220 protein-coding genes, 6 tRNA genes, 1 rRNA gene and 1 pseudogene (1 of these 228 running past the window's edge) are annotated in these 226343 nt (G+C 58.5%); 102 read left to right on the top strand and 126 right to left on the bottom strand.

The window, feature by feature from the left end; translation table 11 throughout:
- The 8 genes from nadA to H7850_RS01105 form a co-directional block, all read right to left on the bottom strand.
- Window positions 1–311, bottom strand: the 5' end (the start) of a protein-coding gene (gene nadA, locus H7850_RS01140; RefSeq protein ID WP_413614134.1) for a quinolinate synthase NadA. 718 nt of this gene lie to the left of the window's left edge; the window shows 311 of its 1029 coding nt (coding positions 1–311); the start codon lies at window positions 309–311; its stop codon lies off the left edge, out of view.
- 176 nt (window positions 312–487) lie between these two features.
- A tRNA-Lys gene (locus H7850_RS01135) sits at window positions 488–562 on the bottom strand.
- Between the two features lie 49 nt (window positions 563–611).
- Window positions 612–686: transfer RNA gene (locus H7850_RS01130), tRNA-Lys, on the bottom strand.
- 18 nt (window positions 687–704) lie between these two features.
- Window positions 705–779 (bottom strand) — tRNA-Lys (locus tag H7850_RS01125).
- A 90-nt stretch (window positions 780–869) separates the two neighbouring features.
- Window positions 870–1628, bottom strand: a complete 759-nt coding sequence (locus H7850_RS01120) for an IclR family transcriptional regulator (protein WP_227367560.1) — start codon at window positions 1626–1628, stop codon at window positions 870–872.
- A 100-nt stretch (window positions 1629–1728) separates the two neighbouring features.
- Window positions 1729–3015 (bottom strand): TRAP transporter large permease, encoded by a 1287-nt coding sequence (locus H7850_RS01115; protein ID WP_227367559.1) that lies wholly within the window; start codon window positions 3013–3015, stop codon window positions 1729–1731.
- A gap of 11 nt (window positions 3016–3026) precedes the next feature.
- The gene (locus tag H7850_RS01110) at window positions 3027–3587 is read right to left on the bottom strand and encodes a TRAP transporter small permease (RefSeq protein WP_227367558.1); all 561 of its coding nucleotides are present in this window, start codon (window positions 3585–3587) and stop codon (window positions 3027–3029) included.
- Between the two features lie 13 nt (window positions 3588–3600).
- A complete protein-coding gene (locus H7850_RS01105; protein WP_227367557.1) occupies window positions 3601–4830 on the bottom strand; it encodes a TRAP transporter substrate-binding protein in 1230 nt (409 codons plus the stop codon).
- 171 nt (window positions 4831–5001) lie between these two features.
- Between H7850_RS01105 and H7850_RS01100 the strand changes: the two genes are divergently transcribed.
- A complete protein-coding gene (locus H7850_RS01100; protein WP_227367556.1) occupies window positions 5002–6651 on the top strand; it encodes a GMC family oxidoreductase in 1650 nt (549 codons plus the stop codon).
- 4 nt (window positions 6652–6655) lie between these two features.
- On the opposite strand, the gene H7850_RS01095 is transcribed toward H7850_RS01100, so the two are convergent.
- From H7850_RS01095 to aceK, 4 genes are read right to left on the bottom strand one after another with little or no spacing between them, the layout of a single operon-like run.
- On the bottom strand, window positions 6656–7375 hold the full coding sequence (locus H7850_RS01095) for a tRNA-uridine aminocarboxypropyltransferase (RefSeq protein ID WP_227367555.1): 720 nt from the start codon (window positions 7373–7375) through the stop codon (window positions 6656–6658).
- Window positions 7372–8328, bottom strand: a complete 957-nt coding sequence (locus H7850_RS01090) for a bile acid:sodium symporter family protein (protein WP_264477197.1) — start codon at window positions 8326–8328, stop codon at window positions 7372–7374. Before H7850_RS01090 ends, H7850_RS01095 begins: the two co-directional genes overlap by 4 nt.
- A gap of 10 nt (window positions 8329–8338) precedes the next feature.
- A complete protein-coding gene (locus tag H7850_RS01085) occupies window positions 8339–9055 on the bottom strand; it encodes an SIR2 family NAD-dependent protein deacylase (protein ID WP_227367554.1) in 717 nt (238 codons plus the stop codon).
- A 40-nt stretch (window positions 9056–9095) separates the two neighbouring features.
- Entirely contained in the window at window positions 9096–10853 is a 1758-nt protein-coding gene (gene aceK, locus H7850_RS01080) for a bifunctional isocitrate dehydrogenase kinase/phosphatase (protein ID WP_227367553.1), read from the bottom strand.
- 160 nt (window positions 10854–11013) lie between these two features.
- Between aceK and H7850_RS01075 the strand changes: the two genes are divergently transcribed.
- The 7 genes from H7850_RS01075 (at window position 11014) to H7850_RS01045 (ending at window position 17510) form a co-directional block, all read left to right on the top strand.
- Window positions 11014–12294, top strand: a complete 1281-nt coding sequence (locus H7850_RS01075; protein WP_227367552.1) for an aromatic amino acid transport family protein — start codon at window positions 11014–11016, stop codon at window positions 12292–12294.
- Window positions 12295–12301: 7 nt separating this feature from the next.
- Window positions 12302–13084, top strand: a complete 783-nt coding sequence (locus H7850_RS01070) for a pseudouridine synthase (RefSeq protein ID WP_227367551.1) — start codon at window positions 12302–12304, stop codon at window positions 13082–13084.
- Window positions 13085–13103: 19 nt separating this feature from the next.
- The gene (tcdA, locus tag H7850_RS01065) at window positions 13104–13916 is read left to right on the top strand and encodes a tRNA cyclic N6-threonylcarbamoyladenosine(37) synthase TcdA (protein ID WP_227367550.1); all 813 of its coding nucleotides are present in this window, start codon (window positions 13104–13106) and stop codon (window positions 13914–13916) included.
- Between the two features lies 1 nt (window position 13917).
- Window positions 13918–14151, top strand: a complete 234-nt coding sequence (locus H7850_RS01060; RefSeq protein ID WP_227367549.1) for a DUF1653 domain-containing protein — start codon at window positions 13918–13920, stop codon at window positions 14149–14151.
- A 92-nt stretch (window positions 14152–14243) separates the two neighbouring features.
- A complete protein-coding gene (locus H7850_RS01055; RefSeq protein ID WP_227367548.1) occupies window positions 14244–15764 on the top strand; it encodes a PHB depolymerase family esterase in 1521 nt (506 codons plus the stop codon).
- Between the two features lie 144 nt (window positions 15765–15908).
- Window positions 15909–16403, top strand: a complete 495-nt coding sequence (purE, locus tag H7850_RS01050; protein ID WP_227367547.1) for a 5-(carboxyamino)imidazole ribonucleotide mutase — start codon at window positions 15909–15911, stop codon at window positions 16401–16403.
- A gap of 12 nt (window positions 16404–16415) precedes the next feature.
- Window positions 16416–17510 carry a 5-(carboxyamino)imidazole ribonucleotide synthase gene (locus H7850_RS01045; RefSeq protein ID WP_227367546.1) on the top strand — a complete coding sequence of 365 codons (1095 nt, stop codon included), beginning with the start codon at window positions 16416–16418 and terminating at the stop codon, window positions 17508–17510.
- Between the two features lie 128 nt (window positions 17511–17638).
- On the opposite strand, the gene bfr is transcribed toward H7850_RS01045, so the two are convergent.
- The 5 genes from bfr to lptF form a co-directional block, all read right to left on the bottom strand.
- Window positions 17639–18112 (bottom strand): bacterioferritin, encoded by a 474-nt coding sequence (bfr, locus tag H7850_RS01040; protein ID WP_227367545.1) that lies wholly within the window; start codon window positions 18110–18112, stop codon window positions 17639–17641.
- Window positions 18113–18283: 171 nt separating this feature from the next.
- Window positions 18284–18487, bottom strand: coding sequence for a (2Fe-2S)-binding protein (locus H7850_RS01035; protein WP_227367544.1), 204 nt, complete (start codon window positions 18485–18487; stop codon window positions 18284–18286).
- A gap of 101 nt (window positions 18488–18588) precedes the next feature.
- Complete coding sequence (locus H7850_RS01030) at window positions 18589–19041, bottom strand: RDD family protein (protein ID WP_227367543.1); 453 nt, start codon at window positions 19039–19041, stop codon at window positions 18589–18591.
- Between the two features lie 184 nt (window positions 19042–19225).
- Window positions 19226–20290 carry an LPS export ABC transporter permease LptG gene (gene lptG, locus H7850_RS01025; RefSeq protein WP_227367542.1) on the bottom strand — a complete coding sequence of 355 codons (1065 nt, stop codon included), beginning with the start codon at window positions 20288–20290 and terminating at the stop codon, window positions 19226–19228.
- Window positions 20290–21369, bottom strand: coding sequence for an LPS export ABC transporter permease LptF (gene lptF, locus H7850_RS01020; protein WP_227367541.1), 1080 nt, complete (start codon window positions 21367–21369; stop codon window positions 20290–20292). The genes lptG and lptF overlap by 1 nt, the downstream gene beginning before the upstream one ends.
- Window positions 21370–21574: 205 nt before the next feature.
- On the opposite strand from lptF, the gene H7850_RS01015 reads away from it, so the two are divergent.
- Window positions 21575–23092, top strand: a complete 1518-nt coding sequence (locus tag H7850_RS01015; protein ID WP_227367540.1) for a leucyl aminopeptidase — start codon at window positions 21575–21577, stop codon at window positions 23090–23092.
- 169 nt (window positions 23093–23261) lie between these two features.
- Window positions 23262–23687 (top strand): DNA polymerase III subunit chi, encoded by a 426-nt coding sequence (locus H7850_RS01010; protein WP_227367539.1) that lies wholly within the window; start codon window positions 23262–23264, stop codon window positions 23685–23687.
- Here the strand turns inward: H7850_RS01010 and H7850_RS01005 are convergent.
- Window positions 23665–26577, bottom strand: coding sequence for an ATP-binding protein (locus H7850_RS01005; RefSeq protein WP_227367538.1), 2913 nt, complete (start codon window positions 26575–26577; stop codon window positions 23665–23667). The two genes, H7850_RS01010 and H7850_RS01005, sit on opposite strands and share 23 nt — an antisense overlap.
- Window positions 26578–26808: 231 nt before the next feature.
- On the opposite strand from H7850_RS01005, the gene H7850_RS01000 reads away from it, so the two are divergent.
- Window positions 26809–29658 carry a valine--tRNA ligase gene (locus H7850_RS01000; protein WP_227367537.1) on the top strand — a complete coding sequence of 950 codons (2850 nt, stop codon included), beginning with the start codon at window positions 26809–26811 and terminating at the stop codon, window positions 29656–29658.
- A gap of 114 nt (window positions 29659–29772) precedes the next feature.
- On the opposite strand, the gene H7850_RS00995 is transcribed toward H7850_RS01000, so the two are convergent.
- Both H7850_RS00995 and H7850_RS18205 read right to left on the bottom strand, forming a co-directional pair.
- Window positions 29773–30219: an META domain-containing protein gene (locus tag H7850_RS00995; RefSeq protein ID WP_227367536.1), complete on the bottom strand. Its 447-nt coding sequence runs from the start codon at window positions 30217–30219 to the stop codon at window positions 29773–29775.
- A gap of 50 nt (window positions 30220–30269) precedes the next feature.
- Window positions 30270–31268 (bottom strand): GGDEF domain-containing protein, encoded by a 999-nt coding sequence (locus H7850_RS18205; protein WP_227367535.1) that lies wholly within the window; start codon window positions 31266–31268, stop codon window positions 30270–30272.
- Between the two features lie 521 nt (window positions 31269–31789).
- Between H7850_RS18205 and H7850_RS00985 the strand changes: the two genes are divergently transcribed.
- Complete coding sequence (locus H7850_RS00985) at window positions 31790–32194, top strand: DoxX family protein (protein ID WP_227367534.1); 405 nt, start codon at window positions 31790–31792, stop codon at window positions 32192–32194.
- Here H7850_RS00985 and H7850_RS00980 read toward each other — a convergent pair.
- On the bottom strand, window positions 32191–32532 hold the full coding sequence (locus H7850_RS00980; RefSeq protein WP_227367533.1) for a winged helix-turn-helix transcriptional regulator: 342 nt from the start codon (window positions 32530–32532) through the stop codon (window positions 32191–32193). The genes H7850_RS00985 and H7850_RS00980 overlap by 4 nt on opposite strands.
- A 321-nt stretch (window positions 32533–32853) precedes the next feature.
- Here H7850_RS00980 and H7850_RS00975 point away from each other — a divergent pair, with 321 nt between their 5' ends.
- Window positions 32854–33657: an isochorismatase family protein gene (locus H7850_RS00975; RefSeq protein ID WP_227367532.1), complete on the top strand. Its 804-nt coding sequence runs from the start codon at window positions 32854–32856 to the stop codon at window positions 33655–33657.
- 100 nt (window positions 33658–33757) lie between these two features.
- Window positions 33758–35575, top strand: coding sequence for an amidohydrolase (locus H7850_RS00970; RefSeq protein WP_319799254.1), 1818 nt, complete (start codon window positions 33758–33760; stop codon window positions 35573–35575).
- 116 nt (window positions 35576–35691) lie between these two features.
- Here the strand turns inward: H7850_RS00970 and H7850_RS00965 are convergent, their stop codons facing one another.
- The 3 genes from H7850_RS00965 to H7850_RS00955 form a co-directional block, all read right to left on the bottom strand.
- Window positions 35692–36285 (bottom strand): uracil-DNA glycosylase family protein, encoded by a 594-nt coding sequence (locus tag H7850_RS00965; RefSeq protein ID WP_227367531.1) that lies wholly within the window; start codon window positions 36283–36285, stop codon window positions 35692–35694.
- A gap of 167 nt (window positions 36286–36452) precedes the next feature.
- Complete coding sequence (gene gloA / locus H7850_RS00960) at window positions 36453–36893, bottom strand: lactoylglutathione lyase (RefSeq protein ID WP_227367530.1); 441 nt, start codon at window positions 36891–36893, stop codon at window positions 36453–36455.
- Between the two features lie 23 nt (window positions 36894–36916).
- The gene (locus tag H7850_RS00955) at window positions 36917–37381 is read right to left on the bottom strand and encodes a DUF411 domain-containing protein (protein WP_227367529.1); all 465 of its coding nucleotides are present in this window, start codon (window positions 37379–37381) and stop codon (window positions 36917–36919) included.
- 109 nt (window positions 37382–37490) lie between these two features.
- On the opposite strand from H7850_RS00955, the gene H7850_RS00950 reads away from it, so the two are divergent.
- Window positions 37491–38033 (top strand): DNA-3-methyladenine glycosylase I, encoded by a 543-nt coding sequence (locus H7850_RS00950; RefSeq protein WP_227367528.1) that lies wholly within the window; start codon window positions 37491–37493, stop codon window positions 38031–38033.
- Here H7850_RS00950 and H7850_RS00945 read toward each other — a convergent pair.
- Entirely contained in the window at window positions 38030–39667 is a 1638-nt protein-coding gene (locus tag H7850_RS00945; RefSeq protein WP_227367527.1) for a BCCT family transporter, read from the bottom strand. The genes H7850_RS00950 and H7850_RS00945 overlap by 4 nt on opposite strands.
- 162 nt (window positions 39668–39829) lie before the next feature.
- On the opposite strand from H7850_RS00945, the gene H7850_RS00940 reads away from it, so the two are divergent.
- On the top strand, window positions 39830–40927 hold the full coding sequence (locus tag H7850_RS00940) for a metal-dependent hydrolase (protein ID WP_227367526.1): 1098 nt from the start codon (window positions 39830–39832) through the stop codon (window positions 40925–40927).
- Here H7850_RS00940 and H7850_RS00935 read toward each other — a convergent pair.
- Both H7850_RS00935 and metE read right to left on the bottom strand, forming a co-directional pair.
- On the bottom strand, window positions 40903–41682 hold the full coding sequence (locus tag H7850_RS00935; RefSeq protein ID WP_227367525.1) for an MliC family protein: 780 nt from the start codon (window positions 41680–41682) through the stop codon (window positions 40903–40905). The genes H7850_RS00940 and H7850_RS00935 overlap by 25 nt on opposite strands.
- Window positions 41683–41819: 137 nt before the next feature.
- Window positions 41820–44105 carry a 5-methyltetrahydropteroyltriglutamate--homocysteine S-methyltransferase gene (metE, locus tag H7850_RS00930; RefSeq protein WP_227367524.1) on the bottom strand — a complete coding sequence of 762 codons (2286 nt, stop codon included), beginning with the start codon at window positions 44103–44105 and terminating at the stop codon, window positions 41820–41822.
- A gap of 133 nt (window positions 44106–44238) precedes the next feature.
- Here metE and H7850_RS00925 point away from each other — a divergent pair, with 133 nt between their 5' ends.
- A complete protein-coding gene (locus H7850_RS00925; protein WP_227367523.1) occupies window positions 44239–45153 on the top strand; it encodes a LysR family transcriptional regulator in 915 nt (304 codons plus the stop codon).
- A 138-nt stretch (window positions 45154–45291) separates the two neighbouring features.
- Here the strand turns inward: H7850_RS00925 and H7850_RS00920 are convergent, their stop codons facing one another.
- The 3 genes from H7850_RS00920 to H7850_RS00910 are packed head-to-tail and all read right to left on the bottom strand — an operon-like array spanning window position 45292 to window position 48099.
- Entirely contained in the window at window positions 45292–45723 is a 432-nt protein-coding gene (locus H7850_RS00920; RefSeq protein ID WP_227367522.1) for a lipocalin-like domain-containing protein, read from the bottom strand.
- Window positions 45724–45742: 19 nt separating this feature from the next.
- A complete protein-coding gene (locus H7850_RS00915; RefSeq protein ID WP_227367521.1) occupies window positions 45743–47374 on the bottom strand; it encodes an ATP-binding protein in 1632 nt (543 codons plus the stop codon).
- Between the two features lie 5 nt (window positions 47375–47379).
- On the bottom strand, window positions 47380–48099 hold the full coding sequence (locus H7850_RS00910; RefSeq protein WP_319799253.1) for a response regulator: 720 nt from the start codon (window positions 48097–48099) through the stop codon (window positions 47380–47382).
- 447 nt (window positions 48100–48546) lie between these two features.
- Between H7850_RS00910 and H7850_RS00905 the strand changes: the two genes are divergently transcribed.
- The 3 genes from H7850_RS00905 to H7850_RS00895 all read left to right on the top strand — a co-directional run bounded on the left by H7850_RS00905 (window position 48547) and on the right by H7850_RS00895 (window position 53866).
- Window positions 48547–51444, top strand: a complete 2898-nt coding sequence (locus H7850_RS00905; RefSeq protein WP_227367520.1) for a ribonucleoside-diphosphate reductase subunit alpha — start codon at window positions 48547–48549, stop codon at window positions 51442–51444.
- A 235-nt stretch (window positions 51445–51679) separates the two neighbouring features.
- Window positions 51680–52933, top strand: coding sequence for a ribonucleotide-diphosphate reductase subunit beta (locus H7850_RS00900; RefSeq protein ID WP_227367519.1), 1254 nt, complete (start codon window positions 51680–51682; stop codon window positions 52931–52933).
- 735 nt (window positions 52934–53668) lie between these two features.
- On the top strand, window positions 53669–53866 hold the full coding sequence (locus tag H7850_RS00895) for a hypothetical protein (protein WP_227367518.1): 198 nt from the start codon (window positions 53669–53671) through the stop codon (window positions 53864–53866).
- Window positions 53867–54008: 142 nt separating this feature from the next.
- Here the strand turns inward: H7850_RS00895 and H7850_RS00890 are convergent, their stop codons facing one another.
- Entirely contained in the window at window positions 54009–54485 is a 477-nt protein-coding gene (locus H7850_RS00890; protein WP_227367517.1) for a methylglyoxal synthase, read from the bottom strand.
- Between the two features lie 403 nt (window positions 54486–54888).
- Here H7850_RS00890 and H7850_RS00885 point away from each other — a divergent pair, with 403 nt between their 5' ends.
- Window positions 54889–56031 (top strand): efflux RND transporter periplasmic adaptor subunit, encoded by a 1143-nt coding sequence (locus H7850_RS00885; RefSeq protein WP_227367516.1) that lies wholly within the window; start codon window positions 54889–54891, stop codon window positions 56029–56031.
- Window positions 56031–59141, top strand: coding sequence for an efflux RND transporter permease subunit (locus tag H7850_RS00880; RefSeq protein WP_227367515.1), 3111 nt, complete (start codon window positions 56031–56033; stop codon window positions 59139–59141). The genes H7850_RS00885 and H7850_RS00880 overlap by 1 nt, the downstream gene beginning before the upstream one ends.
- Before the next feature lie 187 nt (window positions 59142–59328).
- Here the strand turns inward: H7850_RS00880 and H7850_RS00875 are convergent, their stop codons facing one another.
- The 7 genes from H7850_RS00875 to H7850_RS00845 form a co-directional block, all read right to left on the bottom strand.
- Window positions 59329–59529 (bottom strand): PLDc N-terminal domain-containing protein, encoded by a 201-nt coding sequence (locus H7850_RS00875; RefSeq protein ID WP_048306141.1) that lies wholly within the window; start codon window positions 59527–59529, stop codon window positions 59329–59331.
- Window positions 59530–59782: 253 nt separating this feature from the next.
- Window positions 59783–59962, bottom strand: coding sequence for a PLDc N-terminal domain-containing protein (locus H7850_RS00870; protein ID WP_227367514.1), 180 nt, complete (start codon window positions 59960–59962; stop codon window positions 59783–59785).
- 145 nt (window positions 59963–60107) lie between these two features.
- Window positions 60108–60410: a monooxygenase gene (locus tag H7850_RS00865; RefSeq protein ID WP_227367513.1), complete on the bottom strand. Its 303-nt coding sequence runs from the start codon at window positions 60408–60410 to the stop codon at window positions 60108–60110.
- 45 nt (window positions 60411–60455) lie between these two features.
- Complete coding sequence (locus tag H7850_RS00860) at window positions 60456–60980, bottom strand: TIGR02281 family clan AA aspartic protease (RefSeq protein ID WP_227367512.1); 525 nt, start codon at window positions 60978–60980, stop codon at window positions 60456–60458.
- Window positions 60977–61387 carry a VOC family protein gene (locus tag H7850_RS00855; protein ID WP_227367511.1) on the bottom strand — a complete coding sequence of 137 codons (411 nt, stop codon included), beginning with the start codon at window positions 61385–61387 and terminating at the stop codon, window positions 60977–60979. Before H7850_RS00855 ends, H7850_RS00860 begins: the two co-directional genes overlap by 4 nt.
- A gap of 69 nt (window positions 61388–61456) precedes the next feature.
- Window positions 61457–62638 (bottom strand): toxic anion resistance protein, encoded by a 1182-nt coding sequence (locus H7850_RS00850; RefSeq protein WP_227367510.1) that lies wholly within the window; start codon window positions 62636–62638, stop codon window positions 61457–61459.
- A gap of 54 nt (window positions 62639–62692) precedes the next feature.
- Window positions 62693–63634: a cobyrinic acid a,c-diamide synthase gene (locus tag H7850_RS00845; protein WP_227367509.1), complete on the bottom strand. Its 942-nt coding sequence runs from the start codon at window positions 63632–63634 to the stop codon at window positions 62693–62695.
- 256 nt (window positions 63635–63890) lie between these two features.
- Between H7850_RS00845 and H7850_RS00840 the strand changes: the two genes are divergently transcribed.
- A complete protein-coding gene (locus H7850_RS00840) occupies window positions 63891–64271 on the top strand; it encodes a hypothetical protein (RefSeq protein WP_227367508.1) in 381 nt (126 codons plus the stop codon).
- Here H7850_RS00840 and H7850_RS00835 read toward each other — a convergent pair.
- Together H7850_RS00835 and H7850_RS00830 are read right to left on the bottom strand one after the other, a co-directional pair.
- Entirely contained in the window at window positions 64231–66549 is a 2319-nt protein-coding gene (locus H7850_RS00835; protein ID WP_227367507.1) for an ATP-dependent DNA helicase, read from the bottom strand. The genes H7850_RS00840 and H7850_RS00835 overlap by 41 nt on opposite strands.
- Entirely contained in the window at window positions 66546–68240 is a 1695-nt protein-coding gene (locus tag H7850_RS00830; RefSeq protein WP_227367506.1) for a VRR-NUC domain-containing protein, read from the bottom strand. Before H7850_RS00830 ends, H7850_RS00835 begins: the two co-directional genes overlap by 4 nt.
- A 158-nt stretch (window positions 68241–68398) precedes the next feature.
- Between H7850_RS00830 and H7850_RS00825 the strand changes: the two genes are divergently transcribed.
- From H7850_RS00825 to tdh, 3 genes are read left to right on the top strand one after another with little or no spacing between them, the layout of a single operon-like run.
- Window positions 68399–69883, top strand: coding sequence for a Na+/H+ antiporter NhaC family protein (locus H7850_RS00825; RefSeq protein WP_227367505.1), 1485 nt, complete (start codon window positions 68399–68401; stop codon window positions 69881–69883).
- A gap of 52 nt (window positions 69884–69935) precedes the next feature.
- On the top strand, window positions 69936–71129 hold the full coding sequence (locus H7850_RS00820; protein WP_227367504.1) for a glycine C-acetyltransferase: 1194 nt from the start codon (window positions 69936–69938) through the stop codon (window positions 71127–71129).
- Window positions 71126–72151 (top strand): L-threonine 3-dehydrogenase, encoded by a 1026-nt coding sequence (gene tdh / locus H7850_RS00815; RefSeq protein WP_227367503.1) that lies wholly within the window; start codon window positions 71126–71128, stop codon window positions 72149–72151. The genes H7850_RS00820 and tdh overlap by 4 nt, the downstream gene beginning before the upstream one ends.
- 57 nt (window positions 72152–72208) lie before the next feature.
- Here the strand turns inward: tdh and H7850_RS00810 are convergent, their stop codons facing one another.
- Window positions 72209–72832, bottom strand: a complete 624-nt coding sequence (locus tag H7850_RS00810) for a YbhB/YbcL family Raf kinase inhibitor-like protein (protein WP_227367502.1) — start codon at window positions 72830–72832, stop codon at window positions 72209–72211.
- A gap of 233 nt (window positions 72833–73065) precedes the next feature.
- On the opposite strand from H7850_RS00810, the gene aguA reads away from it, so the two are divergent.
- Window positions 73066–74178, top strand: coding sequence for an agmatine deiminase (aguA, locus tag H7850_RS00805; protein WP_227367501.1), 1113 nt, complete (start codon window positions 73066–73068; stop codon window positions 74176–74178).
- Here the strand turns inward: aguA and H7850_RS00800 are convergent, their stop codons facing one another.
- Complete coding sequence (locus H7850_RS00800; protein ID WP_227367500.1) at window positions 74179–74883, bottom strand: extensin family protein; 705 nt, start codon at window positions 74881–74883, stop codon at window positions 74179–74181.
- Window positions 74880–76346: a PLP-dependent aminotransferase family protein gene (locus H7850_RS00795; protein WP_227367499.1), complete on the bottom strand. Its 1467-nt coding sequence runs from the start codon at window positions 76344–76346 to the stop codon at window positions 74880–74882. Before H7850_RS00795 ends, H7850_RS00800 begins: the two co-directional genes overlap by 4 nt.
- 171 nt (window positions 76347–76517) lie before the next feature.
- Between H7850_RS00795 and H7850_RS00790 the strand changes: the two genes are divergently transcribed.
- The 3 genes from H7850_RS00790 to H7850_RS00780 are packed head-to-tail and all read left to right on the top strand — an operon-like array spanning window position 76518 to window position 78075.
- Complete coding sequence (locus H7850_RS00790) at window positions 76518–76685, top strand: DUF1127 domain-containing protein (RefSeq protein WP_227367498.1); 168 nt, start codon at window positions 76518–76520, stop codon at window positions 76683–76685.
- Window positions 76686–76713: 28 nt separating this feature from the next.
- Window positions 76714–77595, top strand: a complete 882-nt coding sequence (locus tag H7850_RS00785; protein ID WP_227367497.1) for a PhzF family phenazine biosynthesis protein — start codon at window positions 76714–76716, stop codon at window positions 77593–77595.
- A 45-nt stretch (window positions 77596–77640) separates the two neighbouring features.
- On the top strand, window positions 77641–78075 hold the full coding sequence (locus tag H7850_RS00780) for a hypothetical protein (RefSeq protein WP_227367496.1): 435 nt from the start codon (window positions 77641–77643) through the stop codon (window positions 78073–78075).
- Window positions 78076–78090: 15 nt separating this feature from the next.
- Here the strand turns inward: H7850_RS00780 and H7850_RS00775 are convergent, their stop codons facing one another.
- The 3 genes from H7850_RS00775 to H7850_RS00765 all read right to left on the bottom strand — a co-directional run bounded on the left by H7850_RS00775 (window position 78091) and on the right by H7850_RS00765 (window position 80442).
- Window positions 78091–78234, bottom strand: a complete 144-nt coding sequence (locus H7850_RS00775) for an SDR family oxidoreductase (RefSeq protein ID WP_227367495.1) — start codon at window positions 78232–78234, stop codon at window positions 78091–78093.
- A 341-nt stretch (window positions 78235–78575) separates the two neighbouring features.
- A complete protein-coding gene (locus H7850_RS00770) occupies window positions 78576–78746 on the bottom strand; it encodes a hypothetical protein (protein ID WP_227367494.1) in 171 nt (56 codons plus the stop codon).
- A gap of 61 nt (window positions 78747–78807) precedes the next feature.
- Window positions 78808–80442, bottom strand: coding sequence for a BCCT family transporter (locus H7850_RS00765; RefSeq protein ID WP_227367493.1), 1635 nt, complete (start codon window positions 80440–80442; stop codon window positions 78808–78810).
- Window positions 80443–80556: 114 nt separating this feature from the next.
- Here H7850_RS00765 and H7850_RS00760 point away from each other — a divergent pair, with 114 nt between their 5' ends.
- The 4 genes from H7850_RS00760 (at window position 80557) to H7850_RS00745 (ending at window position 83399) form a co-directional block, all read left to right on the top strand.
- Window positions 80557–81165, top strand: coding sequence for a YqaA family protein (locus H7850_RS00760; protein WP_227367492.1), 609 nt, complete (start codon window positions 80557–80559; stop codon window positions 81163–81165).
- 105 nt (window positions 81166–81270) lie between these two features.
- Window positions 81271–82266: an LLM class flavin-dependent oxidoreductase gene (locus H7850_RS00755; RefSeq protein WP_227367491.1), complete on the top strand. Its 996-nt coding sequence runs from the start codon at window positions 81271–81273 to the stop codon at window positions 82264–82266.
- A gap of 90 nt (window positions 82267–82356) precedes the next feature.
- Entirely contained in the window at window positions 82357–83088 is a 732-nt protein-coding gene (locus H7850_RS00750; protein ID WP_227367490.1) for an AzlC family ABC transporter permease, read from the top strand.
- On the top strand, window positions 83085–83399 hold the full coding sequence (locus H7850_RS00745) for an AzlD family protein (RefSeq protein WP_227367489.1): 315 nt from the start codon (window positions 83085–83087) through the stop codon (window positions 83397–83399). Before H7850_RS00750 ends, H7850_RS00745 begins: the two co-directional genes overlap by 4 nt.
- Window positions 83400–83409: 10 nt before the next feature.
- Here the strand turns inward: H7850_RS00745 and tal are convergent, their stop codons facing one another.
- The 4 genes from tal to H7850_RS00725 form a co-directional block, all read right to left on the bottom strand.
- Complete coding sequence (gene tal / locus H7850_RS00740; protein ID WP_227367488.1) at window positions 83410–84366, bottom strand: transaldolase; 957 nt, start codon at window positions 84364–84366, stop codon at window positions 83410–83412.
- 81 nt (window positions 84367–84447) lie between these two features.
- The gene (locus tag H7850_RS00735; RefSeq protein ID WP_227367487.1) at window positions 84448–85803 is read right to left on the bottom strand and encodes a sensor histidine kinase; all 1356 of its coding nucleotides are present in this window, start codon (window positions 85801–85803) and stop codon (window positions 84448–84450) included.
- Window positions 85804–85853: 50 nt separating this feature from the next.
- Window positions 85854–86525, bottom strand: a complete 672-nt coding sequence (locus H7850_RS00730; protein ID WP_227367486.1) for a response regulator transcription factor — start codon at window positions 86523–86525, stop codon at window positions 85854–85856.
- Between the two features lie 10 nt (window positions 86526–86535).
- Entirely contained in the window at window positions 86536–86883 is a 348-nt protein-coding gene (locus H7850_RS00725; protein ID WP_227367485.1) for a PepSY domain-containing protein, read from the bottom strand.
- A 161-nt stretch (window positions 86884–87044) separates the two neighbouring features.
- On the opposite strand from H7850_RS00725, the gene H7850_RS00720 reads away from it, so the two are divergent.
- Together H7850_RS00720 and H7850_RS00715 are read left to right on the top strand one after the other, a co-directional pair.
- Window positions 87045–87515 (top strand): PepSY domain-containing protein, encoded by a 471-nt coding sequence (locus H7850_RS00720; protein WP_227367484.1) that lies wholly within the window; start codon window positions 87045–87047, stop codon window positions 87513–87515.
- The gene (locus H7850_RS00715; RefSeq protein ID WP_227367483.1) at window positions 87508–87894 is read left to right on the top strand and encodes a hypothetical protein; all 387 of its coding nucleotides are present in this window, start codon (window positions 87508–87510) and stop codon (window positions 87892–87894) included. The genes H7850_RS00720 and H7850_RS00715 overlap by 8 nt, the downstream gene beginning before the upstream one ends.
- A gap of 30 nt (window positions 87895–87924) precedes the next feature.
- Here H7850_RS00715 and H7850_RS00710 read toward each other — a convergent pair whose 3' ends face one another.
- Entirely contained in the window at window positions 87925–88746 is an 822-nt protein-coding gene (locus H7850_RS00710) for an ion transporter (protein WP_264477195.1), read from the bottom strand.
- Window positions 88747–88914: 168 nt separating this feature from the next.
- Here H7850_RS00710 and H7850_RS00705 point away from each other — a divergent pair, with 168 nt between their 5' ends.
- Entirely contained in the window at window positions 88915–89313 is a 399-nt protein-coding gene (locus H7850_RS00705; protein WP_227367482.1) for a hypothetical protein, read from the top strand.
- On the opposite strand, the gene H7850_RS00700 is transcribed toward H7850_RS00705, so the two are convergent.
- The 8 genes from H7850_RS00700 to H7850_RS00665 form a co-directional block, all read right to left on the bottom strand.
- Window positions 89314–90126, bottom strand: coding sequence for an ABC transporter permease (locus tag H7850_RS00700; protein ID WP_227367481.1), 813 nt, complete (start codon window positions 90124–90126; stop codon window positions 89314–89316).
- Entirely contained in the window at window positions 90123–90917 is a 795-nt protein-coding gene (locus H7850_RS00695; RefSeq protein ID WP_227367480.1) for an ATP-binding cassette domain-containing protein, read from the bottom strand. Before H7850_RS00695 ends, H7850_RS00700 begins: the two co-directional genes overlap by 4 nt.
- On the bottom strand, window positions 90914–91921 hold the full coding sequence (locus H7850_RS00690) for a PQQ-dependent catabolism-associated beta-propeller protein (RefSeq protein WP_227367479.1): 1008 nt from the start codon (window positions 91919–91921) through the stop codon (window positions 90914–90916). Before H7850_RS00690 ends, H7850_RS00695 begins: the two co-directional genes overlap by 4 nt.
- Window positions 91909–93126 carry an ABC transporter substrate-binding protein gene (locus H7850_RS00685; protein ID WP_227367478.1) on the bottom strand — a complete coding sequence of 406 codons (1218 nt, stop codon included), beginning with the start codon at window positions 93124–93126 and terminating at the stop codon, window positions 91909–91911. The genes H7850_RS00690 and H7850_RS00685 overlap by 13 nt, the downstream gene beginning before the upstream one ends.
- 97 nt (window positions 93127–93223) lie before the next feature.
- Window positions 93224–93928 carry a hypothetical protein gene (locus H7850_RS00680; RefSeq protein WP_227367477.1) on the bottom strand — a complete coding sequence of 235 codons (705 nt, stop codon included), beginning with the start codon at window positions 93926–93928 and terminating at the stop codon, window positions 93224–93226.
- A complete protein-coding gene (locus H7850_RS00675; protein WP_227367476.1) occupies window positions 93921–94808 on the bottom strand; it encodes a quinoprotein dehydrogenase-associated putative ABC transporter substrate-binding protein in 888 nt (295 codons plus the stop codon). Before H7850_RS00675 ends, H7850_RS00680 begins: the two co-directional genes overlap by 8 nt.
- A 12-nt stretch (window positions 94809–94820) precedes the next feature.
- Window positions 94821–95327 (bottom strand): c-type cytochrome, encoded by a 507-nt coding sequence (locus tag H7850_RS00670; protein ID WP_227367475.1) that lies wholly within the window; start codon window positions 95325–95327, stop codon window positions 94821–94823.
- Between the two features lie 110 nt (window positions 95328–95437).
- The gene (locus H7850_RS00665) at window positions 95438–97276 is read right to left on the bottom strand and encodes a methanol/ethanol family PQQ-dependent dehydrogenase (RefSeq protein ID WP_227367474.1); all 1839 of its coding nucleotides are present in this window, start codon (window positions 97274–97276) and stop codon (window positions 95438–95440) included.
- 374 nt (window positions 97277–97650) lie between these two features.
- Here H7850_RS00665 and pqqA point away from each other — a divergent pair, with 374 nt between their 5' ends.
- The 6 genes from pqqA (at window position 97651) to H7850_RS00635 (ending at window position 103578) form a co-directional block, all read left to right on the top strand.
- Window positions 97651–97722 (top strand): pyrroloquinoline quinone precursor peptide PqqA, encoded by a 72-nt coding sequence (gene pqqA / locus H7850_RS00660; protein WP_227368515.1) that lies wholly within the window; start codon window positions 97651–97653, stop codon window positions 97720–97722.
- Between the two features lie 64 nt (window positions 97723–97786).
- On the top strand, window positions 97787–98716 hold the full coding sequence (gene pqqB, locus H7850_RS00655; RefSeq protein ID WP_227367473.1) for a pyrroloquinoline quinone biosynthesis protein PqqB: 930 nt from the start codon (window positions 97787–97789) through the stop codon (window positions 98714–98716).
- Window positions 98717–98827: 111 nt separating this feature from the next.
- Entirely contained in the window at window positions 98828–99628 is an 801-nt protein-coding gene (pqqC, locus tag H7850_RS00650) for a pyrroloquinoline-quinone synthase PqqC (RefSeq protein WP_227367472.1), read from the top strand.
- On the top strand, window positions 99625–99900 hold the full coding sequence (gene pqqD / locus H7850_RS00645; RefSeq protein ID WP_227367471.1) for a pyrroloquinoline quinone biosynthesis peptide chaperone PqqD: 276 nt from the start codon (window positions 99625–99627) through the stop codon (window positions 99898–99900). The genes pqqC and pqqD overlap by 4 nt, the downstream gene beginning before the upstream one ends.
- A complete protein-coding gene (gene pqqE, locus H7850_RS00640) occupies window positions 99893–101059 on the top strand; it encodes a pyrroloquinoline quinone biosynthesis protein PqqE (RefSeq protein WP_227367470.1) in 1167 nt (388 codons plus the stop codon). The genes pqqD and pqqE overlap by 8 nt, the downstream gene beginning before the upstream one ends.
- Window positions 101060–101064: 5 nt before the next feature.
- The gene (locus H7850_RS00635) at window positions 101065–103578 is read left to right on the top strand and encodes an insulinase family protein (RefSeq protein WP_227367469.1); all 2514 of its coding nucleotides are present in this window, start codon (window positions 101065–101067) and stop codon (window positions 103576–103578) included.
- 51 nt (window positions 103579–103629) lie between these two features.
- On the opposite strand, the gene H7850_RS00630 is transcribed toward H7850_RS00635, so the two are convergent.
- The 3 genes from H7850_RS00630 to glnE form a co-directional block, all read right to left on the bottom strand.
- Entirely contained in the window at window positions 103630–104427 is a 798-nt protein-coding gene (locus tag H7850_RS00630) for a hypothetical protein (RefSeq protein WP_227367468.1), read from the bottom strand.
- 992 nt (window positions 104428–105419) lie between these two features.
- A complete protein-coding gene (locus tag H7850_RS00625; protein WP_227367467.1) occupies window positions 105420–106343 on the bottom strand; it encodes a branched-chain amino acid transaminase in 924 nt (307 codons plus the stop codon).
- Between the two features lie 80 nt (window positions 106344–106423).
- Window positions 106424–109438 (bottom strand): bifunctional [glutamate--ammonia ligase]-adenylyl-L-tyrosine phosphorylase/[glutamate--ammonia-ligase] adenylyltransferase, encoded by a 3015-nt coding sequence (gene glnE / locus H7850_RS00620; protein WP_227368514.1) that lies wholly within the window; start codon window positions 109436–109438, stop codon window positions 106424–106426.
- 441 nt (window positions 109439–109879) lie between these two features.
- Between glnE and H7850_RS00615 the strand changes: the two genes are divergently transcribed.
- Both H7850_RS00615 and H7850_RS00610 read left to right on the top strand, forming a co-directional pair.
- The gene (locus H7850_RS00615; RefSeq protein WP_227367466.1) at window positions 109880–110851 is read left to right on the top strand and encodes an XdhC family protein; all 972 of its coding nucleotides are present in this window, start codon (window positions 109880–109882) and stop codon (window positions 110849–110851) included.
- Window positions 110841–111443, top strand: coding sequence for an NTP transferase domain-containing protein (locus tag H7850_RS00610; RefSeq protein ID WP_227367465.1), 603 nt, complete (start codon window positions 110841–110843; stop codon window positions 111441–111443). The genes H7850_RS00615 and H7850_RS00610 overlap by 11 nt, the downstream gene beginning before the upstream one ends.
- On the opposite strand, the gene H7850_RS00605 is transcribed toward H7850_RS00610, so the two are convergent.
- On the bottom strand, window positions 111440–111811 hold the full coding sequence (locus tag H7850_RS00605) for a diacylglycerol kinase (protein ID WP_227367464.1): 372 nt from the start codon (window positions 111809–111811) through the stop codon (window positions 111440–111442). The genes H7850_RS00610 and H7850_RS00605 overlap by 4 nt on opposite strands.
- Window positions 111812–111943: 132 nt before the next feature.
- Here H7850_RS00605 and H7850_RS00600 point away from each other — a divergent pair, with 132 nt between their 5' ends.
- The 3 genes from H7850_RS00600 to H7850_RS00590 all read left to right on the top strand — a co-directional run bounded on the left by H7850_RS00600 (window position 111944) and on the right by H7850_RS00590 (window position 115275).
- The gene (locus H7850_RS00600; protein ID WP_227367463.1) at window positions 111944–112921 is read left to right on the top strand and encodes an MDR family oxidoreductase; all 978 of its coding nucleotides are present in this window, start codon (window positions 111944–111946) and stop codon (window positions 112919–112921) included.
- 103 nt (window positions 112922–113024) lie between these two features.
- Entirely contained in the window at window positions 113025–114044 is a 1020-nt protein-coding gene (locus H7850_RS00595) for a type I glyceraldehyde-3-phosphate dehydrogenase (RefSeq protein ID WP_227367462.1), read from the top strand.
- Window positions 114045–114108: 64 nt separating this feature from the next.
- Window positions 114109–115275: a phosphoglycerate kinase gene (locus tag H7850_RS00590; protein WP_227367461.1), complete on the top strand. Its 1167-nt coding sequence runs from the start codon at window positions 114109–114111 to the stop codon at window positions 115273–115275.
- 33 nt (window positions 115276–115308) lie between these two features.
- On the opposite strand, the gene H7850_RS00585 is transcribed toward H7850_RS00590, so the two are convergent.
- Window positions 115309–115734 (bottom strand): YkvA family protein, encoded by a 426-nt coding sequence (locus H7850_RS00585; protein ID WP_227367460.1) that lies wholly within the window; start codon window positions 115732–115734, stop codon window positions 115309–115311.
- A 114-nt stretch (window positions 115735–115848) separates the two neighbouring features.
- Between H7850_RS00585 and H7850_RS00580 the strand changes: the two genes are divergently transcribed.
- Entirely contained in the window at window positions 115849–116718 is an 870-nt protein-coding gene (locus H7850_RS00580) for a DMT family transporter (RefSeq protein WP_227367459.1), read from the top strand.
- 29 nt (window positions 116719–116747) lie between these two features.
- On the opposite strand, the gene H7850_RS00575 is transcribed toward H7850_RS00580, so the two are convergent.
- Window positions 116748–117035 (bottom strand): DUF4235 domain-containing protein, encoded by a 288-nt coding sequence (locus tag H7850_RS00575; RefSeq protein ID WP_227367458.1) that lies wholly within the window; start codon window positions 117033–117035, stop codon window positions 116748–116750.
- 269 nt (window positions 117036–117304) lie between these two features.
- Here H7850_RS00575 and H7850_RS00570 point away from each other — a divergent pair, with 269 nt between their 5' ends.
- From H7850_RS00570 to H7850_RS00545, 6 genes are all read left to right on the top strand, one after another.
- Window positions 117305–117658 (top strand): hypothetical protein, encoded by a 354-nt coding sequence (locus H7850_RS00570; protein ID WP_227367457.1) that lies wholly within the window; start codon window positions 117305–117307, stop codon window positions 117656–117658.
- Window positions 117659–117732: 74 nt separating this feature from the next.
- On the top strand, window positions 117733–118224 hold the full coding sequence (locus tag H7850_RS00565) for a hypothetical protein (RefSeq protein WP_227367456.1): 492 nt from the start codon (window positions 117733–117735) through the stop codon (window positions 118222–118224).
- A 151-nt stretch (window positions 118225–118375) separates the two neighbouring features.
- Entirely contained in the window at window positions 118376–118600 is a 225-nt protein-coding gene (locus tag H7850_RS00560) for a DUF378 domain-containing protein (protein ID WP_227367455.1), read from the top strand.
- Between the two features lie 309 nt (window positions 118601–118909).
- On the top strand, window positions 118910–119587 hold the full coding sequence (locus H7850_RS00555) for an HAD-IA family hydrolase (protein ID WP_227367454.1): 678 nt from the start codon (window positions 118910–118912) through the stop codon (window positions 119585–119587).
- 83 nt (window positions 119588–119670) lie between these two features.
- Window positions 119671–120045: a translation initiation factor Sui1 gene (locus tag H7850_RS00550; protein WP_227367453.1), complete on the top strand. Its 375-nt coding sequence runs from the start codon at window positions 119671–119673 to the stop codon at window positions 120043–120045.
- Window positions 120046–120140: 95 nt separating this feature from the next.
- Window positions 120141–121136 (top strand): aldo/keto reductase, encoded by a 996-nt coding sequence (locus H7850_RS00545; RefSeq protein WP_227367452.1) that lies wholly within the window; start codon window positions 120141–120143, stop codon window positions 121134–121136.
- Between the two features lie 75 nt (window positions 121137–121211).
- On the opposite strand, the gene H7850_RS00540 is transcribed toward H7850_RS00545, so the two are convergent.
- Complete coding sequence (locus tag H7850_RS00540) at window positions 121212–121880, bottom strand: hypothetical protein (protein WP_227367451.1); 669 nt, start codon at window positions 121878–121880, stop codon at window positions 121212–121214.
- 130 nt (window positions 121881–122010) lie between these two features.
- Entirely contained in the window at window positions 122011–122886 is an 876-nt protein-coding gene (locus H7850_RS00535; protein WP_227367450.1) for an NAD-dependent protein deacetylase, read from the bottom strand.
- A 182-nt stretch (window positions 122887–123068) separates the two neighbouring features.
- On the opposite strand from H7850_RS00535, the gene H7850_RS00530 reads away from it, so the two are divergent.
- Complete coding sequence (locus H7850_RS00530) at window positions 123069–123980, top strand: NERD domain-containing protein (RefSeq protein WP_227367449.1); 912 nt, start codon at window positions 123069–123071, stop codon at window positions 123978–123980.
- A 1-nt stretch (window position 123981) separates the two neighbouring features.
- Here H7850_RS00530 and H7850_RS00525 read toward each other — a convergent pair whose 3' ends face one another.
- The 6 genes from H7850_RS00525 to H7850_RS00500 form a co-directional block, all read right to left on the bottom strand.
- A complete protein-coding gene (locus tag H7850_RS00525) occupies window positions 123982–124791 on the bottom strand; it encodes a ribonuclease T2 family protein (RefSeq protein WP_227367448.1) in 810 nt (269 codons plus the stop codon).
- Window positions 124792–124829: 38 nt separating this feature from the next.
- The gene (locus H7850_RS00520; protein WP_227367447.1) at window positions 124830–126167 is read right to left on the bottom strand and encodes a deoxyguanosinetriphosphate triphosphohydrolase; all 1338 of its coding nucleotides are present in this window, start codon (window positions 126165–126167) and stop codon (window positions 124830–124832) included.
- A gap of 301 nt (window positions 126168–126468) precedes the next feature.
- Window positions 126469–127212, bottom strand: a complete 744-nt coding sequence (locus tag H7850_RS00515) for a hypothetical protein (protein ID WP_227367446.1) — start codon at window positions 127210–127212, stop codon at window positions 126469–126471.
- Between the two features lie 350 nt (window positions 127213–127562).
- Window positions 127563–127865, bottom strand: a complete 303-nt coding sequence (locus H7850_RS00510) for a CopG family antitoxin (protein ID WP_227367445.1) — start codon at window positions 127863–127865, stop codon at window positions 127563–127565.
- Window positions 127852–128085, bottom strand: a complete 234-nt coding sequence (locus H7850_RS00505) for a hypothetical protein (protein WP_227367444.1) — start codon at window positions 128083–128085, stop codon at window positions 127852–127854. Before H7850_RS00505 ends, H7850_RS00510 begins: the two co-directional genes overlap by 14 nt.
- A 95-nt stretch (window positions 128086–128180) precedes the next feature.
- A complete protein-coding gene (locus H7850_RS00500; RefSeq protein WP_227367443.1) occupies window positions 128181–130076 on the bottom strand; it encodes a hypothetical protein in 1896 nt (631 codons plus the stop codon).
- A 103-nt stretch (window positions 130077–130179) separates the two neighbouring features.
- On the opposite strand from H7850_RS00500, the gene H7850_RS00495 reads away from it, so the two are divergent.
- The gene (locus tag H7850_RS00495) at window positions 130180–130794 is read left to right on the top strand and encodes a DsbA family protein (RefSeq protein WP_227367442.1); all 615 of its coding nucleotides are present in this window, start codon (window positions 130180–130182) and stop codon (window positions 130792–130794) included.
- 50 nt (window positions 130795–130844) lie between these two features.
- Here the strand turns inward: H7850_RS00495 and dacB are convergent, their stop codons facing one another.
- Genes dacB through trmB form a run of 4 tightly spaced genes read right to left on the bottom strand, consistent with a single transcriptional unit; the run spans window position 130845 to window position 133823 of the window.
- Entirely contained in the window at window positions 130845–132287 is a 1443-nt protein-coding gene (gene dacB / locus H7850_RS00490) for a D-alanyl-D-alanine carboxypeptidase/D-alanyl-D-alanine-endopeptidase (protein ID WP_227367441.1), read from the bottom strand.
- 33 nt (window positions 132288–132320) lie between these two features.
- On the bottom strand, window positions 132321–132653 hold the full coding sequence (locus tag H7850_RS00485) for a DMT family transporter (protein ID WP_227368513.1): 333 nt from the start codon (window positions 132651–132653) through the stop codon (window positions 132321–132323).
- The gene (locus H7850_RS00480; protein WP_227367440.1) at window positions 132650–133066 is read right to left on the bottom strand and encodes a PACE efflux transporter; all 417 of its coding nucleotides are present in this window, start codon (window positions 133064–133066) and stop codon (window positions 132650–132652) included. Before H7850_RS00480 ends, H7850_RS00485 begins: the two co-directional genes overlap by 4 nt.
- 58 nt (window positions 133067–133124) lie before the next feature.
- A complete protein-coding gene (gene trmB, locus H7850_RS00475; RefSeq protein ID WP_227367439.1) occupies window positions 133125–133823 on the bottom strand; it encodes a tRNA (guanine(46)-N(7))-methyltransferase TrmB in 699 nt (232 codons plus the stop codon).
- Window positions 133824–134014: 191 nt separating this feature from the next.
- Between trmB and H7850_RS00470 the strand changes: the two genes are divergently transcribed.
- From H7850_RS00470 to H7850_RS00460, 3 genes are all read left to right on the top strand, one after another.
- Window positions 134015–135904, top strand: a complete 1890-nt coding sequence (locus H7850_RS00470) for a beta-ketoacyl synthase (RefSeq protein ID WP_227368512.1) — start codon at window positions 134015–134017, stop codon at window positions 135902–135904.
- Window positions 135905–136138: 234 nt separating this feature from the next.
- On the top strand, window positions 136139–136621 hold the full coding sequence (gene coaD, locus H7850_RS00465) for a pantetheine-phosphate adenylyltransferase (RefSeq protein WP_227367438.1): 483 nt from the start codon (window positions 136139–136141) through the stop codon (window positions 136619–136621).
- A 61-nt stretch (window positions 136622–136682) separates the two neighbouring features.
- On the top strand, window positions 136683–136931 hold the full coding sequence (locus H7850_RS00460; RefSeq protein WP_227367437.1) for a YfhL family 4Fe-4S dicluster ferredoxin: 249 nt from the start codon (window positions 136683–136685) through the stop codon (window positions 136929–136931).
- A 69-nt stretch (window positions 136932–137000) separates the two neighbouring features.
- Here H7850_RS00460 and H7850_RS00455 read toward each other — a convergent pair whose 3' ends face one another.
- Window positions 137001–138416, bottom strand: a complete 1416-nt coding sequence (locus H7850_RS00455) for an alginate export family protein (RefSeq protein WP_227367436.1) — start codon at window positions 138414–138416, stop codon at window positions 137001–137003.
- Between the two features lie 85 nt (window positions 138417–138501).
- Between H7850_RS00455 and H7850_RS00450 the strand changes: the two genes are divergently transcribed.
- The 4 genes from H7850_RS00450 to H7850_RS00435 all read left to right on the top strand — a co-directional run bounded on the left by H7850_RS00450 (window position 138502) and on the right by H7850_RS00435 (window position 142840).
- On the top strand, window positions 138502–139842 hold the full coding sequence (locus tag H7850_RS00450; protein ID WP_227367435.1) for an MATE family efflux transporter: 1341 nt from the start codon (window positions 138502–138504) through the stop codon (window positions 139840–139842).
- Between the two features lie 99 nt (window positions 139843–139941).
- The gene (locus H7850_RS00445; RefSeq protein ID WP_227367434.1) at window positions 139942–141252 is read left to right on the top strand and encodes a short-chain fatty acid transporter; all 1311 of its coding nucleotides are present in this window, start codon (window positions 139942–139944) and stop codon (window positions 141250–141252) included.
- A 38-nt stretch (window positions 141253–141290) separates the two neighbouring features.
- Window positions 141291–141800 carry an acyl-CoA thioesterase gene (locus H7850_RS00440; RefSeq protein ID WP_227367433.1) on the top strand — a complete coding sequence of 170 codons (510 nt, stop codon included), beginning with the start codon at window positions 141291–141293 and terminating at the stop codon, window positions 141798–141800.
- 35 nt (window positions 141801–141835) lie between these two features.
- Window positions 141836–142840 (top strand): ion transporter, encoded by a 1005-nt coding sequence (locus H7850_RS00435; RefSeq protein ID WP_227367432.1) that lies wholly within the window; start codon window positions 141836–141838, stop codon window positions 142838–142840.
- A gap of 24 nt (window positions 142841–142864) precedes the next feature.
- Here the strand turns inward: H7850_RS00435 and H7850_RS00430 are convergent, their stop codons facing one another.
- A complete protein-coding gene (locus H7850_RS00430) occupies window positions 142865–143908 on the bottom strand; it encodes a hypothetical protein (RefSeq protein WP_227367431.1) in 1044 nt (347 codons plus the stop codon).
- A gap of 248 nt (window positions 143909–144156) precedes the next feature.
- Between H7850_RS00430 and H7850_RS00425 the strand changes: the two genes are divergently transcribed.
- Window positions 144157–145389 carry an EAL and HDOD domain-containing protein gene (locus H7850_RS00425; protein WP_227367430.1) on the top strand — a complete coding sequence of 411 codons (1233 nt, stop codon included), beginning with the start codon at window positions 144157–144159 and terminating at the stop codon, window positions 145387–145389.
- A gap of 140 nt (window positions 145390–145529) precedes the next feature.
- The gene (locus H7850_RS00420) at window positions 145530–146132 is read left to right on the top strand and encodes a LysE family translocator (RefSeq protein WP_227367429.1); all 603 of its coding nucleotides are present in this window, start codon (window positions 145530–145532) and stop codon (window positions 146130–146132) included.
- 30 nt (window positions 146133–146162) lie between these two features.
- Here the strand turns inward: H7850_RS00420 and H7850_RS00415 are convergent, their stop codons facing one another.
- The gene (locus H7850_RS00415) at window positions 146163–146483 is read right to left on the bottom strand and encodes an I78 family peptidase inhibitor (protein WP_227367428.1); all 321 of its coding nucleotides are present in this window, start codon (window positions 146481–146483) and stop codon (window positions 146163–146165) included.
- A gap of 208 nt (window positions 146484–146691) precedes the next feature.
- Between H7850_RS00415 and H7850_RS00410 the strand changes: the two genes are divergently transcribed.
- The 4 genes from H7850_RS00410 to H7850_RS00395 are packed head-to-tail and all read left to right on the top strand — an operon-like array spanning window position 146692 to window position 150672.
- The gene (locus tag H7850_RS00410; RefSeq protein WP_227367427.1) at window positions 146692–147609 is read left to right on the top strand and encodes an ABC transporter substrate-binding protein; all 918 of its coding nucleotides are present in this window, start codon (window positions 146692–146694) and stop codon (window positions 147607–147609) included.
- Window positions 147610–147665: 56 nt separating this feature from the next.
- Window positions 147666–148826, top strand: coding sequence for an ABC transporter permease (locus tag H7850_RS00405; protein ID WP_227367426.1), 1161 nt, complete (start codon window positions 147666–147668; stop codon window positions 148824–148826).
- Window positions 148823–149917, top strand: a complete 1095-nt coding sequence (locus tag H7850_RS00400; protein ID WP_227367425.1) for an ABC transporter ATP-binding protein — start codon at window positions 148823–148825, stop codon at window positions 149915–149917. Before H7850_RS00405 ends, H7850_RS00400 begins: the two co-directional genes overlap by 4 nt.
- Window positions 149917–150672 (top strand): ABC transporter permease, encoded by a 756-nt coding sequence (locus H7850_RS00395; protein WP_227367424.1) that lies wholly within the window; start codon window positions 149917–149919, stop codon window positions 150670–150672. Before H7850_RS00400 ends, H7850_RS00395 begins: the two co-directional genes overlap by 1 nt.
- Window positions 150673–150773: 101 nt before the next feature.
- Here the strand turns inward: H7850_RS00395 and H7850_RS00390 are convergent, their stop codons facing one another.
- The 3 genes from H7850_RS00390 to H7850_RS00380 form a co-directional block, all read right to left on the bottom strand.
- Window positions 150774–150905, bottom strand: coding sequence for an entericidin A/B family lipoprotein (locus tag H7850_RS00390; RefSeq protein ID WP_227367423.1), 132 nt, complete (start codon window positions 150903–150905; stop codon window positions 150774–150776).
- A 119-nt stretch (window positions 150906–151024) separates the two neighbouring features.
- The gene (locus H7850_RS00385; RefSeq protein ID WP_227367422.1) at window positions 151025–151150 is read right to left on the bottom strand and encodes an entericidin A/B family lipoprotein; all 126 of its coding nucleotides are present in this window, start codon (window positions 151148–151150) and stop codon (window positions 151025–151027) included.
- Window positions 151151–151264: 114 nt separating this feature from the next.
- Window positions 151265–152011 (bottom strand): sulfite exporter TauE/SafE family protein, encoded by a 747-nt coding sequence (locus tag H7850_RS00380; protein ID WP_227367421.1) that lies wholly within the window; start codon window positions 152009–152011, stop codon window positions 151265–151267.
- Window positions 152012–152091: 80 nt separating this feature from the next.
- Between H7850_RS00380 and H7850_RS00375 the strand changes: the two genes are divergently transcribed.
- Entirely contained in the window at window positions 152092–152517 is a 426-nt protein-coding gene (locus tag H7850_RS00375; RefSeq protein WP_227367420.1) for an HIT domain-containing protein, read from the top strand.
- A 16-nt stretch (window positions 152518–152533) separates the two neighbouring features.
- Here the strand turns inward: H7850_RS00375 and H7850_RS00370 are convergent, their stop codons facing one another.
- Window positions 152534–152896 (bottom strand): hypothetical protein, encoded by a 363-nt coding sequence (locus tag H7850_RS00370; RefSeq protein ID WP_227367419.1) that lies wholly within the window; start codon window positions 152894–152896, stop codon window positions 152534–152536.
- A 5-nt stretch (window positions 152897–152901) separates the two neighbouring features.
- Entirely contained in the window at window positions 152902–153486 is a 585-nt protein-coding gene (locus tag H7850_RS00365; protein WP_227367418.1) for a hypothetical protein, read from the bottom strand.
- Between the two features lie 229 nt (window positions 153487–153715).
- On the opposite strand from H7850_RS00365, the gene H7850_RS00360 reads away from it, so the two are divergent.
- The 3 genes from H7850_RS00360 (at window position 153716) to H7850_RS00350 (ending at window position 156207) form a co-directional block, all read left to right on the top strand.
- Window positions 153716–154189, top strand: a complete 474-nt coding sequence (locus tag H7850_RS00360) for a Dps family protein (RefSeq protein ID WP_227367417.1) — start codon at window positions 153716–153718, stop codon at window positions 154187–154189.
- A gap of 203 nt (window positions 154190–154392) precedes the next feature.
- Window positions 154393–154956 (top strand): type 1 glutamine amidotransferase domain-containing protein, encoded by a 564-nt coding sequence (locus H7850_RS00355; protein WP_227367416.1) that lies wholly within the window; start codon window positions 154393–154395, stop codon window positions 154954–154956.
- A gap of 144 nt (window positions 154957–155100) precedes the next feature.
- Complete coding sequence (locus tag H7850_RS00350) at window positions 155101–156207, top strand: App1 family protein (RefSeq protein WP_227367415.1); 1107 nt, start codon at window positions 155101–155103, stop codon at window positions 156205–156207.
- A gap of 9 nt (window positions 156208–156216) precedes the next feature.
- Here the strand turns inward: H7850_RS00350 and H7850_RS00345 are convergent, their stop codons facing one another.
- The 7 genes from H7850_RS00345 to H7850_RS00315 all read right to left on the bottom strand — a co-directional run bounded on the left by H7850_RS00345 (window position 156217) and on the right by H7850_RS00315 (window position 166606).
- Window positions 156217–157695, bottom strand: a complete 1479-nt coding sequence (locus H7850_RS00345; protein ID WP_227367414.1) for an aminoacyl-histidine dipeptidase — start codon at window positions 157693–157695, stop codon at window positions 156217–156219.
- A 26-nt stretch (window positions 157696–157721) separates the two neighbouring features.
- A complete protein-coding gene (locus H7850_RS00340; RefSeq protein WP_227367413.1) occupies window positions 157722–159908 on the bottom strand; it encodes a tRNA(Met) cytidine acetyltransferase TmcA in 2187 nt (728 codons plus the stop codon).
- A 43-nt stretch (window positions 159909–159951) separates the two neighbouring features.
- Window positions 159952–162153: a xanthine dehydrogenase family protein molybdopterin-binding subunit gene (locus H7850_RS00335; protein ID WP_227367412.1), complete on the bottom strand. Its 2202-nt coding sequence runs from the start codon at window positions 162151–162153 to the stop codon at window positions 159952–159954.
- A gap of 12 nt (window positions 162154–162165) precedes the next feature.
- Entirely contained in the window at window positions 162166–163164 is a 999-nt protein-coding gene (locus H7850_RS00330) for an FAD binding domain-containing protein (RefSeq protein WP_227367411.1), read from the bottom strand.
- Window positions 163161–163694: a (2Fe-2S)-binding protein gene (locus tag H7850_RS00325; protein WP_227367410.1), complete on the bottom strand. Its 534-nt coding sequence runs from the start codon at window positions 163692–163694 to the stop codon at window positions 163161–163163. The genes H7850_RS00330 and H7850_RS00325 overlap by 4 nt, the downstream gene beginning before the upstream one ends.
- A 267-nt stretch (window positions 163695–163961) precedes the next feature.
- Window positions 163962–165515 carry a DHA2 family efflux MFS transporter permease subunit gene (locus H7850_RS00320; RefSeq protein WP_227367409.1) on the bottom strand — a complete coding sequence of 518 codons (1554 nt, stop codon included), beginning with the start codon at window positions 165513–165515 and terminating at the stop codon, window positions 163962–163964.
- Window positions 165512–166606, bottom strand: a complete 1095-nt coding sequence (locus H7850_RS00315; protein WP_227367408.1) for an HlyD family secretion protein — start codon at window positions 166604–166606, stop codon at window positions 165512–165514. Before H7850_RS00315 ends, H7850_RS00320 begins: the two co-directional genes overlap by 4 nt.
- A 363-nt stretch (window positions 166607–166969) precedes the next feature.
- On the opposite strand from H7850_RS00315, the gene H7850_RS00310 reads away from it, so the two are divergent.
- Entirely contained in the window at window positions 166970–168586 is a 1617-nt protein-coding gene (locus tag H7850_RS00310; RefSeq protein WP_227367407.1) for an alpha-glucosidase, read from the top strand.
- Window positions 168587–168633: 47 nt separating this feature from the next.
- Window positions 168634–170277, top strand: coding sequence for an alpha-glucosidase (locus H7850_RS00305; RefSeq protein WP_227367406.1), 1644 nt, complete (start codon window positions 168634–168636; stop codon window positions 170275–170277).
- A gap of 106 nt (window positions 170278–170383) precedes the next feature.
- On the opposite strand, the gene H7850_RS00300 is transcribed toward H7850_RS00305, so the two are convergent.
- The 4 genes from H7850_RS00300 to H7850_RS00285 form a co-directional block, all read right to left on the bottom strand.
- Window positions 170384–171742 carry a TRAP transporter large permease gene (locus H7850_RS00300; protein ID WP_227367405.1) on the bottom strand — a complete coding sequence of 453 codons (1359 nt, stop codon included), beginning with the start codon at window positions 171740–171742 and terminating at the stop codon, window positions 170384–170386.
- Window positions 171735–172370, bottom strand: a complete 636-nt coding sequence (locus H7850_RS00295) for a TRAP transporter small permease subunit (protein WP_227367404.1) — start codon at window positions 172368–172370, stop codon at window positions 171735–171737. The genes H7850_RS00300 and H7850_RS00295 overlap by 8 nt, the downstream gene beginning before the upstream one ends.
- Entirely contained in the window at window positions 172370–173458 is a 1089-nt protein-coding gene (locus H7850_RS00290; RefSeq protein WP_227367403.1) for a TRAP transporter substrate-binding protein, read from the bottom strand. Before H7850_RS00290 ends, H7850_RS00295 begins: the two co-directional genes overlap by 1 nt.
- A gap of 162 nt (window positions 173459–173620) precedes the next feature.
- Window positions 173621–174988 (bottom strand): sigma-54 interaction domain-containing protein, encoded by a 1368-nt coding sequence (locus H7850_RS00285; protein ID WP_227367402.1) that lies wholly within the window; start codon window positions 174986–174988, stop codon window positions 173621–173623.
- A 201-nt stretch (window positions 174989–175189) separates the two neighbouring features.
- Between H7850_RS00285 and H7850_RS00280 the strand changes: the two genes are divergently transcribed.
- Window positions 175190–176221, top strand: coding sequence for a sodium:calcium antiporter (locus H7850_RS00280; protein WP_227367401.1), 1032 nt, complete (start codon window positions 175190–175192; stop codon window positions 176219–176221).
- Between the two features lie 219 nt (window positions 176222–176440).
- Window positions 176441–176971 (top strand): hypothetical protein, encoded by a 531-nt coding sequence (locus H7850_RS00275; protein ID WP_227367400.1) that lies wholly within the window; start codon window positions 176441–176443, stop codon window positions 176969–176971.
- 73 nt (window positions 176972–177044) lie between these two features.
- On the opposite strand, the gene H7850_RS00270 is transcribed toward H7850_RS00275, so the two are convergent.
- A complete protein-coding gene (locus H7850_RS00270; RefSeq protein WP_227367399.1) occupies window positions 177045–177260 on the bottom strand; it encodes a hypothetical protein in 216 nt (71 codons plus the stop codon).
- Between the two features lie 282 nt (window positions 177261–177542).
- On the opposite strand from H7850_RS00270, the gene H7850_RS00265 reads away from it, so the two are divergent.
- Window positions 177543–178157, top strand: a complete 615-nt coding sequence (locus tag H7850_RS00265) for a hypothetical protein (RefSeq protein WP_227367398.1) — start codon at window positions 177543–177545, stop codon at window positions 178155–178157.
- Window positions 178158–178511: 354 nt separating this feature from the next.
- On the opposite strand, the gene H7850_RS00260 is transcribed toward H7850_RS00265, so the two are convergent.
- The 3 genes from H7850_RS00260 to H7850_RS00250 form a co-directional block, all read right to left on the bottom strand.
- Complete coding sequence (locus H7850_RS00260; protein ID WP_227367397.1) at window positions 178512–178808, bottom strand: type II toxin-antitoxin system RelE/ParE family toxin; 297 nt, start codon at window positions 178806–178808, stop codon at window positions 178512–178514.
- Window positions 178805–179086, bottom strand: a complete 282-nt coding sequence (locus H7850_RS00255) for a type II toxin-antitoxin system Phd/YefM family antitoxin (RefSeq protein WP_227367396.1) — start codon at window positions 179084–179086, stop codon at window positions 178805–178807. The genes H7850_RS00260 and H7850_RS00255 overlap by 4 nt, the downstream gene beginning before the upstream one ends.
- A gap of 122 nt (window positions 179087–179208) precedes the next feature.
- Entirely contained in the window at window positions 179209–179913 is a 705-nt protein-coding gene (locus H7850_RS00250; RefSeq protein WP_227367395.1) for a haloacid dehalogenase type II, read from the bottom strand.
- 142 nt (window positions 179914–180055) lie between these two features.
- Between H7850_RS00250 and H7850_RS00245 the strand changes: the two genes are divergently transcribed.
- Window positions 180056–180778 carry a trimeric intracellular cation channel family protein gene (locus H7850_RS00245; protein WP_227368511.1) on the top strand — a complete coding sequence of 241 codons (723 nt, stop codon included), beginning with the start codon at window positions 180056–180058 and terminating at the stop codon, window positions 180776–180778.
- 26 nt (window positions 180779–180804) lie between these two features.
- Here the strand turns inward: H7850_RS00245 and polA are convergent, their stop codons facing one another.
- From polA to H7850_RS00225, 4 genes are all read right to left on the bottom strand, one after another.
- Entirely contained in the window at window positions 180805–183594 is a 2790-nt protein-coding gene (gene polA, locus H7850_RS00240; RefSeq protein ID WP_227367394.1) for a DNA polymerase I, read from the bottom strand.
- Window positions 183595–183715: 121 nt separating this feature from the next.
- A complete protein-coding gene (locus H7850_RS00235; RefSeq protein ID WP_227367393.1) occupies window positions 183716–185932 on the bottom strand; it encodes a xanthine dehydrogenase family protein molybdopterin-binding subunit in 2217 nt (738 codons plus the stop codon).
- A 17-nt stretch (window positions 185933–185949) separates the two neighbouring features.
- Window positions 185950–186933 (bottom strand): FAD binding domain-containing protein, encoded by a 984-nt coding sequence (locus H7850_RS00230; protein WP_227367392.1) that lies wholly within the window; start codon window positions 186931–186933, stop codon window positions 185950–185952.
- Between the two features lie 9 nt (window positions 186934–186942).
- Window positions 186943–187596: a (2Fe-2S)-binding protein gene (locus tag H7850_RS00225; protein ID WP_227367391.1), complete on the bottom strand. Its 654-nt coding sequence runs from the start codon at window positions 187594–187596 to the stop codon at window positions 186943–186945.
- A 406-nt stretch (window positions 187597–188002) separates the two neighbouring features.
- Between H7850_RS00225 and H7850_RS00220 the strand changes: the two genes are divergently transcribed.
- The 3 genes from H7850_RS00220 (at window position 188003) to speA (ending at window position 191266) form a co-directional block, all read left to right on the top strand.
- Window positions 188003–188290: a DUF2782 domain-containing protein gene (locus H7850_RS00220; RefSeq protein WP_227367390.1), complete on the top strand. Its 288-nt coding sequence runs from the start codon at window positions 188003–188005 to the stop codon at window positions 188288–188290.
- Between the two features lie 112 nt (window positions 188291–188402).
- Window positions 188403–189365 carry a homoserine kinase gene (locus tag H7850_RS00215; RefSeq protein ID WP_227367389.1) on the top strand — a complete coding sequence of 321 codons (963 nt, stop codon included), beginning with the start codon at window positions 188403–188405 and terminating at the stop codon, window positions 189363–189365.
- A complete protein-coding gene (gene speA, locus H7850_RS00210) occupies window positions 189362–191266 on the top strand; it encodes a biosynthetic arginine decarboxylase (RefSeq protein ID WP_227367388.1) in 1905 nt (634 codons plus the stop codon). The genes H7850_RS00215 and speA overlap by 4 nt, the downstream gene beginning before the upstream one ends.
- On the opposite strand, the gene H7850_RS00205 is transcribed toward speA, so the two are convergent.
- Window positions 191254–191946 carry a fumarylacetoacetate hydrolase family protein gene (locus H7850_RS00205; protein ID WP_227367387.1) on the bottom strand — a complete coding sequence of 231 codons (693 nt, stop codon included), beginning with the start codon at window positions 191944–191946 and terminating at the stop codon, window positions 191254–191256. The two genes, speA and H7850_RS00205, sit on opposite strands and share 13 nt — an antisense overlap.
- A 549-nt stretch (window positions 191947–192495) precedes the next feature.
- Here H7850_RS00205 and H7850_RS00200 point away from each other — a divergent pair.
- Window positions 192496–194022, top strand: a complete 1527-nt coding sequence (locus H7850_RS00200) for a methyl-accepting chemotaxis protein (protein ID WP_227367386.1) — start codon at window positions 192496–192498, stop codon at window positions 194020–194022.
- Window positions 194023–194176: 154 nt separating this feature from the next.
- Here H7850_RS00200 and H7850_RS00195 read toward each other — a convergent pair whose 3' ends face one another.
- Entirely contained in the window at window positions 194177–194740 is a 564-nt protein-coding gene (locus H7850_RS00195; protein WP_227367385.1) for an ATP-dependent zinc protease, read from the bottom strand.
- 183 nt (window positions 194741–194923) lie between these two features.
- On the opposite strand from H7850_RS00195, the gene H7850_RS00190 reads away from it, so the two are divergent.
- Window positions 194924–195754 (top strand): Crp/Fnr family transcriptional regulator, encoded by an 831-nt coding sequence (locus H7850_RS00190; RefSeq protein ID WP_227367384.1) that lies wholly within the window; start codon window positions 194924–194926, stop codon window positions 195752–195754.
- Between the two features lie 149 nt (window positions 195755–195903).
- Here H7850_RS00190 and H7850_RS00185 read toward each other — a convergent pair whose 3' ends face one another.
- Window positions 195904–196071 (bottom strand): hypothetical protein, encoded by a 168-nt coding sequence (locus H7850_RS00185; RefSeq protein ID WP_227367383.1) that lies wholly within the window; start codon window positions 196069–196071, stop codon window positions 195904–195906.
- A 168-nt stretch (window positions 196072–196239) separates the two neighbouring features.
- A complete protein-coding gene (locus H7850_RS18305) occupies window positions 196240–196467 on the bottom strand; it encodes a DapH/DapD/GlmU-related protein (protein ID WP_227368510.1) in 228 nt (75 codons plus the stop codon).
- On the opposite strand from H7850_RS18305, the gene H7850_RS18300 reads away from it, so the two are divergent.
- Window positions 196360–196626 carry an HAD hydrolase family protein gene (locus H7850_RS18300; protein WP_227368509.1) on the top strand — a complete coding sequence of 89 codons (267 nt, stop codon included), beginning with the start codon at window positions 196360–196362 and terminating at the stop codon, window positions 196624–196626. The two genes, H7850_RS18305 and H7850_RS18300, sit on opposite strands and share 108 nt — an antisense overlap.
- Here the strand turns inward: H7850_RS18300 and H7850_RS18295 are convergent.
- The 4 genes and pseudogenes from H7850_RS18295 to H7850_RS00155 all read right to left on the bottom strand — a co-directional run.
- Window positions 196624–196764, bottom strand: a pseudogene (locus H7850_RS18295) (maltose acetyltransferase domain-containing protein); the annotation flags it as partial. The gene H7850_RS18300 and the pseudogene H7850_RS18295 overlap by 3 nt on opposite strands.
- 47 nt (window positions 196765–196811) lie before the next feature.
- Window positions 196812–197939, bottom strand: coding sequence for a zinc-dependent alcohol dehydrogenase family protein (locus tag H7850_RS00165; RefSeq protein ID WP_227367382.1), 1128 nt, complete (start codon window positions 197937–197939; stop codon window positions 196812–196814).
- Between the two features lie 48 nt (window positions 197940–197987).
- Entirely contained in the window at window positions 197988–199355 is a 1368-nt protein-coding gene (locus H7850_RS00160) for a DUF3360 domain-containing protein (protein WP_227367381.1), read from the bottom strand.
- Window positions 199356–199587: 232 nt separating this feature from the next.
- On the bottom strand, window positions 199588–200022 hold the full coding sequence (locus tag H7850_RS00155; RefSeq protein WP_227367380.1) for a universal stress protein: 435 nt from the start codon (window positions 200020–200022) through the stop codon (window positions 199588–199590).
- A 558-nt stretch (window positions 200023–200580) separates the two neighbouring features.
- Between H7850_RS00155 and H7850_RS00150 the strand changes: the two genes are divergently transcribed.
- The 7 genes from H7850_RS00150 (at window position 200581) to H7850_RS00120 (ending at window position 208043) form a co-directional block, all read left to right on the top strand.
- A complete protein-coding gene (locus tag H7850_RS00150; RefSeq protein ID WP_227367379.1) occupies window positions 200581–200835 on the top strand; it encodes a hypothetical protein in 255 nt (84 codons plus the stop codon).
- Window positions 200836–201077: 242 nt separating this feature from the next.
- A complete protein-coding gene (locus H7850_RS00145; protein WP_227367378.1) occupies window positions 201078–201674 on the top strand; it encodes a TRAP transporter small permease subunit in 597 nt (198 codons plus the stop codon).
- Complete coding sequence (locus tag H7850_RS00140) at window positions 201674–202996, top strand: TRAP transporter large permease (protein ID WP_227367377.1); 1323 nt, start codon at window positions 201674–201676, stop codon at window positions 202994–202996. The genes H7850_RS00145 and H7850_RS00140 overlap by 1 nt, the downstream gene beginning before the upstream one ends.
- A 57-nt stretch (window positions 202997–203053) precedes the next feature.
- A complete protein-coding gene (locus H7850_RS00135; protein ID WP_227367376.1) occupies window positions 203054–204100 on the top strand; it encodes a TRAP transporter substrate-binding protein in 1047 nt (348 codons plus the stop codon).
- 24 nt (window positions 204101–204124) lie between these two features.
- Window positions 204125–205486, top strand: coding sequence for a glutamine synthetase family protein (locus H7850_RS00130; RefSeq protein ID WP_227367375.1), 1362 nt, complete (start codon window positions 204125–204127; stop codon window positions 205484–205486).
- A 32-nt stretch (window positions 205487–205518) separates the two neighbouring features.
- Window positions 205519–206901 carry an aldehyde dehydrogenase family protein gene (locus tag H7850_RS00125; protein WP_227367374.1) on the top strand — a complete coding sequence of 461 codons (1383 nt, stop codon included), beginning with the start codon at window positions 205519–205521 and terminating at the stop codon, window positions 206899–206901.
- On the top strand, window positions 206898–208043 hold the full coding sequence (locus H7850_RS00120; protein ID WP_227367373.1) for an iron-containing alcohol dehydrogenase: 1146 nt from the start codon (window positions 206898–206900) through the stop codon (window positions 208041–208043). The genes H7850_RS00125 and H7850_RS00120 overlap by 4 nt, the downstream gene beginning before the upstream one ends.
- Before the next feature lie 10 nt (window positions 208044–208053).
- On the opposite strand, the gene H7850_RS00115 is transcribed toward H7850_RS00120, so the two are convergent.
- The 5 genes from H7850_RS00115 to hisB all read right to left on the bottom strand — a co-directional run bounded on the left by H7850_RS00115 (window position 208054) and on the right by hisB (window position 211428).
- The gene (locus H7850_RS00115; RefSeq protein WP_227367372.1) at window positions 208054–208548 is read right to left on the bottom strand and encodes a hypothetical protein; all 495 of its coding nucleotides are present in this window, start codon (window positions 208546–208548) and stop codon (window positions 208054–208056) included.
- 7 nt (window positions 208549–208555) lie between these two features.
- Entirely contained in the window at window positions 208556–209329 is a 774-nt protein-coding gene (gene hisF / locus H7850_RS00110) for an imidazole glycerol phosphate synthase subunit HisF (RefSeq protein WP_227367371.1), read from the bottom strand.
- Window positions 209330–209331: 2 nt separating this feature from the next.
- Window positions 209332–210087, bottom strand: coding sequence for a 1-(5-phosphoribosyl)-5-[(5-phosphoribosylamino)methylideneamino]imidazole-4-carboxamide isomerase (gene hisA, locus H7850_RS00105; protein ID WP_227367370.1), 756 nt, complete (start codon window positions 210085–210087; stop codon window positions 209332–209334).
- 83 nt (window positions 210088–210170) lie between these two features.
- Entirely contained in the window at window positions 210171–210812 is a 642-nt protein-coding gene (hisH, locus tag H7850_RS00100; RefSeq protein ID WP_227367369.1) for an imidazole glycerol phosphate synthase subunit HisH, read from the bottom strand.
- A 22-nt stretch (window positions 210813–210834) separates the two neighbouring features.
- Window positions 210835–211428 (bottom strand): imidazoleglycerol-phosphate dehydratase HisB, encoded by a 594-nt coding sequence (gene hisB / locus H7850_RS00095; protein WP_227368508.1) that lies wholly within the window; start codon window positions 211426–211428, stop codon window positions 210835–210837.
- Between the two features lie 214 nt (window positions 211429–211642).
- Between hisB and H7850_RS00090 the strand changes: the two genes are divergently transcribed.
- The 7 genes from H7850_RS00090 (at window position 211643) to H7850_RS00060 (ending at window position 216188) form a co-directional block, all read left to right on the top strand.
- Entirely contained in the window at window positions 211643–212092 is a 450-nt protein-coding gene (locus H7850_RS00090) for an acetyl-CoA sensor PanZ family protein (RefSeq protein WP_227367368.1), read from the top strand.
- Window positions 212092–214401, top strand: coding sequence for an AsmA family protein (locus H7850_RS00085; RefSeq protein WP_227367367.1), 2310 nt, complete (start codon window positions 212092–212094; stop codon window positions 214399–214401). The genes H7850_RS00090 and H7850_RS00085 overlap by 1 nt, the downstream gene beginning before the upstream one ends.
- A 75-nt stretch (window positions 214402–214476) precedes the next feature.
- Window positions 214477–215577 carry an A/G-specific adenine glycosylase gene (gene mutY / locus H7850_RS00080; RefSeq protein WP_227367366.1) on the top strand — a complete coding sequence of 367 codons (1101 nt, stop codon included), beginning with the start codon at window positions 214477–214479 and terminating at the stop codon, window positions 215575–215577.
- Window positions 215574–215846, top strand: a complete 273-nt coding sequence (locus tag H7850_RS00075; protein WP_227367365.1) for an oxidative damage protection protein — start codon at window positions 215574–215576, stop codon at window positions 215844–215846. The genes mutY and H7850_RS00075 overlap by 4 nt, the downstream gene beginning before the upstream one ends.
- Before the next feature lie 90 nt (window positions 215847–215936).
- Window positions 215937–216012 (top strand) — tRNA-Phe (locus tag H7850_RS00070).
- 6 nt (window positions 216013–216018) lie between these two features.
- Window positions 216019–216093, top strand: a tRNA-Gln gene (locus tag H7850_RS00065).
- A 19-nt stretch (window positions 216094–216112) separates the two neighbouring features.
- Window positions 216113–216188 (top strand) — tRNA-Thr (locus H7850_RS00060).
- 216 nt (window positions 216189–216404) lie between these two features.
- On the opposite strand, the gene H7850_RS00055 is transcribed toward H7850_RS00060, so the two are convergent.
- The 3 genes from H7850_RS00055 to H7850_RS00045 all read right to left on the bottom strand — a co-directional run bounded on the left by H7850_RS00055 (window position 216405) and on the right by H7850_RS00045 (window position 218613).
- On the bottom strand, window positions 216405–217004 hold the full coding sequence (locus H7850_RS00055) for a YjaG family protein (RefSeq protein ID WP_227367364.1): 600 nt from the start codon (window positions 217002–217004) through the stop codon (window positions 216405–216407).
- A gap of 37 nt (window positions 217005–217041) precedes the next feature.
- Window positions 217042–217335, bottom strand: coding sequence for an MGMT family protein (locus H7850_RS00050; RefSeq protein ID WP_227367363.1), 294 nt, complete (start codon window positions 217333–217335; stop codon window positions 217042–217044).
- A 111-nt stretch (window positions 217336–217446) separates the two neighbouring features.
- Window positions 217447–218613 carry a DcaP family trimeric outer membrane transporter gene (locus tag H7850_RS00045; RefSeq protein ID WP_227367362.1) on the bottom strand — a complete coding sequence of 389 codons (1167 nt, stop codon included), beginning with the start codon at window positions 218611–218613 and terminating at the stop codon, window positions 217447–217449.
- 249 nt (window positions 218614–218862) lie between these two features.
- Here H7850_RS00045 and H7850_RS00040 point away from each other — a divergent pair, with 249 nt between their 5' ends.
- Window positions 218863–219552, top strand: coding sequence for a type 1 glutamine amidotransferase (locus H7850_RS00040; protein ID WP_227367361.1), 690 nt, complete (start codon window positions 218863–218865; stop codon window positions 219550–219552).
- 2 nt (window positions 219553–219554) lie between these two features.
- On the opposite strand, the gene mnmH is transcribed toward H7850_RS00040, so the two are convergent.
- From mnmH to H7850_RS00015, 5 genes are all read right to left on the bottom strand, one after another.
- A complete protein-coding gene (mnmH, locus tag H7850_RS00035) occupies window positions 219555–220640 on the bottom strand; it encodes a tRNA 2-selenouridine(34) synthase MnmH (protein WP_227367360.1) in 1086 nt (361 codons plus the stop codon).
- Window positions 220637–221674, bottom strand: a complete 1038-nt coding sequence (gene selD, locus H7850_RS00030; RefSeq protein WP_227367359.1) for a selenide, water dikinase SelD — start codon at window positions 221672–221674, stop codon at window positions 220637–220639. Before selD ends, mnmH begins: the two co-directional genes overlap by 4 nt.
- Window positions 221675–221727: 53 nt before the next feature.
- Window positions 221728–223101 carry a DNA repair protein RadA gene (gene radA / locus H7850_RS00025; protein ID WP_227367358.1) on the bottom strand — a complete coding sequence of 458 codons (1374 nt, stop codon included), beginning with the start codon at window positions 223099–223101 and terminating at the stop codon, window positions 221728–221730.
- A 116-nt stretch (window positions 223102–223217) separates the two neighbouring features.
- Window positions 223218–223673 carry a copper resistance protein NlpE N-terminal domain-containing protein gene (locus H7850_RS00020; protein ID WP_227367357.1) on the bottom strand — a complete coding sequence of 152 codons (456 nt, stop codon included), beginning with the start codon at window positions 223671–223673 and terminating at the stop codon, window positions 223218–223220.
- Window positions 223674–223927: 254 nt separating this feature from the next.
- A complete protein-coding gene (locus tag H7850_RS00015; protein WP_227367356.1) occupies window positions 223928–224824 on the bottom strand; it encodes an AEC family transporter in 897 nt (298 codons plus the stop codon).
- A 110-nt stretch (window positions 224825–224934) separates the two neighbouring features.
- Here H7850_RS00015 and hisC point away from each other — a divergent pair, with 110 nt between their 5' ends.
- Window positions 224935–225990 carry a histidinol-phosphate transaminase gene (gene hisC, locus H7850_RS00010; protein WP_227367355.1) on the top strand — a complete coding sequence of 352 codons (1056 nt, stop codon included), beginning with the start codon at window positions 224935–224937 and terminating at the stop codon, window positions 225988–225990.
- Window positions 225991–226217: 227 nt separating this feature from the next.
- Here hisC and rrf read toward each other — a convergent pair.
- Window positions 226218–226333 (bottom strand): 5S ribosomal RNA (gene rrf / locus H7850_RS00005).
- Window positions 226334–226343: the final 10 nt, after the last annotated feature.

The raw sequence follows: 226343 nt of genomic DNA, 5'->3' as shown, positions 1-226343 counted from the left end.
CGCTTTTCCGGCGAGAGAATCTTGGCGGTCTCCCCCATGAAGCGTACCCCGGCGACCACTAGCGTCGAGGCTTCATGACGGGCGCCGAAGCGCGCCATCTCCAGGGAATCGGAGACGCACCCGCCGGTCTCTTCCGCCAGCTGCTGGATGGCATCATCGGTATAGTAGTGGGCGACGAGAACTGCGTTGCGCTCATTCAACAAGCGCTTGATCTCGTCGATGCGGGCTTCATCCTCGGCAGGAATCCGCGTAGGACAATAGGCGCGAGCCAGATGCTCTTGCACCCTCGCGCGAGGCGTCATGGTCGTCATCGTGTCTATCACTCTATCGGCAGGGAATCCCCCTGCATTTTAGAAGCGCCGAATGCGATCGATCTTTTCGATCGTCCGACGCGCCCAACTCACGAATTTTGACAAGTCTAGCGCGAAAATGCTCCGCACGAATAGCAAAACGCCCTCGCATGCAAAAATGCGAGGGCGCAGAAATCTGGTGGGTCGTGTAGGATTCGAACCTACGACCAATTGGTTAAAAGCCAACTGCTCTACCGCTGAGCTAACGACCCGTGACAATATTGATCACTGAGACTACGAGAAATATCAAAACGGCGGTGATGGTGGGTCGTGTAGGATTCGAACCTACGACCAATTGGTTAAAAGCCAACTGCTCTACCGCTGAGCTAACGACCCGCCGCCGGGCCGTCGAGATGGTGGGTCGTGTAGGATTCGAACCTACGACCAATTGGTTAAAAGCCAACTGCTCTACCGCTGAGCTAACGACCCCCTCGACAGGGCGCACATATTACTGACAGCGCTCGGGGATGACAAGTAGGTTTTCGACGCTTATCGACCGGGGCCCCCGCAACTCGGCCCTCACTCTTCCAAAACACTCTCCAATTCCCGGGTCGCTTCGCGCATCAGCGGCACCTGCTCCAATAGTTTCTCGAGCGGTTGGCGCATGCTGGGCGCATGGATCGCAAGCGACGCCAGCACATTATTGGCGCGGTCGTAGACCGGCACCGCCACCGCCACCATGCCTTCGATGAACTCCTCGTCATCGGTGCTGATACGCTCACGCTCGATATGCTTGAGACGCTCTTCGAGCTGCTCCGTCGTCGTTGCAGTGTGCGGGGTATGGGGTTTCATGGAAAGACTTGCGATCAGAGTGCGGCGCTGCTCATGAGGCATCAAAGCCAGAAACAGCTTGCCACTGGCCGTGCAGTGCAGAGGCAGTCGGGAGCCCGGCGCTAGTTGCACCCGCACCGGCCAATTGGTCTCGACCCGATCGAAGTAGATGACTTCGTGTTCACTGCGTACCGATAGGTTACAGGTCTCCCCCACCTGCTCCGAAAGGCGTTGCAGTACGGCTCGCAGCGCTGCACTGACACTGGGACTAGCGAGGATACCGAAAGCCAGCTGTTTCATACGCTGCCCCGGTACAAGATGGCGTCCGTCCAGTTCGCGCTTGATCAGTCCTTCCTGCTCCAGCTGAGCCAGCAACCGATGGGCTGTGGGCTTGGGAATATTCAAGCGCTTGCCGATGTCCGCAGCGGTTACACCACCCTGGGTGCGCACCACCTCTTCCATGATGGCGATGGCTCTTAGCAGTGTGGAATTCGTCGGCAATGACATGCAATGTTCCCTGGGTTATTCGAGCCGCCAATGATACCGCGGCCCTTGGTTTAACCAAGGGCCGCAAAGGTAAACCGACATACCTGCATATCCATGGGCGTCAGCTTCCGCCAAATTGCACCAGATACATCGACAACGCCGGCCATAGCGCAATCGCCAGCCAGCACAGTATCAATACGACAAAGTACGGAATGATGTACTTCACCAGTCGTAAATAAGGGATGCCGGTAATACTGCTGGCCACGTAAAGGTTGAGGCCGAACGGCGGCGTGATAAAACCGATGGCCGCTCCCACCAGGAAGATGACCGAGAAGTGGATCGGATCCACTCCCACGTTCTGTGCGATCGGTGCGAGAATCGGCGCTAAAATGATGGTGATCGGCAGGCTCTCCAGTACCATGCCTGCCACCAGAATGATCGCCATGCAAATGCCCAGCACGATGTAGTAATTGCCCAGCCCGAGCAGCAGTTCGTTGAGTAACTGCCCGACCCCTAGCACAGAAAGCAGCTGCTGCATGACCACGGAGATAGCGATCAGCGGCGCCAGCATCCCCGCGATCTGTCCCGAACGCAACAGGATGGCCGGCAGGTTCTTGAACTTGATCTCCCGGGTGATCAATAGCCCCGCGATCAACGTGAAGCCGACAGTGACCGCCGCCGCTTCGGTCGGCGAGAAAAGCCCTGAGTAGATGCCGTAGAGCACTACACCAATGGTGGCAAAGCCCAGATACGCCTTGCCCGCATGACGCAGGCTATTCCCCAGGCGAAACGGAATCAACGTGCCCCAGCGATTGCGGCGAGAAACCCAATTACAGGCCAGCATCATCACCAGCACCATCAGCGCCCCGGGTATCATGCCGGCAATGAACAGGTCGCTGATAGAGAGATTCATCATGAAGCCGTAGACGATGAAGATGATACTCGGCGGAATGATGATGCCCACGGTGCCTCCGGAGGCCGCCGTGGCGGCGGCAAAACGCTCGTCATAGCCGTTCTTGACCATTTCCGGATGCATGATGGAACCGATGGTCGCCGTGGTCCCGGCATTGGACCCGGAGATCGCCGCGAACATGCCGCAAGCGCCCAGGGTTGCCATACCCATGCCGCCCCTCAACCAGCCTAATACGGAGTAAGCAAAGTCCGACAATCGTTTGGCGATACCTGCCGCGTTGATCAGGTCGCCGGTGAGGATGAATAGCGGTAACGCCAGTAGCCCGAAGAAGCGTAGCCCCTGAAACAGCGTCACACCGATGTTGGCCAGACTGAAGTCGATGATGATACTGACACCGACTACCCATAGGCCGATCACCAGAAAGATCGGCACACCAATGAGAAAAAGCCCCACGATCAGGAATGTCACAAGGCCGATCAAAGTACCATCTGTCATGATAGCCTCCTTTAGTCCATGATCGCGGGTTGCAGGTTGAACGGCTCCCCACGCTTGAAGCGCTGGGTGTCGTAGTAAAGGTTCTGCAAGACACGGAAGAGCAGCAACACCCAGGCCACGGGGGTGGCGAGATAGAACCACCACTGCATGACGTCATTGGTGCCACTGACGATGGCGAAATTGTCATAAGCCAGGGTCACTTGCTGTGTCGAGTAGTAGATGACCAATATCCCGAAGCCAATCCACAACACTGCATCCAGAATCAGACAAGCGAATTGCCCTTTATAGGGCATGCGCATGCGCAGCTCATTGAGAGAGAGATGGCTGCGCTTCTTGACATTGAGGGAGGCGCCGAACCAGGTCAGCCACAGGAACAACAGAATGGGAATACTGGTGCTCCAGGCGGCCTGCTGATTGAGCAGAAAGCGACGGATCACCTCGACGAAGATGATACCCGCCATTCCCGAATAGGCGATCAGAATGACCGTTTTTTCCAGGTTATCATTGAGCCAGAGCAAGGGCCTGAGCCAGGCCGGGCGAGCCCGGCCTGGCGTGTTGTCGTTAGGGGTCATGAGAGCCTCCTAGTTAGGCGCGCCACCAGCGGTTCGGCTTGACGTTAACCGCAGCCATGTCACTGGGGATTTCCCGGGCGATTCCGTGGATCTCCTGGTAGACATCGATACCACCGGCCCAGCCATTGAGACGCTCACGCCACTGCTCCCAGGGCTCTGGGTTGAACTCCGGCGCGCACATCTCGGCAGCCTGCTGACGCACTTCATCCGAAAGCGGTGCGACCCGCACGTTGTTCTTGGCGAAGACGGTGCCTGGCATGGGGTTTTCCGCTGCGCCGACAACCTGCACGCGCCCCGCCTCGTTCATGCCTTGAGTGAATATCTGTGCCGTGTAGGCTGACTCCATCACCTGATCCTGGAGGTCGCCACCCAGCTTGTCGAAGACCGGCAAGCTCATGGCGGTATGCTCGGTACCGGCGAAAAAGCGCAGATCCACCGCCTGGGAGACCACCGGCGCCATGCCCGCGTAGGCCACCGCCGCCATCCAGGTTTCCGAGCCATCGAGCAGCCCCTGGCGCAGGCCGTCCAGCGTCTCTTCCCAGGCCACCGGTACCGGATTGAGATTCAGCTGTTGCATGGCGATACGACCCAATTGGGTGCCGGTCACCCGGTTCTTGGTGCCCGCCAGATCCTCGAGACTGGTGACCAGCGGCTTATCCGCCCATTTGAGCCCCATCATCAGGCCGCGCAGATCGCAGTGGGTGAACAGGAACTGAATATTGTGGCGCTCACGCAGCGGCTCTCGAAAGAGCTTTTCGCTGCGATTGTCGTAGAAGAAATGAAACATCGATGCCGTCGACGGAAACATATAAGCGAAGTCGAGCACGTTGTAATAAGGCGCGCCTCCAGCGGAGTTCTGAGTCGAGGCCGAGAACATATCGACAATGCCCTGCTGGGTCTTGCTTACGCAGTCGAGCTGGTTGCATACCTCGTTGCTGCCCATGAACTCGACGCGAATCGCCCCGTTGGTGCGGGCCTCGATATCCCGGGCAAAGAACAGCTGGCCGGATTTCTGAATATCCAGATTGCGCTCGTTGAAGCCTGAGGCCCCGAAACGCAAGGTATGCTTGGGGGTGGTCTGGTTGCGCTTCTTTTCCTCTTCTTCCGCCGCCCGCGCCAGACTCGAAGCAGTCATGGTGGCACCTATGCCGGAGGCGGCCAGCAGGGTCGAGGTCAAGCCGAAGCGGCCGGAAATGCGGACAAAATCGCGGCGTGAGATGCCATTCTCTTGTTGTTGGCTCATGGAGGGGCTCCTGGTGTGCTGATTGTTGTGATGGCCCAAGGGGCTTGAACAAAATTAGGCCACTCCCTCTCAGGATGCAAATCATTTTGGAATTTTTTGTCTCACTATTGATAAATTCGAGTTAATAGGCAAATATAACGAGACAAAAAGTCTCGATAGGAAGATTTTGCCATGTCTACGTCCGCCCCTCACTCAGCAGAGCAGTCGCCCCCCGGTCAAGGCGACGTATACGATTACGTCATTATTGGCGCAGGCTCCGCCGGCTGCGTACTAGCCAATCGTCTGAGTGAGGACCAGGATGTCACGGTACTGTTGCTCGAGGCCGGCGGTCGCGACTGGAATCCGTGGATTCATGTACCGGTGGGCTACTTCAAGACCATGCACAATCCGGCCACCGACTGGTGCTATCTCACCGAGCCCGATGTCGGCATCAACAATCGTCAGCTGCAATGGCCTCGCGGCAAAGTATTGGGCGGCTCCAGCTCCCTCAACGGCCTGCTTTACATTCGCGGTCAAAAGGAGGATTACGATAGCTGGGCGCAGGACGGCAACCCGGGATGGGACTACGCCACGGTGTTGCCCTACTTCAAGAAATCCGAATGCCAGTCCCGAGGTGCCAATGACTATCATGGCGCGGACGGCCCCCTACACGTCTCCGACCTGCGTTTGCGCCGCGAGATCGCCGAGCGCTTCATCGATGCAGCCAAGGCCATCGGCATCCCTGGTAACAGCGATGTCAACGGCCAGGATCAGGAAGGCGTCGGCTACTTTCAGCAAACTGCCTACAATGGTTTTCGCTGCAGTACTGCCAAGGCCTTTCTACGCCCAGCACGCAAACGCAAGAACCTGACGGTGATGACTCGTGCCCAGTGCAAGCAATTGCTACTCGACGGCAAGCATGTTTATGGCGTCAGTTTTCAACAAGGCAGTCAGGAAAAGACTGCTCACGCCCGGCGCGAGGTCATCTTGAGTAGCGGTGCCATCGGTTCGCCGCAAATTCTACAGAGCTCCGGCATTGGCGACCCCGAGCATCTCGAATCGGTGAATGTCGAATGCCGGCACGCTCTGCCCGGCGTTGGCGAGAATCTGCAGGATCACCTGCAGGTGCGCCTGGTGTTCAAGACCAGTTGCAGCACCCTCAACGACGAAGTACGCCACCCTTTGAAGAAGCTCGCGGTGGGTGCCCAGTACGTCTTCACCCGCACGGGACCACTGACTCTGGCGGCTAGCCAGGTCTATATCTTCACCAAGTCCCGAGAAGACCTGGATCGGCCGGATATCCAGTTTCACATGCAGCCCCTCAGCGCCGACAAACCCGCAGAGGGCGTTCACCCCTTCTCCGCGTTTACCTCTTCAGTCTGTCAGTTACGCCCGCATAGTCGAGGTCGGGTGCGTATCACCAGTTCGAACCCGCTCGACTACCCCGTCATTCATCCGAACTACCTAAGCGCCGAGGAAGACAAGCGCGTAGTGGTGGACGCCATCAAGGTGGCACGCAGTATTGCCGAAGCCAAGCCATTGGCCGAGGTGATTACCGATGAGTATGTACCGGGGACGAAGTTCCAGAGCGATGAGGAGCTGCTCGACGCCGCACGCCAGTATAGCCAGACCATTTACCATCCCGCCGGCACCTGCAAGATGGGTAGCGATAGCGACGCCATGGCGGTGGTCGACGCCCGTCTACGGGTTCATGGCCTGAGCGGCCTGCGAGTGGTTGATGCCTCCATCATGCCGACCATCGTCTCCGGCAATACCAACGCCCCGACCATCATGATCGCGGAGAAAGCCGCGGACATGATCAAGGAAGACAGCCCGTATTAAAGCGTCACTGCCTTTCCAGCAAGCGCCGCATCGCCGCCGTCGGTCTCTCGAGCTTGCGATGGCGACGACTCTCGGCGTAGCTGTCGTTGAAGACCTCGAAGTAGTCATCGAGTAGATCGGCCGCCTCCACATCGCCGCTCTGGCGCAACAGCTCTGCGGCGACCTCGGCGGTGCATAGATGCGCCGCCGAGGCGGCTTTGCGCAGGTGATAGCGGGTATGTCGATCGGTACGCAGCGGCAGCACCGGCAGGCGTGCAAGATAAGGGCTCTTGCGAAAGATACGCCGGGCCTGGCGCCAGGTGCCATCTAAAATGATGAACACGGGAATACGCCCTTCTTGCTTCACGTCGCTCACCACCTCGATGCCGACGACCCGTTCGGCGTAGTCCGGCTGATCGTCCGGGAAGATGACGAAGGGCGCAAAACTCGGGTCAGCGAGACGTTCTAGCAGCACCGTGTCCGGGGCGGTACGATACCAGGTAAAGACCTCGGTGGTATCGAGAATATCGCCAATCAGCCGGCCGGTATTGGTCGGCTTGTTATGCTCCAGCGAGTGGGTCAACAGCCAGAAACGCGCCTCGCTCTGGCCTTTTACCTGATAAGGGCACAGGCAGTTCAATACCGGCAGACGACACGTCTCGCAGCGGGTGACGAAGCTGCCCCGGGCCTTGAAGGGACGACGAGGTGGTGTGGCAATACAGTAATCCGGGTCCGTAAGGGTCATGGTGTGCTTGGCTGCTTCTTTGCTGATGTGTCGTCGGTATCTAGCGACCGGCGCTTCCAATAGCCCGCCAGCAGCGACCCGGAGACGTTGTGCCATATCGAGAACAGTGCGCCGGGCAAGGCCGCCGTGGCACTGAAGAACTGATTGGCCAGGGTCACCGCAAGCCCTGAATTCTGCATGCCCACCTCAATGGCAAGGGTTCTTGCCACCCGCTTGTCGAAGCCGCACAGCCGGCCAATGCTGTAGCCACCCACCAGGCCGATAGCGTTATGCAGTATCACCGCAAGTGCCACCAAGGGTCCGAGGGTCGCCAAACGCTGCGCATTGAGTCCTACCACGATAGCGATGATCACGACGATGGCCGCCATGGCAAGCGTGGCCAGCATCGGCTCGATGCGACGTAGTTGATAGCCCAGAAAATGATGAATGACGACACCAACGATGATGGGCGCGATGACCAGCTGCGCGATGCTCAAAAACATTCCCCCCGTCGGCACATCGACACTTTCACCGACCAGCAGCAAGGTCAAGAGCGGTGTGGCAGCAACGGATACCAAGGTCGAGGTCAGAGTCATCGACACCGACAAGGCAACATGACCACCGGCAAGCCAAGTCACGACATTGGACGCCGTGCCACCGGCAGTTGCACCGACCAGTACCATGCCAGTGGTAAGCGCCGCATCGAGATCGAGCATCCAGGAGACCGCCAGGGCAGCTAGCGGCATCACTGAGAATTGCATTACCACACCAACTGCCACGGGCAAGGGGGCGCGAATCACATTGAGAAAATCGTACCGGGAAAGCGTCAGCCCCATGGCAAACATGATGATCGCCAATAGCAGCTTGATTTGACCAGCAAAGCCAGTAAACCACTCTGGCTGCCAGGCAGCAACGAGGGCGAAGAGAATCGCCCATAAAGGAAACAGCCGATTGATCTGCTCGAAAATGGACATGATGAACTCTTTAAGGTATTTCGAGGCGCTGCTGACGCCGCCAGTGCTCGACCAGGGGCGGCACCCCCTGACTGGCCGGCGCATCGATGGCACGCACCCAGCTAGGGGATAGCTGCGATGCGTTGGGGTCCACCAGAATGCAGGGGCAGTCGCTTGGCGCCTCATGCAGCAGCATGGCGGCCGGCATCACCGCAAGCGACGTGCCCACGACTAGCAACAGATCCGCTCCGGTAACGATGTCGCAGGCGTCACCATAGGCGGGCACCGCTTCGCCGAACCACACCACATCGGGGCGCAGCTGACTGCCCTTGTCGCACAGGTCGCCGAGCTTGATACCGCCTCGTGGCAACTGATACACCAGCCGTGGATCGGCGCTCGATCGCGCCCTGAGCACCTCCCCGTGCAGATGCACGACCCGCTTGGAGCCAGCCCGCTCGTGCAGATCGTCGATGTTCTGGGTGATGATGCTTACCTCAAATTCCGTCTCAAGCTCCGCCAGGGCACGGTGAGCGGGATTGGGCTTGGCTCGGCGCACCTGGGTACGGCGCTCGTCGTAAAAACGCAGCACCAGTTCCGGATCGCGCTGCCATCCCTGGGGCGTGGCAACGTCTTGAATAGCATGGCTTTCCCATAGGCCATCGCCATCGCGAAAGGTTTTTAGACCACTTTCGGCACTGATACCCGCTCCGGTGAGCACCACCAGGCGCTGTCTGGCATTTGTCGTCATCTTGTCTCGCTTTCAATCCTTGAGCCGGTAAGTCAATGAATCAGTAAGTCAGTACCGCCTGATCGCCCCCGGCGAAACGCTGCTTGTTGCGATAGGGGTAAACATCGATCACCTGCCCTTGCTTGATCGCATTTTGCAGTCCCTGCCAGTAATCCGCCTCGAAAAGCTCCGGGTGCAGCTCCAGAAACAGGCGGCGCAACTTGATGTCCGCGAACAGGAAGGGACCAAACTCCTCGGGGAAAATATCATTGGGGCCGACGGAGTACCAAGGCTCGTCCATCATCTCCTGTTCCGGGTAGCGTGCTTCCGGGATTTTCCGGAAGTTGCACTCGGTGAGATAACAGATTTCATCGTAGTCGTAGAACACCACCCGGCCATGACGGGTGACCCCGAAGTTCTTGAGCAGCATGTCCCCGGGAAAGATATTCGCCGCCGCCATCTGCTTGATGGCATTGCCGTAGTCCTTGAGCACCGCCCGGGTTTCCTGCTCCTCGCTCTGCTCCAGATAGAGATTGAGGGGCATCATCATGCGTTCGGTGTAGCAGTGCTTGATGAGCACCTTGTCGCCGCGCAGCTCCACCGTGGAGGGGGCCACCTCGAGCAGCTCCTTCAGGCACGCTGGATCGAAGTGATCCTTGCGGGCGATGAAGTTGGAAAACTCCTGGGTATCAGCCATGCGTCCCACCCGGTCGTGGCGCTTGACCAGCCGATACTTCTCACGCACGTTCTCGCGGCTCATCGCCTTGGAAGGATCGAAACGATCCTTGATGATCTTGAACACCGTGCGGTAGGAGGGCAGCACGAACACCGCCATGACCATGCCCCGCACCCCGGGCGCGATGATGAAATGATCCTGGCGCTTGGCGATATGCCGATTCAAGTGGCGAAAGAACTCCGTCTTGCCGTGCTTGAAAAAGCCGATCGCGGCGTAGAGCTCGCCTTCGGGCTTGTCTGGCATCAGCTCCTGCAGATAGCCGACGAACTCGCCGGGCACCGGCACGTCGACCTGAAAATAGACCCGGGTGAAGGAGAAGATGATCGATATCTCGTCCGGCTCGATGATCACCGTATCCAGGCGCACGCCTCTCGCATCACCCTGGGTTTCATCATGCACGACGGGGAGCACTAGGGGCACTTGAATATCGCCGCCACTCAGCCGCCCTACCAGGTAGGCGCCCTTGTTGCGATAGAACACGCTGTTGAGCAGCTCTATTTGCGCATCCGGGGCATCTCGCAAGGCCTCGGGCAGGCTCGAGTTCAAAAAGTTACTGCCCATCTCCGCGTCCCGGGCGAGATCGTCATAGCGAGTACCCAAGGAAGCCTTTTCCAGTGCCCAGGTCAGCGCTGCCTGCCAGTCTCCCTCGACTCTCCGCCGACGCGTCAATTCAATATCCGAGCGGCGGGCCGCATGCTCTCGGGAGCTGTAGACGAACATCCAGTCATTGCGAATATGACGATGATGAAAGATCGAGCAGAACAGTGAATTGAAGTAGGTTTCCGCCAGCTCGTAATCCAGGCGCTGATCGATCAGCTCGGCGTAGTGCTGCTTGGCCTCGCGCCAATTCTCGCAGTGGGTGAGTTCGTCGTTCTCAAAGGAGCGTTTGAGCCGGGAAAGCGTGTCGCCAACCTTTTCGTCGTAGAGATTGATACGCGCCGCCGATGCCTGCTGGGCATCCCGCCAGGCGGCTTGTGCAAAGCGCCGGCGAGCATCACGGGTAATCTGTTTGAAGCGTGAACGATACTCATCGAAGCCATGCAGAATGGTGGCAGCGATACGATAGGCAGGGGACACTTTCATTGCAAGATTTCCCACGGCGTAAAGCATCAGCATGCCCAATGCGGCGTTGGATTGCGAGACGCAAGGCGCCGCAATCGCTATAACTGACCCGCAGCATGTTTTGCGTTCCTGGAATGCGCTATGCTGCCGCGCATCTTCGCCGTGCAATGGACGTCATCTCATGGAAGAACCCGGTATCATCCAGCCAGCCCACAATCAGAACGCCGCCAAGACCACCGCCTGGACGAGTCAGGATACGACCTGGATGCTCAGCCTGTTTGGCACCGCCGTGGGCGCCGGCATCTTGTTCCTGCCCATCAACGCGGGTATCAACGGTTTTTGGCCTCTGGTGCTGATGACGCTATTGATCGGTCCGATGACCTATCTGTCTCATCGCGGGCTGTCGCGCTTCGTCTGTTCCTCCTCGATCAAGAACAGCGACATCACTCAGGTGGTAAAGGAGCACTTTGGCGAGGGCGCCGGCAAGGCCATCACCCTGCTCTATTTTCTGGCGATCTACCCTATCGTGCTGATCTATGGGGTGGGCATCACCAATACCGTGGCAAGCTTCCTGAGCAATCAGCTAGGCACGACCCCGCCGCCGCGCTGGCTGCTATCCGGGATATTGATCGCCGCCATGATGGCGGTCATGCTGGCGGGTGAGCGCGTCATGCTCCGGGTGACCCAGTGGCTGGTCTACCCACTGGTGGCTATCCTGATCTTCATGTCCCTGTATTTGATTCCCAACTGGAATCTATCGGGTCTTGGCACGCTGCCCAGCGGCGGTGATTTTTTCGTCACCGTGTGGCTAACCATTCCGGTGCTGGTATTTTCCTTCAACCACTCCCCAGCGATCTCCCAGTTTGCGGTTTCCTTGAAGCGCGACCATGGTGATGGGGCTTCCGCCAAGGCGGATGTCATCCTGCGCAATACCACGCTGATGCTGGTGAGTTTCGTCATGCTGTTCGTGTTCTCCTGCGTGCTGGCACTCACCCCGGAACAACTGCTCGAGGCCAAGGGGCAAAATCTGCCGATCCTGTCCTATCTGGCCAACGTATACGACAGCGGCTTTGTCAGCTACTTCGGCCCGCTGGTCGCGTTCGTAGCCATCGTCTCGTCTTTCTTCGGTCACTACATGGGCGCTAGCGAAGGCTTGAAAGGCATGGTGCGCAACCTGCTGCAGAGTCAGGGTAGAAGCGTTCATACCGGCAAGGTTAACCGTTTCACCATTGCCTTCATGTTCCTGACGACCTGGGTCGTGGCCATCATCAATCCCAATATTCTGAGCCTGATCGAAACCCTGAGTGGCCCGGTCATCGCCGCGATCCTTTATCTGATGCCCATGTATGCCATTCACAAGGTGCCGGCGCTCGCTCCCTACCGCGGTCGCGCCAGCAATGTCTTCGTGACCGTTGCCGGTCTCGTGGCTATGAGTGCCATTCTGTATGGCCTTTTCGGTTGAACGCTCGATGAGCGACGAGCCTTTAAGGGTTCTTTATCAGGATAAAGAGCTGGTAGCAGTGTACAAACCATCCGGGCTACTGGTGCACCGCACGGCCCTGGCCAAGGGCGAAACACGTTTTACCCTGCAGATTCTGCGGGATCAGCTGGGTCAGCGGGTCTATCCGGTGCATCGTCTGGATCGCCCTACCTCAGGTATCCTGCTGTTCGCGCTGACGTCTGAAATGGCCAGCGCCTTGGCGGCTCAGTTCAGCGCTCAACAGGTACAAAAACGTTATCTTGCGGTAGTGCGAGGAATCGGCCCGGAACAGGAGTGTCTCGACTGGCCGCTGCGGGAAGAGGATGGCCGCCGCCCCAAGGCGGAGATGCCCGAGCAGCCCGCTCGAACCGAGATACGCCGGCTGGACAGCGTCGAATTACCGATTGCCATCGACCGCTATCCCCAGGCGCGCTATTCGCTGATGGAAACCAACCCGTTGACCGGGCGGCGCCATCAGATCCGACGTCATCTTTCCCGGCGCGGCTATCCCATCATAGGGGATGCCAAACATGGCAAGGGCGTGCACAATCGCTTCTTTCGGGAGCGACTTGACTGTTCGCGCCTGCTGTTGGCAGCGGTTGGCTTGAGCATCCAGCATCCCACTTATCAGGCCACGCTCGCGCTCAGTGCCGCATTGGATACCGATATGAGCCAGTTGTTCGATCGCTTTGGATGGTCCGGGCATTTGCCAGAGAATGGCGCTCGTTGGCAAGATGCCCCATTGTCGTCGTCATCCTCCACATCGCTTTAGTCAGGTTCGCCAAGCCCTCATGAACACTCTTGAACCCACCCCCATCGCCGACGATTACGATTTACGCTTCGGCGGCATTCGCCGACTATACGGCGCCCGAGCCGCGGAGCGGTTTCGCCAGACCCATGTGGTCATCGTAGGTATCGGAGGTGTCGGCAGTTGGGCAGTGGAGGCGTTAGCTCGCGCCGGTATCGGCAAAATGACGCTGATCGATCTCGACGATGTCTGCGTGTCCAACATCAACCGCCAGTTGCATGCCTTGGACGGCACCATCGGCCGGCCCAAGGTCGAGGTGCTGGCCGAGCGTTGCCGGGCCATCAATCCGACTATCGAGATGGTGACGGATACGGCCTTCGTCACGCCGAAAAATCTCGCCGAGCGCATCCCGGAGGACGCGGATCACCTCATTGACTGCATCGACAGCGTAATCGCCAAGGCGGCGCTGATCGCCTGGTGCAAGCGCCGTAAGATCCGGCTCACTGTCACCGGGGCTGCCGGGGGGCAGACCGATCCAACCCGCATCCGCGTCGCAGATCTGACGCGTACCGAGCACGACCCATTGTTGGCCAAGGTACGTGCCCGGTTGCGCCGGGATTTCGGCTATTCACGCAATCCAAAAAGACGCTTTGGCGTGGAATGCGTCTATTCTGATGAGCAGCTGGTCTATCCGGGGGATGATGGCGAGGTGTGTCTGCAGAAACCCGGCAATGGCGAGGTTACCCGTCTCGACTGCGCCAGCGGTTTTGGCGCCGCGACTTTCGTCACCGGAAGTTTTGGCTTCGTCGCTGCGTCCCGCGCATTGGCGCGATTAGCGACTACTGAGAGGTGCTGAGATGAACCACGAACACTTGCGTCCGGTACCAGGTATCTATCGTCACTACAAAGGGCAGAGTTACGAAGTCATTGGGCTAGCGCAGCACAGTGAAACCGAAGAGCCATTGGTGGTCTATCGCGCGTTGTACGGCGATTATGGTTTATGGGTACGTCCGCTTGGCATGTTCAGCGAAACCGTTGAGGTTCAGGGCGAGCCCTTGCCGCGCTTCGAGCTGGAAGTGGCTTTTAAATAATATTTTTCACTTTTATTGCTAAGGAGGCGTTGGCAGATTGTAGGAAAGGGACGATGCTGAATACTGGTTCACGCAGCAATCAAGGATGATTCATGTCTGCTTATTCTTCCCTCGTTTTATGGGGTCGCGATCTAATCGCGATTCTAGTGTTTCTTCTCTGCGCGCCGGTTCAGGCGGGTACTCTCACTAGTGCTACCTTTGACGCCCAAGGCTATTCAGGTTCTCGGGAGCGCAATTATCAAATCTATGTACCCGATAGCCTTACCCGCCCTGCCCCTTTGGTCATGACACTGCACGGTTGTCAACAGACCCAGGCCGATGTGCTCGACGATTGGGGTCTCAAGGCGGCAGCGGATCGCTACGGCTTCATTCTGGTAGCACCTTTCATTACCAGCTACGACGGGCTGCGCAACACCAACTGCTGGGGCTTCTGGTTGGATCAACACCAGCAGGAGGGCATGGGTGAGCCCGAAGACCTGCATCAGATCGCTCTTGAAGTCGAGGGCAAATTCGCCGTTGATCCTGAGCGACGCTACATCACCGGGCTTTCCTCTGGCGGCGCCATGGCAGTGGTCGCATCCGTTACCCACAACGAATACTGGGCCGCTGCCGCTGCCGCAGCGGGCTTGCCCTACGGCGAAGATGCCGCCTCAGTGTCTCTGTCTGGACAATGCCCCGGTTTCGCCACGTTCCATCCGGTCAGCCAGGTGGTAAGCGATATGCGCGGCGAACTAGACGATGACTATGCCATTCCCCTTTTGGTGCTGCAGAACAACAACGACTGCACGGTGATCCAGCCCGCCGGGCGCAATCTGCGGGATGCCCAGATTGTGGTATTCGGCGATGAAAGCCATGACACCCCCAACGAGGCGCTCGCGTCACAGGAGGCCTGCCAGCCGTTTTTCGAGCAGAATTACGGCTGTCGCCAGAGCCGCTATACCCTAGATGGCACCGACGCCAGCCGCTCTCTGGTCGAAACCGTATTTTTCGACGGTCCACGCGCTACTCCGAGCCCCAGGGATACCGATCGCGGCCATTACTGGATCGGCGGCGAAAGCGGCAATCAAGGCAAGTGGGCGGTACGTCAAGGTCCCAGTTACCCGGATATCATCTGGAACTTCTTCGAGCGTCATCCACGCAATGCATCATCTCCCCAGGGCGCCCCAAGAATCACGCTCAATGGCGCGAATCCCTTGCTGGTCCCCATCAATACCTCTTACAACGACCCAGGCGCCAGCGCCCAGGACGCCGAGGATGGCGAGGTATCCGTGACCGCGGACTGCAGCCAAGTGGACATATCACGGGTTGGTGATTACGTCTGCACCTTCTCCGCTATCGATAGCGATGGCAATACCACCACGGCGCAGCGCAGCGTGCAAGTCTTCGATCCCGAGACGCCGAGCGCTTCCTGCACCACTGTCGATGCCTCACCGCTTGCCCATATCAATGCCGGTCGTGCCATTGCCGGTGGCCTCTTCAATCTGCGCGCACTTTCTAAAACCGACCAACAGGATATCGGTTTTGCTTACGATGTCTGGTCATCGGTATCACTACATGAAGGCGAGTCGGATCAGTGGTATTCGCAGCCGCCGGCGGTGTGTTCTGGTTCTTGACGATAGAGTCTTGAAAACGAGCGTCGTGATGTCGCGGATGATATCCGCTGGTATACTGCTGCGCTTATTTCAACGACTGGCAACGACCAGACCGACGACTCCGGCAGGTATTCCGGATACGGCAGACGATTAAACGGAGAAAGCATGAGTCCACGGGTAGGTGTCATCATGGGATCGAAGTCGGATTGGGCTACCATGTGCCATACCGCCGAAACCCTCGACACGCTCGGTATCGAGCACGAAATCAAGGTGGTCTCCGCTCATCGCACCCCGGATCTCTTGTTCGATTACGCGGAAAATGCCGCCGAGCGTGGCCTCGAGGTGATCATCGCTGGCGCCGGTGGCGCTGCTCATCTGCCTGGCATGGCTGCCGCCAAGACCTGCCTACCGGTATTGGGCGTGCCGGTACAGTCCAGCATGCTCAGCGGCGTAGATTCGCTGCTGTCTATCGTGCAGATGCCCGCGGGCATACCTACCGGCACCCTGGCCATCGGCCGTGCCGGTGCCATCAATGCCGCCCTGCTTGCTGCCGCCATGCTGGGCAACAAGTATCCTGAGGTGCGCGAAGCACTCGAGCAGTACCGTAGCGAGCAGACCCGTCGGGTGCTCGATCATCCCGATCCTAGCCAAGACGATTGACCGGAGACCTGAATGTTGCGCATAGGCGTTGTAGGGGGCGGCCAACTGGGCCGAATGATGGCGGAAGCCGGTGCAGGATTCGATGCTCGATTCATCTTTTTCGACCCATCGGATTCGCCCTGTGCAGCGCTGCACGGTCGGCATATTCACGCGGATTGGAACGATAGTGCCGCGCTTGAATCCCTTGCCCAGGAAAGCGACGTAGTGACGTTTGAGTTCGAGAACATCAAAGCCGACGCAGTCGCGCGGCTGGCTACCCAGTGCCCGGCCTTCCCCCCGGCCAAGGCGCTGCAAACCGCCCAGGACCGTTGGGCCGAGAAGTCGCTGTTTCGCTCATTGGACATTCCTCTGCCTCCGGTCGCCAAGGTCGATAGCCAGACGGATCTCGATACCGCGGTTGCCGAGATTGACCTGCCCGCAGTGCTCAAGACCCGCACCCTGGGCTATGACGGTAAGGGCCAGAAAGTATTGCGTGAACCGGGTGACGTCATCGGCGCTTTTGCCAAACTGGGCGCCGTGCCCTTGGTGCTCGAAGGGTTCGTCGATTTCGATCATGAGGTCTCGGCGATTGCGGTACGCGGCCGTGACGGTGAAACCCGCACCTGGCCGCTTTCCCGCAACGAGCATCGCCAGGGCATGCTGCACTGCTCCATTCCCGAGCCGGGCCATCCACTGCAGCGCCTGGCGAAAGATTACATTGATCGAGTATTGACGGAACTCGATTATGTCGGCGTGATGGCGTTTGAATTCTTTGTCGTGGGAGACGACTTGCTGGCCAATGAAATCGCCCCGAGAGTGCATAATTCCGGGCACTGGAGCATCGAGGGTGCTGCCACCAGCCAGTTCGAGAATCATCTGCGCGCCGTGGCAGGCCTACCTCTGGGCGCGACAGAGCGCTTAGTGCCTTGTGCCATGCTCAATGTGATCGGCGCGCTTCCCGAACGGGATGCGGTGCTCAAGGTACCTGGCACTCGTTGGCACGATTACGGCAAGACACCCCGCCCCGGGCGCAAGATCGGGCATATCACCGTACTGGCATCGAGTGACGAACAGCTTGGCGAGCGTATTGGAGCCGTTGAGGAGCTTCTGGTCAACGATCTGGGCTAAAAGGGTTCTGAGAAAGTTCCGAGCGACACACAACGAAAGAAGGCGTCTTTTGAAGGCGCCTTCTTCTTGTAAGCAAGATACGTTCTGCTATTGCCCAAACCAAGCGGGCATAGCTGGTTTTAGGGCCATCAGGCTTCGCGCATCTGCTTCTGCAGATAGTTCTCCACCCCGACCTTGTCCATCAGCCCCAACTCGGTCTCGAGCATATCGATGTGCTCTTCCTCGTCGGCGAGAATATCGCGGAACAGATCGCGACTGACGTAGTCGTGAACCTGCTCGCAGTAGGTGATGGCGTCGACCAGATCCTTGCGACCCTTGTGTTCCGCCGCCAGGTCGCTCTCTAGCATTTCACGGGTATGTTCACCGATATGCAGCTTGCCCAGATCCTGGAGATTGGGCAGTCCTTCGAGGAACAGGATACGCTCGATCAGTTTGTCGGCGTGATTCATCTCTTCGATGGACTCATCGTATTCCCACTTTGCCAATGCCTTGAGGCCCCAGTCCTTGTACATCTTGGCGTGTAGAAAATACTGATTGATCGCGACCAGCTCATTACCCAGTACGATATTGAGATGTTCGATAACCTTGGCATCGCCTTTCATGGGGATCTCCTTACATTTTTTATAGGCGCAGGAAATGCACCCACGCGCTTACGACCAGAGAAGTATCGCCCAAAGTTGAAAAAAAGTCCAACAAAGACAATTGGTTATAGAGATTTCATCGCATTCGCGACAGGTTATCGAATGCCAATGAAAGTGAGGAATATTCCGTGATTAGACCGCGTAGGATAGATCGGCATCGCCAAACAACTCCTTGGCCACGGCATCTCGTGTTATCGACTTGCCCACGCAAGCACACTTGCCACACTGGGTAGCGCAGCCTGTCTGTTCCCGCACTTCACGCCAGCTTCTGGCCCCTTGAGCCACGACCTGCTGAATAGTGTTGTCAGAAACACGCTTGCATAGACATACGTACATGGAATCAGCCTCACTATCGTCCTGATAGTGAATGTAAATGATTCGCATAGCGGATTGCAAGCACTCTTTTTGTACCTTCTCTCGCGCCGCTACAGACGCCGTCAGGCTCTCTTTCGTCTCCCTTGCTTGGGCAACACCACCACCCGTGAGCTGGAGGCAATATCCGGCCAGCTGCGCCGCTCGCTGTCGATCAATATCCACCAGTAGCCCAGTCCTCCCAGGACCAGAGAGAACATAGCGGCAATGAAACGCACCAGACACTGCGGCAACGAGAGTGAATTACCTTCAATAGTCTGAACCCGTAGACGCCAAGCCTGCATACCGAGCGTCATACCGCCACGCATCCAGAAAAAGGCAAAGAAGACGAAGGTCACCACCAGCAGTACGCTATGAAACAACGGGCTTTCGCTGGCTTCGCCCCCGTTGAGCGCGACGGCAACAAACCCCACCAGCATCCAGACCGCCAGCAATACCAGGGTATCGTAGAGCATTGCCCCCAGCCGGCGCGGCAATCCCGCTGGCCACACCTCATCCAGATTGGCAAAACGTCGCATCGCTTTTCCCTTAACAGTAACAGTAAACCGTAGTCAAGCTCACGGAGGCCTGTTCACGATTTAGCGAGTTAGAGTCAGACAAGGCAAATTCGGGCGAAAAGACGGAGTTTACTGGTGTAAATGAGTACTTTGAGCCCGAATTTAACGAAGTATGACCGACACGCAGCAAATCGTGACTGGCCTCCTAGCCGCTGCGTCGTAATAGGTAAAGCCCCACTCCGATGCAGGCCAATGTCGGCGCCAGCACCGCCCAGACCGGCGAAAAACCGAACACCGTAGAGGCCGGCGCCAGCAGATCCTGTAGATACTTGAATGAAAGGCCCACGATTACCCCATAGAACACTCGGGTGCCCGCCGCCACAGTGCGCAATGGGCCAAACACGAAGGAAGCCGCTACCAGCACCAGGGATGCCATGGTGACCGGCATCAGCATCTTCTGCCAGAAGTACAACAGCGGCTGGATAGGCGTCAGCCCTTGGTCCTTCAAGTAATTCGCATAGGCCCATAGCTCGCTGGGTGCCTGGCTTTCCACATCCCGTAGCAAACGGTTGAGCTGCGCGGGGGTGAGATCGGTATTCCAGTCCAGTCGTGCATGATGCTCGGTGTCGGTGCGTTGCTCGGAAAAGCGTGTGATATCGACATTCCGCAACTCCCAATGGTCGTTTTCCCAGACGGCTCGCGCTGCATGAGTGGCCTCTTCCAGACGCTTGCCATCGAAACGATAGCGGGTCAGATCGATCACTGTATCGTCGGCCCGAATGGCACCGAATCGATAGAAGTTCTCTCCTTCGCGCTGCCAGCCACCGCGCAGGGTAACTACCGCCCCCTTGCCGCTCAACTGCTCCAGGCGCCAGGCCTGGGCGAACTGTTCCGTGCGCGGAGACACGAATTCCGCAATCAGCAGTACGGTGACGATCACCAGGAGGATCGGCTTCATCGCGCTCCAGAGAATACGTAGCAAGGAACGCCCGGAAGCCCGCATTATCGTCAGCTCATTGTTCGAGGCCATGCTCCCCAGCCCGATCAGGGCGCCGATCAACACCGCCACCGGGGCATATTGATAAAAACGCCAGGGTAGACGCAGGCCAAGATAAAGCAGCACATCGAAAGCGCCATAGCCACCATCAACGTCTTTTAGATCGTTGATGAAGGCGATAACCAGGTCGAGCCCCAGCAGTACCAGCTGTACGACGAAGATGGTTGCCAGTACGTTGCGGGCGATATACCGGTCGAGACGATCTGCAATCATTAGCGCATCCCCCGTAGTTGCGACCGTCGTGTGAGCCACAAACCAAGCAAGAGATACCCTAGATGGATGGGCCACATGCCGACGATGGCAGGCAGCACTCCTCGACCGATCGCATCCAAGGCGGCCAGTAGCAGACTCAGATAACTGATGTGCAGGAAGATTGCCGGCAGCAGCTTGGCGAAGCGTCCTTGCCGCGGATTGACCTTGGCCAGCGGCAGTGCCAGCAGGGCCAGAATCGGCACCGTCAGCGGCAGGCTGATGCGCCACTGCAGCTGCGCCAGGGACTTGGCGCTATTCAATATCATCAACTCCTGGGTCGGGAGATATTCGACGTCCTCGAGGTCACTCATTTCGGCGGCCCGGGAAAGCCGCACTGCGTAGATATCGAACTCCAGTCGCTCCGCCTGGGAACGCCCAGGCTCGACGCTGTAGCGCTCTCCATCCCCCAGCACCAGAAAGCGACTGCCGGTCTCGTCATCGACGGTTTGATAGCCGCTGCTGGCCCGGGTCACCACCGTCTCGGGCGTGCCATCGTCCCGCTGTTGACGCTCGCTAATGAAAACGCCCTGCATGCGTGTTCTGTTGCTGTTCAAGTCTTCGATATAGGCGGTACGTCCATCGCCGAAATCCTGAAAACGTCCGGGCGCCAGCACCGAAAAATCCAGGCGGCTTTGCTGCTCCTCGATCAGAATTTCGTTATATCGCGCCCCGGAGGGCCCCAGCCACAGGCTGCACAGCCCCACCAGGATCGTGATCAGCACCGTCGGCAGCATGGTGACCTGCAACAACCGGTTGGGACTGATACCGCAGGCCACCAACACCGTGATTTCACTATTCAGATAGAGTTGCCCATAGGCCAGCAGAATGGCTAGAAAGAAGGCCAATGGCAGGATCAGCTCAAGAAACCCCGGTAGATGGAAGAGCATCAAGGTGCCAAGAATGCTGGCCGGAATATCACCTTCGGCGGCGGTGGTGAAATAGCGGATGAAACGGCTGCCCATGATCACCAGCAGCAATACGCCGGCAACGGCGCTCATGGTAATCAGGATTTCGCGGGTCAGATAACGAAAAATGATCAAGACTGTCTCCCGGGTAGCGTCCTGGCGCGTGGTAACGTCCATGCAATGGTGCGGTGCTTTGCGTACACTGAGGAGAGTACGGGTACGACACTAGAAAGGACTAATACCTTCTCGTTGCCGTGCCGGCATTATCCAGAATCCTCGGACACTTGTCTTGTCGCAGGCAGGTGTCCAAAAGAGAAACCTCTTGTCCAGTGGAGACATCATGGAATTCCCTGTCATCACCATCGAACCCGCCAAAGTCGAGACCGCCTGCCTGGTCGTTCCAGTTTTCAAGGACGGCGATCTATTGCCCACGGCAGCCAAGCTCGATGACGCCAGCGAACGACTGATCGGACAGCTGATCGAGCGCGGCGATTTCGACGCCACCCTTGCCAACGTCCAGGTAATTCCGTTTGCGCCGGGCCTTGCTGCGGATCGCCTGTTGCTGGTGGGCCTGGGTGAGCGCGCCAAATGCAACGAGGGCAGCTTCCGCAAGGTACTCGATGCCGCCCTGAAGACACTGGTTCGCATGCCCATCGACGAAGCCGTGGTTGCCTTGAGCGACGTGCCGGTTCCCGAGCGGGAAAACGTTTGGAAGGCGCGCATGATCGCCGAAGCCACCCGACGTGCCCAGTATCGTTTCGACATCTTCAAGTCCGAACCGGCGCCGGCGTCTCGACTTGAACGAGTCGGCCTATTGATCGATGAAAGTGGCGACGCCGCGACCACCGAGCAAGGCCTGCATATTGGCAATGCGTTAGGGGAAGGCATCAATCTTACCCGCACACTCGGCAACCTGCCGGGCAATATCTGCACGCCGCGCTATCTGGCGGAACAGGCAGAGCAGCTGGGCAAGGAGTCCGCTGGGGCGTTAAGCGTGGAAATTCTTGATGAAGAGGCGCTCGAAGCGCTCGGCGCCCGCACTCTGCTCTCGGTTGGCCGTGGCAGCGCAGAACCGTCGCGACTGATCGTGCTGCACTACAGAGGCGCCGAAAACGAGCAGGACGCGCCCCACGTGCTGGTGGGCAAGGGCATCACCTTCGACACCGGCGGCATCTCGCTCAAGCCCGGCGCGGACATGGACGAGATGAAGTACGACATGTGCGGCGCCGCTAGCGTGCTGGGCACCTTCAAGGCGCTGGCGATGATCAAGCCCAAGCTCAATGTCATCGGTATCGTCGCCGCGGCGGAAAACATGCCGGACGCACGCGCCACCAAGCCCGGCGACATCATCAAGACCCTCAAGGGCCTGACCGTCGAAATACTCAATACCGACGCGGAAGGCCGACTGGTTCTGTGTGATGCCCTGACCTACGCCGAGCGCTTCGAGCCCGCCAGCGTCATCGACATTGCCACCCTGACCGGCGCCATGGTCATGGCCCTTGGCAATCATGCCACCGGGCTTTTTGCCAACGACGACGACCTGGCACTGGATATTCTCGACGCTGGGGAAACTGCCTGGGACCGGGCCTGGCACATGCCTCTGTGGGATGAGTATCAGAGTCAGCTCGATTCCAACTTCGCCGACCTGGCCAACATCGGCGGCCGCCCTGCCGGCGCCGTCACCGCGGCCTGCTATCTCTCCCGCTTTGCCGACAAGTACCCCTGGGCGCATCTGGACATCGCTGGCACCGCCTGGATTTCCGGCAAGGAAAAAGGCGCAACGGGCCGTCCGGTCGGGCTGTTAACCCAGTACCTGATGGATCGCGAGCAGGACGCTAACGTAAGCGACGAAGCATGAGGTAGTGATTTTTCTGTCTGGCCAGACGCTATTCGAAAAGTCGGCGAGCAATGGCCAGACAAGGAAAAAAATACAGCGAGAACGCGGAGTTTACTGTCGTAAATGAGCATTTCTCGCTGTATTTTTGACGCCGTATGGCCGAAGCGCAGCCAGTTTTCGGAAGTGGCTAATGACCCAGATCGACTTTTACATCCTCCCCGACACCACACGCGAGGCGCGGCTCGATTTCGCCTGCCGCCTGGTTGAGACCATCTACCGCAAGGGCTATCGCCTGCACGTTCATGTGACGGATGAGGAGGAGGCGCAGCTGATCGACGAGAAACTGTGGACCTTTCGCCCGGAAAGCTATGTGCCTCACGCCATCGTCACAAGCGATCTCGACGAGACTCCCGTGACCATCGGCTGGCGCGAGGCACCTGAACCGGGCATCGAGGCCATGCTCAACCTGAACCCCGGTATCCCGGAGTGGTTTTCACGCTTCGAGCGGGTCGCGGAGATCATCAACCAGCATCAGGAGGTGCTGCGCAGCAAGCGTGAATGCTGGCAGACCTACAAGCACCGTGGTTATCCGGTCAAGGCGCATCATCTGAATTAGGGCGCTGGTTCGTCGCGCTGGCTTTGCACAGCGCCGACCACACCTTTTCCATGCGCGGCGGTGGCTGCCACTGTTCGTGAAAGCCTGCAGGCATGGGCGCAGGCCCGATCCAGTAGCCGTATACCTGCCGTTTGCCCTGTAATCGCTGGCAGCGATGTAAAAGCTCAACTGCCTGGCCGGCACCCAGGGTGGCGTCACAAAGCAGCAGCTGAGGCGGCTGTTCGTTGATCAGCCGCATCGCTCGAGTGCGATGGCGAGTGCTCAAGAGCGTCAAGTAGTCCAACTGCTCCGCCAGCACCTCCATGCGGACATGGGTCTCCTCGTCCTTGCTAATCAACAATAGTGTCAAGGGCCTTTCAAGCCGCGCCCCGGGGGGGAGCGCTTGAATAACCGCTGCCTGGCACGCCTGAACATTCACTTGAGGCAACCAGACCTGAAAACGGCTTCCTTGCCCTGGCATGCTCGACACTTCGATACGCCCCTGCATGCGGCGTACCAGCTCTTGGCATATTGCCAGTCCCAGGCCCGAGCCCTTGACCTCGCTGTGCTCCATTCCCAGACGTGAGAAAGGCCGGAACAATACCTCCTGATCATCTTCGGCAATGCCGTGACCGTTATCCGCCACTTCAAGACATACGCTGTCTGCTTCCACCCAGGTCGATAGCCTTATCCAACCGCCGGGGCGATTGTACTTGATGGCGTTGTCGATCAAGTTCTGCACTACCTGGTCCAGACGCTGGCGATCCGCCAGTATCCAGCCGGCCTGGTTCACCGTCGCGAGTTCGAGTTGAATCCCACATCGCGTAGCGTGAGCCAACGACTGACTCATGTTGCGTCGCAAGCACCGCTGTGCCGATTGCACTTCACACTCGAGCCTCATCTCGCCGGACTCGAGGCTTGCCAATTGCAGTACATCCTCGAGTAGTGCGTCGAGCCGTTCTGCGGCGTGCACCACCTCACCCAGGTAGCACTGTGTCTGAGCATCGAGCCGAGATGCCTCGCTGCCCTGTAGCAGGTCGGTAAAGCCGATGATGATGCCCAAAGGGGTGCGCAACTCATGACTGACCCGGGAAAACAGCCGCGACTGAGCACGCTGCGCCCAGCGCGCTTCATCCCGCGTACGCTCCAGCTCAGCGGTGGTGTGCTTGCGCTGATGGATATTCAGCACGACGCCGGTGGCACATAGCGCTTCGCCATTCTCGTTGCGTTGAAACACGCTTCCCCGAGTCAATACCCACAGCCAGCCCCCATCCGGTAAATGCAGGCGCATTTCGATTTCGCCTACTGCCATTTTTCTAGCCATGACACGTCGTCGCTGGGATTCAAAGCGCGGCAGATCCTGGGGGTGAATGCAGGCTTGAAACGTCGCCAAAGGAAGTGTTTTAACCGGCGCCAGGCCAAGCAGGTGAAACATGCTGTCATGCATCATCAGGCGATCGTTGACGATATCGTACTCCCATACGCTTCCCTCGCTTGCCTCCAGCGCCAGGCGCAGGCGCTCCTTCTCCGCCGCCAGGGTGCCAAGAGCTCCCTCATGAGCACGACTGGCCTTGACCAACGCATCGCCTGTTTCACTGAATTCACGCAGCTGAAAACGAGGTTTATCCATACGGCGTTGATCCCCGAACGCTGCTGCCATGCTCTGCAACTGTTGCAAGGAATCGACCAGCATACGATTCAAACTGAGAGTACGCCGACGAATGATCATCAGGGTGAGTAGGTAAAACAACAGCAGCCCCACCAGCATCCAGATACCCAGCTCGCGAAAGGAGCGACTCAAGGAATCACCGGTCACGAAGGTGGCGTTTTCGTCGATGATTGCCAGCAGCGTCCAGTTCACACCCACGAGTTCACGCCAGGCCAATAGTCGCGGTTCTCCCGCCATCGTCGTGTGCTGACTGCCCGAGGCTTCCGCCAGGACATCGCCGATGACCGAGGTATCGCTCATGCGCATCAGATTGATGGACTCCGTATTGGCGCTTGTAACCGATTCGGCGCCTGTTTCAGCCTTGACGTTTTTGAGCAGCCGTCTGAAATCCTGTTGATTCTTCGATGGCAGTGCCAGGATGCTGCCGTCGCGCCCAACCAGCACGGCATAGCCCGTCCAGGGCAGTTCAATGGACAGCAGTCTATCCGTCAGTTCTTTCAGGGTGATGTCGATACCGGCAACCCCTTCGAGAAACTCGTCCCGATAGAAGGGTGCCACGAGAGAAATCATCCAGCCGCTACCTGCGGGATCGAGATAGGCGTCGGTCCATACCGGTTGGCGTTCGGGATTGTTTCGCGCGTCTGCCAGAAAGTAGAAATTGTAGGAGGGGATATCCATGTGGCTATCGTAGGTGGCGCCGGCGTCGAACCAGGGCCATAGCCGGTTGTAGCTGTCGAAAGTGTTGATGTACACCTGGCGAAGACGAGGATCGTTTTCGACCAGCTCCTGCATGAGAGGATCGAGTGTCGCCAACTGGGCGATCTTGCGGTGATCCCGTTGCGCTTCCGGCGTTATGGCGGAATAGTAAGACGCGGCTTGACCGTCGTCCCGAGGAGTGTAGTAGATTCCGCTTGCCTCACGACGATGACGTCGGGTTTCGGCGACGCGCTGCTCGGTACTTATCGGCTGCATCAGGGCGCGTTGCGCCGCGTTGGCAAGCAGTACACCTTGCCGCTCCCAAGCTTGCAGATCCACTTGCATCAAACGTGCTTCGCGTTCAAGCGCCTGATTGAGCAGCGTGCTGGATTCTTCTTTCAACAAGGCGACTTGGTGTTCGTACATCAATTTGTAGGTTGCCAGATACATACCGATCACCCCCACGGCCACCAACAGCAAGGGAATCAAAGATGTTCTTGTCATTGCACGCCACAGCCAGCGGCGGGTATCCAGCAGGTTGCTCATAGTTCGTCGTTTTGTATATTGAGAAGGCCATACTAGCCCAGGCGAGTGGCCGTCGCTCTATTTGAGCTGCCACGAATATTTCGAGTAACCGCCAGCGTTCATGACGCTGAGGGTTTGCACCGGTATAATCCCAGCCATTTGACACTGCACAGATTTCATACTGCGCAGGTTTCATATTGCATAGGTTCGCCCCGGCCCGCGCGAACGCCCACCCTTCAGATCGAGCGATTCATGGACAAGACGTATCAACCCGAGCAGATCGAAAGGCGCTGGTATCAGCGCTGGGAAGCTGACAACCGCTTTGCGCCCAAAGGCTCGGGCTCGCCCTATTCGATCATGATTCCGCCACCCAACGTCACCGGCAGCCTGCACATGGGCCACGCCTTTCAGGACACCATCATGGATACCCTGATTCGCTGGCGGCGCATGCAGGGCAATAACACCCTATGGCAGATAGGCACCGACCACGCCGGTATCGCCACCCAGATGCTAGTGGAGCGCAAGCTCGCCGCGGAAGACGGCAAGACCCGCCACGATCTGGGCCGCGAGGCCTTTCTCGACAAGGTTTGGGAATGGAAGGCGGAGTCCGGTGGACAGATCACCCAGCAGCTACGGCGCATGGGGGCGAGTCTCGACTGGTCCCGGGAGCGCTTCACCATGGACGAAGGCTTCTACAAGGCGGTGCAGGAAGTCTTCGTGCGGCTGTTCAACGAGGGGTTGATCTATCGCGGCAAGCGCCTGGTCAACTGGGACCCGACCCTGCACACGGCGATCTCCGATCTGGAGGTAGAAAACCGCGATCAGCAGGGTCAATTCTGGCATTTTCGCTACCCACTCGCGGACGGCGCGACAACGGATGACGGCAAGGAGTATCTGGTCGTTGCTACCACCCGCCCGGAAACCCTGCTCGGCGATACCGGTGTGGCGGTCAACCCGAACGACTCACGCTACGCATCCCTAGTTGGCAAATTCATCGAATTGCCCCTGGTAGGCCGGCGTATTCCCATCGTGGCGGATGAGCACGCGGACATGGACAAGGGCTCCGGGTGCGTAAAGATCACCCCGGCCCACGACTTCAACGACTACGAGGTAGGCAAGCGTCAGCATCATGTGCTGATCAACGTCTTCACCCAGGATGCTCGGGTACGTGACTCGGCGGAAATCTTCGATCTTCAGGGTCGACCGCTACCGGAAGAAGACGCCAGCCTGCCCCAGGCCTATGCTGGTCTCGACCGCTTTAACGCCCGTACACGGATCGTTGCGGACATGGACGCGCTGGGGCTGCTCGAACAGGTCGAAACCGTTAGCAACACCCTGCCTTTTGGTGACCGCTCCGGCGACGTCATCGAACCGCTACTGACGGATCAGTGGTTCGTCGCCGTGGAATCCCTCGCCAAGCCCGCCATCGCCGCGGTGGAAAACGGCGATATCCAGTTCGTGCCAAAAAACTACGAAAACATGTACTTCGCCTGGATGCGCGACCTGCAGGACTGGTGCATCTCCCGTCAACTGTGGTGGGGCCATCGTATTCCTGCCTGGTACGATCCGGCAGGCAACATTTATGTCGCCCGCTCTGAGGCCGAAGCCCGGGAGAAATACAATCTGGCAGCAGATGTTGCGCTGACTCAGGACGAGGACGTACTCGACACTTGGTTCAGCTCCGGGCTATGGACCTTCGCCACCCTAGGCTGGCCCGAGGACACCCCGGAACTCAAGACTTTCCATCCCACCAGCGTGCTGGTCACCGGTTTCGACATCATCTTTTTCTGGGTCGCCCGGATGATCATGATGACCCTGAAATTCACCGGCGAAGTGCCCTTCAAGACGGTCTACGTGCACGGCCTGGTGCGGGATGCCCAGGGTCAGAAGATGTCCAAGTCCAAGGGCAACGTGCTCGACCCCATCGATCTGATCGATGGCATCGAGCTGGACACCCTGATGGACAAGCGCACCGGCAACATGATGCAACCGCAAAAGGCCAAGGCCATCGCCAAGGCCACCAGCAACGAGTTCCCCGAGGGCATCGAACCCCACGGTACCGATGCGCTGCGCTACACCTTCTTGTCCTTGGCCACTACCGGTCGGGACGTCAAGTTCGACATGGGCCGCCTGGACGGCTTCCGCAACTTCTGCAACAAGCTGTGGAACGCCTCCCGCTACGTGCTGATGAATGCCGAGGAGCAGGATTGCGGCCTTGGGGACGAAACCGTCGAGCTCTCCCTGGCGGATCGCTGGATCGTCTCGAAACTGCAGCGCACCGAATCTCAGGTCACCAAGGCACTTGCAGAATTCCGCTTCGACCTCGCGTCCCAGGCGCTGTATGAATTCGTCTGGAACGAATACTGCGACTGGTATCTGGAGCTCTCCAAACCGGTGCTGTGGGACGAGAACGCCGCCCTTGAAGCCAAGCGTGGTACTCGCCGAACCCTGGTGCGGGTGCTCGAGGCCATCCTGCGCCTGGCGCATCCGATGATGCCCTTCATCACCGAGGAGATCTGGCAGCGGGTAGCCCCTATTGCAGGCAAGGCAAGCGGCGACGGCTCTGAATCGATCATGGATCAGCCTTGGCCCGAGGCCCAGACTGGCAAGATCGACGAGCAATCCGAGCGAGATATCGAGTGGCTCAAAGGGGTGATCAACGCGGTGCGCAATATACGCGCCGAGATGAACATTGCCCCGGGCAAGCTGCTGGACGTGCTGCTGACAAAAGGCAGCGACAAGGATCGCCAGCGCCTGGAGAACAATCACCGCTTTCTTTCAAAGCTTGCCAAGCTGGCCAGCACCAGCTGGCTCGACGATCCCGCCCAAGCGCCGCTATCCGCTACTCAGCGAGTCGGCGATATGGAAGTGCTGGTGCCCATGGCGGATCTCATCGACAAAGAAGCCGAGCTCGCCCGCCTGACCAAGGAGCTGGACAAACAGGACAAGCTCATTGCCGGCGTGGAAAAGAAGCTTTCCAACGAAAGCTTCATCGCCAAGGCCCCGGCTGAAATCGTCGAAAAGGAGAAAGCCAAACTCGACGATATGCGCAATGCCCGTGCCGTGCTGATGGAGCAGCGAGAAAGAATCGCCGCGCTTTAGGCAGCGATTCCTTAGAACATATTGCCTTGCAAAACCTCAGGGTTTGGCCCTGAGGTTATTTGTAGCACACCTCTTGCCAGTTACCAGCCATGCTTGGCCATACGGCACATCACGCTATTTATTGGTCTTGCGAAAACCCGCCAGTACACGACCATCCCGCCCCATCAGTACCAGCCGATCATGGTCGATCAGATAGCGATGCGCCTGGGAAAGCAGCTGGCTGACTTGCGCCGACTGTGCCTGCCCGGGACAAGCCATACGGGAACTGGCAAGCTCGGAGATCGAAATACCACGACCTTCGCTCAAGGCAGCCTCTCCCATCAGACGATTACAGCCGTCGCTACCGCTGAGTCTCAATCTATTTCCTTCCGGCCGTAGTTCAAAATAGGCCTTGTCTTCCTCTCGCCAGGGTTGATCGGTACCAATGAGTGTCAGTACCCAATGTGGGCCCACCAAGGGCGATGATGACTGCTCCCCACTCGCCTCGCTCTCGACTTGCGTCGGTGTGCTGCAACCGCTTAATAGAATTACCGACAACACCAAGGCTACCCATACACGCATCCTTAACTCTCCCTAGGAACTCAATTGATTTATTGATGCTTATTGAAACCTCAAGCCTCTCCGGTAGAAGAAGGACTTACATACATCTCGTAACGTGCCGTGATACCGAAGCTTTCTCCCCCTTCGGCGATCACCAGATCACGCCCGGAGAATTTTGCCAGATACAGACGCCGATCCGCCAAGTCGATTACATCGTTCAGCGCCCGTTTTTCATAAGACCAGGCCAACCCCATGGAAAGCGTCACCTGGAGTATGCGCTTGTCCAGGCGGCAGGGCTGACTGGCCAGCTCTGCGCGCAAGCGAGCAGCGATTCCCACGCCCTCCTCGAAGTTGGTATCGGGAAGCAGTATTAGAAACTCTTCTCCACCGACACGACCGATGCAATCCCTTTCCCGCAACGCACGTTGTAACAGCTGGGCAATATGATGCAGCACCTTGTCACCAGCGCCATGTCCATAGCTGTCATTGACTTGCTTGAAATGATCCGCATCGAGAAGCAGCACAGCAAAAGGACGCTGCTGACGCCATAGCATATCGGCTCGCTCAATGATGGCGCGGCGATTGAACACGCCGGTCAAGGAATCTTTATAGGCGTCGCTTCGAAAGCGCCGTTCGGTGACCTCGCTCACGATGTAGACCTGTAACGCGATAAAAGTGATCAGGACGAAAGTGGTCATCAAGTTGAAGGCGAGCAGCATCCTTCGAGCCAGATCACCAAGGGGCCAACTACCCCAAAGTCCGAATAGCCACTGCAGCATGATAAGAAACGCCCCCAGCAATAGACCACTGAGTATTATCTTGTAGCGCTGCTGTAGATCACTGATCACGATTTCGAGTAGAAAGATAAAAAAGTAGTACTCAAAGCCCACGTCGTTTCCCAACAACATGCCCGCGACAACGACCAGCACAAAAACAAAGAACAGTTTGAGCAAGAGCGCCAGCACGAGCCAGCCACGGCGATGAAGACCAATCGTCAGGAAATTGGCAATGATGCACAGCAAATTGAGTACGTTCAGTGCCAGAATGTCGACCCATATGAAAATGGGCACGAAAACAATATGGATTGCCGTTACGAAAAGATAGATGCGCACGAATATCTGAAAACTTCGGCGGCGTTCCAAAGGTAAAGTTTCAGGAGGAGATAGCACGTGCTCATTCAGGTATCGCCCCATGGCATTGTCCATAACACTGTGCTCACTTTTCATAGCCCGTTGTAGGTCGTTGTTATAATTAAAAGTAGTCGAGGCCAGGTATTGCTATCATGGGCAGCATGACACCCTGCTTTTCAACGCTATTCGAGCATACCGATGCCAGCTCATCGACGCTTTTTTTTTTCAGACAAACTCGTTTCAAGCAACGATTTCTGAAGTTATACACACAAAAAAATAGATTACTCATCGCAATTTTTTTATACAAAAATGCTATTCCAGAAGTGCAGTTGACCCTTATTATTTATATGATACGGCCGCTGCCCTACGCAGCACGTGGAAAAATATTTCGCCATTTAATTCACAATCGAGTCGCTTTATCCTCTATTGACTGATAATTCATCGCATTCAAAGGAACCAACATGCTCAACGCATTGCACAATGAAGCACTGGGTAAGCTCGTTCTCCGACTGAGCGTTGGCGGGTTGATATTGCTGCATGGAATTGCCAAATTGCTTAACCCAAGCAGCATGAGTCGAATCGGTGATCGTGTCGCTAACTATGGACTACCTGAATTTCTAGCCTATGGCGTACTGCTTGGTGAGGTTGTAGCGCCTGTGATGCTGGTATTAGGCTGGCAGTCACGTATTGCAGGATTACTCATCACCATCAATATGATAGTCGCCATTATCCTGGTTCACACAAATGAATTGTTTGCGTTGGGAAGCAGCGGAGGCTGGGCGCTCGAATTACAGGGCATGTTCCTGTTCGGCGCTCTGACAATCGTGTTCCTGGGCAGTGGCCGCATGGCCCTGCGGCCTGACTAGGACTTTTCTTCTGGCGCGACAGAGTCGAATTTGCGACCAACTGCGTCGAACGACTTGAGAACTTCGTGAACTTCGCGGCCAAGATCAGTCAGGCCATAGGTAACTTTCGGGGGTATCGTCTCTTCTTGCTCCCGCCATACCAGATCATCCTTCGCCAGCTCCCGTAGTCGGCTCGTCAGCACCTTGGGAGAAACCGGCGCCAAGCGGCGCTGGATGGCATTGAACCGTACAGGCCCCTCCTCTCCCAGCAGATAGATGATATGTGTCTTCCAGCGTCCCGCAATCGCTCGCAGAGCCGGGGCGGCGGGGCAAGTATCGGGAGTTGTCTCGCGTTTCACCGTTATCTCCAGGCTTGAATGAAAGGAATTGGAAAGCCACTTTCCAAAAGGTAACGACTTTCCATTCAAAAATGGGGAACTATACTAGCCTGAATCGAAAGACAAGATAAGGAGCGCACGAATGAGACGGACCTCATACCCCCGCCCCAAGCGCGTGACCAGTCATGACGCTGCCGACAATGAGACCTAATAGCCGGCAGCGCACGAAACTTGCCCACGAGATACCGCTGTAACGATCAATCTCGGCGGCAGGTGCCTTCCTCGACGGGCCGCAGTCAGCAGGGCCGCGAGGGTACTCCCCTGACCCCTAAGGAAACTGCCATGAAAAGAATAAAGCAGCTCGGAAAAACCTTCCTTGCGTTTGCTACAGGCGCGGCGATGCTCATTCAACCGCTCGCGTTCACCACCTCGGCACAGGCACAGGAAGCCAGCCAGCCCCTGCATCTTGAAGGCCTTTCGAAAGAGCCGACCGAAGCCGCCAACGCCGCTCTCTTTGATCCCACCGACGCGGTTTTGCTGCTGCTCGATCACCAGACGGGCCTGTTCCAGACTGTAAACGATGTTCCTGTTGATGACCTGCGTCGTAATACGGTCGTGCTGGCAAAGATCGCGAAACAGGCGGATATCCCGATCATCTATACCGCATCCGAGCCCGATGGTCCCAACGGCCCGCTCATGAAAGAACTGGCCGACGTGTTGCCCAGCAGTGCGAAATTCATCCGGCGTCAGGGCGAGGTAAGTTCCTGGGATAACGCGGACTTCGTCGAAGCCGTCGAGGCAACCGGCCGCAAGACGCTGGTGATCGCGGGCGTCTGGACCAGTGTCTGCGTCGCTTTTCCTGCCCTGCAGGCTCATGCCGAAGGCTACGACGTGGTCGTGGTGATGGATGCCTCGGGCGACGTCAGCAAGATGGCTTCTGACGCGGCACTCGAGCGGATGGTGGCAGGGGGAATCGTACCGGTCACCACCAACACCGTCCTGAGCGAGACGCACCGCACCTGGAACCGTCCGGACGCCGCCGAATGGGGCGCGCTCTACGCCGAACTCGTGCCGGAATACGGCTCGGCGGTTGAAAGCTATACCCGCGCCCAGGAAGCAGCAACCAAGTCCGACGCCAAAGAGTAAGACGACCACCTTGTCCCGATGGACCGACGGACAGGCCTTTGACGAAATTGGCGGTCGCGCCCGAGCGCGGCCGCCTTCACCTCAGAAAAAGGAAGACGTGATGGTATCGTTCAAAAAGATCGGCCCCCAGGCCGTTGCGCTCGCCGCCCTCATCGCGGGCGGTCCCGCCCTCTCCCAGGACCAGCAGCCCGCTGACCTCATCGTCATGAATGCCGGCAAGGTCTTTACGGGGGCTGACGGGCAGCCGGATGCGACCGCTTTCGCGGTCAAGGACGGGACCTTCATCGAAGTCGGCGATGATGCCGCGATCGAAGCCTTTCGCGGCGATGGCACGCAAGTCATCGACGCCAAGGGCCGCACGGTGATTCCGGGCCTCAACGACTCGCATTCCCACCAGGTCCGAGGCGGGCGTTTCTACAATCTGGAAACACGCTGGGACGGCATTCCCACCTTGAAAGCCGCAATGGAGCGGATCCGCACGGAAGCGGATCGGGTTCCTGAGGGCGGATGGGTGCGCGTGATCGGCGGCTGGTCGCCCTATCAATTCGAGGAACGACGCATGCCGACCGTGGAGGAGCTGAACGAAGCGGCGCCCGATACCCCGGTTTTCGTGCTGTTTCTCTACAGCAAGGGATTCCTGAACCAGGCCGGTGTCGAGGCGCTGGGTTACACACCGGAGACGGAAACCGCTGACGGCTCCCGCATCGAGTTCCTGGACGGTGGCGGTGCGATCCTGCACGCCGAGCCGAACCCGTCGATCCTCTACAAGACCATCGGCGCACTGCCGCAGATGTCCGAAGAGAACCAGATCAACTCGACCCGCCAGTATTACCATGAGCTGAATCGCCTGGGCCTGACCTCCTCCATCGATGCCGGTGGCGGCGGGCACGTATTCCCCGAGGATTACGTCGGATCCCGCAGCATCGCGACCAATGGCGGCCTACCGCTACGGGTCAGCTACTATCTCTTTGCTCAGAATGCTGGAAAAGAGGCCCAGGAATTCAACGAGTGGATTGCCAACAACGAGGTCGGCGTGAACGAGGACGTTCATCTCGATCATGGCTACGAGCTGGAAGGCGGCGGCGAGTTTCTGGTTCATAGCGTTGGAGACTGGGAGAACTTCCTGGCACCGGCCCCGGATCTGGAAGAGCGCGAGGCGAACGGTCAGGACCCGCGCGGCGACCTGCACGAGGTCACGACGATGCTGGTCGAAGCCGGGTGGCCGCTGCGCCAGCACGCGACCTATGGTGACAGCATCGAACTGATCATGGACGTATTCGAGCAGGTGAACGAGGAACAGGGTGAGTTCGCTCCGCGATGGGCCATCGATCATGCGGAAACCGTCCGGGACGCCGAGCTGGAGCGGATCAAGGCTTTGGGCGGCGGGGTCGCGATCCAGGACCGCATGGCGTTTGCAGGTGAATACTTCGTCGACCGCTACGGCGCCGAGGCTGCCAAAGCTGCGCCGCCGGTGCGCAAGATGTTGGACATGGGGATCCCAGTCGGTGCCGGCACCGATGGCACCCGCGTCAGCAGCTACAACCCCTGGCCCTCGCTCTACTGGCTGGTTACGGGCAAGACCGTCGGCGGCCTGCAGCTTTGGGGCGAAGAGAACAAGCTGAGCCGTGAAGAGGCATTGGACATCTTCACTTCTGGCAGCGCGTGGTTCTCCCAGGAAGAGGACGTGAAGGGTGAGATTGAGGAAGGCATGTATGCCGACTTCGCGATCCTGTCCGATGACTACTTCTCGGTTCCCGAGAAGGAGATCATGGACCTGGAATCGGTGCTTACCGTGACAGGTGGCAACGTCGTCTACGCCGCCGAGCCCTTCTCCGAGTTCGCGTCGGACGATCTTCCTCCGGTCAGCCCCGAGTGGTCGCCCGTGGTGACCTATCAGGATGCACTTGAAGCACGCTGATGCATTGTCGCCGCGCCGATACCGGCGCGGCGACATGCTTCCCAATTCAAATTCGCAAGCTGCTTCATTGGTGGCGATCATGTGTTTGGAGGGTGTTTACAAACGTCACGAGCGACTCACCCCATTTGCGACTCGAGCAAACGCTTTTTCACATTCAGCGCTTCCAAACGCGCTTCGAAAAGCCCAGGAAAGCGCTTGTACCAAGTCTGATTGAGGGGGGATGGGTGCGGCAGCGGTGCCAGATTGAAGATCGCTCGTTCCCCGCTCTCCAGGATCAAGGGTGTAGAGTGCACGGACTCGAAGCGATCCTCCCGTTTCCAGAAAGCATCCAACGCCTGACGCACGTCTTTCGGCTGATTGATACCGAACCACAAAAAGGCTTCCCGGCCCAGGGTGATCAGGGTGCGCCCCTGCCAATGCGTGACCAATAGCTCCGCTATCAATGGCTGAAAGCGCTTCTTGATCGCCATGGACCAGGCCTTGTTGCCGGTAGGCTTGTAGGGCACCGTATTGGCCCAGAACACATGCCGACCGACTTCGAGTGACGCCTCGAAATCTAGCGGAGGTTCGCCATGAAGTGCTTCAAAGAGCGGTCCGCGAACCTTTTGCCCGCCGCTGCCAATGAAGGGCACTCCGTGCTTGATTTCCTGGCGCCCGGGATCGCGGCCGAAAATGCCAATGGGTGTATCTCTGGGCCCGAGACCAATCACCGGCTCCAGAGGATCCTTGTCGAACTGGCGATAAACCTCCAGATCGACGCCTTCCAGATTCTCCGCTTCGCGACGAAAGGCAGTGCGTAATGAGTCGCTTAGTTGCAGAAGCCCTCCTTGGCGATAAACCCGCGCGTAACGTCTATTGATGAGTGCAGCAGATCATTTTACCAGGTACCGGTATTCTCCATGGACGCCCAGGGCTCCTTGGGCTCCAGGGCATCGCCTGACTGCAACAGCTCGATGGAAATTCCATCGGGGCTCTTCACGAAGGCCATGTAGCCATCTCGCGGGGGACGATTGATGGTCACGCCGCTTACCTGCAGATGCTCGCAAAGTGCGTAGATATCATCGACCCGATAAGCCAGATGGCCGAAATTGCGCCCGCCGTCGTACTCTTCCGGATCCCAGTTGTGGGTCAATTCGATCATCGGGGCGCGATCTTCCTGGGCGCGCTGCTTGTCATTCGGTGCTGCCAGAAAGACTAGGGTGAAGCGCCCCTTGTCGCTATCCTTGCGACTGATCTCCTCGAGCCCGAGCAGGTCGCAGTAGAAGTGCAGAGAGGCGTCCAGGTCGTTGACCCGCACCATGGTGTGAAGATATTGCACGGTGGGTGGCTCCTGACGATCGATTATTGCGATTGCGGATACTGGCTGAACACTTCCGGCTGCTCTCCATCCCGCCAGAGATAGACCGCGTACTCATCCTCGCGCCCGGTTTCCATGCCCGGTGACCCCTGGGGCATGCCGGGCACTGCCAGCACCGCTGGCTCCGCATCGCTTTCAAGCAGGCGCTTCACGTCGCTTGCGGGCACATGGCCTTCGATCACATGCTCACCTACCTTGGCGGTATGGCAAGAGGCCAGCTGAGGATGTACACCCTGCTCGCGCTTGAGGGTACTCATCTCCGAGGTGGCATGCTGTGTCACTTCGAAGCCGTTTTCCTCCATGTGTTCTGCCCAGGCGGTGCAGCAGCCACAGTTGGGATCTTTCCACATCTCGACGGTAGGCGCGGCCCAAAGCGGCAGGGAAACAAGCCCCAGCGCCAGCATGGAAAGCCCTTGACGAAGGCGTTTGGAAGAAGCAGTTGTGAACATGATGTGTCTCACTTTTTCTGTTGCTGCCGATTACGGCATGATAGGGCATTATCGCATGGGGTGTCCCGCCGACATTGATCCGGATCAGCCATTAGAGAGGAAGCGTCCAATGCCCGATTACTGCGACCTTGCGCCAGGCCATCCGTTCCATGGCCCTTATCACGACCATGAATACGGTTTTTCCGTGGATGACGATAACGTGCTGTTCGAACGTCTGGTGCTGGAAATCAATCAGGCGGGGCTTTCCTGGCTGACGGTGCTGAAAAAGCGCGCCGCTTTTCAAAACGCATTCGAGGGGTTCGCGATAGCGAAAGTCGCCGACTATGGCAGTCAGCAGCGCGAACGGCTGCTGAACGACGCCTCGATCATTCGTAATCGGCTGAAGATCGATGCCGCCATTCACAATGCCGGCATCGTTCAGGGGTTACAGCGGGAATACGGCAGCTTCAAGGCCTGGCTGGACCTGCACCACCCATTATCCCTGGAAGAGTGGGTGCGCCTGTTCAAGCGCACCTTTCGCTTCACGGGCCCGGAGATCGTCAACGAAATGTTGATGAGCACCGGCTATCTGCCCGGCGCCCATCGTGATGACTGCCCGGTGCAGCAGCGAATTCTTGCCGCCGCACCACCCTGGGCTGACACATCCTCCTAACGGGGTTCGCTCGCCAACGCCTTCCACACCGAATAGCACATGGCCAGCAGCACCAGGGAGAACGGCAGCCCGGTGGCCGTTACCCCTGCCTGCAACGCCGTGAGGCCGCCGCCGATCAGTAGTGCAATGGCGATCATGCCTTCCGCCGTGGCCCAGAACATGCGCTGGGGTACCGGCGCGTCCGTCTTGCCGCCGGCGGTGATGGTATCCACCACCAGAGAACCGGAATCCGACGAGGTGACGAAGAAGATCAGCGTCAGAATGATGGCGATGGTGGAGACGATACGCGGGAACGGCAATTCGTTGAGCATACCGAACAGGGAAAGCTCCGGGCTGTAGCTGTCGATCACGTTGGCTTTCACCAGGCTGCCTTGCGGGTCGGTAAACACCTGATCGAGCGCAATGCCACCGAAGACGCCCATCCAGAGGAAGATCACCAGGGTTGGCACCAGCAGTACTGCAATGACGAATTCGCGCACCGTACGGCCCCGGCTTACCCGAGCGATGAACATGCCGACAAACGGTGACCAGGAAATCCACCAGGCCCAGTAGAAGGCACTCCAGTCCTCCCGATAGGCATCGTCCGTGCGGCCGAAGGGCATGGAAAGCGGCACGAACTCCCGGATATAGGTAGTCACCCCATCCCAGGCGCTGCCGAGAGCCGTGAGAGTCGGCCCCGCAAAGAGCACAAACAGAAAGAATAAAAAGGCGGCGATCATATTGATCTCGGAGAGCACCTTGACGCCGCCATCGAGCCCGCGCCAGACCGAGATCATGGCGACTGCGGTAACGATGACGATGATGCTGATCTGGACCGTGAGACTGATTTCGAGCCCAAAGACATAGTTGAAGCCCGCATTGGCCTGCTGTGCCCCGAGCCCCAGAGACGTCACCAGTCCGAACAGGGTGGAAAACACCGCCAGCACATCGATTGCATGGCCCGGCCAGCCCCAGACTCGCTCCCCCAAGATCGGATAAAAGGAAGAGCGTATCGAAAACGGCAGGCCTTTATTGTAAGTGAATACCGAAAGGGACAGCGCCATCAATGCATAGATCGCCCAGCCATGCAGCCCCCAGTTCAGGAAGGTGCCCGCGAGGCCCATCGCCCGAGCCTGGGCAATATTCTCCTGAATGAGCTCACCGTCCGCACCGAAGGGCGCCGGCGTATTCAGCGGCATTGATACGGCAGTGTGGTAGACCGGCTCAAGCACGCCAAAGAACAGCAGCCCGATCCCCATTCCCGCAGCGAACAGCATCGAGAACCAGGAAAGATAGGAGTAGCTGGGCCGTGCTTCCTTCCCCCCCAGTCGCACCGCACCATAAGGGGATATCACCAGCGCAAGACAGAAAAACAGATAGAGATTGACGGCAATGAAGAAGTACCAGTCCAGCGTCTTGATAGAAAAATTGACGACCGCCTGGAAAACCTGGCCAGCAACGTCCGGAAACAGCAATGTGAGGAGGATGAACGCAATCGTGATGCCCGCAGAAACGGCAAATACCCGATTGTGTATGTCGAAGCTGAAAGGGCCGAAACTCCCCTCGACATTATCCTGACCCACCACATAGTCTGTATCGATGAGTGAATCTTTGGAGACCGAAGCGCCCCCATTTTTGTGAGAGTTTTCTGTCATTTTTTTGTCTCGTTAGAGAATATTCTCTGCGTTTGAATTTTCTTGAAAGCTGCTCATGCGCCACCACGGCGCTTTATCACATGCGATTGCAACGGCTGCAAGGGCTACACCCGGTTATAATGAAAATCGTCATGCTTTTACTGTACAAGGACAACTATCTTCATGGATTCCTTGACTCAGGCCTGTCTGGGCGCCGCGGTGGGAGGCGCCATTCTCGGCCCACGCCTGGGGCGCAAGGCGCTGCTTGCCGGCGCCGTGCTCGGCACCCTGCCGGATCTCGATGTGATGATCGACTACGGCGATGCGGTGGCGGACTATACCTATCATCGCGGCTTCAGTCATTCGCTGCTGGTATTGAGCGCTTTGGCACTGATACTTGCACTGCTGTCGGCACGCTTCATTACCCGAAGGGGAATTTCCCTGAGGCAATGGGGCCTGTTTTATGGCGCCTGTCTGTTGACCCATCCGCTACTCGATGCCTTCACCGCCTACGGTACTCAGCTCCTGTGGCCGCTGAGTCTCCCGCCGGTCAGCTGGTCGAGCATTTTCATTATCGACCCACTATACACTCTGCCGCTGTTTGTCGCTGTGGTTTACGTACTGCTACGAGGTTATCGGTCCCATGCGCTGGTTTGGGGATTGGCCCTGTCGAGTGCCTATCTGGTGTTTTCCCTGGGCGCAAAAGGGATCATCGATGCCCGGGTCGAGCCTTTACTTGCAAGACAAGGACTGGAGGATGCGCCTCGGCTGGTACAGCCGACTCCGTTCAATACACTGCTGTGGCGAGTCACGGTGATCGACGACGGCGACTATCAGGAAGCCCTTATAGGATTGTTCGATACCCAAGCACCGCTGTTCGAGAGCTTTCCACGAGGAGCACGCCTTGAGGAGGCTGCGCTGAATATCGCCAGCGGACGCCGCCTTTACTGGTTCGCCGGACCGTTCCTGAGCTATCGCACCCAGGCAGGGGATGGGACGACGGGATTGATTGCCACGGATCTGCGCCTGGGCATGCCCGGCTTTCATCCTTTCGTTTTTTATCTTGCAGCAAGGGACGGCGACGGCTGGGAGCCGATTGCCACGCAGTTGCTAACCGCGCGCTCTGCCGGTTCTCGAGCGCTCGCCTTGCTGGCCCGGCGCATCTTTTCCCCGGACCTGCGTCTGTGCCCTTCTGCCTTCATTCGTCCATCTCGAGCAGTCTCTGTCGAAGCATGCCCTTCTTCCAAGGCGTCCGCCTACGGACGCTTCTCGATACCCTGACCGCAGCCGAGAAGCTGCTGCCCGTCAGAGGTGATATTGACGCGCACCGGGAAAGGCTTGCCACTTGCGGTATCGAAACAGGCCCTGGCCTCCAGTTCGACGGTCAGTGGCTGAGCTGCATCCAGGCTGACCAGGGTCATGCTGGCATGCTGGCCGTTGACGATCTTGCCCACCTTGTAGGGAAGTATCAGGGTGCGTTTGCCATAGTCCGTCACCCAGCTCAGTCTCGAGGTCTTGCGATCCAGTCTGAGCGCCCAACCGGGTTCGTGGCCCTTGGCGTAGAAGATCGTATCGGGATGCTGGTGGCGCCCCCAAGTGTCGCGCTGTACATCCTGGCGACATTCGAGCCGCCCTTTATCGCTCTCGACGAGGGCGATAGTGCCCTTGTTCCAGAACGAGAGATCGTTCTGGACGTAGCGCGCGCCAGACGCCACCACGGCCGGGTCGAGTTCGAAATATCCCTGTCCGGACCATAGACGCAACCGATTGTCCGGAAAGGCGGTAATCAGATCCTGAGTCGGGGTACAGCGCCAGGCCATGAACGCTTCGCCGCCATCGGCGAAAAAGGCCGATGGCAACAAGGGTGAGGAGGTAGAGGGTTGCCCTTGCGATGCATCGGCACCTACTGCGGGAGCGGCAGGGGTTGAGTCGACCCCCCGCTCCTCCGTTGGAGGCGAAGCGGAGGGCAATAGCGAAGATGAGGCGGCGCACCCCGTCAAAATGAACGCAAAGACCCCAGTAGCAATGAACCTCACAACCACCTCCAGAATTAAAAAACTAATTAATTGAAGATGATGTTACCAGTCATTGCCTGCGGATCATGCTGTTTACCACCTCCTTTTTCGGCCTCATTTTGTGCAATTGAGCCGCCGCATCATCGATTAATGCCGCTTCAATCGTAGTTACGCCGCAACTCTTTCGCCGCCGTCACCATGTTAGCCAGGGCCGGCTCGACTTCCGCCCAGCCGCGAGTCTTGAGACCGCAATCGGGGTTGATCCACAGGCGCTCGGCAGGCACCTTCTCCGCGGCCTTTTGCATCAAATCCACCATCCAGCTCACCTCGGGAATGTTCGGCGAGTGGATGTCGTAGACCCCTGGCCCAATCTCGTTGGGATAGGCGAAGTCTTCGAAAGCATCGAGCAGCTCCATGTCGGAACGGGAGGTCTCGATGGTAATGACGTCCGCATCCAGCGCCGCGATGGCGCCGATGATGTCATTGAACTCCGAGTAGCACATGTGGGTATGAATCTGGGTGTCGTCCTGGGCCACCGCTGCCGAGAGCTTGAAGCACTCCACTGCCCAGTCCAGGTACGCCTGCCAATGCTCCCTTCGTAAAGGCAAGCCTTCTCGCAGTGCCGGCTCGTCGATCTGAATGATGCCGATGCCGGCCGCCTCGAGATCCGCCACTTCGTCCCGCAGCGCCAGCGCGATCTGACGGCAGGTGGTTTCACGGGGTTGATCGTCCCGCACGAAGGACCACTGCAGGATCGTCACCGGTCCGGTCAACATGCCTTTCATCGACGCCTGGGTCAGGCTTTGCGCATACTCGCTCCAGCGCACGGTCATGGCCTGAGGGCGAGCAACGTCGCCGAAGATGACCGGCGGCTTGACGCAGCGTGACCCGTAGCTCTGCACCCAGCCAAACCGGGTGAAGGCAAAGCCATCGAGCAATTCGCCGAAGTACTCCACCATGTCGTTGCGCTCGGCTTCCCCGTGCACCAGCACATCAAGGCCCAAAGCCTGCTGGCGCTCGACCGCAAAGGCGATCTCTTCACGCATACAGTTTTCGTAGGCTGCGAGCTCCAGAGTGCCTGCCTTGAAGGCGCGGCGAGCGGCGCGAATATTATCGGTCTGGGGGAATGAGCCAATGGTGGTAGTGGGGAACAGTGGCAGATCGAAACGCTGGCGCTGTTTCCGAGCGCGGGCCGAATAGGCGCTGGCCCGCTCCGCATCGTTCTTGCCAAGGGCGCCGAGACGCTTGGCAACGGCAGGCTTGTGAATGCGATTCGAATTACGCCGGGCCTCAAGCGCAGCGGTGGCCTCCGCCAGGCGCGTTTCATCTTCAGGGGTGCCGCGATCGTCCAGCAGCCGCGCCAGAAGCGCGACTTCATCGAGCTTCTGGCGGGCAAAGGACAGCCAGCTCTTGAGCTCGCTATCAAGCGCCGTTTCGCTTGCGAGATCCACAGGCACGTGCAGCAGCGAACAACTCGGCGCCAGCCATAGGCGGTCTCCCAGCCGCGACCTGGCCTGGGCGAGAGTCTCCCGCAGGGCGGCCAGATCAGCGCGCCAGATATTGCGTCCGTCGATGGCGCCAACGGAAAGAATCTTGTAGCTCGGCAAGCGATCGATGACGCGCTCGAGTTGATTCGGGCCACGCACCATGTCGATATGCAACGCTTCGACAGGCAGACCAACCGCCAAGGCCAGATTGTCTCCCAGATCGCCAAAATAGGTGGCTAGCAGTACCTTGACCCGAGCCGACTGCAAACGGTTGTAGGCATGCTCAAACGCCTGCTGCCAGGGCTTGGGCAGATCCTGTACCAGGGCCGGCTCATCGAGCTGCACCCACTCGACGCCTTGCTGGGCAAGACGTGCCAGGATGTCGCCATAGACTTTTATGACCCCCTCGAGCAGATCGAGACGATCGAAACCCTCGTCCTTCTCCTTGCCCAGCCACAGCCAGGTCACGGGGCCGAGCAGCGACACCTTGATTTTGTGACCGGCCGTCTTGGCCTCCTCGACCTCATCGAACAAGCGCTCGCTGGCGATACGAAAACTCTGATTCTGGTGAAGCTCCGGGACCAGATAGTGATAGTTGGTGTCGAAGTACTTGGTCATCTCGCAGGCGGCGGCGGAGGTGCCGGTAGGTGCGCGACCTCGTGCCATGCGAAAAGTGGTATCGAGATCCACGTCATTTCCATCATGTCCGAAACGCGGCGGCACTACCCCGATCAACGCCGAAAGATTGAGTACCTGATCGTAGAAGGCAAAATCACCCACGCTGACCAGATCGAGGCCAGCATCACGCTGATCATCCCAGTGACGCTTGCGCAATTCAGCGCCAGTCTCTTCCAGGGCCGCCTGATCGATTTCGCCTTTCCAATACGCCTCGAGGGCATGCTTGAGCTCTCGTTGGGCACCGATGCGGGGATAGCCAAGAGTATGTGCCAGTGTCATCGTTATTCCTTGAAGAAATTAAACAGTAAAATCCGTAATAGTTTTCACCATATGCGTTGAATGAAGTGTTACTGGCGGCGAAAGGTGAATCAAACTAAATTAATTAATCATCAACGTGAACGGATTTCATACGATGCTCGAGCTTCGACATCTTCGCACACTCATTGCCCTGCGCGATGCGGGCTCCCTGGTGGAAGCGGCTGAGCGGGTACACCTGACTCAGTCGGCCTTGTCTCATCAAATCAAGGACCTTGAAGAGCGCTTGAACAGCACTCTTTTCTTGCGCAAGACCCGGCCTGTCACCTTTACCCACGCCGGAGAGCGCCTGCTGGAACTGGCGGAACAGATACTGCCTCAGGTGCGCATGGCGGAGCGGGATCTGGTGCGGCTGGCGGGAGAGGAACAGGGTCGTCTGCACATGGCCATCGAGTGCCATAGCTGCTTTCAATGGCTGATGCCCACCATCGATCATTTTCGCGATCACTGGCCGGAAGTGGAGGTCGACATCCCCAGCGGGCGCAGCTTCGACCCCTTGCCCGCCCTGGCCCGGGAGCAGCTCGACCTGGTGATTACCGCCGACCCTCAGCCCCTGGCCGGTGTGCATTACGAGCCGCTGTTTCGCTATGAAGGCTTGCTGGCGCTCTCCCGGCAGCACCCGTTAGCGGACAAACCTTACGTCACTGCCAAGGAGCTGGCGGAAGAAACCCTCATCATCTATCCGGTGGAACATAGTCGGCTGGACGTCTTCACGCAGTTTCTCGAGCCTGCCAAGGTGTCGCCCAAGGAGATACGCACCGCGGAGCTGACGGTGATGATGATGCAGCTGGTGGCCAGCGGACGCGGCGTCTGCGCTCTTCCCAACTGGGCGCTGACGGAGTATCTGGAGCGCGGCTATGTGCGCGCACTGCCTCTGGGGGAGAAAGGGGTATGGAGTACGCTGTTTGCCGCGATTCGCGAAGAGCAGCGTGATCTACCTTGGATGGAGGACTTCCTGCGCACCGCTCGGGAGACGTCCTTTGCGGTGCTGGAGGGGATCAAACCAGCGTGAGAACCGGTTCCTGATCGTTACGAGCGATGGCAAGACCAGGCGAAACTGATCGAAAAGGCGGAGTTTATAAGAGTGAAAGAGCACTTCAAGATCAGTTTTAACGCCGTATTGCCGAGCGAAGTAGGTCAAACCAGCTCTTCAACGTTGCCATTCCAGTACCGTCTCGTAGCCGCCCTGGGGCAGCTGCGGGCTGGGCTCGTCGGTAGACAGTATCAGCCGATCATCGACGAGTTGAATCCGGCGCGCCAACTGACTCCCCTCCCAGCTGGGAATGCTGGCGATTTCGACTTGATGGTGCACCATGCCCTTATGTAACGACCAGCGCCCACCGTAGGCAAAACCACTGCGAAAATGTGCCGCCAGGCTGGCCTCACTATCGGGATCGAGAGATGGTCGTTCACTGGCCACTACCTGCACTGCCATGCGTCCAGGAGCATCGTCTTCGAGCAGATAAAGAAGTTGTCCACTGGCCTGCCCCAGAGGCGCCAGTTCGCGACCATCCGGCCAGCGATAAACGAAGTGCACGAGGGCCCAAGAGCCGTTCAAGGCCTCGGTCGTGATTGTAGTCATTGTTGTCATCACCTTTTTTTCAAACAATGTTTTCCTTTGTGGATTGTACCGATGCTGGAATCAATAGGCTGAACCGTGCGCCGCCCAAATCCAGGCTTTCATCGACTATCACACTACCGCCATGCCATAGCATCACCTTCTGCACGATGGAGAGCCCCAGACCATAGCCACCAGAGCGACGCGTGCGGCTGTTGTCGAGCCGCGCAAAGGGTTTGAAGATATCCATGCGATCGCTCTCGGGCACGCCGGGGCCATCGTCTTCTACATCCAGACGTATCGCCCGGGCATCCTGGGTCAGGCGGATCAGAACCCGTGATTCGGCATGTCGACAGGCGTTGGCTACCAGGTTCTGCAATGCGCGCTGCAAATAGCGGGGCTCGGCAACGACATCGACTTCCTCTCCCGGGGCTACCTCGATACGAATAGAGGGGTGTAGCGAACTCAATGCCTCGACTACCCGCTGGGCCATGGCACGACATTCGACGATATCAGTATCGATACTCCCACCACTGACGTTATCACTGCCCAGGCGCGCATAGGTCAGTATTTCATCGATCAGCTGATCGAGTTCTTCTATATCGCTGTCGATGCCCTTCAACTGCCGCCGTACTGCCTCCTGCTCCGTCATGTCCTCGACCATCTGTGCCGCGAAACGAATACGGGCCACTGGAGTACGCAACTCATGGGACACGGCTCGAATCATCTCCTGCTGCGCACGCAGCAACGACTGCACCTGAGCCGCCATGCCATTGAAGGCCATACCCAGACGCCCCATGAAGTCGCTGCTTTCGACCTTGACCCGGGTATCTAGATAGCCGCCGGCAATCCGGGTAGCTGCCTTCTCCAGCCGAGCCATGCGGGTCTCGACACCGCGTACGATCAAATAGATGGCGCCGGCTAATACCAGCAACGATGCAAGCACCAGCCCCAGGGTCAGGATCAACGGCATGGTGTTGAAAGCGTAGATTGGACCTACATTGAGCCAGCGTTGAGAACCATCCACCGGCGATAGCAATAGCGCATGGGCCGATATCGAGCCCTGCTCAGCCATCCACTGCAGCACGATATCGCCGTCCGCCAGTCGTTCACGTTGAAGAGGGTCGAGCAGCCCGGGCGGGATCGAAGAGAGTGTGACCGGAAGCGACTGCTTTTCCGTCAACGTTTGTAACGGGCGTTCGGGACTTACCATGCCTTCGAGCCAATCCCGCAGGGTATCGACCAGGCCACGCAACTGCTGATCCGAAAGCTGGGCCAGCGTCACCTTCAACAACAGCGGCTCTCCGGGCACTTGGCGCCATAGATGCCATGTACTGCTGTCATCGTCGTATGTTACCAGTGGACGCCCAGCCTCGAGCCGCCGACTTTGGAAGTAGCTGAACAACTGCTCATCCTGACGATACAAGGACAGCTGCATGTCAAGATGTTCACCCTGGCGCTGCAGCCATTGCTTACGCTCGGCGGGCTGCACTTCGCTCAGTAGATTCGTGAGCAGCGCCATGGGCGTATCCGCCAAGCGCTCGCGATAGTGTTCGCGTCGCACCTGATCGACGATCACATAACCCATCATTGCCAACCCGAAGGTCAATACCAGTGCCAATAGCAGCGTGGCATAGACCCGCACAAAGGTACTGTCGGCAAGGGTACGGCGCATGGCTATCAAACATCCTTGACGAAGAGATAACCTTTACTGCGCACCGTCTTGATGCGATGGGGCTGATTGGGATCATCACCGATCTTGGGACGAATACGCGATACCCGAACATCGATGGAGCGATCCTGACCGTCGTACTTGATACCGCGCAGTGCCGAAAAAATCTCTTCCCGGGTCAGTACCCGACCGGCGTTGTCCGCGAGTAGCCAGAGCAGGTCGAATTCGGCGCTGGTCAAATCGATGCGCTCGTTGCTTAGCCAGGCCTCCCGAGTAGCACTGTCGATCAGCAGATCGTTGAAGGTCAGGCGGGCCGCGCCGCTGTTGCTACTTTCGAGCTGATCGCTGCGGCGCATCAAGGCGCGCATACGCGCCAGCAAGACTCGGGGCTGCACCGGCTTGGGCACGTAGTCGTCGGCGCCCATTTCCAGTCCCAGCACCTGATCCATGTCGTCTGTACGTGCGGTCAGCATCAATATGGGACCGGCATATTGCGGTCTGACCCGTCGGCAGATCGACAACCCATCTTCGCCGGGCAACATGAGATCGAGTATGACGATATCCGGTTCCAGTTCGATGATGCGCTCTACCCCATGCGTACCATCAGCCTCGATGGCAACCCGAAACCCGTTGGTTTCAAGATACTCTCGGGTCAGGTTGGCCAAGCGTTCATCATCCTCGACAATTAGTACGAGGTCTTTCTGTTTGCTGTCCAAACTGTCATCCATCCTATTTGGCCTGTTGATACCATGACATCGTGGGTATTCGAGACAATGCTACACCTTGCTACACAAGGTTACGAGATGAACACTCTCTAACATAGTGGAAAGAATCAAATGATACCTAATTTCAACCATATTGCGCTCGACTGCGTTATCACACTTTTTTACTATTTTTTTAGCCGTAGCGTAACCTCGCGTTTTTTCACACAAGAGTGAAACCACTCCCAGCCGAGCCACAAGATATCCACAGGTTGTTCCTCTTGCACCCCTTCTTTTGGCACACTATCTTGTAGTCAAGCTACCCGCGAGCACAATATAATGTGTTTAGCTAACAATTGAACCCAGTGCTGTCAAGACTCGATAACACGACTATTCAAGGCACTGTTGACGGTTTTCGAACCACGTCGTCGACGTAAGATTCCCCATACAACGCAGATTAGGGATTCCGGCACCATGGACACCACTACACTTTCTTCAAACGAGACTTCCGTGAACCTGACGGCCCCCCAACGGCTTCGCGTGATCAAACGCGGTGGCGACTTGGCTGCCTTCAATCCCGATAAGATCTCCGTCGCCATGAACAAGGCCTTCATTGCCGTCGAAGGGGACAATGCCGCCACCTCGTCCCGGGTTCGCGACTTCATCGCCCGTTCCACCGAGCAGATTGCCGAGGCTTTCAAGCGCCGCATGCCCGATGGAGGCACTCTGCACATCGAGGACATTCAGGACCAGGTCGAACTGGCACTGATGCGCGGCGGCGAGCAGAAAGTCGCCCGGGCCTACGTGCTGTACCGTGAAGAGCACGCCCGGGCGCGCCAGGCTGCCGGCGGCGATATCGCCAAGCCTCACCCGACCCTGAACGTCACCCTGTCCGATGGCAGCACCCGCCCCCTGGACCTGGGGCGCATCGAGATCCTGGTGCAGGATGCCTGCGAAGGCCTGGCCAACGTGGATGCCAACAAGATCGTCCATGACTCGCTGAAGAACCTCTACGATGGCGTGACCATGAACGGCGTCGCCACGGCGTTGATGATGACCGCTCGGACGCTGGTGGAGAAGGACCCCAACTACACCTACGTCACCGCCCGACTCCTGCAGGACAACTTGCGCCGTGAAGCGCTTTCTTTCCTGGAGATCGCGGAAGAAGCCACCTTTGGCGAGATGTCGGAGCTCTACAAGCCAGCCTTCAAGGCCTATGTCACCCACGGCATCGAATTCGAACAGCTCGATCCGCGCTTGGCCGAGTTCGATCTCGAGCGCCTGGGCGATGCCCTCGATCACACCCGGGACAACCAGTTCACCTATCTTGGCCTGCAGACCCTGTACGACCGCTACTTCATTCATCGCGATGATGTGCGCTACGAGCTACCCCAGGTGATGTTCATGCGGGTCGCCATGGGGCTTTCCCTCAACGAGGACGACCGCGAGGCCCGGACCATCGAGTTTTACGAGCTGCTCTCCAGCTTCGACTACATGGCTTCCACGCCGACACTGTTCAACGCCGGCACTGCTAGAAGCCAGCTCTCCTCCTGCTATCTGACCACAGTGCCTGACAACCTTGACGGTATCTACGGTGCAATCCGTGACAATGCCATGCTCTCCAAGTGGGCCGGTGGGCTCGGCAACGACTGGACGCCGGTGCGGGCGTTGGGTTCCTACATCAAGGGTACCAACGGCAAATCACAAGGCGTGGTTCCTTTCCTCAAGGTAGTCAACGACACCGCCGTCGCAGTCAATCAGGGTGGCAAGCGCAAGGGCGCGGTCTGTGCCTACCTGGAGACCTGGCACATGGATGTCGAGGAATTCCTCGAGCTACGCAAGAATACCGGCGACGATCGCCGCCGTACCCACGACATGAACTCCGCCAACTGGGTGCCGGATCTGTTCATGAAGCGGGTATTCGACGACAAGGAGTGGACGCTGTTTTCACCCTCCACCTGCCCGGACTTGCACGACCTTTATGGTGCCGCCTTTCAGAAGCGCTACGAAGAGTACGAGGCGATGACCTACACCGGTCAGCTCAAGCTCTACAAGCGGGTCAGGGCCAAGGATCTGTGGCGCAAGATGCTCTCGATGTTGTTCGAGACCGGCCACCCCTGGGTCACCTTCAAGGACCCCTGCAACCTGCGCAGTCCGCAGCAGCACGCCGGTGTGGTGCACTCCTCGAACCTGTGCACCGAGATCACCCTGAACACCTCCGTCGACGAGATCGCGGTGTGTAACCTGGGCTCCGTCAATATGGCCCAGCACATCGTCGACGGTCAGCTCGATGGCGACAAGCTGAAGAAAACCGTGCGTACCGCTGTGCGCATGCTGGATAACGTCATCGACATCAACTACTACGCGGTCCCCCAGGCCAAGAACTCCAACTTCAAGCATCGCCCGGTAGGGCTGGGCATCATGGGCTTCCAGGATGCGCTGTATGCCCAGGGCATCGCCTACGCTTCCGAGGAAGCGGTGAACTTCGCCGATACCTCCATGGAACTGGTCAGCTATCACGCCATCGAAGCTTCCAGCGACCTGGCCGCCGAACGTGGTACGTACCAGAGCTTCGACGGCTCGTTGTGGAGCCAGGGCGTGCTGCCCATCGACTCCATCGACAAGCTCGTGCAGGAGCGCGGCGCCGATTACATCGAGGTCGACACCTCCACCACCCAGGACTGGGACCGCATCCGCGAGAAGGTCGCCAGCCAAGGCATGCGCAACTCCAACGTGATGGCGATCGCTCCGACAGCGACGATCTCCAACATTTGTGGCGTCACCCAGTCCATCGAGCCGACTTATCAGAACCTGTTCGTCAAATCGAACCTGTCCGGCGAGTTCACCGTGGTCAACGCCCACATGGTCAACGACCTGAAGGAACGCGGCCTGTGGGACGAGGTGATGATCAACGATCTGAAGTACTACGACGGCTCGGTGCAGCCCATCGATCGTGTACCGGAGGATCTCAAGGCCCGCTACGCCAGCGCCTTCGAGGTCGAGCCCAAGTGGCTGGTCGAGGCCGCCTCGCGGCGCCAGAAGTGGATCGATCAGGCCCAGTCGCTGAACCTCTACATCGCTGGCGTTTCCGGCAAGAAGCTCGACGTGACCTATCGCATGGCCTGGTTCCGCGGCCTCAAGACCACCTATTACCTGCGTGCGCTGGGGGCTACTGCGGTGGAGAAATCCACTGTCGATCGTAGCAAGCACAACGCCGTGGGCAATGGCTCGTCCGCCGAGACGTCTGCACCGGCGCCCGTTCCTCAGGCTCAGGAGCCACGTGGTATCGAGGACTTCCTCACCGGCAAGGGTGGGCAGCGCGCGCCCTCCGCCGGCGAAATCGATGAACTGGGCTGCGAGGCCTGCCAGTAGCCGACAGGAACGTGCTGCGCTCGATGAACCACAATCGAGCGGCGCCGGCGATAGTTCGCAGCGGAGGTCTTTTGCCATGGCCGGAAAACGATCCATTCCATTCCGGCATTTCCGCCATCCATGGCGGTCAGAGAGCAAAAGTAGCGCCCAAGGAAGGGTTCACAGCGCCTCCGCGCAGAACCGTTGCCGGAACAGCCGCGAATCATCTTGAGTGAGATTTAATAGGAGACTTTCAATGCTGAACTGGGACGAATTCCACGACGACGATACCGTCACCGCACCGGCGCCGAGCCAGGCCCTTAATCAGGCAAAGCCGACGGCTGCACCCAAAACCGAAGCCAAGGCGGAGACGGAAGTCAAAGAAAGTGCCGGCGCCTACAAGGTCGCCGACACCGACCGCCTTGCCCGAGCCGAACAGGCCCTGGACGAACTCGATATCGCTGCGGGTCTGGAAGAGCTCGAAATGGGCGCCGGTCGCGTGCAGGTCGACGACAAGCGCATGATCAATGCCCGGGCCGACGTCAATCAGCTGGTGCCCCTCAAATACGACTGGGCCTGGCAGAAGTATCTCGACGGCAGTGCCAATCACTGGATGCCCCAGGAAGTGAACATGAACGCCGACATCGCCCTATGGAAGAGCCAGGATGGCTTGACCGAGGACGAACGGTTGATCGTGATGCGTTCGCTAGGCTACTTCTCCACTGCCGACTCGCTGGTAGCCAACAACCTGGTGCTGGCGGTGTACAAGAACATCACCAACCCCGAATGCCGCCAGTACCTGCTGCGCCAGGCCTTCGAGGAGGCGATTCATACTCACGCCTACCAATACTGCATCGAATCCCTGGCCATGGACGAAGGCGAAGTCTTCAACATGTACCGCGAAGTCGATTCCGTGGCGCGCAAGTCCGCCTGGAGCCTGAAGCACACCCAGGCCCTGGGACGCCCGAATTTCCAGACCGGCACTCCGGAAACCGACCAGGAGTTCCTGCGCAACCTGATCGGTTTCTACGTGGTCACCGAAGGCATTTTCTTCTACTGCGGCTTCAGCCAGATCCTCTCCATGGGTCGGCGTAATAAGATGACCGGCGTCGCTGAGCAGTTCCAGTACATCCTGCGCGACGAGTCCATGCACCTGAACTTCGGCATCGACATGATCAACCAGATCAAGGTCGAGAACCCGCACCTGTGGACACCGGAATTCCAGGACGAAGTCACCCAAATGATCCTCGAAGGTACCCAGCTCGAGATCGAATATGCCCGAGACACCATGCCTCGCGGCGTGCTCGGCATGAACGCCGCGATCATGGAAGAGTACCTGCACTTCATCTGCAACCGCCGCCTGGCGCAGATCGGTTTGAAAGAGCAGTTTCCGGGTGCCAGCAACCCCTTCCCCTGGATGAGCGAGATCATCGACCTTAGAAAGGAGAAGAACTTCTTCGAGACCCGGGTCACCGAATATCAGGTTGGCGGTGCGCTGAGCTGGGATTGATTCAGCAAAGTGTTGGTCTTTGCGTTGCATTTGCGCAGAGACCAATAAAAAAACGCCCGAAGCGGTAACTTCGGGCGTCTCGACTGCAAGGGTGTGCGACCACCCCTAGCCGTTCGGGTAGGCTAAGCTACCAAAAGCGGAAGCATTGTCTTCCTCAGTCTAGCTTAGGTCAAGTTGGTCGCCTCACTATTGAAGGAGATTAGCCATGGCTAAGACTGGATCCGGCAATAAGAAGGTGCATGTTCCTGCACATACCAGGAAGACATCTTCAGGTAAGCCTGTTCGCGTGCCTGAGCATTACCGCTCAACACCGAACTGACCGTGCAAAAGGGCTCCCCATAAGGGGTAGCCCTTTTTGTACTATCCTCACCTACACAATAGAAAGCTGCCATTGCAGTGACGCCCTTCGGCAACGATCGCGCTCCAAGCCATGTACCAGTGACATTGACCGCAGTCATGATGATGAAGCGGGGAAGGTGTTACCGTAACGTGTAGGAGGTATCTTTCATGACTGAACGCAAGAGCATCATCACGCGGGTCTATGTTCCAACCTACGTTCGCCAGCTCCCCAACGGCGAGCGGGTCACGGTTCCCGGCCATTACAAAGAGTCGTCACGCTGACATTCAAGCGCTCCATCCACTCAAGGATGGGGCGTTTTGTATTGGTGGCTCTTCAATCATTGAAACACGCCGAGGAAACCTTCATGGAAAAATAATACATCTTTCGAGAAAGGCATGGTCAAAAACATCTACGGCACCGGCTATTTCCTATTGATGAATACCGGCGGCACCCCGGTCATGTCGCAGAATGACCGGGTCACCACGATTGCCTGGGGGCTGGATGGCAAGATCGAATATGCCCTGGAAGGCGCGATCTTCATTGTGGAAGCCGTGCGGCGCCCCATGGACTGGGAACGTGACGAGGGGGAATGATCCGCCATCATTCAGGCAACCAACGACTACACGCCATAGGGCTCCTTCTCTTTGCTGACGGAGTCGCAGAGTGCCACCGCCGAGCCCGACGACAATTCAACAAACTCCGAAATGCTGCAGGGGTAGCGGTGCGCCTGAAACATTATACGCTGCGCTTTGACATCCAATCCTCGACGTCGGGAATGGCTATCTGACACTCCTGGTCCAGATAAGGCGAACTGATGATGAAGTCCGCACTGGTAGCATTGCAGGCGACGGGAATATTCCACAAGGCAGCCAAGCGCAGCAGGGCCTTGATATCGGGATCATGAGGCTGAGGTGAAAAAGGATCCCAGAAAAAAATCAGCAAATCGAGCCTCTGCTCGGTGATGAGTGTGCCTATCTGTTGATCGCCTCCCAAGGGGCCGCTCATCATCGCCGTCACTGGCAAGCCGAGATGCTGGGTTATTCGGGTCGCCGTGGTCCCAGTACCCGTCAGTTCATGTTGTGCCAATACGGGCTGCCAGCGCGCGGCCCATTCCAACATTTCTTTTTTCTTGTCATCGTGGGCAATCAAGGCAATGCGCTTGCGTGTGGGTAGTGTTCGGTGGGTCATTTTTCGAAGATGAGAATCGGTCATGCTGTTGTCTCGCTTATCATTGGCCCAGAGAAATACGTTTCGTCATCGTACTATCAACATGCCATACGCATCAGCTAGCGCCACACCGACAACCGACACATTGTGCCTCTATTCGAGCGATGCCGTAGTGTAATGCTTGCTAAGATGCAACTAAGTAATTGCTGAATAAAGTGCCGAGCGAAATAAGCGGGCGTCGCTACGCCACAAGGCGCACGGGGCGCAGAAGGCGAGACATAACATGGGGTTAAGCGAGTCTTCGAGCACCGCGCAATGCAGTAATTTGTTCGCGTAGTCATTTATACAGTGATTCTCTAATGCCCTTGAAGCAATATAGTGATACCCACCGCTCTTTACTTTCACGATTGTAGTCACCATGCCATCAGCTTGTCTTTCTTTTGAGTTTTTGAAACGTCTGAACGTTGTCACTACACCTGTATTTCTTGCGTTTGCGCTGCTGATCATCTGTTTTCCCCCCGGGCTACTCGCTCAGCAGCCCGATGATGCCTCTGAGGTGACAGCAGTCATCGGCGCACGCACCATTCTCACGGACTGGTCGGACCCGCTGGCCGCCTTGGGTACACTGCGGGCCAACGAGAGCGTCACCCTATCCTCCACGGTGACCGACACCGTTGAAGCGCTAAATTTTGAGGGCGGCGAAAAGGTGGCGAAGGGCCAGGTGCTGGTGCGCCTGTCCGCCAGTGAGGAACGCGCCGACCTGAAGGCCGCACAGACACTACGTGAAGAGCGGGCCAACGCGGTGCAACGTCTGGCCAGATTGCAGCAGCGCGATCTGGCGCCCTTGGCGGATCTCGAGGACAGCCGTACTCAATTGCGTCAGGTCGAAGCGGAAATCCAGGCGCTCCAGGCACGACTCGATGATCATACGATACGCGCCCCCTTCGAGGGCGTCGTCGGTGCGCGCCAGCTCAGTATCGGTACGCTTGTGACGCCGGGCAGCGAGTTGGTGACCCTGGATGACGTGGAGCGTCTAAAGCTCGACTTCCGCATTCCCGAAGTTCAGCTGGGCATGATGGCGGTTGGTCTTCCCATCGTCGCCACAAGCAGCGCCTATCCGGACGAGGTGTTTGAAGGCACCGTCAGCATCATCGACTCCCGAGTCGATCCCGTCAGCCGCAGTGTCGGGGTTCGCGCCCTGCTGAACAACGACGAGCGCCTGCTGCGCCCTGGCATGCTGATGCGCGTAACGGTGACACGTGCGCCGCGCCAGACCCTCGTGATCCCTGAAAGCGCCCTGGTGCCGCAAGGTCGGCGTCAGTATGTGTGGGTCGTCCGGCAAACAGAAAATGATGAAGTGAAAGACGATCATGTCGAAAGCGCCCCAGTCGAGCGCCGGGAAGTGGAAATAGGCTCTCGCCGGGAAGGTGAGATCGAGATCCTCGAAGGCCTCGAGCAAGGCGACATGGTGGTCAGCCACGGCGGCGATCGTCTGCGGCAAGGCGTTCGGGTACGCTTGATCGGTGTCGTCGATGAGAACACCAGCGTCAGCGAGATTCTCGATGCCCAGCGCAGCGAGGACGACAACTGATGCTGCTGTCGGACATCTCCGTTCGGCGTCCGGTGCTGGCGATCGTCATCGCGGCGCTGATCGTGGCCTTCGGCCTGCTGGCCCTGACCCGACTGCCGCTGCAGGAATATCCCACCATTGATCCGCCCATCATCAGCGTCGATACCCGCTATCCTGGCGCCTCTGCAAACGTGGTGGAAACCCGGATCACCCAGGTGCTTGAAGACAGGATTGCGGGTATCTCCGGTATCCAGGTGATCTCTTCGAGCAGCCAGGACGGGCGCTCCAGCATCAGCGCCGAGTTCCGCCTCGACAAGAACATCGATGATGCCGCCAACGATATTCGCGATCGTATCGCCGGCGCTCGGGACGAGTTGCCGGATGAGGCGGAGGCGCCGGAAATCAGCAAGGAGGATGCCAGCTCCGATGTAGTGATGTGGCTGGTGCTGGCCGGCGATGGCTACACCTCCCCGGAACTGACGGACTATGCGAATCGCTACCTGCTGGATCGCTTCTCGGTGCAGGAAGGCGTATCGCGGGTGCGCGTAGGCGGCGATCGGGAATATGCCATGCGAGTGTGGCTCGACAGCGACGCCCTGGCGGCGCGAAATCTGACCGTCGGCGATGTCGAGAGCACGCTGCGTGAAGAGAACGTCGAACTTCCCGGGGGCTCGCTGGAATCGAGAGATCGCCAGTTCATCCTGCGCCTGCCGCGTAATTTCGCCACCCCGGAGGATTTCCAATCCCTGGTGCTGGATCAGGACGCCAACGGCTATCTGGTGCGCCTGAAGGATGTGGCCCAGGTGGCGCTGGGTACCGTGGAAGAGCGCTCCCTGTTTCGCGGCAACGGCGTGCCGGTCATAGGCCTTGGAATAATCAAGCAATCCACCGCCAATGTCATGGCGCTATCCGAAGCGGTGCAGCAGGAAATGGAGCGCATCGCCCCTACCCTGCCGCCGGGCATGTCGCTGCGGCTCAGCTATGACGCCTCGGAATTCGTCGCCGGTGCGATAGATGAAGTTGTCATTACCCTGGGAATCGCCATGGCGCTGGTGGTGGTGTCCATCTTCATATTCCTCGGCAATCTGCGCACCACCCTGGTACCACTGATCACCGTTCCCACCGCCCTGATCGGCACCTTCGCCATCCTTGCGATTCTTGGGTTCACCATCAACCTGCTGACGCTTCTCGCGCTGGTACTGGCGATCGGCCTGGTGGTGGATGATGCCATCATCATGGTGGAGAACATTCACCGGCGCATGCACCTCTACGGTGAAACGGCGCTGGTGGCTTCTTTTCGAGGCGCCCGCCAACTGACCTTCGCCGTGGTCTCCACCAGCCTGGTATTGATTGCAGTCTTCGTGCCACTGAGCTTTCTCCAGGGCGATATCGGCCGACTGTTCACGGAATTTGCCCTGACCCTGGCGGCGGCCATTGCTATCTCGACCCTGTTGGCGCTGAGCCTGACGCCCATGCTGACCTCAAAGATTCTTTCCTCACAGATGCATGAAAGCGCCATGGCACATCGCGTGGCGCTGGTGCTTGGAGCCTCTCAGCGTGTCTATCGTCGCCTGCTGGAACATGCCCTTGCGCTGCGCTGGTTGCTGGTGGGTGTTTTTGCCGCGCTACTCGTCGGAACTGCCTGGCTCTATACGCTGCTTCCGGCGGAGTACACTCCTCGGGAAGATCGTGGCACCTTCTTCGTCATCGTCTCCGGCCCGCCCGGCGCCACCTACGATTACATGCTGGACTACATGAACGAAGTCGAGGCGCGCCTGTTGCCTCTACGCGAAAAGGGCGAAGTCGATCGTATATTGGTGCTGGCGCCGCTCAGCCGTGGCGGCCCCAGCGAGAACTTCAATACCGGCTTCGTCATTGCAGGCCTCAGTGACTGGTCCGAGCGCCGCGCTGCCTGGCCGATCATGGACGAGATCGGCGAACGTCTCGACGACCTGCCCGGCGTGCGGGTTTTCCCCATCATGCGGCGCGGCTTTGGCGGCAGCACCGAGCAGGCGATGCAGTTCGTGCTGGGCGGCGGTACCTACGAGGAGCTGGTGGCGTGGCGCGATACCTTGATGGAATACATTCGTCAGGACAACCCGCGACTCCTCAATCTGGAGAGCGACTATGAGGAGGATCAGCCGCAACTGCGGGTCGAGATCGACTACACCCAGGCGGCGGATCTTGGTGTCACCGTCACGGAAATCGGTCGCACCCTGGAAACCCTGCTGGGCGGGCGCAACGTCACTCGCTTCGTCGATCGCGGCGAGGAGTACGATGTCATCCTCGAGGCGGAGCGTGGCATTCACACCTCTCCCAACGCCCTGGACAACATTCGCGTGCGCTCGGCGCGTACCAATCAACTGATCCCGCTTTCCAGTCTGGTGACCCTGACGGATTATGCCGGGCCCAGCACCTATAGCCGCTACAACCGCCTGCGCGCCATCACCCTTCAGGCGGACCTGGCGGACGGCTACTCCATGGGCGAGGCCTTGAGCTATCTGGAAGCCACGGTGGACGAGATTCTCCCGGCGGAAGTACAGACCGATACCAAGGGCGCCGCCCGGGATTACCAACAGTCCAGCGGCGATACCACCTTCCTGTTCGTGCTCGGCGTAATCGTGGTATTTCTGGTGCTGGCGGCACAGTTCGAGAGCTTCGTACATCCCTTGGTGATCATGCTGACGGTGCCGCTGGCCATTGGCGGTGCATTGCTCGGGCTTTATTTGACGGGGCAGTCCCTCAACATCTACAGCCAGGTGGGCCTTGTCATGCTGGTAGGGCTTGCCGCCAAGAACGGCATCCTGATCGTCGAGTTCGCCAATCAGCTGCGGGACGAAGGCCGGGAATTTCGCGATGCCCTGATCGAGGCATCGCTTACCCGACTGCGGCCGATCCTGATGACCTCGGTCACCACCATCGCCGGGGCCGTGCCTTTGATTCTCTCTTCCGGCGCCGGTGCCGAAACCCGGCTGGTGCTGGGCACGGTGATCTTCTGTGGCGTTGCTGCCGCGACGCTCTTCACCCTGTTCGTGATTCCGGTGGCCTACGATCTACTGGCGCGTCATACCGGCTCACCCCAGGCGATTTCCCGGCGGCTGGAACGCGAAATGGATTCCACGTCTTCGTAAAACCCAAGTAAAGCTGACGAGTCAATATTACTCCGCGAGGAACTGCCGGAGCCCATCGCTTGCTCAATGCTTTAACAACGCCTTGAACGCTTTTTATCACCGTTCGCCATGCCATGTCCTCGCTACATCTTCACAAAAAAACGGGCAGCTCTCATGAGCTGCCCGTTCGGATGATACTGAACCCTATCTAGCCCTTGGGTCCGAATATCAACCAGAGGATAAAGCCAATCAACGGGAAGAAGATGAGTACAAGAATCCAGATGACCTTAGCCAACGTACTGGCGCCGCTTTTGGCTACCTTGACGATGGCCCAGATGACGATGATCAGCCAGATCAGACTCAGAATGCCGCCGAAGGCGTTACCTAGGCTGCCGAACAAGTTATCCATACATACCTCTCCATAAACAATCGTTAGATGCTTCCGTTCGCCATCAGCATGATAGCACAAGCTTGAATTGCGACCTTATTATGTCAGCTTGATCTCGACAATCCACTACCGCTCATTGAGTAAGGGCACTGTCGAAATCTCTTGAGAGCTTTTACGCCACCTCTTTTACTCCATCTAGTGATCAATAGCTTTATCTAAAACAAAACGGGCAGGCCATTCATGGCCTGCCCGTCATCGACTTCACCTTGAATCGCTACCCCTTGGGGCCAAACAATAACCAGACAATCAGGCCGACCAGAGGAAATACCAGTAGCACGATGATCCAGACTATCTTGGCAAGCGTACTGGCCGCACTTTGAGCGACCTTGACGATAGCCCAGATGACGATGATCAGCCAGATCAAACCTAACAGGCCACCTACTTCGATACCCATGAACACATTCCTTTTATAGCTTCAACGTTCATCCGCTTTTACAAGTAGCATAACCTATTGAAGCGACACAACTACATCCACTAACGGTACCGTTAACCCCATATGGTTTCGCTCCCCTGCAAGCCGATAAATCCTGACATCAGTATTACAAGGGAGCGTGATTGATCACCGATAGATCTTCATTCACCTCGAAAATCCGGGACTGAATATCCTCGATTCCCATTTCGCTTAGTCGGCGGCTATGTTTGTCGAGATAGGCTGCGGCCTGCTCACGCGTATTAAAAAGATAAACGCCCCCGGCCAGCTTCGCTTCAGCATCTTGCGTCCACAGTTTCCAGTAAAAACCCGGCTCGTCATTGATAGTATGTGCAAGAGATTGCATGGCTTCGACCATTGCCTCGTCGAAGGGCCCATCGAAAGGAAAGTGAACCTGCAATACTACGGCCATGACGCCTCCTTCTTGATGATAGAAGATCGGTACCTACTACCGATCTCAACCTTGTCCTGTCGGTCTCAACACCATCTTGGCCCCCCGGATCTCGATATCGAAACGACTAAGGAAGCTCATCCCCAGTAGCGCGGTACTGCCTCCGAGCCCAGGGTTTATCGAGCCGCGTACGTCTCTTGCCTTCAGGCTGCCCAACTCGATCTCATCGATCGTCGTCAAATGCCCGCGAACGCGCCCGTTGGCGGTGTTGAAATCCGCGGTGGCACCTCGCTGCAATCCAAGGCGATCCGCAAGAGTCGTGGGTACCGAGACCAGGCTCGCCCCGGTGTCCAGCAAAAACTCGACTGGCTCGCCGTCGATATATCCCGTGGCAACGAAGTGTCCTGACGCATTGCGCTCAAGGGTAACCGGTTCGCCATCCTCCGCAATCCGGTCAAGATTTGCATTGGGGTTGTACCGTTCATCGATGAAGCCCTGAAACCACCATACCCCAAAGCCCATCACGATCAGCCAGAACAGCAGCATCATGCCGATTCCAGCCCGTCGTACCGCCTTGTCCTCGTCGTTCACGGTGCCTCCGGCGGCCCCTTGAGCTCGACGGTATTGCCCTCCGGGTCGTTGATGTAGATAGAAGGCCCGGTACCCTCGGCACCGTAACGCTGCACGATCTCGCCGGGGTCGACACCCAGCTCCCGCAAGTACTGCTGAATGGCCTCGCCATCGAAGGGATCGAGACGCAGGCAGACATGATCGACGTTGTGTCCTTCCTCCCCCGGCGCCGCGCCGCCCATGCGGCCGAGTTCGCCCTCCACCGGCACCAGGTCGATCAACGAAGTACCAGCGCGGTGCTGAATCAGCCCGATCTCCTCGTTGGTTTTCTCGACGGGGCAGTTGAGCACCCGTTCATAGAAATGCTGCATCGCCTGCCGATCCTTTACCCGCAGCACGATATGATCGATGTTGCGCACCTGAATCATGAGATGGTTACTCCCGTTCGAGATTGGCGATCCGGGCATGGCTGCCCGCTCATATGGGATACTTGCACTTTATATGGCATTACCAGAGCTGGCATCGCTGCCACGCTCGAGCCGGTGAATGGCGTCATCCCCTTGGCGAGCCAGGGCCTGCAGGCGATCGATCTGCTCATCCAACCGAGGGAGTGCTTCCCGGCGATAGCGAGAGACATCGTCGATGGCCGCCAGCACGTCGCCGAAGGCCTGTTCGAGTTTTTCCATATCCAGCATGGTAGAGGCAGAGCGGTTCTGGATCTCCACCCCCTGGCTGCGCAAGGACTTGGCGGTGCCGGCGATCATGCCGGAGGTGGTGGCGTTGAGGGCTTCGACCCGATCGAGCACCAGGCGCTGATTGGCCAGGGCCAAGGCCACGGTGACCGCCACGGTCAACGCCGAGACAGTGACGTTGATGGCCCGATCCACGCCGCGAATGAGTTCCCGGTTGTTACGAATCACTACTTCCAAAGCCAGTACGCCTTGCTGACTGACCGCCAGTTGCTGCTGCAGATCCACGATGCGCTGTCGTAGCGGGAAAAGCAGCTCCTCTTCAATGAAAGCCCGTTTGGGATCGCTCTCTTCCAGGCTCATCACGCGTCGCTCCAGACGCTCGTCGATCAACCTGCCCAGGGCGATCTGGTGCTGTAGCTGACCCAAAATGTCTCGTAGCGCCGTCTGATCGTCACTCAGGGTCAGATTGTCGCGACGCAGCATGTCGCGGCCCTCTTCAAGATCGCGAATGATGGCATCGAGTGCTTGCTGGGCACTTTCGTACTTGCGGAAATAGCGCTGAAGCCCGTTGCCGACGCCGGGAATGCGGGCCATCAGCTTATCGAGGCCGCCTCGCGTCAACTTGTGCCGATTGGGGTCGAGATGAGTCATTCGCTCCCGCAGGCTAGTCAAGGCCTTTGCCACCGGCCCGCCGTCCTCGCCGTGATGGGCAAGCTTGCGAATGGGCGTCTGCAGCATTTCGCTGCGATAGGCGGCCTGGCGCTGTATGTCGCTGCCCATCTCATCCACGCTGCGACGCTGGCTTTCCGCAGACTCGCTCCGGGCCAGCAGATCGTCGACGAAACTGTCAGCTTGGGCCGCGAGTGACGCCTCGTCCTCCTGGGGCTTGCGAGACTCGAACTCCCCCTGCAGGTTCCTTGCGATTTCCTCTGCCGGCGGCAAGCGCAGCTGTTCTGCCGCCCGTGCCCTGTCACGCTCATCACTCATCGATTCGTCACCCCTTTGATACCCGTCATTGCTATCTGCCATTAACATAGTGCATCAGCGTGGCCGCCCATAGCGCTCGGCCCGCTCGACGAAATGACTCAGATCGCGCAGGGCCTGATCCGCATCGATCGAAGCCTGAGGGCGGCCAGTCTCGATGCGCGCCATGGTCACGGCGGCATCGTCCAGGGCAGTCAACGCAGCTTCGTTACGCGCGCTGAGTTCATCCAGATGCTGCTGGGTTTCTGTGAGCAGCGTCAGGCGCCGCTCCAGGGTGGCGCGCTCGGTCAGGCTCAGGCTATTGCGCTCCCGGGACAGGCGACGGCGCACGAAGTCGCCGTCCACGCCAGCGATGCCGCTGGCCTGGGCGGCCATGCTGGTCAAGTTGTCCACCGCGGCAAAACAGACTTCCGAGACCAGGGTGCGGGAGCGCTCGAAGGCGAGCTCGCTGGTATCGAAACGCTCCTGCAACACCTTCGTGACCCGCAGGTAGCGGTTGTATAAACGATCCGCCTGCACCGCGAGCTGAGGCTGGCTTACGGCAATCAAGCGCTCCTTGGCGGTACACAGCGCACGGATGACGTCGTCTGCGTTCATCGGGGGATGTTGCGGATCGAGAGTGGCGCCACCCTTTTCGCTGGCCTCCTGGGCCTGCTGTTGCTGGCGACGCGCCTTCTCGGCATTCAGTTGCGCTTCGAGACGACGCTGCTTCCGCTTCATCAGCCAGCCACGAATTCGCCGCTCGATCGGTACGGCGACTGCCACCGCACCCAACCCCGCAAGCCAGCCCAGCAGGCTGGGGCCAAAACCGCCCCAAAGCGAGGTCATCCACAGCAGCATGGCAACGAAAGGTACCGTCAGCCAGTAGCGAATGACCACCTGGAGACGGTCCGGCATCAGCGTACCAAGGGCCAACCCAGGGCTGATCATGCCGATCAGAAACCAGGGCAGGCAAGTGATGAAGAGCCCGTAGGCAAAACCTTGAAGAAATCCGAGCATGGAAATGGGGCCTGTCGACTCAGAAACAATTGGGTTTCCGCGGTGGTCTGCGGCTCATGTGACAATGTGACTTAGAGAAGAGATATGGGCGTGTCGTTCGTTTTTCCACCAGAGAATCATAAGTACCATCTTCTTGATCCATGTGATGACGGATCAACCTGCCGGTGATTAAATAGCCAAATGGCGCGCAAGGACGCGATAGCCGGAGCAACCGAGCATTTGCTCAACAATATGCCTCCATTGGAAGGAGCCCTGTATGAAATCGTTTCTTTCTGCCGCGTTACTGATGACGTTCGTCGCTGGCGATGCCTTGGCGCAAGCGAACACCCCCGCGCATGGTTGTGACAAGGTGCTGGATATCACCGACACCACCTCTCAGACTACGCCATTTGCTCTAGGCGAGGACGAACGCCTATGTCTGGACAGCGAGCAAGTTGCGACCTGGTTCGTCGATCAAGACGGCTGGGGAAGCGAGGTGACCAGCGATAAGCGCTACTGGCAACTGACGCCGCCAGGCCCCACTCGAGCCATCTTCACGCTGCATTTGCCCTCTGGAGATCAGCGCAAGCTTCGGGTGGTGGTCAATCCAGCTGAAGCTAACCAAACGGATGCGAATGACGAGTCGCCGCAGAACTAGCCATCTGCCACCAGCCAGGCAGTAATCTCTGCACTTGGGGGCCGGCGAAACGATCATCGATGAGATAGATCACACCGCGATCCTGCTGGGTGCGGATGACGCGACCGGCAGCCTGAATCACTTTCTGCACGCCGGGATAAAGATAGGTGTAGTCATAACCGCTGCCGAATAGCACGCCCATGCGACGCTTGAACTGCTCGTTCACCGGGTTCATCTGGGGCAAGCCCAGAGTGGCGATGAAGGCGCCGATCAAGCGCTCGCCAGGAAGATCGATGCCTTCGCCGAACACCCCTCCCAGCACGGCAAAGCCGATCCCTTGCTCGTCTTCGCTGAAGCGCTCGAGAAATGTCTGGCGTGCCGGCTCATCCATGCGTCGCGACTGCACCCAGACGGGAATGTCGGGATGGCGTTGGCGGAGCAATCCGACGACCTGTTCGAGGTAATCGAAGCTGCTGAAGAATGCCAGATAGTTGCCCGGACACACTGCAAACTGATGACTCATCAACTCGACGATGGGCGCCAAGGATGCCGCGCGATGATGAAAGCGCGTCGAGACCCGATCGATGACCTGCACCGACAGCTGCTCGGTGCTGAAGGGCGATTCCACTTCCATCCAGGGCGTGCTCGCCGGCAAGCCCAGTAGATCGCCGTAGTAGCGGCTCGGGCTCAGGGTCGCCGAGAACAGCACCGTGGCGCGGGTCGCGTCGAAGCGCGGATTCAGGAATTCCGCCGGCACAATATTGCGCAGACACAGCGTTGACGTTGCTCCCCCGCGCCTGCCAGGCCGGAAGGTCATGTCGAACAATGAATGCTCGTCGAACAGCTCACTGAGGCGGCAGAAGTGCATAGCGTCGAAATAGAAGGTCTGCAACGCAGCATCGAGACCAAAAGGATGCTCGGTAAGGTAATCGGTTATCGCGGCGACGGCATTGTGCAAGGCATTCAACAGCTTCGTCGGGAGCGAATCGAGTACGCGATAGCCCGAAGGCGCCCCCTCTTCTCCGACGCTTTTGCCGAGATCACGCCATTGCCGATCGAGCCGATCCAACGCCTTCTTGAGTGCCACGGGCACCCCTCGACGCAGCGCCTTGAAAGCGGCCTGATCCAGTTCGGCGCTGTACATGCGCCGAGCACGTTCGACCAAATTATGGGCCTCGTCCACCAGCACCCCGACCCGCCATTGATTGGCGACAGTGAGGCCGAAGAGCATGGCGTTGAGATCGAAGTAGTAGTTGTAATCACCCACTATTACATCACTCCAGCGCGTCAGCTCCTGGCTCAAATAGTAGGGGCAGACACTATGTGCCAGGGCCACTTCCCGCAATGCCACTTGATCAAGCATTCCTGTTTTGACAGCTGCCTCGCGAGCACCGGGCAGGCGATCGTAGAAGCCGTTGGCTAAGGGGCAGGCCTCGCCGTGGCATGCCTTGTCGGGATGCTCGCAGGCCTTGTCCCGGGCCACTAGTTCCAGCACCCGCAACGGCGCCGGCGCTTGCTCCCGTTCCTGTTCGGGCATGAGCGAGCGCAGGGAATTCAGTGCCAGGCGCCGACCCGGCGTCTTGGCCGCCAGAAAGAACAACTTGTCCAGGTTTTGAATCGGCAGCGCCTTGAGCATGGGAAACAGTGTGCCCAGGGTCTTACCGATGCCGGTAGGCGCCTGCAACATCAGGCAACGACCGGTGCCGACAGCCTTGTAGACCGCTTCGGCCAAGGGGCGCTGGCCGTTGCGAAAACAGGCATGGGGAAATTTCAACTCGCTCAGGGCGTGATCTCGATCCGTTCGGTGCGCCAATTCCTGCTCGGCCCAGACAATGAAGCGTTCACACTGTTGGTTGAAGAAGCCTTGAAGCTCCGCCGCCGAGAACACCTCGCTGAGCAGCGTTTCCCGTTGACTGACGATGTCGAAATAGACCAGGGCCAGGCGAATCTCGTCCAGTTCCCGACTCTGGCATAGCAGCCAGCCATAGATCTTTACCTGAGCCCAGTGTAGCGCCCGATGGTTGGCCGGTATCAGCGCCAGGTCGCCGCGAAAGGTCTTCACCTCCTCGAGCTGGTTGCGCACAGGATCAAAGCCGTCAGCACGACCACGCACCCGCAGATGGCGATAATTCCCTTCGAGTGAAATCTCGCGCTCGTAGCCGTCACCGCGACGCGAGGCCACCAACGCATGACCGGCGATGCCCTGCTGGGCGGAGGGCGACGGCGTGAAGCGCAGATCGAGATCGCCGGTCTTGGCGGTGAACTCGCACAAGGCGCGGACTGCAACGCTGTAGTTCATGAGGCCATGTCGCCTTCCTGCCATTTCACATAGCACACCGTCACCGGCATTTCATACTCGGCGCAGAACGCCAGCCAGCGCCGCTGGTTGTCCTGTAGACGGTCCCCTGGGCCTTTCACCTCGATCATTCGATAGCGCTTGAGAGAATCTTCATGATCGGGCCAGAACTGGATCAGGTCCGGCAGGCCAGCGCGGTTGACCTTGATATCCCGCAGCAAACGCTTAAACCACAGTTTGAGATGTTCAGCAGGAAAGCAGGTCAGCGCTTGCTCCAGTAGCGGCTCACTCAAGATGCCCCAGTGCACGAAGGGCGACTGCAAACCCTGCTTGAGGGCGAAGTTCTTGCGAATCGTTTCCAGGTAAGCCGACGAATCGAGCTGGGCCAGGCAGGTAGCGAACGACTCTTCGCGGCGAGTATGAAAATCCGGGCGCAGCAGATCCGCCGGGGCGCCGTGAAACGGATGAAAGAAGGCCCCGGGCAACGGCGCGAAAATCGCCTCCCAGCAAAGCAGCCCGAACAGCGAGTTGATCAGTCCATTCTCGACGTAATGCACTGGACCCGTGACGTCATCGAGATGTTCGCGCACCACGCTTTCCACCGAGCGCGGGGCACTCGGCCTGGGTAGCAGCAGATCGATGCGCTCGACGGTTGCGCTTGCCTGCCGGGGCAATTTGGGCAGATCCAGCCTGCGCCGAAGACGCGGCGTTACCCGATCAATATGCTGGGATTCGGCCTCGCTTTCCGGCGCCCTTTCCATCTCACTCGTAAGTTTCAGTGCATCGTCGAATGCCTCAAGCCGTTCCAATACCCGCAGGCGACGTGACCGGGCACCGGGATGTATGCAATCGGCATAAAGCATCAGTGCGGTTTCCAGCATCGCAGTGCGCTCGCAGTGCTGACCCAGCATGAACAGCAGCTTGGCACGTCGGGATTCGAGCCAAGGGTTGTCGACGAAGGCTGGCGGCACCTCGGCGAGCACACCCTCCAGTGGCTCGCCTGCCTCGAAACGCTCCCGGCAGCGGTGCAGGTGCAGATAAGCGTCCACATCGTCGCGACTCTGGAAGGCGCGGGACTCAAGGGTGAACGGTACACGCTCGTAGCGAAATATGCCCAGGTCGGCGAGCACGAATTCCGACCAGTTCTGGCGCAGATTGCCGAAGAACATCAAGCGCAAGCGGTCGCACAAGTCCATGAGCGGCAGCGCATAGACGCCGTCATCACTTTCCAGATACCAGGCATCGAAGCATTGGGTATCTTCGAATGCAGGCTTGAGTCTCTCGAGCAGCTCGGCTTTCCTGAGATTCGCGCTACCGATATCGCTTTTGAACACAGCGACGAGTTCGACCTTAGTCAGCAGACCGAACAGCTGCTCCAGGCTCAGTTCCGGCGCATCGTCGATCAAACTCTGGGCAATCAACGACTCGGCCGCGTCCCGGGTCGAGCCGATCTCAGAGTAAGCGAGCTTGCTGATCCGGAACAACGTGCCCTTGCGCATGATCATGCGCACCAGCAGGGCCTGGGAGGCACGGGGCAAGGCGCGAAAGCAAGCGATGAAGTCGAGTTCCCGAGTATCCAGCAGATCGCCGTAACGCTCCCCGACCCAATCGAGCACGAAGCGAAAGTTGATCAGATAGTAAAAGGGGTCATCCACCGACGCAGCAAAGGAGCGAGAAGCTAAAGCACTGTTCATCCATCCATGATAGCAAAACGACAGAAGTCAGTGAATGCAGGCAACGTGTCCAATCCGCTGGCTAAAGCCAAAAGACCGCTCGTTTCTCTATCTATCACCGACATCTTTCGTCTCAATTGCTACGCTGATGACAGGCAATGAATAACAAGGAATGAATTATGAGCAGCACGCCGACGGATCAGCAACAAACCGCCCAAGATGAAGGCGTGTCAGCCCTCTCGTTTCGTCTTGGGGCCTGGGGCGCAGCGATACCATTGCTGTTCTTCGTGATCTGGGCAATAAGCATCAGTGTGCTTGGCCTCTCGTCGGAGATCGGCCTGGTGATGGGCGCCTTGTTCGGCATCACCCTGGGGCTATTTTTCTGCACCAGTCAATGGGAAGACTACGCCAAGGGGTTGTTCGAGGGGCTGACCCAACCCGTGGGCGTGGTCGCCATCGTCGCCTGGTTCTATGCCGGCATGTTCGCTCAGGTGCTACAGGTCGGCGGCCTGGTGGAAGGCCTGGTGTGGTTGGGCGCCATCTCGGATATGACCGGGGGCTGGTTCGTGGCGTTGACCTTCATACTGGCCGCCATCTTCTCGACTGCCGTAGGCACCGGTTACGGCACTACCGTGGCCTTCTGTACCCTGATGTACCCCGCCGGCGTTGCCGTGGGCAGCGATCCGGTGATGCTCTTTGCGGCGATCCTCTCCGGCGCCATCTTCGGCGACAACCTGGCACCGGTATCGGACACTACCATCGTCTCCGCCACCACTCAGGACGCGGATGTGCCCGGGGTGGTGCGCAGCCGTTTCAAGTACTCGATCATGGCTGCAGCCCCCGCGGCGATCCTCTACGTGCTGTTCGGGGGCGGGGGCGACAGTAGCGCCACCGATCCCGCCGCGCTGAACGCGATGATGGAGTCCACCCAGCCGTTGGGGCTGGTGATGCTGGTGCCCTTCGCCCTGGTGCTGATCCTGGCGCTATCCGGTCAACACCTATTGACCTCGCTGACCTGGGGCATTCTGGTGGCGATACCTACCATCGTCATTGTCAATACCGGCTCTCTGTCCGAGATCATCGCGTTCGACAAGGATTCCGATACGGTGATCACCGGTGCACTGGTCAATGGGGTGCAGGGCTACGTCACCATGTCGATACTGATCCTGCTCATCGTTGCCGCCGCCTATTTGATGAAGCTCGGCGGCACCATGGAGATGATTACCGGCAGGCTGATGGCCTGGATCGGGAATTCCGTCAAACGTGCCGAGACCTCGATCTGGGGTATCGTCGCTCTGCTCAACAGCGCCATTACCATCAACACCGCCGCCGAGATCGCCGCCGCGCCTTTCGTGCGTGAACTCGGTACTCGCTATCACATCCACCGCTATCGGCGGGCCAACATGCTCGACGCGGTCACCTCCGCGCTGGGGTATATCTTTCCCTGGGGCGCACCGGTGCTGCTAGGGTGGTCGACGATCACGTCGATGCAAGGCACCTACGACTGGCTGCCAGCGGTGGTGCCGACCGAAGTATTCCCCTTCGTCTTTCAAGGCTGGTTCCTGGCGCTGATCATGCTGTTCGCCGCCCTGACCAGTTGGGGGCTGAAATTCGAAGGCCCCAATGGCGAGGCAGTAAAGGAAAGACCTGCAGCACTGAGCTGAACCGCTTGGCGCCCCACTCTTTCAAGCCCGTTCGTTCAAGGGAGATCTATCCATGTCCAACACATTTCAGGCCCATCTGAAGCAACAACTAGACGAGTTGCGTGAGGAAGGGCTCTACAAGCAGGAGCGCGAACTGCTCTCGCCCCAGCGGGCCAAGGTCAAGGTGGCAAGCGGCGAGGTCATCAATTTCTGCGCCAACAACTACCTGGGGCTGGCGGACGATTCCGAGCTGATCGACGCTGCTAAGCATGGCCTCGATGAACAAGGCTTCGGCATGGCCTCGGTGCGCTTCATCTGCGGCACCCACGCAGAACATCGCCGTCTGGAAAAACGCCTGGCGGAGTTCCTGGGCATGGACGATGCCATCCTCTACTCGTCTTGCTTCGATGCCAACGGCGGCCTATTCGAGACCTTGTTCGGTGCCGAGGACGCGATCATCTCCGATGCCCTGAACCACGCCTCGATCATCGACGGGGTACGGCTATGCAAGGCCAAGCGCTATCGCTATGCCAACAACGACATGGCGGAACTCGAAGCCCGTTTGAAAGAAGCCGATGACGCCGGAGCGCGCTTCAAGCTGATCGCTACCGACGGCGTGTTTTCCATGGATGGCGTGATCGCCAACCTCAAAGGTATCTGTGACCTTGCCGAGCGCTATGACGCCATGGTGATGATCGACGACTGTCATGCCACCGGGTTTCTCGGTGACAGCGGACGTGGCACCCACGAATACCATCAGGTGATGAACCGCGTGAATATCGTCACCACCACCCTGGGCAAGGCGCTGGGCGGGGCATCCGGCGGCGTCACCGCAGCCCGCGGTGCCATTGCCGAATGGCTGCGCCAGCGCTCGCGCCCCTATCTGTTTTCCAACGCGCTGGCGCCCCCCATCGTGGCCGCCAGCCTGGCGGTACTCGACAAGGTCGAACAGGGCGATGCGCTGCGCAAACAGCTATGGGACAACGTGGCCCGTTTCCGTGACGGCATGAGCCAGGCGGGCTTCACTCTGGCAGGCGCCGATCATCCGATCATTCCGGTGATGCTTGGGGATGCGCGCCTGGCCAGCGAATTCGCCGATCGGCTGCTCCAGGAAGGTATCTACGTGATCGGCTTCTCCTTTCCCGTGGTGCCCAAGGGGCAGGCCCGCATTCGCACTCAGATGTCCGCGGCCCATACTTCTGAGCAGATCGACGCGGCCATCGATGCCTTTACTCGTATCGGTCGCGAACTCGAGGTGATTTCATGAAAGCGCTATCGAAACTCAAGCCGGAACCGGGCATCTGGATGATCGATGCGCCGGTGCCGGAAATCGGCCACAACGATGTGCTGATCAAGATTCATCGTACCGCCATCTGCGGCACCGATATGCACATCTACCAGTGGGACGAGTGGTCGCAGAACACCGTGCCGGTGCCGATGATCACCGGCCACGAATATTCCGGCAAGATCGTCGCGCTGGGTGAGGAGGTCCGAGGGTTCGAGGTGGGAGACCGCGTTTCCGGCGAGGGCCACGTCACCTGCGGTCACTGCCGCAACTGTCGCGCCGGGCGGCGGCACCTGTGCCGCAATAGCGTCGGGGTGGGGGTCAATCGCCCCGGTGCCTTTGCCGAATACATGACGCTGCCGGCCTACAATCTATTCAAGCTGCCGCATGAGATATCCGATGAGTTGGCGGCGATCTTCGATCCCTTCGGCAATGCAGTGCACACGGCACTTGCCTTCGATGTGGTCGGCGAAGACGTGCTGATCACTGGCGCTGGCCCCATCGGCATCATGGCCGCCGCAGTAGTGCGTCATATCGGCGCGCGCCATGTGGTGATCACCGACATCAACGACTACCGTCTGGAACTGGCAGCCAAGATGGGAGCGACGCGCACCGTCAACGTTTCCCGCGAAAAACTTCAGGATGTGATGGCCGACCTGCACATGCATGAAGGCTTCGATGTGGTGCTGGAGATGTCCGGCGTATCGGCGGCGGTGGACGAGATGCTCGACGTCATCAACCACGGCGGCAAGATCGCCATGCTCGGCATTCCGCCCAAGGAAATGGCCATCGACTGGACCAAGGTGATCTTCAAGGGTCTGACCATCAAGGGCATCTACGGCCGCGAGATGTTCGAGACCTGGTACAAGATGGCAAGTCTCATTCAATCCGGCCTCGATCTGAGTCCGGTCATCACGCATCGTTTTGGTATCGACAGCTTCGAGAAGGGCTTCGAGGTGATGAAAACGGGAAAGTCAGGGAAGGTGATATTGGAGTGGGCTTAGAAAAAAACGGCCCTCGCTTTTTCATGAGCAAAGGCCGTTTTGTGATACGTACTACGCTTATCGAAGTGCGGGATTCAGCGTGTAGGTGCCGGTCACCGTGGCCTTGTCCAGCACATGATCCTGAATGGCCATTTCCGCCTCGACGCCGGTGAATTCGCCGTTCAGCCCCAAGGTTTCCACGTCGAGCGCATAGACCGTGAAGTGATAATGGTGGATGCGCTCGTCGTTCCAGGGCGGGCACGGGCCGTCGTAGCCGCCGTAGGTGCCTTCCATGTCCGGATCACCGGCCAGGAAGTCGGTGAAGGAGTTGATACCTTTGAGGCCAAGCTCGCTCGGGCCGGGCTCTTTGCCATGAGGCGTGACGCCATCGGACGCCACGCCCTCTTCGATGGCGCTGGTACCCGCCGGAATATCCACCAGCACCCAGTGATAGAAATTGCGCCGCTTGAGATCCGCCGCCAGCATCTTGCCGGGCTGATTGGCATCACTTGCATCTTCCGGCACGTCCGGATCCACCACAACGATGGCGAAGCTTTTCGTGCCTTCCGGTGCACCTTCCCAAGTCAGGGCGGGATTGCGATTCGGTCCTGTCGCCATGGGCTCACCGTCACCGGGAACGCCAAAGGCGAATTTCTCGGGAATGGGTTGCTGATCCTGAATACCCTGTATGGTCAGCTTCATTGTCACCTCCTGTGTCGTTGATCGCATCTGCTTCAGCCTAGCAGTTCGTTAGACTTAACGCTGAGCTACTGCTGACTCGCTAATCAGTATTTGTGGTCATCGTCTTGCTGTTTTTCAAGGTGTCGATGCTCCCGAGCCCTATCGACAAGACTCAACCGTTGAGTAAAACATACCATGGCGCCTTCGCTGGCAGTGTGTGAAGCTGGAACTCCACCGGCCGTATCGTAAACGCCATGACCGACAACAGCGCTTCAAACAGCACCCCGCCTCCGGCTGAACGCGGCTTTTCCATGCCCGCGGAGTTTGCACCTCACGATGCCTGCTGGATGCTCTGGCCCCAGCGCCCAGACAACTGGCGTTACGGTGCCAAGCCGGCGCAAGTTGCTTTCGTCGCGGTAGCCAGCGCCATCGCCGAAAGCGAGACGGTGTTCGTCGGCGTCAACGACGATCAGTACGAGAATGCGCGCCACCAGTTACCCGCGCATATCCGCGTGGTGGAGCTTTCGAGCAACGATGCCTGGATGCGTGACGTCGGGCCGACTTTCCTCACGCATTCGGATGGCCGGCTGGCGATGGTGGATTGGGAGTTCAATGCTTGGGGCGGGCTCAACGGCGGGCTCTACTTTCCCTGGGACAAGGATCGGCGCATTCGCATAAAGATCGCCGAGATACTGGGGATCGAGCGCTTCATCTCGCCGTTGGTGCTTGAAGGTGGGGCGATTCATGTGGATGGCGAAGGCACGCTGATCACCACCGAGGAGTGCCTGCTCAACCCCAACCGCAACCCGGAGTGGAACAGGACGGACATGGAACGCTTGCTTTGCGACTTCCTCGGCGTCAGCAAGATCGTCTGGTTACCGCGGGGCTGTTATCAGGACGAGACCGATGGCCACGTCGACAACCTGTGCTGCTTCATCGCGGCCGGCGAGGTGGCATTGACCTGGACCGATGACGAAAGCGATCCTCAGCATGCCATTTCCTATGAGGCACGAGAGATTCTGGAAAAGGTCTCGGATGCACAGGGGCGGCGCCTCAAGGTTCATTTACTGCCACTGCCGGGACCGCTGACCATCGCCGAAACGGAAGCCAGCGGCGTCGATCGTCTGAGCGGCTCGAAGCCTCGTCAGCCCGGCGACCGCATGGCGGGCTCCTACGTCAATTTTTACATCGGCAACTCGGTCGTCGTCATGCCTTTGCTCGATCCTACCCACGACGACGAAGCCCAGAACATCCTCGAAAGTCTCTTTCCAAGCAGGCGTGTAATCGGCGTGCCGGCCCGCGAAATCCTCTTGGGCGGCGGCAATATTCACTGTATTACCCAGCAGCAGCCCAAAGTTCAAGCCTGATTAACGACAAAAACTCATGCCGCGCATGCCCAGATGAAAATGATTGGCATGAGCGGCATTGTACTCCGGACCCAATACCGTACCGAAAAGACCACAGGCGCCTTCCTGGGCGCGCTTGAGAAACGCCCCCGCTTTCCCTTCGCTGCCCCAATCCTTCAAGACCTCGATACGTTGACCCTCCTCGAGCCGAAACGCCGCCACATCCAGCGCTGCGGCGCTGGCGTGTTCGCTACGTCGGGCATTCTTGCGATGGTAGATATTGCGGCAGGCGAAGCTGCCGTAATGCTGTACTTGAGAAATCGACTGGCCAAAGATTTCCCGCGCTAGCGGCTGCAGACGGTGCTGTTCATAAAGCGCCCAGGTCAACGCCAAGGGGCAAGAGGCCACGAAGCTGCGGTTGAACGCTGCCTCGCCGCGCTGAACCCGCACCACGTTGATCAACGGACAGTCGGCAACCGGGGTGTAATCATCGAGCGGTGTGTAGCGCAAAGACGCCTCGGGAGCAGTCTGCAACGCCGCCAGGCAACCGTCACGATCGTCTTCAAGGCGTGACAATTTCCACTGTGTAATCGGGGTCAATGGGTCCGATACGTGCAGCGGTTGCCAGGGCGCCCACTCGCGCGGGATCGTCCACCACTGTTTGTCAAAGCCGATGCCCACGACGATCAACAGCAAACCGAAGACTTCACGGGCATGAATCCTCATAGCGCACCGGTTATTCCATTCGCTGCATCCTTTCCCTGTAGCGCCTCGGCCTCAACCACCATGGTCGCGACACTCTCGCCTACCGTGCGAATTGCCGAAGCGACGATGGACGTCAGCGGCGCAGCGTAGTTGAGACGCAGGCAATGACGGTATTTACCCGAAGCGGAAAACAGCGACCCGGGAGCGATACGAATGTTTGAGCTGGCCAGCCGCTCGTTGAGGCGCACGCAGTCGACACCGGCCGGCAGTTCCAGCCATAGCAGGAACCCCCCTTGCGGATAGCTGATGCCGGTGCCGGCGGGAAAATGCCGTTCGACCCAGCCGAGCAGGATGTCACGGTGACGTTGGTACTGGCGAATCATCTCGCGCAAGTGATGCTCGTAGTGGCCTTTGGCAATGAACTCGGCCACTGCCAGTTGCGGCAGGGTCGCCGAGGCGCCGGTCGAGACGTACTTCATGTGCATCACCTGATCGCGATAGCGTCCCGGTGCGATCCAGCCGACCCGCAATCCCGGCGTCAGCGTCTTGGAAAACGAACTGCACAGCAGCACGCGGCCCTCGTCATCGAAGGCCTTGAGCGTCTTGGGGCGCGGTGTCGTGAAAGCCAGATCGCCATAGATGTCGTCTTCGATGATCGCCACGTCGAAACGCTGCGCCAGAGCCACCAGCGCGCGCTTGCGCGGCTCAGGCATGGTATAGCCGAGCGGGTTATTGCAGGTCGGGGTTACTTGGATGGCGCGAATCGGCCACTGTTCCAGTGCCAGTTCCAACGCCTCGAGGCTGATCCCGGTGCATGGATCGGTGGGGATTTCCAGTGCCTTTAGGCCGTTGGCCCTCAATATCTGCATGGTGCCATAGAAGCTTGGGGAATCTACCGCGACCACGTCGCCCGGCGCGGTCAGCGTGCGGATGGCAATCGACAATGCCTCCTGACACCCGGTAGTGATCAGCACGTCGTCGGGATGCAGCAGGCAACCCGAGGCCGTCGCCAGGCGAGTAATTTCGTGCCGGAGTTCAAGACTACCAATCAGCGTATCGTAGTTCAGTCCATGACTGCCGCTACGCCGGTGTAGACCAGCCAGCGAACGCTTCAGAGGGTTGAGTGTCGGGCTGTCGAGATCGGGAATGCCATTGCCCAGCATCAATATCTCATCGCCGCAGGGCACAGCCACCAGTTCCAACACCTGGTCCCATTGGGACACATCCAACGGTCGTTGCGCCGGTCGTGTCGGCGCCGGCAGCACCGTCGGCGTCTGACGCGGTAGTACGTAGTAACCGGATCTGGGGCGCGCCTCGACCAGTGCCACATCCTCCAGCCGGCCATAGGCTGCCTGAGCAGTGGAGACACTCACTTCGAACTCACGACACAGCGCCCTGATCGACGGCAAGCGATCACCCACCCGATAAATGCCGTGTTCCATGCGCTGGCGCAAGGTAGCGGCTACTTGTTCATAGCGCTTCATGACAGACAGACCCCCTCACCGCACCCAACCGGTACAGACTATGAGTTTTAGCACGGTACAGTCGGCTTTTTCCTTTAATTGCACCCTTTTTATTTATAGCCCTCTGAATCTGTATTGCAAACAATAACGGCCGTAGCCTGTTAGTGAACATGCACCCACAGGAGAGTTGTCATGACCCTGACACGCCTTACTCGACTCTTTGCTAGGCTCCGTGAGTACCAGCATCGCCGTTATTCCCGACAACAGCTGCTCGAGCTTGAACTCCATCAGCTCAAGGACATCGGGTTATCGCGCGCCGATGCCGTTCGCGAAGGCAGTAAGCCATTCTGGAAGGCGTAATTTCACACCCCTGGACCAGGACAAAGATATGATAAATAAAGCCGACTATTATCTGCTGGATGTGTTTACCGATCGCGCCTTCTCGGGTAACCCGCTGGCGGTCTTTCCCCATGCGGAGAGCATGACGACCGAGCTCATGCAAGCCATTGCCAATGAACTGAACCTGTCCGAGACGGTGTTCGTGAGCGAGGCGAATGAAGCCAACCGCTACCCGATTCGCATCTTTACGCCAACTATGGAACTGCCCTTCGCCGGTCATCCTACCGTTGGCACGGCGCATCTGCTGATGCAGCTGGGATGGGCAAAGCGTGAACAGGCGTTGATTCTAGAAGCCGGCGTGGGCCCGCTGGAGGTGCATTTCGACGAAGAGCTGGCATGCTTCACCACGGCGCGACCCGCTAAGGTCAGCGCCAGCACTCTCAACCGCTCCAAGGCTGCGTCGTTGCTTGGCCTCGAGGAACACCAAGTCATAAGTGAGCCAGTACTTGGCTCCTGCGGCCTGGCCTTCCACCTCGTCGAACTCGACTCGCTGGAGGCATTGGCCAAAGCAACTCCTGCACCCACCCTCTGGGCTAGCGGGATAACGCCAAGTGGCGAGGACACGCTCTATCTTTATGTCATTGAAACAAACTCGGGGCAGGGAGGGAGATTGCGTAGTCGCATGTTTTCAATGGAAGGTAGCCTGCGTGAAGACCCGGCGACCGGCAGCGCGGCTGCAGCGTTGGCGGGCACATTAGCGATAAGGCAACCCGGCAATGGCGCTTGGCGCTGGATCATCGATCAAGGCGTAGAGATGGGCCGACCCAGCCGGATAATCGCGAAGGCCGAGCGTCGCGACAACGCCCCTATGACGATCAGCATTGCGGGTCAGGCGGTGATCGTCGGGCAGGGTACCATGCAGATTCGCTGATCATGCACCATACTGAGGCCCCGAACTCACCACCACGGAGTCTTTATGGCGCGTTTCATCCTTCTTGCCTTCATCGCCGGCTTTCTTGCCGTGATCTGCTTCCATCAGGCTGCTGCCGGGCTGCTGCATGCCTTTGGTGTCATTCCTTCGGCGCCCTACAACGCCTCGGCGGTGCCGCCGTTTGGTGTACCGGCATGGTTCTCGGCCAGTTTCTGGGGCGGGCTATGGGGTATCATCATGCTATGGCTGTTTTCGCACTTCAATGTCGCGCAAGGACAGTGGTGGAAGGCTCTACTGTTTGGCGGTATCGTACTGACCCTGGTGGCCATGCTGATCGTCTTTCCGCTCAAGGGGCAAGGCATTCGTCTGATGGTGTTGCCCATCGGTTTTATCGTCAATGCCGCCTGGGGGGTGGGTACCCTGGTATTCGCTCGGGTGTTTCAGCTGGGCTTGGAGCAGACGCGCGGGTCCGCCGTTTAAAACCAGCCTGCTGGCTCAATCCAGTTCCTGAACGCCGCCACCAGAAACGGTCAATATCTGACCGCTGATCCAGCTCGCCGCCGGTGAACACAGAAAGAGCGCCGCATTGGCAATGTCTTCCGGCTCACCCAGGCGCTTGATCGGGGTATGGGCTAGCATCTTTTTCCTCGATTTCGTCCGTCAGCACGGATTTCAGCGCGTCAGTGCGGGTGGCACCCGGAGCGATGGCCTCCTTCACGAATCGCTCAAGATCCTCGTCCTTGGTGACGCCGCAGGTCGTGCTCGCCTCCTGGCCGCCCTGCCGAGTGATTTCCTTCGCTACCGTGCTGGCGGCATTCGCATCCAGATCACTGACCCCCGGCCCCGGCAAACGTTTCGGCTATTCCTCGGCCAATACCGGCCCCTGCGCCGGTAATCAGCACCACCTGATCATCGAGCCGGAAGTGTCCTGGGTCGAACATGGAAATCTCCTTTTCAATGGGTCGAATGTGGAAAGGTCACTAGAACTGACTGATCAATAGCGCCGCACTTCCCACCAACAGGGCAGAAGCCACGGCAATATCGAGCAGGCGGTTGAGCCAACGATCGTTTTCCGGCGCGGAACGGCGCGTTGCCCCGCGCCGGGAAGAAGTGGAAGATTTCTTGAAGGAAGGTCTCCTGAATGAAGACATGGCAGTGTCCGATACTCGGCCTCGACTACATTAGCTTAGCACCGTCGACTGACTATCGCCCTTACCGACCCCCTCTTGGATTGATACGCCGATTGACTACATCCGGCGCTCGCCGATAGCGATCTTCATCCGCCATCTGCTCCGCTTCGAACGCATCCGCTCCCACCGGGGTTTCGCCATGACGGCGATAGAGCGTTGTGAGCATAGCCTTGCGATCGGCTCGCAACTCCTTGAGCAACACGAATATCATGACATAGATGATGAAGGTGAACGGCAATGCCGAAAGCACTGCGGCGGACTGCAAGCCTTTCAGACCACCGGCGATGATCAGGGTCAGGCAGATGGCGGCGATGAGCACGCCCCAGGCCACGCGCTTGTAGAGCGGCGGATCGATCGAGCCGCCATCGGTCATCTGCGCCACGATGTAGGTCGCGGAATCGGCAGAGGTGACCAGGAAAATGAAGATCAGCAGCAAAGCAACGACGGAGAGCACGTTGGAAAAAGGCATCAGTTCGAACATCTGAAACAGCGCCACGGTGATGTTCTCATCCGTGGCGGCGGCCAGGCCGACATCCCCGGACATTTCAAGATTGATCGCTGCGCCGCCAAAGATACCGATCCATAGACACGCCAGCAGCGGCGGAACGATCAGAACGCCAAACACATACTCCTTGATGGTACGGCCGCGAGAGACCCGCGCCACGAAGGTGCCGACGAAGGGCGACCAGGCAATCACCCAGGCCCAGTAGAATACCGTCCACTCGGTGGCCCAGGTCTTGCCACTGTACGGCGTGGTGCGCAGGCTCATGGCCACAAAGTTCTGCAGATAGTCGCCGATGCCCAGCGTGATGGTCTCGAGAATGGCAACCGTGGGCCCGGTGAACAGCACATAGAACATGAGAAGAAAGCACAAGGTCAGATTGAGGTTGGAAAGGCGTTTGATGCCCTTGTCCAGACCCGACCAGGTCGAGAGCATATAGCAGACGAACATCGCCCCCATGATGATGAACTTCCACAGCGCGCTTTCCTCGACCCCGAAGACCGCATGCAGACCACCGTTGATCTGCAGTACCGCCAGGCCAATCGAAGTTGCCACCCCCATGACCGTGGCCACCACCGCGAAGATATCTAGGGCCGGTGCCAGCTTCCTTGCCTTCGGACGCTTGGCCGTCACGGAAGAGAGCACCGAGGAGACCAGCCCGGCCTGGCCCTTGCGGAACTGAAAATAGGCAATGATCAGCCCGACGATGGAGAATGCCGCCCACTGGTGAATGCCCCAGTTGAAGAAGCTGTACTGGATGGCGTAGCGCGCCGAAGCCGCGGTTTCAGCAGGCACGTCGCCATAGGGCGGGTGCAGATAGTGGGTCATAGGCTCCGCCATACCATAGAACACCAACCCTACCCCGAACCCCGCAGCCAGCAGCATGCTGATCCAGGAAAAGAAACTATAGGTCGGCGTACTGTCCTGAGGTCCCAGGCGGATCTTGCCGTACTTGCTAAAGGCAAGTGCAAACAAAAACAGTACGAAACCGAATACCGAAAACAGATAGAACCAGCCAAAATAGCGACCGATGACCCCTAATGCGGAGCTGGCGAAATCGCCGAACTGCTGGGGAAAAGCAGCACCGATCGCGACCAGGGCGACGATGATCAAAGCAGAGACGATAAAGACGCGTTGCCGTCCAAAATTGGTCATATTTCTTCCTTGAGCGAAATACCGTATAGACTATTGCTGCGACAGCTTATAGATCGCAGCATTCTAATTCACCCGGCGGTAAACCTTTAAATCATCTACTTACACAGCCCGCTCATGCCTTTACCTTCTTTCACATCCATTGCCTCTTCCACCGCCTGGCTCGACCGGCTTGCGAGGTCGAACCATGCTTATTGGCTGCTGTTTCTGGCTTCGATGCTGGAAACCCTGCTGATCCCCATTCCCATCGAGATCATCATCATTCCTTGGATGCTGTCGCATCCGGACAAGAAGTGGCGTATCGCGGCGGTTGCCTTGGCAGGCAATCTGGCCGCCGCGACGGTGGGTTTCTGGCTGGGTAGCCTGGCAATGGAGCAGTGGGGGGATGCGCTGATTTCGTTCTTCGGCGGTCAACAGGTCTACGACAGTTTTCAGGCGCGCTTCGAGAAGCAGGGATTCCTGGCGATCTTGGCCATCGGTATCACGCCTGTGCCCTTCCAGATCGCCATGCTGGTGGCCGGCGCCAGCAACTACCCTTTCCTGCTGTTTCTGGCAGCGGCCTGCATGGCGCGAGGCGTACGCTACTTTGGTTTGGCGCTATTGGTGCGGATATTCGGCGATGCCGCCACGCGAATCTGGAAGAAGCACTCTCGCAAGGTGGGTGTACTCCTGCTGGTGCTGCTGGTGGCCTGGCTGGGGTGGCAATTGAAAGACTATTTCTTATAGGTCCTATGCAAGCCCAGGCCTTGCAATCCGACATGGGTGGCCCCAGAAAGAACACTAATAAGGGCGCTAACGAAATGGCGCCCAAGTTTTTTTGGGAGAAACAGCATGTCTCGACTCCACGATATCCCGCTCTCCGTTCTGGATCTCGCCCCTATCCGTCAGGGCGGCAGCGTCGCTGAAACCTTTGACGACACCGTCGATCTTGCCCAGCAGGTCGAAGGCCTCGGGTTCAATCGCTACTGGCTGGCGGAGCACCACAACATCGACGGCATTGCCAGCGCTGCCACGGCCGTATTGATCGGCCATGTCGCCGGCGCCACAAGCCAAATTCGCGTTGGCTCCGGCGGCATCATGCTGCCCAATCACCCGCCCCTGGTGATCGCAGAGCAGTTCGGTACCCTGGAAACCCTCTACCCGGGGCGCATCGATCTCGGGCTGGGCCGGGCACCGGGCTCCGACGGCGTAACCATGGCGGCCATGCGTCGCGATCCACGTTCCGGGGTAAGCGATTTTCCCGATCAGCTCGATGAGCTGCGCCGCTATCTGGGAGACGCCCTGCCGGATCAGCGGGTGCGGGCCAATCCCGGGCAAGGTACTCATGTGCCGATCTGGCTGCTGGGCTCGAGCGGTTACAGCGCACAACTCGCCGCCCGCCTGGGCCTGCCCTTCGCCTTCGCTGCCCAGTTCGCCCCAGGCTATCTGTTCGAGGCACTGCGCCTGTATCGCGAACAGTTCCAGCCATCCCATGTGCTCGACGAACCCTACGCCATGGTAGGAATGCCGGTGATCGCTGCAGACAACGATGCACAGGCGACCTATCTTGCCTCCACCGCTCATCAGAAGTTTCTCAACCTGATTCGCGGGCGCAGCACCCGCTCCCTGCCACCCACGGATAGCCTCGACTGGTCACCCCAGGAGCGCGCCATGGTCTCCCAGAATATGGGCGCCGCGGTCATCGGCGGCCCGAAAACGGTGCGCGAAGGGCTGGAGCGCTTTCTGGAACAGACTCAGGCGAACGAGCTGATGATCGCCACGGATGTCTATCGCCAAGTGGACCGCAAGCGCTCCTTCGAGATTCTGGCCGAGGTGTGGCGAACCTAGTTTTCCGACCAACCAATCCACTTGCAGTCATCCCGTGGCAGAGGCAGGATACGAGATTCACTAATATAAAACTTGCACGGTAAGACTCGCATGGCGTCACCTTCCTCAACCGGCGCGCGCCTGGATATTGCCGGCACGCTTCTCGGCATGCGGCGCATGGCGCCTATGGCGCTGTTCGTCATCGCTTTTGGTCTGGCTTTCGGGGTCGCCGCGGCCCAACGCGGGCTATCGGATGTCGAGACGCTACTGATGAGCGCGCTGGTCTTCGCCGGCGCCTCTCAATTTGCCGTCCTCGAGATATGGGGCCCCGAGATTCCGCTGGTCGCCTTGATCGCCACGACCTTCGCCATCAATGCCCGCCACCTGCTGATGGGCGCTGCGCTCTATCCCTGGCTGCAACACCTGCCGACCCGCCAGCGCTATGCCAGCCTTGTGGTATTGAGTGACTCAAACTGGGCGATGGCCGCCGACGACTTTCGCCGTGGCGAACGTAACGTTGGTATGCTAGTGGGCGGCGGATTGGCGCTGTGGCTGGCTTGGCTGATCGGAACACTGATCGGCGTAATCTTCGGTAGCGGCATCACCGATCCCGAACGCTATGGGCTCGATGTGATCATGGGCTGCTTTCTGCTCTCAATGCTGGTCGGCGGCGCACGTCAGTTGTCCATTCTGATACCGTGGAGCGTTGCCGCACTGTCCGCTTTCGTCGCGCTGCGCTGGTTACCCGCCAATTCCCACGTGATTGTCGGTGCATTGGCTGGTGGCCTGGCCGGATTATGGTTGCCGGCCAAGGGCACCCGCAACACGAGGCGTGCCTCTTGAGCCTGCCGACAACGCCCCTCGGAGCCCTGTTGGCAATCCTGATCATGGCCTTGATCACTTACCTGACCCGCAGTGGCGGTGTGCTGATCATGTCACGGGTGCCTATCGGCCCACGCATGGAGCGCTTCATCAATGCCATGTCCGGGTCGGTATTGGTTGCGGTGATCATGCCCACGGCGGTCGAAGGCGACTGGGGCGCGCGTCTGGCCTTGGTGGCGACGCTTGTCGCCATGCTGCTCACGCGCAAGCCCCTGATCGCCATCGCCGCCGGCATTCTCAGCGCGGCGCTTTGGCGGGCGTTGGTAGGCTAATTTTCCGTAGTCACCCCTCTAGGCGCTGCTGCAGTCGCTTTTCCAACTCATTCTGATCCGCGGCAAAGCGGCGAATACCTTCCGCCAGCTTGTCGTTGGCCATGGCGTCTTCATTGTGGCCCCAGCGGAATGCAGCTTCGTTCAGCGGCGTCAGGCGCTCGCTGGCCTCCCCTACATCGGTGATCTTGCGCTCCACATTGCCTTCGCTACCGGCCAACTCCTCGAGTAGCGTCGGTGAGATGGTCAGGCGATTGCAGCCCGCCAGGGCCAGGATCTGCCCGGTGGTGCGAAAGCTCGCCCCCATGACCACGGTGTCATAACGGTAGTTGCTGGCCACTCGGCAGACATTGCGCACGAACTGGACACCGGGATCGTCTTCCGGCGCGTACTCCTTGCCGGTCTCCTTCTTGTACCAGTCGGTGACACGACCGACGAAAGGCGAGATCAGATGCACACCGGCATCGAAACAAGCCCGGGCCTGAGCGTCGCTGAACAGCAGCGTGAGGTTGCATTGGATACCTTCGCGCTCAAGAGTCTCGGCGGCGCGAATACCTTCCCAGGTCGAAGCCAGCTTGATCAGCACTCGATCGCAACCGATGCCGTGCTGATCGTAAAGTTCGATCAGCTGATGAGCCTTGGCGATGCTGGCGTCTTTATCGAAGGAGAGCTTGGCCGCCACTTCAGTGGAGACCCGCCCTGGCACGATACCGGCGATCTCGCTGCCGATGGCCACCGACAAACGATCCACGGCTTGATCGATACGTGCCTGGACATCGCTTGTCTCGCCCTTGACCTTTGCCAGGGTTTCGTCGATCAGCGCCTGATGGCCGGGCAGATCGAAGGCCTTCAAGATCAGCGACGGATTGGTGGTGGCGTCCTGAGGCTCGTAGCGGCGAATGGCATCGAGATCGCCGGTATCGGCAACCACCATCGAAAGTTGCTTGAGGGCATCCAGTTGGCTGGACATGGGCATCTCCTTTAACGCGGGGGTGTCTGGATAATTGCTGAAGGAATGACGCGCATGGTAACGCAACTTGGCCCTGGAAGGTCATGCGGATGTCGTGCCGGGTAACCAGACCCGAGCACATAGCCCGCCAAGAGCGGACTCCCCAAGCTGCAACTCTCCACCATAAAGCGCCATCAAATCTCCGACGATGGCAAGCCCCAGCCCAGAGCCAGTATCGGAGTTCGATTCAAAACCAGGAGCGGGCCTCGATTCAGAGCCGGAATCATCAGAGCACCGCTCATCCAGCCGGGCGCCCCGCTTCAAGACCCGCTCTCGCTGCTCCGGATCAATGCCTGGCCCATCGTCCTCGACGCTCAAGTACAGGCCTTTATTCGCGGCAACCGCGCTCAGCCTTACGTGAGTGTCGGCCCAATGCAGGGCATTATCCAGCAGGTTGCCGACCAGCTCCTGCAAATCCTGAGGGTCCATGCGCACATCGAGTGTCGCATCGAGATGATACTCGAACATGATGCCTCGACGCTCAGCCAGGCGTGCAAGGCCGCTGACGATTGGCGCGACGGTCGCTTTCAGCGGTACTCGACCGGCTAACATCGTGCTTCCCGCAACAGATGCCCGTGCCAGATGGTGGCGCACTGCAGTATCGATACGCGCCACTTCTTCGCGTATCTGATGACGAGACTCCTTGGCAAGACGATCCCCCAGAGTCTTGAGCACGCTGACCGGGGTCTTCAAGGCATGAGCCAGGTTACCTGCGGCATCACGACTCCGCGTAATCATACGCTCGTCGCGCTCGATCACCTCGTTCATGGCCTGGGCCAGCTCTCGAAGCTCGCCGGGCAGATGTGTATCCAGTCGTTTATGCTCACCGCTCTCGATGGCACGTAGGTTGGCATGTAGACGTCGAAGCGGTGCCAGCCCCCAATGGATTTGCAGGGCCAGCCCGGCCAGCAGCAGCACCCCTAGCGTTAGAAGCGACAACCCCAGCAACCACTCAAAGCGTGCCACTTCTGAATTCAACTCCTCTCGGGACGCCGCTACGCTAACGTGCAGGCGGCGCGAATGGCCCGGCAACCGTACGTCGCGTTCGGCAATGCGCAGCGGCTCACCCCGAGGGCCTTGAGCATTACGCAGTGTCATTCCTTCTGCCTGAGTCACCGGCAGGCGCTGATCCCACAGCGAGCGAGAAACCAGGGTCGTATTTTCAGTGTCGGTCACCTGCCAGTACCAACCCGAGAACACTCTTGAAAAGCGTGAATCGCCTAGGGATACATCAAGCTGGCGACTGACCGGGTCCCGCTCGAGTCGAACCAGAATCACCTGCAACAGCGACGTCAAACGCTGATCGAAGGAAGTGGTTACCGCCTCGCGAAAATTATAGGCAAGCCCCATGCCCGCCAGAGGCAGCACTAACAGGACCAGTATCAGGGACGCCATCATCAGCCGCCGCCTCAGACTCCAATGCGTAATCGCGCTGAACCTGCCTTGCATCATGCCAGCGTCTCAACAGCCACCACACGATACCCCTGCCCCCGCAGAGTTTCGATACGCTCGCTGCCAAGCTTTCGCCGTAGGCGGCTGATCTGCACATCGATGACATTGGAATCCGGCTCATGGTCGCGATCGTAGACATGCTCGGAAAGCTCGCTGCGGCTGACGGTACGCGGTATGGCGTGCATCAGATAGGCCAGCAACCTTGACTCTTGAGCCGTCAGGTTGATCGGTCGTCCGGCCAGGGTGACCCTGCCGCTGTGAGTATCGAAGGCGAGTGCTCCGCTTACGAGCACTGGATGAGAATGGCCATGACTACGCCGCACCAACGCGCGCAGACGGAACAGCACCTCGGCGGTCTCAAAGGGCTTGGTTACGTAATCGTCGGCACCGGCGGAAAAACCTGCGGCCTTGTCGGACCAGCGCTCGCGCGCGGTGAGAATGAGTACAGGCAGATCAAAACCGTCTTCGCGCCACTGCGCCAGCCAGCGGGTGCCATCGCCATCCGGCAATCCTAGGTCAAGAATCAGAGCATCGTAGCGCTCGGTACGCACCAGGAAATCGCCTTCACTGCCATTCGCCGCTATTTCGACAATCAACCCCGCATCGCGCAGCGCTTCTCCCAGCGCTTCGGCCAGAGCGCGATCATCCTCTACCAACAATAATTTCATTGCCTCGCCTTTATGGTCGCTGCATGGCATCGATATTGACCCCTTCGATACCGATCAACTCGCCGTTGGTAGCATCGAACTCGAACTCCACCAGCTGCCCTTGAGGACCAATCATCTCTACTTCGTAGCGTGGCTTGCCATCGTCATGCTCCACTTCCACCTCCAACACCTCACCGAGATAATGCGCTTCCAGCCAGTCAAGAACCGAAGAAAGAGCGACCAGGCGACCACTCTGCACCTCATCGTGCAAGCCGCGCCAGTCGCTGGCCTGAGACGGAGCGATGAGGCCGATGCCCAGCACGACCAGCCCCAACGCTAGCGCAGGTTTGAACAGAATCGGCATGTGGTTCAAGAACATCGTCGCTCAGTTGAAGTGTTGTCTGGGATCAGCTTGCCAAAATCATCATGAATGAAAGATGAACCATCTTTTCAGCACTGTGCAAGGTCACCCGACTTAAAGTGACGTTATCCGGGACGCACCCGGTGGACGATTGACAAAGAATGCATGGAGAATACGCTATGAAAACCTTACCACTCCTCATGGTTCCCGTTGCTCTAATCGGCTTTACCTCGCCGGTATGGGCCGATGATGGTCAGTTGGAACGTGCGCAACTCGAGTCGCTACTCGACAAGGCCGATGAGTACGGCTTCACTCATTATGAAGAGATCTCCACGGACGATGGTGATCAAATCGAATTCGAAGGCTGGGGCAAGGACGGCTGGCAACTCGAAGTAGAGATGGCTGTAGAGAATGGCAGTCTGATCGAGGAAAAGCGCCGCAAGGACCAGGTGCCGGACTGGGCATTGAGCGGCGATGAGGTCCGCCAGGCGTTGAACAACGCTTTTGATTCGGATTTGCAACAATTCGAGAAGATCGAGGTCGATAAAGACGGAAGCATCGAGATCGAGGGTTACGACACACAGAACCAGGAAGTCGAAATGCATTTGGATGGCAACGACTTCTCGGTCACCGGAGTAGAGAATGACTGAATCGAGCAACAATCGTTCGGACAATGCTGCCTGGCAGGCAGCACGTCAATGGCAGGTTCGGGCGCGTCAAGCGCGCCCCACCCAGGACGCCAATGGTTCCAGAACAAGCGGTTCCAAGGGCAGCGGCTTCAAACTGATCCTGACCTGGCTGATGTTCGGGGTGATGATGGTCATCGGCACCCTGCTCGGCCTTTTCTTTTTGTTGATCGGCTGGCTCATGCTGCCTCTGGTGCGTCATCGCATGAAAAAGCGTATGGAGCAGATGCGAGCCAACCAGGCCCACAACGTTGGTTCCGGCACTGCTCAGTCCCAGCAAGGAGACCAACGCCCTCATCGCGAACAGCAGGTGCTGGAAGGCGATTATCAAATCAAGCAGTGAATCAGTGCTGGCTAGGAAAAGGTCTGGTGACTAGGCGTCGGTGTCCTTCGAGGAGGCCGGCGAGTCACCTTGTGGCCCAGTATCTTGATTCAAGCGTAGCGTACGCAATTCCCTGATCTCTTCGCGCAAAGCACGCACCTCGGTGTGCAACTCCCCCATCTCCTGATAGACATGGCGTATCATTCGCCGGCTCGCCTGGTGCTGGCGCTCGTCCTCGTCGCTTTGATCGTCGATGAACAGCGACCCGACATAGGCCGCGAAGCTACCGAACAGTCCCACGCCACAGATCATCAGCAACACCGCGACGACACGCCCGAGCGTGGTGATGGGATAATAGTCCCCGTAGCCTACGGTAGTGACCGTCACGAAAGCCCACCATAGCGCCTCCTCCGCCGTATCGATAGGGCTGTCGGGGTTGGGGCTTTCCACCAGCAGGATGGTTATCGAACCGAAGGCTACCAGCAGCAATGTGGTGGTAGCGGCTGAAGCAAAAATACCCTTGGCGCGATTGCGAAACATTAGCCGCCATAGCATGCGCATCGACTTGAGCGCCCGCAGCAAGCGCAGAATCTGAACGACCCGCACCAGCCGCCCCGCCATGAATAGTCCCGCCGGAATGCTCGCCAGTAGATCGATCCAGCCCCAGCGCATGAAACGCCACTTGTTCGGTGCTGCATAGAAACGAACGCTGAAATCGAGAAAGAAGAACACACAGACAACAATATCGAGATAGTTGAGAAGCTGCGCCATTTCGGGCGACAAGGTAAAGAACAGATCGGCAATCAGCGCGCCCAACACATAGAGGGAGAGCACCAGTAGCACGAGCTGGAAGGGCGTAATATGATCTTTCATGAAGACGATGGGCTTTGATTGAGATACCAGGCAAGACCTTACGTCATGGCTCCCGGCAAGAAAAGCCGCGAATTTCCGGCTTCGATGATGTAAATCTCTTTAAGGTGCCATACTTGGAAATGAATCAATGAGGTCTTGCCTTATTAGTGAACATGACCGAGGTGGCGTATGCACAATCACAAGATCAGCGCTTGGCTTCAACACCCACGACGCCTTTTATTGCTAGCCTTGCTGAGCTTGAGCGCTTTTGCGGCGCTCCCGGCCCAGGCGGAGGAAGTGCCCGGGGATCATCTTCAAGAATACTCGACCGAAGAGCGGGTGGATTACGTGCTTGGCTGCATGGCCGCCAACGATCAGAGCTATCTGACCATGCAGAAATGCTCCTGCAGCATTGATGTCATCGCCGAACTGATGCCCTATGAGGCGTATGAAGCAGTCAAGACCATCTTGAGCATGCAGGAACAGCGGGGAGAATCAGGCATGCTGTTTCGCACCGAACGCAGCATGCAGGATCGTCTGCGGGCCTTTCGTAGTGCCCAAGCGGAAGCCGATCTGCGCTGCTTTTGATTACTCCCCGCCCGGCCCGCCCCTTTGGGTCATCATGCCCTTGGCCGGGTTGTAGGCGATAATGGCGAGCCAGAGCAGTATCAGGGTTGTCGCCAGCACGATCAGCGTCGCCTCGACGTTGAGCTGTTCATACAACGCAAAGCGAATCATCTCCACCGCATGGGTAAAAGGATTGAGTACGGCGATCCGATAGATCAGCTCGCTGCCTTCCCGTAGGCGCCATAGCGGATAAAGCGCTGAAGACAGAAAGAACATCGGAAAGATCACGAAGTTCATGATGCCGGCGAAGTTCTCCAACTGACGCACGGCACTCGACAGCAGCATGCCCAGCGCCCCCACCAGAAAACCGGTGACGATCAACGCCGGCAGTACCAGCACATAGCCCATAAGGGGCGCCTGTATTCCGTAAAGATAGGCGATCGCCAGGAATACATAGACCTGCAGGATAGACACCAGGGTGCCCGCCAGCAGTTTGCACATCAGCAGATATCCGCGGGGAAAAGGGCTGACCAGCAGCACTCGCATGCTCCCCATCTCCCGGTCGTAGACCATGGACAGCGAACTCTGCATGCCGTTGAAGAGCTGAATCATGCCCACCAATCCCGGCACGATATAGACCTCGTAGAGAACGTAGGTCTGATAGGGCTCGGTCATGGCCACACCCAGCGCCATGCGAAACCCCGCGGCGAACACGAACAGCCACACCAGCGGCCTGACCAATGCCGCCACGAAGCGGCTACGCTGATGCAAAAAGCGCAGCAGCTCGCGCCCCACCACCCCCCGCAGGCAGTGGCCGTAGGCGGCAAGGTTCATGACGCGGTCCCTTGAACGAAATGATCATAGGCATCGCTTAGCGTCGCGGCATCCGCCTGGGCCAGCAGATCCATCACGCTGCCCTGGGCACGTACCCGACCGCGATGCAGCAGGATCACCCGATCATTCGAATCGACCTCGTCGATGAGATGCGTCGCCCACAGTACCGCCACTCCCTGTTCATGACATAAACGATGAACGTGCTCGACCAGCCCTCGGCGCGAGGCGATATCGAGCCCCACCGTGGGTTCGTCCAGCAGTAGCAGGCGCGGTTCATGCAGCAGGCTTCGTGCGATCTCTACTCGACGGCGCTGCCCCCCAGAGAGATGGCGTACCCGGGAATTCAAGCTCTCCTGCATGTCGAGTCGTGCAAGCTGCTGCAGGGCCCGCTGCCTGGCGAGCCCCGGCGCCATGCCGTGCAGGGCGCCGAAATACGCAAGATTCTGTTTGACCGTAAGATCAAGATCCAAGGTGGGCTGCTGAAACACCATCCCCATCCGGACATGGGCCACCGCCGATTGTCGCTGCAGATCGACCTCCCCGATGCGAATGGTCCCCTGTCGATGGGCGTATAGCCGTGTGATCAGGGAAAACAGCGTCGTCTTGCCCGCGCCGTTGGGGCCCAGCAGCACCGCGAACTCCCCTACTTTCAAGGTAAGGCACACCCCCTCCAACACCGGACTGCCCTTGTAGCCGAAGCTCAGATCCCGCACCTGCAGCGCAGTCGCGTCCGAACCCTCGGCTACCGAGGCCGGAGAAGCCTGCAGCGAGGCCCTGTCATTATGACTCACGGCTCGACGATCACGCCCCAGGGGAAGCGGCCCACGGGGATGGAGCGGATCGCCTCAAAGTCGTTCACATCGCCCTCGACGTTGATCACCGTGACATCGCCGCTGACGCCGTTGGTGGTGAACAGCCGGCTCTCGCCCACGTTGAGCGCCAGATGCCAGACCCGCTGGCCTACCAGCAGATAGTCGAGCACCTCATGGCTTTGCTGGTCCACCACCGCCACCCGATTCGAAGGCCCCAGGGCGACGAAGGCGTAGCGACCGTCCGAGGTCAGCTGCATGCCCACCGCCTGCACCGCTTCTTTAGGCACCCCCTGCACTTCGAAGTCGATGCTGTGAATGACGTCAAAGGTGTCTTGCATGTCGATGATCGCCACTTTTCCGGCGATTTCCGCGGAGACCCAGGCCTTACTGCCATCCTCGGTGAATTCCACGTAACGGGGGCGCGCCCCTACCAGACGATGATGCACCGCCTCCATGGACTCGAGGTCGATGATGTGGGCCATGTTCGAGGTCTCGGAGGTGGCGATCAGCCATCTGCCGTCCGGGCTGACCCCGAGCCCCTCGGGTTCGACGCCCACGGGAATCTGGGTGACTCGACGGCGCTGCTGATAGTCAAGTACCGAGACGATATTGTCGTCTTCGTTAGATACATAGATATAGGGCTGGTTGGGATCGACACGAATCACCTCCGGGTCCTCGCCGGAGGCCAGACTGCGTACCACCTTCAACGACGCGAGGTCGATCATGTCGATGGCCTCGTCATCCCCCACCGCCACGAACAGCTCGCTGCCATCGTTGCTGAACGCCATGGCCCGGGGTCGTCGCCCGACGTTGATGGTCTCGACAACTTCCAAGGTCTTGCCGTCGATCACCGAGACGGTGTTGTCCTTCTCGTTGGAGACGAAGACGCGCTCCGCCAGGACCGCCGTGGGCAGCAGCAGGAAAACGGCCAGGGTGGCGCTCGAAGCGGTGCGTTTAATTGTTGTTGTTCCTAAAAACGACATTGGGACTCTCCTTGATCGGCTCCGAGTGTATCCAACGGTGACACCGGATGCAGATAGCCCTCCTGGGGCGAGACGGACACCACCATGCGCGGCCCGGTGACCAGAATGGGTTGGCGCAGCTGATGATTCCAGGGGCGATAGCTCACCGGCAGGCCCAGGTAGCCGGCCAGCTCGAACGCTTCGCCGGTCATGTAGTCGCGCAGCTTTTCAGGTGCCACCGCACCGGTGCGGGCCGCCGCCTCTCCCAGGGAGCGCACTGCCAGCCAGGCGGCGAAATCCCGGGGCGTCATCCAGCGCTCGGCCTGCTCCTCGAAGCGTCGTTGCAGCTGTACCGCCCCCCAGGATTCATGGGCACGGTGCCAGGCGGTGGGCGTCAAGCCCTGGGTCCCGGCCACCGGCCGAGGCAGCCGGGTCTGAAAAGGGAAGTATTCGCCGAAGTAGTCATTCTCATCGGCGATGACCAGCACATCATGCTCGGCGAAGGCCTGCACAAACACAGGAATTTCCCGCTGGATGGCGTGAAAGCCGCCCTCCGCGCGGCGTGCCATGGGGTCGTAGGGCCACATAGACTCGTCGACGATGGCATGGCCAAAGCGCTTGGCTGCGCCGCGCTGAGCTTTGACACGAAGGCGATCTTCATCGGTGTTGCCATGCACCAGCGCCCAGCGCGTCCACTGCTTGTAGCCGAGAAACTGGGCCAGGGCATCCGCCAGCATGCGCCGGCTGGGAGTGGTGTGAAAAAGATTCGCCCGACAGGACTTACCACGCAGAGCGTCGTCGGGCGCCGCCGCGTTGAAGACTACGCGATCCTCCAGCGCCGGCTCTTCCAACAGCACTTCCAGAGCCGCCCGAGGCAATCCGCTAACGATCCAGTCGGCGCCCTGCTCGACAAGCTGCTGCAAACCGTCCGACACCTCGGTTCTGGAGGTCACGATAGCCTCGACGAGCACGAATTCCTGGCCCAGGAACTGCCCAGCGGTGTTGTTGTCGGCGATCGCCAGCCGCGCCCCTTGAACGCCTTCGTCATCTAGCACCGGATCGAGCACCGACAAGGACTCCAGCGCGTCGGGCCGAGCGAGCCCTAGATAGCCGATGGTGACGGTTGCACTGCCTGGGTTCTGGGCCTGGTTCTGGGCTTGAGCCTGAAAAGTGCTCAGTAAAAACAGCATCAGGAACAGCGGATACAGACCGATCTCGGCGATCATAGACCCCCTGCGTCCCGTTTCAGGAGGGCTTTTAGTACGATCCTCAACACGACACTGCATAGGCCCCTCCACGCTCAGCGATCGCCTAGCGACGGGTTCACATCTGCGAACGGATATCCCTCACCATCCGACTCAACGACTCTTCCAGCAGATAGGGTTTTTCGCAGAACGCCGGCAAGGCTTGCTGGCGCATGCGAAAGGTTTGCCGCTCCCAGTAAAGCGCTTCTTGCAGACGTTCGATGGCGTCGTTACTGGCAGTCTCCGAGGCGCTCAGCACCTCCAGCCTGTCGATCATCCTCGAAATACGATCCAGCCTTGCGACTTGCGCGCGAGCGGCGCCTCGTATTACCGCAATGACGCGATTGCGTTCACGATCGATACGCTCGAAGAGGCCGGCAAACAGCAGTGTCAGCCGCTGCTCTATCTCTTCCTGAGTCAAGCTCCGGCCAGCGCTCTGCTGCCCGCTTGCGACATCTTCAGCAAAACTACGCACCCGGGCGATGGCAACATCCCGCGGAGTTTTGCGGGCGGTGGCAAAGCGCACCACGGCGCCCACTTCTTCGTCCTCCCACCACTGCTTTTTCAGCGCCTCCGGCGAGGGGCCGTCCCATAGGGCGCCCCAGGCAAGCGCGGGAATCAGTCGCTGCTCGCAGGGCCAATCCAGGGGCTCGGCGCCGGGATACTGCGCGCTGGCAAGAGAAGGCAGCGCCAGAACAATCAGCAGCAACCACATCGCCGAGGCACCTGCTGAAGACGGCCCTGATGACAAGGAACTCGATGACGAAGAGCGCCGATCAGTCACGGGCAGCCTCCTCCGAGATCGCTTTGGGGTCGATAAGCCGACCGTGCTCGTCGAGCAGTGGCACTTCGTAGTCGATCAGAATGGCGTTGATATCCGCCTGGCGGCGCTCGATGAAGTCGTTGAGCCAGTCTCGCCAGCGGCTTTCGCCGTGGCGTACCCCCATGGTGATGCGATAGGAGAGCGGCGCCTCGGTGGTGTCGTCGACCAGCGGGATGATCTTGAGTGGCGGCTGCTGGCGCGCCGCATAATGCCCCGCGATGGGCCCCCACAGCACGGCGGCGTCGGTGACGCCGTTGGCCACGTCCTTCACCGCATCCTTGACCGGTCTTCTCACTCGGGTATCGGTCTGCAATGCGTAGCTGCGTACACGGGCGCTGGCGCGGCGCAATGGCACCGTCGGCGGTGTCTCGAAGACCACGCCGATACGCCGACCGGCCAGCTGCGGCGCGTCGAGACTGTTCACATCGAGACCCGAGGTTTCCGGCACCACCAGGGCGTACACGGAGCGATAGTAGGGAATGGTGTTCTGGACGAACCCGTAGCCCGCGGCGACACCCATAACCAGATCGCAAAGACGCGCATCCAGGGTGTCGCGTATGAACCCCATGACCTGAGGGGCATAGACATAGCGCAGCGGAACGTCCAGCTCCTCCGCAATCAGCTCGGCAATACGGTTCTCGAATCCTTCACCCCGACGATTGGTGAACGGCAGGTTATTGCTGTCGGCGCACACCCGCAAATACTCTCGGGACTCGCGCTCGGGTAAATCGGCATTCGCTCCAATGGACAGTCCCAATAGAGTGGCGATGATGAGTGGCGTCAGCAAACGACAGTTCCCTCGCATGGCGTCCTCCCAAGAAGTGATGTTCCAGCCGGACATGCACCTACTCGATCACTTCGACTCTTCATTCTTGTTGTTGGTGCTTTCAGGAATTTCTTTTTTGTCCGCGTCGGCGTCCGGCGCGATCACCTTGGGTCGCCCACGACCCACTTCCTCCGCCCCACGGGCTTGCATATAGCTATAGATATTCTCGATATTGCTCAATACATACTCGTCGTCGGCAAAAGACGGCATGACCTTGCCCGGTTGAATTTGTAGCCCGCCGGCTATGGTCCTGGCGAATTCGGCAAAGCTACGCTGCTGGGCGCGTTTGATCAGGCTTGGAGCAAAGGAGGAACCCAGACCATCCGGTCCATGACAGGCCATGCAGGAGCGGGTATAGGCGATGTAACCATCATAGGTGCCCTGATCGACCTTGCCGTCGATGACCGTATAGTCCCCGGGCCCAACCCCTTCCTTTCCCTCTGCCTCAGCTGACACAGTCGTCACACCAATGAACAGCACCGCGCCTATGGCGCCTGTAACAAGTGAGAGTCGTAGCGTCTTGATCAAAGCCATACAATGAGCCTCCTTCGACACATCGGTCTTTCCATCGGCCAACAGCCATTATGAGTGGATGACTCACTCACCGGCCCAAGAGCTATCAAGCCGGTGAGTGAGCACATACCTCAGGCGTCTGGCGCATCCGACAAGGCGAACACCGTCAGTACGCCACCAAGCTCGGTGTAATCCTTGAGAGAGGCAAAGGCGCTGACCGCCCCTAATCCCTCTTCAGGATCTTCGAGACCCGCTGCCAGACCTATGCCCGCCCAGCCACCGACCCCAGACAGCACGCCTAGATACTGCTTGCCTTGATGTTGGAAGGTATTGATGTTACCGATGATTCCCGACGGGGTCTTGAAGCTCCATAGCTCCTCACCGGTATCGATGTTCACCGCCTTCACATGGCCTTCCAGGGTGCCGTAGAACGCAAGTCCACCTGCCGTGGCCAAGGCACCGCTCCAGACCGCGAAGCGCTCATCGATTTCCCAAACGACTTCACCCTTGACCGGGTCCCAGGCGATGAAGCTGCCCATGCGCCCTTTGTTGCCGTCCCCCTCCTGCACCGGGGCGGGCATCATAGTGAGGGTAGCGCCGACATAGGGCTGACCCGCGACATACTCGGTTTCGTAAGGCTCGTAGTTCATGCAGATACGGTTGATGCCGGCATAGAGCAGGCCAGTTTCCGGGGAGTAGGCGCTGGGCTGCATGTTCTTGGCGCCCATGGCAGTAGGGCAGATATCCGTGGTGTTGACATTGACCCCTTGACGGAAGGTGCTGAACTCCTCGTTGACCACCGGCCGGCCGGTGTCCATGTCGTAATGGCTCGCCCAGTTGGTTTCCGGAGCGAATTTCTCGGCTACAAGAAGTTCGCCGGACTCCCGATCGAGCAGAAAGCCAAAGCCGGTACGATCGATGATCGCCAGGCCCTTGCGCTGCTCACCGTCGATCTCCACATCGATCAGCTGATTCTCGTTGACGCCGTCGTAGTCCCATTCATCGAAGGGCACCTTTTGATAGACCCACTTGACCTCGCCGGTATTAGGGTCCCGGGCAAATACCGTGATGGCCCACTTATTGTCCGCGGGTTCGCCGTTCACGGTGCGTTGCTCCGGATTCCAGCTACCTGGATTACCCGAACCGTAGTAGATCAGATCGAGTTCAGGGTCGTAGGTGACCCAGCCCCAGGGGGCGCCGCCGCCGCGCTTCCATTCGCCTTCCGGCCAGGTGCTCACGCCCAGATCCGCCTCACCGATGGGCTTGCCCATCATCAGGGTTTTTTGCGGATCGAGTAGCACATCGCTATCGGGGCCGTTGGAGTACCCGCGCCAGACTCTTTCTCCCGACTCGACGTTGTAGGCGGTCATATGACCGCGCACCCCGAACTCGCCCCCGCTGATGCCCATCACGACCTTGTCATGCACCACGAGTGGCGACATGGTATTGCTCTCACCCTTGGTGTGATCACCGTTGGTGGCTTCCCACAGTAGTTCCCCGGACTCCGAATCCAGCGCGATCAGGGTATTGTTGGCCTGGCCCAAAAACAGGCGGCCATCCGCATAGGCGAGACCGCGATTGACGGTATCGCAGCACATGACAGGAATGACCCGAGGATCTTGATCCGGCTCATAGGTCCAGACGATACGACCCTGATCTTCCAGGTCGAGGGCAAATACCTTATTGGGGAAGGGAGTGTGGATATACAGACGACCGTCGCCGACATACAGTGGGCCGCCCTCATGACCGCGCAACACCCCGGTCGAGAATTGCCACATAGGGCGCAGGCCGTTGATAGTGTCGCGGTTGATCTGGTCGAGCTTGCTGTAGCGATTGCCTTGATAGTTGCCGAGCTGGGTGGCCCATAGTTCGGGGTTGTTCTGTAATTCAAGCTGATTGTCGTTGGCTTGAAGCGTGGTAGCGGCCAAGAGCCCTATGGTCGCAATGGCATATTTCATCTCCTTTAGCATGACATCATCTCCGGGGTGAGGGTCTCACCACGGGCTATTCCCTGCTCGCGGCAAGCTTGTCGTTGTTATTACTTTCCAGCAACACCTTATAAGGTCTAGCACAGGATGCGAGATTGCATAGGAGAAGAGAGGGGCCTTTCGGCCATTTCACAGAGGGCAACACAATTGTTCATCTCGACAATGGTGTACCACTTCTTAACAATCTATTGGTTTACAACTGTTTTGAGATTCGATCGGATAAATCTTATAGCTTTTGACGCGCCGCCTTACTACCATTAGACCTAGGTCGCAATGCAACTATTGGCTAGAGTGCTTTACTGAAGAAGTGTAAAGTAATTATTCGTGAGCCCCACCCCAATGATCGGAGAAGAACCATGTGGACCAAGCCCTCTTATAACGATCTGCGCCTTGGCTTCGAGGTCACCCTCTATATCGCCAATCGCTGATTTCAGCTTGTCATTGAAAACGCTCCGATGATCGGGGCGTTTTGCTTTATCAAGGAGGAACAAGATGCAGGTTCTGGTGTTAGGTTCGGCCGCGGGAGGCGGCTTCCCGCAATGGAACTGCAACTGTCGCAACTGTCTTGGTTTGCGCGATGGAAGTCTGAACGCCCAGGCGCGCACCCAGTCCTCCATCGCCATCAGTAGCGACGGCGAGCGCTGGTTGCTGTGCAATGCCTCGCCGGATATTCGCGCCCAGATCGGCGCCAATCGCGAACTGCATCCCAAGCGTCAGCCTCGGGATACCGGCATTGCCGGGGTGCTGCTCATGGATGGTCAGATCGATCATACATCCGGCCTATTATCCCTGCGGGAAGGCTGTCCGCTGGATGTCTGGTGCACCCCGAACGTGCATCAGGATCTGAGCACCGGATTTCCACTCTTTCCCATGCTGGAGCATTGGCAGGGCGGATTGCGCTGGCAGCCTGTCGAAGTGGCTAACGATCAGAACGTTGCCCGTTTTTCGGTGCCGTTCTGCCCGGACCTGGCCTTTACCGCCATTGCCCTGCATAGCAACGCCCCGCCCTATTCACCGCGGCGTGGTGCCCCTACCCCGGGGGATAACATCGGCCTGTACATCGAAGACACTCGCACCGGTCGTTCGCTGTTCTACGCACCGGGCCTGGGCAAACCGGATGATGACCTGCGCGATTGGCTCAAACGCGCTGATTGTGTGCTGGTGGACGGTACCGTCTGGCAGGACGACGAGCTGCAACAGGCCGGGGTCGGCAAGGCCACCGGGCAGGACATGGGCCATCTGGCGCTATCCGGCGAGGGCGGGCTGCTGAGCGAACTCGAGCAATTGCCCGAACGCACCCGGCGTATTCTGATTCACATCAACAACACCAATCCGATTCTCGACGAGAATTCCAGCGAGCGGGCGGAACTCGATGCCCGCAACATCGAGGTTGCCTTCGACGGCCTGCGCTTCGAGCCATGATAGGGCTTGGAGCCATGAAATATGAACTTCAAAAGTGTCGATAGCGTCCTATCAAAAACATGACTAACCTTGCCGGCCATGGATTGCCTAATTTTCAAGGAGAACCCCGTCATGCCACCGAATGCCTCGCCTTTTGCCACCTCCTTCGCCGCATCCGAGAAGACAGCGGATAAAACGCTGGATCGCGACGCTTTTCATAAGGCGCTGCTGGCCAAGGGCGATTACTACCATCTTCATCATCCCTATCAGGTGGACATGGCCCAGGGCCGCTCCACCCCGGAACAGATTCGCGGCTGGGTGGCCAACCGCTTCTATTATCAGATCAACATTCCACTCAAGGATGCGGCGCTGCTGGCCAACTGTCCGGATGCGAGCGCCCGTCGGCGCTGGATTCAACGCCTGTTGGATCACGATGGCCACGCAGATGATGGCGGCGGCATCGAGGCCTGGCTGACTCTGGGCGAGGCGGTGGGCTTGAGTCGCGAGGAACTGTGGTCCCAGGAACACGTGCTGCCCGGGGTGCGCTTTGCTGTTGACGCCTACGTCAACTTCGTGCGCCGAGCTGATTGGCGCGAAGGCGCGATTTCTTCGCTTACTGAGCTGTTCGCCCCTCAGGCCCATCAGAGTCGCCTGGACACCTGGCCAACCCATTATCCCTGGATCGACGCCACAGGCTACGCCTACTTCCGCAAGCGCCTAGGAGAAGCCAGACGCGACGTGGATCACGGCCTGGAACTAGCCCTTGATCTTTGCACGACACCGGCGACCCAGCAGCGCGCCCTGGACATTCTGCAGTTCAAACTCGATGTGCTATGGAGCATGCTCGACGCCATGACACTGGCTTATCAGCTTGATCGGGCGCCCTATCACACGGTTACCGACGAGCGCGTCTATCATCGGGGGCTTTCATGAACCCGACAACTGTCTATCGCCTGCGCCCGGGCTGGCGCCTGCAGTGGGAAGACGCCCAGCAGCGCCACGTATTGCTCTATCCTGAAGGGATGGTACAGCTCAACGAAAGCGCCGGCGCGATCTTGACGCTGCTCGACGGCGAGCGAGACGTGGCCGCACTGGTCGACGAGCTGCAGCGCCGCTTTCCCGAGGCGCCCAGAGACGAAATGACCGCAGACGTGGAAGAATTTCTGCTGGACGCCGCCAACCAAGGCTGGATTCGTCATGAGTGAACGGCATTCACACTCGATTTCCGCATCGACAATTGCAAAACCGACACCGGGCGGCCCGCTGTGGCTGCTGGCGGAGCTGACCTATCGCTGTCCGCTGCAGTGCTCCTACTGTTCCAACCCGCTGGACTTTGCCGCCCAACAGGATGAATTGAGCACCGAGGAGTGGTTCGACGTACTGCGTCAGGCTCGAGCCATGGGCGCCGTGCAGCTAGGCTTTTCCGGCGGCGAACCTTTGGTGCGCAAGGACCTGGAAGCCTTGGTAGCCGAGGCCCATCGGCTAGGTTTTTATACCAATCTGATCACCTCCGGGCTGGGGCTCGATGAAGCCCGCATCGATGCTCTACGAGAGGCAGGACTCGATCATATCCAGATCAGCCTGCAGGCAGCGGATGCGGAGGTCGCCGCGGCAGTGGCGGGCTCACCCAAGGCCCATGCCAAGAAGCTGGCCATGGCCAGGGCGGTCAAGGCCGCAGGCTATCCCATGGTACTCAACGTGGTGTTGCATCGGCATAATATCGACCAAATCGACGACATCATCGCCCTGTGCGCCGAGCTTGGCGCCGACGCGGTGGAGCTGGCCAACTGCCAGCTATATGGCTGGGCGCATCTCAATCGCGCCGGGCTTCTGCCCAGCCGTGAACAGTTGGAAGCCGCCGAGGCCACTACCGCGCGCTGGCGCGAGCATCTTGCTGCCAAGGGTCAGGAGATGCGCCTACTGTTCGTGATACCGGACTACTATGCAACGCGCCCCAAGCCCTGCATGGGAGGTTGGGGTTCCATCTTCATGACCGTGGCCCCGGACGGCGCAGTGCTGCCCTGTCACAGCGCACGTATCTTACCCATGACGTTTCCTACGGTGCGCGAGCAGCCCCTGAAGGCGATCTGGTATCAAAGCGATGCCTTTAATCGCTATCGCGGCGAGGACTGGATGCCCTCCCCCTGTCGTGACTGCGACGAGCGCCACCGGGATTTCGGCGGCTGCCGCTGCCAAGCCTATCTATTAACCGGGGACGCCAGCGCCACGGACCCGGTGTGCGATCTGTCTCCGGATCATCATCTGATCGAAGCCGCCCGAAATGAAGCCGCCACTGACGCGCGTTCCCTACAGGAACTGACATTGCGCAACGTTCGGGAATCTCGGGTGTTCTTTCACGAATGAACGTCATGAAGGACCAGATGCCGCGCCTCCTTCCATCGGGTAGTCGTATGGCAGAGCATCAGCTCACGAGTGGCACACGCATCCTAGCCATCGAAGTGCCCAGCGCACGCCAGGTACGTTTGGTCTGCGCCATCGGCGCAGGTTATCTCGATGAGCCTGAAGACCTGCCCGGGCTTGCTCATCTGCTCGAACATGCGCTGTTTCTGGGGTCGTCTTGCCATCCCGAGCCCGGAGATTTCGCCGCTTGGGTGGGCGATCAAGGCGGGCGCTACAACGCCCATACCGACGAGTACAGCACGGATGTTCATTTGACCCTGCCCCCGAGAACGGCCCAGGCAGGCCTGGAAAGGATGCTCGATATTACTCTGCATCCATCTTTGAGAGAGACACTCATCGCCCGGGAAGTCGAGGTGATCGAGGCTGAATTCCAGGCGCGGATGGCGGACCCCGAACTGCATCGGCAGCGCGCCCTGTCACAACTTTTCCAGGCGTCGCATCCTGCCTTTGACTGCCACCATGGCAATCGCCAGAGCCTGGAGGCAGACATATCAGCACTGCGCTCTGCGCTTCACGACTTTCACACATGCCATTATCGTGCCGAGCGTCTGAGTCTAGTCATGCTGGGACCGCAGCCCTTGGAGCAGCAGCTCGAGTTACTGACAGCCGCGGCAGACAGGTTTCGCGAAGATGGTTCGCCCCCGCTTTTTGCAAGAGAGCAGCGAAGCGCAAGCACACGCTGGGCTCAGCCTGGCTGGATACAATGGTGCCCGCCCGAGAACCAGCCTCTCGTTCAACCCGCGCTGGAACTGTTCTGGCCACTACCGGCGCCAATAACCGCCGAGCAGCAGCGAATCGGCGAGCAGCTAGTCAGTGCGCTAAACGATGGCAGCCTTGCCGCCACCCTGCAGGCCAAGCACCCCCTCTGGGACTTGAAAGCGCGTCTTACTGCTTGTGTCACGTCTGCCACGCTATCTTTGAGCCTCACTCTGGATAGCGAAACAGACCTGAACGACAACAAGACACTGATCGCTACCTGTCAGGCCCGAGTCAAGCAGCTGGCCAGCCAGCTAGCCGAAGCCAGTACTGCCGCTATACCTGATGCGCCACCTCATGACCTGGATGAATGGCCCAAAACCCTGGCTCGTGGTCTGGCCCTGAAAGCGCGTACGAGAATGGCGCACTCTGAATCAGAGACGCTTGAAGACGCCGCCGATGAATTGACCCGGTGGCTCGCGCCCGACAACTGTCGCGTGCTTGAAGCCGTGCCTACCTTTGAAAGCCCCTGGAATACTGTTTCAGATACTGGCACCCGGTTTCGCCGCCGAACGCTTGTGGCTGGCGCTCGTGTTCTGGCGTCCCGATCGTCACCGCTGCTTGTCGCTCATGAGGTGCAACGGGACACGCCTTCTGTCACGCCGAAATTGATCGTCGACGACGAGACGCTTGGCCTATGGTGGGGCGGTGGCCCGGTTGGCAAGGAGGCTTTCTGGTGTGTCGGTTGGCCGACGACAGAGCACGATGTACAAGCGCACTTGCGTCGCTGGCACCGCAATACCCTCGCGCTACGCCAGGCGGCATCAAGTCAAGGCGTTGTGCTTGAACTCGGAGGCGATACCCGCGGTGATTGGCTGATGGCAACCGGGGATGCTGAACGACTCGAATCCTGTCTCGTTCAGGCACTAGGCGCCTGGCCACACCAAACCAACCTCTCGCCATCTCTTCTTACTTGTCGTGGGCTTTTGGCTCAGCGTCTGTTGAATCTATTGGAGTCCCTACCCGCCTCTTGCGAGATGAATGACTCGAAAGTGCGGGCCTGGGCCGGAGGAACGCTGGGTGCCGCAGAGGCTAAAGCGGGCTGTCGACGGCTGATAACCGAGCTGAAGAATTTACCGTTATCCTGGCAATCCGTTCCACCATGCGAATATTCATATTTGACCGCAACAGCAAGTCATCGAGGCTGGCCTGTTCGCCAGCTGCCCATACAAAGCAGCGATCAGGCGGTCATGCTGCAGATCGATGGTCCGGATAACAGCCCGACAAGCCGCGCACTGATGCAGTTACTGGCCCAGTGCCACGATGTGGCATTTCAGCAGACACTGCGCCAGCACCAGAGACTTGGTTACGTGGCAGCGGTACGCTATCGCGAGACATCAGATGGCTGGCCTCGGCTTGGCTATGTAGTGCAATCCCCTCATGCGTTTGTCGAAGCACTACGTGAAGCGGTGAATGCCTTTCTGAGGGCTCAAGGCGTTGCATTGGCGCATTTGGACAGCACTACTTTCGACAAACAACGTACCGCCTTGAAAACCAAGTGGGGAGCCCCCGAAACCAGGAATAGCGCCTTGGTACGCGCCTGGAAAGGGCTAAGGAAAGACCGGGACTGGGAGCCCTGGGGAGCGGAACAGCAGGCACTGGCATCACTTGAAAGTGAAACACTGGCGCAATTTGGACGAGACCTTGTCGGAGGCAGACTGGCCGGCCAATGGTGGGATCATTCGGCGAGAGCCAGCACTCCCTGACCCGCACCTGCATATCCGCCGCTTCACCGCATCGAAACCGGGAACACCAGATTACTCTTCGCGGCTGGCTTCGGCGGCGTCCTCGCGGGTTTCTTCCTGGCTGCGACCTTTTTCGCCTTTCTTATCATCGCTATCGTTCTTATCTCCATTATTGAGATGGCGAAACTTCGACGAAGAGGAAAAGCTCTTGTCATTGAGTTCCTGCATGGTCTTGCGCAGCTTACGACGTTGACGAAAAGACGACAGCCGCTTGGTATCCCAGCTGTCCGGGGTAAGAGAACGAAAATCCTCGTTGGCGAACAGCTCGAAACTACGCTCGGCGCCAATGGGCATGTCTTCCGGACCGTAGACTCCGATCAGCCGGATAGTCAGATGCTGAAATGTCAGGTCGCCTTCCGGGCGATGGCCGTCCATCTTGATACCTTCATCTCTTGCCAGACGTTCGAGCAAATTCGAGAAAGTGCCTACATGGAGGAAACCTCCGGAACCAAGCGGACCCTGGCGCGTATTTTCGTTGACATTTCCCAGCGAGGAAGCATTTTGCTGTCTTTCTTCATCACCCTCCTCGTACTCCTGATCGAAATCCGTGACATCCATGGTAATAGTGCCTTCCGACGTTTGCAGATCGGCAATGATGTACTCGATGAAGACCGACTCGGCGCTCATATTGCTTATGATACACAGCGCATCGATATCCTTTCTCTTGCCACGGTTGATGATCAGGCGGGGGCGGCGCTGACGGCTAAAACCCAGATATAAAAGTTGCGCATAGCCTAGCCAGACGAGCAAAACGCCCAAGTTGGTAAAGAAGGTCAGCACCTTCGCGTTCTGTGATATCCAATCGAGCATGCGACTAGGTTCCTTGTTGTATTGAGCCTCAAGTGGAAGCCTTCATGATCGGGCTTCGAGCTGGTCGCAATGAGCATAGCGCAGTCATGAAAGAAGGTCTTTATCTTGAGACAAGGTAGGAACAAAGCGAAGGAAAGAACGAGAGAGGCCGGGACGCGCGCTCCAGCTTCAAAGGAGATCAACCGATCAAGAACAGCCCCCGACCAGCGCTTTTGGCACGCATGGGCGGCTGCGCGTAGGCCTGGGTCAGGCGAGTGATACCCTTGTGCACCGCAAAGGTAACCTTGGGCATGCCACTTTCTTGCTGGCAGTGCAGGCTTTCAGGATCAGTTCATGAGAAAACAGCTACACCAATACTTTTAAAAAAAGCAAAGTATTGAAGAGGCGTCAATGAGAAAATCAGTTCGGTCTAGTGCGTGACGAACCGAAAACATGAGTTGCCTCGAGCAGAAGAAAGACAAAATACGGCAAGTGTCTCTATTTAAAGACGCTACAACCTGTTGTAAATTATCAATTTATTAGAGAACACTGTGCGATAGTCTCTAAAAAGAGACGTTTTTAGATTGCGTGCACTTATTTTTCTTCCATGAATTGGCTCGCTCATCATAATTTTATTTTTAACATCATGTTTATAAAGGATAAAAATAAAACTGGCACTGTATTCGCACTATATATGTCAGACAGCGAGAGCTTCTCGCTTCAGGTTTGATTGATCCGATGTGTCGATCGATGACATACCGAAAGACAGATCAGATCAATCGACCGATCTTCAATTCCCTGCGTACCTTGGGCTGCTCATGCAGCCCATTTTTTTGTGCGTTTTTTGCCGCCGCTCTACCGCTGCCATTGCTTCTTGCCGTGACCGTGCACCGCTGCTTCCTGCAATCTTACCGCTGGATATGCAGCTCAGCATTGGCAGTGCTATCTGTAAAACAAACGCCTAATACAAAAAAAGCACCCTGTAGCGGGTGCTTTGGCTTGGGTACGACGTGTCAGGCCACCAGTGTCAGCCATTTCTCATCGAGGGTCTGCTTGCCGCTGACTAGATCGAAGTACATCGACTGGATCTGCTCGGTAATGGGTCCGCGACGCCCTTCACCCAGGGTACGCCCGTCGAGTTCGCGTATCGGCAGGACTTCCGCGGCGGTGCCGGTGAAGAAAGCCTCGTCGCAGATGTAGACCTCGTCCCGAGTAATCAGCTTTTCGCGCAATTCATAACCCAGCTTCTCCGCCATATGCAGTACGGTGTTGCGGGTAATGCCGTTCAGACACGAGGTCAGCATTGGGGTATAGATGACGCCATCCTTGACCACGAACAGGTTCTCGCCGGAGCCTTCGGCGACATAGCCTTGGGGGTCGAGCAAGAGCGCTTCGTCGTAGCCGCCGCGCTGGGCCTCGGCCAGGGCCATCATGGAGTTGATATACTGGCCGTTGGCCTTGGCGCGGGTCACCGAGACGTTGACGTGATGACGAGTGAAAGAAGAGGTCTGCACCTTGATGCCCATCTCTCGTGCTTCCGGCGCCATGTAGGAAGGCCATTCCCAGGCGGCAACGATAACATGGGTCTTGAGGTTATCGGCCCGCAACCCCATGCCTTCGGAACCGAAAAAGACCATCGGCCGTAAGTAAGCTTCCTTGAGCCCGTTCTCGCGCACCACCGCCCGACTGGCCTCGTTGATCTGCTCTCTGCTGAACGGCATCTCCATGCCCAGAATCTTGGCGGAATCGAACAAGCGATTGGTATGCTCCTTGAGACGAAAAATCGCCGTGCCTCGCTCGGTATCGTAGGCCCGCACACCCTCAAAGCAGCCCATACCGTAATGCAAAGTATGGGTAAGCACATGTACCTTGGCATCACGCCAGGGCACCATTTCGCCATCGAACCAGATCAGACCGTCGCGGTCAGCCATCGACATAATATGTATCCTTCGTTTTCAACGTGTCGCAAGATGATCTGCAGTCATTCTGAAACCTGCAGACATCCCGGTAAAATTAATCAGATCGTTTCCGGCTCGAGCCAGCGCTGCCAGAGCGTCTCCACCACTTGGCGGTACGCTTGGTAATCCGATGCCTCGACCCGAGTACCGCTTTTCGTCAGTGCATTGCGGTGAGCCATATGGCGGTAGGCCAGATACGCCTCGCGTAGCTGACGCGCATCCTCGTCCGGCATGCAGCCGCTCGACTCCAGTGTTTCCAGAATACGAACATTGTCGCTCCAGGCCAAGAGATCGGGGGTGTGAAATCCATGCAGGAGCACCGCGTACTGGCTCAGGAACTCGATGTCGATCATGCCGCCGGCATCATGCTTGAGATCGAACTTGCCCTGCTCCCGCTGCTTGGCGCTGCTGCCAAGATGCTCCCGCATCTTGTAGCGCATCTTGACGACTGCCTGGCGCAGAGTTTCCGAATCGCGTTCTCGCCCCAGCACTTCACGGCGCACCGCACTGAAGCGCTCCGCCAGTTCGGCACTGCCCGCCACTACTCGGGCGCGCACCAACGCCTGATGCTCCCAGGTCCAGGCGTGGTTACGCTGATAATCCGCAAAGGATTCGAGACTGGTCACCAACAATCCCGAATTGCCTGAGGGGCGCAGGCGCATGTCGACGTCATAGAGGGCGCCGGCAGGCGTGATGGCGGTCAACAAGTGGATGATGCGCTGGCCCAGCCGGGTAAAGAACACCGCATTGTCGATGGCGCGATTGCCGTCGGTCGTCCCTTGGGTCGCTGCGTCGTGAATGAACACCAGGTCGAGATCCGAGCCATAGCCGAGTTCGATACCGCCCAGCTTGCCGTAACCCACGATCAGGAAATTCGGCTCCTGGTGACGGCTGCCATCCCGGTATCGGGGCAGGCCATGTTTGCGCGTCAAATGGCGCCAGGCCATCGTCAGCACCTGCTCCAGCACTACTTCGGCGATAAAGGTCAGATAGTCGCTGACATTCATCAGCGTACGCGCGCCGGCGATATCCGAGGCGGCCACATGCAGCACCTGGGCATGCTTGAAGATACGCAGCGCCTCGAGTTGCGCCTCTTCGTCCTCCTCCGGCACCCGTCCCAACGCCTGACGCAACTCGTCGTTCAATCGTGTCTTGTCCGCAGGGGAGTAAAGCGTATCTGGCGACAACAACTCATCGAGCAATACCGGATGGCGCGCCAGCTGTTCGGCAATCCAGGGGCTTGCCGTGCATAGCGTTATCAAATGCTTGAGCGCATCGGGGTTTTCTCTCAGCAGGGCTAGATAAGCGGTGCGCCGTAATACTGCCTCGATCAACGGCAGAGTGCGCTCAAATGCCGTGTCCGGCGCGTCACTGTCGGTAATCGCTGCAAGCAACAGGGGCATCAATGCCACCAGACGCTCCTGACCGATACGTTGCATGCCCTGCACGGCCCGGGATTGGCGCAACGTATTCAGACGTCGCTGAGCCTCTTCTGGTGCGGTGAACCCCGCCCCCTCGAACAGCCGATGACTCTCTTCTTCGGTAAGTTCACCGCGCCAGGCGGCACGCCACTCTTCCAGCGGAACGTCGTCATCACTGCCGCTATCGCTGGCATCAACGGGTGCCTCGGCTTCATCCTCCGGGCCGGAAATCACCGCATCGAAATGGCGCCGGATGCGTTCGCGCACCTCCCTGAGCTGCGCTTCCAGCGCAGTCCAATCATCATAGGATTGCTTTGGGTGGCTCATGGCCAACGCCAGCCGCTCCCGATCCAGGGAATCGTCGGGTAGCGTCTGAGTCTGACGGTCTTCCTGGGCCTGCAGGGCATGTTCGAGATTACGCAAGAAGACATAGTCCGCGGCGAGTTCATCGACGACCGCCTGGGGCAATAGTTCCAGCTCCGGCAGGCGCTGCAGCGCCGTTTTCAGTGACGGCACCTGTAGTTCGGTATCGCGACCACCGCGAATCAACTGAAAGACCTGAACCACGAACTCCACCTCGCGGATACCGCCAGGCCCCAGCTTGATATTGTCGAGGATGTCCTTGCGCCGTACCTCCCGGTTGATCAGTGCCTTCATCTCGCGCAGGGATTCGATGGCACCAAAATCCAGATAGCGGCGATAGATGAAGGGGCGCAACCGGGCCAACAGCTCGACTCCGGCATCACGATCGCCGGCAACCGGGCGGGCCTTGAGCATGGCGTAACGCTCCCACTCCCGCCCTTGATCCTGGTAGTAGCTGGTCAGCATGTTGAAACTGCCCACCAGCGGGCCGCCCTCGCCAAGCGGGCGCAGGCGCATGTCGACCCGAAAGACGAAACCGTCCGCGGTAATCGCATCCAAGGCAGCAATCAGCTTCTGCCCGAGCCGGGTGAAATACTCCTGGTGATCGTATTCACGTTTGCCGTCTTGTGTCGTGCCCTTCTCGGGAAAGGCGAAGATCAGATCGATATCCGAGGAAAGGTTGAGTTCCCCTGCCCCCAGCTTGCCCATCCCCAGCACCACCAGACGCTGCTGCGAACCATCTTCCCGAAGCGCCGGCGCCCCCCAACGGGCAGCGAAATGCGCTTCAAGCCAGACAAGCGCGCCTTCAAGACAGACTTCCGCCAAGCGCGAGACGCTGGCGGCGGTATCCCACATGGTATAATCGCTTGGGGGATTGAGATCACGCCAGATGATCCCCAGCATACGGGCCCGGCGGAAGCGCCGCAGCGCCGCCTGCATCTGTGCCTCGTCCTTGGCGCTATCGAGCGCATCGGCAAGCAACTGGTTCAGCGTCGCCTCGTGCAGGGGTGCATCGAGCTCCCCTTCCGCATCCAGAAATGCCAGCCAGTCGGGATATCGCGCCAACGTATCTCCCGCAAACGTCGAACATGCCAGCACTCGGGCCAGTTGCTCACGACGAGTTTGTGACAAGGCCTGCCAGGCCTCACTTGGGCGCTCCGTCTTTTTGAGTTCGGCCAGGTTGTCTGCCTGGGTCAGCGCCTCATCCAGTCGTTCTTTCGCCTTGCCCAACGACTCGCGCAGCGAGCCGGGAACATTCGTCAGCGGTAGGAAATCGTCGGGCAGTGCCATGAAGTTCCTGTCCTGATAGCAGTCGTGAATGGTGGCTAGGGCCTGTTGACGTTTCATCGCGAACCGCGTTGCAGCGCAAAAGGGCGTCAGGCAAGGCGCGAAGCGCCGGCAATGGTGTGCCCTTACCTAGTTTCGCAACGCCGCATGGCGTTCTTTTGCGCGCAACCCGGAGGGACAGGGTCCATTGGGCACAGCACGGCGTTGTTCGTCGCTCATTGGAAACAACCCAACGACGCTCCTCACGCCTTGTTCTGCACCCAATGGACCTCTGTCGCGGCCGTGAGGAGACGTCAACAGGCCCTAATACCCCCAGCATAGCGAAGAGCTTATCAAGGCAGAAGGATGGCGGATATTTTATAGCACTGAACAACTTGGGTATTTGTCTTGCCCGATAGAAAATAGCCAGCCAAGCTGAGCGTCAAATCAACGAGATTTTTATTCATGCATCATTTGGATCTACAAGTCATCGAGTCCGCACTGCGATGGGCTAACGCCGGCGAGCCGGTGTGGCTGTGTACCGTGCTGGCAACCTTCGGTTCGTCACCGCGAGAACCCGGATCGCTCCTGGTCGCCCGAGCGGACGGCAAGCATGTCGGCTCGCTTTCCGGGGGCTGCGTCGAGGAGGATTTTCTGGCGCGTCTACGGGAAGGCGACTTCGATGCTCCGATAACGGTGGTTCGCTATGGCGACGGCGGTATCGATCATTCCCAGATCACGCTGCCCTGCGGCGGCAGTCTCGAGGTGCTGGTCGAGCGCCTGATCTCCGCCCCCACCACTCTCATTCATCTTGAAGTGCTGCAGGCAGCGCTGCTCGGTCAACGTGCGCTGGTTCGGCGGGTGAGTCTCGAAGATGGCCGCGTCAGCTTCGTCGATAGCGACGCCCAGGGGCCGCAGGTAGAGCGCGACGAGCAAAGTGTGCGAGTACGGATCGGTCCGGCGCTGAGATTGATCATCGCCGGCATCTCCCCGGTTTCCGCCGCCTGCGCTGAGTTTGCCCGAACGCTGGGGTTCGAAGTCATTGTGTGTGACCCACGAGACGAGGCCCGAGCAACGTTCAACGTGCCCGGCGTGGAGGTTCAGGCGATACTGCCATCGCTGTTCATCGCTTCCGGTGCCAGTCACGCCGCCACCGCCGTGGTGGCCTTGACCCACGACCCACGCATCGACGATCTGGCCATGATCGAGGCCGTGCGCACCCCGGCATTCTATATCGGCGTGATGGGATCGAAACGCACCTCCAGCCAGCGGGCCGAACGCCTTGAGCGCTCCGGCAATCTGACTGAGGCAGAGATTGCTCGTATTCACATGCCCATCGGCCTGGCGCTGGGCAGCAAGACGCCGGCGGAGATTGCGCTTGCGGTCATGGCGGATATCCTGAGGGTTCATCGTGGGCAAGGGCGCGATGTCTTGTAAGGAAAACTTCGGCAAACCGCGGGTCATCGCGCTGGTGATGGGCGCGGGTCTGTCACGTCGCTTTGGCAGCGACAAGCGCCGCGCTCGACTCGCGAATGGCCGCCCCTTATTGCAGGCTACCCTAGAACTGGCCCGAACGAACTTCGATGCCACCTGGGTGGTTCTACGCCAACAAGACGACTCCGGGGAGCTGGGCCTCGATCCCGCCGTTGACGTACTGCACGCCCCGGGCAGCGATATTGGCCTGGGCACCAGCCTGGGTGCAGCGTTTTCCGCTTTGCTAACCCAGGCCAGCACACGTAATGCAGACGCCGCCGCGGTGATGCTGGGAGATATGCCCTGGGTAACGCCGAACACCTGCCGGACGTTGATAGACCATGCCCACGCCGAGCGCATCGCAATGCCGCGCCATGAAGGCCGCCTTGGTCATCCGGTGCTGTTTGGGCAAGCCTACTGGCCGATGCTGAGTCTTCTGAAGGGAGATACCGGCGCCCGGGAAGTGCTCAAGCAGCACGCTTCAGCCTGTACGGTCGTCGAGGTCCACGACTCGGGCATACATCGCGACGTGGACATACCGATGGACCTGGATTAACCGGCAAGCCGTTGCCACAGCAGCAACCCCCAAGTCACTCCAGCCATGATCAATGACAGCATGACCGCCGCAGAGCCGATATCCTTAGCCCGACCGGAGAGCACGTGATGCTCCGAGCCGATGCGGTCGATGGCGGTTTCCACTGCGCTGTTGAGCAGCTCGACAATCAGCACCAGAAAACAGCTGCTGATGAGCAGTATCCATTCCACCGTCGTTTGCCCGACCCAAAAGGCAAAAGGCAAGAATACGACGCACAGCACCAGCTCTTGGCGAAAGGCCGCTTCGTTCAAGGTAGCGGCCTTCAAACCTTTGAGGGAATAGCGGGTCGAGTTCACCAGGTGACGCCAGCCAGTATCGCTCGATTTCATCTTGCAGATCCATGCAGCCAATGAGGGCGCCTAGTCTATCCAATTCGGCCATTCAATTCGGCCCTAAAATTGCCGCTGCCGGCATAACGGGTCTAGCCTGTTAAGGTACTTGTCCAATTACAGGAGAACGTTATGCCTCGTGTAGTGATGCTCAGAGACCAGGAACCTCGTTGTCAGATCGAGGAAATCGATGCCAGCGAACTTCCGGAGCGCTCGGTCAGCGTTGATATCGACTATTCGGATTTGAACTACAAGGATGCGCTAGCGGTGACCGGCAAGGGCAAGATCGTGCGGGACTACCCGTTCGTGCCAGGCATCGATTTTGCCGGCACCGTGCGGGAATCCAAGAGCGATCGCTACAGTGTCGGCGACAAGGTGATCCTTACCGGCTGGGGCGTGGGCGAGCGTCACTGGGGCGGCTTTGCCGAAACCATGAACGTCGATTCGGACTGGCTGGTGCCCTGCCCCGACGCCCTATCGACCCGGGATGCCATGCTGCTGGGTACCGCAGGCCTGACCGCCATGCTCAGCGTGATTCAACTCGAGCAGGCAGGACTCGCAGCGGGCGGCAAGGTGCTGGTCACGGGGGCCACCGGCGGCGTGGGAAGCTGGGCAGTGCAGATGCTGGCTCAGCTTGGCTACGAGGTGGAGGCCGTCACCGGCAAGGCGGAACAGCACCACTGGCTGGAAGAACTCGGCGCCACTCAGATCGTGCCACGCAGTGAACTCGACGGGGAAACCCGCCCTTTGGAAAAAGGCCGTTGGGACGCCGCCGTGGATACCGTCGGCGGCCAGGTGCTGGCTGGCGTTCTGGCCCGCATGAATTATCAGGGTCGGGTTGCCGCAGTGGGCCTGGCGGCCGGCACCGATCTGCCGACCACGGTAATGCCTTTCATTCTACGAGGTGTATCGCTTCTTGGGGTGGAAAGCGTAATGGCGCCTTTCGATCAGCGTCAGGCAGCCTGGCAGCGGTTGGCGTCACTGCCCCGGGATCTCTTCACGCGCATGCAGACCGAGGAAATCGGTTTCGATCAAGTAGTGGAGCAGGCCGAGGCCATGCTGGCGGGCAAGACCTATGGCCGAGTGCTGATCAACCCTCATCAATCGTGACGCTTGCGATTGATTGCCGCGCTGGAGACGACGCTTTATGACATTATCGCGGGTTGCGCTAAGATGGTGGCCCGCTCATTCATGATTCGTCGAGCCAACGCTCATGCCCCTTCGCATCGCTATCAACGGCTACGGCCGTATCGGTCAGTGTGTATTGCGTGCCCTTGTCGAGCGCAATAACGCCAACTTGCAGGTCGTGGCGATCAATGAGCTGTCCGACCTGGAGACCATCGCCTATCTGACCCGCTACGACACCACCCACGGTCGCTTTCCGGGTAGGATCGATACCCGTGAAGAACGGCTCATCATCAACGGCCACTCCATCAGCGTCGTATCCGAGGCCGACCCCGCGAAGCTACCCTGGAGTGAGTTGGAGATCGATCTGGTAGTGGAGTGCTCCGGCAGCTTCAAGGATCGCGCCACCGCCCAGCAGCATCTCGATGCCGGCGCCAAACGGCTGCTCTTCTCCCAGCCTGCGGAAGCCGATATGGATCTCACCCTGGTCGGGGGCATCAACGAGCGCGAACTGCAGCCCGGGATGCGTATTCTGTCCGCGGCCTCCTGCACCACCAACTGCCTGGTCCCGATTCTCACGGTACTCGACGAGGCGCTGGGTATCGAACATGGGGTGACTACCACCATCCATTCGGCGATGAACGATCAGCCGGTGATCGACGCTTACAACAAGACCAGCCTGCGCTTGACCCGCTCCGCCATGCACTCGATCGTGCCCGTGGATACCGGCCTGGCCCGGGGAATCGAACGCCTGATGCCCAGACTCGCCGGGCGCTTCGAGTGCTTGCACATGCGGGTGCCGACCATCAACGTCTCCGCCATGGACATGGCGATCTGCGTGCGCGGCGAGACCACGGCGACGGCAGTCAATGCGTTGCTGCGCGACGCCAGCGAGAATCGTCTGGCAGGGCTTTTGGGCTATACCGAAGAACCCATGGCCTCCGTTGACTTCAACCACGACCCGCGCTCGGGTATCGTGGATGCCACTCAGACCCGGGTAGCCGGCGGTCACTTGATCAAGATGCTGAGCTGGTTCGACAACGAGTGGGGCTTTGCCAATCGCATGCTCGATATTGCCGAGCGCATCGCGACCCTGAAGTCATGTTGAAGTCGCACTGACTCACCTGTTATTCATCAATCACGACGAACAATCATCTGGAGGAAGCTGCCCCATGAACGTGCGCAAGATGACCGAACTGAACCTTGCTGGAAAGCGAGTGCTGATCCGCGAGGATCTCAACGTGCCGATCAAGCAAGGGCAAGTGGCCAGCGACGCCCGCATTCGTGCCAGCCTGCCGACCATTCAGGCAGCTCTCGACGCCGGCGCCAAGGTACTGTTGATGAGTCATCTAGGCCGTCCTACCGAGGGCGAACCCGCCGACGAGTTTTCCCTCGCACCGGTGGCCGAACACTTGAGTGGTCTCTTGGATAGATCGGTACGTCTAGAGAAGGACTACCTGGATGGCAACGTCGAAGTGGCCGAAGGCGAGGTCGTGCTGCTGGAAAACGTGCGCTTCAACAAGGGCGAGAAAAAAGACGATGAGGCGCTTTCCAAGGCCTATGCCAAGCTGTGCGATGTCTTCGTGATGGATGCCTTCGGCACCTCTCATCGCGCCCAGGCGTCTACCCATGGCGTGGCCCGCTTCGCCTCGGAGGCCTGCGCGGGTCCGCTGCTGGCGCGCGAACTCGAGGCACTTGAAAAAGCGCTGGCCACCCCCAAGCGGCCGATGATTGCCATCGTCGGCGGTTCCAAGGTCTCTACCAAGCTCGAAGTCCTCAACGCGCTTTCAGAAAAATGCGATCAGTTGATCGTTGGTGGGGGCATTGCCAATACTTTTATCGCTGCTGCGGGCCATAAGGTTGGCAAGTCATTGCATGAGGCGGATCTGGTCGATCGGGCATCGGCTCTTATGGAAAAGGTCGATATTCCCTTGCCCACGGATGTTGTGGTGGCAAAGGAGTTCTCCGAGAATGCGGAGGCAACGGTCAAGGGCGTGCAGCATGTCGCCGATGACGAGATGATACTGGATATCGGCCCGGCAACCGCCGAGCATTTTGCCTCCCTGCTTAAGGATGCGGGCACGATTTTATGGAATGGTCCGGTCGGTGTGTTCGAGATCGATCAGTTCGGCCAAGGCACCGAAACCCTCTCCAAGGCTATCGCCGCCAGCAACGCCTTCTCCATTGCCGGCGGTGGCGACACCTTGGCGGCGATCGACAAGTACGATATCGAGGATCAGGTCTCCTACATTTCCACTGGCGGTGGTGCCTTTCTGGAATATGTCGAAGGCAAGCAGCTGCCTGCCGTCACCGCACTGGAAAAAGCGGCCAAAAAGTAATAACGCATGCCGGGCCGAGCGGTCCGGCACATTTCACTCCCCGAGCCAGCGCTTCAAGACGGCGCGCGCTCTGCGGGTGTGCTCTTTCTTGACATGGGCAGCTACCACGGCAAGCGCCCCGACCAGCACCGAGACATCATCCGTATACCCGACAAAGGGCGTCACATCGGGAATGGTGTCCAGCGGAAAGATGAAATAGCCCAGCGCGCCGTAGATGGTGGTTTTTGCCCATACCGGCGTATCCGGGTCCTGGGCGGAGTAATAGAGTTTCAGGCCTGGCTCGAGAGTGGTCTTTCCCGCCTTCTTGGCATAGCGCGAGACCTTGTTCCAGAAGGCTTCGTCGGAATACCGCGACGTGTTCTCAAGGGTGTCGTATTGCACGTTGTCGTCATCCACGAGCACCGTTAGCGCGTTTTCCTCGGCCTTGCGGGACTGATGCGTCAATAGCTTCTGTGCCATGTATTTCTCTCCAGAAAATTCTCCAAACGGGGGCTGCCTTTCATTTTGCCATCTTTTCACGCTAGCGTAGAGTACGCGGTTTCATCACGAAGCTAAGCGACGCAAGGAGGCGTTATGGTATGGATGGGACCGCTGCTGGTGGTGCTGGGCGCCTTTCTATGGGGCATTTCCGGTGGTCTGGGTGGCTTCTTGATCGACAAGGGCTGGGAGCCGCTGCTGGCGGCTTTCTATCGTGGCGCCACCGGTTTTGCCTTCGTGCTGGTCTGGCTCTTGAGCCAACCGCGCAAGAACCTGCCCATGGATCGCTATTCGTTTGCCTGGTCGCTTCTGGGCGGCGTCGGTGTCGCCGGCAATCTCGCCTTCTATCTTCTCAGCATTCCAAGAGTGGGGGTCGCCGTAGCGGTGACGCTCATGTACATGGCCCCCATCTACGTGTATCTGGTGGCCTTTCTCACCGGCGTCGAGCGCTCCACCTGGCCTCGCTGGCTAGCAATCGGTCTCGCCATGCTGGGCATCGTGCTGCTGACCGATGTGTTCGCCACCGGTCTGGCCGACCTTGACCTGCTGGGCATTCTGAGTGGGCTGCTTTCGGGGCTGTGCTACGCCCTGTTCATCCTGGTGTTCAAGCGAGCCGCAGCCCGGGGCGGGCAACCGCAAGGCATCATGACCGTGAGCCTGCTGGTCTTCGCCCTGGCAATGGTGCCCTTCGTCAGCTATCAGGAGGTGACCGCCGCGACGTTTTCGCCGGACGTGGTCTGGTTCGTACTGACCGGGCTGCTGGGAGCGGGCATCGCCTTTCCGGTGTACTTCATCGGCCTGCGCGCCACCTCCCCGGCCATTGCCGCCGTCATCGCCATGATCGAGCCCATTACCGCCTCGTTGATGGGCGTATGGCTACTTGGCGAGTCGCTGACGCCGCTGCAGTTGTCCGGCGTGGTACTGATTCTGATACCGGTCACGTTGTTGAGCACGCGCCGGATTTGATGACGCGAGGCCTGGTCGACGGGCGGGTATCAGCGCTCCAGGCGTTCCAGCATCTCGCGTGTGCGGTGATGACCGCGTGCACGCCGCACGGCTTCGCTGCCGGCTCGACGACCGATGATGCGTGCCATACCCACCATGACACCGGTAGTGGCACCCCATAACAACGCGTGCCGCCATTGCACATCCGGATCGTATGGGTCCAGCGGTGGCTTACCGATCTTGCGCTCGTAGGCCTTGCGGGCGCCGTTGCGTGCCGCCACGCCGGCCGTAATGGCCAGCCCCGAGCTGACCAGCGACCATATCGTTTCACTTTTCATGCGCACTTCTTCCCGGCAAAAATTGAACTGCGTTTCATTATTCTATGTGCCTTCTTACAAATCCACCCTGCAGGGTGGCAAGAATTATTATCCACGACAGGAATATATAACATGGATTAACTTACTACTCAGTTGTCACATTAATTGCTCTAAAAGGCCGCTTTGTCATACACAAGGCACCGTTGACTCTGCTATATTGCGCTGCAGCAAAGCAGGTGCGATTCAACCGTATCCACTATGCTGACCCCAACCCCTGACAGGTATCCTTCATGACACGCTCCAACGACATTACCTCGCTTGTTCCTTTTACCCCTGCCGCCATGTTCGATGTATGGAAGGTTGGCGTAATGGCATTTGAACTCTGGACTACCTCGCTTTCCACCATCGCCATGCGTAATAGTCTCTGGTACACCCAAGTGCCTACCAGCCCGAAGATGATGAAAGAAAACCAGCGCATGGTGAGTGAGAAGCTCGATGCCAGCATGGAAGTCGCCAATGTGATGAACAAGACCATGCTCAACATGTTTTCTGGCCAGTATTCTCCCTGGTGGGTTACCAGCCGCCGTGCGATGACACCGCTGCATCGGCGCACCACCGCCAACACCCGTCGGCTTTCTCGTTGAGATAGCGCCCTGGTTGCTAGCAATGCGCATGGAAACGACTAAGGTTAACTTATGCCTCACGGAGGAGTCAGTTCATGCGCCAAGCAAGCAGCCCTATACTGCTGTCTATTCTACTCACTGGAACAGTGACGCTGTTTTCTAGTTTGGTACACAGCGCAGACCCAAAGCCTTTGCTACAGGTCAACGAGCAAGAGCCCTATGGGCGTTATCTCACTGATCGACAAAAGCGCAGCTTGTACCTGTTCTCCCAAGATGAGCCTGGAAGCGCCAGCACCTGCGTGGATGAGTGCGTCAATGCCTGGCCGCCTTATACCGTTCAAGGCGATCTTCAGCTTGGCAAGGGCCTCGATTCAAGCAAGCTCGATAGCATCGAACGTGAAGACGGTAGCAAACAGGTTACCTACGCCGGTTGGCCGCTATATTATTTCAGTGGTGACAAACGCCCGGGCGATGCCTTGGGCCAGGACGTCAATCATTTAGGAAGCAAGTGGTACCTGGTGTCTCCCGATGGTGAAAAGGTGTCTCATGGCGAGCGCTCTCAAGCCGAAGAGACCAGTGACGAATGAGTTGGCGAGCGTTTGACCGACACCCTCTTGTCGGCAAATTCAGTGGCACTCCGAATTTGCCGCAAAAAACTTGTACAACCATTATACGGCGTCTATATTGAGCGGTGTGTGCATAACTTCATTCATGCATCACCATTCAAAGGGTTGAACCATGAAAGGACTCAATACGGCTGTTTTGATACTGCTCATCATCGGCGGGGTAAACTGGCTGCTGGTAGGGCTTTTCCAATTCGACTTGGTTGCCGCCATCTTCGGTGGACAAACCGCCATCCTGGCGCGCATTGTCTATGTAATTGTAGGCATCTGTGCCTTGTATGCTCTGACGTTCATTCCTAAATTGACCGGCAGCACCGGTAGTCATCGCTCTACTCGATAGTTTGCGCTGCCCTTCATAGTAGCGTTCAGAGAAGCCGCTTCATTAAGCGGCTTTTTTTATAGTCATTTATGATAAAAAAGGACTATTACTAAGCTAATGAAAAATAATTAGCAACAACTCCTCGCTACCCAAAAACTCTGGTTTATTCAATCCCGCTCAGCCATATCCAACAGGGTTTGCTACACTGTATGGAAACGCTGTTCGGAAACACTGTTCAAAAAGCATGGAATTTATTCTCAACCCGATGCGTATTCCGCCGATAAACGTAACAATAGCTTAGTAAAGCCCAACGAACGCGAGAACCAACGTATGTCACGGCCCCTTTGTCTTCTTTTTGATTGCGATGGAACGTTGGTGGACAGCGAACCCTTGCTGGCCGATGAAATGGCGACCAGCCTTACCGCTATTGGCCTACCCTTCTCTACCGACGACTACATCGGTGAATTTCGCGGGGCACGCTTTCGCAACATTGTCGCCGAGCTGCAAAAACGTCATGGCCGAATCGATGCAACCTCGCTGAAGGAAACGGAAGACGGCATGCGGGCTCGGCTCGCCGAGCGTCTCGTTCACGAACTCAAATGCTTGCCGGGAGTGCACGAAGCCCTCTCTTCCCTCTCGGAGTACCCCCGCGCAGTCGTGTCCAACGGCCCCGAAGCCAAGATTCGCACCTGCCTTGCCTCCACGGGCTTGAGCGGCTACTTCAACGACCACTTGTTCAGTGCTTATACCGCCAACTGCTGGAAACCCGATCCAGGCCTTTATCTACACGCCGCCCACAGCATGGGATTCAAGGCGCGTGATTGCCTGATCATCGATGACTCCATCGTCGGCGTACGCTCGGCCTTGGCAGCGGAAATTCCAGTCATTCACCTGAACCGCTTCTCGGACGTGGAAACCACGCCGCCGGGCGCCATCATGATCAACAACATGCACCAATTGCCCACGGTGGTGAGTCGCTTGGTGCACCAGGAAGCCTTGGCCCTGTAAGCGTTTTCAGTCGCCGGCCGGGCAATATCCGTCCCCTGTTCTGTCAGGTATCATGACCCGGTATTCACTTGCCGGGGGACAGCATGGCGTCATTACATGATCAACTTCGCGGCCTGGTCTATTCCACCGAACACGGTGATACCTGCCCCGTTTGTCGCAAGCCCCTATCCGAATGCGAATGCGCCGATCGCGCCGAGGCCGAGCGCCTGGCCGCGCTGGACGGCATCGTACGTATTCGCCGTGAAACCAGTGGCCGCAAGGGCAAGGGGGTTACCACCATCAGCGGCGTTCCCCTTGTTCAGGCGGAGCTCAAGACGCTGACCAAGGAACTCAAGAAGCGCTGTGGTACCGGTGGCGCGCTCAAGGAGGACATCATCGAGATCCAAGGCGATCACCGCCAGACCCTCAAGGAGGCATTGGAAACGCGCGGCTACACCGTCAAGCTGGCCGGTGGCTGATCGAATCAAAAAAGCGGCGTCCCCTTGTCATGGCAGGCATTGGCTACCACCCTGTAGTGGTCTGTTCGGATATTCATCTGACAAGGGAGTGAAAGATGCAGACTCTGAAGTTTTCCGGTACCGATATCACCGCCTCGCGCATTGGCCTTGGCACCTGGGCCATTGGCGGCTGGATGTGGGGCGGCACTGACGATGATCAGTCCGTGCGTACGATCCATGCCGCACTGGATCGTGGTGTCACGCTAATCGATACCGCGCCGGTTTATGGCTTCGGCCATTCCGAGGAGGTTGTCGGCCGCGCCGTGGCGGAGTACGGCCAGCGCGACAAACTGGTGCTGGCCACGAAGGTGGCAATGGAGTGGAAGGACGACGAAAGTGTGGTGCGCAATGCCAGCGCCGCCCGCATCGAAAAGGAGGTCGAGGACTCCCTGCGCCGGCTGCGCACCGATACCATCGATCTTTACCAGATCCACTGGCCCGACCCGCTCGTGCCGATGGAAGAAACCGCCCGAGCCATGGAGCGCCTTTATCGAGATGGCAAGATCCGCGCCATCGGCGTCAGCAACTTTTCCACCGAGCAGTGCGACGCCTTTCGCGAAGTGGCCCCGCTGCACAGCGTGCAGCCGCCCCTGAACCTGTTCGAGCGGGAAGCCGAGCGCGACATCATTCCCTATGCTGAACGCGAAGGCCTGGTCATGCTGACCTATGGTGCGCTGTGTCGCGGCCTGCTGACCGGCAAGATGAAAAGCGACTCGACCTTCGGCGGCGACGACCTGCGCAACAACGATCCCAAGTTCCAGTCGCCACGCTATTCGCAATATCTGAGCGCCGTCGACGCCCTGGATCGCTTCGCCCGGGAGCGTCATGACAAGAGCGTGCTGGAACTTGCGGTACGCTGGCTGCTGGATCGGCACGACAATGGCATTGCACTGTGGGGCGCTCGGCGTCCGGATCAGGTAGAAGCCATCGAGCGCATAGACGGCTGGCAACTCGGCAGCGACGACCTGAACGAGATCGAGCGCATCGTCGATGAACACGTCAAGGATCCGGTGGGCCCTGAGTTCATGGCGCCTCCAAGCCGCAACGACTGACATCGAACACCCGCAATAAAAAACCCCGGCATCCATTAAATTGTTGCAAGGATGCCGGGGGTAAAAAAGAAAAGCTTAGAAAGTGTATTCGAGACCTAACACTGCTACCGGATAAACGCCAAACTCATCCACGTCGTCCTGCAAGTCGTCCTCTTCCTGCTGAATATCCTGGCGTAGTTGCGGGTCACTAGCGGCGCCAGTAGCTTCGAGATTCACCTCAGCATCCGTCAGGAAAGCGCCGAGCTTGGCAAACACACCGAGCCCGTTCTTGTGGCTACCACGCCATCCCAGGCCCAGATAGGGCTGGATGGAATCGCCAAGCGTCACATCGCCGCGCAGGGTGCCGACTTCGTCAGAGGTATAGGTCGTGCCGTTGTATTCGTAGCTCTGGCCGTCCTTGGGACGCCCCACCACCAGCGCGGCGATATCCGGCTTCACTGCACCCGCGGAGAGGAAGAAACGGCCACCAAAGGGGAAGTAATCGAACGTAAGGCCGTAGACGTCCATATCGAAGTCGCCTTCGTAATCCACATCATCGGTCTCATGTTCGAGGCCGTCGTAGGTGAATCCGGTGTAGCCGGCAGTCAACGCCATATTGTCGTGGAAGCGGTAGCTGACACTGCCGCCGTAACCGGTGGTGCCGACCTCGGCGCCTACCGACCAGTTGTTCATCGATGCTGCCGAGGCAGGCACTGCCATGGTCGTCAAGGCGCTGGCCAGCAAAATGGTGTGTAAGGTTCGCATGATATTCCCTGCTTGTATCGTTATGGTCATAGCCGATTTAGAAGGATCGGATAAAAGCCATAACGACCACGCTCGGGAAATCTTTAATCATGTATTTGTCATGCTCTCACGGTTGATTGAGCGATAGCGCTTATCGAAGCCCTTGGACGAGGGTTTCCAGCGCCTCCCCCACCGGCGCCTCTATCTTGAGCGAGTAGAGATCGTCCGCCCGGGTACGGCCAAGATTGAGACAGGCGACGGGCTTGCCTTCCTGAACGGCACGGCGGGCAAAACGATAGCCTGAATAGACCATCAACGACGAGCCAATCACCAGCAGCGCGCTGGCGCGCTCCAACGCTTCAATGCTGGCAGCGACCCGTTCGGGCGGAACGCTGTCCCCGAAGAACACCACGTCCGGCTTGAGAATACCGCCACAGCGAGTGCAATCGAGCACCTGAAACGTCGAAAAATCCAGACCCTCGAGATCTGCATCCCCATCCGGGCCGACCGGAGCCTCAAGGGAAGACCAGCCGGGGTTACGGGCCGCCAGTTCGTCGTGCAGATGGTAGCGCATACGGCGGGCATCGCAGCCCATACACCGCACGATCTCGGCCCGCCCATGCAAATCGATGACTCGCCGGGAGCCGGCGTGCTGATGCAGCCCATCGACATTCTGGGTGATCAGGGTGGAGACATGGCCTTTGGCCTCGAGCTGCGCCAGTGCCCGATGAGAAGGACCTGGGCGTGCATTCTCGATGGCCCGAAACCCCAGCAGGCTGCGTGCCCAGTAGCGCTGGCGCGTCGTCGTGCTATGCATGAAGGCATGATGCTGTACCGGCGGCGAGCGCTTCCATTCGCCCCGAGCATCCCGATAGTCGGGGATACCGCAGTCGGTACTCACCCCCGCGCCCGTCAGCACCATCAACCCCGGATAGCGCTCTACGAATTCGTGTAATGCTTGTTCATCCGTCCTATTTGCAGTTGGCCAGGAAGCTGTAGGGGCGGCTGTTTCCAGAGTCGATGGCATGGGCACTGTTAAATCCTGCATTGATTCGCTAAAACTATCAGGTCACTCGCCAAGCATGATGCCAGCTCATGCTGAAAGCGATAACATGGCATAGACGCTGCTCACCATCGTCGCATGGCTCTCATCGTTGCCCCTGGCTAAAGTGCAGTCACTATTACCGGTCTAGTATAAGGACGTCAGCGATGGCCTGGCTTGAATATCTGTTACCGCTGATTTTTCTAACCCCACTTGGCGCGATCGCCGTCATCGTGCTGATATTACGCAATCTGCACGACACTCAGGTTCGTTCCCCTTTCGATGCCCAGCCTCTGCATGGGCCAGGTCAGGCGCTGCGCAACCGGTTGGACCGCATCTTCTCGAGTCTCTTTCTCAATGGTGCACTGGGCCCCATCCTGGTGCTCACGCCACTGGTCTATGGCATGGGGCGCATGCTGTTCGCCCCCCACCAGAACTGGCTGGAATGGGCCATCTACGGCCTGCTGTCCACACTGCTGGTCATTCTGTTTGGCTTTTTACTGATGCTCGACTATCAGCGTATTCGCCGCGTCAAATTCGGCCTGGCCTGTGAACTGGCAGTGGGTCAGGAACTGGCGCGACTGATTCGCCCCGAGACACATCCCTATTTCGTATTCCACGACATTCCTGCCGACACCTTCACCATCGATCATGTCGTCGTTACGCCCCATGGGCTCTTCGTCATCGAAACCCGCGCCCGCACCCATCCACTGGATGCCACAGGAGAATCCATGCACACGGTAGCGGTCGAGCGTGAACGCCTGCGCTTCCCGGGGTGGAGTGAGCGCCAGCCACTACGCAAGACGCGTCAGGCGACGACCTGGTTGCGCCAATGGCTGATTCGGGAACATGGAGTCGATGTACCCGTACGCGGCGTTCTGGTATTACCGGACTGGGACATCAACAGGGAACAATTGTTCGATGACCCACTCGTGGTCAACGGTGAAGGGCTGGCCCAACTGCTCATCGACACCCCCATGGGAGAACTCGACGACGAGGATCACACCAGGATAGGCCGCGCCTTGACCGAGCGTGCGGCACTCCAAGGCAAGCGACATCTGTATCGGCCTTCTGCCTGATTCAGGGGAAAGCCGCTAGAGTAATGCGCGGCGCGCACTGCCCCCGGCGCAGTGGCACAAGGCTCTTCGCCTCGGGAAAGCCTTCCAACCGCTCTGCATCGATACCGATACGCACCTCGGTCAGCGTACGCTTGCCAAAACCTTTGCATTTAAGACTCAGCGCCTTGCCCGTTCCCTTGCCAAAGGCTGCTTCAAACGCCCTGGTCAGTGCGCTGCGCTCGATCTCGCCGCCCTGGTTGATCATCATGAAATCGACGAAGGCGCTGGCATTGACCCTTTCCATCAAATCCACCGCCTTGACGAAATAATCCTCTGCCGGCAGAGCCAGGCAAGCCGCGTGCTTGGCATACTGATAGCGATCCAGGCAGCTAGCACGCCCGGGCATGGCCTCATCCAGCTCAGCGGCGAGCGGTTCAGCGAAAGCAAAAGGCGCATGAGCACGGCAGAAGCTGCCGTTGGCTCGCGGCTGTTCGAGGAAACACCCCTCCTGACGCCAGCGCCTGGGCGTAATGCCGTCATCGGCGAAGCGTTTGGGCAGCGAGGGCCATAACCCATGCAGAACAAAGCCATCCTCGGCGGCTTCCTGCACTTCGGTCTCGCGACACTCCTTGCGGGATCGGCTGGTCGTCTGGCAAAACCCAGGGTGCCAGGTCAGCGCCAGCACGTAATGATCGAAGCCTTCGGCTTCCAATCGGGGCTCGGCCATGGCGGGCAGGGTCGCGAGCAACAGCGCAAATAGCCAGGCTCCTCTCAAGGCCGCCTTTTTCAAAACTGTCCTTCCCAAGATCATACGGATGCCTTGTCGCGTCATTGCAGTGCTCGTTCGCCGTGTTGCTTCGTCGGTGTAATTCACTCCGCCCTCAAACGCCCGCCCATCTCCTGGGCTAAATCCACCGCGTAGTGATCCGTCATGCCGCCGATGAAGTCGAGCATGCGCCGGTAACTGTCATAGAGGGACCAGGACGGCTGCGGCGTGTTCTCGCCGATCAGCGCCAGCACCCGCTGATGCTTGAAGGTGGAATGGCCGTGATGGTGCAGCTCATGGGCGGCGCCGATAAAGGCTTCGAGCAGGATACCCAGAGTCGTGTGGGCGCCAATTTCCAGCTTGGCCTTGCGCTCGTTCTGGAAGATGCGCTTGCGCGCAAGATTCTTGGCTTCGCCGACCCCCCAACCCAGATCCGGATGGCACAGTTCGAGCAGGTCGTCCTTTAACGCACCATTAAGCAGTTCCTGCTCGTGCTGAATGAACACCGCCCCCACATCGTTGACCGCCCGCTCCATGGCGGCACCACGCAGCGCAGCGATGCGGCGGCGCTGGGAGACGCCATCCTGTTCCATCTCGGCATAGTCCGCGGGCTCGCCGCCGGCGATCTGTATGAGCACATCCGCGACCTCATCGAAACGCAGAATGCCCATCTCCAGACCATCCTCGAGATCCAGCAGCGCATAGCAGATGTCGTCGGCGGCCTCGACCAGATAGGCCAAGGGGTGCCGGCACCATTTCCAGTCGCCCTTTGCTTTGAGCCCCAGCCGCTGCGTGACGTCGAGAAGCAACTGCTTTTCGGACTGGTAACAGCCGAACTTGCCCGCCTGGCCGCCATGTTCCACGGTCCAGGGATATTTGAGTAGCGTGCCCAAGGTCGCTGCCGTCAGCCGCATACCGCCCTTGAACTGGTTGTATTCAATCTGAGTCACGACCCGAAAGCCCTGGGCGTTGCCTTCGTAGGTCAAGAGATCCGCGCGCTCGGTGTCCGAAAGCCCATCGAGCAGACCGCTACCGTTAGTCTCGGCGCGCTTGAACCAGTCGCGGATGGCGTATTCGCCGGCATGGCCAAAGGGTGGGTTGCCGATGTCATGCCCCAGGCATGCCGCCTGCACGATCACCCCCATGTCCGCCGGCGTGATCCAGTCAGGTAACCGTTCGCGCAGCCCCTCGCCGACGATCATCCCCAGGCTGCGGCCCACGCAACCCACCTCCAGGGAATGGGTCAATCGGGTATGGATATGATCGTTATCCGTCAGCGGATGTACCTGGGTCTTGCGGCCCAGACGCCGAAACGAGCCCGCAAAGACGATACGGTCGTGATCCTTGTGGAACGGACTGCGACCGATCTCGTCCCTAAGCTCCCGGGGCTTGTCGTTGAGCCGGGTAGGATCGAGCAAGCGTTCCCAATGCATCTGCGACATGCAGCATCCTCGAAGTCGTGGCGCAGCAGCGCGGTGTATGACGATTCAAGCATTCTACGGGAATTTGCTGTTTCGCGTAGGCAGGTGGGTGCCTGTGGCGCTGATAGGAAAAGCCTTCAGGTCACCCGGGTAAGAAGTTATTGGCAGAGCCTGGGACATGAAAGCTCTCGGTACACGAAATTCATGTGGGTGTGTGGAAGCGGTCAGAAGCGGGCTTTCAGATGGCTTTGAACGCCCGCAACACCGGACAATTTGGAGCGCAGCGGAAAATTGTTCCGTGTGCTTGCGTTTGTTATGTGCTTTAGGCATTTTTAAGGTGCTCTAGTGATTTGTGCACAAAATAAACAAGACTAATAGCTTTTAGGCTATTTTCTTTACTGCCATATAAGCCCGAATTCCCGTGCATAATTAAGTGCCGATTGAGAAGCTTCTTTTCTTCCTCAGTTGGACTGTAGATTGTCTTCGTAACCTCACTAGAAACTCGCAGAGGTTTTAAGACAGCCTCTTCAAATACTTCCAGCCCAGAGATGGAGTCGAAAATATCGTCAGTTTTAGGAAGTCCGGTCTTGGGGCCTTTTGGCTTTTGCTTTGCAAAAATACCCATACTCGGATATAGATCTCTGCCAATGCCTTCCGACAGAGCTAGGAGAGTAGGAATTGAGGAGAAATATATTTCTGAGTGGTGACTTTTGAAGGCGTCTTCGATCTGATTGTTACGATCAGGGTAAATACGACAAAGCTCAGATTCAAAATGCAATATATTTTCTTCTATATAGTCAATCATATATGAATCTTGATCACTCTCACTCTTCCCGACAAGCGCATTCATCTTTTTGGAAAAATCGGGCATGGTTCCGTCTAAAAACCAGATAAACCATCCCCTGTTCATCAACTTAATAGATTCATCTTCAATATCTTTAGGAAGATTATTTACAAGATATTCTATCCTACTATGGACTGCTTTCAAGTCTACAGTTTCAGCCCGCTTTTTAAATTCTTCGGCCGCCCTAGAAAGGCCAATAATAAAATTTCTAAAATCGCTCATAGACTCTTCATGTGCATATAACAGCGTATTAGACGGCGTGTTCTATGATTGGGTGAACGTGCGAGCACGTTTGTCCGGCAAATGCAGCCTGCCGAGGTTATAGCAAGCTTTTGATCTTTAAGTCTATTAACTAAAATTAGGCTATATATCCAAAATTCGCACGCCTGCTGCATTTTCCGAAACGTCCGCCTTGGGGCGTTATCAATCACTCAATAACCCAACCTGTTCACCCGCCTCACTTCTTGCATCACAGCCGCACCCAGTATCCCCTGCCGCTTCCCACTAATATAAACCAGCCCTTGGTGCTAATCCCCGTGCAGACCAACTCTCTTGGAACGCAGCGGAGCGCTTTAGCGCGTCCGCCGGCCTGACTTGTTAGCAGAGATGTCTTTGAGCCCACCGGAGACATATTTGTGCAGAACGCTGGAGACTAGAGACTGGTACGGAAGCCCTTCCTCTAGTGCCTGGCGCTGAAGTGCCTCCAAGTCCCGGCTGGAGATGCGGATATTAATCCGCTTGTCTTTCTTGAATGTTTCTTCCGCTGCCTTGGTGAGGTATTCCCGCCGGTCGGCATCCAGATCCGATTCAAATTCCCCAGATTCGTAAGCCTCAAGCAACTCTTGCTCTTCAGAATCTAATTTAACGTTGGCCATATTGCCCCCCTAGAAATTTCTTGGCGGCCTTGCGGGTGGGAATAATTGACTTGAGAAAAAATTCCCGGTCATTCTCAACGTACGGTACCAGCCAGGCGTAATCATCAATCCGAACCACGAACAGGCGCTGATTCGGATACTTACCCTTGTTGGGGTGAGGTCCATCGTCAAGCAAACCACCAGATTGGAGAACGAACAGAACGTCTTCAAAGGAGACCATGCCCCTTCAAACCGATATCGGCGCCGTCGAGGTCAAGCACTCGCTTGATATAGCTGCCATAGCCATTCATTTGAACATCCTGAATAACCAAGCACTCACGACTTATATTTTATCGACCATGACATTTCCAGTGGCTCGTCCAGCGTCATGTCGTCGGTTTTGCAGGCAACCCGTGTCAACAGCGGCCCGACCGGGGTCTGATAAGGCGGCTCGCCATCAACGCTATCCACTTCACATGCGTTGAGTCCTTTGACCGCGAACTCCGTGACATCGCCCTTATCGAACGTCACCGTGTTGCCGTCGATAGTTGCTTCACTCGAGAAGCTGGCGAATTCCAGCGTAATGTTATCCACTTCCAACGTTTCGGTTGGCCGGTAAACATCGGTACGCGTGATTTTGCCCGGTGAAAAGTCGTATCTCGTTTCGACTTCCAGGCGATCGTCCTTGATGGGGCGACTCTTACCCAGCCGATCGACTTCTTCCTGCTCATAGGTAACCGTGAAGGTATTGCCCTCTTTCGAGGTTTGCACGTTGCGTATGAAGGCAGCCGGTATCAGCTCGTCCCCGTCCGCTAACGTGAACCGGGGCAATAGCTGAGGGTAGTCTTCATCCGGAGTTCCCTCCAGCATCGCATTCGAGAAGGGAATGGGATAATAGGGGTTGTTCATATGCTGGGATTTACCGCCATTGATCAGCGGCAAGCTGATGACATGGCTTTGACCACGATAGGTTACCAGTGCCCGATCATAGTCGCCTTTGGCAAACCAGGTGACGGTACTGGTAGGCAGTTTTTCCAGCCAGGCGTCGAAATCACTTGATGGCGTTTTGCCTTCATAGCCTATTTCGTTCCAGAGGTCGGCGGTATAGATCAACTGATGCGACAGGCTCAAGTTCTCGCCAAGTATCCGATGTTTGCCGCGATAGTCATCCGAGGTGCGACCCTTGTCCCAGAGATTGACGGAATTCATATCCTCGTCGTACCAGAAATCCACATAGCGCTGGGTGGCTCTAATGGCAAAGGCGTAGGCCATCTCTTCTTCCTTGGGCGTCAGCACATCCAGATAGGCCGCCGCGGAAAGCACCTCGAGAAAGGCGGTATCCCCATAGGCGCCAATGCTGCGTCCGAAGCTGAAGCCATGCCCTTCTTCATTGAGCCTTACCAGAATGGCGTCAACGGAGTTGCGCAGCCATTCCCTCATCTGCGGCGTGACCTCCATTCCGGTTTCGATGAAGCGCTGGGATATCTCGCCGATGAGAAGAATGCTGTAGCGATCGAAGCGCCCTTCCCCTTCGGTTTCGTCAGAAAAGCCATATTCACCGGAATATTTCCGGTAGTGGTCCATCATCTTTTTCAGCAGCTTTTCACTCGCCGATTTGTCTTCCCAGCCCAGCAGATAGCGCAATCGAGCGATGGAAAACGCGACCCCGTAATAGTTGGTCGGCAGGCTGATCAGCGAGTAGTCATCCTGATCGACGAACTGCCGCCAATCGGTTTTCTTCTTCAGCTTCTTGAGTGTATTCCGGCTAACCGCACGCTCCAGCAACCCCGCTTCCTGCAAGCGATAAAGGGCAGACACATAGTAATAAATACCCCAGGTTTCATTGCGATCATCAACGGTCATGTCCGCTATCTTTCGATAGCCTTCCAGGTAGCGCTCGAACTCGGGGCTTTCTCTTGGCGTATTCAGTAATAGATAGCTCAGCCCGATGGCTATTTTCCCGGGAAGAAACTTGTCTTTTCCAGTGAATGCACGAACACCGTCAAGGGTTATATCTTCTTTTTCACTGAGCAGTTTTTCGAAAAACACATCCAGCTTGGGCAGGATTCTGCTGTCGATCACCTGATTGAGCGGCGGATAGGTTTTTGGGCGCTTATCGCCGGATGTTTCCATCGCAGGGGTAGTCGCCGCCTTCGTTTCAGCCTGAACGGCTGCACTGGCACAGCACGTTGCCAGAGCCAGCGCGACGATGCATTTGACGTATTTATTCATTAAAACCATCCATAGCTTGAATGACTAAATTAATTGGGCATGGCGCCTTGTCAGTCGAGTTTCACGGCCTCATGTAGTGCATGACACCTTTCCAGGAGCAAGCATGATAAAAGAGATCACGATCTATTCCGATTATGTCTGTCCGTATTGCCTGCTGGCCGAACGTGTCGTCGACGACGCGACCCAGGGCCAGGATGTCGAAATCAAATGGCGCCCCTACGAGTTAAGGCCCGCGCCGGTGCCTACGCTGCGCGTGGAAGATCCGTACCTGCCCCAGGTCTGGCAACATTCGGTGTACCCGCTTGCAGAGCGTCTGGGTGTACCGATCAAGCTACCGGCCATTTCGCCACAGCCCCGCACCGACAAGGCTTTCGAGGTATTTGCGTTGGCCGATGATCAAGGCCTGGGCCACGCCTTCACGATGAGGGTTTTCAAGGCCTTCTTCCAGGAAGAAAAGGATATCGGCAGCCCCGAGGTTCTCGCCGATCTTGCTCAGGACATCGGCCTCGACCGCGAGGAAGCACTCACGGCCCTGGCCCAGGGTACTTATCGCCAGCGCCAACGCGAGGCCCAGCGTCATGCTGTCGAGGAGGCGAACATAACCTCGGTGCCAACCATCATCGTGGGTAAGCGTACCTTTGCCGGCGTTCCCGACCCCGCCCAGCTTCAGCAAGCCATTGCAGCGCTAGACGTCGCGGAGGCTTCCGGGAGTAGTTGAGACGGCCGTTCTGCACTCAACGTAGCGCTCGGCATGAGAAGCGCACACCGTCAGTTGTTCAGAATCATCGCCGTCAAATCCTCCGCCAGGGGGTCGAGCACTTCCGACCAGGGAAGATAGGGCGTCGAGCCATTGCCGTTGACCAGCACGCTGAAAGCGCCCCAGCGGCCCTTGCTGGTGCGGAAGTAGCCGCCCATGGCGCGCACGGCGTAAGGCTGATTGAGGGTGCCGGTCTTGATCATGACGTGGTGCTGAAAGATATCGCTGCCGCGACGAATGAAGCGCATCGGGCCATTGGCGGGTGCCTGCATGCCCGCCACGAATGGGGGAAACAGGGAGGCGCGGCGGTACATGGCCTCGAGCAGCATATTGACGCCCTGAGCCGAGGTGCGATTCTCCGTGGTCAAGCCGCTACCGCTGTAAAGCGTCAAGGGGCCATGCCCGGGTAACGACTGGGCGAATCGCTCGATCTCTCCGCCGGCCTGCCTGAGTGAGGCTCGGGGCTGTTCGATCAGATCGAGACTCAGCGTATCCGCCATGAAATTGTTGGAGTAGTTCAGGGTGCGCAGCAGCAGTGTCTGCACTGTTTCGCTCTCCACCGAGGCAAGCTCCCTACTGGCAGCGGGCGGCGCAGTCACGCTTGTCGTGTGGCCGCCGCTGACCTTGACCCCCGCCTGCTCGAGCATGGCAAGCAGCGTCATTCCGGTTTGGCCCCCAGGGTCGGAGCTGGAGCGATAGACTTGGCGCGGGCTGCTGTTCAGCCCAATACTTCCATCGAGAACCAGCGTGTCCACGCCATCCCGGGTGACGCGCTCGGCGCTGATTCGGGTCGGCTCCCCGGCAATCATGGTCTTGACGCGGTTATCCACCTTGACCAGAGGGGTCAGAATATCGCAACTCATGGCCCGGGCCGGCGTGCCGGCCTTGGCGCCCGGCAAGATATTCACGCACCAGTTGCCAAAATTGACCCCGGCGGAAGAGAGCAGCGCGTCGTAGGAGTTGCGCGAGTGAGTGCGCGAATTGCAGCGGTCGGTGGTAATGCACTCGACCGGACCAAAACGCCATTGGCTGATGATCAGCTGGCCGTTGACTGAGGTGACGCCTTGTTGGCGTAGCCCTTGTATCAACTGCCAGAGATCTTTCGACACCAGCGCTGGATCACCGCCCCCTTCCAGCACCAGATCGCCCTGCAGGGTACCGTTCTGATCGATCCAGCCGCTGGATACCAGCCGCGTGGTGAACCGGTGCTGCGGCCCCCAACGATCCAACGCCGCCGCGGCGATATAGAGCTTGGATACCGATGCGGGCGATAGCTGGCGCTGCGCATCGATTTCACCCAGCACCTTGCCGCTGTCGAGCATCCGGGCCTGGGCGCCTACGGCAAACCCCTTGTTTGTCAATCGATTGACGTGGTCGAACCCCGCCGCCATGAGAGTGAAAGGCATTCCTGCGAGCAGGAAGAGGGCGAGCAAGGCAATGATGGGGCGACGCATGAAAGGATCCTGATAGATAAGAAATGGTATGGGTCAATGAGCCGACACGTTGGAGAAGAGCTGAATGACGGTCACGCCGCCGATGATCATGGCAAGCCCGAGCACCGCGGCAAGATCGAGTTTCTCCTTGAACACGACGACGCCGATCAAGGTGACCAGCACGATACCGAGTCCGGCCCAGAAGGCGTAGGCAATACCCACCGGCACCGTGCGTAGCACCAGGGTCAGCATGTAAAAGGCCAGTCCGTAGCCCCCTACTACCAGCACGCTGGGCCAGAAGCGCGTGAATTCCTGAGAGGATTTGAGGGCGCTGGTGGCCAGCACTTCGGCGACGATCGCCACGAACAGATAGACATACGCCATCAGTTTTCTCCCCGGGCCAAACGATGACGCATGAAGGCGTCGAAGGCGGTATTGAACAGCAGTGCGTACAACAAGAAGAACAGCATGAAGCCCAGATCCAGCCAGAAGGCCTCGATGAGTCCGATATTCAGCCACCAGGCGACGCCGGGCAATGTCACGATCAGCAGGCCCAGCTCGAAACCCAGTGCCTGAGCGATACGTTGTTTCAAGGTGCGTTTGCGGGTGGGCACCCAATGATCGAACAGCCGATTCCACACCAGGTTCCAGAGCATGGCCAGGGTCGCGATGGCCACGGCCAATAAGCCTATGCGGCCCATGTCGTGGCCCGTCAGCCAGCTCGACAGCGGCGTGACGATGACCAAGCCGCCCACTTCGAACAGGGTCATGTGCAATACCCGCTCACCCCAACTACGCATTATCCGGCTCCCTTCGTGTTCTTACCGTGCCTGGCGTTTCGCTGTGTCTCCCCTCTCATCACGACCCCTCACCTGCCGTCGGTACCAGGCCCGGGCAATAAGGCAACTCGGCCACTAGCTGCCAGAGCCGCTGGCCGCTGGCCTGGTACTTGCGCTCGAAGGGCGTGAGGGGCTGGCCCATCGAATCGTACTCGGATACAACAGGCTGAAGGCCCGTTGCCTGCTTCGTTGCCTGGGCAAACTCCTGGATATAAAGCCGCCAGTTGGACCGCACTTCGAGTCTCCCTCCTAAAGCCAGAATCACGGGAAATACCGGATGACCGTGCCAGCGCAATTTGAGATGCGCCGCCTTGGGATAGGGGTTGGGGTAAAGCAGATAGTGATGCGTCGGTTGCCAGTCTTCAGCCAAGGCCAGGCGCCAGAAATCGACCAGATCGGCCCGTACCAGACGGGCGTTGTCAGGCAGCACGCCATGTTCGCGACCAAGGCGATCGGCGCTGCGATCGATACCGACGACCGCATGATTCGGGTGCTGCCGTGCCAGCTCACGGGTCGATAACCCAACACCGCAGCCAGCGTCGAGAATCAGGGGCTTGCCCTGCAGCATCAGCCATTCGTCGGCGGCGCAAAATGCCTCACGGGTATGCTCCGCCACGGGCTTTCGCAGCGCATGGGTCAGCGCCCGCTCGACACGCCGGGATAGATCCTGATGTACTTCAGTCTGATTGGTGACGATGGTTCGCGAATTAGCGTGCATACTGACGAAGCGCTAAGAAAAATGACCGACGATTCTAGCAGCCCCCAGTCGCAATCCCTAGTCGCGTCATCTTCTGGCTGGCATGACGGGGCCGCAAGCCAGGTGCTATCATCCCGCACCAGAATTGCACTGATAGAGATCCACCAGCACACGAGGAACGCGGCTTGTCACAACTACCGGTGATTGTCGGCATGGGCGGTGTCAACGCCGCCGGCAGGACGTCGGGCCACCAGGCGTTTCGCCGCACGGTGCTCGACGCTCTACCCCAGGGCGAACAGGCACAAACGCTGATAGGGCTGGCGGCGATGATGCAGCTGTTTCAACGGCAAGCGGATGGCGCCTGGCGGGATCGGCACGGCCAGACATTGACCAGCGACGACATCATCGAGCATCACCGGGAGACGATTCTCGGGCGCACCCTCATCCGGCGCATCGAGTCGGCGCTGTTCGACGTCGACGAGATCACCGCCAATCGCGCCAGCCGGCTTCATTTCGAGTCGCCCGTGGTCTTTCAAGTGCGCCGGCGCCAGCTTCCCTCCCCACTTCCCGAACAGTGGCAGGTGCAGGAACTCGACAGCAAGCAGGTGGAAGTCAGCGTACCGGCGGGGGATCTGGAGGTGCTTTTCCCCGAACGCCGCAAGGGCCAGGTACGCGCTGCCGGCCAACTACCCAGCGGCTTCGAGCCCAGCGCACTCTATCACAGCGTGCATCATCCCCGCGGGCTCTCCATGACGATATTCGGTGCCAGCGATTGCCTGGGCCAGAGCGGTCTGGACTGGGATGCACTGCGCGATAGCCTGGACCCGGACCAGATCGCCGTGTACGCCGGCAACTCCATCGGCCAACTCGATGATCAGGGTTGGGGCGGGCTACTCAAGAGCTATGTCTCCGGCAATCGCGCCACGTCCAAGCAGATGCCCCTGGGCTATGGTCAGATGCCGGCGGATTTTCTCAACGCCTACGTGCTGGGCAGCGTGGGCACTACCGGGGCCATTCAAGGGGCTTGCGCCACCTTCTTGTACAATCTGCGTTTAGGCGTCGAGGATATTCGCAGCAGTCGTTGTCGCGTCGTCATGGTGGGTACCAGCGATGCCCCCATCACCCCGGAAATCATCGAAGGCTTTCGCGCCATGAGCGCCCTGGCGGACGATGAGAGCATGAAGGCCCTGGATGCCCTGACCCTGCTCACGGATGCGGATTACCAACGCGCCTGCCGCCCCTTCGCCCGCAATTGCGGCTTCACCATCGCCGAAGCCAGCCAGTTCCTGCTGCTGATGGACGACTCCCTGGCGCTGGAAACCGGCGCTCAGATTCTTGGCAGCGTACCCGGTGTGTTTGCCAATGCGGATGGCTGGAAGCGCTCGATCTCGGCCCCCGGCATTGGCAACTACATCACCATGGGCAAGGCAGTCGCGCTGGCCCGGGAAATACTGGGCAAGCGCGCCGTACAGGAACGTAGTTTCGTGCATGCCCACGCCACCAGCACCCCCAAGAACCGCGTGACCGAATCCCATGTGCTGCATGAAATCGCCCGAGCCAACGACATCACCGCCTGGCCAGTGGCCGGCATCAAGACCTTCGTCGGGCACTCCCAGGGCAGTGCCGCCGGGGATCAACTGGCCAGCGCCCTGGGCAGCTTCGCTTATGGGTTGATTCCCGGCCTTCCCTATCTGGATGCTGTGGCCGAAGATGTGCACGGTGAACGGCTCAAGCTGTCTCAAAAACCGCTGGCCTTCGAGGCGGATGCCGCCTTCATCAACGCCAAGGGCTTCGGCGGCAACAACGCCACCGGCCTGGTGCTGTCGCCGCAGGTGACCGAGCGTCTACTCATCAAGCGGCACGGCCAGGCGGCAATCGATGCCTGGAAGCAGCGCCGCGAAGCCATACTGGCGATGAGCGAGGCCTATCGGGAGCGTGCGGACGCCGCGAACTTCGAGGTCATCTATCGTTTCGGCCATGAGGTGCTGGAAGGTCCGGAACTTGATATCGACCCGGAGCGCATCCATATCCCCGGTTACGCGCGACCAGTATCGCTGGCGGTGGACAATCCCTTCGGCCGCCTCGATGACGAGGGCTGTTGAAAGCCGGGCCTCTTGAAACGATGCCTGAAAGGCAGACAATGGCCTCAAGCGCAGCTATCGCTACACCCTGATCTGGCAAAGAGGGTGTTTACAAAACAGGCGAACGAAGGCAAGACAAGGCGAAATTGAGCGAAAAAGCGCAGTTTACTGGGTGTAAATGAGCATTTTGAGGTCAATTTCAACGCTGTATTGCCAAGTGCAGGCATTTTGTAAACACCTTCAAAGGATTTATCCATGAATACCGTGGTCTATCCCGGCACTTTCGACCCTATCACCAACGGGCATTACGACCTGATCGAACGCGCCGCCCGCATGTTCGACAAGCTGGTGGTGGCGGTGGCGGAAAGCCCGAACAAGCAGCCGGCACTGGATATCGATACCCGGATTGCCTTGATCGAAGAGGTAGTCGACGGCCTGGGCAACGTCGAGGTGGTGGGTTTCAGCTGCCTGCTTACCGAGCTGCTGGACCAGCAAGGCGCACGTATCATCTTGCGGGGGCTGCGTGCGGTTTCGGATTTCGAATACGAATTGCAGCTGGCCAACATGAACCGCGCCCAGGCGCCCCATGTGGAGAGCCTGTTTTTGACCCCGGCCGTCGAAAACTCCTATATTTCAGCTACCATCGTAAGAGAGATTGCACGCTTGGGTGGCAACGTCGGCCAACTGGTGCATCCACGGGTCGCCGATGCCCTGCGGGCACGTTATCATGCGTCTTGACGCGTAGATTCGTGATAGGCGCGTTACTTCACTCCACTACTTCGTAGCGAGGATATGACTCATGGCCCTGATGATCACCGACGAATGCATCAACTGCGACGTCTGTGAGCCCGAGTGCCCCAACGATGCCATTTCACCAGGGGAAGAGATCTACGTCATCGATCCCAATCTGTGCACCGAATGCGTCGGGCATTACGACGAGCCGCAATGTCAGCAAGTCTGTCCCGTGGACTGCATTCCGCTCGACCCCGAGCGCGAAGAGACCAAGGACGAGTTGATGAAGAAATATCACATCATCACTGCCGCCTAAGAGAGTGTTTACAAACTACTGCGCTCGTCACTTTTGTAAACACCCTCTAATGCCCCCTACGCCTTACCCTTAAAAGCGATAGTACGCATATAGCTCGAACAACTGAGCCGTGTCGTCGTTACCGGAAAAACGCTCATCGGCACCTTCGTCCGGAAAGGCCACGGCGTAGATGGCCGAGATCGAGAACTTGTCGGTGATCGCCCAGTCCGCGTACAGATTCACTTCCTTGGCGAACGCCTTGTCGCTGGCCCCCGCCGCCTCGGTGTCGTGGTAACGGAAGCGATAAGCGATCAGCCCCGTTTCCAGGTCATCCCGCGGCTGAATCGAGCCCTTGATCATATCGATGTCGAGATTGCTGTTGAACAGCATGTACTCACCGACGATCTCCCCCATGAACCAGTTGCCCCAGCCACTGACGAAGTCAAAGAACAAGGGGTCGTAGTTTTCGCTGAACTCTGCTCGGCGATAGAGAATCTGAGGCCGCAAAGGCATGTTTTCGAAGGTATAGGTCGCCTGCAGATACCAGCCGTCATCATCGATGCCCTGGTCGTCGTTGTCCTGATAGACCCACTCACCGCCTATGGAGAGGTTGGGCACGCTGGTGAGCGGCACCCCCTTGGCCCGCAGGTTATAGACGCTCATGTCGTCCCGGGTGGCGATATCGCTTTCATAAAGATCGAGATAGGCGACACCGAACTTGGCGCGCTCACCAAAGGTGTAATCCAGATTGGTGCCGTTAACCTTGGTGACCACATCCGGCCCGTCCGAGGCGTACTGATCCTCTTCCACGTGAAACACATCCCCATGCCAGCCGTGGCTATCGACCGAGGCAATCGCCGTTTTCTCGAAACTCTCGCTGGGGCCGATGTAATAGGTGGCATTGCGGCCGAAATCGCTGAAACCATCAGCCAGGAGAAAACCATCGCCGATGCTGAACTTCTGTCGCCCGAAGGATAGCGTCACGGCATTCTCACCCAGCGTATCCGCAAACATTTCCCCGCTGCGCCAGCCAACGTAGGCGCGATCGAGCCGCGTGCCTTCCGGGTGCCCCGGGGTCGCTCCTGCGGCGTCTCCATAGCGGCTGCCCCGGGTCATGCCCAGGCTGCCCTGCAGGCCAGAGAACAGCGTGCCACTATTCCCTACATCCACCTCGCCGATCAATTCGGGTTGCGCCACCGCTTCCCACCAGGCAGGGTCCTCCTGGGTTGGGGCGTTGTCGTCGATGCTGCGATCGGAGCCGAAATTGATGTCGTCGGTGACCGCGCCAAACCAATAAAGGGACAAACCGCTCTTGAGGCGCACATCGCCATCGACGCTCTCGTAGAAGGTATGCTCCGAGGAGAGCGGCCGGATACCCGATTCCAGATAGTCGATATCGGTCACGGCGGCGAATGCCTGGGGCGACATTCCCACCAGGCAACCCAGGAACCAGGCGTTCTGGCGCGTCCGAATGGCTCTAAGCGGCAAGCGGAGTAAATACTTCATATATCAAACATCCCTGTTCTATCATTGTTGGTTGCTTATTAACTTTAGGTTACCGCCCCGGTTTCGCAATTAAAAGGTAAGCCGTTTGATCATCACCCCCTCCGACAAGCGTGTCTGGCTACTGGCTTGGCCGATCATCCTGTCGAACATTACCGTACCCCTGCTGGGGCTGGTGGACACCGCGGTCGTCGGCCATCTGCCGGATTCGCGCTATCTGGCCGGGGTGACTCTGGGCGCGACCCTGTTCAGCTTTCTTTACTGGGGCTTCGGTTTCCTGCGCATGGGCACCACGGGTCTGACCTCTCAGGCCGCCGGCCGGGAGGATCACAGCTCGGTCCGCAATCTGCTGGGTCAGGCGCTGATCATGGCCCTGGTCATCGGGGTGCTGTTGATTCTGCTCTCGAAGCCCTTGATCGCCCTCGGCTTGTGGCTACTCGATGGCAGCGCCGAGGCCACCCGCCTGGCCGGTGAGTACGCCGGCATTCGGATTCTTTCGGCCCCGGCGGTGCTGGCCAATTACGCCGTTCTGGGATGGTTTCTGGGTCAGCAGAACAGCCGCGTAACCCTGCTGATCATGGTCACGACCAATAGCGTCAACATCGTGCTCGACCTGGTCTTCGTGGTGGGGCTGGGCATGACCAGCAACGGCGTGGCCTGGGCCACGGTGATTGCGGATTACACCGCCTTGGCGCTTGGGTTTACCCTGGTCATGCATCAGCTGAAACGCCTCGACGGGCACTTCCTGCGTGAGCAACTGATAAAGTTAAAAGCGTATCAGCAGCTCTTCCAGGTCAATGCGCATCTGTTTGTGCGCACTCTGGGGCTACTGTTCGCCATGGCCTTCTTTACCGCCCAGGGCGCCAGTCAGGGCGATATCATTCTTGCCGCCAACGCGGTGCTCCTGCAGTTCATCATGCTCACCTCCTACGGCTTGGATGGTTTCGCTCATGCCGCCGAGGCTCTCATCGGGCGCGCCATCGGTCGACGCGATTGGGATGAATTCGGCGAATGCGTCGGGGCAGCGACACGCTTTTGCCTGCTTACCGCCGGTGGCGCCATGCTGGCATTCGCTCTTGGCGGCAACGCGCTGATCGCCCTGCTCACGGATCTACCCTCCGTACGTGAGACCGCCGCCGAGTTCATGCCTTGGATGATCCTGATGCCCTCGCTGGCGGTATGGAGCTATCTGCTGGACGGTGTGTTCATCGGCGCCACCGCTACCCGGGAAATGCGCAATAGCATCTTCATCGCCTTGGTGGTTTACCTGCCGCTATGGTGGCTGACTCAGAACCTCGGCCCGGGAATGGGCAATCACGGCCTGTGGCTGGCGTTCACCACCTTCATGCTGGTGCGCTCGCTGACCCTAGGGGGTTACTACCTGTACTATCGTCGTCATTACTGGCATAGCGCTGCGGCCACTATCTGAGAGAGGCGCTAGGTGCCTGTGACTAGAGTGGCACAGGCAAGCGGTACTTTTTACGCTACTTTCTAGGTTACTTGAACAACTAAACCAGCGAGAAACAACATGCTCAAGTTCTTATCCCGACCCGCCGTCAGACTGGTCGAACGCTACCTGCCGGACCCTTACATCTTCGTGCTGCTGCTGACTTTGGTCGCCGCTGCCGCGGCCATCGGCGTGGAGCGTCAGACGCCCTTGGCGGTGCTGCGCTACTGGGGTGACGGCTTCTGGGATCTATTGACCTTCTCGATGCAGATGCTGCTGGTACTGGTCACCGGCTTCATGCTGGCAAGCTCGCCCCCGGTCAAGCGTCAACTGGCAAGGCTCGCCACAAAGGCGGGCACCCCGGCCCGAGCCATCATACTGGTCACCCTGGTCTCGCTGGCGGCAAGCTGGATCAACTGGGGTTTCGGCCTGGTGGTTGGGGCGCTGTTCGCCAAGGAGCTGGCCAAGCAGATTCGCGTCGATTACCGCTTGCTGATCGCCAGTGCCTACTCTGGTTTCGTGGTATGGCATGGCGGCCTGGCCGGCTCCATTCCTCTTGTCATCGCCACCGAAGGGCATTTCGCCATGGATCAAATTGGCATCGTGCCCACCTCCGAGACGATCTTTTCCTGGTTCAATCTGGCAATTCTGGTGGTGCTGTTCGTCGTTGTTCCACTGGTCAATCGAATGATGCTGCCGGATGAAAAGGACAGCGTCTACGTCGAGGCCAGCAAACTCGACGATGGCCCACCGCGCAAACTCATAGCGTCGCGTCCGGCGGAACATCTTGAGAACAGCATGACCCTGGCCTGGCTGGTGGGCATTCCCGGACTGTTGTTCCTGCTCGATCACTTCCTGCTGCGCGGCGGCGGCCTCAATCTCAACGTGGTCAACTTCACCTTCCTGTTCCTGGCCATCGTGCTGCACCGCACGCCCCGGCATCTGCTCGATAGCCTCTACGAGGCAGTGAAAGGCAGTGCGGGCATCGTCATCCAGTTTCCGTTCTATGCCGGCATCATGGCGATCATGGTGCAGTCCGGCCTGGCGGAAACCCTGTCGAAAGGCTTCGTTTCCATCGCCACCGCCGATACGCTACCCTTCTGGTCGTTCATCAGCGCCGGTGTGGTCAACCTGTTCGTGCCTTCCGGTGGCGGCCAGTGGGCCGTGCAAGCCCCGGTCATGCTGCCGGCCGCTGAAGCCCTTGGCGCCAGCGTGCCGCGCATCGCCATGGCGGTGGCCTGGGGTGACGCCTGGACCAACCTGCTGCAGCCGTTCTGGGCATTGCCGGTACTTGCCATCGCCGGTCTCAAGGCCAAGGACATCATGGGTTTTTGCCTGATTCAGCTGTTCATCACCGGGGTGATCATCAGTCTAGGGCTCACTTTTCTCTAAACGACTCGAACAATTTTCCCTTGAAGGAGCATGACGCGATGAACGATGCCTTGTCCGGCCAACACGAATTGAGCATGACCGTGCTGATGACTCCCGATATGGCCAATTTCAGTGGCAAGGTACACGGCGGCGCCATCCTCAAGAAGCTCGATGAAGTCGCCTACGCCTGCGCCAGCCGCTATTCGGGTAGCTACGTGGTGACCCTTTCCGTGGACCAGGTGCTGTTCAAGCAGCCGATTCACGTAGGCGAACTGGTGACCTTCCTAGCCTCGATCAATCATGTCGGCAGCTCGTCCATGGAGGTTGGCATCAAGGTCATCGCCGAGTCGATTCAAGAGAAGGTCATTCGCCATACCAACAGCTGCTATTTGACCATGGTGGCGGTAGACAAGGAGGGGCGACCGGCACGAGTGCCGCCCCTGTCTCTTGAAACCTCTCTGCAGCAGCTACGCTCCGACAAGGCGGCACTGCGCAAGAAGCTACGCAAGGAAGCAGAAGAAGAAGCGCGACAAACTCACGAAAACCACTATAGCGTTCAATCGCGCTAAGCGATTGGCACTCTATTGCATCATAAGGAGGTGAGATGAGATCGACGCTGCCGCCACGTGCCGAACGCACACCCCGGGAAAACGCCCTGCTTGCCTGGGATCTGTTCATCATGGCGCTGGTGATCGTCAATCTGGCGCTCCTGTTGTTCGACAGCCTGTTTCTGGTGGGGCCGTTGAACGACGCTTTCGCGGCGGTGGCGCCGGGGCTGCATCGGGCCTATACCGAAAACATCCATGCCAACTTCTTCAGCATCGACCTGGTCTTCGTCAGTATCTTCGTTTTCGATGTGCTGCTTGGCTGGGGGATGGCGATCGCCGAGCGCCGTTATCATCGCTGGTTCTTCTATCCTTTCGTGCACTGGTACGACGTTCTGGGGTGTATCCCCTTGGCGGGCCTGCGCTGGCTGCGCGCGCTGCGTATCTTTTCACTGATGTTCCGCCTGCAGCGGCTCGGACTGATCGATGTACGCCACTGGTCGCTGTTCCAGATTCTGGCCAAGTATTACGAGATCGCACTCGAGGAGCTCTCGGACCGGGTGGCGATCCGCCTGATCGGCAATGTCCAGGACGAGGTTCGCCGTAGTGGCGCCCTGTCCGGACGTCTCGTCAACGAAATACTGATGCCCCGCAAGGAGCAGCTGGTGGAAGAGCTCACCCAGCGCCTGCAGAGCATTCTGAGTGATGGTTACAGCGACAACCGCGCACTGATCGCGCGCTACATCAGTGCCTTGGTAGGCCGCACCATGAACGAGAATCCGGAGATACAGCGCCTGCGTCGACTACCCTTCGGCGACTCCATGACCAACGCCTTGGATCAGACCATCAGCGGCGTTGCAGCCCAGCTGGTGCATGAAGCCGTCACCAGCCTGGAATCGCCGGAGTTCAAGGAACTGTTACAGAATCTGGCGGACAGCGGCTTCGACGTGATGCTCGAGACCGATCAGCGCACCAACCAGATCACCGAACAGGTGCTGATCGACAGCCTGGAGCTCATCAAAGAGCAGGTAGCCGTAAAGCAGTGGCAAAATCGCTACAATTGAGCGTTTTCAGTCATGCGTTCCAGTTCAGCCTCGCATCTCCAATAGCGTATAGGGCGCCTCACAGGCATGGCGCTCGTCACGCTCGTCGATGTTCCCCAAACCCATATGCCGATCGTTGTCATAGGCGACGAACAGCCGGGTCTTGTCCAATACCGCCAGTCCTTCGGCCTTGTGTTCGAACTCCAAGGGCGCACCCTTGGTATCGGTGACCAACGCTGGTAACTCATTGGCAGCAAAATCCTCAAGCGACATGACCCACAGATAACCGCCGATATGTTCCACACCCTCGACCTCGGTCTCAAAGCTGGTCAGCAGATAGAGACGGTCGTTGTAGGGGTCATACTCAAGGCTCGATAGCCCGCAGACATGGCGCACTTTCTCGAACTGACCCGGATCGAAATGGTAAAAGCTGCGCAGCTCGTCGACGAACTCCAGGTTGTCGCTCTCATTGATCTTGTAATGCGCCCCCACCACCCGGCAGACGTAGTCGAAGTCATCGTGAGCATCACCCTGCTCACGCACGCCGAACAGTAGCAGGCCATCGCCCAACTTTCCGGGGATCGCCGCCAACCCCTCGATCTTGTAATAGGGCGTGCCGATAGCCTTATCCAGCTTGAGACGCAGCTCCAGGGAGCCCTCGACGCCGTCCCGCGGGTCGGGGTCGACGGTCTGCACCTTACCCGGCTCGCCTAGGGGCCAGATCAGCAGGTGGTTGTAGTCGTTGAGGTCGTGGCTCTCGGCGTCAATGCGATCGAAGCCGGTGGTCGCCAATACGTGCTTGCCGTCCGCGGTCAAGGCGAAGTCCTCGTACTTGGTGGCTCGCTGAACGGCCTCGGCGGTGAAATATTCGAGGGTCGTGTCATCGGGGATGCCCTGATCGCTGATATCCATGGCGAACACCGCCGAGCGTTCGGCGCCGGGAATCGGCTTATCGCTGGCGAGAATCAGGCGCTGGCCATCGTAGACCACCGCCGAAACCTCGACGTTGACCAGCTTGTCCTGTTCATCCCGTAGGCCGGTAGGAAAACAGTGCATCGTACCGTGGGAGAGAATGGTGGCCTGGGTCATGGATACCTCTTGATTGACGGATTACCTCTAAAATTGCGGGCTCGCTATCTCGAATGCAAGTCGGAGCGCATGATCAAAAATGCGACCCAAGTTATACTTCGGCTAGCGTGACGGCACAGCACGGTCTTATATACATTGACAGTGCTGTTTTCTAACTATTCCTGCCTATAGCAGAGCCAAGCCGACCGCATCCGCCTTGTAGCAACCATCGCTTGATCCGGCGCTATTCTATTACCGAGCTTTCCTTCATGAATAAAAACGAAGAAGCCCCAGAGACCACCGTACTGTTTGCACGGCAACCGATTTATGACCGCCAGAACAGGCTTGCCGGCTGCGAGTTGCTGTTTCGCCCTTGTCCCCGAACCGAAGCGCTGACCGAGCCGTTCGATGGCGACCTGGCCACCCGCCAGGTGTTACGCAATGCATTCACCCACACCGATATCCACACGGTGTGCGAGCAGACGCCGGCCTATATCAACTTCACAGCCAATGCTCTGAAAGCGGAAATCCCCTTTGCACCAGGCGATATCGTCATCGAAGTTCTCGAGACCGTGGAGGCAAGCGACGAGGTCATCGCCGCCATCAAGGATTACAAGAGACGGGGTTACGCCATTGCCCTTGACGACTACCGCCTGAAGGAAGCCAGTCATCCGCTATTGGCCTTCGCCGATATCGTTAAGCTCGACTACCCGCACTACAGCGTCGAGGAATTCGCGGCACTGGTGGTAGAGCTTCGCCATCACTACCCTGACCTGACGCTGCTCGCCGAAAAGATTGAAACCCAGGAAGATTTCCTGCTTTGCCAAGAGGCGGGTTGTGATCTCTTCCAAGGATATTATCTGGCTCGACCCACGAAGGTGCTGAGTGAGCGGTTACCGGATGCGCATTTCACGCTGCTGCAGCTACTTGCCGAGCTCAATCGCATCGATGCCAATGCGGAGGAACTCGCCAGGACTATCGACAACGACGCCTTCCTGAAGCGAGAGCTCTTGAACGTCATCAACAGCAGCTACTACCACTGTCGCGAGGAAGTGACTTCCTCCTCGATGGCTATCGACGCGCTGAGCGAGCGCCGCATCTGTAATCTGGCCACCGTGCTGGCACTGAGCAAACTGGACGACGCCCCCCATGCGCTGCAGCGCCTTGCCTTGAACCGGGCCCATCTGTGCCAGGGGCTGGCAGACTATCTCGACGAGGAGCCCATCTCCGGGTTTACCGTGGGATTGTTTTCCATCCTGGGCGCTTTCTTCAAAAGCTCGCCGGAGGATATCTTCTACAATCTGCCATTGCCAAAGGTACTTAAAGACGCCATTCTCGAGCAGCAAGGCGTCATGGGACTGATGCTGTCAACGACATTGCTACTCGAATATGGCGATCTTGACGATCTCGATTGGTCGACTCTAGCCAAACACGGCTTGACCCCGGAAAAGGTCAGCCAGGCTCAGCAGCACGCCTTCGAGAAAAGCGATGGTTTCTCATGACCCTGCATTAATGAATCAACGACATATTCCGTCGGAGGAGACCCCCACAGGGTGGCTCTATACCCGCCTGTGAGTACACTCTTTCGCGTTTAAATAAAGACTCCTTTCAGTTGTTGCACTTGAATTGCACGGGTACAAAAATGGAAAGTCTGGCGTTTCTGGGGCCGGCGGCGTTGTACATAATTTCGATGACCATCACACCGGGGCCTAACAATGTGATGCTCACGGCCTCTGGGGCCAACTATGGCTATTGGCGCACCCTGCCCCATATCCTGGGCATCATAATCGGCTGCTTCGTGCTGTTTTCGGCGATTGCGCTGGGACTTGGCCTGCTGTTCGAGCGCTATCCGTTGTTTCAGAGCCTGCTCAAAATTATTGGCAGCCTCTATCTGCTTTATCTGGCCTGGAAAATTGCCAATGCGCCCCCACCGGACTTGAGCACCCAAGGCAGGGGGCGCCCATTGACCTTTTGGCAGGCCGCTGGCTTCCAATTCGCCAACCCCAAAGCCTGGGTCATGGGTCTGGCGTTGATGGCCGGCTTCTTGCCGGAAGGCGGGAGTACCTTGCTGAACGCCCTCTTGCTTGCCGGCTTTTCAGAGCTGATCTCACTGCCCTGCATTTCGCTATGGGCGGGGTTCGGCATGGCCATTGGCGGGCTCTTGCGCAGCGAACGTAGCTGGCGCATCTTCAATGGCGCCATGGGCGCGATGACCGCCGCTTGTGTCGTGTTTATTCTCGGCTAAAATATTTTCATGCATTCGCGATAGCACGCTTCAGCCACAGCGCAGGTCGCTGATGCGGCCATCATCATCCAGGTAGATGTTCAACCGCTCCTGGCGGTAATCGAGGGTAAAGGGCTGCCCCGGCTCCAGCACTCGCGCATTCTCGGCATCACTTTGCGAAGTGAGAATCTGGCGCAGGGCATCGCTGTAGTTTTGCCCGATATAGCTTTGTACTGAACGGGTATCGCACTGTTCACGATTGCCCGGCTCGCTCATGTCCGGGGGTCGCGGCGCGTCTTCCGGTGCGGGACCGCTCGCGCAACCAGACGCCAACGCTGCCAGGCACACTCCGGATATCAAGTTTCTGATCATCGTATTCTCCTTTTCTTGCAACACATTAAACGCATATAACGTTAATGTCGTGTTGATTGTCACGCTATCGAATAGTGGTCTTTCCCGCTCAGGATAGGCTAGTCTGGGTGTCGAGCAGGACAAGGACGGCCACATCAAGCAAATCGCTTCGGCCCGATATGGATATTTTTCGCGTTTGAATCGCTATTGCCAAAAAGGATGGAAACTTATGCTCAGGTTCGCCAGCTTGATCGGTATCACCCTTGGGGCCACATTGACCCTGAACTCGGCACTGGCCGCGGACCCTTTACGGGTTGCGTCCAAGAACGACACCGAAGGCGCCCTGCTTGGCAACATGGTGATCGCGCTGCTGGAAAACAGCGATTACCCCGTGGACAACAAGCTGCAACTGGGGCCGACCAACATCGTGCGTACGGCGCTGGTCGAAAACGAGATCGATCTATACCCGGAATACACCGGCAACGGCGCGTTCTTCACCGATACCACCGATGATCCTGCCTGGAAGGATCACGACAAGGGGTTCGAAAAGATTCAACAGATGGATCTCGAACAGAACGACCTGGTCTGGTTGCCCCCGTCGCCGGCCAACAATACCTGGGCCATCGCTCTGCGCGAGGATCTGGCCAAGAAGAACGACCTCAAGACCATGGAAGACTTCGGCAAGTGGATCAATGAGGGTGGCGAAGTAAAACTGGCGGCCTCCGCCGAATTCGTCGACAGCGAAGCCGCGCTACCCAGCTTCCAGCAAGCCTACGATTTCGAGCTGAATCAGGATCAGCTGCTGGTGCTTTCCGGTGGCAACACCGCCGCGACCATTCGCGCCGCCGCGGAAGGCACCAGCGGTACCAACGCCGCCATGGTCTATGGCACCGATGGCGCCATCAAGCCCGCCGGGCTACGAGTCATGGACGATACCCAGGGCGTGCAGATGGTCTATGCTCCGACGGTGGTCATTCGCAAGCCGGTTCTGGATGACAATCCCAAGCTCGAAGCGTTGTTTACACCAGTTCTCGAATCCCTGGATCGCGAGACACTGCAGGAACTCAATAGTCGTATCCAGGTCGATGGTCAGCCAGCCAAGCAGGTCGCCCAGGACTATCTCGAAGAGAATGACTTCTTGAAATAAGGATTCGACCCACGGTGTTGTCGACGCAAGTGTCCAATGGAAGGACAAGAAGTCTGGTGGCAAATCGTGTCTTGCTGACACTGGTGATCGCCGCGATCCTCGGCGCGGCATTGCTTTCCTTCGTCGCCATGGCGCCTAATCGGCTTGTGTCGGGAGAGCCGGTCAACCTGATCGTGGCGCTACGACCCTGGCAGTGGATCACGCTGGTTCTGCTGGCCGTGGTATTGGCGCTGTGTGCCTTTACGCGCCCGTTTTCCTCACCGGGCGCGCACTATCTGACGCTGATCGCGGCTCCTCTGTGGCTGGTGCTGGTGCTTTACGGGCTGGGGGATTATGCCACCCGTACGCTGCAGGAGGCCTCGGCTTCGGCGCGGGTCTCCCAGGGCGCCGCCTTCTGGATCCTGATTTTCTGTCCGGTCCTGATGATGCTCGATGCTTTCCAGCGGCTGCATACCCATCTAGGGCTGCGCGGCCTCTATACGCTGATACTCGTTGTGATCGTGGCGGCCCTGTTCGTCTCGGGGCATCTCGATGGACTGGCGATCATGCACGAGTATGCCAACAATCGCGATCAGTTCGCGGACGAGTTCATCGCGCATCTGCGTCTGGTCGCTTCGGCCCTGGGTCCGGCGCTGGCAATCGGCCTGCCGCTGGGCTTGCTTGCCCATCGCCGCGCCGGTACTCGGGGCGCGCTTTTCGGCATACTCAACTTTTTCCAGACGATTCCTTCGATTGCCTTGTTCGCGCTACTAGTAGCCCCCTTGGCAGCAGTGAGCGAGGCATTCCCGCTACTGCGGGAATTCGGTATCAAGGGCATCGGCGCCACCCCTGCCATCATCGCGCTGATCATGTACGCGCTACTGCCCATCGTACGCAATACCTATGCCGGCTTTGATGGCGTCGCCGCCACGACGTTGGAAGCAGCTCGCGGCATGGGCATGACCTCCACCCAGATCCTGTGGCGGGTCGAGATCCCCCTGGCCCTGCCGGTGATTCTCGCCGGACTTCGCATCGTCACCGTGCAGGCCATTGGCTTGACGGTGGTAGCTGCCTTGATCGGCGCGGGTGGGCTCGGCGCCTTTATTTTCCAGGGGCTTGGGCAATACGCCATCGATTTGGTGCTTTTGGGGGCGATACCCACCATCGCCCTGGCGGTGGTGGCGGATTTTCTTTTGCAGATTCTAGTCGTACTGAGCAGACCCCCGGGGGCCCGATGATCGAGCTACAAGGATTGACCAAAACCTATGCCGGCAAGGAGGTGGTCAAGGATGTCTCGCTGCGCATCGAAAGCGGCGAGTTCGGTGTGTTGATCGGTCCTTCGGGCTGCGGCAAGTCCACCACGCTGCGCATGATCAATCGTCTGATTCCCTTGAGCCGGGGGCGTATTTTCCTCGGGGAGGAAGATGTCACGGAGTTGCCGGCGGAACAGCTGCGTCGGCGCATCGGCTATGCCATCCAGTCGACGGGGTTGTTCCCGCACTGGACCGTGGCGGAGAACATCGCCGTGGTCCCCGGTCTGCTCAAGTGGGACAAATCCCGTACCTCGGAGCGGGTCGATGAGCTTTTGAATCTGTTTCACCTGGACGCCGGCGAGTTTCGCGACAAGTACCCGCACCAGCTCTCCGGCGGTCAGGCCCAGCGGGTCGGGGTTGCCCGGGCGCTGGCGGCAGACCCGGAAGTGCTGCTGATGGACGAGCCCTTTGGTGCCGTCGACCCTCTGACTCGGGACGTGCTGCAAAACGAGATGCTGCGGGTTCATCAGCAGACCGGCAAGACCATCGTCTTCGTTACCCACGACATGGACGAAGCGCTCAAGCTGGCTTCCCGCATCGCCATTCTCAATGCCGGACGACTGGTGCAGTACGATCGCCCCATCGAACTTCTGACTCAACCCGCGGACGACTTCGTGCGCAGCTTCATTGGTAAGGCGGATCTGGGTCTGAAATTGCTGTCTCGGCGCTGGGTGCATCAGTATCAGCAACCCGCCGCGATTCTAAAGCAACCCGCATCCTTCGATCACGATCGCGCCTCGGTGGCACATGGCTGGGAGGTCGATACCCAAGGGCGTCCGCTGTGCCTGCATGGCGGACGCTTGCATGCGGATGAAAGCGAACAGCGCATCCAGGTCAGCCATGAGTGGAGTGCAACCCCGGATATGACCATGAAAGAAGCGCTGTCGCGAATGGTCTGGTTTCGCGTACTGGTGCTGCCGGTACTGGATGACGAGGAGCGTCTGATCGGCGAGGTGGCCATGCAAGGCGTGATGGGGCATGAGCCCAGCGGGCAGCAAGCCCTGGGGCAAGAGTGATGAGAGCCGTGACCCTGCGCGCGCCAACGCAGACCCGCACCTGGCTATTGGTCGCACTCAGTGCCCTGCTGGTGGCCCTGGTGCTCTTCATGGAAGAGCTTAAGCCGCTATTCGAGCGGGTCTTTCCGGATTTGAGATCGCCGCTTTACGACCGTGAAAGCTTTCTGCAGCTGACCCTTGATCACCTATTGCTGGTGCTGGTGTCATCGATCATTTCCGTCAGCGTCGGCGTGGGGGCCGGACTTTTCGTGACCCGGCGCAATGGCCGGGAATTCGAGCCGCTGGTGTCCTCCCTGGCCGCTATCGGGCAGACCTTTCCGCCGGCAGCGGTGCTTGCCATCGTCGTACCCTTGGCAGGCTTTGGCTTCATACCCACCATCGTGGCACTGACGCTCTATGGACTGCTGCCGGTGGTGCAGAACACTATCGCCGGACTCGGCACTGTACCCGCTACCACCCTGGAGGCAGCCAAGGGCACCGGCATGAGCCGCAGCCAGGTTCTGTTTCGCGTCGAACTGCCCCTGGCCATGCGGGTAATCATCGCCGGGGTGCGGGTGTCGGTCATCATCAACATCGGTACTGCCACCATTGGCTCGACGGTAGGCGCGCAGAGTCTGGGCACACCGATCATCGCGGGGCTGGTGGGCAACAACATTGCCTACGTGATCCAGGGAGCGGTACTGGTGGGATTGCTGGCGATCGTAACGGATCTGTTCTTCGAACGTCTGGAACGGCGGTTCAGTGTCGGAGATTAGCTCTCAGGGCGAGTTCCGGGATAGAAGTATATTAGCCGATTGATGAGCACAGAATTTGCCGCCCAGGGTTACCGAGCGGCAAACTGAATTGACTAACTGATTCAGCTGGCGGAATCCTGAATCTTTTCACCGCCTCGCTCGATATCTTCGCCAGCGCCTTCCATAGTGTTGCATCCGGCCAGCACACTGGCGCTAACGAGTAGCGTAAACGTCAGCATCATAAACTTTTTCATCCTGCTCTCCTTGAACGATAGATTAATTTTCTTCTACAACAATAGAATGGCTACTTTACCATCCCTGCAAAGCCTATCAGGTAGCGATTGGTTACGCACATTCAGATACAAGTACTTGCCTAGTTCGCTGCCTCTTCGATTTCCGATCCCACCTTGCTGATATCCTCACCGAATCCTCGCATGGTATTGCATCCGGCCAGTGATACCAGCAGCAGCAACGCTGACAGCAACAACGCATGTTTCATGTTCTTCTTCTCCTGATTCGATAAAGCGAAGACGCGATTGGAAAACGAGCCGACCCACATCTGTTATCTCTCAAGTACCGCGTCACCGCAAGAGGGCAAACCTTCGTTCGTGGATCAAAAGAACAACAGCCGTACAACGATGGCGACGATGACCACGAGCGTCAGACGCTTGACCCAATAAGCACCGCGCGGCCCCATGTTGACCTGCACCGCCAACCAGGCACCGCTCATGCTGCCCAGCGCCAGCAGTAAACCATAGTTCCAGCGCACCTGATCGTTGATCATGAACAATAAAAGCGCCGGTAATGTGTAGATCAAAATGATAAAAACCTTGAACACATTCACTTGAGCCAGGTCGATCTTGAGCAATCGATAGAGCACCACGATGAATAGTATTCCGACACCGACCTGTATGAAGCCGCCATACAAGCCGATGAAAAACATGGCGAGATAGACAGCTGGCGTCAGGCGTTCCGGGGTTAGAGCACGGGTATCGAGCTTGGGCTGAGGGAGCAGCATCATGATCGAGGCGCCAATCATCGCCACGATCAATACCGCTTCAAATAGCGCATCCGATACCTGCAGAGCAAGCCAGGCACCGCACAGGGAGCCGACCACCGCCGGGAGCGAAAGCCGCAGACTGATACCAATTTCCCGGGCGCCGGAACGAAAGAAGCTCCCGACCGCGCTCACGCTCTGTAGCACGATACTTACCCGGTTGGTACCGTTGGCCTCCTGAGCCGGCAAGCCCAGAAACATCAGCAGTGGCAGGGTCAGCATCGAGCCACCCGCGGCCAGCACATTGATGAAACCGGCAACGCCTCCTATCGCCACCAGCGCAAATGCCTCGAGCAGGGTCATTCTCTCTCCTTGTTGTTCGTTCTTGCCGCTTCCCTGATGATGTCATCTCGGATTTTTTCGTTCACTACCCCAGGAGTCCCATGAGCGACTTTAGCCTTCATCCGCGCCTGGAAGCGGATACGTATCATGTAACGGATCTGGCATTATGCCAGGTGCGCCTGATGAACGATGCCCGCTTTCCCTGGGTGATACTGGTGCCGCGTCGTGCCGCTATACGCGAAGTCTACGAACTCGAGGAAAGCGAGCAAGCGCGGTTGTGGCAGGAAGCCACGATGCTGGGACGCGGGATGCAGGAAACGCTCGGTGGAGACAAGCTCAACCTGGCGACTCTGGGCAATCTGGTGGCGCAACTGCATCTTCACGTCATTGTTAGACGTCAGGGCGACGACGCCTGGCCAGGGCCGGTGTGGGGCGCAGGCACGCCACGACCTTATTCTCGAGAGGCACTAGAGGAGATAAATGATCGCCTTCTCGCCCTGATAGCGTCCATTTTCGACGACGATTGATTATCAGGAGTACCACTTACCGCCCGCTCTCAAGGCGGGAGGTGATTGCCGCCAGCAACGAATCGAAGCGCTGAGGCTCCATGGCACGCCCGCCCTGGTGACCCGACAGCGTCAGTCGGGTACCCGTTGGAATGGCGTTGGTGGTCAAGCGCACCTCATAGCCCGGCCGACCGGCAAATACCGCATTGATGCGCCCAAGCGCCGTATTGGCGAAGCGAATGACGAAGCCGCGTTCGACCAGCGCATCGAGCCCGGCATTCAACACCTGCTCGCTGGTGGCCTCCAGGGTAATCTGTCGCTCCGGCAGCGTCCTTTGCGCGCTGGCGCATCCGGTCAACAAGGCCGTCATCAAGATCAGTAGTGCAACGGCGGCAGCCATGCGCCTCATTGCTGATTCTCCAACACCCGCACCCGGGACTCGATGGAGGCGCTGAGCTCACGGCAGAATTCACCACGGTTCCGTGAGCGGGAATCCACCACGTAACCGCCGGGATCGACGATGCTGGCCCCCCGAGTGATGCTGACGTTCTGTTCGTCGATGATCACCGACAGGCGTTCGATCTCGATGGGATCGTCATAATATCCGCCGCCAACACCGCCGCCGAATCCCGTTCCGAATCCTATCGAGAAGCCGGAGCCACGACCGACGCTACCCCATACCGAACTGCCTCCCAGGATAGGCCTGTCCACGGCACCCAGCCCTGGCTGGCGTGTTCTGCGTTCGGCACTGACGAGGCCCAGCTGGGTATCCGTGTGGCGAATGGCATAGTCCCGAGCCTCAAGGGCTTCCACCGTGGCCCTGAGCCAGAGTGCCTGAGAGGCCTGATCGTTGCGGGTCCAGGTGCAGGGGGCAGGCAGTGGTTCGGCATTACTCGCCAACGGGTCCGCAGGCGCCAATGACTGACAACCGGTCAATACAAGCGCGATGACGGGAAGTATTGGTAGCAATAAACGAGTCGGCTGAAACATGACGCTTCCTTACGGTTCATGACGGGTTGCAAGGGGATTGCTATTTCTCAAAGCATAGCCGCAACCGTGAGATGAAAGAACGTTGGTTCAAACCCAAGCAGATTCAGCATCCGAAACCATTGGACAACAAATAGTCAGGTTCTATCAAATATATATACATGATTGGTTTTTTATTTTGAAATGAATACCCTATGCTGGCATCCATCAAATCTAAACGTGGAGAGTACTCATGTCCGACATCAACGCAATCGGCTTGCACGAAAGCAGCGCTACGCAACTGGCTGACAAGCTCAACATCCTGCTGGCCAATTATCAGATCTTCTACATGAATGTTCGCGGCTACCACTGGAACGTGAAAGGCTCGCAGTTTTTCGAACTGCATGCCAAATTCGAAGAGCAGTACACGGATCTGCTGACCAAGGTCGATGAAGTTGCCGAGCGTATTCTGACGCTGGGTTATGAACCGCTGCATGCCTATAGCGACTATGTACAGCGCGCAGCGATCGAAGAAGACAAGCACGTTCATCAGGGCGATGCTTGTGTCCGCGGTATTCTTGCCGGCTATCAGACATTGATCGAGCTGCAGCGTGAGATTCTGAGTCTGGCATCGGACGCAGACGACGAAGGCACCGCCTCCATGGTTGGCGACTATATTCGCGAGCAGGAAAAGACCGTGTGGATGCTGAACGCCTATCTCGGCTGAGCCGTGGATTGATCATCGATCCAGTGCCACTCCCGAGCGAATACCAGGGCGAGTATCAAGGTGAATAGCTTTCAAAATCCATGGCTTACATTTTGAAACGTCTGACACCTTGTACTCGCTCACTGACGACCCCAAATTAATGGGTAGCACGCGATATATCGTGCCAAGTCAATTTGTTAGCCACTATGCCGCAAGGAGGTAGCATGAGCCAACAATCCTCAGGTAAACGCGTCGCCATTCTCGCCACCGACGGTTTCGAAGAGTCGGAGCTGTCGGTACCCAAGGCCAAGCTGGAAAATCAAGGCATAACGGTGCACGTCATCGCGCCGGATACCAAAGGCATTCGTGCCTGGGCAGAGACCGACTGGGGCGAGACCTATGAGGTCGACAAAAGCCTCGACGATGCGAATTCCACCGACTATCACGCCTTGATGTTGCCAGGTGGTCTGTTCAACCCGGACACGCTGCGTCAGAACGACCAGGCGCTGGATTTCGTGCGCCACTTTTTCGAGGCCGGCAAGCCGGTAGGTGCCATCTGTCACGCGCCCTGGATCTTGATCAATGCAGGTGTCGTCGATGGTCGCAAGATGACCTCCTACCCCTCCGTTTCTCAAGATCTCAAGAATGCGGGTGCCGAATGGGTCGATGAGCAGGTCGTGGTCGACAAGGGCTTGGTTACCAGCCGCAAGCCGGACGATCTCGATGCGTTCTGCCATAAGCTGGTCGAAGAGATCAACGAAGGACGTCATTCAGGTCAAAGTGCCTGATCGATTCGCATGATTCTTGTTGATTAGTTCTTATTGTTAGTCCCTTTTAATTGTTCTTTTTTCGATTTAGCGCCTGTCTCCTCCGGGAGACAGGCGTTTTTGTGTATGCTTGGTTAATTACCTGTCTTGTCTGGAGAGCCACCCATGCCGCACACCCCACGCCCGATCAGCAAGGCGCTAAGAAAGCTATTGCATGTCCTGGCGCGCCCGATGAAATCGGACAAGGGCCATGGTGGTATCGTGGTCAACGCTTATCGCGGCTACGGTTCCCAGCGCGAAGTATTCGTCATGGGACGCGTGTTTCGGCAATTGCGTATCGGATTACCGGCGCCGGAAGGCACCCTGTATCGAGACATCGTCGACGTTTTTCGCCGGATGCTACGCTGGGGCGCCAAGCATGTAGAGATTACACTCGACGTTGAAGGCAACCGAACCCAGGTAACTACCGACCGGGACGGGTATTTCGATATTCACCTACCCTTGAGCAAATCGCTGGCCCCGGACCAGAGCTGGCATACGGGCACGCTCGATATCGTCATGCGCGATGAGCGTACCGTTTGCGCCAAGGTGGATATCTACATACCGCCGGCAGAGGTGGATCTGGTGGTCATCAGCGACATCGACGATACCGTGATGTATACCGGGGTCGCCAACAAGCTGAAGATGATGTATCGGCTGTTCTTTCGCAAGGCCCACCAGCGCGTCGCCTTTCCCGGCGTCGCAGAGCTCTATCAAGCGCTTTTCGTCGGCGCCGACGGTCAGAGAAGACGGCCACTGCTTTATGTGTCACGAGGCCCTTGGAGCATCTATGAAGTGCTTGAAGAGTTCTTTCAGCGCAATAACATTCCCATCGGACCGATCCTGTTTCTGCGGGAATGGGGCCTGACCTTGCAGCGCCCGCTACCGCGAAAGTCGGAAGACCATAAGGCAAACCTGATCCAGCAGATGCTCGAGCTCTACGACGACCTGCCTTTCGTGCTGATCGGCGACAGCGGTCAACACGACCCGGAAACCTATGCCCGCATCGTGCGGGAGTATCCCGGTCGCATAAAGACGATCTATATTCGCAGCGTCAATCAGGATGCTTCTCGCCACGAAGAGATCGAGGCCCTGGGCCGGGAGATCATCGACGCTGGCTGTTCGCTGCTATTGGCTGCAGATAGCGTCAGCATGGCCGAGCACGCTTTCGATCAGGAACTCATTTCCGCCGCTGGGCTCCAGGCGGTACGCCAGGCGCCCAGCGGCAATTGAATCGCTCGATCACGCCTCGCTCTCGGCCGATTCCTCAGCCAGCTCCTCGATCAGCGCACGCAACAGGCCCCAGAACTCTTCTACGGAATCGACCTCGACGCGCTCATCGGGGGAATGCGCGCCGCGAATCTGAGGGCCGAAGGAGATCATGTCGAGTGCCGGATACTTGCCACCGAGAATGCCGCATTCGAGCCCCGCATGAATGACCTTGACCTCGGGCTCGACATCCAGACGGCGCTGGTGCAGTTCCCGAAAGCGCTTTAGCAGGCGGCTATCAGGGTTCGGTGTCCAGCCCGGATAGGCGTTCTCGACCCGAGTAGTGGCGCCGATCAGATCGAACAGGGCGCGAAAGCGATCCGCCATGTCCTGGGTTGCACTGTCTCGCAGTGAACGCACCAATGCGCAGAGCTCGAAACGCCCTTTCTCGAGCGTCACCACGCCCAGATTGTTGGAGGTTTCCACGACCCCAGGCACCTCGACACTCATGCGCTCCACCCCGTAGGGTGCGGCGTGCAGGGCGTCAATCAGCAAATGACTGGCGGAACTCGTCAATGCTTCCTGCGGGGGCGAAGCCACCGCTTCCAGGGACAGCCTCAGGCCATCATCGACACCGGCCAGCTCGGCGGCGAGTTCGGACTGCAACTCGGCTAGCCGTGCCTGGGCGGCTTCACTTTCGTCTGCGTCCAGGGCCAGCATGGCGAACGCCTCTCGCGGCAACGCGTTGCGTAGTGTCCCACCCTGATAGTCGATCAGTCGCGCACCATAGGGTTCAAGCACGCGCAGCGCCCGCACCAGCAGGCGATTGGCATTGCCACGCCCCTTGTGAATATCGATACCCGAATGGCCTCCGACCAGCCCGGTCAATGCCAGCTGCCAGACGCTCTCGTCATCCTTCAACGGACTGGTCGGCAGGTCCGCGGAGACCAGCACGTCCGCCCCGCCGGCACAGCCGATATAGACCTGGCCCCGATCTTCGGAGTCGAGATTGAGCAGATAGCGCCCTTCAAGCCAGCCTTCCGCCAGATTGAGCGCGCCGCCCATGCCGGACTCTTCCTCGAGAGTGAACAGCGCTTCAAGGGGGCCGTGACGCAGCGATTCGTCTTCCAACACCGCTAACGCTGCCGCGACGCCAAGGCCATTGTCGGCGCCGAGCGTCGTGCCCCGTGCATACAGCCAGCCATCCTCGACATAGGTGTCGAGCGGGTCCCGGGTAAAGTCATGCGGATGATCCGCGTTGGCCTGAGCCACCATGTCCAGATGCCCCTGGAGCACGATGCCCGGCGCCTGTTCGCATCCCGGCGAGGCGAGCTTGCGAACGAGTAGATTGCCGATCTGATCCCGTTCGTGGGAAAGACCGTGCTTCTCGGCCCACTCTTCGATGAGCGCCACCAACGCGGCCTCATGGCCGGAGGGCCTTGGCGTGTTGCACAGCGTGCGAAAATGGCGCCAGACAATGGCCGGCGCCAATGATTCCAGATGTTCGTTCACGGTAGTTTCCCTGCTTGAAATAACGCTCAACGATTGCGCGACCTATGATGATCATACAAGCGCAAGGTCAATAGGCGCCAACGGCGCAGCCGGCTTTTTCGTCCTTCCTGCTGGGCCGTTGACTCATCTCCCAGAAACAGTGGCGCCACCAGCTCTTTGACTTCATCCTCTGACGATTCGCAAGGCATGTCTCGCCACCAGGCCAGCCACGCCTTGGCAAGCCAGGGGCGCACCAACGCAAGCTCCCCGCCTCCTTCGGCAAACCACGCGACGCGCGCCACATCATCTTCATCGATCTCGGGCACCGGCCCTTCCCATAAAAATGACGCCGCCAGATCCGGCTCGATGCGCTTGAGATCGAAGGCCAGCAGATTGGGCAGCAGCCGCTGAAAGTCTCGACTCGAACTCTCGATCGAACCCTCGGCCTGCTTGCTGAGCGCCCGCCCCATCATCAACGCATGCTCGCCGCTTGAAGCCTCCCGAGAAAGACCGAGTCGCAGCGAGACGAAGCCCTGAGCGCGCCAAAAGGCGATCAGGCTCTCTTCGGCGCCAAAGCTGACCCCTAATCGCTCGACGCCTTCGCTTTCCATCCGTTCGCCAAGATGTTCGATCAGCTTACGGCCTACTCCTTTGCGTCGCGCGACCGGATGCACGGCGATACGCAGAATACGGCACCAGCGCGCATGAGCCGCGTCACGCTGACCGGCGTGGGTAGCCAATGACTGAGCCAATAGATGCCCGCGGGGGCGACGCTCGCCGTGGTAAATCGCCGTTGCCAACTCCGTGGGGAAGCCGCCTTCCAGCTGGCCCAGGCAGACCCCGAGGCAGATATCGCCGGCATAGGCGGCAATCAATCGTACATCCGGGGCATCGAGCAGTTGGCGTAGATCCGCCGGGGTGGTGCGGTAATGCGCCTGCACCAGCAAGCCGAACAGTTCGCTCAAGGCGGCCTCGTCTTCGGCTAGCGCTACGCGGTCAAGGTCGATCAGGCGCCATTCGTAGTTCTTCAATGCCTTTGCGGCATGCCCGTCCTCGGCGGGTTCGGCATCCAGCAGCAAAAACTCCCGAGTCAGAGTTTCCAATGGGTCATTCTCGGCCCAGCGAATCGGCTGACGCAGATGGTGTTCTCGCCAGTCCGGCGTCTGCCGATCGAGCCGGGCGCGAAAGCGCAGCTGGAACCCGCGCCCGGTGCCTTCGTAACCGTGCACGGTGGTGGCGAAGGCGATGCGCGAAAATGCGGTGAGCCAACGACCCAGCAAGGAGGCCGGGATCGCCGCCGCCTCGTCGACGAACAGAGTCGGCGACGAACGCGAATCGATGCGCTCGGATTGCACGGCTTCAAGCAGCGCATCCGGAGCGATAAAGCGAACCTCGGCATGCTCACCGTCGATGATCACTTGGAATCTATTGCCCTCTCGCCGCCCTTGAGGCAACAGCGCCGCAAGCCGCTCAAACACCGGCTCGACTGCCGCCGGACGCGGTGCGGTGATCCAAAGCTCACGCTCGCTGGCCAGCAGGCGCCGGGCCGCCGCGATGCCGAGTGCCGCGCTCTTGCCCCGGCCCCGATCGGCGCTGAGCACCAGGGGCCGCCGACGACGCAAGCGTATCAAGCGATCGACCACCTCCGCCTGATCCGCACTCAGGCAGTCAGCGTCATCGCTCTTGGCGGCATGCTCGGCTGTGATGGGCGGCAGTTTCGACTCTGGAAAGGGCTGACCGCTTGGCCAGTACACCACCTGGGGAGATGAAGCAAGTCGCCGTGCCAGCCGAGCAAGATAGCGCGTGCTCAATTCGCTGGCTTGATAAGGCCAGGCGGCGAGGCGCGCGTAATCCGCATCTGGCTGGGGAGCACCTTGCGTCCAGACGCTTGGCGTCAACAGCACAAGCAAGCTGCCGGCCCGCAGGGTGCCGGAGACGGCACCGAAGGCATCCGGATCGAAGCCGCTATCCGTTGATAGTGCATCGAATACCACCAGATCCTGCTCGCCGCCCAGCCGGGTACGTACCTTGGCCATGGGCAGCGCGGCAATGTCTTCCGCCGGCGGGTTTGGCCCCAGCCATAAAGGCGCCTGCCACGCCCGGGCTCGCCATAACCGCAGCGCCCGCGCAAAAGTTTCCCGCTCGATGCCGCTGAGCCACAGTAGCGCTCGGTGGCGTCGCGCACCGAGCCTATCAATCAGTTGATTCAGGTTTGTCAGGAGGTCATCGCTCATGGCCCACAGAATGCGCCATGAGCGACGACGGCGCCAGTTCCGGTCAGGTGTCCATTACCTTTTCCAGCGTGATCGGTAGATCCCGAATACGCTTGCCGGTGGCGTGATAGACCGCATTGCCGATGGCGGCGGCGATACCCGTCAAGCCGATTTCCCCCACTCCACGGGCGCCAAACTCGTTGAAGGCGTAATCGGGGTTGTCCGGCAGTTCGACATCGATCTCCGGCATGTCCGCATGGCAGGGCACGATATAGTCCGCGTAGTTGTTGTTGATCAGCCGCGCATCCCGGGGGTCGTAATCGAGTTTTTCCGTCAGCGCCATGCCGATACCCATGACGATACTGCCCTCGACCTGATTGCGCGCCGCGGACGGATTGATCGCCCGGCCGATATCGATGCTGCTGACTACTCGGGCGACTCGCAGCCGTGAGATACCCGGGTCCCAGCGCACCTCGACAAAGTGCGCGCCGAAGGAGCGGAAGCTATACTGCCCCTTTTCATCTCCCGACGCTGCCTGACCTTCGCCATTGACGCTGCCAAGTTTCTGCTCGCTCAGAATCTCGCCAAAACTGACTCGCTTTCCCTGACCGTCTTTCAAGGCCCCGCCTTCGATTTCGAGGCTTTCCGGGTCAATGCCCTCGAACGCGCCGCCTTCTCCGGTGGCGACTTCCTTCAAGGCGTCGAAAGCGTTACGCAGCGCCGCGGCCACCGCGGGCAAGGCGGTGGCGGTCACCATGGAGCCCCCGGAAAGCGGCCCTGCCGGCAGGGTGGATTCCCCCAGGCGTACCTCGATGTCCTTGAGAGCCACGCCGGAAAGCTCCGCCACCGTCTGGGCGACGATGGTATAGGTACCCGTGCCGATATCCTGGGTACCGCAGGCCGCCAGTACGCTGCCATCGTCGCGCAGTTCGACCCGAGCGGCGCAGGGCATGCGTAGCCCTGGCCAGGAGGCGGTCGCCATACCCCAGCCGATGATCTCGTCACCGTCGCGCATGGCGCCCGGGGTGGGGTCGCGGCGCTCCCAGCCGAAGCGCTTGGCGGCGCCGGTATAGCAGTCGTCCAGATGCTTGCTTGACCAGGGCAGCTCGGAGGCCGGGTCTTGATCGGCATAGTTGCGTCGGCGCAGTTCGAGCGGATCCATTTCCAGTTCTGCGGCCAACTCGTCCAGGGCGGTTTCAAGTGCATAAATACCTGACGTTTCTCCTGGGCCACGCATGGGGCAAGGCGTGCCGTGATGCACTTCCAGCAGGCGCTGGCTGATCGCCACGTTGTCGCAGGCATACAGGCTCGGTGTCGCCGACCCCAGAGAGTCTACGTAGCTATGCACGAAGGAGGTTTCCGTGGTGCTGTCGTGAAGCATCGACAGCAGCGTGCCGTCCCGGTCGGCGGCCAGACGCAGACGTTGGCGGGACGCCGGCCGGTTGCCGCCGTTTTCCATGTCCTGCTGCCGGGGCAGGATCGTCTTGACCGGGCGCCCCAGCATCTGTGCGGCGCCAGCGGTCGCCACTGCATGGGGCCACATGAATAGCTTGTTGCCGAAACCGGAGCCGATGTAGTGAGACACGACTTCGACACTCTCATCCGGCAGCCCGAAGATACGGGCCATGGCCTTGTGCTGATAGACCACCCCTTGGCTCGATTCATGCACGATCAGCCGCTCGTCTCGCCACTCGGCAAGGGTCGCGTGCACCTCCATCTGCATGTGGCTTTCGGCGGCAATATGATAGGTGTGATCGATCTTGACCGGCGCCTCATCGAAGGCCTTTTCAGGGTCGCCCCGGGAGGTACCTTCCGACTCCAGTAAGCGTCCTTCCTGATCAGTATCCAGCAGGGTCGCTATCACACCGGATTCCTGACGATAGTCGGCCTGCACCGCATGGGCCGCCGCTCGGGCCTGCTCAAAGCTCTCCGCCACCACCAGCGCGATGTACTGGCCGTCGTAGTGAATGCGCTCGTCCTCGAAAGGCAGACGCACTTCGCTGACCTGATCTTGATGCGTCGGACTATTGGGGGAGCGATACAGCCTGGGAAAATGACCGTGATGAAAAACATCCACCACTCCGGGCATGGCTCGCGCGGCGTCCAAGTGCAGTTTTTCGAGAGCGCCATGAGCGATGCTCGCCGGCACCGGATAGCCGTAAAGCATGTTCTGGGCCTGCCAGTCGACGGCATAGTCGGCCCGGCCAGTCAGTTTGAACTCACCATCCACCCGGGGGGTGCGATGGCCGATGATCTGTGTGTCCATACTCGCAATCCTTTAGCTGTTCATGGCCGCCTGGGTAGCGTGTTTAAGCGCGCGAACGATGGCTTGCCGTGCCAGCGGCGCCTTGAAGGCGTTGTGCTCTCGGGACACGGCCTCTGCTAGCGCGATCTCCGCTGCCTCTTCAAAGCTCTCGTTGCTGGCCGGCTGACCCGTGAGCGCCTGTTCGGCTTCCACTGCATGCCAAGGCTTGGTGGCAACCCCGCCAAGGGCCAGCCGCGCGTCGCGAATCACGCCGTCCTCGATGGCCACCACCGCTGCCGCGGAGGCCAGGGCAAACTCATAGGAGGCCCGATCGCGCAACTTGATATAGTGCGAGCCGCCGCCGACTACCGGTGTATCCAGCGTGATATGGGTAATCAGTTCATCCGGCTCGAGCTCGTGTTCGAGATCGGGGCGATCCATGGGCAGCCGGTGGAAATCACCGAAGGCGATTTCGCGACTGCCATTGGGCCCTTCGAGGGTCAAGGTTGCGCCCAGGGCTGCCATGGCCACGCACATGTCCGATGGATGAGTGGCGATGCAGTGTTCGCTGGTACCCAGCAGCGCGTGCATGCGATTGACGCCCTCCAGGGCATCGCAGCCACTGCCGGGTTCACGCTTGTTGCAGGCCGCCGCGACGTCGCGGAAATAGGGGCAGCGGGTGCGCTGCATGATATTGCCGGCGGTGGTGGCCATGTTGCGCAGCTGAGTGGAGGCGCCAGAGAGCAGCGCCTGGGAGAGCAGCGGATAGTGCTCTGTCACCAGCGGATGGTGGGCCAGGTCGGTATTGCTGACCAGGGCACCGATGCGCAGCCGACCGTCGTCGAGCTGCTCGACTTCCTTGAGCGGCAAACCATTGAGGTCGATGACCTGAGCGGGGCGCATCACATCGAGTTTGACCAGGTCGATCAGGGTAGTGCCGCCAGCGATATAAGCCCCTTCGCCAGCGTTATCGCTTTGTGCAGAAACCGCCTGTTCGATGTTCTCGGCAGAGGAGAAGGCAAAGGATCTCATGGGTTCTCACTCTCCTGTTGCGCAGACGGAGACTGGCCCCTGGCGCTCTGGATAGCGGCAAGAATATTCTTGTAGGCGCCGCAGCGGCAGATATTACCGCTCATCGCTTCTCGCACCGCCGCATCGTCGGTGCCGATGCGTTCATCCTCGAGCAATGCCGTGGCGGACATCATCTGCCCCGGGGTGCAGAAACCACACTGATAGGCGTCCTGTTCAAGAAAGGCCTGCTGCACCGGATGCAGCCCCGCATCGCTTGCCAGGCCTTCCACGGTAGTCACCTCATGGCCTTCGCACATCACCGCCAGCTTCAGGCAGGAATTGACCGCCTGGCCGTCCACATGCACCGTACAGGCCCCACACTGGCCATGATCGCAGCCTTTCTTGGTGCCGGTGAGGCCGAGTCGATCGCGCAGCGCGTCCAGCAATACCACGTTGGGGGGAATCGCCAGTTGGCGCGTCTCGCCATTGACGGTCAATGTCACCGTCGTTTCGGCGTCCACTGCCTCAGCCGGCGTGGAATACTCCTTCATAGCCATCTCCTTATCGTTGCTATTGGCCTGGCGAGCGTCACGGTTCGCTCACCGGGCTTTATCAAACTTAGGGGAATAACGGGAATAGAACAAATTATGAACACTTTAAGAATTGCTGAATAAATAGCCGAGCGAAATGAGGTGCAAGGCGCACGGAGCGCAGAATACGAGACATAACATGGGGTCAGGTGAGTTTTCGACCGGGCTGGCGCACCAGCACCGTGCAATGCAGCAATTCGTTCGCGCAGGCATTTAGGCAGTAATTCTTCAGGCATCGATACGCTTGAGCAACAACACCAACGGCACGCAAAGCAGATAGATCAGCCCCAGCCACAGAAAGATATCGTTGAAGGCCAGCACTTCCGCTTGCAACGAAACACGCTGCCCCAGCATGGCCACGGCGCTGCGGTAAGGATCGGCCACGTGGCCTTCGAACAGCGCCTGATAGCGCGCCAGCTCCTCTACAACCGCGGCGCGCCCGGTATTCAGCGCCGGAATCAGCTGATTCCAGTGATAATCACCCTGAATGTCGCGCACCGTGTCCAGTAGCGCCAGCCCTACGGCGCCGCCAAGATTGCGCATCACGTTGAACAAGCCGCTGGCGTTGCCTACCTCATGTAGCGGCAGCGTGCCCAAGGCGATTCGTGAGGCGGGAATCAAACACATGATCAGCCCGATCCCGCGTACCACCTGGGGCCAGAAGAATTGCCAGAACCCGGACTCCACGGTCAGATTGGCATTCATTACCGTGCCGATACCCACCAGGGCCAGGCCGATGAACAGCAGCACCCGCAGATCCATATGGTTGGACAGCTTGCCGACCAATGGCGCGCCGAGAAACATCGCCACCCCGGTGACGAACATCACCTCGCCGATCTGCAGGCTCGAATAGCCGCGCACATAGCCGAAGAACAGGGGCATGATATAGACCAGCCCGTAGAGCGCGATGCCGATGACAAAGCCGAGCCCCGCCCCCAGGGCGAAGTTGCGATTGGCGAAGGCACGCAGATCGACGATGGGGTGATCGACGCTCAGGGTGCGATAGAAGAAGCCGATGCAGGATGCGACACAGATCAGGGTCATGGTCAGGATCAAGGTGCTGGCAAACCAGTCATCTCCCGGGCCTTCCTCCAGCACGAACTCGAGACTGCCCAGAAAGATCGCCAACAGCGTCAAACCAAATATGTCCAGCCGTCGCGCCGCTTCGCGATCGCCCTTGTCGATATCAAGGCACTTCCAAGCCGCCCAGGTCACGATAATGCCGGGAACCAGGTTGGCCAGGAACAGCCAGTGCCAGCTGGCGAACTCGGTGATATAGCCCCCCACCGTGGGTCCGATGGAGGGCGCCATGGTTACTACCATGCCGATCACTGCCTGCACGCTGCCCATTACCCGGCGCGGAAAGATCGAGAAGCTGATCGCCTGAGTGATGGGGATCATCGCACCCCCCATGAAGCCTTGGATGGCTCGCAGCACGATCAGCTGTTCGATGCTGCCTGCCAGGGCACAGCCCAGGCTTGCCAAGGTGAAGCCGGCACTGGAAATGACGAAGGCAATACGGGTCGAGAGAATACGGGTGAGCATACCGGACAGCGGAATCATGACGATTTCGGCGATCAGATAGGAGGTCTGAACCCAGGAGATCTCGTCGTCGCTGGCGGAGACGCCGGCCTGTATCTCATTGAGGGAGCTCGCCACGATCTGGATGTCCAGAATCGCCATGAACATGCCGAACACCGCCGCGATGAAGCCCCATCGCTGGATCCAGGGCGGCATGTCGCTGACGGCGTGGGTCGGCGTGGATGCTACTGCATCACTCACGAGGCAGGGGCTGCCTCAGGTTGCTCACCCGTATCGGAGTGCAGCTTGGGACTGGCATCGAGATTTCGGGTATCGATCCGAGGCACCACGGAGAGCCCGGCCCGCAGGCGATCAAGCGCCTGAACCGGCCCGGTAACTCGAATCTTCACCGGCACCCGCTGCACGATCTTGTTGAAGTTGCCGGTGGCGTTGTCTCTCGGCAGCAGGCTGAACTCGCTGCCGGTGGCCGGTGCCAGGCTTTCAACCACGCCTTCGAATGGGACACCGGGATAGGCATCGACCTCGAGTTCCACCGGCTGGCCGGTGCGCATGCGGGTAATCTGGGTTTCCTTGTAGTTGGCAATGACGTAAGCGGACTCGATCGGCACCAGTTGCATCAGCGTCATCGATGGCTGAGCCAGATCGCCGGCCTCCACATCGACATTGGCAACTACGCCACTGCGTGGCGCCAAGAGGCGGGTCTTGTCGAGCTGATTGCGCGCGTAGGTCAGCTCCGCCGTGGTTGCCTCACGGTTGGCCTTGGCGCTGTCGACACTGGCTTCGGCGACGGTCAATTGCCGATTGGCGGAGACGACGCTCGCGCGGCGCATGGCCAGGGTCGACTGCGCGATGGCAAGCGCGGTCTGGTCATCCTCGAGCTGCTGCCGCGAAGCGTATTGACGCGACTCCAGGGAGGTTGAGCGCTCCAGATTCTGACGCGCCTGCTGCACGTCCGCTTCCGCGGCGCTGACCTGGGTCTGGGCTTCATCGATGGCTGCCTGCTGCAGATCGACCTGTCGACGTGCCTCGATGATATTGGCCGCCGCGACGGACTGCTGGGCTTCTGCCTCGGCTATTCGATCGCGAATATCGCCGGCATCCAGCCGCACCAGCAGATCACCTTCTTGCACCGGCTGATTGTCATCTACCGCCACCTCGACAACCCGGGCCGAGAGCTCCGGACGCAGCGCGACACTATCGCTGTGTACGTAAGCGTTATCGGTCTCTTCGATAAAACGGCTGGTCAACCACCAATGAATGCCTAACCAAATCAGGCCGACAAGGGCTACCACGACGATCGCCGCCATCGTCATCTTCATGCCCTTCTTCATGCCTGCTCCCTAGATGCTTACTGCCCGTACTTACCGCCACAGCGATCATCGTCATAAATCCATTGAAACTTGGCTAGCCTGTTTGCGACAGCGACTATCAGCCCATCAACAACCCAGCTGTCGGTCGTCGCTGTTCGTCTATGTACAGGATCGAAGCGCTACTCGCAAGCCGACCTCGATAGACGCAGCATATCCCGTTATAAATCTGCGCTTATTGCCGAATAAGACGACCCATGTATGCATTTATAATCAATCTCGAGAACCAATACTCAGCGCTATCGGCTTCACCCTACTCTTCACTGCATGTGGGCTGATAACCTCCATTGGCATGTCATCCACAACATTGAAAAACAGCGAGTGTAGATGAAAGACAATCTTACCTGGTGGCGCGGTGGCGTCATCTATCAGATCTACCCACGCAGCTTCATGGATACGAACGGTGACGGAATCGGCGATCTGCGCGGCATCATCAGTCGCCTCGACTATGTGGCGAGCCTCGGGGTGGAGGGCATTTGGCTGTCCCCCTTTTTCACCTCGCCGATGCTGGATTTCGGCTACGACGTCAGCGATTATCGCGGGGTCGATCCGATGTTCGGCACCCTCGAGGACTTCAAGACCCTGTTGCACCGCGCCCATGCACTGGGCCTCAAGATCATCATCGACCAAGTCGTGAGTCACAGCTCGGACGAGCATCCCTGGTTCAAGGAAAGCCGTCAGAACCGCCACAATGACAAGGTGGACTGGTACGTCTGGGCGGATCCCAAACCCGACGGCACACCACCCAACAACTGGCTTTCGATCTTCGGCGGGCCGGCCTGGACCTTCGACTCCCGTCGCCGGCAGTATTATCTGCACAACTTTCTGACCAGCCAGCCGGATCTCAATTTCCACAACCCTGAGGTGCGTGGCGCCCAGCTCGACAACATGCGCTTCTGGCTGGAACTCGGTGTCGACGGCTTTCGCCTGGATACGGTCAACTTCTACTTTCACGATGCCGAGCTGCGCGACAACCCCCCGGTGGCGGCTCACGAAAGCAAGACCCTGGGCGCCCCGGACAGCAACCCTTATACCTGGCAGCGTCATCAGTATGACATCAGCCGCCCGGAAAACATTGGTTTTCTCCAGGAGCTGCGTGCCTTGATGAACGAGTTCCCCGGGACTACCACGGTGGGCGAAATTGGCGACGACAATCCGCTCGAACGCATGGCGGAGTATATGGCGGGCGGTGACAAGCTGCACATGGCCTATACCTTCGACCTGCTCAACGCCCCTAACTCGGCGGCCTATATTCGCGAGGTCATCCGCCGTTTCGAACGCATCGCCGGAGATGCCTGGCCCTGCTGGGCGCTATCCAATCATGATGTCGTGCGCAGCGCCTCTCGCTGGGGTGTCGATCAGGACCCCTTCGCCTACCCCAAGGTGGCACTGTCGATGCTGTTTTCTCTGCGTGGCAGCGTCTGTCTCTATCAGGGCGAGGAGCTGGGGCTGCCGGAATCCGACGTTCCCTTCGAGCATATTCAGGACCCCTACGGCAAGGTGCTTTGGCCAGAGTTCAAGGGTCGGGACGGCTCGCGCACGCCGATGCCCTGGAATGACATCGAGCATGGCGGCTTCTCCCAGGTGGGGCCCTGGCTGCCGACGGACCCGCGCCACCTGGCCCTTGCCATTAGCCGTCAACAGCAGGATACGGGGTCCGTTCTCAACGCGGTGCGCCGCATGCTGCGTTTCCGCGCGGCCCATCCGGCGCTGGTGGATGGCGATATCCACCTGCTCGACGTGGGCGAGCAGCTACTGGGCTTTGTGCGCCAGGGGCAAGACGAGCGTCTGCTGTGCATTTTCAACTTGACCGGCGAACACCAATCGACACAGCTATCGATGAACCTCGGCAACCAGCTCGAGAATCACGATTTCACTATCGAACGGCAGGGGAATGAACTACGCTTGCCGCCTTATCAGGCCTGTTTCTTCAACCTAGACTGATAGCTGCCACGGGCCGATTTAATCAATATCCGCTCGGAGGTGCTTGCATGACGCTATCCCAATTGCGGGACGAGAAAAACCTTGAGTGGTGGCGCGGCGCCACGATCTACCAGATCTATCCGCGTAGCTTCATGGACGCCAATGGTGATGGTATCGGCGATTTGCCTGGCATCACTCTACGTCTTGATTACGTGGCGAGCCTAGGGGTCGATGCAGTGTGGCTGTCGCCCTTTTTCACCTCACCGATGAAAGACTTCGGTTACGATGTGGCGGACTATCGCAACGTCGACCCCATGTTCGGCACTCTCGACGACTTCTGCGCGCTAGTCGTCCGGGCGCATGAACTAGGCCTGCGGGTGATCATCGATCAGGTCCTGTCCCATAGTTCGGACCTGCACCCCTGGTTTCAAGAGAGCCGCCAGAACCGCCACAACGCCAAGGCGGACTGGTACGTCTGGGCGGACCCCAGGCCCGACGGCAATGCGCCCAACAACTGGATGGCCGCTTTCGGTGGCCGTTCCTGGTCCTTCGATTCCCGGCGCCGCCAGTATTATCTGCATAACTTTCTGTCGAGCCAACCGGATCTCAATTTTCACAACCCACAGGTTCAGCATGCCCAGCTCGACAACCTGCGCTTCTGGCTGGAGCTTGGTGTCGACGGTTTTCGCTTCGACGTGGTCAACTACTATTTCCACGACCCGGCGTTGACCGACAACCCACCCGCGCCGCCGGATCGAGTCAGCCCCGCCAATCCCCAGAGCTACCAGGGTCAGCAGTACAACATCGAGCAGCCAGAAAATCTTGCATTTCTCGAGCGCGTGCGCGCCCTTCTCGATGAGTATCCAGGAGCGACCAGCATCGGCGAGATCGCCGGAGACAATCAGCTGGCTACCATGGCCGCCTACACTGCTGGCGACACGCGCCTTCATATGGCCTACACCTTCGATCTACTCGACTCCATGGGCGATGCCGAACAGCTTTATCGGGTGCTAACTCGCTTTACCGAACTTGATGACGACACTTGGCCCTGTTGGTCGCTATCCAATCACGACGTGGTCAGAAGCGCCAGCCGCTGGCGCGAGCCTCGCGCTCTGCTGGCAGTGGCTTTTCTTTGCTCGCTGCGAGGCAGCCTGGGTCTTTATCAGGGCGAGGAACTAGGACTGCCCGAAGCGGAACTCGCTTTCGAAGATCTGCAAGACCCCTTCGGAATCAATCTCTGGCCCGAAATCAAAGGGCGCGACGGCAGCCGCACACCCATGCCTTGGAATGCCAGTATCAACAGTGGTTTCAGCACATCACCAGAGCGCCCCTGGCTACCGATCGACCCCCGCCATCCTCAGCTTGCAGTCGAAGCACAAAACGCTAACCCACATAGCCTACTGATGCAGGTTCGCCGGCTTTTGCATTTGCGTGCCGAAGAAGAGGTTCTGCGCCGCGGCGAACAGCTTTTGCTGCCTCCAGAAACGCTACCCCAGAACGTTTTTGCACTGCTTCGTACTCTTGGAGAGCGACGCTTGTTGTGTCTGGTCAATCTTGGCGAAGAACAGGAGTTCAGTCTTCGTCCGGCCGCGCTGGTCAACGATGTGAAGGACTGGCAATCGCTGCCATTACCCGAGCCCATCGCCGCACAGCGCGCAGGTGACACCATACGACTCCCACCGGGCACGGCTGCCTGGCTAGTGCTTGTCTAGGAAAGCCAACGTTTTCATGGAGCTGACGCATCTAACCCTGAAAAAGACGTCCAGGCCTTATTGGCCTGGACGCATACGGCCTGCTTACGAAAAGACTATTGCTTTATCAAGGCATCAAACCCGGCAGCCATAACACCAGCGCCGGGAAGACGATGCATAGCGTCAGGCCAATGAGCTGCAGCAGCACGAAGGGAATGATCGAGCGATAGATGGTGCCGATGCCGATCTGCCCTTCCGTGATTCCCTTTAAATAGAACAGCGCATAGCCGAAGGGTGGCGTCAGGAAGCTGGTCTGCAGGTTGATCGCTACCAGCACAGCGAACCACACCAGAAGCCCTTGCCCGGACAGACCCAGGCCGAAGTCGAGCAGCTCCACCACCGGCGCCACCAGGGGCAACACCACGAAGCTGATCTCGATCCACTCGAGGAAGAATCCCAGCACGAAGATCAGCCCCATGATCAAGAGTAGCAACCCATAAGGCCCAAGGCCGGTACCGGTAATCATCTCCTCGATCATGTAGTCGCCGCCCAGGCGCTTGAACACCACCGAGAAACAGGTCGCGCCGATCACGACGAAAAGAATCATCGCCGAGGTGCGCGAGGTTTCCCGCACCGCGTCACGCAGCGTCGCATAGTCCAGGCTGCGCATGATCAGCGCCAGCAGCAGACTCCCCAAGGCGCCGATGGCGGCGGCCTCGGTGGGTGTTGCGATACCCGCCATGATCGAGCCCAGCACCGCAGCAATCAAAAGCACCGGCCCGAGCAGATCACGCAGTAAAGCCAAGGCCAAAGGAGTCGTGTCCGCATCGTGTGCGTCAGGGTCGGCCAATGGCGCCCATTCGGGCTTGATACTGGCAGTGATCAATAGATAAGCAACATAGAGCACGCCCAACAAGAGACCGGGCAACAGTGCGGCCTTGAACAAGGCGCCGACGGATATCTGCAGGATCGAGCCCATCAATACCAGCATGATGGAAGGGGGAATCAGAATGCCCAGGGTGCCCGATGCCGCGATGACACCACAGGCCATCTCCGCGCGGTAGCCCTGCTTCATCATCACCGGCAGTGCCAGCAGGCCCAGCATGACCACCGAGGCGCCGATGATGCCGGTGCTCGCCGCCATGACCACGCCAAGAATCGCTACCGAAATGGCAAGCCCTCCCGGGGTGCGGCCAAACAGCCGCTGTAGTGTCAGCAACAAGCGCCGAGCAACGCCGGAGCGCTCCAGCATCAGCCCCATGAACACGAACAGGGGAATGGCGATCATCAACCAGTTTTCGATGACGCCACCGAAGATGCGCGACCCTACCGTACCCAGAAAGGGAATGGGAATGTCGCCGATGAAGGCGAAGGCAATCCCCAGGCCGCCGAGCAGAAACGCCACCGGATAGCCCGAGAAAATACCCACCAGCAGTGCGACGACCATGGCAATGGCCAGGGCATACTCGGCCAGAAACTCAGCCATGGATCGGCTCCTCTTTAGTGGACGACGACTCTAAACGCGCGGGGTCGAACAGCCCGGCCAGGTTGTGCAATACCTGACCCAATGCACCGAGTGCCAGGAATACCAGACCGATAGGCAGCATCGCCTTGATCAGATAGCGATCCGTGAGGCCACCATAGTTGGATTGTTCGTTGGAAAGATAGGACATGCTCACGAAATGCTTGGACAGCCAGGCAATGAGCAGGCAGAACGGAATCAGCATCAATAGATGGCCGAGAATGTCGATGACGGCGCGCCCTTGTGGCGAGAGTTTCTGATAGATCAGGTCGACCCGCACATGGGTATCGTGATGCAGCGCATAGGTGCCGCCAAGCAGCGTGAGAATACCGAACAGGTGCCACTGCAGTTCGGTCACGCTGTTGATGGTCAGCGCCTTGCCGAACAGCAGAACACTATTTTCCCAGCGGGCGATCTCATTGATACCCAAGGCATTGAGCGTGATCGTTGTGAGCACGGCCAGCATGACCAACATCACCAGCCAGCTGCTGATGCGCCCGACGACGACCCCCAGCCCGATCAGCGGTCGGGCCAGGGCGTCACACAGCCGCGCACCACGCTCACGCCAGGGAGCAAGGTGGGATTGCGGCATCAGCTCTCTCCTTCATCCTTCAGCGGCTTGGGTGCGGGCATGGCCTGCAGCTCGTACCATTCGTCGATAAGCTTCACGTGCTTCATCAACGACTTGTAGGCCTCGGCGAAGTCCGGATTGTTCTGCATCTCTTCTTGACGCACCTCGACCCAGGCATCCTGCAGGGCGCTTACGACTTCATCCGGGAAGCGCTTGACCTTCACGCCCTTCTCTTCGAGCTTGCGAATGGTGCGCATCTGCTCCGGAGGCGCCTCGGCCATGGCCCATTGCAGCGTGGCGCGGCAGGCGGTCTCGAACTGCGCCTTGCGCTCGTCGCTGTACTCGTCCCAGACCTGCTGATTGACCAGCAGCGAGAACCAGCTGGCGCTCTGGTGCCAACCCGGGAAGTAGTAGTACTCGGCGACCTCGTCGAATCCCATGGCGGCATCAACCTGAGGTACCGAGAACTCCGTGGCGTCGACCCGACCTCTTTCCAGCGCCAGATAGATTTCGCTACCCGGTACCAGCTGCGTGGATGCGCCCAGCTTGTTGAGTACCTTGGCACCCAGCCCGGAAATACGCACGGAGAGCCCCTCGAAATCCTCCGGCTTGTTGATCTCCTGGTTGTACCAGCCACCGGTTTCCTGGGGCGAGATGAAACACGGCAGTACCTTGACGCCGTAAGGATCGTAGGCCTTCTGAATCAGCTCGGTACCCTCGTCGGCCCACATCCAGGACATGAAGGCTTCAGGGCTTGGACCGAAAGGCAGCGCGCCATATAGATTGGTGATCGGCACGGTGCCGGCCCAGTAGCCCATCCAGTCCCAGCCGGCTTGTATAGCGCCGGAGGAGACCGAGTTGAATACCTCGAAGGCCGGCACCAGATCGCCGGGTTCGTGGACGCGCAAGCTGACCGCGCCACCGGTTGCCGTTTCGAGTTCCTTGGACAAGCGTACCGCTCCTTCCCCCAGGAAGTTCTGGGTAGAGAAGGTACTGGCCACATCGAGCCGCTTGGGCCCTTCTGCCAGCACCGGTGCGCTCAGCAGCGCGGTGGCCGCCATGCCGATGGCACTTGCGAGCAAGGAACGGGAAAAAACGTTGTTTCGCATATGTGACTCCTTGAACATTGTTGTTGTCGCCCTTTCAAACAATATAATAAGAACAAACGTTTAAAATGCTTTTATGCCCATTCTTAGACTAATGCCCTATACAGGGCGACCAACAGCATCGAAACCGTCCCGAAAACCGGACGGTTTTCAGTTCTAAGACGGTCAGGTTTCGGACACATCGAGGGAATGGCGCGCCAGCTTTTCGTAAAAAGACGACTTGGCGATGCCGAGGCGTTTTGCGGCGCGAGTCCGGTTGCCGCCACACACGGCCAGCGCCTTCTTGATGGCTTCACGCTCGGCCCGCATCAGCGTCTGCTTTAGCGGCTCACCCGGTATCGAGGGAGAGCCGCGATGCAGGGTTTCTGGCAGATCGTTTGTTCCGAGGCGCGATCCTCCCAGATAGAAGGCTGCTTCCAGTACGTTCTCGAGCTCCCGCACATTGCCCGGCCAGTCATGGCGACACAGCAGGGTAAGTGCTGCCTGACTGAGCACCGGGCAGCGCCGCCCACGACGCTCGGCGAAGCGCTTGAGCAGATGTCGGGCAAGCACCGTAATGTCTTCAGGTCGCTCCCGCAGGGGCGGAATGATCAAGGGCACTACATTGATGCGATAGAACAAATCCTCTCGGAACTCGCCCCGCTTCACCAGACTCTCCAAAGGGCGATGAGTGGTGGCAATCACCCGTACGTCCACGGGCCTCGAACGGGTCGCCCCTATCGCCTCGATTTCTCGATCCTGCAACACGCGCAGCAGCTTGGCCTGCACCGCCAGCGGCATGTCGCCAATCTCGTCGAGCAGCAGCGTACCGCCATGAGCAAGCTGAAACTTGCCCGGCTTGCCGCCTTTACGCGCGCCGCTAAAGGCACCCTCCTCGTAGCCGAATAGTTCCGCCTCGAGCAGCTGCTCCGGAATGGCGGCGCAGTTGAGCTTGATGAAAGGCCCGTTGACCCGCTCGGACAGGCGGTGCACGGCATGGGCGTAAAGCTCCTTGCCGGTGCCAGATTCACCGCGAATCAACACCGACGCATCGCCGGGGGCGATCTTGCGCACCTGACTGTTGAGGTACGCGATCGCTTCGCTTTCGCCAATCACATCAGCCAATCGCCAGCGCACCCCGACCCGCGCATCCAAGGCCTCGCGATAGTAGTCGACCTGGGCTTCAAGTGCCTTGACCTGGGCATCCATCTGACGCCACTCCCAGGTATCGTGGTAGATCACCGTGCCAAGGGCGCCAACCACCTCGCCCTCGACGTGAATGGGATAGCGATGGGCGATCATGTGATGCCCTCGCAGCATCTGAAGCTGAGCAAGCTCCGCCTTGCCGGAGGCCAACACCGCAGGCATTCGGGTATTCTCGATGACGTCCACGACAGGGCGGCCGATCACTGCCGTGGCATTGACCTCGAGGAAATCCGCATAGGGCGCGTTGAGATAGACGATACGGGCATCGCCATCCACCACTACCAGCCACTCGCTCATGGCATCGAGCCCTTGCAGCAGCAACGGCGGAGAGAGGGGGTCATTGCTCATGGGCGGAAATTCCTGTGTTTACCATGACGTCTAGAATCAGTATGGGCAGCATCCCCAACAAGATATTCTTTGACTTAGCGACGCCGCATGCTGCTCGTATCGGCGCCCCATTCATATCACGCCCTGTTCTTGTTGATCGAAAAAAGCAGGTAACCTAGCGACTCCACAAGGGCAGCCTCATCCATTGCAAAAGGACTCTGCATGACCGGCATACTGATCTGGACGCTCGTGGCCATTATCTCCACGGCTATCATCTGGAAAGGCAGTGGCCTACTCGAACGCGCCAGCGAGCGCCTTTCCATTTATTACGAACTGCCGGAAATCGTGCAAGGGGCGATCGTGGTAGCGGTAGGTTCGAGCTTTCCCGAGCTTTCCACCACGGTTATTTCCACCCTGGTGCACGGCGAATTCGAACTCGGGGTTGCCGCCATCGTCGGCTCGGCGCTGTTCAACATCATGGTGATTCCGGCGCTGTGCGGGCTCAGTTCTCGAGAGCAGCTACATGCCAACCGCGATCTGGTCTACAAGGAAGCCCAGTTCTACATGATTGCCGTGGCGGTGCTCACCCTCACCTTCTCCTTCGCCGCCATCTACCATCCCGTCGCGGATGACGGCGGTGCCATCAAAGGCGAAATGACCCGCTGGCTCGCGCTGATGCCCATCGCCCTCTATGCGCTTTATATCTTCGTGCAATACCAGGACACCCTGGACCATGAGGCAGATGTGGATAAAGGCGACATCCGCCCGGGCCGGGAATGGGCCATGCTTGCTTTATCACTGGTGGTGATCGTGGTGGGTGTCGAAGGGCTGGTACGCGCCGCCATCAACTTCGGTGACATCTTCGGCACGCCGAGCTTTCTGTGGGGGATTACCGTGGTGGCTGCGGGCACCTCGATTCCGGATGCCTTCGTTTCGGTGCGTGCGGCCCGGGACGGGCGCGGCGTGACCAGCATCGCCAACGTACTCGGCAGCAATACCTTCGACCTACTGATCTGCATTCCCATCGGCGTACTCATCGCCGGCACGGCGGTCATCAACTTCTCCGTGGCGGCTCCGATGATGGCAGTGTTGACCGCCGCAACCATCGTGCTGTTCTTGATGATGCGCACCCAGATGATCCTTTCGAGGCGTGAATCCGTCGCCCTGCTCGTCATCTACGTCGCTTTCCTGATATGGATCAGCGTGGAAACCTTTGGTGTCGTCGACTGGGTGCCGAGTTTGCCGCCGGCGTGAGGCGGGCCCAGCAGCCCTATCAGCCGCCTCAGGTAAGAGCCGCTATTCGATTTCTAGCCTTCCTACTTCCTCCTGTGACTTTCGATATTTACATAAGGTATGGTGCATAAGGAGGAAGAGGGCGGCTTTCGACCCGAAGCGGCTATGGCGGCACAGGCAGCAGGCACGTTCACCGGTGTTATATAGTCGGCACTATGATCGATGTTAACAGGATTTCATATGATTGAGTCGTGTTATTGGAAAGCTGACTTATTAGCTTATGCAAAAAATTTCCGCCCGAAAGAAAAACCTCCTAGGTGGAGTGAGAAGCTTCAGGTTAACTTTGAAAAAGATGTGATCATGGCCTTCTTCATGATTCGAAAACTCATTGAAAGCAATAAACACTCGAAAAAATTTAAAACATACAAAGCTAAAATTTTTCGTTCACCCTGTGTAAATAAAGTCAACAATTTAAATTTCTACGATATTAGCCAATTGTACGATCTAGAGAATGAAGAAGTTACGGCTAAAAATATTATCTTCATTTGCAATCAATTTATACATGGTGGTGCCACATTTGCTTACAGAAACAAAGTAAGAAACTGGGAAGCTATATACACATGCTCAGACTTTGAAAGAGACAAGTATATTTATCGTATACCTGTTAGCGTAATAATAAAAATACTTGAGTTTGCTGGCGATGATTATGCTGGCTCTATTTCATACGAGTATATTCAAAACAAAGACGACTACAAAGTGACAATATTATAACGCTACTGAAAATCATTTAAACAGATAAAAATTGACTTTGGTTCTTTCGGCGCTAATTTAGCCAACCTCCCTTTCATCGCAACAAGGCATGCAACAGCAAGTAGCCGTAGCGAGGATAGCCCGTCGTCAAGGCTTGCAAGCGTGCTCGAAGCAGCTTATCACCACGCAGCATCGCCTGGTACCGAGCCACCGACCTTGCCAGGCCCAACAGTCTACGGGCGCCCCGCTGGCTGAGCCAACCGCCTGTCACCAGGTGCTTCACCACACGCCGCTTGGCTTTGGGCGTCACCACTTTCTCGAGACGAGCTCCTTGAGCGCGGCATTGGCGATAGTCCTTCCTGCCAGCAGCTTCTTCAACCGGGTATTTTCCGCTTCCAGTTCGCGCAGACGCTTGGTCTCCGAGATCGCCTTGCCGCCGTACGAAGCATTTGGATTTCCCTGTCCTTGGAGAGATAGCCGCGGTGCGCAGCTTGGTCCGCGTTAACGATCTTATAAATGTCGGCCCGCTGTTCCCGGCGCCTTTCTTCGAGGACAATGCGGCCAGACAACCCCGAGCCGTTAAGGAGACTTCATGAGAGCGCCGAAATCGGTCAACGCCCTGGAAGAGCTGGGTCGCGTGCGTCTGTCCCGTTCTTTTTTCATGCGCGATTTTCTATACAGTGAAATCGCCAACTTTTACGGCGAGCCTAACATTCCCGAGTCGCCGGACTTGGCCATCGAAGTGGGCAAACAGCTGTGCACGCAGCTGCTCGAGCCGCTGAATGCGACTTTTGGGCGCATCGCGATTCGCTCTGCCTACCGTTCCCCTACCATCAACGCTCTAGGAAACGAGAAGGGCCACTCCTGCGCTTCGAATGCCAGTAATTATGCCGGCCACATCTGGGATCATCTGGATGAAAACGGCTGCAAGGGCGCCACGGCCTGTATCGTGATTCCCTGGTTTGCCGACCGCTATACGCACCAAGGTGCCGACTGGCGTGCCTTGGCCTACTGGATACACGATCATTTACCCTACAGCGCGCTGCAGTTCTTCCCGAAACTGGCGGCTTTCAACATCAGCTGGCACGAGCGGCCCAAACGTGCCATTCATAGCTACATCGAACCCAAGGGATACTTACTGCGGGGCGAAACGGGGAAAAGCGGTTTTGCAGATCTCTATACCGGGTTTCCCGAATTGCGCGACTGAACCGTACCGACTTGATGCTTAGGCTTTTGGCGCAACCAGCCTGTAAGGATGGGGTTTCTGGCTTAAGTCGAATCAAACAATACAGAGGGTAAGGCGCTGCTTAAGCCGCATCAGCCCTTCCCACGCATCCGGGCAGGGGTCCATACGATGCCAGACCAGCGCGAACTCAGTGCCATCAATGCCTAGCCCTAACGCCTCCACTTACCGGGTGATCGAGCCGTGCCAATCAACCACGGTGCCGAAAACGTCGAAGGCGAGGATTTGCAAATCTGCTAGTCTTTTCATCGCGCCCAGCATGAACTGGCGAGCCAATTACGGCGCATAGAACCGTACAGGCTCAATGTCTTGGCTTCGTCAGTCGTCACTAACTTCATCGAGGCGAAGCTGTTGGCTGCCATGGCGTACTGTAAGCACCTCAATCCTGTCTCTTACGCTGTAGATTACCCGATAGGCCCCGAAAATTACCTCGCGGATCCGGTGTATCTTAACTTCCGGGACAACGCGACCACTTTCAGGGAACTCGGCGAGTCGCTCAACTACCGAGAACAATTCATCTACCCAGCGCAATGCGGCATCTGGATTGTCTCTGGCAATGTACTGCGCGATATCCTCGACTTTCTCCAATGCCAGCGGCGACCACTCCACCTTCACTGCGCAAGCCCTTTCAACACTCTGGACCGGGCCTCGTCATGCGCCACACCTTCGCCAGACGCCAGCTGTTCCTCGGCGCGGTGTATCTCCTCCAGTATTTCAAGACGCTCCTGCAACTGCTCGAAGGCTTGTACGTCCATCAGTACGGCCACACCACGACCATGCTGTGTAAGCACCATGGGCCGTTGCGTCTCGTGGAGCTGCTTCACAAAGGACGCGACCCCTGCCCGAAATTCGGACAAAGGACGAATATCTTCGTTGACCTTGAATCTGGACATGCTGACCTCTGCGTACTCGAAAAAGTACGTTTAAATGTACTTATTTTTAACCGTGACCGCAATCTAACTACTTGGGAGAAAGATCAGCTCGTCGTGGACCTGAATGACTATGGTGGCTTCCCTTAACAACCTAATTGATCGGCCAAGTCCGCGAGCGATGTGGCATGAAAATCGTTGGCAGGCGACGCTGAAACGTCCTTGGTATTGGCAGCACCGAACTCCAGGGGCCGTTCTATATAAGCTGTTTTCAGACCAAAAGAACGCGCGCTATCCAGGTCGTTCTGGTGGGCCGCGACCATCATCACCATCGCTGGGGCGACATCGAACACCCGTGCCACGCCTAGATAGGTATCCGGATGAGGCTTGTACTGGCGAAATACCTCTGCGCCGAGGATGCAGTCCCAAGGCAGCCCGGCGCGCTTGGCCATGTTGGCCAGCAGCCCCAGGTTGCCGTTGGAAAGCGTACAAAGGGTGAAGCGCTGCTTGAGCCGCCTCAACCCTTCCACCGCATCCGGCCAAGGGTCCAGACGGTGCCAGGCCTTGTTGAGATCGTGCTTCTGCTCTTCCGTCAGCGATGTCACACCGAACTGAACCAGCACCTCGTCCAGGATGCCGAGATGCAGGTCATCGAGCAGCGTCCAGCCCTGCTGTCCCGCCATCACCCGCTGCATTGCCGGCTTGTAGCCTGCTCGCCAGGCCAATGCGAACTCAGCGCCATCGATGCCTAGCCCTAACGCCTCCACCTCCCGGGTGATCGAGCCATGCCAATCGACAACGGTGCCGAAAACGTCGAAAGCGAGAACGTGTACTGATCCTTGAATGCTCATTTTATGCATCTCTTGCGATTTCTCATTGCCATGCTTTGATTGTAGGCATGGTGGGTATTTAGCACATGCGCCAGGCTCCATCACTCAGTGATAATATGTTGCTGATAAGATCAGTTGATGACGGTTAAATTCGATGGAAGCAATGAACAATCTGATCTATTGGCTGGACCTGGCGGGCGTCACCGTCTTTGCCTTTTCCGGGGTGATCGTCGCCTGTCATTCCCGCATGGATCCTTTTGGCATGTTCGTGCTGGGGGCGGTAACGGGAATCGGCGGCGGCACGCTGCGCGACCTGGTGCTGGGCGTGCCGGTCTTCTGGGTGGAGGCACCGAGCTATCTATGGGTCATTCTCGCCACGGTGTTCCTTTCCATCTTGGGATTTCACTACATTCACCGCCTGACCCGCGCTGTTCTACCGGTGACGGATGCTTTCGGGCTGGCCCTGTTCACGGTGATCGGTTCCCACAAGGCATTGGTATTAGGCCATGCCGGCATCGTGGCGGTACTGATGGGACTGATGACCGGCGTCGCTGGCGGAATGATACGCGATGTGCTGGCGCATCGGGTGCCCATGGTGCTGCGCCAGGAAATCTATGCCACCGCCTCGATTGTCGGCGGCATCGTCTACGCCATCTTGTTTATATCGGGATTGAACAATGTGTTCAGCATTGGCGTAGCGCTTGTCATTATCTTGAGCATACGTCTAACAGCAATTTACTGGGGTATTTCGCTGCCAACCTTTGCCTGGGTAGAAAGCCCGACAACATCGAAGAAGAATACTCGCGCCAATCCATCATCGTCGTCTCGATTTAAAGCTCGGGTCAAGATGATTCCACCCGAGCTTTCTCGGCGTCGAAAACACTGATCTTGTCACATCAATTCACTAAATCCTCAATGCGCTTCGTCCCAGTTATCCCCGGCCTCCGCCTCGACGATCAGCGGCACCTTGAGTTCGGCGGCGTTCTGCATGCGCTGCTTAACGCTGCCAATGAAGTCGCCCACCTGTTCCTCCTTGACCTCAAATACCAGCTCGTCGTGAACCTGCATGACCATCAGCGCATCGAACTCGGCTTTTTTCTCGCCCCCGCCTTTGAGCGGATTGAGCCAGGCGTCGACGTCGATCATGGCCCGCTTGATGATGTCTGCGGCGGTGCCTTGCATGGGGGCGTTGATGGCGGTGCGCTCAGCGGCCTGACGCCGTGCGTGCTGGCGAGAGTTGATCTCGGGTAGGTAAAGACGCCGACCGAACACGGTCTCGACGAAGCCATCCTCCGCGGCCTGGGAGCGAATGTTGTTCATGAAGCGGGCCACCCCCGGGTAACGATCGAAATAGCGGTCGATGTAGGTCTGGGCCTGGCCGCGCTCGACGCGTAGCTGCCGCCCCAGGCCCCAAGCGCTCATGCCGTAGATCAGGCCGAAATTGATGGCCTTGGCGCTGCGCCGCTGATCCGGCAACACCTTGTCCAGTGCCACGCCGAAGACTTCCGCGGCGGTGGCAGCGTGAATGTCCCGGTCGTTGGCGAAGGCATCCAGCAGCCCCTTGTCTTCGGACAGGTGCGCCATGATGCGCAGTTCGATCTGAGAGTAATCCGCCGCGACGATCTTGTAACCAGGCCGGGCAATGAAAGCCTGGCGAATCTTGCGCCCTTCTTCGGTACGGATCGGGATGTTCTGCAGATTGGGGTCCGAAGACGACAGCCGCCCGGTAGCGGTCACCGCCTGATGGTAGCTGGTGTGAATGCGCCCGGTACTCTTGTTGATCAGCCGGGGCAACTTATCGGTGTAGGTGGACTTGAGCTTGGAAAGCCCGCGATGAGCCATGATCACCTTGGGCAGCGGGTAGTCCAGGGCCAATTCTTCGAGCACGGCTTCTGCGGTGGAAGGCGCGCCCTTGGGGGTCTTCTTGATCACCGGAATCTTCTGTTCCTCGAACAGAATCTCGCTCAATTGTTTGGGCGAGCCAAGGTTGAACTCCCGCCCGGCGATCTCGAAGGCTTCCTTTTCCTGTTCGCGAATGCGCGTTTCAAGCTCCTGGCTCTGGTTGTGCAGACGAGTGACATCCAGCGCCACCCCGGTACGTTCCATGCGCGAGAGCACGGGAATCATCGGGCGTTCAATGTCGTCCAGCACCTCGCTCAAGCGCCCTTCCGCCTCGACCTTGGGGCGCAGCACTTGATGCAGGCGCAGAGTGATGTCGACATCCTCGCAGGCATAGGGCACCGCCTGTTCGAGGGCCACCTGATTGAAGGTGAGCTGCTTGGCGCCCTTACCGGCCACCTCCTCGAAGCTGATGGTCTTCTGGCCCAGATATTTCAGCGCCAGGGAATCCATGTCGTGCCGGGTGGCGGTGGAATTGAGCACGTAGGACTCGAGCATGGTGTCGGTCAACGGCCCCACCACGCGAATGTCGTAGCTCGCCAGCACGGAAATATCGTACTTCAGGTTCTGGCCGATCTTTGTCTTGCTCGGATCTTCCAGCAACGGCTTGAGTGCCTTGAGTACCGCATCGCGATCGAGCTGCGTCGGCACGTCGAGATAGTCGTGGGCCACGGGAATATAAGCCGCCTCGCCTTCCTTCAGCGCTAGCCCGATGCCGACGATCTCCGCTTCCATATAGTTCAGGCTGGTGGTTTCCAGATCGAAGCAGAATTCCTCCGCCTGCTTCAGGCGCGTCAGCCAGTCATCGAATTCGGCCTGGGTCAGCAGGGTGTGATCTTCTCGCTCCGGGGCGGCGAGGGTGGCATCCTCCTCGATCGTTTCGTCACGCAGCGTATTCTTGCCTTCAACGTCATCGACGCCCTGGTCCTTGCCTTCCAGCAGCTCGGACAGCCAATTCTTGAACTCGAGATCACGGTAGAGCGCGGCCAGCGCCTCCCGATCAGGGTGGGCGATATCCAGATCGTCGAGCCCCACCGGCAGCTCGCAGTCGGTCTTGATGGTGGCGAGTTGGTAGGAAAGATAGGCCTGTTCTCGATTCTCTTCGAGTTTCTTGGGCAGGGACTTGGCGCCACGCACGGAGAGGGTAGTCACCTTGTCGAGATCGGCATAGATCGCATCCATGCCGCCAATGCCCTGCAGCAAGCCAAGCGCGGTCTTTTCGCCCACCCCGGGCACGCCGGGGATGTTGTCGACCTTGTCCCCCATCAGCGCCAGGAAGTCGATGATCAATTCCGGGGGCAGGCCGAACTTGTTCTCCACCCCGGCAACGTCAAGCGTCTCGCCCTTCATGGTGTTGACCAGGGTGATATGGCCGTTGACCAGTTGGGCCATGTCCTTGTCGCCGGTGGAGATCACCGCGTCGCGACCGGCCTGGGTGGCATGGCGCGCCAGGGTGCCGATGACGTCGTCCGCCTCGACCCCTTCGATGCATAGAAGCGGCAGGCCGAGTGCCTTCACGCAGGCATGCAGGGGCTCGATCTGCTCGCGCAGATCATCCGGCATCGGGGGGCGATGGGCCTTGTACTGCTCGAACAGCTCGTCGCGAAAGGTCTTGCCCTTGGCATCGAACACCACCGCCATGGGGCTATCCGGATACTGCTTGATCAGGCTCTTGAGCATGTTGAGCACGCCCTTGACCGCCCCGGTGGGTTTGCCCTTTGACGTGGCAAGCGGTGGCAGCGCATGAAAGGCGCGGTAGAGATAGGAGGAACCGTCGACGAGAACGATGGGTGTTGCGGCCATGAAAAGGCTTCCTGACAAGACATTCGGTGCGTCCATGATACGCAAGCGGGCTCGAACCGTCAGGTATTCACCGTGAGAAGCGCTGCGATCACCCCAGACGATGATCGCAGCGTTTTCAGGCCTAGGCGCTATGCGGTATGTCGTCCATCAATTTGTCGAGGGTGATGGGCAGTTCGCGAATACGCTTGCCGGTGGCGTGATACACGGCATTGGCCACGGCGCCGGCAAGGCCGGTGATGCCGATCTCGCCAATGCCGCGAGCGCCGAACTCATTGAACGCATAGTCCGGGTGATCCAGCAGGATGACCTCCACCTCGGGCTGGTCTGCATGTACCGGCACCAGGTATTCGGCGTAGTTGTTGTTGACCGGCAGGCCGCTGTCCTCGTCGTACTCGGTCTTCTCGAACAGCGCCATGCCGACGCCCATGACAATCGCCCCCTCGACCTGATTGGCGGCGGTCTTGGCGTTGATGACCTGGCCGACGTCGATGGCGCTGACCACTCGCGAGACGCGCAGGTTGGAAATGCCCGGGTCCCAGCGCACCTCGACGAAATGAGCGCCGAAGGAGCGAAACGAATACTCGTCTTTGGATGCGGCCGGAGTGTGCGCTTCGCCGTCCGCATTGGCCAGGCGCAGTTGGCTGAGCACCTCGGTGTAGGCTACTCGCTTGCCGTTGCCGTCGAGCAGCTCACCGTCGGCGAACTGCAAGTCGTCTGGCTCGGCGCCAGCGAAGGCGCCGCCGTCGCCGGTGGCGTAGCTCTTGAGGGCTTCGATTGCCGCACGACTGGCCTGTGCGATGGCGGGCAAGGTCGTGGCGGTGGCCCAGGAGCCGCCGGAAATCGGCCCCGAAGGGTAGGAGGAATCCCCCAGCTGCACCTCGATCTTGTCCAGCGCGATGCCGGTGATGTCGCTGACCGCCTGGGCGACGATGGTATAGGTGCCGGTACCGATATCCTGCGTGGCGCAAGAGGCAAAGGCGGTGCCGTCGGCGCGCAGGGACACCCGGGCATCGCAGGCTTGCTTGAGCGCTTCCCAGTTGCAGGCGGCCAGGCCCCAGCCGATGATCTCGTTGCCCTCCTTCATGGCGCCGATCTTGGGATTGCGGTCGGCCCAGCCGAAGCTGTCGGCGGCGCGATCAAACGCCTCCAGCAAGTGAATGCTGGAAAACGGCAATTCCATGCTCTCGTCGCGATCGGTGTAATTGACGCGGCGGAACTCCAGCGGGTCCATGTCGATGGCCTCGGCCATTTCATCCATGGCCGCTTCCAGCGCGAACAACCCCGGCGCGGCGCCAGGCGCCCGCATGGAGGTCGGCGTGCCGTGGTTGGCGGGCACGGTAGCGTGGCTGACCCGCAGGTTGGGACAGGCGTAGAGGCTCTTGGTGCAGGTGCCGGTACGCTCGACGTAGGTGTTGACCTGGGAGGTGGTATTCACCGAGTCGTGGCTCAAGGCCACGAGCTTGCCGCTGTCGTCGGTGGCCAGCCGCAGGCGCTGATGCGTCGCGGGGCGATGACCGGTGGTGGTGAACATCTCCTGGCGCGGCACCACCAGCTGCACCGGTCGCCCGACCTCCCGCGCCGCGGCGGCGGCGGCCACCGCGTGAGGCCAGATCCACAGCTTGCTGCCGAACCCGGAGCCGATGAAGGGCGAGCGCACCTCGACGCGCTCCGGCGCCAGGCCGAACACCTTGGCCATGACGTTGCGCGCAAAAACCACGCCCTGGGAAGCCTCGTACAGCACCAGGTCGCCGTTTTCCCAATGGGCGACGCTGGCGTGCATCTCCATGGGATTATGAGTTTCCATGGGTGTGACGTAGGTCACATCGACCTTGTGCCGCGCCGCATCAAAAGCGCCGTCCGGATCGCCGCGGCTGTGACCGCTCTTGGCGTCTTCCTTGGGCGTGGCCTTGGCCATGGCCTGCTCGAGCGTGGCGATGGCCTTTTCTTCGGCATAGTCGACCTTGACGCGGTAGGCCGCCGCCCGGGCCTGATCGAAGGAGTCGGCGACCACCAGGGCCACGAACTGACCGGGATAATAGACGCGGTCGTCCTCGAAGGGCAGGCGCGTCTCGTCCACGGTATTTTCCTGAACGAAGGAGCTTGGTGTTCGATACAGCTTGGGGAAATGTCCGTGATGAAAGACATCGATCACCCCAGGCATGCGCTTGGCCTCGGTGACGTCGATACCGCGAATACGTCCGCGACCGATGGTGCTGAATACGCCGTAAGCGTAGACCATGCCTGGCGGATGATTGTCCGAGGTATAGGTGGCCCGACCGGAGAGTTTCTCAGGCCCGTCGATGCGCGGTCTGGCCGCGCCGATGATGCTTTTACTCATGATGGCGAACCCTTCAATCAGGTGGTGACCGTGGTCAGGCTGCGAACGATCGCCTGCTGACCCAGCGGAATCTTGTAGGCGTTGTGGCGGTAGGCCTTGGCGCCCTCGAAGGCGATCCGCGCCGCCTTCTCAAAGCTCGCCGTGGTGGCGGGCTGGCCGATCAGAGCCTGTTCAGCCTTGTCGGCGCGCCAGGGCTTGGTGGCCACGCCGCCCAGGGCGAGGCGCGCATCACGGATGGTATTGCCATCGAGTGTGACGATCACGGCACTGGAGGCCAGGGCGAACTGATAGGAACTGCGATCGCGCAGCTTCAGATAATGCGAGCGGTTGCCTGCAAGCGGCGCAGCCAGGGTCACGTGGGTAATCAGCTCGTCGGGTTCAAGGGCGTGCTCGCGCTCGGGATGCTCGCCGGGCAGCAGATGAAAGTCGGCGAAGTCGATCTCGCGCTGTCCTTTCTCCCCCTGCACGGTAAGCGTGGCGCCAATGGCTGCCATGGCCACGCACATGTCCGAGGGATGACTGGCGATGCACTGGTCGCTGGTGCCCAGCACGGCGTGCACGCTGCGATTGAGGCCGCCGATGGCGGCACAGCCGGTGCCGGGCTCACGCTTGTTGCAGGGCGAGACGCCGTCGCGAAAATACGGACAGCGTACGCGCTGCATCACGTTGCCCGCGGTGGTGGCCTTGTTGCGCAATTGGGTGGAAGCTCCGGACAGCAGCGCTTGGGAAAGCACCGCATGGTGCTTGCGCACGCGAGGATCTCGCGCCAGCGCCGTGTTGGTGACCATCGCCCCGATGCGCAGACGCCCATCGTCGAGCGGTTCGATGCGATCGAGGGCCAGGCCGTTCACGTCGACGACGTGCTCGGGCTGCATGATGTCGAGCTTGACCAGATCCAGCAGCGTGGTGCCGCCGGCCAGGAAGGCCGATTCCTGGGCCTGGCTGTGGGCCGTCACGGCCTGCTCGGGGCTGTCAGCCCGGGAATAATCGAAAAGGCGCATGAGGTTCTCCTAGGCGGTGCCGAGTTTGCCGCGGGCCGACTGCACCGCCGCCAGAATGTTCTTGTAGGCGCCACAGCGGCAGATATTGCCACTCATGGCCTCACGCACCTCGGCGTCGCTTTCGCCGATGTCCTTGTCATTGAGAATCGCCAGCGCCGTCATCATCTGCCCCGAGGTGCAGTAACCGCACTGATAGGCGTCTTCTTCGAGGAACGCCTGCTGCAGCGGGTGAAGCTCGCCGTCGCGCTCGAGACCCTCGACGGTGCTTATCTCATCGCCATCATGGGTTACCGCCAGGCTCAGGCATGAGTTGATGGCTTCGCCGTTGACCAGCAGGGTGCAGGCACCGCACTGGCCGTGATCGCAACCCTTCTTGGTGCCGGTGAGGTGCAGGCCTTCGCGCAGCGCGTCGAGCAGGATCACGTTAGGCGTTACATCGAGCTGATGGCGCTTGCCGTTGACGCTCAGGGTAATGCGCCGGCGCCCTTCGGCAGGCGGTGCTTCAACGTCCTGATCACCATCATCCGGCGACCCGGCATAACTTACCTGAGAAAACGCCGGGGCGGCGGCCACGGCCAGTCCCGAGGCACCCACACTTTTCAAAAAACGCCGCCGCTCCGGGGAATGAGCGGCGTCGACGAACCGATCTTTGTCGTCGGCCATGGGGATCTCCTTTTTGGGTACGGCGTAGGGGTACCGCCAGCACACGGTCATGAACGCTTTTATCAGCGCTTTCGAAAACACATCTCTACAGAAAAAAGACGAAGGCCAGATCGTCGGCGGGGAAAAGCGCTTGCCGTTTGATGTCAGCAAACGCTTGTTCAACTAACGATAGCAGCCCATTTAGCAACGCAACAAGCCCCAGGCTCTTATTTGCCTTTCGAAGCCTGACGTTTTAAGTGAGTTTTTGGCGGTTCTGACAGCTCGATGATAATGACACCTTCCCCGCCTCCTTATTGCGGAAGCGCATCTTTAATGCATCAAGTTGAATGCACAATCGCCGATATCATGAATACACTGGTACCATGACGTGAACATCAGACAGTCTGTTCGTCACCCGGGAGACACCATGATCCTATACCGTCTTGTTCCGAGCATGCTTCTCGCCGTCGTTCTACTGGGCTCGCCGCCTTTGGTGTCCGCCCAGGAAAATTCCGACGCCCCGGATATCACCGTGCGCCAGGAAGAGGATCGCACCATTCGGGAATACCGGGTCAATGGCCAGCTTTACGCCATCAGGATCGAGCCAAAGGCAGGCCCTGCCTATTTTCTGGTAGACGACGACGGGGATGGGGACTTCAGGCGCAGCGATGATGAGCGTATCGCCGTTCCCAACTGGGTGCTGTTCTCCTGGTAGCCGTTTGACAGAGCGCCTCTATTTCCCTGCGGTAGCGTAATCGCCGCAGGCCCCTGCCCGATGAATGATCGAGCCGCTACAATGCTCCCTCGACATCCAGCGCGAGATCACCATGGCTGTATTCACCCCGTTGAGCGATTCTCAGGTCGCCGATTTTCTCGAGCGTTTCGATATAGGCCGTCTCAAAGCACTCGAAGGCGTCCCCAGCGGTACCGAAAACTCAACCTTCTTCGTCACCACAGATCGCGCGTCCTTGGTACTGACCTTGTTCGAACAAGGTCAGCACGACGAACTACCGTTCTTCGTCGAACTGCTGGACTATCTGGCCGAGCACCATCTGCCGGTTCCCGGTCCGGTTCATGATCGCCACGGCATCGCGTTACAAAGCCTGGCGGACAAGCCGGCGCTGCTGTTCCCGCGCCTGCCGGGCAAACACCCCAGATCTCCAAACCTGGCCCAATGCCGCGCCCTGGGAGATGCACTTGGGCGCATGCATCATGTATCGCAACGCTTCCCGGGGCAGCGCGCCAATCCGCGGGATTTAAACTGGCTGCTTGAAGCCCATCCTCGGGTGATGTCCTATCTGTCGCCCCAAGATCAGGCGCTGATGCGCGAGGAGATCGCGGTCTACCAGACGGTATTCGACCAACAGAATGTACTGCCCCAAGGCGCCATCCATGGCGATCTGTTTCGCGATAACACGCTGTTCGATGGCGACACGCTCGGTGGGCTCATCGATTTCTACAATGGCTGTACCGGGGATCTGCTTTTCGATCTAGCCACCGTCATCAACGACTGGGCCAGCGACACCGATGGCAGCTTGAACCAGGCGCGTCACGACGCCCTGCTCGACGCCTATGTAGCCCGCCGCCCGCTGAATGAAGCCGAACGGACGTGCTGGCCGCTGATGCTGCGCATGACCGCCCTGCGCTATTGGCTATCCCGGCTGCTGGTAGTTCATGTGGACCCGCCGGCCCACGAACTGACCCCTCACGACCCAGAGCAGTTTCGTCGCCTTCTCCTTCAACGCATCGAACACGGCGCCCTGGCACTACCGGAGCAGACTCCTTCATGACATCCCCCGCTGCCAAGGCCCGCCGCACCTACAATATCGATCAGTGGGGCAGCGGCTATTTCGATGTGGACGATCAGGGCAATACCGTGGTCAGGCCGCTGGGCAGTGAGACCGAAGGTCCCGCCCTGCCCTTGAACGCTCTGGTCGATCAGCTGCGCGAGGCGGGCCTGCGCCTGCCGGTGCTGGTGCGCTTCACGGATATTCTCCACGACCGGGTCGAGCAACTCTGCGCAGCCTTCGATGCCGCCATGCAAGAAGCGTCCTATGTCGGCGGTTATACCGCGGTGTATCCGATCAAGGTCAATCAGCAGCGCCGGGTGGTGGAGGAGATATTGGCCACTCAGGAGCGCGGCCGTGGTCGGGTCGGGCTCGAAGCCGGCAGCAAGCCGGAGCTGTTGGCGGTACTGGCGCTATCCGGTGATGGTCCTTCACTGATCGTGTGTAACGGCTACAAGGATCGGGAATATGTGCGCCTGGCCTTGATGGGGGAGAAACTCGGTCACAGGGTCTACCTGGTAGTGGAGAAATTCTCGGAGCTTGCGCTGATTCTGGAAGAGGCCGAACGTTTGGAGGTGCGGCCTCGTATCGGTCTGCGGGCACGATTGGCCTCAGTGGGTAAGGGCAAATGGCAGAATACCGGCGGCGAGAAGTCCAAGTTCGGCCTGACCGCGACCCAGATCCTCGGGGTGATCGAGCAACTTCGCCAAGCCAAGGCGCTGGATAGCCTGCAGCTGGTGCATTTTCACCTCGGCTCTCAGATTGCGAACATTCGCGACATTCAGCGCGGCCTACGCGAATGCGCGCGGTTCTATCAGGGCCTGCGCGAACTTGGCGCCCCGGTGGACACCGTGGACGTGGGCGGTGGTCTTGGCATCGATTATGAGGGCACTCGCTCTCGCAGCTTCTGCTCGATCAACTACTCCATGGATGAATATGCCAGCAACGTGGTGTGGGCCTTCCGCCAGGCCTGTGAGGCCGAGGACGCCCCTCATCCCCATTTGATTTCAGAATCCGGTCGCGCCCTGACTGCCCATCATGCGGTGTTGATCACCAACGTGATCGACGAAGAGCGCATCGGAGAGAAGCCCCCCGAGCGGCGTCTGGCCGAGCAGGATGCTCAGGTGGGGGAGCTATGGGAGGTCTTCGATCGGCTGGCGACGACGGCGGAGCCTCGAGGCCAGGTCGAGGCCTATCACGATCTGGTGCAGGCGATAGGCGAGCTACAGGAGCGCTTCGTGCTGGGGCTAGCGGGCATTGAGGCCCGGGCCGAAGGCGAAGCGGTCTATTTTGCCGCCTGTCAGCGCTTGAGAGCCAAACTCGATAGCCGCAATCGCGCCCATCGGGAGATCATCGACGAACTCGCGGAAAAGCTCGCCGACAAGCTGTTCGTCAACTTCTCCTTGTTTCAGTCCGTGCCGGATGTCTGGGGCATCGACCAGGTCTTTCCAGTGCTGCCGCTCTCCGGGCTCGACCGAGAGCCGACCCGACGAGCGGTTATTCAAGACATCACCTGCGACTCCGACGGGCGCATCGACAGCTACGTGGACGGCCAGGGGCTTGAGGCCACCTTGCCGCTACCGGAATGGCAAAACGGCGCTGACAGGCTACTAGGCCTGTTCCTGGTGGGGGCCTATCAGGAAATCTTGGGCGATCTGCACAACCTGTTCGGCGACACGGATTCCGTGGATGTGGCCCTTGATGATCAAGGCCGTTGGCGGCTATCGACCTTGCGCCAGGGCGATAGCGTCGCCGAGGTGCTGCGCTACGTGGACTTCGATGCCCAGGTATTGCGCGAGCGGCTGCAAGCTCAGTTGCACAACAGCCGCCTGAGCGAGCAGGAACGCGAACACTTCATGGATGACCTGATCGCGGGGCTTGAAGGCTATACCTATCTTGAATGAGCATCGTCCACGCGGGTTTTGATATCGAGCCCCGCGTGGCTGGTTCCCGCCTCCAGAATGAAACGCAGCTCGGCGCCAGGCGGCAGTGGCCCGACTCCCGCCGGTGTGCCGGTCAGCACCACATCGCCCGGCTCCAGGGTGAAGTGTCGGCTCATTTCCGCCAGCAGCGTCGGTATCTGGAACAGCATGTCGCTGGTTTGGCCGGTCTGGCGGCGCTCGCCGTCGATATCCAGGCTAAATGCCAGACTGCTCCAGTCCGGAGCATTCTCAATTGCAACGAAAGACGACAGCGGGCAGGCGCCGTCAAACGCCTTGGCGATTTCCCAGGGGTGCCCCTTCTCTTTTAGCTGGGCCTGAACGTCGCGCCTCGTCAGATCCAGCGCCAGTCCGATTCCTACTACCGCAGCTTCCGCCGCCTGCGGCGATGCCCCCGTCAACGTCTCACCGATCAATAGAGCAAGCTCGGTCTCGAAATGCACCTCGCCCCGCTCGCTGGGCATCGCGATCGTCTCTTCAAGCATTACAGCACTGGTCGCCGGCTTGATGAACAACAGCGGCGCGCTGGGCACGGGGTTATCGAGCTCTTTTGCATGCTCGGCGTAATTACGCCCCACGCAAACGATCTTGCCCAGAGGTTGATCGAAGGATCGGCCATCGGTGAAACGGGGAGCGAAGCGCATAGTTATCTCCTGAAATTGGGGCCATAACTAAGGAAACACTGAATAAATGTCTGCATGGGCGAATCGCTGCGTTGCGCGGTACTCGATGGCTCGCCTAACCCCATGTTATGTCTCGCCTTCTGCGTGCCGTGCGCCTTGCGCTTCATTCCATTCGCCGATTTATTCAGCGTTTCCCTAACGACTATCGGGATTCTAACCGAGCCCTCCATCTGATTTAACGCCGATCTACAAATTTTGCTTTCTCGAATGCCGCTCGAGCGACTCATCATTGCAACTATTCTACAGCAGCTACATACAGCCCGCGCTTTGGTACAAATCTTGTACAAAAAAGCATTTTTGCGACGACAGCTGCGTGAACTTGATCCGAATCACCTTAGCGATTCTCTTTACTCAAGAAACCCCTCAAGAGTTGGTGCCGTAAGTCGATAATACTGATTAGCAGCAATTTGAACTCAACATTCGAACCTTTTGCAGATTTACCGACCCCATTTCTACACAAATTTTGCACAACTAATGTACAACACAAAACCGGAAAAGGAGAATATCGACATGAATTCGTCTAGGAGCCAGATACCCAGCGCTTATCGACGCCGCATCGACCGCGTGATGTGGGCGCTGGCACTGCTCAATCTTGCCATTTGTCTAGTGGCGGGGATTCTCAATGGCAGCTGGCTGTCAGTAGTCGGCTTTGCCCTGACGGCAGTGCCCTTGGCTTACCTGATTACTCGCACCTGGGCCGGCACGCTGTTCAGTGGCATGACCATGGCTGCCCTGTTCATGGGCTTTTCTGCTCTATTGATCGACCAAACCGGGGGCATGATCGAGGCACATTTCAGCATCTTCATCATGCTTTCGGCGTTGATTCTCTACTGTGACTGGCGGGTGATTCTGGCTGGTGCCGGGGTGATCGCCGCACATCATATCGGCTTTACCTATCTACAATATCTTGGCTGGACACATATCTATCAGGGCGTTACCCCCAGCAATGTCATGCATCTGATCATGTGCCTGGCAATGCATGCGGGTGCCGTGGTGGTTCACGCGTTCATTCTGGGCTATCTGAGCAACACACTGCATCAGGTCATTGGTGATGGACTAAGAATCACCGACTTCGCTCGGGAAGCGGAACAGGGGAAGCTCGACGCGAAATTTACCCAGGAACAGCGCCGCCGCCCTGCTCTCGATGCCATCGCCAGCATGCAGGCCAAGCTGACCAGCGTGCTCAAGGAGGTGCGCCAGACCGCGGTAACGGTACATACCTTGAGTGCCGACACCACTGCGGCGCAGCAGACGCTTCAGCAGCAGGCCCAGCGCAGCGCCGAACAGATCGAGCGTACCGCTTCCAGCACCGAAGAGCTTTCGACTTCGACTCGTCAGAGCGCGGCAGAGGCGGAGCGTACCAATCAACTGGCGTCCCAGACCGGCGACACCGTTCGTCAAGGTGCACAAAGCGTGGCCCAGCTCAGCGAGACCATGTCTCATATCGATGAAAGCGCCCGGGATATTGCACAACTGCTGGGTGAGATCGACAACATCACCTTCCAGACCAATCTATTGGCGCTGAATGCCTCCGTGGAAGCGGCCAGAGCCGGCGAACAGGGGCGCGGCTTTGCCGTGGTGGCCAACGAGGTACGAGGGCTGTCAGAGCGCACGGCTCACACGGCGCAATCGATTCGCGAACGGGTCGATCATTCCAATCAACAGGTAAAGTCCGGCGTGGAGCAGGTGCGCACCACCGAAGAACTGATGCAGCGGGTGGTGGAAGCCTTCCAGCAGGTCTCCAATCGCATGGATGATATCACCACCTCAAGCCACGAGCAGAATCAAGGCATCGAAACCCTCAACGCCAGTATTCTCGAAATGCAGGAAGCACTTGCTCTCTCTGCCAGCTCCATCGACAGCACCAAAGGGGTGGCGGAACGCCTGGAAGAAGCGGCGCAGTACCTGACCACCACCATCGGCTACTTCCACCTGGAAAACGAATCGACCCAGACGACTCAGCCTCGCCAGGATTCCACCGAAGAAAAATCGAAGGTCATATCCCGGAAGAGCCCGACCGCCCTGGCACCGGCCTGATATTCACGACAAGCTTCAAGCGGCCACTTCTGGCCGCTTTTTTTGTTTAACCCGCCAATCATCGCCGCCTCTGAACCGCTAGGCTCGCTCGGAGACTGGACAGTGCCCTGCTTATTGGAACAGGCATCAAAGCAAACGTTGGGGCAAAAGTCGTTCAGGTGCCGATATTGCCTTGCGCCTCTTGCTCATCGAAGTATCTAACCGTCGACTCCGCATTGCATTTGGGGTCGTGTAAAAAGGTCTTGGTCACATCGAGCTTGCCCAGGTGCTGAATCGTGCGCCGCCCCAGCAATACCGGATAGATCATGTCACTGCGATCTCTGAGGCTGAACTGCTCCTCATAAATCGTATCATTCATGCAGATTTTCAGTAGCACTACCGGGCGCTCATCCTTGCCACCGGCACCGCGAACCGTCAGGTTTCGCTGAAGCGGCAATTCCATTTTCTCGGATACTTTCTCTTCGCTCTTTTGGTCTTCAAGTGTCAGGGTGAAGCGAACCCAGTCATCGCCATCACGCTCGAAGTGCTCGATATTCTTGGCATTTATCGATGAGGTCAGCGCACCGCTATCGAGCTTGGCTTTGGCTACCGCGCCGAGCGACCCGATTCCGGCTCTTTCGATCCAGCCATAGGTGGCGTCGTCATCCGCCCAGGCCGTGCCGGCCCCCAACACTGCCATCAATACGGGTAATACGACGCTCCCTGTCAATTTACGCATCGACACAACTCTCTCCTGTTTGAATGAAAATTAGGCATAGCGAGACTCTGGAAACCGGGAATCCTACCATTTGTATACGGATTTCTCGCGCTTGGCAGTGGCAAAATAAACCTAAGTTATAGCGCTATATTTCCCCTGCATGGTTTCTTCACACGAAGATTACTTTGCCGCCGGGGAGTTATAGTGAATCGAGTCGTATTCGATAGTATTTTCAAGCGCTTCGATATTTACCATACCCTAGAAAAAGAGGTTACGGCGCTACTCGATCACTTCCCAGAAGACCAACTGATCCATCGAAAGGCAGGTGATTGTTTATGGCAGGAAGGTGAAAGTGCCAACTCTTTGCTCGTTTTACGCAGCGGCTGGGCTTGTTCGATCTATTATCATAAAGATGGTAGTCGACAACTACTCGAAATCTATTTGCCCGGCGACGTGCTTGGCCTGTGTCAGATCGCTTCAGGGAACCGCCGTACCAATGCCGTGATGCTGACCGATGGCTGGGTATGCGAACTGCCTCATTCGTCGCTACTGAAACTATTCGATGACTCGCCGAACACGGCAGCACTGCTGTTTGCCATCATCAACCAGCGCCAGGCAATGCTCGCCGAGCGCCGAATCACCATGACGCACCGAAGCGCCAAGCAACGATTGGCGCATTTTATTTGTGAATGTCATACACGACTGCTTGAAATCGACGAGAACTATCGGGATGAGTTCCTGTTGCCGCTGACCCAGCAGGATCTGGCCGATACATTGGGCATGAGCGCGGTGCACGTCAGCCGCACTTTCAGCCAACTCGCCGCAGAGGGGTTGGTGCAACGTCATCTTTTCCAGCTGATCATTCTCGATGCGACCAAGCTCAGGGAAATAGCGGCATTCGATGAGCGCTACTTGAAGATCCTGTGGGGCGGTGGGAATTTGTCGTTGATAGAGCAACCGCCATCCATCCCCATCAGCCCAGCAGCTTCCGGTTTCAGCGAAGATCAAGATGGAAGAATCGCGGAAAAGCAGTAGAAGACTTCAAAGAGCCCGGCATGAGCGGATATCAGCCCATGGACTTGAAGCGCCGACCTGTGAATTACGAGTGCATTGCCCTACTAACGGAGCTACGTCAGCTCATGACTCGAATGAGAAAAAACCGGTTCATAATTCTGAAGGGGATGTCAGTCATCACCTTCTAAGTTTTCACTGCGTATCTTTTCGGCGAGCTTGCATAAATAACCAGGCGTCACGGAATCGATGCCCGCCTCTTTCATGGCGTTTGCCAACCTCAGATATGCTTCTGCATCGCAATCTGCAAGACGTGCCTCTTCCAACTCAAGCTCTGTCATTCCTACCAAGTCTCCGTAATGTCCGCTAAGCAATGCCATTTGTCATGGCGAGCATGGGTAGTTTAGCAAACCATGCCATGACAAGGCTTTGCTTCGCATCAGGAAATTGCACCAGGAATGTAAAACAATGCAAAAAAATGTTGGCAAATTTCACTCTAACGCAGTTCTTCAATGCGGTTTGGCAGGATTGCCGGAAACCGTCGTGCCGGCGGGTACATCTCGCGTGACAACACTGCCCGCTCCTACGATGGCATCGTCTTCTACGGTAACGCCAGGTAATATGACCGCATGGCCTCCAATCCAGGTATTTCGGCCGATAATGACAGGGCGTCCGCACTCCAGCCCCTTATTGCGACTGGCCGCGTCCCGAGGATGATCCGCCGCGTAGATCTGCACACCGGGGCCGATCTGTGTCCTGTCGCCGATTCGAATGGCGCAGATGTCGAGCAGCACACAGCCGTAGTTCAGGAACACGCCATCGCCGATGAAAAGGTTGTATCCATAGTCGATGAAAAATGGCGGTCTGATGACGCTACGGGCACCAAAACTGCCTAGGCATGTCTTAAGCAACTCTCGTCGCAGACCACGATCTTCCACCGTGGTCTGGTTGTAGCGATGTACGAACAGTTGTGCACGGCTGCTGTCTTCGATCAGCTCTTCATCGCCTGGGTGATAAAGCGCACCTGCGACCATCTTCTCTTTTTCAGTCATGCTGTGTCCGTTTTTCTCATCTTGAAACACTAATCGAACAGGATAACTTGCCTGATCGCTTCTCCATTTGCGAGACGGTCGAACCCTTCATTGATGTCATCAAGCTTGATGCGATGGGTGAGCAATTTATCTACCGGCAAGCGGCCCGCCATATAAAGGGCAACATATTCCGGGATATCCAACGCGGGAACATGTCCGCCCAGATAGGAGCCCATGAAGCAGCGCTCTTCTGCTACCATCTTGGTCGGGCTAAGCTCCAGACGTGTGTCTGGATGCGGCAATCCGGCGGTGACGGTCGTCCCTCCCTTACCCGTAGCGGCCAGCGCAAATTCCAGTGCCGGCGCTACGCCGGCGAACTCCGCCGCGATATCCACGCCTCCCCCGCTGAGTGAGTGCACCTTCTCCACAGCGTCCTCATCCGAAGAGTTAACGACATGGGTGGCCCCAAGCTGTTTTGCCATGTCTAGCTTGTCCTGGGCGATGTCTGCTGCAATCACCTGGCGAGCGCCACCGGCGATGGCGCCCAAGACGGCAGACAAACCTACGCCACCAAGCCCCACTACCAGCACGGACTGACCCGCTCGCAGCTTTGCGGTATGCACGATGGCCCCCACGCCGGTAAGCACGGCGCAGCCAAATACCGCAGCGATATCAAAGGGTAGATTCTTGTCGATCTTGACTGCCGAACGGCGCGAGGTCACGACGTGTTCGGCAAAGCCAGAAACGCCCAGATGATGATTGATCGTTTCGTTGCCCTGATGCAAACGATGATCGCCGCCCAATAGCACGCCTTCGTTGTTGGCCTTGGCACCGGGAGCACAGAGTGCTGCACGCCCTGCAAGACAGTAATCGCAGGTGCCACAGCTAGGCACGAAGGAGAACACTACATGATCGCCCACCGCCAGATCCTTGACCCCTGGACCGACCTCGACGATCTCCCCGGCGGCCTCATGGCCCAGCGCCATGGGAAGTGGCCGGGGCCGATTGCCATCGATGACTGAAAGATCCGAGTGACAAAGTCCCGCCGCATGAACACGAACCAGAATCTCATTGCTGCCCGGCGTGTCGAGTTCCACCTCCTCGATCTTCAAGGGTTGAGAGTCTTTGTAGGGTGTTTCAGCGCCCATTTCTCTGAGTACTGCCGCACGGGTTTTCATGACGACGCCTCCTGTCGCTTTTAGTTTCTGCTTTGGTTTCGGGCATGTTCAGTGGTCGACGTCCTTGGTAAACGTCTCGTCGTTTTCACCACCAAAGAAGTGGCGACCATAGATCAGTAGACACAGACCTACGCCTACAGCGAATGCCCAGGTAGCACCTTGCGCTGCAAGTACTGCCGCGGTAACGCCAGCAATGCCCAGATCACGCTGACTATGTGCCTGCATGATGCCGATCCGCACGCTTACATAGCCTTGAATCAATAGTGTCAAAGCCAACGCGACCCCAAGAATCGGCTCCACAAGGCTAACAATGGGCATCAGAAGCAGTCCGGTATTCGTTCCCCAACGGAAGGAGCCGGCGCCACCGAAGATCGAGTCCATGGCTTTGCGTCCTTCCTTGAAGCGTTCGACAATGACCACGTGCATGGCCGCCCATAGCGGGCCACACATGGCTACATCCGGCCCTATGATGCTCATGGTGGCGTTGCGCCCACCGAATATCATGTGGGCACGATCAGGATTGTAGTCCACATCCTCATCCGGACGACTCTCGTCCGCTTCTCGCAACAGCGCCTTGCCCTGCAGCACATCCCCGAACAGCACGATATAGGCCGCCAGCACCGTCGGGATGGCCTGCAGGAACATGCCGGGAGACGGCAATCCCAGCCCGAATACGGTGTATTCAGTCCATAGGGTCACGAAATCTGGCGAAGTGATACCCCACTCAATGGTCGGCCAAGGCGCTTCACCGAACAGCGGGGCCAGAACGATCGCCAAGGCGATAATAGGAAAAATCCCTAGCTTGCCCAGAGTGGCCCAGAACGTGTTGCGCGTTTTCAGCGTGTTGAAGTGCTGAGAAAAGATGAGATAAAAGGCGATACCGATGGCGATCGAAATGGTCCAAGGGAAACTCTCGAAGCGTCCGCCCACTTCAAAAACGGCAATCACTGCAGCAATGCCGGCGCCCATGATGATGCCTGCCTTGATGGCAGGCGGCACCAGGCTAACTACCCGCTTGGACAGACCCGACAAGCCCAGCACGATACAGAAAAGCCCAAGTAGTAACTGAAATGCGATCAATGCATGAACACGATCGGGCCCCTCCGGAAAGGTCCCGCAATAGGCAATCAATAGCGGGATAGCCGGGGTGATCCAGCCCGGTACTACCGGGTCGCCCAGCAAATGGTGAGTAAGATAAAGGAACCCGTTGAGTAGCACGACTGCCAGTGCCGCCTCAAAAGGCATTCCGAGAAGTTCCGTCATCAATGGAATGGCCGCAAGGTCCACCGCACACATTAGAAGGCCCTGAAAATAGTCGGGCCACTCGAAGCGATAATGCAGAAAAGGCAAACGCAGTTTGAAAGGGCCCATAGGCCAATACAGAGTCTCACCATCTGAGCGTCGGTAATCGCGCATTTTATTGTTGTCCTGGCTTGGGGAAATATATGTCGCCGGCAGATGGAGGTTACACATCGAAGGTGCGTCGTGATGACAGGAGGTCGATGTACAGGCACTTCCACCAGGCGCAATGAAACTATGGGTGGGAACCCATAGGACGTCAAATATCCATTGGCGAATTCTAACTCAAGGGAACAGAAGTAAGAGCATCAGGAAAATGATGCTCTCTAGCAGGTGTTAGGCATATCGCTTAACGTACGATGACTACGGCACAGGTCGCAACATGCAGTACCCGGTGAGAAACACTGCCTATTACCAGACTTTTTATGTTGCTGTTACCACGGCTTCCCATGACGATGGCATCGACGCCGAGTTGCTTGGCCTCGGCAATAATACTGGTGGCGGGTTGGCCGGCACGCACGATGTGCTTCACGCGTTCATTTTCGACCTTTGATGCCTGGCAAGCCTGCTCGATGAGCGCATGCCCGGCTTCTTGCACAAGCTCCTCGGCATTGGTTGCTAGAACGCCAGCGGACCGTCCAAGTGCATCTTTGGCAAGGGGCGCTTCCTGAACGCTAAGAATGTAGAGCATGCCTTGCTCAGGTTCGAGCAGATTGGTGGCCAGCGCCAGCGCTTTATGAGATTGAGCAGAGCCATCGACAGGAACAAGAATTGACTTGTACATAGCGCCTCCGGGGCAGCCGTGATTAGCAAACGCGAGTCCTTCGTCAATCAATCTAGCGTAATTCAAAAAAAACTTCTTGACCTGGATCAAAAAGTTAAGGCACGCAGATAGTTACCTGTCTCTACCCCTAGGGGTATCTAAACACTAGATGCTTCAGCCCACATTTACAGTGGAGAGCCAGGTGAGATGGATGGAAACCGTAGTATTAAATTGGTTCAATAACTCTCTTTAGAATTAGCACTAATGCATTACAAACTGCTCGATCTCGTCACGCATTGTGAAAATGCCGTGTTAGCGTTGACCTGCGCCAAATGCCAACTCGCTATGATAAGCGCCAAGTTTGTGAGCAAGACAACGCATAGTGCTGGCTTGGAGCGAGTCGAACAAAATGGAGTACGTTAGACGCTTCAGGTTCGCGGCAAATATTCATCAGCCGAATCCGATAAAACACTTGAAATAGGCAACGCATGAGTACCACAGCCTTCAGATCATTGAGTCGGACGCCCTTCTTCCACAGACGGCGCCCACAGCCATCCTTCGACGGTTTGGAGATACATGATGAGCTTTTATGAACGAGAGGCTGCGGGCCTAAACGATATGGTGCACCGCTTACAGAACGAGCTCGCCAGGGCACGACGGGAGCGGGACGAACTCGCCATGTATCTTGCCAGCGCCAAGCGCCAGCTTATCGAGGCCGAAGACCAGCTCGTCACGACACACTGTAAAAGCAAAAAATCCAGCCTCCATAGTAGCAAAGCCAAACGAATACTTATCAAGGCCAAACGTAAACTCGCCATGATGATGGTGGCGTGACAATTCCTTCTTCGACTAGCCAGCCCCTCCAAGATCGGATAACCGGCAAGGCACTTTGGCTGGTTACGCATAGTTGAATGAGCGATTGTCAAATCGCTCCCTTTCCTCCTTCCTTCCTCGCGCATCCTTTCCAAACTGCTATGTTTATCAAACGGTCAGCGTTGATCGTGAAGAACATCCCTCCAGATCAGGGAGGGGCACAATTTAAACAACCGCACAATAACTCTAAAAGGCGGTAGGCAATGCCGAAAGCTATTCTGCTTTATATCCACGCCATCGACGCGATGAACCGCTTCATCGGCCGCATCGCGATGTACCTGATCTTCGTGCTGGTCGGGGTTCTGCTGTGGTCCTCGGCTTCCAAGGCGTTCATGACCCCATCGCTGTGGACGCTGGAAACCGCGCAGTTCGTCATGGTGGCCTACTTCGTTCTGGGCGGACCCTATTCGATCCAACTCGGGTCGAACGTGCGTATGGACCTGTTCTATGGCGAATGGTCGCCAAAGACCAAAGCTTGGGTCGATGCCATCACGGTGTTCTTCCTGATCTACTACCTTGGCGTGCTGCTTTATGGCGGCCTGGTGTCGTCGGCCTATTCGCTGGGTTATTTCGGCAGCGAACCCTTCGATTTTTTCCTCGATCTTGGCTGGACGTTTCTTACCCAAGGCCCGACGGCGGCCAGTGAACAGCTCGGCTTCATGGAGCGCAGCCCGACCGCCTGGCGACCCGTGATGTGGCCGATCAAGGCGGTGATCTGCATCGGGGTGCTGCTGATGATCCTTCAAGGCCTTGCCGAATTCTTCAGGGACATTGGCCATCTGCGCGGGGAGAGCGCCTGATGCCCTACGAGATGATCGCCATCCTGATGTTCAGCTCGATGATGCTGTTGCTGCTGACCGGCCAGCGTGTGTTCGGTGCCATCGGCTTCGTCGCGGCACTGGCGGGTGTGCTGCTATGGGGCACCGGCGGCGTGGACATTCCGTTCGCCTCGGCGATGAAGCTGATGAAGTGGTACCCGCTGCTGACCCTGCCGATGTTCATCTTCATGGGCTATGTGTTGTCGGAAAGCCGTATCGCGGATGACCTCTATAGGATGTTCCACGTCTGGATGGGGCCGGTGAAAGGGGGCCTTGCCATCGGCACGATTGGTTTGATGGTACTGATTTCGGCCATGAATGGGCTCTCGGTAGCCGGCATGGCCATCGGCGCTACCATCGCCTTGCCGGAATTGCTGCGGCGCGGCTATGACAAGATCATGGTGACCGGCGTTATCCAGGCGGGTTCGAGCCTGGGGATTCTCGTGCCGCCCTCTGTGGTGCTGGTGCTCTACGCGATGATCGCGCGCCAGCCCGTGGGTCAGCTGTGGCTTGCCGGAGTGTTGCCGGGGCTGATGATGGCGACGCTATTCGTCATCTACATCTACGTGCGCTGTCGCATTCAGCCCAGGCTGGGGCCGGTGCTGCCCATTGAAGAACGCGACGTATCGCTTACTGAAAAACTGCGATTGCTTGGGGCGGGGGTGCTGCCGCTGGTGATCTTCGCGGTGATGATGGTGCCCTTCGTGAAGGGCTGGACCTCGCTGGTCGAGAGTTCCGCCATTGGCGCCATGGCGGCGTTCTTGGCCGCTATCCTCAAGGGCCGGATGACGCGCCAGGTATTCGAGACTTCGGTGCGCCAGACATTGGCGATTTCCTGCATGTTCATGTGGATCATCCTGGCGGCTCTTGCCTTTGGCGCGATCTTCGACGGGCTGGGAGCGGTCAAGGCAATCGAGGATCTGTTCACTCAGCGCCTGGGGCTTTCGCCCTGGACGATTCTGATCCTGATGCAGCTCAGCTTCATTGTGATGGGCACCTTTCTGGACGACACCGCCATGCTGGTGATCGTGGCGCCGCTTTACGTGCCGCTGGTGGATGCTCTGGGCTTCGACCTGATCTGGTACGGCATTCTCTACACCATCACCACCCAGATCGCCTACATGACGCCGCCTTTCGGCTACAACTTGTTTCTGATGCGCGCCATGGCGCCGCCGGAGATCGGCCTGCGGGATATCTATCGGTCGATCATCCCCTTCGTGTTCGTGATGCTCGTCGCCCTCAGCCTGGTGATGATCTTTCCCCAGATCGCCCTGTGGTTGCCCGGCTATATTTATGGAAGCTGAAAATATCAAGAAGAACAACGACAAGCGCCTTACCTATCCATCAAGGAGTAGAGAAAAATGACAACAAGACGCAAGTTTCTAATATCCGCCGCCACCGGCGCTGCCATGGTGCCACTGGCCACTCGGGCTGTCGCTCAGTCCCAGCCTAAGATCACCTGGCGCATGCAGACCTATGCCGGCGCCGCCTTGGCGGAACACGTCGCCAAGCCCGCCATCGATATGTTCAACAAGATCGCCGGAGAGCGCATGCAGATCGAGCTCTCCTATGCGGATCAGCTGGTCCCCACTGGTGAGCTGTTTCGCGCCATGCAGCGCGGCACCATCGATGCGGTGCAGTCGGATGACGACTCCATGGCGTCCCCTACCCAGGTGGCGGTGTTTGGCGGCTATTTCCCCTTCGGGTTGCGCTACAGCCTGGATGTGCCGGTGCTGTTCAATCGCTACGGGCTGAAAGAGATCTGGGAGGAAGAGTACGCCAAGGTCGGCGTCAAGCATGTCAGCGCCGGCGCCTGGGACCCGTGCCATTTCGCCACCAAGGAGCCTATCCGCAGTCTGAAAGATCTGGAAGGCAAGCGTATCTTTACCTTCCCCACCGCGGGGCGGTTCCTGTCGCAGTTCGGCGTAGTGCCGGTGACCCTGCCCTGGGAGGATATCGAGGTGGCCGTGCAGACCGGGGAGCTGGATGGCATCGCCTGGTCGGGTATCACCGAGGATTACACCGTGGGCTGGGCAGATGTGACCAACTACTTCCTGACCAACAACATCTCCGGCGCCTGGATCGGTCATTTCTTCGTCAATATGAAACGTTGGGAAGAGCTGCCGGAAGACCTCAAGCTATTGTTCGAAGTGTGCTGCGAGCAGTCGCATTACTATCGCCAGTACTGGTATTGGGGCGGCGAAGCGGCGCTGCGCGTAAACGGCGACAAACTGAAACTCACCTCGATCCCCGATGACGAATGGGAGCAGGTCGAGAATGCCGCCGAGAAATTCTGGGATGAACTTGCCGAGGGATCCGAGATCAGGGCCAAGGTGGTCGGGATCTTCAAGCAATACAACGCGGATATGCGCAAGGCCGGCCGGCCTTATCGCTATACCGATGCGTAATTCTGCTTACAGGGAGGTCTGGATATGACCAGCGCGCTGACTTTCGAGGCTCTAAACGGTCAGGTCGAGAATGGCGAGATCGACACAGTGCTCGTGTGTTTTGTCGACATGCAGGGACGCCTGATGGGCAAGCGGCTTCATGCGCGCTATTTCGTGGCGAGCGGTTGGGGGGAGATGCATTGCTGCAACTACCTACTCGCCACGGATCTCGAGATGGACACGCCGGACGGCTATGCCAGTACCTCCTGGCAGACGGGGTACGGTGACTACATGATGAAGCCCGACCTTGACACTCTGCGCCCGATGCCATGGCTGGAGGGCACCGCCATGGTGCTATGCGACGTACTGGACCCGAATAGTCACGAACCGGTACCTCATTCGCCCCGTGCCATGCTCAAACGCCAGTTGGCACGGCTAAAGGAGAAAGGGCTCGATGCCATCATGGCTACCGAGCTGGAGTTCTTTTTGTTCGAGAAAAGTCTGGATGAGATCCGCCGGGACGGCTTCCGCAATCTGGCGCCGATCAGCGGCTACAACGAGGACTACCACATCTTCCAGACCACCAAGGAAGAGCACGTGATGCGCCCCTTGCGCAATCACCTCTACGCGGCGGGCATCCCGGTGGAGGGCACCAAAGGCGAAGCCGAAGCGGGACAGGAAGAGCTGAACATCAAGTATGCGAGCGCCCTGGAGACCGCGGATCATCACACCATCGCCAAGCACGCGATCAAGGAAATCGCCTGGCAGCAGGGCCGCTCGGCGACCTTTCTGCCCAAATGGCACCAGGACCGGGTGGGCAGTTCCAGTCATGTGCATCAAACGCTATGGCGCGAGGGCGCCTCTGCCTTCTTCGATGAAAGCGACGAGCTGGGCATGTCCAAGCTGATGAAGCACTACCTGGCTGGGCTGCTGAAATACGCCCCGGACTACACCTATTTCCTGGCGCCCTACATCAACAGCTACAAGCGATTCCAGGAGGGTACCTTTGCGCCCACCCGCACCATCTGGTCGGTGGACAATCGCACGGCAGGCTTTCGTCTGTGTGCCCAGAGTACGAAATCGGTGCGCATCGAATGCCGTGTCGGCGGCTCGGACATGAACCCCTATCTGGCCATGGCCGCGCAGCTGGCCGCCGGGCTCAAGGGGATCGAGGAAAAATTGAAGCTGGACCCACCCACCGAAGGCAATACCTACGCCGGCGATACTGGCTTGATTCCACAGAATCTGCGCGATGCCCATGCGGCGCTGAAAGGCTCGACCATGCTGCGCGAGATGATGGGCGACGACGTGGTCGATCACTATGCGCGGGCCGCCGAGGTAGAGATGGAGGACTTCGCCCGGGTGGTGACCGATTACGAGATCGCGCGCGGCTTCGAACGGGCATGAGGTTCGAACGGGCATGAGGAAGGGAGACGACTATGGCTCATATTCTCAAATGTATTTCACCCATCGATGGGTCGGTGTTTGCCGAACGCGAAGTTCTGTCGCGGGATGCGGCCATGCAGGCCGCCGAGCGGGCGCGAGCGGCCCAAGCAGAGTGGGCTGCGCGGCCCCTGCAGGAGCGTATCGATCTGGTGATGGCCGGCGTTGCCGCCGTGGGGGCGATGAACGACGACATCGTGCCGGAGCTTGCCCACATGATGGGCCGCCCGGTACGTCATGGCGGCGAGTTCGGCGGGTTCGAGGAGCGCGCCAGCCACATGGCGACGATCGCCCAGGAGGCCTTGACGGATATCGAGGTGGGCGAGGACGAGACGTTCAAGCGCTATATCAAGCGTATTCCCCACGGCGTGGTGCTGGTGGTGGCGCCGTGGAACTACCCCTACATGACAGCGATCAATAGCGTCGCACCGGCGCTGATCGCGGGCAACGCGGTGCTGCTCAAGCACGCCACCCAGACGCTGCTGGCGGGAGAGCGCATGGCGCAAGCCTTTCATTCCGTTGGGGTGCCCGAGGCCGTCTTCCAGAACGTCTTCCTCGATCACGACACCACCTCGGCACTGATCGCGGAGCGGGCATTCGATTTCGTCAACTTCACCGGCTCCGTCAATGGCGGGCGCGAGATGGAACGGGCGGCGGCCGGGACGTTCATCGGCCAGGGGCTGGAGCTGGGCGGCAAGGACCCGGGCTACGTCATGGAGGATGCGGACCTCGAGGCGGCGGTCGACACCCTGATCGGCGCGGCGATGTTCAACTCCGGGCAATGCTGCTGCGGAATCGAGCGCATCTATGTGCATGAAAGCCTGTTCGAGGCCTTCGTCGACAAGGCGGTAGCGATCGCTGAGGCTTACAAGCTGGGCAATCCCCTAGAGCCGGAGACGGACATCGGCCCCATGGCCCATGTCCGCTTCGCCAAGGAAGTCCGTGACCAGATCGACGAAGCCGTAGCCGCCGGCGCCAAGGCCCATATCGCACAAAAGCCGGAAGACGACGGCGGCACCTATCTGACCCCGCAGATCCTGACCGAGGTGACCCACGACATGCGCGTGATGCGCGACGAGAGCTTCGGCCCGGTGGTGGGCATCATGAAAGTGTCCGGCGATGAGGAGGCGATTCGGCTGATGAACGATAGTCCGTTCGGCCTGACTGCCAGCCTGTGGACCGCGGATATCGATCGGGCGCAGCGGCTGGGTGAGCAGATCGAGACCGGCACGGTGTTCATGAACCGCGCCGATTATCTCGACCCGGGGCTATGCTGGACCGGCTGCAAGGAGACCGGCCGTGGCGGTGGGCTATCGGTGATCGGCTATCACAACCTGACCCGCCCAAAATCCTATCATCTGAAGAAGGTGACCCCATGACGCTGACTGGCAACTGGTCCTATCCCACCGCGATCCGCTTCGGCGCCGGTCGCATTGCGGAGCTGTCCGAGGCCTGTGCCCAGGCGGGCGTCAGTCGCCCCTTGCTGGTGACTGACCGGGGGCTTGCCAAACTGCCGATCACCCAAGCGGCGCTGGATATCCTGGACGCCGCGAATCTCGGGCGCGGCCTGTTTGCCGAGGTCGACCCCAACCCCACGGAAGACAACATGGTGGCAGGGGTCGAGGCCTACAAGGCGGGCGGCCATGACGGGGTGATCGCCTTCGGCGGCGGCTCGGGGCTGGACCTGGGCAAGCTGGTAGCCTTCATGGCCGGCCAGACGCGCCCGGTCTGGGATTTCGAGGATATCGGCGACTGGTGGACGCGCGCCGACGCCGAGGCCATCGCACCCATCATAGCGGTGCCCACCACTGCCGGCACTGGTGCGGAAGTGGGCCGTGCCAGCGTCATCACCAATCCCGCCACCCATGTGAAGAAGATCATCTTCCATCCGAAAATCTTGCCCACGGTGGTGATCTGCGACCCTGAATTGACGGTGGGCATGCCCAAGTCGATCACCGCTGGCACGGGGCTGGACGCCTTTGCTCACTGTGTCGAGGCGTTTTCCAGCCCTCATTACCACCCGATGAGCCAGGGCATCGCCCTGGAAGGCATGCGGCTGGTCAAGGAGTACCTGCCCCAGGCCTATGCCGACGGCAGCGACATAGAGGCGCGTGCCCAGATGATGAGCGCGGCGATGATGGGCGCCACCGCCTTCCAGAAGGGGCTAGGGGCAATTCATGCCATGAGTCACCCGATCGGGGCGGTGTTCAATACCCATCACGGCACCACCAATGCCGTCTGCATGCCGGCGGTGCTGGCCTTCAACGCCGACAGCATTCGCGATCGTTTCGACAGGGTCGCCGCCTATCTGGACATCGACGGCGGCTTCGAGGGGTTCGTGTCCTTCGTACAGCAGTTCAACGACCAGATGGGCATTCCGCGCAAGCTGTCGGATATGGGCGCCAACCCGAGTCGTATCGACGAACTGGCTGCAATGGCCATTGAAGACCCAAGCTGCGCCGGGAATCCGGTGGAATTGACCGTCGAGAACCTCAAGGAGTTGTTCCGAAACAGCATGTAATGAAAATGCTCTAGAAGCGCAAGCCGCCGGTAAACATCATCCCGGCGGTACCGAAGACGATCAAATCCCCTTCCAGGCGCTTCCAACGTAACCCGATGGTCGGCAGTATGGCGGGGGCAATGCCTAAATGATTGAGCGGAATGTTGTCGCGTTTGTCACCATCATAGCCGCGCAGCAGTCCGGCGGTGAGTTTGGCGCGCACACTGATGCCGTGGCTAAGCTGCCATAGCGGGATTTCACGCCCGCCATAGAAATACCAGGTGGGTTGGTCGAAAGAGTTCTTGAACCAGGCCGTGCCGGCGAACCAGCGCTGTGGATTATGAAGCTCGATGCCGACCAGGCTTTGCTGCTCAACGTACTCAGAGCTTCCTCCGAAATGTTCGGTCCAGAGACTGGTTTGCACCAGGCCGTGATCATAGCGCCAAAAGGACGATGCCGTTTCGGCGCGAGCAGGGCTAATAGCCGTCAATAGCACGACCAGAGCTAGTGTGTGGGCCTTGGACATAACAATCTCATAAACGCATTTCGATACCCTGTTCGGCCAGGTAGCGTTTTGCATGAGGAATGCTGTATTCGCCGAAATGAAAGATGCTGGCAGCCAGTACCGCATCGGCGCCGCCTTCGGTAATGCCTTCTACCAGATGATCGAGGTTGCCCACGCCCCCGGAGGCGATCACCGGCACCGGTACCGCCTCGACAATCGCTCGGGTCAATGCCAGATCAAAGCCAGCACGGGTGCCGTCCCGATCCATGCTGGTCAATAGAAGCTCGCCGGCGCCCAGGTCGACCATCTTGCGTGCCCACTCCACCGCATCCAGCCCGGTAGGCTTGCGCCCGCCATGAGTGAATATTTCCCAGCGCGGCGTTTCATCATCCGCGGATACGCGCTTGGCGTCGATAGCCACCACGATACATTGATTGCCGAAACGCTCCGCTGCTTCGCGTACGAAGCTCGGGTTAATCACCGCCGCAGTATTGATCGAGACCTTGTCCGCCCCGGCGTTGAGCATGGTGCGAATATCGTCGCAAGTGCGGATGCCACCGCCGACGGTCAAGGGAATGAAGACCTCGCCGGCAATATGACTGACCATTTCCACCGTGGTAGCGCGGTCCTCGTGACTGGCGGTGATATCAAGAAAGGTGATTTCATCGGCGCCCTGCTGATTGTAGCGCTTGGCGACCTCGACAGGATCGCCGGCATCGCGGATACCGACGAAGTTGACCCCTTTGACTACACGCCCCGCATCGACGTCCAGGCAGGGGATGATGCGTTTGGCCAGTCCCATGCTCAGCCCTCCCGTGAAGCAGTAGAATCGAATTCGTCGCACAGACGCTGTGCTTCGGTGACATCGAGGCTACCTTCGTAGATAGCACGCCCGGTGATGGCGCCAAGGATGCCCTGGTCGGCGACTTTCGCGAGCTTTCGAATGTCATCGAGATCGGTTACTCCTCCGGAGGCAATCACCGGCAACCCGCCTTCCCGGGCCATTTCCACGGTGGCCTCGATATTGACGCCTTGCATCATGCCGTCTCTGGCAATATCAGTGTAGACGATGGAGGAAACACCGGCGTCGGCAAAACGCTTGGCAAGTTCGGTGGCCTTCACGCTCGAGACCTCTGCCCAGCCGTCGGTGGCAACGAAACCGTCCCGAGCATCCAGGCCGACGATCACATGGCCCTCGAACAAGCGACACATCTCGCTGACGAAGGCCGGCTCCTTGACCGCCTGGGTGCCGATTATCACGTAGCTCACCCCTGCCGCCAGATAGTGCTCGATAGTGGCTGCCGAGCGGATGCCGCCACCAATCTGGATGGGCAGGTTCGGATAGGCACGGGCGATAGCGGTAACCGCTTCACCATTGACTGGCTTGCCTTCGAAGGCGCCGTTGAGATCCACCAGATGCAAACGCCGTGCGCCGGTGTCGACCCAGCGTGCCGCCATGGCCACCGGGTCGTCGCCATAGCTCGTGGCATCGTCCATACGCCCCTGCTTCAAGCGGACGCATTGGCCGTCCTTGAGATCGATGGCGGGAATGACCAGCATGTCGTGTCCTCGTCAGTGCGGGATCCAGGGGGATCGTCGCTTGAATATTCTAAAAGTGGCGTAGCCTGGTGTGACGTTGGCTTTCAGGGTGCCCAGTTCACGAAGTTCTCGAGCAGTCTAAGGCCGTTGTTAGCGCTTTTCTCGGGGTGAAACTGTACTGCGAAGACCGCATCGCGTCCTGTCGCAACATGCGCCTCGACGCCGGCGTAGGCCGTCGTGCCGAAGACGTGGCCATCATGCTGAGAATCGACATAGTAGCTGTGCACGAAATAGAAGCGTGTACCGTCCTCGATGCCTTCCCAGAGTGGATGATGCTGGCGCTGGCTCACCTGATTCCAGCCCATGTGGGGCACCTTGAGACGTTCGTCGTTTTCATCCAGCAGGTTTTGACCGAAATAGCGTACCTTTCCCGACAGAAAGCCCAGGCAGGCCGTGCCGCCATTCTCTTCGCTTTCATCCATCAGCATCTGCTGGCCGACACAGATGCCCAGTAACGGCTTGGACTGAGCAACGAGCAGTTCTTGTACCAAGCCCTTCAATTCAGTGCGTTCAAGCTCGCCCATGCAGTCACGGATAGCGCCTTGACCCGGCAGAACCAGCCGGGTCGCACCAGCGATGACCCGTGGATCACGAGTGATCATCACATGCTCATGAGTCACGTGTTCCAGCGCCTTGGCGACTGAGTGCAGGTTGCCCATGCCATAGTCGATGACGGCGATCGTCATGCTCGCTCCTTGAAAATGAGGGTCAGAGGCAGCCCTTGGTAGAAGGCATCTGCCCGGCCATGCGGGTGTCACGCTCTATCGACATGCGTAGTGCCCGCCCGAAGGCCTTGAAGATGGTTTCGATCTGGTGATGGGCGTTGAAGCCTTTCAGATTATCAATATGCAGCGTTGCTTGGGCATGATTGACGAACCCCTGAAAAAACTCCCGGAACAGCTGGGTATCCAGGCCGCCAGTGGCGGCACGGGTGAATTCGACGTCCATGAACAGGCCCGGACGCCCGGAAAAGTCGATCACCACTCGCGAGAGCGCCTCGTCCAATGGGACATAGGCATGGCCATAGCGATGAATGCCACGCTTGTCGATAAGCGCCTTGGCAAAGGCCTGGCCCAGAGTAATGCCAATATCCTCGACGGTGTGATGCTCATCGATATGCAGATCGCCTTTGGCGTGGATGTCCAGATCGATCAGGCCATGGCGGGCAATCTGCTCGAGCATGTGGTCGAGAAACGGCACGCCGGTCTCGGCTGCAAAATGGCCTTGGCCATCCAGATTCACACTGACCGTGATCTGGGTTTCCAAGGTATCGCGGGATACTGTGGCAATACGCTCGGCCACATCCGAGCTATCCAGCCGGGCTGTCTCCATCGGGGGGTCTCCATCCGGATACTCACGCAAGGTAAATGGTGAATGATTGTGAATTGGATCGCACACAAGCGCTTGGAAGGAGCGCTTCTTTAGCTTGATCTGTCATTATAGAGAATCGTCATGGCCATCCGCTACAATGCGGGACAGGAACCTCAGGACGATAGTCGCATCAAGAGGATAGAGCATGGCCGTAATGCTCACAGAAGTCGATCATGCGTGCTGGGAAGCTCAAGCTCAGGTGAAAATCGATCTTTCACGTATCTATCATGATGCGCCTAGTGAACGCTTGCCTCAGAATGCTAATACGTTCGTTCAATCGCATCTAAACGGCGGCGGCGTATTCTATTGTGCGCTGTTCGATGATCGGCTATTGGCGGCGGTCAGCGTACAGAAGGAAGCAGACACTTGGTGGCTTGCCTATTTCTGCGTACGTAAAAGCATGCGTCGGCGTGGTATCGGGTCGCGGCTAATGGCTCTCATTGCAGAAGCGGCGCGTGAGCAGAGCAATACATTGCGCGTCGAGGCGACGCAGTTACAGCTGGAAGATCAGCTGTTGTTAACCCGTCTGGGCTATCGTCCAAAGGCCGGCGGCGTTTATTTCGAACTCAATCCGTTGGCAGCAGGAGGTTATTGATGAAAAGGTTGGTGCGGACGCTATTGGCCGTCATTGGCATATTGGGGCTGATAGTGGTAGCCGCCGTGGTCTATGTGACCACATTCTTCGATCCCAATGACTTGAAGCCTCGGCTGGTTGAAGCAGTGCGCGAACAGAGCGGCCTGGAGCTGGCTCTGGAAGGCCCCTTGAATTGGTCGTTCTATCCGCGACTAGGGGTCAGCGTGGAAGATGCTCGTGCCTGGTTGCCCGAGCAACCCCAGGAAGATACGCCTTTTGCGGCTATCGATAGCGCCGAAGTCAGTCTGGCATTTGCACCTCTGCTCACCGGTGATATTGCCATCGATGGGTTGACGCTAGACGGCATGCGGCTCGATCTTGTGCGCGATGAACAAGGTCTCGGAAACTGGGAAACGTTATTGCAGCGCCTGCAGGATGAGGAAACCGAGAAAGCTTTGGCACCTACATCCGCAGGACCGGCCATGAAGCAGGATGAACCGGATGTAGCGCTCGACATTGCCAATGTCGAAGTAAGCAACAGCCAGGTCAGCTATGCCGATCGACGCAGCGATCTAGATGTCACCGTGCGCGATCTGGCGCTCAGCAGCAGTAACGTCAATCCCGAGAATGCCTTTCCAGTCAAGAGCAGCTTCCTGGTAGACAGCGTGGTACCGCAGCTTTCCAGTAAGGTCGATCTCAAGACCAAGGTGCGCCTCGGTCTGGACGATGGCCGCTACGTGCTCGAAGGCTTGAATCTTGAGTCTCAAACTGAAATGACGCAGTTGCCGGACCGCAAACAGACGCTCTCCCTCAAGGCCAAGCAGGTGCTGGGCGAGATCAATAGCGGCGACTATCGACTCGAAGGCGCTGAGATCAAGGCCAACCTCGCGCACCCTGCGCTGGGCGAAAAGCCGCTGCCATTGGATCTTAGTTTCGAAGGCGAGGCGAATACCGAGCAGCAAACCGCCCAGATACAGGATCTGTTGTTGACCAGTGAGAAAGGGCTCAAGCTCACAGGCACGCTGTCTTTCACCGAGCTCTTGAATTCGCCGAATTACACCGGGCAAATCAAGCTGGCGCCCATGTCGCTAAGACCCTGGCTCGAACGCTTCGGTAGCACGTTGAATACCGCGGACGATGAGGCACTGTCCCAGGTAGCACTTACCAGCCCGATAAAAGGCGATATGCAGAAGGCCAACCTGACCAACCTGACCCTGGTGATGGATGACAATACCTTTGGCGGGCAGTTGGGAATCGGCCTGGATGGCAAGGCATATATATTCGATCTCGAGGGCGAACGCCTGAATCTCGATGATTATCTACCTCCGATCGAGGAAGAGGACGCCAAGGAAAGCACCGCTTTTCTTGAACCACTGGGGATCGACTCCGCCTATGCTCAGGAAGAAACGAATGAACTGGTACCGGTCGATGCGCTGCAAGACCTGACTCTGGATGGCAAGCTTTCCCTGACAGAGCTCAAGGTCAAGAACCTGACATTGTCACAGCCTTCCCTGATTCTAAAGGGCAGCGACGGGCGCCTGGCGCTGGAGCGCTTCGATGCCCGGCTCTACGACGGTACGCTCAATGCCGGGGCCACGTTGGACGTTCGAGAAACGCCTATTCGATGGGCCTTCGCGCCGCAGTTGCAAAACGTGCAGATCGTGCCCCTGGTCGAGGATTACAGCGGCGAGCCCTCGCCCCTGCGCGGGCGCCTCAATCTTGACGGCGATTTCACTTCCCGGACGAACGCACCGGATACCTTGATGAGCAATCTCAATGGTAACGCCAACTTTCAGGTGGCGGATGGCGCCGTTTTCGATGTCAACGTGTCTCAGGAGCTGTGCACTGCGGTGGCCATGCTCGAGGGCGAAAAGACGACCCGAGACTGGAGCAAGGACACTCAGTTCGAGCGCTTGTCCGGCAGTATTCGGGTGGTCAATGGCGTCGCCCATAATGACGACCTCAAGATCGTCATTCCCGGTATCGAGCTTACCGGGGACGGCCGGCTGAACCTGCCTACCCAACGTTTCGATTACGACGCCCGGGCACGTTTCGTCGATACCGTGGATGCCGCCTGCAAGGTCAACCCTCGTCTGGAGCAGGTACCACTGCCTCTCCACTGTGAAGGTACTCTCGAGGGTGAGCCCAAGCAGTGGTGCGGGTTCGACCGCCAGGCCTTTCAGCAATCGCTGACCGGGCTTGCCCGAGATGAGGTCAAGCGCAAGGCCAGCGAGAAGATTGACGAGAAGATCGGCAAGGAGCTTGAAAAGCGCCTAGGAAAAGATGCCAGCGAGGAACTCGGTGACGCTCTACGCGGTCTATTCAAGTGAGCATCATTAGCAAGCCAGTTGTGCGCCGACTATTTCGTCGGCGCTTTTTTTATGGCGGTTTCAAGTTCGGGAGCTATGAGCCAATCACATTCTATTGATCTGACGGCGACTACGTTTCAAGCGCGTCTCTTTGAGTGGTTCGAACGTCATGGCCGCAAGACGCTGCCCTGGCAGCAGAACAGGACACCTTATCGCGTCTGGATCTCCGAGATAATGCTGCAGCAGACCCAGGTTGCCACCGTCATTCCTTATTATGAGCGCTTCATGGCGCGTTTCCCAGGTGTCGAGGACTTGGCCAAGGCCCCCCTGGACGAGGTGCTGCATCTATGGACAGGGCTTGGCTACTACGCCCGGGCGCGCAATCTGCACCGTGCAGCGCAGCTTGTAGTGGCTGAGCACGATAGTGAGTTCCCAGTACATAGCCTGGAGGCCATGATGGCGCTTCCCGGTATTGGGCGCTCCACCGCAGGCGCTATCATCAGCATCAGCACCGGACGTCGCGCTGCGATTCTCGATGGCAACGTCAAGCGCGTACTGAGTCGTCTGCATGCGGTCGAAGGCTGGCCGGGACGACCCGCAGTGGAGCGCACCCTATGGCAGCTCGCGGAGCACTACACGCCTGAGACGCGTCTTCCTGATTATACTCAGGCGATGATGGATCTGGGAGCAATGCTGTGCACTCGTAGTAAACCCAGCTGCCTGCTCTGCCCTTTTGCCGATGTCTGCCAGGCCCATGCCCGAGGCGAGGAAAAGCGCTTTCCGGAAAGCAAGCCACGGAAGACATTGCCCGAGCGCAGCACGCAGATGTTGCTGCTGCAGGATGGCAGGGGGCATGTGCTGCTGGAGCAGCGTCCACCCAGCGGCATCTGGGGCGGTCTGTGGTGTTTTCCGCAGTTCGATGACGACCAGGCGCTGCAGAAATGGCTCGATCAGAATGCGCCTGCAGCCAGGCTCGCGCCTTCCTGGAATGCGTTCACCCATACCTTCAGTCATTTCCGTTTGAAAATTCAGCCCCGGCCTGCCGCTCTGGATGGTGAGCCGAATGTCGTTGGCGAGCCCGGTGGGCACTGGTATAACCCGCATACTCCTGCCAGCATTGGACTTGCCGCACCGGTCAAGTCGCTACTCGAACGCTTGACACAATTGACCATCCACGCCGAGGAGAACGAACGTTGAGTCAGACCGTATTTTGCCGTAAGTATCAGCAGGAACTGGAAGCCTTGCCGTTTCCCCCACTACCAGGAGAGAAGGGCCAGGAAATTCAGCGCACCGTGTCGAAGCAGGCCTGGGAAGAATGGCAGGCTCATCAGACCCGCCTGATCAACGAAAAACATCTCAATCTGCTCGAGCCGCAAACGCGGGAATATCTGATGGAGCAAATGGAGCGCTTTTTCGATAATCGTGACACCGATCAGGCAGAAGGGTATGTGCCCCCTTCAACGTGAGCATGCCGATATTTCGGACTTGGCATCTTTCTGGAATGCAAGGCTTGACCGCTCTAAGGCTTTACGTTTAAATACGTTCCCGTTGGCAACGGCCAGATAGCTCAGTCGGTAGAGCAGAGGATTGAAAATCCTCGTGTCGGCGGTTCGATTCCGTCTCTGGCCACCACATTGCTGGGGTATAGCCAAGTGGTAAGGCACCGGTTTTTGGTATCGGCATTCCCAGGTTCGAGTCCTGGTACCCCAGCCACGCCAACGCTTCGTTAGGCGCTGGCATAGCTCAGTTGGTAGAGCAACTGACTTGTAATCAGTAGGTCCCGGGTTCGACTCCTGGTGCCAGCACCACAACGAAATTAGTAAAATCATGCGTTTGTGTATTCGATAAGTCGCCGCCTTGGCGGCTTTTTTGTTGCAAACATACAATACGTCGTAAAATCCCCTCCAAATTTCTTTTCTTATGTTCGTCTGCCCCGGGTTCAAGAGAGCTATCTGCATAAAAAGACTGCTGATCTCATTAATAGGTCGTATATCAACACCGCCGGGCGTTCATGGTTAGCCGCATCAATCAAGGCTCAAGCCTAGATTGCTGACGCCCTCATTGTGCCCCAGTCGACGCAGTGATTTGAGCGCCTCACGATCCAGCGTCGCCTCCACGCTCTCCAGCACCGTCGCCTGAAAGTCATGCTCGTCATCCATCAACGGATGATCCCGCAACCGGGCAGCATTGCGCTGCGCATCGTCGTCGTCATTGCCTTCGGTCATTTCGATAAAGGCCTGCACACCGTTACGGGACACCTGACTGACTTCCAGCGGCGCTTCTGGCGCGTCGCCTTGGAGGGCATCGAGTATCGCCGACAGTGCCACGACGGTTTCCGTGGCACGACGAGCGCCAAAGCTGTCGTCGTCATCCGGCGGGCCGAGCGCTGCAAGTTTCTCCGCCTGGCGGGCAAAATCGATACGCGCGTCACGCACCTGCAACGCTTCCCACACCAGATCCAGAATGACCCGCAGGCCCTGAATGTCGCCCTCCCCCGTCATCTGGACATAGAGGCCGTAATTGGGCATCAGTCGCTCGCACAAGGCGGCCATGAACGCTAGCTGCTGGCGCCGATTCAACTGGCGCAGTCGCATCTTGAAACCGGTTGAGGATGCTTGGCTCATAGACTCCTTCACTTATCAGACGTTGCTTCAGCTTTCTTCATGGCCACAGCAGTTCAGAATTGACGCAACCCCTGGAATCGAAGGCAACACCCTCGGCACGCAGTTTCTCTCGCTGACGCACGGCGCCACCATGTTCGGTAACCTTGAGACTGGCGTTGATCACCCGATGCCAGGGCAGCTCATGACCACTCGGCAGATGGCCCATGGCGCTACCGACCGCTCGGGGCGTGGCACCATCGGTCATCTTGGCGATCCGCCCATAGGTGGTGACGCGCCCTGGGGGAATCTGCGCGACGATGGTATAGATCTGCTCGCGCAGCTCGCTTCTCATCGCTTCTATATCCTGCACTGTCTGGGCTTTTCTCAAGGGACGAACTGGGATTCTCGCCTTTCTACATCCCCAGGGAAAGCCCCGCCGCGGCGAGGCTTGCAGATACAGCGCCTAGAAGCGATAGCGCACCATACCTTGAAAACGCAGGGCATCGCCGTCGCGGCCATCCGCCACTTCGCGGGTCTGATAGCTGGTTTCCAAGCCGTAATCGATATTCTTGACCGGCGTCCAGACATAGTTCAAATAGACATTCTCGTAGCGCTTGTTGGCGGAGCCGACGTTGGGCAGAGCGGTCTTCTTGAGATCATCGAGATCGGCGTCGGTGACCGAGTAGGCAAGCTGCGCCTCGCCCGGGCCGATCGCAACACTGGTGCTCAGAATACCGCCGGTGGCCTTGATGGTTTCGACCTTGTCGCCATCATAGTAGGCGGGCGCGCTGGGATTGCCTTGCATATATTCCCCGATACCGTCGCCGTGGGTGAGTTCGGCACGCAGCGTCACTCGCTCTCCAAGCTCGTACTTTGCGCCTATGTTCAAACCCCAGCCAACGGCGCTATCATCGTTGCCGCCGCCATCGTCGACTTCCAGCTGGCGAACCATCCCCGAAACGACATAGGACAATGCATTCCAGTCATTCTGGTAGCGCAAGGTGAGATCCGGCAGGCCTTCCTTGTAGTCATCGCTGGTCTGATAGCCGCCGTTGTCTGGGTTGAATCCTACCGCAACCTCGTCGGTGTAATATTCAGGGTCCGGTGTTTCCAGCGCCACATGCCAGTTGTTCCAGCTGTAGCGCAGCTGTGCCTTACGGCCTATCTTGCTCTGGCCCGGCGCCGGCCGCACGTTGATGACCGCGGGCCCGGTACCGACGACGCCGAAGTTGGTCCAGGTCTTGCCCGCCAGTATGTTGTTCCACTCGCCGTAAAAATGACGTAGTCGCGCGTCGCCCCCGCCTTCGTCGAACCAGTCGATTTCCATGCGCGTCTTCAATGCACTGCCCTGCAATGGCGTCGCCGTCTTGAAGCCAAGACGACTATGGTAGGCATGAATGGTGGTATGACCGTCCGACCCCTGCTGGTCGTCCAATCGAATGGCGCTATTGTTGCCCGCATTGCCCAGATCCGCATCGGCATCGTAGATCATGTTCAACTTGGCGAAGCCGTAGATGGAAACCTTAGTGTCCTTCACGTCGAACTCGATGGCCTGAACGCTGGTAGCCAGCAATAAAGAAGTGGTGCCGGCAAGAAGGATCGATGACGGACGGTAAGCAAATTGGGACATAAAGAGGCCTTATATGCTCATGAATGGGATGGACTGGACGTAACCCGCATTGTCGAGCGGAATAACGGTTCGCAAGCAAAGCATAGTCCAAGTCCGCCCGATTGCACTTGATAGAAGTCAGCAATCGCTAGGGCCTGGTTTTCACTCACTCGGTAGTGAAAAGCGACGTACCGATCCTCACCTATGCCAATACTGGCTAGACAGAACTGACTAGACAGCAACAGCCGCTTTATCCATCATGATCTCATCATGCATATCTACTTTCTCCAGCACGCCGCCTATGATGGTCCTGCCCGCATGGCTGACTGGCTTACGGGCATGCACCATAGCCATAACACCTGTCACCTCTATGCGGAGGAAGTCCCGCCTCGTCTCGAGGATTGCGACGGTCTGATTCTGCTCGATGGCCCCCAGGACCCCGAGGATGAAGAGCGCTACCCATGGCTCAAACGCGAAAAGAAACTGATCACTCGCGCCTTGAAGAGTGGCAAGCCGGTGCTGGGCATCGGGCTGGGTGCGCAACTGATCGCCGCGGAGCTGGGCGCTATCGTTTCACGAGGCACCTACGCCGAGATAGGCTGGCATTCGATCACTCTAGCGCCGGACAGCCCTTTTGATCTACCCGAGCAATTCGAGGCCTTTCACTGGCACCGCGACATCTTCGGTCTGCCGGAGGATGCGCTACCGCTAGGCGCAAGCTCAGCCAGTCCGGTGCAAGGCTTTGCCTGGGATCAGGGCCGCGTGGTCGGGCTCCAGTGCCGTCTGGAAGTCACTCACGCCAGCGTAGAGGCGCTGCTGGCGCACGTGCCTGAAGCGCTGGAGGCAGATGGACCCTTCGTACAGGGCCGCGAGGAGATATTTGCCGATTCAAGACGCCTCGATCGCCTGGCTGCCCTGCTCGATCGGGTGCTTTTACGGTGGATAACCAGCACCGCCTGACATCACGAGTGATTCTGCCAATCCCTGGCAAACGCCAGACAGCTTTCCCAATCACCAACATGCAGGTAGGTGCGGGCATGTTTTTCAAGCTGGTATCGATACATCGGATCGTAGTATTCGGTCAGTAGCGGTCCGAGCCATGCTTCGTGCGCTTGAGTATTGCCTCGCTCATGTTCGCGAAAGGCCAATTGCTGTAGCCGTGACAAACGCGCTAGTCGAGCACTGCCCAGGCGCTTCTTTAGCCGACCCAGGGCACTGCTCAGTTGTTTACGCATCAGCGCCCAGCCAAGCCACTGCCCATATTGGCAACGATAGGTCGCCCAGAGATCCTCAATATAGTCCTTGTGGATACGCGCCAGACGCCAGTCAAGAGGCATCTCCACCCGTATTCGGGGAGCGCGTTCCATTGCCTGCCAGAACGTCAGTGGAATATTGGCGACACCGATATGCCGCGATTCATCTTCCAGCACACAGCTACCCGCAACATCCATGAGCTGACGAGCCAGCGCGTGCTCGAAATCGATCTGCGAAGGGGCCGGGAGCGGATGACGACCGAAAGCCGACCCCTTGTGCCGGGCGCAGCCTTCCAGATCGACGCCATTTTCCAGGCGCTGTATGAGCTCGGTCTTGGCACAGCCGGTCAGTCCGCCAACGATGAGCATGGGACGCGCCGCAGCGGCATCGGTATGTGCACACAGCGCTCTGCGCATGGCCTTCCAACCACCGCGAATGCGCGGTCGCTCGATGCCGGCTTCCAGCAGCCATTGCTGGGCGATCCGTGAGCGTAAACCGCCGCGAAAACAGTAGATCACCGCCTGCGGGTCCGCCTTTATGGCGCGCTGCCAGGCCGCTATCCGGGAGGCCTTGAGGTTGCCGGTCACCAGGCGATTACCAAGCTCGATCGCCGCCTGCTGGCCGCGGTGCTTGTAGCAGATACCGACCTGGCGGCGTTCCTCGTCATCCATCAGCGGCAAATTGACGGCACCAGGCAAGGCGCCTTCGGCGAACTCCACCGGCGCCCGCACGTCGATCAAAAGGCGATTCTGGCCCAGCAGCGCAAGATCCGGCTCGACCTGAGGGTGATTCACCCCCGCACCTCGATCAGCGCTTCGCCTTCGGTCTTGACGCATTCACCGAAAGATTGAAGTTGGAGGTCGTAGTCACGCCCGATGCGTTCCACATCATCGGCCCAGGACGGATGCACCGCCAATAGTAGCCCTCCGGAAGTCTGGGGATCGCACAGCCATTGCCAGTGCGCCTCGTCCATGGTCGGCAACTTGGCTCCCAGCGCCTGGCGATTGCGGGCGCTACCGCCGGGCACCGCGCCTTGGCGTCGGTAGGCCTCAGCTTCGGCCAGACGCGGCAAGCGCTTGTAATCGATGCGCGCCTTGACGCCGCTGGCTTCACACACTTCAGCGAGATGACCGGCAAGACCGAAACCGGTCACATCGGTCATGGCATGCACGCCGGAGACCCGGGCCAGCTCAACGCCGATGGCATTGGACTTGAGCATCGTTTCCCGAGCCAAGCCATGGTGGCCAGGCTGAAGCAGCCCCTGTTTCTCGGCGGTGGTCAGCATGCCCACGCCAAGCGGCTTGGTTAAATAGAGCAAGTCGCCGTGCTGGGCATTCTTGTTGAGCTTCAGATGTTCAAGATCGACCAGCCCATTGACGGCGAGACCGAAAATCGGCTCCGGGGCATCGATGGAGTGCCCACCCGCCAGGGCCAGACCCAACTCCCGGCACACGGCCTGGGCCCCGGCAATCACGTCGCCGGCAACGCTCGCGCTCAGCTTGTCCAGCGGCCAGCCGAGAATGCCCAGGGCCAGTACCGGAGTGCCACCCATGGCATACACATCGCTGATGGCGTTGGTGGCCGCAATTCGGCCAAAATCGAAGGGATCGTCGACGATCGGCATGAAGAAGTCAGTGGTGGCGATCATGCCGCGACCGTCGCCAAGATCGTAGACCGCGGCATCCTCGCGGCCCTGATTGCCGACGATCAGCTTCGAGCTGCCGGCACCGGGCCCGGCCTTGGCCAGAATGTCATCGAGCACATCTGGAGCGATCTTGCAGCCGCATCCTGCACCGTGACTGTATTGTGTCAGTCGAATGGCACTCATCGAGTTCTCCTTGCCAATGATTCTTGCATTCTAACCCAGCGGTGGGCAGAGATTCATAATGCTTCCAACGCCTCGGCAAGCTTGTCTACGGCGATTACCTGCATGCCAGCGGGCGAGGTCTTGGGGGCGTTGGCCCGAGGCACGATGGCCCGGGTAAAACCATGCTTGGCGGCTTCGACGATACGCTCCTGGCCGCTGGGCACCGGACGAATCTCACCGGACAGCCCTACCTCGCCGAACACCACCAGCTCTCGGGGCAGAGAACGGTTTTGCAGGCTCGAGACGACTGCCAGCAACACCGCCAGATCGGCGCTGGTCTCCAGCACCTTGACCCCACCCACGACGTTGAGAAAGACGTCCTGATCACCGGTAAACAAGCCGCCATGACGATTCAGTACCGCCAACAACATGGCTAGCCGATTGGGATCGAGCCCTACCGCCACCCGGCGCGGATTGCCCAACGCCGAATCATCCACCAGCGCCTGTACCTCGACGAGGATTGGCCGAGTGCCTTCCCAGACCACCATCACCAGACTGCCCGGTGCCTGCTCCTCGTTGCGCGACAGGAAGATGGCGCTAGGGTTCTTCACCTCTTTCATGCCGTGCTCCAGCATGGCGAAAACCCCCAGTTCATTGACCGCGCCAAACCGATTCTTCTGCCCGCGCAGGGTACGAAAACGCGAATCCGCCCCGCCCTCTAGCAAGAGCGAGGCATCGATCATGTGTTCGAGCACCTTAGGACCAGCCAGGGTGCCATCCTTGGTCACATGCCCCACCAATAGCAGCACGGTGTTGGTCTGCTTAGCAAAACGGGTAAGAGCACTGGCGGATTCCCGTACCTGAGCCACGCCGCCCGGTGCGGAGCCGATATCCTCCAGATGCATGGTCTGAATGGAATCGATGATCAGCACCTGAGGTCGTTCACGTTCGGCGACTCCAAGGATCGTTTCGATACTAGTCTCGGCAAGCATCTTCAGCCCCTGGGTAGGAAGCTGAAGGCGGTGAGCGCGCATCGCCACCTGGGACAGCGATTCCTCACCGGTGACGTAGAGTGCGCTGCGCTGCTGAGCTAACTTGCAGGCCACTTGCAACAGCAACGTCGATTTGCCGGCACCGGGGTTACCCCCCAGCAGCACCGCCGAACCGGGCACCAGGCCACCACCCAGCACTCGATCGAATTCGCCGAAGGTGGACGAGAAGCGTGGCACCTCTGACAGGTCCACGGCCGCTAGATCGACCACCTCCCGAGAAACTGCACCGGCATAACCACTACGTCCGCTTGCTGACGAGCCAGTGCCGGCCCGTGGGGGCGACAGGCGTATTTCGGTCAAGGTGTTCCATTCGCGACAGCTCGAACACTGCCCCTGCCATTTGCTGTATTCGGCACCACATTCGGTACAGACAAAGGCACTCTTCGCTTTTGCCATGCTGGCTTCTCTTTGCTCCTGTTCCTGCGTATTCACAGGCTATTGTCACATTCTATAGAAACAACGAGGGCGGCTTATTGGCCGCCCTCGAGATGTCAGCGCATTACGAAAAGATGCTACTGGCGCTGTAGACGCAGCATTTCACCATTTTCGAAGCGACGCAGTTGGGGGTCGATCAACTCAAGTGTTGTCGGGTTGAGCTTCAAGAAGTAATAGATCTGGCCTTCGCCTTGGGGCGTGAGCTCATAAACCGTTGCTTCGGGATCGGTTGCCGTACCGCTGATTACTTCCCATTGCCCTTGATAGGTCTCGGCAGGAGGATTCTGAGGATGCTCGCGATAGCTGGCTTCAAGATCGAAGGTACGCTCAGCGGCGGTTGCCTGCTCATCCCCTTCGAGGGTGACATCGATATCGATTCCCGCACAGTTGCGGCACGGCAAGGTACCTTGATAGGTCGTGCCCTGTTCTTCAGCGGTGGTCATGCCGGGCGAGCCGCCCTGTTGTGTGCCGGTGGCGCAACCCGCCAGCAAAGCTAGCATTGCGGAACCTGCCAGCAATGTTCTGATCTGCATATGAATCCTCCTAACGATTGGGTCTGGCACCATCCACCATGGCGTGCTGATCTACAGGATAACGGCAAGCTACGCTCGATAACAGCCTAGCAGCAACTCGCCTCATCCTAAAGTAGGGCAATTAGTGTATCCCTTGGTATCACTACCGTAAAATAACTGCGTCGCGCCGATTAAGATTTAGCACGGCATGAAACGCCTGCACCGAAAGTACAGGTATCTAGCAGTGCATGTCGATCAAATTAAAACGCCAGCACTCATGGGGCGATGCCGACTGAATTCGCAAATACCAGTGCCAGAACGATTGGCATCACGATCAAGCTGCCAAGATTACCGATTAATACCAGGGAGGCCACCTTCTGCGGTTCCTGACGATATTGCTCCGCTAGTAGATAATTGAGTACCGCCGGCGGTAATGCAGCAAATATCCAAAGTGATGCGGCCTGTATTCCTTGAAGATCGAACAACACGATCAAGGGCCAGGCTAGAATCAAGCCACTGGCCGGACAGGCCACAGCGCCCACCACACCAATTTTCCAATCGCTGAAATCGATCTCGAGCATGCGCACGCCAAGTGCGAACAGCATCAGTGGAATGGCCACCCCGCCCAACATGTTCATCGCTTCGAGCAACCAGTCCGGCAGAGGAATGCCGCCCAGATTTACGCCCAAGCCAGCCAGGCTGGCGAAGACGATCGGCATACGCAGCACCCGCCATAGCGGTGTGAACGGGTTGAGCATGTACAGCCCTACTGAAAAGTGCAACAGCATTTCGACGATGAACAAAACTATCGCGGCGGGAAGTGCTTCCTCGCCAAACGCCAGTACCAGCAAGGGAATTCCCATGTTGCCGGTATTGTTGAACATCATCGGTGGCAGGAAAGTGCGTATATCCAGCCTGAGAAAACGGGCCAACGGCCATAGCAGTAGCCCCGAACCCAACACTATGACGACTGCAGCGATCGCCAATGCCGCATATTGTTGAAGGGGAGCCTCTCGATCAGCCAACACGGCGAACACTAGCATGGGCACGAAAAGCTCCATGTTCAGTGTATTCAAGCCGCGAATATCCGGTGTGCGAAATCGTCCGTAGAGCGTCCCGCACCCGGTGATCAGGAAGACCGGCAGAAGCGTCGATAGGATCTTGGCAAGCATAGGAATATGTGGCCTAAAACAAAGGCTGACAGCCTATCACGCTGGCGCTTGCGCGGCCCGCGCCGCCGCGTCACCATGGTCGAAAGTCTATCCTGTCTAAGCGAGAAACCATGAGCAAGTTCTGGAGTCCCGAGGTACGCGAACTAACGCCCTACGTACCCGGAGAGCAGCCCCGCGAACGCCTGATCAAGCTGAACACCAACGAGAACCCCTATCCGCCTTCGCCGGGAGTGGAGCAAGCGTTACACGATTACCCATTGAGCCATCTGCGTCTTTACCCCGACCCTGAAGCTGCCCTGCTACGAGAGGCGTTAGCCGAGGAGTTCGGTGTCGGTTCGGATCAGGTGTTCGTCGGAAACGGCTCCGATGAGGTGCTGGCACTGGCATTCCAGACCTTCTTTCGACAAGACAAGCCACTAACGATGCCGTCAATTACCTACAGTTTCTATCCAGTCTATTGTCGCCTGTACGGTATCGAGTCTCATAGTGTGGCCCTGGACGATAAATGGCAGGTGCCGCTGCAGGGACTGGATGCAGATAGCGGAGGCATCATCTTCGCCAATCCCAATGCGCCTACCGGTCACGGCCATGGCCGGAACGCGATTGCCGAATTGCTTGAGCGCATCACCGAATGCGTGGTGCTTGTCGATGAAGCCTATGTCGACTTCGGTGGCGAATCTTCCGTACCGCTTGTGCAGGACTACCCCAACTTGCTGGTCACGGGTACGTTCTCCAAATCACGCAGCCTGGCGGGGCTGCGCCTAGGCTACGCCATCGGCTCGCGGGAGCTCATCGAAGGGCTGGAAAGGGTCAAGAATTCCTTCAACTCTTACCCCATCGACAGTTTGGCTATTGTTGCCGGTGTGGCCGCACTCAAGGATCGCGAGCATTTCGATGCTTGCCGAGAAAGGGTCATCAGCACCCGAGAACAGACACGGCAACAGCTGGAGACACTGGGCTTCGAGGTGCTGCCTTCACAAGCCAACTTCCTGCTCGTACGTCATCACAAGCAGAATGCGGGGCAAATCTACACTGGGTTACGCGAGCGTGGCATCCTGGTACGCCACTTCAATACCGAAGCGCTACGCGACTTTCTGCGCATCACCATCGGCACCGATGATGAGATGGACAGCTTGATGAAAGCGCTGGAAGCCATCTGCCACTGAGCATCGGGTTTTCTACTCCCCACGCCACGCAAAAACCCCCGACCTCTAGGAGATCGGGGGTTCGCAATAAGTGCCTGACGAGGATCTGGCCGGCACACCGGGACTTTACTCGTCTCATCCTGAGACTCGCCCTTCGGGCCCGCTGAAGCGGTTCCCGTTTGTTCCCGACAAACGGGTCCATGGGGAGACCCCTGGGTAACGCCGTCACCTCGCTGGGCGCAATAGATGCCTGACGATGACCTACTCTCACATGGGGAGACCCCACACTACCATCGGCGCTGAGCGGTTTCACTGCTGAGTTCGGCATGGGGTCAGGTGGGACCCGCTCGCTATGGTCGTCAGGCGTAAACGGT

Source organism: Halomonas sp. M20 (genome assembly GCF_020622265.1).
GTDB lineage: Bacteria > Pseudomonadota > Gammaproteobacteria > Pseudomonadales > Halomonadaceae > Modicisalibacter.
Note: the sequence above shows the minus strand (reverse complement) of the source record. Positions and strands in the feature narration are given on the sequence as shown.

Excerpts from the sequence above, each read along its gene's own strand:
- H7850_RS00125 (WP_227367374.1), top strand. The coding sequence starts at position 205,519 with ATGGCTCATATTCTCAAATGTATTTCACCCATCGATGGGTCGGTGTTT.
- H7850_RS01000 (WP_227367537.1), top strand. The coding sequence starts at position 26,809 with ATGGACAAGACGTATCAACCCGAGCAGATCGAAAGGCGCTGGTATCAG.
- H7850_RS00710 (WP_264477195.1), bottom strand. The coding sequence starts at position 88,746 with ATGAAAGATCATATTACGCCCTTCCAGCTCGTGCTACTGGTGCTCTCC.
- H7850_RS00335 (WP_227367412.1), bottom strand. The coding sequence starts at position 162,153 with ATGGACACACAGATCATCGGCCATCGCACCCCCCGGGTGGATGGTGAG.
- purE (WP_227367547.1), top strand. The coding sequence starts at position 15,909 with ATGAGTCCACGGGTAGGTGTCATCATGGGATCGAAGTCGGATTGGGCT.
- H7850_RS00400 (WP_227367425.1), top strand. The coding sequence starts at position 148,823 with ATGATCGAGCTACAAGGATTGACCAAAACCTATGCCGGCAAGGAGGTG.
- H7850_RS00505 (WP_227367444.1), bottom strand. The coding sequence starts at position 128,085 with ATGGTCTCCTTTGAAGACGTTCTGTTCGTTCTCCAATCTGGTGGTTTG.
- H7850_RS00760 (WP_227367492.1), top strand. The coding sequence starts at position 80,557 with ATGCCTTTACCTTCTTTCACATCCATTGCCTCTTCCACCGCCTGGCTC.
- H7850_RS00500 (WP_227367443.1), bottom strand. The coding sequence starts at position 130,076 with ATGAATAAATACGTCAAATGCATCGTCGCGCTGGCTCTGGCAACGTGC.
- H7850_RS00560 (WP_227367455.1), top strand. The coding sequence starts at position 118,376 with ATGAAAGGACTCAATACGGCTGTTTTGATACTGCTCATCATCGGCGGG.
- H7850_RS00785 (WP_227367497.1), top strand. The coding sequence starts at position 76,714 with ATGATAAATAAAGCCGACTATTATCTGCTGGATGTGTTTACCGATCGC.
- H7850_RS00780 (WP_227367496.1), top strand. The coding sequence starts at position 77,641 with ATGGCGCGTTTCATCCTTCTTGCCTTCATCGCCGGCTTTCTTGCCGTG.
- dacB (WP_227367441.1), bottom strand. The coding sequence starts at position 132,287 with ATGCGTCGCCCCATCATTGCCTTGCTCGCCCTCTTCCTGCTCGCAGGA.
- H7850_RS00515 (WP_227367446.1), bottom strand. The coding sequence starts at position 127,212 with ATGAGCGATTTTAGAAATTTTATTATTGGCCTTTCTAGGGCGGCCGAA.
- H7850_RS00715 (WP_227367483.1), top strand. The coding sequence starts at position 87,508 with ATGACTGAATCGAGCAACAATCGTTCGGACAATGCTGCCTGGCAGGCA.
- H7850_RS00315 (WP_227367408.1), bottom strand. The coding sequence starts at position 166,606 with ATGAAGAAGGGCATGAAGATGACGATGGCGGCGATCGTCGTGGTAGCC.
- H7850_RS01075 (WP_227367552.1), top strand. The coding sequence starts at position 11,014 with ATGGAAGAACCCGGTATCATCCAGCCAGCCCACAATCAGAACGCCGCC.
- H7850_RS01120 (WP_227367560.1), bottom strand. The coding sequence starts at position 1,628 with ATGTCATTGCCGACGAATTCCACACTGCTAAGAGCCATCGCCATCATG.
- hisC (WP_227367355.1), top strand. The coding sequence starts at position 224,935 with ATGAGCAAGTTCTGGAGTCCCGAGGTACGCGAACTAACGCCCTACGTA.
- H7850_RS00445 (WP_227367434.1), top strand. The coding sequence starts at position 139,942 with ATGCTCAAGTTCTTATCCCGACCCGCCGTCAGACTGGTCGAACGCTAC.
- H7850_RS00285 (WP_227367402.1), bottom strand. The coding sequence starts at position 174,988 with ATGAGCAATGACCCCCTCTCTCCGCCGTTGCTGCTGCAAGGGCTCGAT.
- H7850_RS00630 (WP_227367468.1), bottom strand. The coding sequence starts at position 104,427 with ATGCTCGATTGGATATCACAGAACGCGAAGGTGCTGACCTTCTTTACC.
- H7850_RS00750 (WP_227367490.1), top strand. The coding sequence starts at position 82,357 with ATGGCGTCACCTTCCTCAACCGGCGCGCGCCTGGATATTGCCGGCACG.
- H7850_RS00235 (WP_227367393.1), bottom strand. The coding sequence starts at position 185,932 with ATGAGTAAAAGCATCATCGGCGCGGCCAGACCGCGCATCGACGGGCCT.
- H7850_RS00910 (WP_319799253.1), bottom strand. The coding sequence starts at position 48,099 with ATGGATGACAGTTTGGACAGCAAACAGAAAGACCTCGTACTAATTGTC.
- H7850_RS00390 (WP_227367423.1), bottom strand. The coding sequence starts at position 150,905 with ATGAAAAAGTTTATGATGCTGACGTTTACGCTACTCGTTAGCGCCAGT.
- H7850_RS00185 (WP_227367383.1), bottom strand. The coding sequence starts at position 196,071 with ATGACAGAGCTTGAGTTGGAAGAGGCACGTCTTGCAGATTGCGATGCA.
- H7850_RS00925 (WP_227367523.1), top strand. The coding sequence starts at position 44,239 with ATGCTCGAGCTTCGACATCTTCGCACACTCATTGCCCTGCGCGATGCG.
- H7850_RS01085 (WP_227367554.1), bottom strand. The coding sequence starts at position 9,055 with ATGACGACAAATGCCAGACAGCGCCTGGTGGTGCTCACCGGAGCGGGT.
- tdh (WP_227367503.1), top strand. The coding sequence starts at position 71,126 with ATGAAAGCGCTATCGAAACTCAAGCCGGAACCGGGCATCTGGATGATC.
- H7850_RS00040 (WP_227367361.1), top strand. The coding sequence starts at position 218,863 with ATGCATATCTACTTTCTCCAGCACGCCGCCTATGATGGTCCTGCCCGC.
- H7850_RS00290 (WP_227367403.1), bottom strand. The coding sequence starts at position 173,458 with ATGCGAAACAACGTTTTTTCCCGTTCCTTGCTCGCAAGTGCCATCGGC.
- H7850_RS00055 (WP_227367364.1), bottom strand. The coding sequence starts at position 217,004 with ATGAGCCAAGCATCCTCAACCGGTTTCAAGATGCGACTGCGCCAGTTG.
- H7850_RS00375 (WP_227367420.1), top strand. The coding sequence starts at position 152,092 with ATGAGCGACTTTAGCCTTCATCCGCGCCTGGAAGCGGATACGTATCAT.
- tcdA (WP_227367550.1), top strand. The coding sequence starts at position 13,104 with ATGAACACTCTTGAACCCACCCCCATCGCCGACGATTACGATTTACGC.
- H7850_RS01115 (WP_227367559.1), bottom strand. The coding sequence starts at position 3,015 with ATGACAGATGGTACTTTGATCGGCCTTGTGACATTCCTGATCGTGGGG.
- H7850_RS00265 (WP_227367398.1), top strand. The coding sequence starts at position 177,543 with ATGAGAGCGCCGAAATCGGTCAACGCCCTGGAAGAGCTGGGTCGCGTG.
- H7850_RS00230 (WP_227367392.1), bottom strand. The coding sequence starts at position 186,933 with ATGCGCCTTTTCGATTATTCCCGGGCTGACAGCCCCGAGCAGGCCGTG.
- H7850_RS00955 (WP_227367529.1), bottom strand. The coding sequence starts at position 37,381 with ATGTTCACAACTGCTTCTTCCAAACGCCTTCGTCAAGGGCTTTCCATG.
- H7850_RS00840 (WP_227367508.1), top strand. The coding sequence starts at position 63,891 with ATGAAATCGTTTCTTTCTGCCGCGTTACTGATGACGTTCGTCGCTGGC.
- H7850_RS00775 (WP_227367495.1), bottom strand. The coding sequence starts at position 78,234 with ATGCTAGCCCATACCCCGATCAAGCGCCTGGGTGAGCCGGAAGACATT.
- H7850_RS00275 (WP_227367400.1), top strand. The coding sequence starts at position 176,441 with ATGATTGAGTCGTGTTATTGGAAAGCTGACTTATTAGCTTATGCAAAA.
- H7850_RS00600 (WP_227367463.1), top strand. The coding sequence starts at position 111,944 with ATGCCTCGTGTAGTGATGCTCAGAGACCAGGAACCTCGTTGTCAGATC.
- trmB (WP_227367439.1), bottom strand. The coding sequence starts at position 133,823 with ATGCACGCTAATTCGCGAACCATCGTCACCAATCAGACTGAAGTACAT.
- H7850_RS00845 (WP_227367509.1), bottom strand. The coding sequence starts at position 63,634 with ATGCTCGGATTTCTTCAAGGTTTTGCCTACGGGCTCTTCATCACTTGC.
- mutY (WP_227367366.1), top strand. The coding sequence starts at position 214,477 with ATGAGCCAATCACATTCTATTGATCTGACGGCGACTACGTTTCAAGCG.
- H7850_RS00255 (WP_227367396.1), bottom strand. The coding sequence starts at position 179,086 with ATGTCCAGATTCAAGGTCAACGAAGATATTCGTCCTTTGTCCGAATTT.
- H7850_RS00295 (WP_227367404.1), bottom strand. The coding sequence starts at position 172,370 with ATGCCGCAATCCCACCTTGCTCCCTGGCGTGAGCGTGGTGCGCGGCTG.
- H7850_RS00770 (WP_227367494.1), bottom strand. The coding sequence starts at position 78,746 with ATGTCTTCATTCAGGAGACCTTCCTTCAAGAAATCTTCCACTTCTTCC.
- H7850_RS00085 (WP_227367367.1), top strand. The coding sequence starts at position 212,092 with ATGAAAAGGTTGGTGCGGACGCTATTGGCCGTCATTGGCATATTGGGG.
- H7850_RS00570 (WP_227367457.1), top strand. The coding sequence starts at position 117,305 with ATGACACGCTCCAACGACATTACCTCGCTTGTTCCTTTTACCCCTGCC.
- bfr (WP_227367545.1), bottom strand. The coding sequence starts at position 18,112 with ATGAAAGGCGATGCCAAGGTTATCGAACATCTCAATATCGTACTGGGT.
- H7850_RS01105 (WP_227367557.1), bottom strand. The coding sequence starts at position 4,830 with ATGAGCCAACAACAAGAGAATGGCATCTCACGCCGCGATTTTGTCCGC.
- pqqB (WP_227367473.1), top strand. The coding sequence starts at position 97,787 with ATGCAGGTTCTGGTGTTAGGTTCGGCCGCGGGAGGCGGCTTCCCGCAA.
- H7850_RS00690 (WP_227367479.1), bottom strand. The coding sequence starts at position 91,921 with ATGTCGTTTTTAGGAACAACAACAATTAAACGCACCGCTTCGAGCGCC.
- H7850_RS00015 (WP_227367356.1), bottom strand. The coding sequence starts at position 224,824 with ATGCTTGCCAAGATCCTATCGACGCTTCTGCCGGTCTTCCTGATCACC.
- H7850_RS00250 (WP_227367395.1), bottom strand. The coding sequence starts at position 179,913 with ATGAGCATTCAAGGATCAGTACACGTTCTCGCTTTCGACGTTTTCGGC.
- H7850_RS00950 (WP_227367528.1), top strand. The coding sequence starts at position 37,491 with ATGCCCGATTACTGCGACCTTGCGCCAGGCCATCCGTTCCATGGCCCT.
- H7850_RS00545 (WP_227367452.1), top strand. The coding sequence starts at position 120,141 with ATGCAGACTCTGAAGTTTTCCGGTACCGATATCACCGCCTCGCGCATT.
- H7850_RS00155 (WP_227367380.1), bottom strand. The coding sequence starts at position 200,022 with ATGTACAAGTCAATTCTTGTTCCTGTCGATGGCTCTGCTCAATCTCAT.
- H7850_RS00425 (WP_227367430.1), top strand. The coding sequence starts at position 144,157 with ATGAATAAAAACGAAGAAGCCCCAGAGACCACCGTACTGTTTGCACGG.
- H7850_RS00435 (WP_227367432.1), top strand. The coding sequence starts at position 141,836 with ATGAGATCGACGCTGCCGCCACGTGCCGAACGCACACCCCGGGAAAAC.
- H7850_RS00855 (WP_227367511.1), bottom strand. The coding sequence starts at position 61,387 with ATGATTCAGGTGCGCAACATCGATCATATCGTGCTGCGGGTAAAGGAT.
- H7850_RS00550 (WP_227367453.1), top strand. The coding sequence starts at position 119,671 with ATGGCGTCATTACATGATCAACTTCGCGGCCTGGTCTATTCCACCGAA.
- H7850_RS00565 (WP_227367456.1), top strand. The coding sequence starts at position 117,733 with ATGCGCCAAGCAAGCAGCCCTATACTGCTGTCTATTCTACTCACTGGA.
- H7850_RS00825 (WP_227367505.1), top strand. The coding sequence starts at position 68,399 with ATGAGCAGCACGCCGACGGATCAGCAACAAACCGCCCAAGATGAAGGC.
- H7850_RS00700 (WP_227367481.1), bottom strand. The coding sequence starts at position 90,126 with ATGAACCTTGCCGCCTACGGCCACTGCCTGCGGGGGGTGGTGGGGCGC.
- H7850_RS00720 (WP_227367484.1), top strand. The coding sequence starts at position 87,045 with ATGAAAACCTTACCACTCCTCATGGTTCCCGTTGCTCTAATCGGCTTT.
- H7850_RS01035 (WP_227367544.1), bottom strand. The coding sequence starts at position 18,487 with ATGTACGTATGTCTATGCAAGCGTGTTTCTGACAACACTATTCAGCAG.
- H7850_RS00735 (WP_227367487.1), bottom strand. The coding sequence starts at position 85,803 with ATGATGGCGTCCCTGATACTGGTCCTGTTAGTGCTGCCTCTGGCGGGC.
- hisH (WP_227367369.1), bottom strand. The coding sequence starts at position 210,812 with ATGACGATCGCCGTCATCGACTATGGCATGGGCAACCTGCACTCAGTC.
- H7850_RS00865 (WP_227367513.1), bottom strand. The coding sequence starts at position 60,410 with ATGGCCGTAGTATTGCAGGTTCACTTTCCTTTCGATGGGCCCTTCGAC.
- H7850_RS00790 (WP_227367498.1), top strand. The coding sequence starts at position 76,518 with ATGACCCTGACACGCCTTACTCGACTCTTTGCTAGGCTCCGTGAGTAC.
- H7850_RS01005 (WP_227367538.1), bottom strand. The coding sequence starts at position 26,577 with ATGAGCAACCTGCTGGATACCCGCCGCTGGCTGTGGCGTGCAATGACA.
- H7850_RS00200 (WP_227367386.1), top strand. The coding sequence starts at position 192,496 with ATGAATTCGTCTAGGAGCCAGATACCCAGCGCTTATCGACGCCGCATC.
- aceK (WP_227367553.1), bottom strand. The coding sequence starts at position 10,853 with ATGAAAGTGTCCCCTGCCTATCGTATCGCTGCCACCATTCTGCATGGC.
- H7850_RS01015 (WP_227367540.1), top strand. The coding sequence starts at position 21,575 with ATGGAATTCCCTGTCATCACCATCGAACCCGCCAAAGTCGAGACCGCC.
- H7850_RS00755 (WP_227367491.1), top strand. The coding sequence starts at position 81,271 with ATGTCTCGACTCCACGATATCCCGCTCTCCGTTCTGGATCTCGCCCCT.
- H7850_RS18300 (WP_227368509.1), top strand. The coding sequence starts at position 196,360 with ATGGCCTCCAATCCAGGTATTTCGGCCGATAATGACAGGGCGTCCGCA.
- metE (WP_227367524.1), bottom strand. The coding sequence starts at position 44,105 with ATGACACTGGCACATACTCTTGGCTATCCCCGCATCGGTGCCCAACGA.
- H7850_RS00895 (WP_227367518.1), top strand. The coding sequence starts at position 53,669 with ATGGTCAAAAACATCTACGGCACCGGCTATTTCCTATTGATGAATACC.
- H7850_RS01095 (WP_227367555.1), bottom strand. The coding sequence starts at position 7,375 with ATGACCCTTACGGACCCGGATTACTGTATTGCCACACCACCTCGTCGT.
- H7850_RS00330 (WP_227367411.1), bottom strand. The coding sequence starts at position 163,164 with ATGAGATCCTTTGCCTTCTCCTCTGCCGAGAACATCGAACAGGCGGTT.
- H7850_RS00365 (WP_227367418.1), bottom strand. The coding sequence starts at position 153,486 with ATGTTTCAGCCGACTCGTTTATTGCTACCAATACTTCCCGTCATCGCG.
- radA (WP_227367358.1), bottom strand. The coding sequence starts at position 223,101 with ATGGCAAAAGCGAAGAGTGCCTTTGTCTGTACCGAATGTGGTGCCGAA.
- H7850_RS00160 (WP_227367381.1), bottom strand. The coding sequence starts at position 199,355 with ATGCGCGATTACCGACGCTCAGATGGTGAGACTCTGTATTGGCCTATG.
- H7850_RS00940 (WP_227367526.1), top strand. The coding sequence starts at position 39,830 with ATGGATTCCTTGACTCAGGCCTGTCTGGGCGCCGCGGTGGGAGGCGCC.
- H7850_RS00610 (WP_227367465.1), top strand. The coding sequence starts at position 110,841 with ATGTCTTGTAAGGAAAACTTCGGCAAACCGCGGGTCATCGCGCTGGTG.
- pqqE (WP_227367470.1), top strand. The coding sequence starts at position 99,893 with ATGAGTGAACGGCATTCACACTCGATTTCCGCATCGACAATTGCAAAA.
- H7850_RS00670 (WP_227367475.1), bottom strand. The coding sequence starts at position 95,327 with ATGGCTTTGATCAAGACGCTACGACTCTCACTTGTTACAGGCGCCATA.
- H7850_RS00480 (WP_227367440.1), bottom strand. The coding sequence starts at position 133,066 with ATGCGTAGTTGGGGTGAGCGGGTATTGCACATGACCCTGTTCGAAGTG.
- H7850_RS00350 (WP_227367415.1), top strand. The coding sequence starts at position 155,101 with ATGCCGCACACCCCACGCCCGATCAGCAAGGCGCTAAGAAAGCTATTG.
- hisA (WP_227367370.1), bottom strand. The coding sequence starts at position 210,087 with ATGCTGGTCATTCCCGCCATCGATCTCAAGGACGGCCAATGCGTCCGC.
- H7850_RS00050 (WP_227367363.1), bottom strand. The coding sequence starts at position 217,335 with ATGAGAAGCGAGCTGCGCGAGCAGATCTATACCATCGTCGCGCAGATT.
- H7850_RS00535 (WP_227367450.1), bottom strand. The coding sequence starts at position 122,886 with ATGCCATCGACTCTGGAAACAGCCGCCCCTACAGCTTCCTGGCCAACT.
- H7850_RS00280 (WP_227367401.1), top strand. The coding sequence starts at position 175,190 with ATGACCGGCATACTGATCTGGACGCTCGTGGCCATTATCTCCACGGCT.
- H7850_RS00220 (WP_227367390.1), top strand. The coding sequence starts at position 188,003 with ATGATCCTATACCGTCTTGTTCCGAGCATGCTTCTCGCCGTCGTTCTA.
- H7850_RS00135 (WP_227367376.1), top strand. The coding sequence starts at position 203,054 with ATGACAACAAGACGCAAGTTTCTAATATCCGCCGCCACCGGCGCTGCC.
- H7850_RS00245 (WP_227368511.1), top strand. The coding sequence starts at position 180,056 with ATGAACAATCTGATCTATTGGCTGGACCTGGCGGGCGTCACCGTCTTT.
- H7850_RS00970 (WP_319799254.1), top strand. The coding sequence starts at position 33,758 with ATGGTATCGTTCAAAAAGATCGGCCCCCAGGCCGTTGCGCTCGCCGCC.
- H7850_RS00595 (WP_227367462.1), top strand. The coding sequence starts at position 113,025 with ATGCCCCTTCGCATCGCTATCAACGGCTACGGCCGTATCGGTCAGTGT.
- H7850_RS00090 (WP_227367368.1), top strand. The coding sequence starts at position 211,643 with ATGGCCGTAATGCTCACAGAAGTCGATCATGCGTGCTGGGAAGCTCAA.
- glnE (WP_227368514.1), bottom strand. The coding sequence starts at position 109,438 with ATGGCACTGCCCGACGATTTCCTACCGCTGACGAATGTTCCCGGCTCG.
- H7850_RS00360 (WP_227367417.1), top strand. The coding sequence starts at position 153,716 with ATGTCCGACATCAACGCAATCGGCTTGCACGAAAGCAGCGCTACGCAA.
- H7850_RS00510 (WP_227367445.1), bottom strand. The coding sequence starts at position 127,865 with ATGGCCAACGTTAAATTAGATTCTGAAGAGCAAGAGTTGCTTGAGGCT.
- H7850_RS00215 (WP_227367389.1), top strand. The coding sequence starts at position 188,403 with ATGGCTGTATTCACCCCGTTGAGCGATTCTCAGGTCGCCGATTTTCTC.
- H7850_RS00820 (WP_227367504.1), top strand. The coding sequence starts at position 69,936 with ATGTCCAACACATTTCAGGCCCATCTGAAGCAACAACTAGACGAGTTG.
- H7850_RS00705 (WP_227367482.1), top strand. The coding sequence starts at position 88,915 with ATGCACAATCACAAGATCAGCGCTTGGCTTCAACACCCACGACGCCTT.
- polA (WP_227367394.1), bottom strand. The coding sequence starts at position 183,594 with ATGGCCGCAACACCCATCGTTCTCGTCGACGGTTCCTCCTATCTCTAC.
- H7850_RS00575 (WP_227367458.1), bottom strand. The coding sequence starts at position 117,035 with ATGAAAAGTGAAACGATATGGTCGCTGGTCAGCTCGGGGCTGGCCATT.
- tal (WP_227367488.1), bottom strand. The coding sequence starts at position 84,366 with ATGTCCAGCCAACTGGATGCCCTCAAGCAACTTTCGATGGTGGTTGCC.
- H7850_RS00440 (WP_227367433.1), top strand. The coding sequence starts at position 141,291 with ATGAACGATGCCTTGTCCGGCCAACACGAATTGAGCATGACCGTGCTG.
- H7850_RS00225 (WP_227367391.1), bottom strand. The coding sequence starts at position 187,596 with ATGGCCGACGACAAAGATCGGTTCGTCGACGCCGCTCATTCCCCGGAG.
- H7850_RS00130 (WP_227367375.1), top strand. The coding sequence starts at position 204,125 with ATGACCAGCGCGCTGACTTTCGAGGCTCTAAACGGTCAGGTCGAGAAT.
- H7850_RS00540 (WP_227367451.1), bottom strand. The coding sequence starts at position 121,880 with ATGCGAACCTTACACACCATTTTGCTGGCCAGCGCCTTGACGACCATG.
- selD (WP_227367359.1), bottom strand. The coding sequence starts at position 221,674 with ATGAGTGCCATTCGACTGACACAATACAGTCACGGTGCAGGATGCGGC.
- H7850_RS00800 (WP_227367500.1), bottom strand. The coding sequence starts at position 74,883 with ATGAGGATTCATGCCCGTGAAGTCTTCGGTTTGCTGTTGATCGTCGTG.
- H7850_RS00530 (WP_227367449.1), top strand. The coding sequence starts at position 123,069 with ATGGCCTGGCTTGAATATCTGTTACCGCTGATTTTTCTAACCCCACTT.
- H7850_RS00605 (WP_227367464.1), bottom strand. The coding sequence starts at position 111,811 with ATGAAATCGAGCGATACTGGCTGGCGTCACCTGGTGAACTCGACCCGC.
- H7850_RS01060 (WP_227367549.1), top strand. The coding sequence starts at position 13,918 with ATGAACCACGAACACTTGCGTCCGGTACCAGGTATCTATCGTCACTAC.
- H7850_RS00020 (WP_227367357.1), bottom strand. The coding sequence starts at position 223,673 with ATGCAGATCAGAACATTGCTGGCAGGTTCCGCAATGCTAGCTTTGCTG.
- H7850_RS00430 (WP_227367431.1), bottom strand. The coding sequence starts at position 143,908 with ATGACCCAGGCCACCATTCTCTCCCACGGTACGATGCACTGTTTTCCT.
- H7850_RS00590 (WP_227367461.1), top strand. The coding sequence starts at position 114,109 with ATGAACGTGCGCAAGATGACCGAACTGAACCTTGCTGGAAAGCGAGTG.
- H7850_RS00580 (WP_227367459.1), top strand. The coding sequence starts at position 115,849 with ATGGTATGGATGGGACCGCTGCTGGTGGTGCTGGGCGCCTTTCTATGG.
- H7850_RS00905 (WP_227367520.1), top strand. The coding sequence starts at position 48,547 with ATGGACACCACTACACTTTCTTCAAACGAGACTTCCGTGAACCTGACG.
- H7850_RS00675 (WP_227367476.1), bottom strand. The coding sequence starts at position 94,808 with ATGTCCGGCTGGAACATCACTTCTTGGGAGGACGCCATGCGAGGGAAC.
- H7850_RS00420 (WP_227367429.1), top strand. The coding sequence starts at position 145,530 with ATGGAAAGTCTGGCGTTTCTGGGGCCGGCGGCGTTGTACATAATTTCG.
- H7850_RS00520 (WP_227367447.1), bottom strand. The coding sequence starts at position 126,167 with ATGTCGCAGATGCATTGGGAACGCTTGCTCGATCCTACCCGGCTCAAC.
- H7850_RS00385 (WP_227367422.1), bottom strand. The coding sequence starts at position 151,150 with ATGAAACATGCGTTGTTGCTGTCAGCGTTGCTGCTGCTGGTATCACTG.
- H7850_RS00615 (WP_227367466.1), top strand. The coding sequence starts at position 109,880 with ATGCATCATTTGGATCTACAAGTCATCGAGTCCGCACTGCGATGGGCT.
- H7850_RS00835 (WP_227367507.1), bottom strand. The coding sequence starts at position 66,549 with ATGAACTACAGCGTTGCAGTCCGCGCCTTGTGCGAGTTCACCGCCAAG.
- H7850_RS01110 (WP_227367558.1), bottom strand. The coding sequence starts at position 3,587 with ATGACCCCTAACGACAACACGCCAGGCCGGGCTCGCCCGGCCTGGCTC.
- lptG (WP_227367542.1), bottom strand. The coding sequence starts at position 20,290 with ATGATTGCAGATCGTCTCGACCGGTATATCGCCCGCAACGTACTGGCA.
- H7850_RS01010 (WP_227367539.1), top strand. The coding sequence starts at position 23,262 with ATGACCCAGATCGACTTTTACATCCTCCCCGACACCACACGCGAGGCG.
- H7850_RS00915 (WP_227367521.1), bottom strand. The coding sequence starts at position 47,374 with ATGCGCCGTACCCTTGCCGACAGTACCTTTGTGCGGGTCTATGCCACG.
- H7850_RS00525 (WP_227367448.1), bottom strand. The coding sequence starts at position 124,791 with ATGACGCGACAAGGCATCCGTATGATCTTGGGAAGGACAGTTTTGAAA.
- H7850_RS00195 (WP_227367385.1), bottom strand. The coding sequence starts at position 194,740 with ATGCGTAAATTGACAGGGAGCGTCGTATTACCCGTATTGATGGCAGTG.
- H7850_RS00115 (WP_227367372.1), bottom strand. The coding sequence starts at position 208,548 with ATGTCCAAGGCCCACACACTAGCTCTGGTCGTGCTATTGACGGCTATT.
- H7850_RS00455 (WP_227367436.1), bottom strand. The coding sequence starts at position 138,416 with ATGAAGTATTTACTCCGCTTGCCGCTTAGAGCCATTCGGACGCGCCAG.
- H7850_RS00380 (WP_227367421.1), bottom strand. The coding sequence starts at position 152,011 with ATGACCCTGCTCGAGGCATTTGCGCTGGTGGCGATAGGAGGCGTTGCC.
- H7850_RS00305 (WP_227367406.1), top strand. The coding sequence starts at position 168,634 with ATGACGCTATCCCAATTGCGGGACGAGAAAAACCTTGAGTGGTGGCGC.
- H7850_RS00830 (WP_227367506.1), bottom strand. The coding sequence starts at position 68,240 with ATGAACAGTGCTTTAGCTTCTCGCTCCTTTGCTGCGTCGGTGGATGAC.
- H7850_RS00045 (WP_227367362.1), bottom strand. The coding sequence starts at position 218,613 with ATGTCCCAATTTGCTTACCGTCCGTCATCGATCCTTCTTGCCGGCACC.
- H7850_RS00395 (WP_227367424.1), top strand. The coding sequence starts at position 149,917 with ATGAGAGCCGTGACCCTGCGCGCGCCAACGCAGACCCGCACCTGGCTA.
- H7850_RS00665 (WP_227367474.1), bottom strand. The coding sequence starts at position 97,276 with ATGCTAAAGGAGATGAAATATGCCATTGCGACCATAGGGCTCTTGGCC.
- pqqC (WP_227367472.1), top strand. The coding sequence starts at position 98,828 with ATGCCACCGAATGCCTCGCCTTTTGCCACCTCCTTCGCCGCATCCGAG.
- H7850_RS00945 (WP_227367527.1), bottom strand. The coding sequence starts at position 39,667 with ATGACAGAAAACTCTCACAAAAATGGGGGCGCTTCGGTCTCCAAAGAT.
- H7850_RS00875 (WP_048306141.1), bottom strand. The coding sequence starts at position 59,529 with ATGGATAACTTGTTCGGCAGCCTAGGTAACGCCTTCGGCGGCATTCTG.
- H7850_RS00310 (WP_227367407.1), top strand. The coding sequence starts at position 166,970 with ATGAAAGACAATCTTACCTGGTGGCGCGGTGGCGTCATCTATCAGATC.
- H7850_RS00585 (WP_227367460.1), bottom strand. The coding sequence starts at position 115,734 with ATGGCACAGAAGCTATTGACGCATCAGTCCCGCAAGGCCGAGGAAAAC.
- H7850_RS00355 (WP_227367416.1), top strand. The coding sequence starts at position 154,393 with ATGAGCCAACAATCCTCAGGTAAACGCGTCGCCATTCTCGCCACCGAC.
- H7850_RS00120 (WP_227367373.1), top strand. The coding sequence starts at position 206,898 with ATGACGCTGACTGGCAACTGGTCCTATCCCACCGCGATCCGCTTCGGC.
- H7850_RS00460 (WP_227367437.1), top strand. The coding sequence starts at position 136,683 with ATGGCCCTGATGATCACCGACGAATGCATCAACTGCGACGTCTGTGAG.
- H7850_RS00555 (WP_227367454.1), top strand. The coding sequence starts at position 118,910 with ATGTCACGGCCCCTTTGTCTTCTTTTTGATTGCGATGGAACGTTGGTG.
- H7850_RS00205 (WP_227367387.1), bottom strand. The coding sequence starts at position 191,946 with ATGCGCTTCGCTCCCCGTTTCACCGATGGCCGATCCTTCGATCAACCT.
- H7850_RS00470 (WP_227368512.1), top strand. The coding sequence starts at position 134,015 with ATGGGCGGTGTCAACGCCGCCGGCAGGACGTCGGGCCACCAGGCGTTT.
- H7850_RS00685 (WP_227367478.1), bottom strand. The coding sequence starts at position 93,126 with ATGATCGCCGAGATCGGTCTGTATCCGCTGTTCCTGATGCTGTTTTTA.
- H7850_RS00920 (WP_227367522.1), bottom strand. The coding sequence starts at position 45,723 with ATGACTACAATCACGACCGAGGCCTTGAACGGCTCTTGGGCCCTCGTG.
- H7850_RS01070 (WP_227367551.1), top strand. The coding sequence starts at position 12,302 with ATGAGCGACGAGCCTTTAAGGGTTCTTTATCAGGATAAAGAGCTGGTA.
- H7850_RS00725 (WP_227367485.1), bottom strand. The coding sequence starts at position 86,883 with ATGTTCTTGAACCACATGCCGATTCTGTTCAAACCTGCGCTAGCGTTG.
- H7850_RS00870 (WP_227367514.1), bottom strand. The coding sequence starts at position 59,962 with ATGGGTATCGAAGTAGGTGGCCTGTTAGGTTTGATCTGGCTGATCATC.
- H7850_RS00985 (WP_227367534.1), top strand. The coding sequence starts at position 31,790 with ATGCTCAACGCATTGCACAATGAAGCACTGGGTAAGCTCGTTCTCCGA.
- H7850_RS01030 (WP_227367543.1), bottom strand. The coding sequence starts at position 19,041 with ATGCGACGTTTTGCCAATCTGGATGAGGTGTGGCCAGCGGGATTGCCG.
- H7850_RS00730 (WP_227367486.1), bottom strand. The coding sequence starts at position 86,525 with ATGAAATTATTGTTGGTAGAGGATGATCGCGCTCTGGCCGAAGCGCTG.
- H7850_RS00765 (WP_227367493.1), bottom strand. The coding sequence starts at position 80,442 with ATGACCAATTTTGGACGGCAACGCGTCTTTATCGTCTCTGCTTTGATC.
- H7850_RS00165 (WP_227367382.1), bottom strand. The coding sequence starts at position 197,939 with ATGAAAACCCGTGCGGCAGTACTCAGAGAAATGGGCGCTGAAACACCC.
- speA (WP_227367388.1), top strand. The coding sequence starts at position 189,362 with ATGACATCCCCCGCTGCCAAGGCCCGCCGCACCTACAATATCGATCAG.
- H7850_RS00975 (WP_227367532.1), top strand. The coding sequence starts at position 32,854 with ATGAAAAGAATAAAGCAGCTCGGAAAAACCTTCCTTGCGTTTGCTACA.
- H7850_RS00415 (WP_227367428.1), bottom strand. The coding sequence starts at position 146,483 with ATGATCAGAAACTTGATATCCGGAGTGTGCCTGGCAGCGTTGGCGTCT.
- H7850_RS00900 (WP_227367519.1), top strand. The coding sequence starts at position 51,680 with ATGCTGAACTGGGACGAATTCCACGACGACGATACCGTCACCGCACCG.
- H7850_RS01045 (WP_227367546.1), top strand. The coding sequence starts at position 16,416 with ATGTTGCGCATAGGCGTTGTAGGGGGCGGCCAACTGGGCCGAATGATG.
- pqqD (WP_227367471.1), top strand. The coding sequence starts at position 99,625 with ATGAACCCGACAACTGTCTATCGCCTGCGCCCGGGCTGGCGCCTGCAG.
- H7850_RS00410 (WP_227367427.1), top strand. The coding sequence starts at position 146,692 with ATGCTCAGGTTCGCCAGCTTGATCGGTATCACCCTTGGGGCCACATTG.
- hisF (WP_227367371.1), bottom strand. The coding sequence starts at position 209,329 with ATGGGACTGGCCAAACGCATCATCCCCTGCCTGGACGTCGATGCGGGG.
- H7850_RS00150 (WP_227367379.1), top strand. The coding sequence starts at position 200,581 with ATGAGCTTTTATGAACGAGAGGCTGCGGGCCTAAACGATATGGTGCAC.
- H7850_RS00625 (WP_227367467.1), bottom strand. The coding sequence starts at position 106,343 with ATGTCGATGGCTGACCGCGACGGTCTGATCTGGTTCGATGGCGAAATG.
- H7850_RS00495 (WP_227367442.1), top strand. The coding sequence starts at position 130,180 with ATGATAAAAGAGATCACGATCTATTCCGATTATGTCTGTCCGTATTGC.
- aguA (WP_227367501.1), top strand. The coding sequence starts at position 73,066 with ATGACCGACAACAGCGCTTCAAACAGCACCCCGCCTCCGGCTGAACGC.
- H7850_RS00325 (WP_227367410.1), bottom strand. The coding sequence starts at position 163,694 with ATGAAGGAGTATTCCACGCCGGCTGAGGCAGTGGACGCCGAAACGACG.
- H7850_RS01100 (WP_227367556.1), top strand. The coding sequence starts at position 5,002 with ATGTCTACGTCCGCCCCTCACTCAGCAGAGCAGTCGCCCCCCGGTCAA.
- H7850_RS00370 (WP_227367419.1), bottom strand. The coding sequence starts at position 152,896 with ATGGCTGCCGCCGTTGCACTACTGATCTTGATGACGGCCTTGTTGACC.
- H7850_RS00140 (WP_227367377.1), top strand. The coding sequence starts at position 201,674 with ATGCCCTACGAGATGATCGCCATCCTGATGTTCAGCTCGATGATGCTG.
- H7850_RS00810 (WP_227367502.1), bottom strand. The coding sequence starts at position 72,832 with ATGAAGCTGACCATACAGGGTATTCAGGATCAGCAACCCATTCCCGAG.
- coaD (WP_227367438.1), top strand. The coding sequence starts at position 136,139 with ATGAATACCGTGGTCTATCCCGGCACTTTCGACCCTATCACCAACGGG.
- H7850_RS00795 (WP_227367499.1), bottom strand. The coding sequence starts at position 76,346 with ATGAAGCGCTATGAACAAGTAGCCGCTACCTTGCGCCAGCGCATGGAA.
- H7850_RS01090 (WP_264477197.1), bottom strand. The coding sequence starts at position 8,328 with ATGTCCATTTTCGAGCAGATCAATCGGCTGTTTCCTTTATGGGCGATT.
- H7850_RS00145 (WP_227367378.1), top strand. The coding sequence starts at position 201,078 with ATGCCGAAAGCTATTCTGCTTTATATCCACGCCATCGACGCGATGAAC.
- H7850_RS00995 (WP_227367536.1), bottom strand. The coding sequence starts at position 30,219 with ATGCGTGTATGGGTAGCCTTGGTGTTGTCGGTAATTCTATTAAGCGGT.
- H7850_RS00300 (WP_227367405.1), bottom strand. The coding sequence starts at position 171,742 with ATGGCTGAGTTTCTGGCCGAGTATGCCCTGGCCATTGCCATGGTCGTC.
- H7850_RS00890 (WP_227367517.1), bottom strand. The coding sequence starts at position 54,485 with ATGACCGATTCTCATCTTCGAAAAATGACCCACCGAACACTACCCACA.
- H7850_RS00635 (WP_227367469.1), top strand. The coding sequence starts at position 101,065 with ATGAAGGACCAGATGCCGCGCCTCCTTCCATCGGGTAGTCGTATGGCA.
- H7850_RS00340 (WP_227367413.1), bottom strand. The coding sequence starts at position 159,908 with ATGAGCGATGACCTCCTGACAAACCTGAATCAACTGATTGATAGGCTC.
- H7850_RS00850 (WP_227367510.1), bottom strand. The coding sequence starts at position 62,638 with ATGAGTGATGAGCGTGACAGGGCACGGGCGGCAGAACAGCTGCGCTTG.
- H7850_RS00880 (WP_227367515.1), top strand. The coding sequence starts at position 56,031 with ATGCTGCTGTCGGACATCTCCGTTCGGCGTCCGGTGCTGGCGATCGTC.
- H7850_RS01055 (WP_227367548.1), top strand. The coding sequence starts at position 14,244 with ATGTCTGCTTATTCTTCCCTCGTTTTATGGGGTCGCGATCTAATCGCG.